General features: G+C 71.3%; 220 protein-coding genes, 1 tRNA gene, 1 rRNA gene and 1 riboswitch (1 of these 223 running past the window's edge). Of the genes, 155 read left to right on the top strand and 67 right to left on the bottom strand.

Features of this window, described 5'->3' with window-relative positions; genetic code table 11:
• On the bottom strand, positions 1–1419 hold the 5' portion of the coding sequence (locus JNB62_RS08855) for an MFS transporter (RefSeq protein WP_308291760.1). The gene continues 114 nt to the left of window position 1, outside the view; only the first 1419 of its 1533 coding nucleotides appear in the window; the start codon lies at positions 1417–1419; its stop codon lies beyond the left edge, outside the window.
• 85 nt (positions 1420–1504) lie between these two features.
• Here JNB62_RS08855 and JNB62_RS08850 point away from each other — a divergent pair, with 85 nt between their 5' ends.
• Positions 1505–2221, top strand: a complete 717-nt coding sequence (locus tag JNB62_RS08850; protein WP_220300499.1) for a uracil-DNA glycosylase — start codon at positions 1505–1507, stop codon at positions 2219–2221.
• Positions 2222–2237: 16 nt separating this feature from the next.
• Positions 2238–2861 carry a GNAT family N-acetyltransferase gene (locus JNB62_RS08845; protein ID WP_220300498.1) on the top strand — a complete coding sequence of 208 codons (624 nt, stop codon included), beginning with the start codon at positions 2238–2240 and terminating at the stop codon, positions 2859–2861.
• Here the strand turns inward: JNB62_RS08845 and JNB62_RS08840 are convergent.
• From JNB62_RS08840 to JNB62_RS08805, 8 genes are all read right to left on the bottom strand, one after another.
• Positions 2821–3216 (bottom strand): protealysin inhibitor emfourin, encoded by a 396-nt coding sequence (locus JNB62_RS08840; protein WP_220300497.1) that lies wholly within the window; start codon positions 3214–3216, stop codon positions 2821–2823. The genes JNB62_RS08845 and JNB62_RS08840 overlap by 41 nt on opposite strands.
• Positions 3194–4267, bottom strand: a complete 1074-nt coding sequence (locus JNB62_RS08835; RefSeq protein ID WP_220300578.1) for a M4 family metallopeptidase — start codon at positions 4265–4267, stop codon at positions 3194–3196. The genes JNB62_RS08840 and JNB62_RS08835 overlap by 23 nt, the downstream gene beginning before the upstream one ends.
• Before the next feature lie 53 nt (positions 4268–4320).
• Positions 4321–5115, bottom strand: a complete 795-nt coding sequence (locus JNB62_RS08830) for an ABC transporter ATP-binding protein (protein ID WP_220300496.1) — start codon at positions 5113–5115, stop codon at positions 4321–4323.
• The gene (locus JNB62_RS08825) at positions 5112–5903 is read right to left on the bottom strand and encodes an ATP-binding cassette domain-containing protein (RefSeq protein WP_220300495.1); all 792 of its coding nucleotides are present in this window, start codon (positions 5901–5903) and stop codon (positions 5112–5114) included. Before JNB62_RS08825 ends, JNB62_RS08830 begins: the two co-directional genes overlap by 4 nt.
• The gene (locus JNB62_RS08820) at positions 5900–6880 is read right to left on the bottom strand and encodes an ABC transporter permease (protein ID WP_223231027.1); all 981 of its coding nucleotides are present in this window, start codon (positions 6878–6880) and stop codon (positions 5900–5902) included. Before JNB62_RS08820 ends, JNB62_RS08825 begins: the two co-directional genes overlap by 4 nt.
• The gene (locus tag JNB62_RS08815; protein WP_220300494.1) at positions 6877–7827 is read right to left on the bottom strand and encodes an ABC transporter permease; all 951 of its coding nucleotides are present in this window, start codon (positions 7825–7827) and stop codon (positions 6877–6879) included. The genes JNB62_RS08820 and JNB62_RS08815 overlap by 4 nt, the downstream gene beginning before the upstream one ends.
• Positions 7824–9335 (bottom strand): ABC transporter substrate-binding protein, encoded by a 1512-nt coding sequence (locus JNB62_RS08810; RefSeq protein ID WP_220300493.1) that lies wholly within the window; start codon positions 9333–9335, stop codon positions 7824–7826. Before JNB62_RS08810 ends, JNB62_RS08815 begins: the two co-directional genes overlap by 4 nt.
• A gap of 166 nt (positions 9336–9501) precedes the next feature.
• Positions 9502–10458, bottom strand: a complete 957-nt coding sequence (locus JNB62_RS08805) for an alpha/beta fold hydrolase (RefSeq protein ID WP_220300492.1) — start codon at positions 10456–10458, stop codon at positions 9502–9504.
• Between the two features lie 66 nt (positions 10459–10524).
• Here JNB62_RS08805 and JNB62_RS08800 point away from each other — a divergent pair, with 66 nt between their 5' ends.
• The 4 genes from JNB62_RS08800 to JNB62_RS08785 all read left to right on the top strand — a co-directional run bounded on the left by JNB62_RS08800 (position 10525) and on the right by JNB62_RS08785 (position 12958).
• Positions 10525–11034, top strand: a complete 510-nt coding sequence (locus JNB62_RS08800) for a carboxymuconolactone decarboxylase family protein (protein WP_220300491.1) — start codon at positions 10525–10527, stop codon at positions 11032–11034.
• Positions 11028–11780 (top strand): tyrosine-protein phosphatase, encoded by a 753-nt coding sequence (locus tag JNB62_RS08795; protein WP_222855901.1) that lies wholly within the window; start codon positions 11028–11030, stop codon positions 11778–11780. Before JNB62_RS08800 ends, JNB62_RS08795 begins: the two co-directional genes overlap by 7 nt.
• 67 nt (positions 11781–11847) lie before the next feature.
• On the top strand, positions 11848–12324 hold the full coding sequence (locus JNB62_RS08790) for an SIP domain-containing protein (protein WP_220300490.1): 477 nt from the start codon (positions 11848–11850) through the stop codon (positions 12322–12324).
• 55 nt (positions 12325–12379) lie between these two features.
• Positions 12380–12958 (top strand): hypothetical protein, encoded by a 579-nt coding sequence (locus JNB62_RS08785; protein ID WP_220300489.1) that lies wholly within the window; start codon positions 12380–12382, stop codon positions 12956–12958.
• Between the two features lies 1 nt (position 12959).
• Here the strand turns inward: JNB62_RS08785 and JNB62_RS08780 are convergent, their stop codons facing one another.
• The 4 genes from JNB62_RS08780 to JNB62_RS08765 all read right to left on the bottom strand — a co-directional run bounded on the left by JNB62_RS08780 (position 12960) and on the right by JNB62_RS08765 (position 17421).
• The gene (locus JNB62_RS08780) at positions 12960–13418 is read right to left on the bottom strand and encodes a Fe-S oxidoreductase (RefSeq protein ID WP_220300488.1); all 459 of its coding nucleotides are present in this window, start codon (positions 13416–13418) and stop codon (positions 12960–12962) included.
• Positions 13415–14251 (bottom strand): arginase family protein, encoded by an 837-nt coding sequence (locus tag JNB62_RS08775; protein WP_220300487.1) that lies wholly within the window; start codon positions 14249–14251, stop codon positions 13415–13417. The genes JNB62_RS08780 and JNB62_RS08775 overlap by 4 nt, the downstream gene beginning before the upstream one ends.
• Positions 14252–14564: 313 nt before the next feature.
• Positions 14565–15305 carry a PspA/IM30 family protein gene (locus JNB62_RS08770; protein WP_220300486.1) on the bottom strand — a complete coding sequence of 247 codons (741 nt, stop codon included), beginning with the start codon at positions 15303–15305 and terminating at the stop codon, positions 14565–14567.
• A gap of 100 nt (positions 15306–15405) precedes the next feature.
• Positions 15406–17421, bottom strand: coding sequence for a TPM domain-containing protein (locus tag JNB62_RS08765; protein WP_220300485.1), 2016 nt, complete (start codon positions 17419–17421; stop codon positions 15406–15408).
• 245 nt (positions 17422–17666) lie between these two features.
• On the opposite strand from JNB62_RS08765, the gene JNB62_RS08760 reads away from it, so the two are divergent.
• The 6 genes from JNB62_RS08760 (at position 17667) to JNB62_RS08735 (ending at position 23439) form a co-directional block, all read left to right on the top strand.
• A complete protein-coding gene (locus tag JNB62_RS08760; RefSeq protein WP_220300484.1) occupies positions 17667–18509 on the top strand; it encodes a DUF3097 domain-containing protein in 843 nt (280 codons plus the stop codon).
• Between the two features lie 224 nt (positions 18510–18733).
• The gene (gene trmB, locus JNB62_RS08755; RefSeq protein WP_222855899.1) at positions 18734–19399 is read left to right on the top strand and encodes a tRNA (guanosine(46)-N7)-methyltransferase TrmB; all 666 of its coding nucleotides are present in this window, start codon (positions 18734–18736) and stop codon (positions 19397–19399) included.
• Between the two features lie 17 nt (positions 19400–19416).
• Positions 19417–20727: an MFS transporter gene (locus JNB62_RS08750; RefSeq protein ID WP_220300575.1), complete on the top strand. Its 1311-nt coding sequence runs from the start codon at positions 19417–19419 to the stop codon at positions 20725–20727.
• 23 nt (positions 20728–20750) lie between these two features.
• A complete protein-coding gene (locus JNB62_RS08745; RefSeq protein WP_220300482.1) occupies positions 20751–21647 on the top strand; it encodes a CPBP family intramembrane glutamic endopeptidase in 897 nt (298 codons plus the stop codon).
• A 42-nt stretch (positions 21648–21689) separates the two neighbouring features.
• A riboswitch (guanidine-III (ykkC-III) riboswitch) is annotated at positions 21690–21754 on the top strand.
• A 10-nt stretch (positions 21755–21764) separates the two neighbouring features.
• Positions 21765–22085, top strand: coding sequence for a DMT family transporter (locus tag JNB62_RS08740; RefSeq protein WP_220300481.1), 321 nt, complete (start codon positions 21765–21767; stop codon positions 22083–22085).
• 79 nt (positions 22086–22164) lie between these two features.
• Positions 22165–23439 carry an ion channel protein gene (locus tag JNB62_RS08735; protein ID WP_220300480.1) on the top strand — a complete coding sequence of 425 codons (1275 nt, stop codon included), beginning with the start codon at positions 22165–22167 and terminating at the stop codon, positions 23437–23439.
• A gap of 4 nt (positions 23440–23443) precedes the next feature.
• Here the strand turns inward: JNB62_RS08735 and JNB62_RS08730 are convergent, their stop codons facing one another.
• On the bottom strand, positions 23444–24292 hold the full coding sequence (locus JNB62_RS08730) for a mechanosensitive ion channel domain-containing protein (RefSeq protein ID WP_220300479.1): 849 nt from the start codon (positions 24290–24292) through the stop codon (positions 23444–23446).
• A gap of 164 nt (positions 24293–24456) precedes the next feature.
• Here JNB62_RS08730 and JNB62_RS08725 point away from each other — a divergent pair, with 164 nt between their 5' ends.
• Positions 24457–26112 (top strand): SulP family inorganic anion transporter, encoded by a 1656-nt coding sequence (locus JNB62_RS08725; protein ID WP_220300478.1) that lies wholly within the window; start codon positions 24457–24459, stop codon positions 26110–26112.
• 22 nt (positions 26113–26134) lie between these two features.
• On the opposite strand, the gene JNB62_RS08720 is transcribed toward JNB62_RS08725, so the two are convergent.
• The 3 genes from JNB62_RS08720 to JNB62_RS08710 form a co-directional block, all read right to left on the bottom strand.
• Positions 26135–26398: a hypothetical protein gene (locus JNB62_RS08720; RefSeq protein WP_220300477.1), complete on the bottom strand. Its 264-nt coding sequence runs from the start codon at positions 26396–26398 to the stop codon at positions 26135–26137.
• A 106-nt stretch (positions 26399–26504) separates the two neighbouring features.
• Positions 26505–26837: a DUF7882 family protein gene (locus JNB62_RS08715; protein WP_220300476.1), complete on the bottom strand. Its 333-nt coding sequence runs from the start codon at positions 26835–26837 to the stop codon at positions 26505–26507.
• A 169-nt stretch (positions 26838–27006) separates the two neighbouring features.
• Positions 27007–27681 carry a DUF6766 family protein gene (locus JNB62_RS08710; protein WP_220300475.1) on the bottom strand — a complete coding sequence of 225 codons (675 nt, stop codon included), beginning with the start codon at positions 27679–27681 and terminating at the stop codon, positions 27007–27009.
• 273 nt (positions 27682–27954) lie between these two features.
• On the opposite strand from JNB62_RS08710, the gene JNB62_RS08705 reads away from it, so the two are divergent.
• Positions 27955–28785, top strand: coding sequence for a hypothetical protein (locus JNB62_RS08705; protein ID WP_220300474.1), 831 nt, complete (start codon positions 27955–27957; stop codon positions 28783–28785).
• Between the two features lie 80 nt (positions 28786–28865).
• Here JNB62_RS08705 and JNB62_RS08700 read toward each other — a convergent pair.
• A tRNA-Arg gene (locus JNB62_RS08700) sits at positions 28866–28941 on the bottom strand.
• Between the two features lie 44 nt (positions 28942–28985).
• Positions 28986–29786 carry an SGNH/GDSL hydrolase family protein gene (locus JNB62_RS08695; RefSeq protein ID WP_222855862.1) on the bottom strand — a complete coding sequence of 267 codons (801 nt, stop codon included), beginning with the start codon at positions 29784–29786 and terminating at the stop codon, positions 28986–28988.
• Between the two features lie 161 nt (positions 29787–29947).
• Here JNB62_RS08695 and JNB62_RS08690 point away from each other — a divergent pair, with 161 nt between their 5' ends.
• The 12 genes from JNB62_RS08690 (at position 29948) to JNB62_RS08635 (ending at position 46477) form a co-directional block, all read left to right on the top strand.
• Positions 29948–30811, top strand: coding sequence for a transglutaminase-like domain-containing protein (locus JNB62_RS08690; protein WP_220300472.1), 864 nt, complete (start codon positions 29948–29950; stop codon positions 30809–30811).
• A 179-nt stretch (positions 30812–30990) separates the two neighbouring features.
• Positions 30991–32658 (top strand): arginine--tRNA ligase, encoded by a 1668-nt coding sequence (locus JNB62_RS08685; RefSeq protein ID WP_220300471.1) that lies wholly within the window; start codon positions 30991–30993, stop codon positions 32656–32658.
• A gap of 4 nt (positions 32659–32662) precedes the next feature.
• Entirely contained in the window at positions 32663–33496 is an 834-nt protein-coding gene (locus JNB62_RS08680) for an LmeA family phospholipid-binding protein (RefSeq protein ID WP_220300470.1), read from the top strand.
• A 182-nt stretch (positions 33497–33678) separates the two neighbouring features.
• The gene (lysA, locus tag JNB62_RS08675) at positions 33679–35130 is read left to right on the top strand and encodes a diaminopimelate decarboxylase (protein WP_220300469.1); all 1452 of its coding nucleotides are present in this window, start codon (positions 33679–33681) and stop codon (positions 35128–35130) included.
• The gene (locus JNB62_RS08670; RefSeq protein WP_220300468.1) at positions 35127–36440 is read left to right on the top strand and encodes a homoserine dehydrogenase; all 1314 of its coding nucleotides are present in this window, start codon (positions 35127–35129) and stop codon (positions 36438–36440) included. Before lysA ends, JNB62_RS08670 begins: the two co-directional genes overlap by 4 nt.
• 31 nt (positions 36441–36471) lie before the next feature.
• Positions 36472–37560 (top strand): threonine synthase, encoded by a 1089-nt coding sequence (thrC, locus tag JNB62_RS08665; RefSeq protein WP_220300467.1) that lies wholly within the window; start codon positions 36472–36474, stop codon positions 37558–37560.
• A complete protein-coding gene (thrB, locus tag JNB62_RS08660; protein WP_220300466.1) occupies positions 37557–38504 on the top strand; it encodes a homoserine kinase in 948 nt (315 codons plus the stop codon). Before thrC ends, thrB begins: the two co-directional genes overlap by 4 nt.
• 191 nt (positions 38505–38695) lie before the next feature.
• Positions 38696–40792, top strand: coding sequence for a transcription termination factor Rho (rho, locus tag JNB62_RS08655; protein ID WP_220300465.1), 2097 nt, complete (start codon positions 38696–38698; stop codon positions 40790–40792).
• A gap of 6 nt (positions 40793–40798) precedes the next feature.
• Complete coding sequence (gene prfA, locus JNB62_RS08650; protein ID WP_220300464.1) at positions 40799–41878, top strand: peptide chain release factor 1; 1080 nt, start codon at positions 40799–40801, stop codon at positions 41876–41878.
• Positions 41879–42120: 242 nt separating this feature from the next.
• Positions 42121–43077: a hypothetical protein gene (locus JNB62_RS08645; protein ID WP_220300463.1), complete on the top strand. Its 957-nt coding sequence runs from the start codon at positions 42121–42123 to the stop codon at positions 43075–43077.
• A 135-nt stretch (positions 43078–43212) separates the two neighbouring features.
• On the top strand, positions 43213–43611 hold the full coding sequence (locus JNB62_RS08640) for a phage holin family protein (RefSeq protein WP_220300462.1): 399 nt from the start codon (positions 43213–43215) through the stop codon (positions 43609–43611).
• A 73-nt stretch (positions 43612–43684) separates the two neighbouring features.
• Positions 43685–46477, top strand: coding sequence for an ATP-binding protein (locus tag JNB62_RS08635; protein WP_220300461.1), 2793 nt, complete (start codon positions 43685–43687; stop codon positions 46475–46477).
• 169 nt (positions 46478–46646) lie between these two features.
• Here JNB62_RS08635 and epsC read toward each other — a convergent pair whose 3' ends face one another.
• The 3 genes from epsC to cysK (JNB62_RS08620) form a co-directional block, all read right to left on the bottom strand.
• Complete coding sequence (gene epsC, locus JNB62_RS08630) at positions 46647–47231, bottom strand: serine O-acetyltransferase EpsC (RefSeq protein ID WP_374450632.1); 585 nt, start codon at positions 47229–47231, stop codon at positions 46647–46649.
• On the bottom strand, positions 47228–48181 hold the full coding sequence (gene cysK, locus JNB62_RS08625) for a cysteine synthase A (RefSeq protein WP_220300460.1): 954 nt from the start codon (positions 48179–48181) through the stop codon (positions 47228–47230). The genes epsC and cysK (JNB62_RS08625) overlap by 4 nt, the downstream gene beginning before the upstream one ends.
• A gap of 96 nt (positions 48182–48277) precedes the next feature.
• Positions 48278–49216, bottom strand: a complete 939-nt coding sequence (cysK, locus tag JNB62_RS08620; RefSeq protein ID WP_220300459.1) for a cysteine synthase A — start codon at positions 49214–49216, stop codon at positions 48278–48280.
• Between the two features lie 103 nt (positions 49217–49319).
• Between cysK (JNB62_RS08620) and prmC the strand changes: the two genes are divergently transcribed.
• The 13 genes from prmC to JNB62_RS08555 all read left to right on the top strand — a co-directional run bounded on the left by prmC (position 49320) and on the right by JNB62_RS08555 (position 60569).
• The gene (gene prmC / locus JNB62_RS08615) at positions 49320–50198 is read left to right on the top strand and encodes a peptide chain release factor N(5)-glutamine methyltransferase (RefSeq protein ID WP_220300458.1); all 879 of its coding nucleotides are present in this window, start codon (positions 49320–49322) and stop codon (positions 50196–50198) included.
• 57 nt (positions 50199–50255) lie between these two features.
• On the top strand, positions 50256–50975 hold the full coding sequence (locus JNB62_RS08610; protein WP_220300457.1) for an L-threonylcarbamoyladenylate synthase: 720 nt from the start codon (positions 50256–50258) through the stop codon (positions 50973–50975).
• Positions 50972–52222, top strand: a complete 1251-nt coding sequence (locus tag JNB62_RS08605) for an MraY family glycosyltransferase (protein ID WP_220300456.1) — start codon at positions 50972–50974, stop codon at positions 52220–52222. Before JNB62_RS08610 ends, JNB62_RS08605 begins: the two co-directional genes overlap by 4 nt.
• Complete coding sequence (locus tag JNB62_RS08600; RefSeq protein ID WP_220300455.1) at positions 52219–52704, top strand: hypothetical protein; 486 nt, start codon at positions 52219–52221, stop codon at positions 52702–52704. Before JNB62_RS08605 ends, JNB62_RS08600 begins: the two co-directional genes overlap by 4 nt.
• Before the next feature lie 242 nt (positions 52705–52946).
• Positions 52947–53708, top strand: coding sequence for a F0F1 ATP synthase subunit A (atpB, locus tag JNB62_RS08595; protein ID WP_308291758.1), 762 nt, complete (start codon positions 52947–52949; stop codon positions 53706–53708).
• Between the two features lie 46 nt (positions 53709–53754).
• Positions 53755–53991, top strand: coding sequence for an ATP synthase F0 subunit C (gene atpE, locus JNB62_RS08590; RefSeq protein ID WP_019181238.1), 237 nt, complete (start codon positions 53755–53757; stop codon positions 53989–53991).
• Positions 53992–54019: 28 nt separating this feature from the next.
• On the top strand, positions 54020–54574 hold the full coding sequence (locus tag JNB62_RS08585) for a F0F1 ATP synthase subunit B (protein WP_220300454.1): 555 nt from the start codon (positions 54020–54022) through the stop codon (positions 54572–54574).
• Complete coding sequence (locus JNB62_RS08580) at positions 54574–55365, top strand: F0F1 ATP synthase subunit delta (RefSeq protein ID WP_220300453.1); 792 nt, start codon at positions 54574–54576, stop codon at positions 55363–55365. The genes JNB62_RS08585 and JNB62_RS08580 overlap by 1 nt, the downstream gene beginning before the upstream one ends.
• 70 nt (positions 55366–55435) lie before the next feature.
• A complete protein-coding gene (gene atpA, locus JNB62_RS08575) occupies positions 55436–57073 on the top strand; it encodes a F0F1 ATP synthase subunit alpha (RefSeq protein ID WP_220300452.1) in 1638 nt (545 codons plus the stop codon).
• Positions 57074–57093: 20 nt separating this feature from the next.
• Positions 57094–57990 (top strand): F0F1 ATP synthase subunit gamma, encoded by an 897-nt coding sequence (locus JNB62_RS08570; RefSeq protein ID WP_220300451.1) that lies wholly within the window; start codon positions 57094–57096, stop codon positions 57988–57990.
• Between the two features lie 28 nt (positions 57991–58018).
• The gene (gene atpD / locus JNB62_RS08565) at positions 58019–59467 is read left to right on the top strand and encodes a F0F1 ATP synthase subunit beta (protein ID WP_220300450.1); all 1449 of its coding nucleotides are present in this window, start codon (positions 58019–58021) and stop codon (positions 59465–59467) included.
• A 1-nt stretch (position 59468) separates the two neighbouring features.
• On the top strand, positions 59469–59729 hold the full coding sequence (locus JNB62_RS08560; RefSeq protein WP_220300449.1) for a F0F1 ATP synthase subunit epsilon: 261 nt from the start codon (positions 59469–59471) through the stop codon (positions 59727–59729).
• A gap of 90 nt (positions 59730–59819) precedes the next feature.
• Positions 59820–60569: a YaaA family protein gene (locus JNB62_RS08555; protein WP_220300448.1), complete on the top strand. Its 750-nt coding sequence runs from the start codon at positions 59820–59822 to the stop codon at positions 60567–60569.
• A 3-nt stretch (positions 60570–60572) separates the two neighbouring features.
• Here the strand turns inward: JNB62_RS08555 and JNB62_RS08550 are convergent, their stop codons facing one another.
• On the bottom strand, positions 60573–61052 hold the full coding sequence (locus JNB62_RS08550) for a DUF4282 domain-containing protein (RefSeq protein ID WP_220300447.1): 480 nt from the start codon (positions 61050–61052) through the stop codon (positions 60573–60575).
• A 179-nt stretch (positions 61053–61231) separates the two neighbouring features.
• On the opposite strand from JNB62_RS08550, the gene JNB62_RS08545 reads away from it, so the two are divergent.
• From JNB62_RS08545 to JNB62_RS08515, 7 genes are all read left to right on the top strand, one after another.
• Positions 61232–62023 (top strand): DUF5684 domain-containing protein, encoded by a 792-nt coding sequence (locus JNB62_RS08545; RefSeq protein ID WP_220300446.1) that lies wholly within the window; start codon positions 61232–61234, stop codon positions 62021–62023.
• Between the two features lie 103 nt (positions 62024–62126).
• Positions 62127–63116 (top strand): aldo/keto reductase, encoded by a 990-nt coding sequence (locus JNB62_RS08540; protein WP_220300445.1) that lies wholly within the window; start codon positions 62127–62129, stop codon positions 63114–63116.
• A gap of 173 nt (positions 63117–63289) precedes the next feature.
• Positions 63290–65023 (top strand): ABC transporter ATP-binding protein, encoded by a 1734-nt coding sequence (locus JNB62_RS08535; protein ID WP_220300444.1) that lies wholly within the window; start codon positions 63290–63292, stop codon positions 65021–65023.
• Entirely contained in the window at positions 65020–67083 is a 2064-nt protein-coding gene (locus tag JNB62_RS08530; protein ID WP_220300443.1) for an ABC transporter ATP-binding protein, read from the top strand. Before JNB62_RS08535 ends, JNB62_RS08530 begins: the two co-directional genes overlap by 4 nt.
• A 63-nt stretch (positions 67084–67146) precedes the next feature.
• Complete coding sequence (locus tag JNB62_RS08525) at positions 67147–68040, top strand: PP2C family protein-serine/threonine phosphatase (protein WP_220300442.1); 894 nt, start codon at positions 67147–67149, stop codon at positions 68038–68040.
• A 225-nt stretch (positions 68041–68265) separates the two neighbouring features.
• A complete protein-coding gene (locus JNB62_RS08520; RefSeq protein ID WP_220300441.1) occupies positions 68266–70998 on the top strand; it encodes an FtsK/SpoIIIE domain-containing protein in 2733 nt (910 codons plus the stop codon).
• A 32-nt stretch (positions 70999–71030) separates the two neighbouring features.
• Entirely contained in the window at positions 71031–72596 is a 1566-nt protein-coding gene (locus JNB62_RS08515) for an APC family permease (RefSeq protein ID WP_220300440.1), read from the top strand.
• Between the two features lie 78 nt (positions 72597–72674).
• Here the strand turns inward: JNB62_RS08515 and ald are convergent, their stop codons facing one another.
• Together ald and JNB62_RS08505 are read right to left on the bottom strand one after the other, a co-directional pair.
• Entirely contained in the window at positions 72675–73790 is a 1116-nt protein-coding gene (gene ald, locus JNB62_RS08510; protein ID WP_220300439.1) for an alanine dehydrogenase, read from the bottom strand.
• A gap of 56 nt (positions 73791–73846) precedes the next feature.
• Entirely contained in the window at positions 73847–74836 is a 990-nt protein-coding gene (locus JNB62_RS08505; protein ID WP_220300438.1) for an asparaginase, read from the bottom strand.
• A gap of 52 nt (positions 74837–74888) precedes the next feature.
• Here JNB62_RS08505 and JNB62_RS08500 point away from each other — a divergent pair, with 52 nt between their 5' ends.
• On the top strand, positions 74889–75365 hold the full coding sequence (locus tag JNB62_RS08500; RefSeq protein ID WP_220300437.1) for an OsmC family protein: 477 nt from the start codon (positions 74889–74891) through the stop codon (positions 75363–75365).
• Positions 75366–75458: 93 nt separating this feature from the next.
• Here the strand turns inward: JNB62_RS08500 and JNB62_RS08495 are convergent, their stop codons facing one another.
• Positions 75459–76295 carry a lysophospholipid acyltransferase family protein gene (locus JNB62_RS08495; RefSeq protein ID WP_220300436.1) on the bottom strand — a complete coding sequence of 279 codons (837 nt, stop codon included), beginning with the start codon at positions 76293–76295 and terminating at the stop codon, positions 75459–75461.
• A gap of 96 nt (positions 76296–76391) precedes the next feature.
• Here JNB62_RS08495 and JNB62_RS08490 point away from each other — a divergent pair, with 96 nt between their 5' ends.
• Together JNB62_RS08490 and dxr are read left to right on the top strand one after the other, a co-directional pair.
• On the top strand, positions 76392–77357 hold the full coding sequence (locus tag JNB62_RS08490; RefSeq protein WP_220300435.1) for an FKBP-type peptidyl-prolyl cis-trans isomerase: 966 nt from the start codon (positions 76392–76394) through the stop codon (positions 77355–77357).
• A 38-nt stretch (positions 77358–77395) separates the two neighbouring features.
• A complete protein-coding gene (gene dxr, locus JNB62_RS08485) occupies positions 77396–78484 on the top strand; it encodes a 1-deoxy-D-xylulose-5-phosphate reductoisomerase (protein WP_220300434.1) in 1089 nt (362 codons plus the stop codon).
• Between the two features lie 332 nt (positions 78485–78816).
• Here the strand turns inward: dxr and JNB62_RS08480 are convergent, their stop codons facing one another.
• The 3 genes from JNB62_RS08480 to JNB62_RS08470 all read right to left on the bottom strand — a co-directional run bounded on the left by JNB62_RS08480 (position 78817) and on the right by JNB62_RS08470 (position 81919).
• Positions 78817–80481, bottom strand: a complete 1665-nt coding sequence (locus tag JNB62_RS08480) for a Mur ligase family protein (RefSeq protein WP_220300433.1) — start codon at positions 80479–80481, stop codon at positions 78817–78819.
• A gap of 60 nt (positions 80482–80541) precedes the next feature.
• A complete protein-coding gene (locus tag JNB62_RS08475) occupies positions 80542–81246 on the bottom strand; it encodes a DUF1775 domain-containing protein (protein ID WP_220300432.1) in 705 nt (234 codons plus the stop codon).
• Between the two features lie 97 nt (positions 81247–81343).
• A complete protein-coding gene (locus JNB62_RS08470) occupies positions 81344–81919 on the bottom strand; it encodes a hypothetical protein (RefSeq protein WP_220300431.1) in 576 nt (191 codons plus the stop codon).
• A 91-nt stretch (positions 81920–82010) separates the two neighbouring features.
• Between JNB62_RS08470 and JNB62_RS08465 the strand changes: the two genes are divergently transcribed.
• The 3 genes from JNB62_RS08465 (at position 82011) to JNB62_RS08455 (ending at position 85049) form a co-directional block, all read left to right on the top strand.
• The gene (locus JNB62_RS08465; RefSeq protein WP_220300430.1) at positions 82011–83306 is read left to right on the top strand and encodes a M50 family metallopeptidase; all 1296 of its coding nucleotides are present in this window, start codon (positions 82011–82013) and stop codon (positions 83304–83306) included.
• Between the two features lie 94 nt (positions 83307–83400).
• Entirely contained in the window at positions 83401–83766 is a 366-nt protein-coding gene (locus JNB62_RS08460; protein WP_220300429.1) for a YciI family protein, read from the top strand.
• A complete protein-coding gene (locus JNB62_RS08455; RefSeq protein ID WP_220300572.1) occupies positions 83766–85049 on the top strand; it encodes an RNA polymerase sigma factor in 1284 nt (427 codons plus the stop codon). The genes JNB62_RS08460 and JNB62_RS08455 overlap by 1 nt, the downstream gene beginning before the upstream one ends.
• A 277-nt stretch (positions 85050–85326) precedes the next feature.
• On the opposite strand, the gene JNB62_RS08450 is transcribed toward JNB62_RS08455, so the two are convergent.
• Both JNB62_RS08450 and JNB62_RS08445 read right to left on the bottom strand, forming a co-directional pair.
• On the bottom strand, positions 85327–87300 hold the full coding sequence (locus tag JNB62_RS08450; protein ID WP_220300428.1) for an anthranilate synthase family protein: 1974 nt from the start codon (positions 87298–87300) through the stop codon (positions 85327–85329).
• A gap of 167 nt (positions 87301–87467) precedes the next feature.
• On the bottom strand, positions 87468–88709 hold the full coding sequence (locus JNB62_RS08445) for a low temperature requirement protein A (RefSeq protein ID WP_220300427.1): 1242 nt from the start codon (positions 88707–88709) through the stop codon (positions 87468–87470).
• Between the two features lie 155 nt (positions 88710–88864).
• Between JNB62_RS08445 and ispG the strand changes: the two genes are divergently transcribed.
• Both ispG and JNB62_RS08435 read left to right on the top strand, forming a co-directional pair.
• A complete protein-coding gene (gene ispG, locus JNB62_RS08440; protein WP_220300571.1) occupies positions 88865–89995 on the top strand; it encodes a flavodoxin-dependent (E)-4-hydroxy-3-methylbut-2-enyl-diphosphate synthase in 1131 nt (376 codons plus the stop codon).
• Positions 89996–89997: 2 nt separating this feature from the next.
• On the top strand, positions 89998–90861 hold the full coding sequence (locus JNB62_RS08435) for an aminoglycoside phosphotransferase family protein (RefSeq protein WP_308291757.1): 864 nt from the start codon (positions 89998–90000) through the stop codon (positions 90859–90861).
• Between the two features lie 181 nt (positions 90862–91042).
• On the opposite strand, the gene JNB62_RS08430 is transcribed toward JNB62_RS08435, so the two are convergent.
• Positions 91043–91639 carry a YdcF family protein gene (locus tag JNB62_RS08430; protein WP_220300426.1) on the bottom strand — a complete coding sequence of 199 codons (597 nt, stop codon included), beginning with the start codon at positions 91637–91639 and terminating at the stop codon, positions 91043–91045.
• A gap of 50 nt (positions 91640–91689) precedes the next feature.
• Here JNB62_RS08430 and JNB62_RS08425 point away from each other — a divergent pair, with 50 nt between their 5' ends.
• On the top strand, positions 91690–92904 hold the full coding sequence (locus JNB62_RS08425) for a benzoate/H(+) symporter BenE family transporter (RefSeq protein ID WP_220300425.1): 1215 nt from the start codon (positions 91690–91692) through the stop codon (positions 92902–92904).
• Positions 92905–92931: 27 nt separating this feature from the next.
• Here the strand turns inward: JNB62_RS08425 and JNB62_RS08420 are convergent, their stop codons facing one another.
• Positions 92932–93219, bottom strand: a complete 288-nt coding sequence (locus JNB62_RS08420) for a hypothetical protein (RefSeq protein ID WP_374450620.1) — start codon at positions 93217–93219, stop codon at positions 92932–92934.
• Positions 93220–93324: 105 nt separating this feature from the next.
• Between JNB62_RS08420 and JNB62_RS08415 the strand changes: the two genes are divergently transcribed.
• Positions 93325–93927 carry a TetR/AcrR family transcriptional regulator gene (locus JNB62_RS08415; RefSeq protein WP_220300423.1) on the top strand — a complete coding sequence of 201 codons (603 nt, stop codon included), beginning with the start codon at positions 93325–93327 and terminating at the stop codon, positions 93925–93927.
• Between the two features lie 6 nt (positions 93928–93933).
• Here the strand turns inward: JNB62_RS08415 and pcp are convergent, their stop codons facing one another.
• Together pcp and JNB62_RS08405 are read right to left on the bottom strand one after the other, a co-directional pair.
• The gene (gene pcp / locus JNB62_RS08410) at positions 93934–94569 is read right to left on the bottom strand and encodes a pyroglutamyl-peptidase I (RefSeq protein WP_220300422.1); all 636 of its coding nucleotides are present in this window, start codon (positions 94567–94569) and stop codon (positions 93934–93936) included.
• A 34-nt stretch (positions 94570–94603) separates the two neighbouring features.
• A complete protein-coding gene (locus JNB62_RS08405; protein WP_220300421.1) occupies positions 94604–96046 on the bottom strand; it encodes an RNB domain-containing ribonuclease in 1443 nt (480 codons plus the stop codon).
• A gap of 37 nt (positions 96047–96083) precedes the next feature.
• On the opposite strand from JNB62_RS08405, the gene JNB62_RS08400 reads away from it, so the two are divergent.
• From JNB62_RS08400 to JNB62_RS08390, 3 genes are all read left to right on the top strand, one after another.
• Entirely contained in the window at positions 96084–97880 is a 1797-nt protein-coding gene (locus JNB62_RS08400) for a proline--tRNA ligase (protein ID WP_220300420.1), read from the top strand.
• An 83-nt stretch (positions 97881–97963) separates the two neighbouring features.
• Positions 97964–99232 (top strand): glycosyltransferase, encoded by a 1269-nt coding sequence (locus tag JNB62_RS08395; protein WP_220300419.1) that lies wholly within the window; start codon positions 97964–97966, stop codon positions 99230–99232.
• A 178-nt stretch (positions 99233–99410) separates the two neighbouring features.
• Positions 99411–100460: an LOG family protein gene (locus JNB62_RS08390; protein ID WP_220300569.1), complete on the top strand. Its 1050-nt coding sequence runs from the start codon at positions 99411–99413 to the stop codon at positions 100458–100460.
• 30 nt (positions 100461–100490) lie between these two features.
• Here the strand turns inward: JNB62_RS08390 and JNB62_RS08385 are convergent, their stop codons facing one another.
• Positions 100491–101318, bottom strand: a complete 828-nt coding sequence (locus JNB62_RS08385) for a DUF1206 domain-containing protein (protein ID WP_220300418.1) — start codon at positions 101316–101318, stop codon at positions 100491–100493.
• Between the two features lie 183 nt (positions 101319–101501).
• Here JNB62_RS08385 and JNB62_RS08380 point away from each other — a divergent pair, with 183 nt between their 5' ends.
• The 6 genes from JNB62_RS08380 (at position 101502) to rbfA (ending at position 110444) form a co-directional block, all read left to right on the top strand.
• Complete coding sequence (locus JNB62_RS08380; RefSeq protein ID WP_220300417.1) at positions 101502–103595, top strand: PhoX family protein; 2094 nt, start codon at positions 101502–101504, stop codon at positions 103593–103595.
• A gap of 142 nt (positions 103596–103737) precedes the next feature.
• Positions 103738–105594, top strand: coding sequence for a lipase family protein (locus tag JNB62_RS08375; RefSeq protein ID WP_220300416.1), 1857 nt, complete (start codon positions 103738–103740; stop codon positions 105592–105594).
• Between the two features lie 128 nt (positions 105595–105722).
• Positions 105723–106712 carry a transcription termination factor NusA gene (gene nusA, locus JNB62_RS08370; RefSeq protein ID WP_220300415.1) on the top strand — a complete coding sequence of 330 codons (990 nt, stop codon included), beginning with the start codon at positions 105723–105725 and terminating at the stop codon, positions 106710–106712.
• Positions 106713–106771: 59 nt separating this feature from the next.
• Positions 106772–107023: a YlxR family protein gene (locus JNB62_RS08365; protein ID WP_220300414.1), complete on the top strand. Its 252-nt coding sequence runs from the start codon at positions 106772–106774 to the stop codon at positions 107021–107023.
• Positions 107024–107115: 92 nt separating this feature from the next.
• Positions 107116–109941: a translation initiation factor IF-2 gene (gene infB, locus JNB62_RS08360; RefSeq protein WP_308291755.1), complete on the top strand. Its 2826-nt coding sequence runs from the start codon at positions 107116–107118 to the stop codon at positions 109939–109941.
• Between the two features lie 65 nt (positions 109942–110006).
• Positions 110007–110444, top strand: coding sequence for a 30S ribosome-binding factor RbfA (gene rbfA, locus JNB62_RS08355; RefSeq protein WP_220300413.1), 438 nt, complete (start codon positions 110007–110009; stop codon positions 110442–110444).
• Positions 110445–110531: 87 nt separating this feature from the next.
• Here rbfA and JNB62_RS08350 read toward each other — a convergent pair whose 3' ends face one another.
• A complete protein-coding gene (locus JNB62_RS08350; RefSeq protein ID WP_220300412.1) occupies positions 110532–111419 on the bottom strand; it encodes an A/G-specific adenine glycosylase in 888 nt (295 codons plus the stop codon).
• A gap of 101 nt (positions 111420–111520) precedes the next feature.
• On the opposite strand from JNB62_RS08350, the gene JNB62_RS08345 reads away from it, so the two are divergent.
• The 9 genes from JNB62_RS08345 to JNB62_RS08305 all read left to right on the top strand — a co-directional run bounded on the left by JNB62_RS08345 (position 111521) and on the right by JNB62_RS08305 (position 119448).
• Complete coding sequence (locus tag JNB62_RS08345; protein ID WP_220300411.1) at positions 111521–112195, top strand: uridine kinase; 675 nt, start codon at positions 111521–111523, stop codon at positions 112193–112195.
• Positions 112195–113100 carry a tRNA pseudouridine(55) synthase TruB gene (gene truB, locus JNB62_RS08340; protein ID WP_220300410.1) on the top strand — a complete coding sequence of 302 codons (906 nt, stop codon included), beginning with the start codon at positions 112195–112197 and terminating at the stop codon, positions 113098–113100. The genes JNB62_RS08345 and truB overlap by 1 nt, the downstream gene beginning before the upstream one ends.
• Complete coding sequence (locus tag JNB62_RS08335; RefSeq protein ID WP_220300409.1) at positions 113097–113465, top strand: hypothetical protein; 369 nt, start codon at positions 113097–113099, stop codon at positions 113463–113465. The genes truB and JNB62_RS08335 overlap by 4 nt, the downstream gene beginning before the upstream one ends.
• An 86-nt stretch (positions 113466–113551) precedes the next feature.
• Positions 113552–113995 carry a hypothetical protein gene (locus tag JNB62_RS08330; protein ID WP_220300408.1) on the top strand — a complete coding sequence of 148 codons (444 nt, stop codon included), beginning with the start codon at positions 113552–113554 and terminating at the stop codon, positions 113993–113995.
• Positions 113992–114969 carry a bifunctional riboflavin kinase/FAD synthetase gene (locus JNB62_RS08325; RefSeq protein ID WP_220300407.1) on the top strand — a complete coding sequence of 326 codons (978 nt, stop codon included), beginning with the start codon at positions 113992–113994 and terminating at the stop codon, positions 114967–114969. The genes JNB62_RS08330 and JNB62_RS08325 overlap by 4 nt, the downstream gene beginning before the upstream one ends.
• 100 nt (positions 114970–115069) lie before the next feature.
• Entirely contained in the window at positions 115070–116014 is a 945-nt protein-coding gene (locus JNB62_RS08320) for a sugar-binding transcriptional regulator (protein ID WP_220300406.1), read from the top strand.
• A gap of 46 nt (positions 116015–116060) precedes the next feature.
• Positions 116061–117068, top strand: a complete 1008-nt coding sequence (deoC, locus tag JNB62_RS08315; protein ID WP_220300405.1) for a deoxyribose-phosphate aldolase — start codon at positions 116061–116063, stop codon at positions 117066–117068.
• A gap of 23 nt (positions 117069–117091) precedes the next feature.
• Positions 117092–118588: an aldehyde dehydrogenase family protein gene (locus JNB62_RS08310; protein WP_220300404.1), complete on the top strand. Its 1497-nt coding sequence runs from the start codon at positions 117092–117094 to the stop codon at positions 118586–118588.
• Positions 118585–119448 (top strand): aldehyde dehydrogenase family protein, encoded by an 864-nt coding sequence (locus JNB62_RS08305; protein WP_220300403.1) that lies wholly within the window; start codon positions 118585–118587, stop codon positions 119446–119448. Before JNB62_RS08310 ends, JNB62_RS08305 begins: the two co-directional genes overlap by 4 nt.
• On the opposite strand, the gene JNB62_RS08300 is transcribed toward JNB62_RS08305, so the two are convergent.
• Together JNB62_RS08300 and JNB62_RS08295 are read right to left on the bottom strand one after the other, a co-directional pair.
• On the bottom strand, positions 119445–119585 hold the full coding sequence (locus JNB62_RS08300; protein WP_220300402.1) for a hypothetical protein: 141 nt from the start codon (positions 119583–119585) through the stop codon (positions 119445–119447). The two genes, JNB62_RS08305 and JNB62_RS08300, sit on opposite strands and share 4 nt — an antisense overlap.
• 212 nt (positions 119586–119797) lie before the next feature.
• The gene (locus JNB62_RS08295; protein WP_220300401.1) at positions 119798–120514 is read right to left on the bottom strand and encodes an NRDE family protein; all 717 of its coding nucleotides are present in this window, start codon (positions 120512–120514) and stop codon (positions 119798–119800) included.
• A 63-nt stretch (positions 120515–120577) separates the two neighbouring features.
• On the opposite strand from JNB62_RS08295, the gene coaBC reads away from it, so the two are divergent.
• From coaBC to JNB62_RS08270, 5 genes are all read left to right on the top strand, one after another.
• On the top strand, positions 120578–121816 hold the full coding sequence (gene coaBC / locus JNB62_RS08290; RefSeq protein ID WP_220300400.1) for a bifunctional phosphopantothenoylcysteine decarboxylase/phosphopantothenate--cysteine ligase CoaBC: 1239 nt from the start codon (positions 120578–120580) through the stop codon (positions 121814–121816).
• A gap of 80 nt (positions 121817–121896) precedes the next feature.
• Positions 121897–122793, top strand: a complete 897-nt coding sequence (locus JNB62_RS08285) for a glycerophosphodiester phosphodiesterase (protein ID WP_220300399.1) — start codon at positions 121897–121899, stop codon at positions 122791–122793.
• A 98-nt stretch (positions 122794–122891) separates the two neighbouring features.
• Complete coding sequence (locus tag JNB62_RS08280) at positions 122892–123530, top strand: hypothetical protein (protein WP_222855859.1); 639 nt, start codon at positions 122892–122894, stop codon at positions 123528–123530.
• 237 nt (positions 123531–123767) lie between these two features.
• Positions 123768–125921, top strand: coding sequence for a DEAD/DEAH box helicase (locus tag JNB62_RS08275; RefSeq protein WP_220300398.1), 2154 nt, complete (start codon positions 123768–123770; stop codon positions 125919–125921).
• A 113-nt stretch (positions 125922–126034) separates the two neighbouring features.
• The gene (locus tag JNB62_RS08270; protein ID WP_220300397.1) at positions 126035–127063 is read left to right on the top strand and encodes an ATP-dependent 6-phosphofructokinase; all 1029 of its coding nucleotides are present in this window, start codon (positions 126035–126037) and stop codon (positions 127061–127063) included.
• Between the two features lie 336 nt (positions 127064–127399).
• On the opposite strand, the gene JNB62_RS08265 is transcribed toward JNB62_RS08270, so the two are convergent.
• Complete coding sequence (locus JNB62_RS08265) at positions 127400–128152, bottom strand: endonuclease domain-containing protein (protein WP_223231025.1); 753 nt, start codon at positions 128150–128152, stop codon at positions 127400–127402.
• A 359-nt stretch (positions 128153–128511) separates the two neighbouring features.
• Positions 128512–130656, bottom strand: coding sequence for a S9 family peptidase (locus JNB62_RS08260; RefSeq protein ID WP_308291754.1), 2145 nt, complete (start codon positions 130654–130656; stop codon positions 128512–128514).
• A gap of 156 nt (positions 130657–130812) precedes the next feature.
• Between JNB62_RS08260 and JNB62_RS08255 the strand changes: the two genes are divergently transcribed.
• From JNB62_RS08255 to JNB62_RS08235, 5 genes are all read left to right on the top strand, one after another.
• The gene (locus JNB62_RS08255; protein WP_220300396.1) at positions 130813–132177 is read left to right on the top strand and encodes an inorganic phosphate transporter; all 1365 of its coding nucleotides are present in this window, start codon (positions 130813–130815) and stop codon (positions 132175–132177) included.
• Positions 132174–132506, top strand: a complete 333-nt coding sequence (locus JNB62_RS08250; RefSeq protein WP_220300395.1) for a peptidase — start codon at positions 132174–132176, stop codon at positions 132504–132506. The genes JNB62_RS08255 and JNB62_RS08250 overlap by 4 nt, the downstream gene beginning before the upstream one ends.
• A gap of 47 nt (positions 132507–132553) precedes the next feature.
• Entirely contained in the window at positions 132554–133462 is a 909-nt protein-coding gene (locus tag JNB62_RS08245) for a phosphodiesterase (RefSeq protein ID WP_220300394.1), read from the top strand.
• A gap of 136 nt (positions 133463–133598) precedes the next feature.
• On the top strand, positions 133599–135077 hold the full coding sequence (locus JNB62_RS08240; protein WP_220300393.1) for an aspartate ammonia-lyase: 1479 nt from the start codon (positions 133599–133601) through the stop codon (positions 135075–135077).
• 105 nt (positions 135078–135182) lie between these two features.
• On the top strand, positions 135183–135827 hold the full coding sequence (locus JNB62_RS08235; protein ID WP_220300392.1) for a DUF4190 domain-containing protein: 645 nt from the start codon (positions 135183–135185) through the stop codon (positions 135825–135827).
• 79 nt (positions 135828–135906) lie between these two features.
• Here JNB62_RS08235 and JNB62_RS08230 read toward each other — a convergent pair whose 3' ends face one another.
• Positions 135907–136770: a fumarylacetoacetate hydrolase family protein gene (locus tag JNB62_RS08230; protein WP_220300391.1), complete on the bottom strand. Its 864-nt coding sequence runs from the start codon at positions 136768–136770 to the stop codon at positions 135907–135909.
• 94 nt (positions 136771–136864) lie between these two features.
• Here JNB62_RS08230 and JNB62_RS08225 point away from each other — a divergent pair, with 94 nt between their 5' ends.
• The 3 genes from JNB62_RS08225 (at position 136865) to JNB62_RS08215 (ending at position 139383) form a co-directional block, all read left to right on the top strand.
• Positions 136865–138088 (top strand): PrsW family intramembrane metalloprotease, encoded by a 1224-nt coding sequence (locus tag JNB62_RS08225; protein ID WP_220300390.1) that lies wholly within the window; start codon positions 136865–136867, stop codon positions 138086–138088.
• Positions 138089–138276: 188 nt separating this feature from the next.
• Positions 138277–138645: an FKBP-type peptidyl-prolyl cis-trans isomerase gene (locus tag JNB62_RS08220; protein ID WP_220300389.1), complete on the top strand. Its 369-nt coding sequence runs from the start codon at positions 138277–138279 to the stop codon at positions 138643–138645.
• 174 nt (positions 138646–138819) lie between these two features.
• Positions 138820–139383 carry a YceI family protein gene (locus JNB62_RS08215; RefSeq protein WP_220300388.1) on the top strand — a complete coding sequence of 188 codons (564 nt, stop codon included), beginning with the start codon at positions 138820–138822 and terminating at the stop codon, positions 139381–139383.
• Between the two features lie 51 nt (positions 139384–139434).
• Here JNB62_RS08215 and JNB62_RS08210 read toward each other — a convergent pair whose 3' ends face one another.
• The 3 genes from JNB62_RS08210 to JNB62_RS08200 form a co-directional block, all read right to left on the bottom strand.
• Positions 139435–140382, bottom strand: a complete 948-nt coding sequence (locus tag JNB62_RS08210) for a DMT family transporter (protein ID WP_374450609.1) — start codon at positions 140380–140382, stop codon at positions 139435–139437.
• Between the two features lie 104 nt (positions 140383–140486).
• On the bottom strand, positions 140487–141800 hold the full coding sequence (locus JNB62_RS08205; protein ID WP_220300387.1) for an MFS transporter: 1314 nt from the start codon (positions 141798–141800) through the stop codon (positions 140487–140489).
• The gene (locus JNB62_RS08200; RefSeq protein WP_220300386.1) at positions 141797–142018 is read right to left on the bottom strand and encodes a DUF167 domain-containing protein; all 222 of its coding nucleotides are present in this window, start codon (positions 142016–142018) and stop codon (positions 141797–141799) included. The genes JNB62_RS08205 and JNB62_RS08200 overlap by 4 nt, the downstream gene beginning before the upstream one ends.
• Before the next feature lie 111 nt (positions 142019–142129).
• Between JNB62_RS08200 and rpsO the strand changes: the two genes are divergently transcribed.
• On the top strand, positions 142130–142399 hold the full coding sequence (rpsO, locus tag JNB62_RS08195) for a 30S ribosomal protein S15 (protein WP_039401864.1): 270 nt from the start codon (positions 142130–142132) through the stop codon (positions 142397–142399).
• A gap of 74 nt (positions 142400–142473) precedes the next feature.
• Here rpsO and surE read toward each other — a convergent pair whose 3' ends face one another.
• Positions 142474–143238, bottom strand: a complete 765-nt coding sequence (gene surE / locus JNB62_RS08190; protein ID WP_220300385.1) for a 5'/3'-nucleotidase SurE — start codon at positions 143236–143238, stop codon at positions 142474–142476.
• Positions 143235–144242 carry a 1-phosphofructokinase family hexose kinase gene (locus tag JNB62_RS08185; RefSeq protein WP_220300384.1) on the bottom strand — a complete coding sequence of 336 codons (1008 nt, stop codon included), beginning with the start codon at positions 144240–144242 and terminating at the stop codon, positions 143235–143237. The genes surE and JNB62_RS08185 overlap by 4 nt, the downstream gene beginning before the upstream one ends.
• An 85-nt stretch (positions 144243–144327) precedes the next feature.
• Here JNB62_RS08185 and JNB62_RS08180 point away from each other — a divergent pair, with 85 nt between their 5' ends.
• Positions 144328–144726, top strand: coding sequence for a hypothetical protein (locus JNB62_RS08180; protein ID WP_220300383.1), 399 nt, complete (start codon positions 144328–144330; stop codon positions 144724–144726).
• 6 nt (positions 144727–144732) lie between these two features.
• On the opposite strand, the gene JNB62_RS08175 is transcribed toward JNB62_RS08180, so the two are convergent.
• Together JNB62_RS08175 and JNB62_RS08170 are read right to left on the bottom strand one after the other, a co-directional pair.
• Positions 144733–145749 carry an isopenicillin N synthase family dioxygenase gene (locus JNB62_RS08175; protein ID WP_220300382.1) on the bottom strand — a complete coding sequence of 339 codons (1017 nt, stop codon included), beginning with the start codon at positions 145747–145749 and terminating at the stop codon, positions 144733–144735.
• Positions 145750–145854: 105 nt separating this feature from the next.
• Positions 145855–146997, bottom strand: a complete 1143-nt coding sequence (locus JNB62_RS08170; RefSeq protein ID WP_220300381.1) for an epoxide hydrolase family protein — start codon at positions 146995–146997, stop codon at positions 145855–145857.
• Positions 146998–147066: 69 nt separating this feature from the next.
• Here JNB62_RS08170 and JNB62_RS08165 point away from each other — a divergent pair, with 69 nt between their 5' ends.
• The 4 genes from JNB62_RS08165 (at position 147067) to efeB (ending at position 151671) form a co-directional block, all read left to right on the top strand.
• Positions 147067–148017 carry a helix-turn-helix transcriptional regulator gene (locus JNB62_RS08165; RefSeq protein ID WP_220300380.1) on the top strand — a complete coding sequence of 317 codons (951 nt, stop codon included), beginning with the start codon at positions 147067–147069 and terminating at the stop codon, positions 148015–148017.
• A gap of 131 nt (positions 148018–148148) precedes the next feature.
• Positions 148149–149117, top strand: a complete 969-nt coding sequence (gene efeU / locus JNB62_RS08160; RefSeq protein ID WP_220300563.1) for an iron uptake transporter permease EfeU — start codon at positions 148149–148151, stop codon at positions 149115–149117.
• Positions 149114–150343, top strand: coding sequence for an iron uptake system protein EfeO (gene efeO / locus JNB62_RS08155; protein ID WP_220300379.1), 1230 nt, complete (start codon positions 149114–149116; stop codon positions 150341–150343). The genes efeU and efeO overlap by 4 nt, the downstream gene beginning before the upstream one ends.
• Positions 150340–151671 (top strand): iron uptake transporter deferrochelatase/peroxidase subunit, encoded by a 1332-nt coding sequence (gene efeB, locus JNB62_RS08150; protein ID WP_220300378.1) that lies wholly within the window; start codon positions 150340–150342, stop codon positions 151669–151671. The genes efeO and efeB overlap by 4 nt, the downstream gene beginning before the upstream one ends.
• A 37-nt stretch (positions 151672–151708) precedes the next feature.
• Here the strand turns inward: efeB and JNB62_RS08145 are convergent, their stop codons facing one another.
• On the bottom strand, positions 151709–152905 hold the full coding sequence (locus tag JNB62_RS08145) for an acyltransferase family protein (protein WP_220300377.1): 1197 nt from the start codon (positions 152903–152905) through the stop codon (positions 151709–151711).
• Positions 152906–153018: 113 nt separating this feature from the next.
• Between JNB62_RS08145 and JNB62_RS08140 the strand changes: the two genes are divergently transcribed.
• The 3 genes from JNB62_RS08140 (at position 153019) to JNB62_RS08130 (ending at position 155896) form a co-directional block, all read left to right on the top strand.
• On the top strand, positions 153019–153900 hold the full coding sequence (locus tag JNB62_RS08140; protein WP_220300376.1) for an alpha/beta fold hydrolase: 882 nt from the start codon (positions 153019–153021) through the stop codon (positions 153898–153900).
• Positions 153901–154038: 138 nt separating this feature from the next.
• On the top strand, positions 154039–155244 hold the full coding sequence (locus JNB62_RS08135; protein ID WP_220300562.1) for an LLM class flavin-dependent oxidoreductase: 1206 nt from the start codon (positions 154039–154041) through the stop codon (positions 155242–155244).
• 1 nt (position 155245) lies between these two features.
• Positions 155246–155896, top strand: coding sequence for an FMN reductase (locus JNB62_RS08130; protein ID WP_220300375.1), 651 nt, complete (start codon positions 155246–155248; stop codon positions 155894–155896).
• Positions 155897–155899: 3 nt separating this feature from the next.
• Here the strand turns inward: JNB62_RS08130 and JNB62_RS08125 are convergent, their stop codons facing one another.
• Both JNB62_RS08125 and JNB62_RS08120 read right to left on the bottom strand, forming a co-directional pair.
• On the bottom strand, positions 155900–156733 hold the full coding sequence (locus JNB62_RS08125; protein ID WP_220300374.1) for a DNA/RNA non-specific endonuclease: 834 nt from the start codon (positions 156731–156733) through the stop codon (positions 155900–155902).
• Positions 156734–156769: 36 nt separating this feature from the next.
• Positions 156770–157375 (bottom strand): DedA family protein, encoded by a 606-nt coding sequence (locus tag JNB62_RS08120; RefSeq protein WP_220300373.1) that lies wholly within the window; start codon positions 157373–157375, stop codon positions 156770–156772.
• Positions 157376–157514: 139 nt separating this feature from the next.
• Between JNB62_RS08120 and JNB62_RS19570 the strand changes: the two genes are divergently transcribed.
• Positions 157515–159503 carry a GDSL-type esterase/lipase family protein gene (locus tag JNB62_RS19570; RefSeq protein WP_220300372.1) on the top strand — a complete coding sequence of 663 codons (1989 nt, stop codon included), beginning with the start codon at positions 157515–157517 and terminating at the stop codon, positions 159501–159503.
• Positions 159504–159512: 9 nt separating this feature from the next.
• Here JNB62_RS19570 and JNB62_RS08110 read toward each other — a convergent pair whose 3' ends face one another.
• From JNB62_RS08110 to JNB62_RS08100, 3 genes are read right to left on the bottom strand one after another with little or no spacing between them, the layout of a single operon-like run.
• A complete protein-coding gene (locus tag JNB62_RS08110; protein ID WP_308291753.1) occupies positions 159513–160169 on the bottom strand; it encodes a hypothetical protein in 657 nt (218 codons plus the stop codon).
• Positions 160166–160351, bottom strand: coding sequence for a hypothetical protein (locus tag JNB62_RS08105; RefSeq protein ID WP_220300371.1), 186 nt, complete (start codon positions 160349–160351; stop codon positions 160166–160168). Before JNB62_RS08105 ends, JNB62_RS08110 begins: the two co-directional genes overlap by 4 nt.
• A 17-nt stretch (positions 160352–160368) precedes the next feature.
• Entirely contained in the window at positions 160369–160551 is a 183-nt protein-coding gene (locus JNB62_RS08100; RefSeq protein ID WP_220300370.1) for a DUF5302 domain-containing protein, read from the bottom strand.
• 309 nt (positions 160552–160860) lie between these two features.
• Between JNB62_RS08100 and JNB62_RS08095 the strand changes: the two genes are divergently transcribed.
• The 3 genes from JNB62_RS08095 to JNB62_RS08085 all read left to right on the top strand — a co-directional run bounded on the left by JNB62_RS08095 (position 160861) and on the right by JNB62_RS08085 (position 165239).
• Complete coding sequence (locus JNB62_RS08095) at positions 160861–163140, top strand: polyribonucleotide nucleotidyltransferase (protein WP_220300369.1); 2280 nt, start codon at positions 160861–160863, stop codon at positions 163138–163140.
• Positions 163141–163423: 283 nt separating this feature from the next.
• Positions 163424–164500: an aldo/keto reductase gene (locus JNB62_RS08090; RefSeq protein ID WP_222855858.1), complete on the top strand. Its 1077-nt coding sequence runs from the start codon at positions 163424–163426 to the stop codon at positions 164498–164500.
• Between the two features lie 136 nt (positions 164501–164636).
• The gene (locus JNB62_RS08085; RefSeq protein ID WP_220300368.1) at positions 164637–165239 is read left to right on the top strand and encodes a histidine phosphatase family protein; all 603 of its coding nucleotides are present in this window, start codon (positions 164637–164639) and stop codon (positions 165237–165239) included.
• Positions 165240–165249: 10 nt separating this feature from the next.
• Here the strand turns inward: JNB62_RS08085 and JNB62_RS08080 are convergent, their stop codons facing one another.
• On the bottom strand, positions 165250–165723 hold the full coding sequence (locus tag JNB62_RS08080) for a GNAT family N-acetyltransferase (RefSeq protein ID WP_220300367.1): 474 nt from the start codon (positions 165721–165723) through the stop codon (positions 165250–165252).
• A 98-nt stretch (positions 165724–165821) separates the two neighbouring features.
• Here JNB62_RS08080 and dapB point away from each other — a divergent pair, with 98 nt between their 5' ends.
• Together dapB and JNB62_RS08070 are read left to right on the top strand one after the other, a co-directional pair.
• Positions 165822–166652 (top strand): 4-hydroxy-tetrahydrodipicolinate reductase, encoded by an 831-nt coding sequence (dapB, locus tag JNB62_RS08075; RefSeq protein WP_220300366.1) that lies wholly within the window; start codon positions 165822–165824, stop codon positions 166650–166652.
• Positions 166649–167098 carry a tetratricopeptide repeat protein gene (locus JNB62_RS08070; RefSeq protein ID WP_220300365.1) on the top strand — a complete coding sequence of 150 codons (450 nt, stop codon included), beginning with the start codon at positions 166649–166651 and terminating at the stop codon, positions 167096–167098. Before dapB ends, JNB62_RS08070 begins: the two co-directional genes overlap by 4 nt.
• An 8-nt stretch (positions 167099–167106) precedes the next feature.
• Here the strand turns inward: JNB62_RS08070 and JNB62_RS08065 are convergent, their stop codons facing one another.
• The 4 genes from JNB62_RS08065 to JNB62_RS08050 form a co-directional block, all read right to left on the bottom strand.
• Positions 167107–168033, bottom strand: a complete 927-nt coding sequence (locus JNB62_RS08065; RefSeq protein ID WP_220300364.1) for a TIGR01777 family oxidoreductase — start codon at positions 168031–168033, stop codon at positions 167107–167109.
• A complete protein-coding gene (locus tag JNB62_RS08060) occupies positions 168026–168451 on the bottom strand; it encodes an OsmC family peroxiredoxin (RefSeq protein WP_220300363.1) in 426 nt (141 codons plus the stop codon). Before JNB62_RS08060 ends, JNB62_RS08065 begins: the two co-directional genes overlap by 8 nt.
• A 221-nt stretch (positions 168452–168672) precedes the next feature.
• The gene (locus JNB62_RS08055; protein WP_220300362.1) at positions 168673–169305 is read right to left on the bottom strand and encodes a DUF4395 domain-containing protein; all 633 of its coding nucleotides are present in this window, start codon (positions 169303–169305) and stop codon (positions 168673–168675) included.
• Entirely contained in the window at positions 169298–169735 is a 438-nt protein-coding gene (locus JNB62_RS08050) for a TlpA family protein disulfide reductase (RefSeq protein WP_220300361.1), read from the bottom strand. The genes JNB62_RS08055 and JNB62_RS08050 overlap by 8 nt, the downstream gene beginning before the upstream one ends.
• 126 nt (positions 169736–169861) lie before the next feature.
• Between JNB62_RS08050 and JNB62_RS08045 the strand changes: the two genes are divergently transcribed.
• The 19 genes from JNB62_RS08045 (at position 169862) to dapF (ending at position 188133) form a co-directional block, all read left to right on the top strand.
• Entirely contained in the window at positions 169862–170671 is an 810-nt protein-coding gene (locus JNB62_RS08045; protein WP_220300360.1) for a thymidylate synthase, read from the top strand.
• Positions 170668–171192: a dihydrofolate reductase gene (locus tag JNB62_RS08040; protein WP_220300359.1), complete on the top strand. Its 525-nt coding sequence runs from the start codon at positions 170668–170670 to the stop codon at positions 171190–171192. Before JNB62_RS08045 ends, JNB62_RS08040 begins: the two co-directional genes overlap by 4 nt.
• A gap of 30 nt (positions 171193–171222) precedes the next feature.
• Positions 171223–171987 carry an SDR family NAD(P)-dependent oxidoreductase gene (locus JNB62_RS08035; protein WP_220300358.1) on the top strand — a complete coding sequence of 255 codons (765 nt, stop codon included), beginning with the start codon at positions 171223–171225 and terminating at the stop codon, positions 171985–171987.
• Between the two features lie 58 nt (positions 171988–172045).
• Positions 172046–173023 (top strand): 4-hydroxy-tetrahydrodipicolinate synthase, encoded by a 978-nt coding sequence (gene dapA, locus JNB62_RS08030; RefSeq protein WP_220300357.1) that lies wholly within the window; start codon positions 172046–172048, stop codon positions 173021–173023.
• A 70-nt stretch (positions 173024–173093) separates the two neighbouring features.
• Positions 173094–174770: a ribonuclease J gene (locus JNB62_RS08025; protein WP_220300356.1), complete on the top strand. Its 1677-nt coding sequence runs from the start codon at positions 173094–173096 to the stop codon at positions 174768–174770.
• Positions 174771–174869: 99 nt separating this feature from the next.
• Positions 174870–175364, top strand: coding sequence for a GNAT family N-acetyltransferase (locus JNB62_RS08020; RefSeq protein WP_220300355.1), 495 nt, complete (start codon positions 174870–174872; stop codon positions 175362–175364).
• A gap of 65 nt (positions 175365–175429) precedes the next feature.
• Complete coding sequence (locus JNB62_RS08015) at positions 175430–178156, top strand: DNA translocase FtsK (protein ID WP_220300354.1); 2727 nt, start codon at positions 175430–175432, stop codon at positions 178154–178156.
• 26 nt (positions 178157–178182) lie between these two features.
• Positions 178183–178755 carry a CDP-diacylglycerol--glycerol-3-phosphate 3-phosphatidyltransferase gene (gene pgsA, locus JNB62_RS08010; protein ID WP_220300353.1) on the top strand — a complete coding sequence of 191 codons (573 nt, stop codon included), beginning with the start codon at positions 178183–178185 and terminating at the stop codon, positions 178753–178755.
• Positions 178752–179252 carry a CinA family protein gene (locus JNB62_RS08005; protein WP_220300585.1) on the top strand — a complete coding sequence of 167 codons (501 nt, stop codon included), beginning with the start codon at positions 178752–178754 and terminating at the stop codon, positions 179250–179252. The genes pgsA and JNB62_RS08005 overlap by 4 nt, the downstream gene beginning before the upstream one ends.
• Before the next feature lie 166 nt (positions 179253–179418).
• Positions 179419–179727: a helix-turn-helix domain-containing protein gene (locus JNB62_RS08000; protein ID WP_018172206.1), complete on the top strand. Its 309-nt coding sequence runs from the start codon at positions 179419–179421 to the stop codon at positions 179725–179727.
• 32 nt (positions 179728–179759) lie between these two features.
• A complete protein-coding gene (locus JNB62_RS07995) occupies positions 179760–179984 on the top strand; it encodes a DUF3046 domain-containing protein (RefSeq protein WP_220300352.1) in 225 nt (74 codons plus the stop codon).
• A gap of 245 nt (positions 179985–180229) precedes the next feature.
• On the top strand, positions 180230–181288 hold the full coding sequence (recA, locus tag JNB62_RS07990; RefSeq protein ID WP_220300351.1) for a recombinase RecA: 1059 nt from the start codon (positions 180230–180232) through the stop codon (positions 181286–181288).
• Positions 181288–181989, top strand: coding sequence for a regulatory protein RecX (locus JNB62_RS07985; RefSeq protein ID WP_220300350.1), 702 nt, complete (start codon positions 181288–181290; stop codon positions 181987–181989). Before recA ends, JNB62_RS07985 begins: the two co-directional genes overlap by 1 nt.
• Positions 181990–182037: 48 nt before the next feature.
• The gene (locus JNB62_RS07980; RefSeq protein ID WP_308291752.1) at positions 182038–183024 is read left to right on the top strand and encodes a phosphotransferase family protein; all 987 of its coding nucleotides are present in this window, start codon (positions 182038–182040) and stop codon (positions 183022–183024) included.
• A 21-nt stretch (positions 183025–183045) separates the two neighbouring features.
• Complete coding sequence (locus JNB62_RS19565) at positions 183046–184206, top strand: alpha/beta hydrolase family protein (protein WP_220300349.1); 1161 nt, start codon at positions 183046–183048, stop codon at positions 184204–184206.
• 56 nt (positions 184207–184262) lie between these two features.
• Positions 184263–185816 (top strand): tRNA (N6-isopentenyl adenosine(37)-C2)-methylthiotransferase MiaB, encoded by a 1554-nt coding sequence (miaB, locus tag JNB62_RS07970; protein WP_220300348.1) that lies wholly within the window; start codon positions 184263–184265, stop codon positions 185814–185816.
• A gap of 28 nt (positions 185817–185844) precedes the next feature.
• Positions 185845–186789 (top strand): tRNA (adenosine(37)-N6)-dimethylallyltransferase MiaA, encoded by a 945-nt coding sequence (miaA, locus tag JNB62_RS07965; protein WP_220300347.1) that lies wholly within the window; start codon positions 185845–185847, stop codon positions 186787–186789.
• Complete coding sequence (locus tag JNB62_RS07960) at positions 186786–187208, top strand: GNAT family acetyltransferase (protein WP_220300346.1); 423 nt, start codon at positions 186786–186788, stop codon at positions 187206–187208. Before miaA ends, JNB62_RS07960 begins: the two co-directional genes overlap by 4 nt.
• Before the next feature lie 52 nt (positions 187209–187260).
• Positions 187261–188133, top strand: coding sequence for a diaminopimelate epimerase (dapF, locus tag JNB62_RS07955; RefSeq protein ID WP_220300345.1), 873 nt, complete (start codon positions 187261–187263; stop codon positions 188131–188133).
• Between the two features lie 53 nt (positions 188134–188186).
• Here dapF and JNB62_RS07950 read toward each other — a convergent pair whose 3' ends face one another.
• Together JNB62_RS07950 and JNB62_RS07945 are read right to left on the bottom strand one after the other, a co-directional pair.
• Positions 188187–189140 carry a Dyp-type peroxidase gene (locus JNB62_RS07950; RefSeq protein WP_220300344.1) on the bottom strand — a complete coding sequence of 318 codons (954 nt, stop codon included), beginning with the start codon at positions 189138–189140 and terminating at the stop codon, positions 188187–188189.
• Between the two features lie 14 nt (positions 189141–189154).
• Positions 189155–189799: a class I SAM-dependent methyltransferase gene (locus tag JNB62_RS07945; protein ID WP_220300343.1), complete on the bottom strand. Its 645-nt coding sequence runs from the start codon at positions 189797–189799 to the stop codon at positions 189155–189157.
• A gap of 118 nt (positions 189800–189917) precedes the next feature.
• On the opposite strand from JNB62_RS07945, the gene hflX reads away from it, so the two are divergent.
• Positions 189918–191438 (top strand): GTPase HflX, encoded by a 1521-nt coding sequence (gene hflX / locus JNB62_RS07940; RefSeq protein ID WP_220300342.1) that lies wholly within the window; start codon positions 189918–189920, stop codon positions 191436–191438.
• Positions 191425–191805 carry a DUF5655 domain-containing protein gene (locus JNB62_RS07935; protein ID WP_220300341.1) on the top strand — a complete coding sequence of 127 codons (381 nt, stop codon included), beginning with the start codon at positions 191425–191427 and terminating at the stop codon, positions 191803–191805. The genes hflX and JNB62_RS07935 overlap by 14 nt, the downstream gene beginning before the upstream one ends.
• A 29-nt stretch (positions 191806–191834) precedes the next feature.
• Here JNB62_RS07935 and JNB62_RS07930 read toward each other — a convergent pair whose 3' ends face one another.
• On the bottom strand, positions 191835–193748 hold the full coding sequence (locus tag JNB62_RS07930) for a S9 family peptidase (RefSeq protein ID WP_220300340.1): 1914 nt from the start codon (positions 193746–193748) through the stop codon (positions 191835–191837).
• A 264-nt stretch (positions 193749–194012) separates the two neighbouring features.
• Here JNB62_RS07930 and JNB62_RS07925 point away from each other — a divergent pair, with 264 nt between their 5' ends.
• Both JNB62_RS07925 and metE read left to right on the top strand, forming a co-directional pair.
• Positions 194013–194975: a methylenetetrahydrofolate reductase gene (locus JNB62_RS07925; RefSeq protein ID WP_220300339.1), complete on the top strand. Its 963-nt coding sequence runs from the start codon at positions 194013–194015 to the stop codon at positions 194973–194975.
• Positions 194976–195059: 84 nt separating this feature from the next.
• Positions 195060–197390, top strand: a complete 2331-nt coding sequence (metE, locus tag JNB62_RS07920; protein ID WP_220300338.1) for a 5-methyltetrahydropteroyltriglutamate--homocysteine S-methyltransferase — start codon at positions 195060–195062, stop codon at positions 197388–197390.
• A 63-nt stretch (positions 197391–197453) separates the two neighbouring features.
• Here metE and JNB62_RS07915 read toward each other — a convergent pair whose 3' ends face one another.
• Positions 197454–199010, bottom strand: a complete 1557-nt coding sequence (locus JNB62_RS07915; protein ID WP_220300337.1) for a hypothetical protein — start codon at positions 199008–199010, stop codon at positions 197454–197456.
• A gap of 105 nt (positions 199011–199115) precedes the next feature.
• On the bottom strand, positions 199116–199796 hold the full coding sequence (gene lexA, locus JNB62_RS07910) for a transcriptional repressor LexA (RefSeq protein WP_220300336.1): 681 nt from the start codon (positions 199794–199796) through the stop codon (positions 199116–199118).
• Positions 199797–200058: 262 nt separating this feature from the next.
• Here lexA and JNB62_RS07905 point away from each other — a divergent pair, with 262 nt between their 5' ends.
• The 7 genes from JNB62_RS07905 to JNB62_RS07875 all read left to right on the top strand — a co-directional run bounded on the left by JNB62_RS07905 (position 200059) and on the right by JNB62_RS07875 (position 205922).
• The gene (locus tag JNB62_RS07905) at positions 200059–200430 is read left to right on the top strand and encodes a LysM peptidoglycan-binding domain-containing protein (RefSeq protein WP_220300335.1); all 372 of its coding nucleotides are present in this window, start codon (positions 200059–200061) and stop codon (positions 200428–200430) included.
• Between the two features lie 43 nt (positions 200431–200473).
• Positions 200474–201568, top strand: a complete 1095-nt coding sequence (locus tag JNB62_RS07900; RefSeq protein ID WP_220300334.1) for a histidinol-phosphate transaminase — start codon at positions 200474–200476, stop codon at positions 201566–201568.
• Positions 201565–202173, top strand: a complete 609-nt coding sequence (gene hisB, locus JNB62_RS07895; protein WP_220300333.1) for an imidazoleglycerol-phosphate dehydratase HisB — start codon at positions 201565–201567, stop codon at positions 202171–202173. Before JNB62_RS07900 ends, hisB begins: the two co-directional genes overlap by 4 nt.
• A complete protein-coding gene (hisH, locus tag JNB62_RS07890) occupies positions 202170–202838 on the top strand; it encodes an imidazole glycerol phosphate synthase subunit HisH (protein ID WP_220300332.1) in 669 nt (222 codons plus the stop codon). The genes hisB and hisH overlap by 4 nt, the downstream gene beginning before the upstream one ends.
• A 76-nt stretch (positions 202839–202914) precedes the next feature.
• A complete protein-coding gene (priA, locus tag JNB62_RS07885) occupies positions 202915–203661 on the top strand; it encodes a bifunctional 1-(5-phosphoribosyl)-5-((5-phosphoribosylamino)methylideneamino)imidazole-4-carboxamide isomerase/phosphoribosylanthranilate isomerase PriA (RefSeq protein WP_220300331.1) in 747 nt (248 codons plus the stop codon).
• Positions 203645–204436: an SseB family protein gene (locus tag JNB62_RS07880; RefSeq protein WP_220300330.1), complete on the top strand. Its 792-nt coding sequence runs from the start codon at positions 203645–203647 to the stop codon at positions 204434–204436. Before priA ends, JNB62_RS07880 begins: the two co-directional genes overlap by 17 nt.
• Positions 204437–204521: 85 nt before the next feature.
• Positions 204522–205922, top strand: a complete 1401-nt coding sequence (locus JNB62_RS07875; protein ID WP_220300329.1) for a pyridoxal phosphate-dependent decarboxylase family protein — start codon at positions 204522–204524, stop codon at positions 205920–205922.
• Here the strand turns inward: JNB62_RS07875 and JNB62_RS07870 are convergent.
• Positions 205915–206331, bottom strand: a complete 417-nt coding sequence (locus JNB62_RS07870) for a DUF1844 domain-containing protein (protein WP_220300328.1) — start codon at positions 206329–206331, stop codon at positions 205915–205917. The two genes, JNB62_RS07875 and JNB62_RS07870, sit on opposite strands and share 8 nt — an antisense overlap.
• A 208-nt stretch (positions 206332–206539) precedes the next feature.
• Between JNB62_RS07870 and infC the strand changes: the two genes are divergently transcribed.
• The 19 genes from infC (at position 206540) to JNB62_RS07775 (ending at position 225761) form a co-directional block, all read left to right on the top strand.
• Complete coding sequence (gene infC / locus JNB62_RS07865; RefSeq protein ID WP_220300327.1) at positions 206540–207193, top strand: translation initiation factor IF-3; 654 nt, start codon at positions 206540–206542, stop codon at positions 207191–207193.
• Between the two features lie 70 nt (positions 207194–207263).
• Positions 207264–207458, top strand: a complete 195-nt coding sequence (gene rpmI / locus JNB62_RS07860) for a 50S ribosomal protein L35 (RefSeq protein ID WP_106813610.1) — start codon at positions 207264–207266, stop codon at positions 207456–207458.
• A 32-nt stretch (positions 207459–207490) separates the two neighbouring features.
• Positions 207491–207874, top strand: a complete 384-nt coding sequence (gene rplT / locus JNB62_RS07855; RefSeq protein WP_018172233.1) for a 50S ribosomal protein L20 — start codon at positions 207491–207493, stop codon at positions 207872–207874.
• 71 nt (positions 207875–207945) lie between these two features.
• Positions 207946–208746, top strand: a complete 801-nt coding sequence (locus JNB62_RS07850) for a TrmH family RNA methyltransferase (protein WP_220300326.1) — start codon at positions 207946–207948, stop codon at positions 208744–208746.
• Between the two features lie 83 nt (positions 208747–208829).
• Positions 208830–209618, top strand: coding sequence for an amino acid ABC transporter ATP-binding protein (locus tag JNB62_RS07845; RefSeq protein WP_374450585.1), 789 nt, complete (start codon positions 208830–208832; stop codon positions 209616–209618).
• 61 nt (positions 209619–209679) lie between these two features.
• The gene (locus tag JNB62_RS07840; RefSeq protein WP_220300325.1) at positions 209680–210597 is read left to right on the top strand and encodes a glutamate ABC transporter substrate-binding protein; all 918 of its coding nucleotides are present in this window, start codon (positions 209680–209682) and stop codon (positions 210595–210597) included.
• Positions 210598–210666: 69 nt separating this feature from the next.
• Positions 210667–211314 carry an amino acid ABC transporter permease gene (locus tag JNB62_RS07835; protein ID WP_220300324.1) on the top strand — a complete coding sequence of 216 codons (648 nt, stop codon included), beginning with the start codon at positions 210667–210669 and terminating at the stop codon, positions 211312–211314.
• The gene (locus tag JNB62_RS07830; protein ID WP_220300323.1) at positions 211311–212219 is read left to right on the top strand and encodes an amino acid ABC transporter permease; all 909 of its coding nucleotides are present in this window, start codon (positions 211311–211313) and stop codon (positions 212217–212219) included. The genes JNB62_RS07835 and JNB62_RS07830 overlap by 4 nt, the downstream gene beginning before the upstream one ends.
• A gap of 63 nt (positions 212220–212282) precedes the next feature.
• Positions 212283–213332, top strand: a complete 1050-nt coding sequence (pheS, locus tag JNB62_RS07825; protein ID WP_220300322.1) for a phenylalanine--tRNA ligase subunit alpha — start codon at positions 212283–212285, stop codon at positions 213330–213332.
• Entirely contained in the window at positions 213332–215866 is a 2535-nt protein-coding gene (pheT, locus tag JNB62_RS07820; protein WP_220300321.1) for a phenylalanine--tRNA ligase subunit beta, read from the top strand. Before pheS ends, pheT begins: the two co-directional genes overlap by 1 nt.
• 76 nt (positions 215867–215942) lie before the next feature.
• Positions 215943–216923 carry an NAD-dependent epimerase/dehydratase family protein gene (locus JNB62_RS07815; RefSeq protein ID WP_220300320.1) on the top strand — a complete coding sequence of 327 codons (981 nt, stop codon included), beginning with the start codon at positions 215943–215945 and terminating at the stop codon, positions 216921–216923.
• 222 nt (positions 216924–217145) lie between these two features.
• Complete coding sequence (argC, locus tag JNB62_RS07810; RefSeq protein WP_220300319.1) at positions 217146–218225, top strand: N-acetyl-gamma-glutamyl-phosphate reductase; 1080 nt, start codon at positions 217146–217148, stop codon at positions 218223–218225.
• Positions 218222–219379 carry a bifunctional glutamate N-acetyltransferase/amino-acid acetyltransferase ArgJ gene (argJ, locus tag JNB62_RS07805; RefSeq protein ID WP_220300318.1) on the top strand — a complete coding sequence of 386 codons (1158 nt, stop codon included), beginning with the start codon at positions 218222–218224 and terminating at the stop codon, positions 219377–219379. Before argC ends, argJ begins: the two co-directional genes overlap by 4 nt.
• Complete coding sequence (gene argB / locus JNB62_RS07800) at positions 219376–220275, top strand: acetylglutamate kinase (protein WP_220300317.1); 900 nt, start codon at positions 219376–219378, stop codon at positions 220273–220275. The genes argJ and argB overlap by 4 nt, the downstream gene beginning before the upstream one ends.
• Positions 220272–221504 carry an acetylornithine transaminase gene (locus tag JNB62_RS07795; RefSeq protein WP_220300316.1) on the top strand — a complete coding sequence of 411 codons (1233 nt, stop codon included), beginning with the start codon at positions 220272–220274 and terminating at the stop codon, positions 221502–221504. Before argB ends, JNB62_RS07795 begins: the two co-directional genes overlap by 4 nt.
• Positions 221501–222424 carry an ornithine carbamoyltransferase gene (argF, locus tag JNB62_RS07790; RefSeq protein WP_220300315.1) on the top strand — a complete coding sequence of 308 codons (924 nt, stop codon included), beginning with the start codon at positions 221501–221503 and terminating at the stop codon, positions 222422–222424. Before JNB62_RS07795 ends, argF begins: the two co-directional genes overlap by 4 nt.
• 15 nt (positions 222425–222439) lie before the next feature.
• Entirely contained in the window at positions 222440–223585 is a 1146-nt protein-coding gene (locus JNB62_RS07785) for a heparan-alpha-glucosaminide N-acetyltransferase domain-containing protein (protein ID WP_220300314.1), read from the top strand.
• A 47-nt stretch (positions 223586–223632) separates the two neighbouring features.
• Positions 223633–225063 carry an argininosuccinate lyase gene (argH, locus tag JNB62_RS07780; protein WP_220300313.1) on the top strand — a complete coding sequence of 477 codons (1431 nt, stop codon included), beginning with the start codon at positions 223633–223635 and terminating at the stop codon, positions 225061–225063.
• Between the two features lie 62 nt (positions 225064–225125).
• Entirely contained in the window at positions 225126–225761 is a 636-nt protein-coding gene (locus JNB62_RS07775) for a SatD family protein (protein WP_220300312.1), read from the top strand.
• Positions 225762–225766: 5 nt separating this feature from the next.
• On the opposite strand, the gene JNB62_RS07770 is transcribed toward JNB62_RS07775, so the two are convergent.
• Positions 225767–226357: a hypothetical protein gene (locus tag JNB62_RS07770; protein WP_220300311.1), complete on the bottom strand. Its 591-nt coding sequence runs from the start codon at positions 226355–226357 to the stop codon at positions 225767–225769.
• A 127-nt stretch (positions 226358–226484) separates the two neighbouring features.
• Between JNB62_RS07770 and tyrS the strand changes: the two genes are divergently transcribed.
• The 4 genes from tyrS to JNB62_RS07750 all read left to right on the top strand — a co-directional run.
• Positions 226485–227771 (top strand): tyrosine--tRNA ligase, encoded by a 1287-nt coding sequence (tyrS, locus tag JNB62_RS07765; RefSeq protein WP_374450666.1) that lies wholly within the window; start codon positions 226485–226487, stop codon positions 227769–227771.
• Positions 227772–227781: 10 nt separating this feature from the next.
• Positions 227782–228615, top strand: coding sequence for a DUF4184 family protein (locus tag JNB62_RS07760; RefSeq protein ID WP_220300309.1), 834 nt, complete (start codon positions 227782–227784; stop codon positions 228613–228615).
• Positions 228616–228702: 87 nt separating this feature from the next.
• Positions 228703–229335 (top strand): UdgX family uracil-DNA binding protein, encoded by a 633-nt coding sequence (locus JNB62_RS07755; RefSeq protein WP_220300308.1) that lies wholly within the window; start codon positions 228703–228705, stop codon positions 229333–229335.
• A 520-nt stretch (positions 229336–229855) separates the two neighbouring features.
• Positions 229856–229964 (top strand): 16S ribosomal RNA (locus tag JNB62_RS07750); the annotation flags it as partial.

Genomic DNA, 229964 nt, shown 5'->3' with positions numbered 1-229964 from the left:
GGCGACGAAGCCGCCCGCGGCGCAGATCGCCCACACCGTCATGTAGCCGCCGAGCGATGCCGCGGTCTGGCTCGCGACGGCGCCGGCGCCGGCGGCCAGCACGACGCCGAACACCGCAGACGCGAACGTGCCGCCGATCGTCTTGGTGGTGTTCGTGAGTGCCGACGCGATGCCGGTCTGGCCGTGCGGGGCCGCCGCCGCGGCGGCCGCCGGGAGCGCGCCGACGAGGGCGCCCGAGCCGATGCCGGCGATCGAGAGGTTGAGCAGGACCTGCCACAGCTCGGTGTGGAATGGCAGGAACAGCGTGTAGCCGATGCCCACCAGCGCAGACGCGACGATGAGGATGAGCCGAGGGTTGGCACGACGAGAGGTCACCGCGAACAGCACAGCGCCGACGATGAGTGACACGAGGTACACGCCGATGACGTTGGAGCGGGCGGTCGCGTCGAGTCCGAGGCCGTAGCCGAGCGACGAGTCGGTGCCGGCGTACGTCGACAGCGGACCCTGCGCGCCCAGCAGGCTGATGCCGACGAGGAACGCCGTGGCCTGGACGGGCCACATCTCGGGGCGCCGCAGCACGCGGATGTCGACGGCCGGGTCGGGCTGGCGCAGCTCGTACCGCACGAACCACACGAAGACGGCGAGCCCGCCGGCCAGCAGCGCAGCGACCCACGCCCACCCGCCGACGCCCAGACCGAGCTCGCCGATCATGCGCATGTACACGAGCGCGCCGGTCACGAGCAGGAGGCCCCACGCGAGGATCACGAATCCCCACGTGTCGAGGCGGCGGCCGGGGAGCGGTTCGGATTCGGGCACACCCAGCCAGATCACGAGGGCGATGACCGTGACGGCGATCGCGGGCACCAGGAGCGTGATCCGCAGGTCGCCGCCCGTGGCGGCGAAGATGCGTCCGGCCGCGAGGGCGCCGATGATGGCGCCGGCCTCCAGGCCCACGACGAGCAGACCGGCGGCGCGGCGCGTGAGCGACGTGCCGCGCTTCTGCCGGCGCCCGCGCTCGAAGATGAGCGCGATCTCCAGCGGCAGCCACACCACGTAGAAGCCCTGCAGCGCCCACGCGACGAGGAAGCTCCAGAAGTCGCCCGCGAACGCGAGCCACCAGCTCGCCGCGGCGGTCAGGATCGCCGCGACCAGCAGGATCCTCTTGTGCCCGTACATGTCGCCGAGCTTCGCCATCACCGGCACCACGAGCGCCGAGAGGAGCAGCTGGGCCGCCTCGAACCAGTTGACGTCGGAATCGTGGATGCCGAGCGCCGTGACGATGTCGCTGAAGAGCGGCACATAGAAGCCCTGCAGGATGCCGCTCGTCAGCTCGACGAGGACGAACCACCCGATGAGGCCGGCGGTGATGCCGAGGGCGGAGCCGCGCAGGCGGTCGGCGGCGGAGGAGGCGCGAGACACGACCGCGAGGATATAACACCGCGCGTCCTAGTCTGGAGGGCGTGTGGATGAAGACCCCCCGCCCCTCCGCCGATCGGCGCGGCGTATGGCGATGACCCTGCCGCAGCTCGCCGATGCGGGCGTCATGGACCCCGGCTGGGCGGAGGCGCTCGCCCCCGTCGCGCCCGACATCGCGGCGCTCGGCGAGCGGCTGCGCGGCGAGGTCGCCGCAGGCCGGCACTACCTCCCCGCGGGGGACCGCGTGCTGCGGGCGTTCCAACGGCCGCTCTCGGAGGTCAAGGTGCTGATCGTCGGCCAGGACCCGTACCCGACGCCCGGGCACCCCATCGGCCTGTCGTTCGCCGTGGACGCGCACGTGCGCCCGCTGCCGCGCAGCCTCGCGAACATCTACCAGGAGCTCGAGTCCGACCTCGGCATCCCGCGTGCGGCGCACGGCGACCTGTCGGCGTGGAGCGATCAGGGCGTCATGCTGCTCAACCGCGTGCTGACGGTCGCGCCGGGGGCGCCGGCATCCCATCGCGGCTGGGGATGGGAGAAGGTCACCGAGCACGCCATCCGCACCCTCGTCGCGCGTGATCGCCCGCTGGTCGCGATCCTGTGGGGGAGGGATGCCGCGAACCTGCGCCCGCTGCTCGGCTCGACGCCGATCATCGAGTCGCCGCATCCGTCGCCCCTGTCGGCAAGCCGGGGGTTCTTCGGCTCGAAGCCGTTCTCGCGCGCGAACGAGCTGCTCGCGCAGCAGGGCGCCGCACCCGTCGCCTGGGCGCTGCCCGCCCTGGCCGAACCCGCACTGCCCGCCTGAACGGTCGGAGGACCGCATGCTCGAAGAGGAATACGAGAAGGACAAGCGGGTGCTCCCGCCCCATCTGCGTCGCCGCCCCGAGGCGGAGCGCCCCTTCTCGTACACGATCAGGCCCGTCGAGGACCGCGATCTTCCCGACATCCGTGAGATCTACAACCACTACGTGACCAACTCGGTCGTGACGTTCGACGAAGACACGTGGTCGCTCGCGCAGTGGCGCGCCAAGCGCGACGGCCTCGCCAAGCAGGGACTGCCGTTCCTCGTCGCCGAGTCGCCCAGCGGGCAGGTGCTCGGGTACGCGCTCGTGCAGCCGATGTCGAGCAAGTCGGCGTACCGGTACTCGGTCGAGAACTCGATCTACCTCGGGCACGCGGCGACCGGCAAGGGGCTCGGTCGCGCGCTGCTGGAGGCGCTCATCGCCGCGAGCGAGGCCGCCGGCATCCGTCAGATGGTCGCCGTGATCAGCGACAAGGGTGCCGAGGGCTCGGTCGCCCTGCACGAGAAGCTCGGCTTCGTCGAGGTCGGGCGCATGGGGCGCGTGGGCTTCAAGTTCGGTCGCTGGCTGGGCGTGATCTACCTGCAGAAGGAGCTCAAGCCCGTCAAGCGGGCCGGGGCGAAGAAGGGGTTCTTCGGCCGCTGACCTCGCGGCCGCCGCCGCTGCGGCGGCTCCAGTCGCGCACCGCGTCGACGAGCTCGCGCCATGCGCCGACCACCTCGTCGTCGACGAGCCGGGCCTCGCGCGGATCGGCGTCGGACCACGTCACCCGGATCGACCAGGTGAACCCGTCGGGCACGGGTGCACGAGGAGCGTCGTGCGCGCCCACCTCGTCCCACGGGCAGCGGTCGATGAGCGCGATCCACTCGGATGCCTCGTCGCCGGCCGGCTGCGCCGACCAGCGTCGCGTGATGCCGGCGAAGCCGCCGGAGCGCGCGACGTCGACCTCGACGGCGGGCTGCGTCGCAGGCGAGGGCTCAGGATCGGGGCTGTGCGTCATCCGGGATCACGCCGACTCCCGCCCACCCGGCGCGGACGGCGTCGACCTCCTCCGACTTCTCACCGTACTCCGCGGTCGCTGCCGTCAGGGTGGCGCGGGCGAACGCGACGAAGTCCGCGGTCTGCGGCAGCGTGCCGGAGGTCAGCGTGCGATACCAGATGAGCCCGGCGCGCTCCCAGGCGTGGCCGCCGAGCGCGGTCGCCACGAGATAGAAGGCGTGGTTCGGGATGCCGGAATTGATGTGCACGCCGCCGTTGTCGTCGCGCGTCTGCACGTACCCGCTCATGTGGGCGGGCTGCGGGTCCTTGCCGAGCACGTCGTCGTCGTACGCCGTGCCCGGAGCCGCCATCGATCGCAGCGCCGTGCCCTGGACGGCATCCGTGAAGATGCCCTCGCCGATGAGCCACGTCGCCTGGTCGGCCGTGTGGCCCGCGAGATGCTGCTCGGCGAGCGCGCCGAACACGTCGGCGATCGACTCGTTGAGCGCGCCGGACTGGCCCTGGTACAGCAGACCGCCGGAGTCCTCCACGACGCCGTGCGCGAGCTCGTGGGCGATGACGCTGAGCGAGCCCGTGAACCCCGAGAAGACGTCGTCGTCGCCGTCGCCGAACACCATCCGCTCGCCGTTCCAGAACGCGTTGTCGTAGTCGCGTCCGTAGTGCACCGTCGCCAGCAGCGCGCTGCCGCTGCCGTCGATGCTGTCGCGCGCGAACGCGTCCCACCAGAAGTCGAAGGTCGCACCGAGACCGTCGAACGCCTCGTCGGCGGCGGCGTCGCCGGTGGGCGGATCGTCCTCGCCGCGCACGCGCACGCCGGGGAGCGCCTCACGGTTCTGGGCGTCCGAGATCTCACGGTCGGGTGCCGGCGTGGCCTCGGCGGTGAGCACACCGGGCTCTTCGATCGACAGCCGCAGCCGCGTGCGTCGTCCCGGGGCGTAGTCCCGCGGAGCCGCCAGCGTGCGCTGCGCCGCGTCGGCCGCGCGCGCCCACGTGCCCTCCTGCACCGCGGCGATGCGGGCGAGCAGGTACGGCGGCACGATCCCGGGGTTCATCATGCTCTGAACCTAGCGCCGGGTTCCGACCTCGGAGCCGTCCGCGCCGACGATCAGTCCGCGTCGATGACGGGGATGGATGCCAGGAGCCGCCGCGTGTACGACACCTGGGGCTGCAGCAGCACCTTCTCTGTGGGTCCCTCTTCGACGATGCGGCCGTCCTTCATCACCACGACCTCGTCGCAGAGGTTCTGCACGACCCCGATGTCGTGCGACACCATGAGCAGCGTGAGCCCGTCGCGCACGCGCAGCTCGCCCAGCAGCTCGAGGATCTGCGCGCGCACCGTGACGTCGAGGGCCGACAGCGGCTCGTCGCCCACCAGCACGCGCGGGCGATGAACGATGGCGCGGGCCAGCGCGATGCGCTGACGCTGCCCGCCCGAGAACTCGTGCGGGTAGCGGTCGGCCATGCCGGCCTCCAACCCGACGTCCGCGAGCACCTCCCGCACGCGGGCCCGCCGGTCGCCGTCGATGCCGAGCGCCCACAGCGGCTCGCCGATGATCCGGCCGACGCTCATGCGGGGGTCGAGCGACGCGTACGGATCCTGGAAGACGATGCCGGTCTGCCGGCGCAGCCAGTGCAGCGACCGCGCCGACGCCGTCGCGTCCACGGGCCGGCCGTCGAACTCGACAGTCCCCGACGAGGCCGCGTCGAGTCCCAGCAGCAGGCGCACGAGCGTGGACTTGCCCGAGCCGGACTCGCCGATCAGGCCGACCGCCGACCCTTCGCGCACGTCGATGTCGGCATCCTCGAGCCCCGTGGTGAAGCTCCGGCGCTCGAACAGCCGCGTCTTGGGGGCGGGGTACCGGCGCGTCAGGCCGCGCCCGCGGATGAGGGGTTCGCTCACGCGTCACCTCCGCCCGGCCGCCACAGCGTCGCCGTCGCGTCGCGCAGCAGTCCTTGCGTGACGGGGGATGCCGGCGCCGTGAGCAGCTGCGACACCGGCGCCTGCTCGACCACGCGTCCGTCCTCGAGCACGACGCCGTGCGTGGCGATCTGCGACAGCACCGCGAGGTCGTGCGTGATGAACACGAGCGACATGCCGTCGTCGCGCACGAGCGCGCGCAGCAGGTCGAGGATCTCGGCCTGGATGGTCACGTCCAGGGCCGTCGTGGGCTCGTCGGCGATGAGCAGACGCGGGCGGCACGCGAGCGCCATCGCGATCGCCACGCGCTGCCGCTGGCCGCCCGACAGCTGATGCGGGTAGCGGCGCACCATGCGCTCGGGGTCGGGGAGCGCGACGCGCCGTGCCTCGGCGATCGCGCGGGTGGCGGCATCCCGTTTCGACAATCCCTCGTGGATGCGCACCGACTCCGCGATCTGGCGCCCCACGGTCCGGATGGGGTTGAGCGCCGTGCGCGGCTCCTGGAAGACGATGCCGATCTCGTCGCCGCGCAGCTCGGCGAGCTGACGGTCGTCGAGGCCCAGGATCTCGCGTCCGTTCCATCGCACGCTGCCCTGCGCCGCGGCGCCGTCGGGGAGGAGCCCGAGGATCGCGAGGGCCGTGAGGGACTTGCCCGATCCCGACTCGCCGATGAGGCCGACCCGCGCGCCGTCGGGCACGTCGAACGACACGCCGTCGACGACGCGGCGTCCGCCGATGTCGATCACGAGGTCCTGCACCGCCAGGCTCACGACACCACCTCCGGCACATGCAGTCGTGCCCGGCGCGTGGCGAAGGGGCTGCGCGACAGCGTCGGATCGGTGGCCTCCCGCAGCGCGTCGCCCAGGAGGTTCAGCCCCAGCACGGTGAACGTGATCGCGAGGCCCGGCCACACCACCGACAGCGGGTGCACCTGGATGTACTGCTGCAGCTGGGCGAGCAGCAGGCCCCACGACGGCTCGGTGACGGGCGCCCCGAACCCGAGGTACGACAGCCCCGCCTCCGCGAGCACCGCGACGGCCATACCCCACGACAGCTGCACGATGAACACCGGGGCGACATTGGGCAGCAGGTGTCGCCACAGGTTCTGGGCGGGCGTGAGACCCGCCGCTCGGCCGGCGAGCACGAAGTCGCTGTGCAGCACGCGGCGCAGCTCGGGACGCGTCACGCGCGCGATGTTGACGCCGAAGCCGATGCCGACCGCCCAGATCACGACCCACAGCGAACCGCCCCACACGGCCGAGATCATCATCGCGATGAGCAGCACCGGGAACGCGATGAGGATGTCGACGAACACCGCGACGGACTCGCGGACCCACCGGGCCGTGAGTGCGCCGAGCGCGGCGAGGGCGACTCCGATGACGGTCGCGACGATGCCGGCGCCGACGGCGACGAAGACCGTCGTGCGCGCGCCGGCCATCAGGAGCGACAGGATGTCGCGTCCGGTCGCGTCGGTGCCGAGCAGGTGCGGCCAGCCCGGCGGGGCCCAGCGGTCGGCGAGGTCGACCTGCTGCGGGTCGAACGGCGTCCAGAATCGCGCGACGATCGCCGTCAGCACGACGACGGCCACCACGATGAGTCCGAACCGACCCGTCGACAGCGCCCACAGCCGTGCCAGCCACGCCCAGCGCGAGCGGCGAGGGCGATCCGTGGATGCCGGGCCGCCGGCATCCACCTCTCCACCGGTCCCTGCACCCGCACCGGCCCCTGAGCTCGTCGAAGGACTCATGCGGCCTCCCGCTGCCGGGGGTCGATCATCCGGTGCGCCAGGTCGACCACGAACCCCACGACGAGGACGAACCCGGTGAGCGCGAGCAGCTCGCCCTGCACCTTCGGGAGGTCGCGCGCGGCGACGTCGGCCACGAGCATGCGGCCGATGCCGGGGAGCGAGAAGAGCTGCTCGATGACCACCGCGCCCACGATGATCCCCGCAACCTGCAGCCCGAGCACGGTGATCACCGACAGCCCCACCACCGGCAGGCCATGGCGGATGAGGGCCGCATCACGGGTGAGGCCCTTGGCAGCCGCGGTGCGCACGAAGTCCTGGCCGACCGCCTGCAGAGTCGCGCTGCGGACGAAGCGCAGCAGCATGGCGCCCTCGACGATCCCGATCGTCAGCGCCGGCAGGATCAGCGCCCGGAACGCGGCTGCCGCGTCGCCCCAGCCGGCGCGCGGGAACCCTTGCGCGGGCAGCCAGCCGAGCCACACCGCGAACACCACGACCAGCATCATGCCGGCCCACACGACGGGCACGGCGGCGAGGGTCTGCGAGCCGACGCTCAGCGCCGTGCCGTCGGCGTGACCGCGGCGCATCGCCGACAGCACGCCGAGCGGCACGCTGATGATCACCGCGACCAGCAGCGCCAGGATGCCCAGCGGCACCGTCACCTGCGCCTTCTGCACGAGCTCGTCGACCACCGGCGTGCCGGTGAGCAGCGACGTGCCGAGATCGCCGCGCAGCACGCCGCCGATCCACTCCAGGTACTGCACCGCCAGCGGACGGTCCAGGCCCAGCTGCGTGCGGATCGCGGCGATCTGCTCGGGACTGCTGTTGACGCCGCCGATCAGCTGCGCGATGTCGCCGGGCAGCACGCGCAGGGTGAGGAAGATGAGCACGCTGGCCACCAGCAGCCCCAGCAGGAGCAGGGCGAACCGGGTCAGCGTGTAGCGGATCACCCGTTGCTCTTGGCGATCTCGGCGAGGTTCAGGCGCTCGTTCACGTTGATCGAGGGCATACCGGTGATGTTAGTGCCGACCGCCAGGACCGAGGCGCCGTTGTAGAGCCAGTCGGCGCCGGCGTCCTCCGAGACGATCTTCGCGGCCTGGGCGAGCAGGTCTGCGGCCTCGGTCTCGTCGGTCGCGGCCAGCGCCTGCGTGTACAGCGACTGGACCTCGGGGTTGTCGTAGGTGAAGTAGTAGTCCGGGTCTGCCCAGTTCTCGAAGTCGCGCGCCTCCGTGTGCAGCACGAAGCTGAGCTCGTAGTCGTGGTTCGTGTACACGTCGGTCAGCCACGTCGAGAAGTCGACGGAGTTGACCTCGAGGGTGATGCCGACCTCGTTGAGGTCCGACACCAGGATCTGAGGGATCGTCGTCGAGTAGAAGTTCGGGATCGTGAGCGTCAGCTCCAGGTCCTCGGCGCCGGCCTCCTTGAGGAGCTTCTTGGCCGCTTCGGGATCGTACGGGGCGACGTCCGACAGATCCTCGAACCCGGGGTCGAGCTCGGGGATGGGGCCGTACAGCGTCTCGCCCGAGGCGAGGGCGTCGACGAACGCCTCGTGGTCGATCGCCTGGCGGATCGCCTGACGCACGCGCTGGTCGGCGAGCGGGCCGGACGTCTGGTTGAATGCGAGCGTCCCCTTGTCGGTGGACTTGCCGAGCACGAGGGCGAAGTCGCCGTTCGCCTCGACCTGGTCCTTCAGGTTCGCGTCGAACCCCGTCAGCACGTCGACCTCGTTGGCGAGCGCCGCGTTGAGGGCGGCCTGGTTGTCGGGGATGTAGTCGAGGACGACCTCCGCGACGCCCGCCTTTTCGCCCCAGTAGGCGTCGTTGCGCGCGAGGGTGATGCTGTCGCCCTGGGTCCAGTTCTTCAGCGTGAACGGGCCGGTGCCGTTCTCTTTCGTCTTGTAGTCGACCGTGTCGCCCTCTTTGAGGATGATGCCGGCACGCCCGGTGAGGTTCCACAGCAGGCTCGAGTCCGGCTGCGAGAGGGTCAGCGTGATGTCCTGCCCCTCGGCGGTGATCGAGGTCACGTTCGCGAGGCGGCCCGAGTCGCGCCACTCCGCGGTGTCGCGACGAGTGGTGAGCGACCACACCACGTCCTGCGGCGTGAGGGGCTGCCCGTCGTGGAAGGTGACGCCGTCGCGCAGCGTGAACGTGTACGTGAGGCCGTCGGGCGAGACCGTCCAGTCGCTCGCGAGCGACGCGACGATGTCCTGCTCGGGGGTGCGGGCGACCAGGCCCTGGTAGATGTTGTCGACGAGGATCTGGTCCAGCGCCGAACCCGCCGTCTGCCGGATGTCGAGGTTGCCCGGCTCCAGCACCAGACGGATCGCCACCGATGCATCGGGGTCGGGCTTGCCCGTGGCGGTGGGGGTCGCGTCACCTCCGCCCGACGTGCAGGCGGTGAGGGCGAGGGCGCCGGCGGCGAGCAGGGCTGCGGCGGCGAAGGCGGTACGGCGGAGCATGAAGGTCCTTTCGGGCGGGGTCCCCAGGCTGTGACGATCCTGTACGGTGCGGGCGTCGGCCACGAGGGGCTCGGCTGACGCGGGTTACAGCCTAGGGATATCGCGACGACTCGCGATAACCCGCTACTCCGAACGCAACAGAAGCGTTAAGGCTTCCCGTGACGCGTCATTCCGCGCCGGCGAGGGCGCGCAGGCGGGTGCCGAGCTCGAGCGGCACGTCCTCCTGCACGTTGTGGCCCGATTCGACCTCGATGAGGGATGCCGCGGGCACCCGCCGCGCGAACTCCGCGGCATCCGCATCCGTGAGATAGCCGCGCGATCCCCGCACGAGCGTCGTGGGGGCGGTGACCGCCGCGAGGTCCTGCCAGCCGGACTCGCCCAGCACCGCCGACACGGCGTCCTGCTGGCGCCGCGCCGCCGCCGCGGCTGCGGGATCGGCCGACATGGCGTTGGCGAGGTGGGCGAAGTGGTGCTTCCACTCCACGCGCCCGTCGGGCCGGACGCGGGAGTTGAAGTACACGCCGCGCGCGGCCTTGCGTCGCGTGCCGCCGCCCAGGCCGAACGACAGCGCGCGGTCGACGAGCTCGTCGCGCGAGGCCCAGTCGACCGGGCCGGCGAAGAACTCGCGGATCTGGCTCGCACCGCCGTCGGGGTCGAGCCCCGGCGTGATGTCGATGACGACGAGCTCGCGCACGAGATCCGGACGGGATGCCGCCACCGCCGCCGCGGTGAGACCGCCGAGCGACTGCCCGACGAGCACCTGCGGGGCGCCGGTCCACGCGTCCATGCCCGCGGCGACGTCGGGGGCGAGCACGCGGGCGACGTACGCGGCGTCCTCGCGCCATGACGAGTCGCCGTGGCCGGGCAGGTCGATCGCGAGCGCGGGCAGGCCGAGGGCGAGGATCGTGGTGTCCCACGTGTGGGCGTTCAGGCCGGCGCCGTGCAGGAACGTGACGACAGGCGCCGCGCCGGCCGCGCCCGCGGGCGTGTACCGCAGGGCGCTCAGCGTCCGCCCGTCGTCCAGCGTCAGTGACAGGCGCTCGCCGCGGGGGACCGCGACGTCCAGCCCGGCCTCCTCTGCCTGCGCGGGGAGGAACGAGAACTCGTCGATGGGGTCGCTCACCCGCTCATTGTGCCCCACGGCGAACCGGCCGGTCGCGGCGGAGGCGCCCGTGGGTAGTCTGGCGTCATGACGGCAGAACACCGCGTGCACCTGTCGCGGGCGGCGCGACCCGCATACCAGGCACTCTCGGCCTTCTCGAAGACCGTCGGCGACCTCGCCGCCGACAACGGCATCGACGACCGGCTCAAAGAGCTCGTCCAGATCCACGCGTCGCAGCTCAACGGCTGCGCCTACTGCGTGCGCGTGCACGTGGAGCGTGCGGTGGCGGCCGGCATCTCGGCGGACGAGATCGCGCAGCTGGCCGTGTGGCGCGACTCGGGCGTGTTCACCGATCGCGAGCGCGCCGGCCTGGAGCTCGCCGAGGCGTACGTCTTCATCCACGACGAGGGCGTTCCCGACGAGGTGTACGACCGCGTCGGCAGCGTGCTCAGCGAGCAGGAGTACGTCGCGCTCAGCTGGATCCTGGTGTCGATCAACGCGTTCAACCGCATCGCGATCGCGGGTCGCTACGGCGTCCCGCCGCGCGACGACCTCGCCGGCGAAGACAAGGACGCCGCGCGAGGCAAGGCCTGGTGACGCCACCGCCCGCCGATCCGGCGGCCGTGCCCGACCCGGTCGTCGCGGGAGCGGTCAACCTGCGGGACGTCGGCGGCCTTCCGGCGGGTACCGCCGTCACGCGTCACGGCGTCCTGTTCCGCTCGGGCAACCTCGCGCGCCTGGACGCCTCCGGCACGCGCGCGCTCGCAGAGCTGCGCCTGCGTCGCATCATCGACCTGCGCGCCGACGACGAGGTCGTGCGCGAGCCCAGCCGCCTGGACGGCGTCGACGTCGTGACGCAGCGCGTGCCCCTGTTCCTCGGGTCGGTGGAGTCGTTCTTCCGCGACGACCTCAGCCTCGACGACATGTACCGGCAGCTGGTGGACGACTCGTCGGCGGGCGTGGTCGAGGTCGTGCGCGGGATCCTCGCGGATCAGCCCGTGCTCGTGCACTGCACGGTCGGCAAGGATCGCACCGGCGTCACCGTCGCCCTGACCCTCGCCGCGGCGGGAGTCGACGCCGACGCCGTGGTCGCCGACTACGCCCGCACCGAGGGGCTGCTGCCGGAGTATCGCAATCGTCGCGTCGTCGAGATGCTGCGGGCGATGCATCCCGAGGCGGTGCACCTCGAGGACCTCGCGACGCGGTCTCCGGCGCCGGTGATGCGGGCGCTGCTGGAGGACGTGACCGGCCGGTACGGGTCGGCCGCCGACTACCTGCGCGCGCACGGGCTCGCCGACGACGAGCTGACCGAGCTGCGGCGCGTCCTGCTGCGGCGGCTCTGAGTCGCGGCATCCCTTCGTTACGGTGTGAGGTAAGGCAACCCTTCGTATGGGGTATTCTGAAGGAGCCATGCCCCACACCACCTCGTCGCAGCCCGTCGTGCACAACGCCTCCGCGTGCCGTTCGTCGCGCCACACGCGCGTGCAGCACCTGATCACGGCCGACGAGTCGTCGCTGGCCGAGCTCGAGGCCGTGCTGGCGACGCTGCCGATCTGCTCGACGGGCCGGGTCTTCATCGAGATCCCGGATGCCTCCTGGCAGGCCGACATCGTCGCGCCCAGCCGCATGGTCGTGACGTGGCTGGACCGCTCGCAGCGCTCGGGTGCTCCGGGAACGGGCCGCGGCTGCGCGTCCGGCGAGGCGCTGTCGCGTGCCGTGACCGCGTGGGCCGACGAGATGCTGTGCGCGGAGGACGACCAGACCCGCATCCACCTGCTGGGCGGCTATCTCGGCACGGCCGACATCGTCGACCACCTGGCCGAGATGGGCATCCGGCCCGAGTCGATCCGCGCTCCCGAGCAGTACGGCCTGACCACCGCCCGCTGAGCCGTCCGGGCCTCGCGCTCGCGCCGCGTCGGCGCGCATCGGTACAGTCGTGCGCATGACGCAGACCGCCGCCGTGCCCGCCGCTCCGTCCGCCGTCGATCCGCGCGACCTGCGCATGCCGGTGTGGGTGGTCGTGTGGCTGTCGATCTCGGCCGTCATCCAGACGTACGACGCCTGCTACGTGCTGCTCGGTCCGCTGTCGCACGCCGGGGGTCCGCTCGCGGGCTTCTGGCCCGGACACGTCTTCTACGGCACGTTCGACCACCGGTACGGCCAGTTCGACGCGTTCGGCAGCGCCCAGAGCTGGGCGAACCTCGTCGAGGTCGTCTTCATCGTGTGGGCGCTGGCACATGCCAAGAAGTGGTCGGGCGTCGTGGTCGGCCTCATCGTGACGGTGGCGACCTTCTGGAAGACCGTCATCTACTTCCTCGTCGAGGCCTCCAGCGGCCTGGAGATGACCCGGCAGTCGCTCGAGCGCGGCGACCTCGTCGGCTTCCTCATGGTCGCCGTCCTGCCGAACCTCTTCTGGATCGTGTTCCCGCTCGCGGTCGTGCTCTCGCTCGGACGCCGCGTGTACCGCGTCGGGCGCGAGGCCGCGGCCTCGGTCGTGCCGGCCGCGGGCGAGACCGCCTGACTCAGGCCGCCCCGCGCGGCACGTAGTTGCCGTCTTCGAGCCCGGCCTCGATCTCGAACCTGTTGCGCAGCGGGTCGCGCCCGGCGAACAGGTACAGCACCGGCATCAGGAAGCCGTAGCGCTGCCACTGGCGCTTGTGCACGGCCTCGTGCCGCAGCAGCGCCGGCGTGAGCGGGCCGTCGCCGGTGAGGAAGCACGCGCCCACGCACGATCCGCCGCGGGGGAACGTCCAGCGCGGCATCCCGCGGAACACCCACAGTCCCTCCCGCTGCTCGACGCGCCCGACGCTCCACAGCGACCCCCAGAGCCAGCCGACCGCGCAGCCGTACCAGTAGCCGACGCGGCTGATCGGCGAGTCGAGCAGGAACGGCGGGATCAGCCGGTCGATGCGGCGACCGCGGATGACCGCGCGTTCGGCGGCGGCGCGCCAGCCGGCAGGGGGCGTCGGGATCGGGCTCACGCGAGCGAGCCGATCACACGCAGGATCGCACCGAGGTCGTCGGTGGCGGCGTCGAGCGAGGCGGGGGAGTAGCCCGCGAGGGATGCCCCGACCAGCGGCACCCGTGCGCGCAGCGCCGATACGGCCGCCGTGAGCTCCGCCACCGTGACGCCGAACGGCTCGGGGTGCGCATTGCCGGCGATCTCGGCCGGATCGAGCGCGTCGATGTCGACGTGGACGTAGACCGCCTCGGCCCCGGTGGCGCTGACGGCGTCAGCGAGCGACTGCGGGTCGCGCAGCGCATCGACGGTCAGCGCGGCGATGCCCCTGTCGGCGACGACGTCGAGCTCGGGCTCGTCGAACGACCGGGCGCCGCCGACGACGATGCGGTCGGCCGAGATCGTGCCCGCGGGCAGTGACAGCCCCGGATCGCCGTCGCCGATGACGGCGCGCAGCACCATGCCCGCGAACGCACCGGACGGCGACGTCGCGGGGGAGTTGAGGTCGGGGTGCGCGTCGATCCACACCACCGCGAGTCCCGGCGCGCGGCGCGCCGCGTGCGCGATGGGGGCGAGGGCGACGCCGCAGTCGCCGCCGATCGTCAGCACCGCCTCGTCGGGCGCGGTGGCGTGGTGCGCGTCGAGGGCGTCGGCGACGAGCCCGTGTACGCGCTGCAGGGCCGAGAGACGGTGGATGCCGCTGCCCAGCGACTCCCCGGCCTCCATCGGCACCTCCAGCACGGTGGTGGCCGAGCGCGGCAGGTCACCGGCGATCGCCTGCGCCCCGTCGATCAGCTGCATCGCCCGCGACGAGGGGCTGCCCTGCCACTGCGGAACCACGAGGTATCGCGTCATCCCCTCATCTTCGCGCACCGCCCGGCCGCCGGCATCCGATCGGGGCACGCCCACGGCGAACGGCGCGTTCGGTTCCCCGAGGCGCCGCCGCGTGGCCCGCGGTCGCCCCGCCACACGATCGGATCCGCAGGAGCGGACGTCGACGCCGACACGCCGGCCGCGGCGTCGCCCGCCTCGGCGTGTCGCTCGCAGCATCCGCACGAGCGGAGCCGATTCTGTGCACGCACGACGGGTCGAACGCTGCTCCGCGAGAACGCCGGGCATGCGAAGGGCGCCGGGCCCGTGCGGACCCGGCGCCCTTCGGCGCGGAGCGTTACTGCCCGATCGCGGCCTGCGACGACGAGCCGCCGGTCTTCAGCGCGGCCAGGCGCGCCTCGACCTCGGTGAGCTCGCCGACGTCCTCGAGGGCGTTGAACTGCGCGTCGAGAGTGGATGCCGCCAGCTCCTGCTTGCCGGCCGCGAGGGCCTCCTGGCGGCGGACCTTGTCTTCGAAGCGGCCGAGCTCGCTGGTCGGGTCGAGCACGTCGATCGACTTGACCGCGTCGTGCACCTTGTTCTGCGCCTCGGCGGTCTTGGCACGCGCGAGCAGCTCGGAGCGCTTGGCCTTCAGCTGCTCCAGCTTCTGCTTCATGCCGTTGAGGCCGTCCTTGAGCTTGTCGACGACCTCGTTCTGCGTGGCGATGGTCGGCGCGATCGCCTTCGCCTCGTTCTCTTCGCTGATCTGGCGCTGCAGCGCGATCTTGGCGAGGTTGTCGAACTTGTCGGCGTCGGTGGTGTTGCCCGCCGCGCGCAGCTCGTCGGCCTTGCGGCTGGCCGCGAGCGCCTTGTTGCCCCACTCGGCGGCCGCCTGCACGTCCTCCTGGTGGTCGCGCTCGAGCAGGCGCAGGTTGCCGATCGTCTCGGCGATGGCCGACTCGGCGTCGGCGATCGAGTTGGTGTAGTCGCGCACCAGCTGGTCGAGCATCTTCTGTGGGTCCTCGGCGGAGTCGAGGAGCGCGTTGATGTTCGCCTTCATGAGGGTCGAGATGCGACCGAAGATGGACTGCTTCGCCATCGGTTTTCCTTTCATCGGACTTCAGGCCTATCGGATTTCGGGTTCAGTGAGGATCGTGGATGCCGCGGCCCGGTGCCGCGGTGCGGTCGAACGTGCGGGGTCAGAAGCGACCACCTCCCCGGCGGGCGCGCGTGCCGCCGCCGCCGAAGCTGCCGGGGCGCATGCCGCCTCCGCCTCCGCCGCCGCCGAACATGCCGCCGAGGCCTCCGGACGAGCGTCCGCCTCCGCCCCCGCCGCTGAGGAGCGAGTTGATGACGATGCCGCCGAGCACCGCACCGAGCATGCCGTTGTTGCCGCCGCCACCGCCTCCGCCGCCGAACATGCCGCCGTCGCCGCCGAACGAGCCCACGTCGTTCTGCGCGAGCTGGATGGCCTGCGCCGCGAGCTGGTCGGCGCGCTGCGCCTGCTGCATCGCCTGCTGCGGGTCGGACGCCTGCAGCGACTGTGCGCGCGCGAGCGATGCTCCCGCCTCGGCGAGCCGCGTGCGGGCGTCGGCGCCGACGGCCCCGCGTCGTGCCGTGATGTAGTCCTCAGCGGTCGAGACCTGGGCCTGCGCCTGCATCATGACCTGGCCGACCATCTGGCGTGCGCGCTCGGCCTGGGCCGCGGCATCCCGGATGCCCTTCATGAGCGCGTCGATCTGCTCGTTGGCGGCTTCGAGCGTCTGCAGCGCGACGAGCGGACGCTTCGCCGTGCCGACGAGCTGGGCGCGGGCGGTCTCGAGCTGCTGCGTGGTGGAGGCGATCACGCCGGCCACGCGTCCGTCGGCGTCGGGGAGGGCCGACGCGGCCGCGATGTCGCCTTGGAGCTCCGTCACCAGCGCGGCGGCATTGCGCTCGCCGGCGGCGAGGTCGTCCGCCAGCTTGCCGATCGCGTTCTCGAGCAGGGTCGCCTGTGCGACCGCCTCTTCCGCGGCGCGGATGCCGACCGCGGCCTCGCCGCCGTCGCCCGCGCCGATCGCGGCCTGCGCGGCGGTGAGCTGCTCGTCGGCGAAGGCCAGGCGCTGCTGGGCCTGCGCGGGGTTGTCGGCGACGGTCGCGAGCGCCTCCGGGGCGTACGACGCCTGCAGCTCGCGCAGCCGGGCGGATGCCTGATCGAGGGATGCCGCGGCCTTCGTCCGCTCGTCCTGCACGCGTCGCAGCGCCTCGGGGGCGTTCTGCTCCAGCTTGCGCAGCTCGTCGAAGGCGGCGGCCTTCTCGTCGAGGAGGGTGTTGGCCGCCTCGCACAGCGCGATGATCCGCTCGTTCCACGCGCGCGTGTCTTCGGGGGAGTCCGGCACTTCGTCGTCGAGCTTCTGCTTGAGGCCGAACGCCTCGTCCAGGCCCTTCTGGGCGCTGGCGATGGCCGCCTCGAACTCGGTGGTGGCGGCATCCCCGAACTGCGCCTTCGCGAAGCCGAGCTCTTGCGCGCTGGTCTTCAACGCGTCGTCGGTCTCGACGAGCAGCGACGACGCGCGCCGCTGCAGCTCCTCGATGCTCACCTGCGGTGCACCCGCGGGTCCGGGAGCGACGGCACCCTTCTTGCGGCGCCGCAGGAAGATCACCAGCAGCACGACCGCGACGCCGACGACGACGATCACGAGCAGCCAGGTCAGCCACGACGAGCCGCCCGAGGCGTCGGAGCCGACCGCGCCGGAGCCGCCGCCCTGCGCGTCGGTGAGGCCGTCGGCGGCCGCATCGACGGCGCCCAGCCAGTCGTCCTGGCGCAGCGCAGGCTGGATGCGCGTCTGCTCGATCGCGTCGAGCTGCTCGTCGCTGATCGGTCCGGACGAGTCGCCCGACAGGTAGTACTGGCGGCCCTCGGTCGCGACGGCGAGGAGGTACTGCGTGACGCCGAGACCGTTGTCTGCGGCGGTCTGGTTCGCCCAGTCGGCGGCGCTCGACGGATCGGTGAACTGATCGACGTAGACGACCCACAGGTCCAGTCCGGTGTCGGTCTTCAGCTGCTCGAGCCGCTCCTGCGCGGCGGTCTCGTCGCTCGACGACAGCACGCCTGCGTCGTCGAGCACGTAGCCGTCGCCCAGCGTGACGGGGGCTGTGGCCGCCGCCGCTCCGCCGATCGCCGTGACCGCGACAACCGCAGCAGACACGAGCGCTGCAGTCCATCGCAGACGCATCGAAACCCCCTTCGGGACCGGGTCCCCTTCCGGCGAGTCTATTCAGCCGCGCCGACGTGACGGTAGCTCGGCACCCCCTCCCCAGGTGTGTGTTCGCCGAGAACGTACGTTCTCGCCGACGACGCACGTCAGATGCGTCGGCGAGATGCGTGCTCGGCGGGGACGCACGTCGTCGACGGGGGAGGGAGCGTCGCTGCGGGGCCGCGGAGGCGGGAGCGGGTAGCGTGTCGGGTTCGGAGGAGACGATGGACGATCGCTACGGCGCCGACGTGCTGGCCACGGGATGGAAGGGTCACGGGGTGCGCGAGCTGCCGCGTGTGGCGGCATCCCGCGATCTCGTCGTGGAGGTCGCCGACGACGGCTTCTGCGGCGCGGTGGTCGATGTGACCGGCGGCATGGTCGAGCTGGAGGACCGCCGCGGCCGGCGCCGCATGTTCCCGCTCGGCGCCGGGTTCCTCATCGACGGCCGCGACGTCGTGCTCGGCCCGCCCGCGGCCGCGCCCGTCGCCAAGGGGCCGCAGCGCACCGCATCGGGCTCCTTCGCGGCACCCGACTCCCGCGCCCGCACCGCGCGGGCGAGCCGCATCTTCGTCGAGGGCCGGCACGACGCCGAGCTCGTCGAGAAGGTGTGGGGCGACGACCTGCGCGCCGAAGGCGTCGTCGTCGAGTACCTGCAGGGCATCGACCTGCTGGACTCCGCGCTGGACGAGGAGCCGCCGTTGGCCGGCCGCCGCTACGGGGTGCTGGTCGACCACCTCGTGCCGGGATCCAAGGAGTCCCGCATCGCCGACGCGATCGCCCGCGGCCGCCACGGCGCGCACGTGCTGATCGTCGGGCATCCCTGGATCGACGTGTGGCAGTGCGTCACGCCGCGCGCCATGGGCATCGAGCGCTGGCCCGACGTGCCGCGCGGCATCGAGTTCAAGGTCGGCGTGTGCCGAGCCCTCGGCTGGCCCGCACGCGATCAGGCCGACCTCGCCCGCGCGTGGCAGCGCATCCTCTCGCGCGTGAACAGCTACCGCGACCTCGAGCCTGCATTCCTCGGCCGCGTCGAGGAGCTCATCGACTTCGTGACGTCGCCGTCCTGAGTGGATGCCGGCACCGCCGCCGACCGTGTCGCCGCCGGCGGGAGCCGGTCGTTGCGCGGAGCGCGCTCTGGCGCGCGCAGACGAAACGTCCTCCGGCAGGGGACCGGCGCAGCGGCGTCCGACGCGCTCGGTAGCCTGGAGGGGTGACCGACGCAGCCACGCCTTCCCCCGAACCCCGCACCTACCGCGACAAGCCAGTGTCGTTCGTGCGCCGCAGCGGGCGCATGTCGGAGGCGCAGGAGCGGGCGTGGACCGAGCTCGCGCCGCGGTACGTGCTCGAGTCTCCGCGCGACCGCGCGTCGACCAGCATCCGTCCGGGGTCGGCGATCGACCCGGCAGCGGTGTGGGGGCGTGAGGCGCCACTGGTCGTCGAGATCGGCTCGGGGCAGGGGCACGCGATCGTCCACGCCGCGACCTCTCGGCCCGACACGGACTTCCTCGCCATCGAGGTGTTCCGCGCGGGGCTCGCACGGACCATGCTCGACGCCGACCGTGCGGGCGCACGCAATCTGCGCCTCGTCGAGGCGAACGCGCCCGAGGTGCTGCAGCACCTGCTGCCGCCGGCATCCGTCGATGAGCTGTGGGTCTTCTTCCCCGACCCGTGGCACAAGAAGAAGCACACGAAGCGACGCCTCGTCACACCCGAGTTCGCCGCGATCGCCGCGAACGCGCTGAAGGACGGCGGCACGCTGCGCCTCGCCACGGACTGGGAGGACTACGCGCTGCAGATGCGCGAGGTCATGTCGGCCGCCCCCGACTTCACGGCGACCTTCGACGGGGAGTGGGCGCCGCGGTTCGAGGGGCGTGTGCTCACGGCCTTCGAGCGCAAGGGCGCGCGCGTCGGGCGCGACATCCGCGACCTGTCGTATCGCCGCGCCTCCCGGACATGACCGGCACGCCAGGACCCATGACCGGCCCGGTGCCGCTGCCGGAGTCCGTCCCCGACACCGCGCGCCGCGACCCGTGGCGCTTCGTCCGCCCGCTGTCGCACCGCGACTTCCGCATGCTGTTCGGCGCCGTCGTGCTGTCGATCTTCGGCGCGGGCATGTGGGCGGTCGTCATGGTCTACACCGTCATCGGTGCTGGCGGCGGGCCGATCGAGCTGTCCCTCGTGGCCGCGGCGAACGCGGTGGGCCGGCTCGCCTGCGCGATCCCCGGCGGCATCGCCGCCGACCGCCTCCCGCGCCGGCTCATCCTGCGCGTCGTCGAGCTGCTCAACCTGCTGGCGATCACGTCGGTCGCCGTCGCCGGCGCGTTCGGCGCCGTGACGATCCCGCACCTCACGATCGTGGCGTTCGTGCTCGGCGCGGGCGCCGGGTTCTTCTACCCCGCCTACAGCGCGATCCTGCCGCGCATCCTGCCGCCGACGCAGCTGCTCGCCGCCAACGGGCTCGAGGGCGCCGTCCGGCCCGCCCTGCAGCAGGCGGCCGGACCGGCGGCCGCCGGCGTCATCGTCGCGGCGGTGCTCGCGCCGGCGCACGCGGCGTGGGGCATCGTCGCCGCGCACGCCCTCGCCCTCGTGCTGCTGCTCTTCGTGCGCCCCGAGCCTCCGGCCGACACCGACGCGCCCTCCGAGGCGCCCGAGGGCGTGCGAGGCGTGCTGCACGACCTGCGCGAGGCCGTGGGCTTCACGGTCCGCACGCCGTGGCTGCTGTGGACGCTGCTGTTCGCGACCGGCTGGGTGCTCGTGTTCCTCGGCCCCGAGGAGGTGCTGCTGCCGTTCGTGACGCGGGAGCGCATCGGGGAGGATCCGCGGCTGTTCGGATTCCTGCTGGCGATCTACGGCGTCGGCGGCGTGCTGGGCTCCATCGTCGTGTCGTCGCTGAAGCTGCCGCGGCGGTACCTCACGGTGATGATGGGCGTGTGGGGGGTGAGCACGCTGCCGTTCGCGGTCGTGGGCATCACGCACGAGTACTGGCTCATGGCCGTGTGCCTGTTCCTCGTCGGCTTCGGATTCAGCTACGGCAACGTGATCTGGGGAACGCTCCTGCAGCGACGCGTGCCGCGGCACATGCTCGGGCGCATCTCGAGCCTCGACTTCTTCGTATCGCTCGCCCTCATGCCGCTGTCGATGGCGCTCGCCGGCCCCCTCGCCGCCGTCGTGCCGATCGAGGCGATCTTCATCGCGGCGGGCGTCATCCCGCTGATCCTGGGCACGATCGCGTACCTCGTCGCGCGCATGCCGAAGGACGAGCTCGCCCACCCCCTCGACCACTGACACGACGCCGCAGGAGCCCGCGCATGCCCGCACACCCCGACGCCGCCCCCGTGCCGATCCCGGTCCGCTGGTCGTGGCGGCTGGCGCCGGCGCTCGTGGTGTGCCTGGCGGCGCCCGCGTTCTTCGTCGTGCGGGTCGCGTGGCTCGGGTGGCTGCTGCTGGCCGCGGGCCTCGCGATCGCGTGGACCCTGGAGCGAAGGGATGCCGCCACCCGGCCGGCCTCCGTCGAGGCGGCCACCCCGGCCGCCGGCATCCGCGCGCCCTCGCTCACGCGCGACCTGTCGCTCATCGCGGCGGGCCTGCTGGTGGTGAGCGCGATCTCGCTGAAGGCCGAGCTCGACGATCTCGCGATGCTGCGGTTCGCGCTCGCCCTCGCGGGAGCGGTGGCGGTGCCGTGCGCGCTGTCGCGGTGGGTCTACCGGGATCGGGCGATCCGGTTCCCGTGGCGGGGCGGCGGACGCTGGACGACGTTCCAGTGGGTGTGGCTGGCGGCGGTGCTGGTGCTCGGCTGGCTGATCCTGCCGTTCTACTTCATCACGTCGGGGGTCTACCTCAACTGGCCCGTCGTCGACACGCCGGAGCTCATCGCGCGGCTGTTCGTGGGCGTCGGCGCCGTGGGCATCTGGGACGAGCTCTTCTTCATCTGCACGTGCTTCGCGCTGCTGCGACGGCACTTCGCGTTCTGGCAGGCGAACGTGCTGCAGGCGGTCGTGTTCGTCTCGTTCCTGTGGGAGCTCGGCTACCAGGCCTGGGGACCCGTGCTCACCATCCCGTTCGCCCTGCTGCAGGGGTTCATCTTCATGAAGACGCGCTCGCTCGCGTACGTCGTGACGGTGCATCTGCTCTTCGACGCCGTGGTGTTCCTCGTCCTCGTGCACGCGCACAACCCCGGCCTGCTGGACGGCTTCTTCCTGGTCTGACGCGCTGCCCAGGCGGTGCCCAGGCCGCTCGGCTAGGCTGGGCCGCAGACCCCGACAGGGTCTCCGGACGACGGATCAGTACCCGGTGCGCGACAAGACTGGCCAGGAGGCACAGTCATGTCGTGGGTCATCCTCATCCTCTCGGGCGTGCTCGAAGCCGTGTGGGCCACCGCGCTCGGAAAGTCCGAGGGCTTCACGAAGCTCTGGCCGAGCGTCGTCTTCGGCGTCGCGCTGGTCGCCAGCATGGGCGGCCTCGCGTGGGCCATGCGCGACATCTCGACCGGCACCGCCTACGCGGTGTGGGTCGGCATCGGCGCGGCGCTCACGGTCGGCTACGCGATGATCACGGGAGCGGAGCCGTTCTCGATCGTCCGGCTGCTGCTGATCCTGGGGCTCGTCGGCTGCGTCGTCGGCCTCAAGCTCGTCGGCCACGAGTAGCCGGTCCGCGCCCGAGGCGCGGCATCCACTTCCCGGCACGGTGACGCGCCATGATGGGATCGCCGTGAGGAGGAACCGGATGCCTGAGACCAGCGCCGCGCCGTCGCCCAGTGTGCAGCGTCTGCTCGTCATGTCGGTGCCGGCGCTGCTCATCGGCGTCGCGTCGGCCGTGATGCTGTGGCTGCTCGACACCGTGTCGGGGTGGCTGCAGGACCTGCTGTGGACGACCGTGCCCGCGTGGTTCGGCGCGACCGAGGCGACGCCGTGGTGGATCTTCACGGTGCTGACGCTCACCGGTGCGCTCGTCGGCCTGGTGGTGTGGCTGGTGCCCGGCCACGCGGGGCCCGATTCGGCGACGACGAGCCTGGTGGATGCGCCGCCGCCGCTCGCCGTGCTGCCGAGCATCCTCCTCGCCGTGGTCCTGGGCTTGGCCGGAGGCGTCAGCCTGGGCCCCGAGAACCCGATCATCGCGGTCAACGCCGGGATCGCGGTCGCCGCGATGGCGAGGTTCTCGAGGGCGGTCCCTCCGACGCTCGTGGTGACGCTGGCCTCGTCGGCGACGATCGGCGCGCTGTTCGGCACGCCCGTGGCCGCGGCGCTCGTGTTCACCGGCGCGGTCGCCGCGGCCAAGGGCGGCGGCGAGCTGTGGGACAAGCTGTTCCTCCCGGTGGCCGCCGCGGGCGCGGGCGCCGTCACGATGCACGTGCTCGGGGGCAGCTCGATCTCGTTCCAGATGACTCCGATCGCGCAGGCCGACGGCCTCATGCTGCTCGAGGGCGTGCTCGTGGCGGCCGTGTCGGCGGCCGTCGGCATCGTCGCGGCCTGGGCGCTGCCTCTCGCGCACCGGTTGTTCCACGGGCTGCGCAACCCCGTGCTCATCAGCCTCGCGGGCGGCGCCGTGCTCGGCCTGCTGGGCGTCCTCGGCGGTCCGATGACTCTCTTCAAGGGGCTCGACCAGACGGCGATGCTGATCACGGACCCCGGCGACTACACGGCAGGGCAGCTCGCGCTCTTCGCGGGTGTGAAGATCGTCGCGCTCGTCGTCGCGGCGGCCGCGGGCTTCCGCGGCGGCAGGATCTTCCCGGCCGTCTTCGTCGGCGTGGCGATCGGTCTGCTCGCGCACTCCCTGCTGCCCGGCATCCCGATCTCGCTCGCGGTCGCGTGCGGCACCCTGGGCATCGTGCTGGTCGCGACGCGCGACGGCTGGATCGCGATGTTCGTGGGGGCGGCTCTGGTCGGCGACCCGATCGTGCTGCCCATGCTGTGCATCATCGTGCTGCCGATCTGGCTCATCGTCATGAAGGCGCCGGAGCTGATCGTCAGGCCGAGCGCGGCGGCGGCACTGGCGACCTGAGCCCTCAGAACGGGGCGGGCGGCGTGAGCGGCGCGGCCCCGGGCGAGCTCGTCACGGCCGCCGAGACGCCGCGATCGGCGAAGTCCGCCGCGAGCGCGCGCACCACGTCGGCGCTCACGGTCACGCCGTGGGCCGGATGGTGCCAGAACTGGACGACGGCGATGACCCGTTCGGGGCTGACGCCGGTGGGCAGCGCGCGGACGGCCTCGTGCGCGTGCACGCCGTCGACAGCCGCGACGGCCCGGGCGAGAGCGTCGAGCACCGTGTCGAGGGACTCGCCTGCACCGCGACTCACCCGGACCTGGACCTCGCTGCGGCGGGCGCGGTGGGTCGAGTGGTTCACGACCGAATCGCCCAGGAGCTTCGCGTTGGGCACGTGCACGGTGCGGCCGTCGGCCGTGACGAGGATGACGGACCGCGTGTTGAGCTCGGTGACCGTGCCGGTGATCGCACCGTCGGGCGCGTCGACCTGGATCTCGTCGCCGACGCGCACCGGATGGCGCGACTGGATCAGCACGCTCGCCGCGAAGTTGTCGGCCGTGCCGCGCAGCACGAGCACGGCGACCACGCCCACGATGATGACGACGGCAAGGAGAGGCTGCACGTTCGCGCCGAGCGCCACCAGACCCAGCCCGACGGCGAGGGCGAGGATGACGTACTGCGTGATGCGGGCGACGGGCGCGGCGTAGACGTGCGCGAACTCAGGCCCCCGCGCGAACACCGCGAGCACGCCGCGACGCGCGAAGTGGGCGAGCACCCACCCGACCACGACGATGATGATCGCGACGAGCACCTGCCACCACTGGATGCCTGCCACCAGTGCCGTGATGTCGGTGTCCGCGATCTGCCGCACGCCCTCACGCTAGGGCCGGTCCGCGCCGGGATGTGGATGCCGCACCGCACGCCGTCGTGACGACGCCGCGCCGCGAAACAGCGGCGACGCGGCGGCGTCACCGATAGGTTCGTCGCAGACTCGGTGGACCAGCAACGATGGATCCCGATACGAAGGAGGCGTCCGTGCAACGACCCCTGGCAGGGCTCACCCGACGCAACATCGGCCGTGAGCTCCTCGCAGGCGTGACATTGATCGCGATCGCCATCCCCCTCAACATCGGCTACGCGCAGATCGCGGGCCTGCCGCCGACGGCGGGGCTGTATGCCCTGATCGTGCCGACGCTGGTCTACGCGCTGGTGGTGTCGTCGCGCCAGCTGGTGCTCTCGCCGGACGCCGCGGCCGCCGCCCTGGTCGCCTCGTCGCTCGGCGGACTGGCCACGGCCGGCAGCGCCGACTACTCCACGCTCGCCCTCGCGCAGGCGATCATCTGCGGCGTCATGTTCCTGCTGATGTCGGTCTTCAAGCTGGGGTTCCTCGCCAACTTCCTCTCCAAGCCGATCCTGGTCGGCTTCGTCGGAGGTCTGGCGCTCGACATCCTCGTGAGTCAGATTGCCAAGATGCTCGGCGTCAAGATCGACTCGGGCGGCGAGTTCGTCGACAAGGTCGGCGATCTGATCGGGGGGATCGGCACCGTCAACCTGTGGTCGCTCGTGATCTCGGTGGCGTCCGTGGCGGTGCTGATCGTCGGCGCGCGGTTCTTCAGAGCGGTGCCGTGGGCCCTGGTCGTGCTCATCATCTCGACCGTGGCCGTCGTCCTCGCCGAACTCGACAAGCAGGGCGTCGACGTGCTCGGCGATGTGCCGGCGGGGCCGCCGACGCTCACGTGGCCCATCATCGACTGGACGATGTGGCTCGCGCTCATCCCGTCGGCCATCGCGCTCACGCTCGTGACGACGGCCGAGGGCCTGCTGGTCTCGCGGTCGTACGGCGAGAAGCACGGGTACCCGTTCCACGCCAACCGCGACCTCTTCGCCTTTGGCCTGAGCAACATCGTGGCAGGCACGCAGGCCAGCTTCGCGATGGGCTCGTCCACGTCGCGGACCGCCGCGATGGATTCGGCCGGCTCCCGCACGCAGCTGCCGTCGATCGTGCTCGCCGTCGGCACGCTCCTGCTCCTGCTGTTCGGCACCGCCCTGCTCGCCGACATCCCTTCGCCGGCGATCGGAGCCGTGGTCGGTGTGGCCGTTCTGCCACTCCTGGGCATCAAGGAGTTCCGGCAGCTGTGGAAGCAGGATCGCTTCGAGTTCGCGGTCGGCGCGGTGTGCTTCCTCGTGACCCTCTTCGTCGGCGCGATCCCCGGCATCGTCGTCGCCTTCGTCCTCGCGCTCATCAACCTGGCGAAGCGCGCCGCCAACCCCGCCATCGATGTGCTGGAGTCCGACGGCGATCCGAAGCAGTCGCTGCTCGACGAGGCGACCTCGGGCGAGAGCACCGCGCCGGGCGTCGTCGTGGTGCGGCTCGCCGCGCCGCTGTTCTTCGCGAACGGCGCGGTCTTCACGGCGGCGGTCAAGAAGGCCGTGACCGAGGCATCCGATCCAGTCCATCACGTGGTGATCGACCTGGAGGCGGTCAGCGATGTCGACGTGACCGGCGCCGAGGCGTTCGCCTCGCTCGAGGACTGGTTGAAGGCCCAGGGGGTCAGCCTGGCCTTCAGCCGCGCGCGTCCGCGCACCAAGGCACGCCTGCAGAAGCTCGGCCTGCTCTCGGACCAGACGTTCTACGCGACCAACCGTGCGGCTGTGGTGGCGCTGGCCGGATCGGCTCCTCCCCAGGGCTGATCGTCCGCGCCGGCGTCGACGGTCACTCCAGCACGGGCGGGCCGCCGTCCGACCACACGGCATCGGCGCCCCGACCGGGGATCTCGTCCGGGATCGGCACGATCGCCAGTGGCACACCGGCGGTGAGCAGAAGATACGCGGTGCGCATCATGCCCTCGCCGTCGTTGACCTCGAGCCAGTGGGTGCCTGTGGCCAGGCCGGACTGCACCTCCTGGCGCAGATCCTCGAAGAGACGACCGCCGACGCTGTAGTGCTCGCCGCCGTAGTAGATGTCGATGCGCTTCATACTGGCTCCTCGCCCGTTCGGTCAGGCATCCCACCACGCGGAGCAGCGTCGCGCGAAGCACCTTGACAAACGCATCAGAACCGTTGTCAACGGCTGATCGGCGCCGTCAGGGTATCTCGTGCTCGGGCACGAGCTCACCGGCCTGGGCGGGCTCGGGAACCAGGTACAGGCCGGTCTGGGAGTTGGCCGTGTAGGCGAGCGCATCGATCCACGCGGGATTGAGCTGCGGCTTGCGGCTTCCGTAGAACTTGTACACGAGCGCACAGCCGGGGTGGACCCAGACTGTCGTGCGGCCGTCGCCGATGCTGGCGTCATCGCGCCACGTGAAGTGGAACGGCTCGCCGCGCCGCAGCTTGTTGCCGATCACCAGCTGCAGGTGAGCCAGCGTGCGATCGTCGAAGTCGACCTTCACCGACCCTTCATAGATCAACTTGCCCATAGCGGGCCTCCGTCAGAGACCTCCGGCGAAAGGAGCGGTGGGGGCCGCTTGGAGAAGATCGCCGATCGGCTCCACGAACCATGGTCCTCCGCCGGGGTGCTTTCGGCTACCCGGTTGACTCTCGCTGAGAAGGCTCTCATCTTCCGGATGCGAAGGGTCGCGGCATCCGTCATTCGCTGGACACCGCCGACTCCTGGTGAGGGGCGCCCACGGGCTTCGACTCGCTCGACCCGCGCTGGCGAAGGAAGATCGACAGCGCGATCATGCAGCCGACCGCCAGGAACTCGGACTGCCAGTTCTGCAGCGTCCGGTTCCAGAAGTCCGGAGTGCCGAGGTACTCGACCCATGACATCGGGGGCAGCCCGTGCTCGGCGTTCTCGGAGTTCGCCACGACCGTGCCGGCCAGCGACTGCGCCAGCCACGACAGCACGAAGACCGTTCCCATCACGATCAGCAGCGAGTTCGAGAAAAGCGTGCGACGGATGCCGCGAACCCGCGCCCACTCCGGCGAATCGGGCCGTGCGTGCTCGCCGACGAGCTGCTCCTCGTCGGTGCCCAGGCCCTCGTCGCCGGGCTTCTTCGACTCGGGGGAGCCGCGCTGGATGAACCAGATCGTCGCGGCGATGAACAGGAAGAACTGGAGGAACTCGGACTGCCAGTTCTCGGCCACGTCGACGACGAACTCGGACGATGTCACGAAGGCGCCGAACCCCTCGGTCGGCAGGCCGTGCTGCTGCAGTCGCTCGTTGTTCTCGAACCAGCCGGCGACCGACTGCCCGGCGAGGGCCAGCACGAAGAGGACGCCGAAAGCGATGCTCAGCCCGTTGTCGCGGATCACACGCATGGCTCACCTCCCCATCAGGGGGATGACGATCATGTAGGCGAGGCCCACCGCGAGCACCCCGATCCATGACCAGAAGACGGCCGCCTGGTCGCGTGTCACTTCATCGTCATCAGCCATGACGCCTCCTTCTCGCGTGCCGATGCCTGTCATCGTGCGCGGGATATGCGCGGGAGGGAATCGGGTTGACACCGCACACCCGGGCTCATATGCGCGAGAGGGGCGGCTGTGGAGAACGGTCGCCGCGGCGTGCCGCGATGTGGGACTATTCCGCCGATGGACACCGACACCGCCGACGAACTCGACCAGCTCCGGGCACGCGCCTACGGACCGGCCGCCGACATCCACACGGACGCGGCGGCGCAGCTGCGGCTGCGCGAACTGGAAGATCTGGCCCGGGGTCGTGATGACGAACCGGATACGCGGGCGAACGGCGACAGCGGCGGTCACCTGGCAGACGCAGCGTCGATGCTCGTCGCCGCACCGCCTGTCGCCGCACCGCCCGTCGCCGCACCGCCCGTCGCCGAGATCGCCGAGCCGGAGCGCGGAAAGGCGTCACCCGCCGCTGCCTCGACCGCGAGTGATGCGGTGCCCGCTTCGCGTGGTCGTCTGTCTCGCACGGTCCGACTGCTGTGGCCGGCATCGATCCTCGCGACCGCCGCTGTCGCCGCCGCCGTGACGTACGGACTTGTCGCGATGACTCCCGTGTCGGTGTCGAGCGGGGCTCCACAGATCGCGACCCTCACGCCTCAGTCGTCGGGGGTGAAGGTGCCCGCCGGCTGGTTCGGCGCAGGGCCGAGCTCCCGCACGTGGGAGTTCTACGGGCTCACGCTGTTCGAGACGTCGGCCGGAATGTTCGGGGGGACCGGCAACGACTGCCTGATGGTCGTCACAACGGCGGACCTCCCCGAGGAGGGCGAGAGCACAGACAACTGGTCCGTGTCGGGCATCTCGAACGGCGCCTGCGGCGCCGGCGCCTTTCCCGCCACCCTCGAGATCGCCGTCGACAGCAGCGCCCCCGAAGAGCTGCGCGCCGCGTTCCCCGACAGCACGCTCCAATTCGTCAAGCGCGGCGACGACATCGGCGTCTTCCAGGACAAGCACTGACGGGAGCGCCGCACCGCGTGTGACGCCATCACGAGAAAGGGGCCGCGAGGACTGAATGTCCCGCGACCCCTACTCCCGACTGGTGCCCCCGACAGGAATCGAACCTGCGACCTTTGGTACCGGAAACCAACGCTCTATCCCCTGAGCTACGGAGGCGTGCCGATCGAGGTTACCATCCCGCGGCGGGCGTCCCCGCCAGGTCAGGGGGCGTCGGCGGCGACGGCGGGCTGCTGCTCCAGCCGCTCGAGGTCGTCGGCGAGGCGCTGTGCGAGATAGGCATGGCCGGGCGTCGTGGGGTGGTTCCGGCCGACGGGACCCGTGTCGATCACGTCGAGGTAGTTCGCGTCGGTGATCCAGTCCTCGGCGATGGGGGAGACGTACCACCAGCCGCGTGCGGCGGCGAGCTGGGCCAGATCGGCGTCGATCGCCCGTGTCGCCTTCTCGACCGGCAGCACCTGCGGCGCCGGCCCGAGGATCACGATCTCGGCGTCGGGGTAGAGGGCCTGCAGCGCGTCCCACGCCGACGTGACGGCATCCCGATATCCGGTCGGATACAGGCGACGGTCGTTGATCGAACCCTCGACGATGACGACGTCGGGATCGAGCCCCGGGTCGAGGGCCGCGATGCGCTCGCCGTACGCGGGGCCGTCCATGCCGGGCTTGAGGTAGCCGCTGCCGCGCACGCCGTCCACGACGGTCTCGACGCCCAGCTCGTCGGCCAGGCGGTACGCGAAGCCCTCGGTCGGCACGGTCGCCGCCGACCCGTACACCCACGAGTCGCCGAACACGAGCACGCGGGCGTCGTCGTCGATCACGAGAGGAGCGAGAGGGACGGATGCCGCCACCCCCGCATCCTCGTCGGCAGCGGTCGCCGGAACGGCGGGTTCGGCCGTGCCCCACGGGCGGATGACGGCCACGGCGCACACGGCGGCGACGGCCAGCGCGGCACCCGCCAGGGGAAGCCACAACCGCCGTCCGCGGAAGCGACCGGGTGCGTGCATGCACAGAGGGTACGTCACGATCGGGCGAACGTTCGCATCGGGTGGTGACCGGCAGAAAACACCTGGTCGACAGACGTCGTCGACGGCGGTGCCGATGGGGTCCCGACGGGCGCCTGTCAACCCCGTCCGAACGCGCCATCGCGGCGTGCGAGGATACTTCGGTGCAACGCGTCGTGACCGCTCAGATGGACCTCGAACTGGGGGCTTCCGTCGACCTCATCCTGCAGCTGGCGACGGCCCAGGGAGTGCCCCTGTCGCAGGAATCGCTGACGTTCACGCAAGGCGATCGCGTGTACACACCGACCGAGATCGTCGATCAGCAGGGGAGCCGCCTGCACCGCCTCACGGGCGAGCCCGGACGCCTCGAGATCCGCTACGAGGCGACGGTCGACGGGCGGGCGGCGACCGGGCGCACGAGCGACCTCGAGGCCATCACGTACCTGCGTCCGAGCCGGTACGCGCAGTCCGACGAGGTTTTCCAGCAGGCACGGCGTCAGTTCAAGGGTCTGTCGGGGCACGACCTCATCGCCGCGGTGTCGGAGTTCGTCGCGACCAGCACCACCTACACGCCTGGGCTCAGCCACGGCACCGACAGCGCGGTGACCACCCTGATGACGGGGCAGGGCGTGTGCCGCGACTACGCGCACGTCGTCATCGCGCTCCTGCGCGCAATGGACATGCCCGCGCGCTACGCCGCGTGCTACGCGCCGGGTCTGCGCCCGATGGACTTCCACGCGGTGGCCGAGGCGTACCTCGACGGCGCCTGGTACGTCATCGACGCCACGCGCCTGGCCAACCGCAGCGGTCTCGTGCGCATCGCGACGGGGAGGGATGCCGCCGACTGCGCGTTCCTCAGCTATTACGGCGGCTACGTAGGGCTCAAGCGCCTGCGCGTGGACGCGTGGGTCGTGCCGGACTCGGTCGGGGACGGCCTGGAGACGCTCCCCGGGCTGACGGAGGACGCTCTGCCGCAGGCATCCGATCCGTCGCTCGACGACTTCGGCGCCCTCGTCCAGATCGCCTGATCGCGCGGTACGCCGACCGGGGCGCAGGTGCCGGTCGTCGAGCGGAGCGACGAAGGCGGTCGTTGAGCGGAGCGACGAAGGCGGTCGTTGAGCGGAGCGACGAAGGAGCGAAGACGAAACGCAGAAGACGAAACGCAGAAGACGGATCGCAGGATGCCGCGAACTAGACTTGGCGGTCTATGAATCCTGAAGCCCTCTCCGCCGCTCTGCTCGCCGTCGTCGCCCCGCTCGCCGAGGCGCGACGACCCGGTGCGGCCGACGGGCTGACCGCCGCCGACCTCGTGCTCGAGCGGCCGAAGAACCGCGACCACGGCGATTGGGCCTCCAACGCCGCGCTCAAGCTGGCCAAGACGGTCGGGGCCAACCCTCGCGAGTTCGCCGCCGAGATCGCGGACGGTCTCGCGCAGGTCGACGGAGTCGCGGGCGTCGAGGTCGCCGGTCCCGGCTTCATCAACATCCGGCTGGATGCCGCCGCCGCGGGTGCGCTGGCGCGGACCATCGTCGACGCCGGAGCCGCGTTCGGCACGAACGACTCGCAGCGCGGCAACACCATCAACCTCGAGTTCGTGAGCGCGAACCCCACCGGACCGATGCACATCGGTCACACCCGCTGGGCGGCGCTCGGCGACTCGATGGCGCGCCTGCTGCTGGCCAGCGGCGCGACGCTCGTGCGGGAGTTCTACGTCAACGACGCCGGCGCGCAGATGGAGCGTTTCGGCCGGTCGGTGCTGGCCGCGGCCAAGGGCGAGCCGACGCCGGAGGACGGCTACCCGGGCTCGTACATCGACGACCTGGCCCAGCGCGTGCTGGCCGCGCAGCCCGATCTGCTGTCGCTGCCGGCCGACGAGCAGCTGCTCGTCGCGCGCGATCGGGCGTACGAGCTCCAGCTCGGCGATCTGCAGGTGTCGCTGGAGAAGTTCAACGTGCACTTCGACGTCTTCTTCAGCGAACGCGTGCTGCACGCCAAGGGGCCGAACGGCGAACCCAGCCTCGTCGACGAGGCCGTCGACCGACTGCGTGAGCAGGGCCACGTGTTCGACGACGAGGGTGCCGTGTGGGTGCGCACCACCGACTTCGGCGACGACAAAGACCGCGTGATCCGGCGCTCCAACGGCGAGTACACCTACTTCGCCGCGGATGCCGCGTACTACCTCAACAAGGGCGACCGCGGTTTCGCCCACAAGATCTACCTGCTGGGCGCCGACCACCACGGCTACGTGCACCGCCTCAAGGCGCTCGCCGGCGCCGCCGGGGACGACCCGGACAAGGACATCGAGGTGCTCATCGGGCAGCTCGTGTCGGTCAACGGCGCGCGACTGTCCAAGCGCGCCGGCAACATCATCGAGCTCGACGACCTGCGCGAGTGGCTCGGCACGGACGCGCTGCGCTACTCGCTGGCGCGGTACCCCGCCGATTCGCCGCTGACGCTCGACCCCGAGATCCTGCGCAGGCGGACGAACGACAACCCGGTGTTCTACGTGCAGTACGCGCACGCCCGCACCCACAACGTGGCGCGCAACGCGGCGGCGTCGGGTGTCGACCGCTCCGAGTTCGCCCCCGAGCTGCTGACGCACGAGACGGAGTCGGCGCTGCTCGGCGCGCTGCAGGAGTTCCCGCGCATCGTGGCCTTCGCCGCCGAGGTGCGTGAGCCGCACCGCGTCGCCCGCTACCTCGAAGAGCTCGCGGGCCTCTACCACCGCTGGTACGACAACTGCCGCGTGATCCCGCTCGGCGATGAGCCCGTCGAGGCTGTGCACCGCACGCGCCTGTGGCTGAACGACGCCACCGGCCAGGTGCTGCGCAACGGCCTCGACCTGCTCGGCGTCTCGGCGCCGGAACGGATGTAGACACATGAGCACGGCCGACTCGCAGCCGACCCTGCCCCTGCCGGACGGCATGGTTCCCGCCGACGGCCCGGGCGAGCCCCGGCGTCACCGCGTGTGGCCGTGGATCGTCGGCTTCGCCATCGTGGCCGTGCTCGCGGTCGGCGCCTGGTTCGCCGCGGAGGCCATCGCGCGGCAGATCGTGACGGGCATCGTCCAGGATCAGGTGCGCACGCAGCTGTCACTGCCGGCGGATCAGCAGATCGACGTCGACGTGGCGGGCGCCGTGCTGCCGCAGCTCATCGGCGGCACCATCGACGACCTCACGGTCTCATCCGACGACGTGCCGCTGGGCGACACCGGGGTCACCGGCGACGTCACCGTGAACGCGCGCGGCATCCCGGTGCGCGGCGAACCCGAGCTGAGCGGCGCGACGGCGACGGTGTCGCTCGACGAGCAGCAGCTGCAGACACTGCTGTCGTCGATCGACGGCTTTCCGGCCGACACCGTCGGTCTCGCCCAGCCGAACGTCACGATGACCCTGAGCCTCACGCTGTTCGGCGTGCAGATCCCCGTCGGCGTCGCGCTCACACCGTCGGCGGTCGACGGCGACATCGTCCTGACCCCGGCGTCGTTCACGCTCGGAGAGTCGCAGGTGACGGCCGACGCGCTGCGCGCGCAGTTCGGCGGACTGGCCGACGCCGTGCTGCGCGACTGGGACGTGTGCATCGCCGACCGGCTGCCCGCCGGTGCGACCCTCACGGGCGTGGCGGTCGACGGCAAGCGACTCGTCGCGGATTTCGACGTCGACGGCCGCATCGCGACCGATCCCGCCCTGCGCCAGAACGGCACGTGCGCCTGAGTCGTGCCGCCGTGCGTCACACGACGCGGGGGCCGCGAGCGACGTGCCCTAGACTTCTAGCACTGCCAGGCGCCGGTCTCACTGCACACTCGTGACGCCCCGGCCGCGGCACACGCAGGTTCTCCCGCGCCGACCGAAGCGTCGGACCTGCACGCGTCGAAGCTCCCACCGATTGGTCCACAGTGTCCGCCGACCCGCACACCCGCTCCGTCGCACCCGCGTGGCTGCAGCGCCCCGCCGAGGCCAACGGGCTGGCGCCTGCCGTCTGGCCCGAGACCGCCGGACGAGGTGCCGACGGGGTGCTCGAACTGGGCGGCATCCCCACGACGGCGCTGCGCGAGCGCTTCGGCACCCCGCTCTACGTGGTCGACGAGGACGAGGTGCGCCGCACCGCCCGCCGCACGCTCGAGGCCTTCCGCGCGGCGGCGGCGCTGCATGGCGCGCAGGCCCGCGTGTACTACGCGGGCAAGGCGTTCCTCACCACCGAGGTGGTGCGCTGGGTCACAGAAGAGGGCCTCGCGGTGGACGTGTGCACGGGCGGCGAGCTGGCGGTCGCTCTCGCGGCGGGCGCCGACCCGTCGCGCCTCGGGTTCCACGGCAACAACAAGTCCGTCGCCGAGCTGGAGCGGGCCGTCGAGGTCGGCATCGGCTCGATCGTCATCGACAGCCTCATCGAGATCGAGCGGCTCGCCGCCATCGTCGCGCGACGCGGCGTGACGCAGGCCGTACTGCTGCGCGTGAACAGCGGCGTGCACGCCGAGACCCACGACTTCCTCGCGACGGCGCACGAGGACCAGAAGTTCGGCTTCACGCTGCAGGATGCCCCGGCCGCCGTCGCCCGCATCCGCGAGCTGGCGGGACTCGAGTTCGTCGGCCTGCACTGCCACATCGGCTCGCAGATCTTCGGCACCGCGGGATTCGAAGAGTCCGCGGCGCGCATCGTCGAGCTGCATGCCGAGCTGCGCGAGGGCGGCGAGCTGCCGGTCCTCAACCTCGGCGGCGGCTTTGGGATCGCGTACACCTCCGTCGACGACCCGACGCCGATCGAGGCGCTGGCGGTCGGCATCGCCGACGCCGTGGCACGGCAGTGCGAGGTGCGCGGCATCCCGGTCCCGAATCTCGCGTTCGAACCCGGGCGTGCCATCGTCGGCCGCGCCGGGGTCACGCTGTACGAAGTCGGCACGATCAAGCCGGTCGCACTCGAGAGCGGCGACACGCGCCTCTACGTGAGCGTCGACGGCGGCATGAGCGACAACGCGCGCCCGGCGCTGTACGGCGCCGACTTCTCGGCGCGCATCGCCTCCCGCACGAGCGACGCCGAGCCGGCGCTCGCGCGCGTCGTGGGCAAGCACTGCGAGTCGGGCGACATCGTGGTGGATGCCGAGTACCTGCCGGGCGACATCGCTCCGGGCGACCTGCTCGCGGTGCCGGCGACGGGCGCCTACTGCTTCTCGCTGTCGAGCAACTACAACTACGTCCCGCGCCCGCCCGTCGTGGCGCTGCGCGGGGGAGAGGCGCGCATCATCGTGCGCGGCGAGACGATCGACGATCTGCTCGCCCGCGATGCGGGCCTCGCCGCCGGGACCGTGCTCGCGGGCGCATCCGGCGATTCACCTTCGGAAGGGACCGTATGACCGACTACCGCCGCCTCCGTGTCGCGCTGCTGGGAGCCGGAGCCGTCGGCTCGCAGGTCGCAGCGCTGCTGCGCCAGCACGCCGACGAGCTCGCGGACCGCGCGGGCGCACGGCTGGAGCTCGCCGGCATCGCGGTGCGCGACGTCGACGCCAAGCGTGACGTCGACCTGCCGCGCGAGCTGTTCACGACCGACGCCGAGTCGCTCATCGTGGGCTCCGACATCGTGATCGAGCTCATGGGCGGCATCGAGCCCGCGCGCGCCTACCTGCTGCACGCGATCAACTCGGGCGCCGACATCGTGACGGCCAACAAGGCCCTGCTGGCGACGCACGGCCCCGAGATCTTCGACGCGGCCGACCAGGTGGGCGCCGAGGTCTACTACGAGGCAGCCGCGGCCGGTGCGATCCCGATCATCCGCCCGCTGCGCGACTCGCTCGCGGGCGACCGCGTGCAGCGCATCATGGGCATCGTCAACGGCACGACGAACTACATCCTCGACCGCATGGACACCGAGGGCGCGGAGTTCTCCGACGTGCTGGCCGACGCGCAGCGCCTGGGCTACGCCGAGGCCGACCCGACCGCCGATGTCGAGGGGTACGACGCCGCGCAGAAGGCGGCGATCCTCGCGAGCCTGGCGTTCCACACCACGGTGCCGCTGGAGGCGGTGCACCGCGAGGGCATCACCTCGATCGACAAGTCGATGATGGATGCCGCACGCCACGCCGGGTACGTCATCAAGCTGCTCGCCGTGTGCGAGCGTCTGGTCGAGGCATCCGGCGAATCCATCTCGGTGCGCGTCTACCCGGCCCTCGTGGACCGCAAGCACCCGCTTGCAAGCGTCCACGGCGCCAACAACGCGGTCTTCGTGCAGGCCGAGGCCGCCGGCAACCTGATGTTCTACGGCGCTGGTGCCGGCGGCGTGCAGACGGCGTCGGCTGTGCTGGGCGATGTCGTCTCGGCCGCACGCCGCCACATCGCCGGCGGCGTGGGCGTGGGCGAGTCGACGCTCGCGAACCTGCCGATCGTGCCGATCGGGCGCGTCACGACGCGCTACCAGATCACGCTCGAGGTCGACGACCAGCCCGGCGTGCTCGCGACGGTCGCGAGCACGCTGAGCGACGGCCGTGTCTCGATCGCGACGGTCGAGCAGACGGTCGTCTCGGCAGGCAACGGCGAGCCGGGCGTGGCCCGCCTCGTCATCGGCACGCACAAGGCGGTCGAACAGGATCTCAGCGACACCGTCGAGCGGCTCGCCGCCAGCGGGGTCGTGGAACGCGTCGTCTCGGTGCTCCGGGTCGAAGGCGATTGAACTCATCAGTGAGGGTGTGAAAGGGAGCGACATGGCTCATGTTTGGCGCGGAGTCCTCCGCGAATACGCAGACCGGCTGGGTGTCACCGACGCCTCGACCGTCGTCACGCTGGGCGAGGGCGGCACACCGCTGCTCCCGGCGCCGGCGCTGTCGCGCCGTACCGGCACCGACGTGTGGGTGAAGTTCGAGGGCATGAACCCGACCGGGTCGTTCAAGGACCGCGGCATGACCGTCGCCGTCTCGCGCGCGATCGACCACGGCGCGAAGGCTGTCATCTGCGCGTCGACGGGCAACACGTCCGCCTCGGCCGCCGCCTACGCGGCGCACGCCGGCATCACCGCCGCCGTGCTCGTGCCCGAGGGCAAGATCGCGATGGGCAAGCTCAGCCAGGCCGTCGCCCACAACGGCCGCCTGATCCAGATCCGCGGCAACTTCGACGACTGCCTCGAGATCGCGCGCGAGCTCGCCGACAACTACCCCGTGCACCTCGTCAACTCGGTCAACCCCGACCGCATCGACGGGCAGAAGACGGCGGCCTACGAGATCGTCGAGCAGCTCGGCGACGCGCCGGACTTCCACTTCATCCCGGTCGGCAACGCCGGCAACTACACGGCCTACACGCGCGGCTACACCGAAGAGGCGCAGGCCGGGGTCTCGACCCGCGTGCCGCGCATGTTCGGCTTCCAGGCCGCAGGCTCCGCGCCGCTCGTGCGCGGCGAGGTCGTGAAGGACCCCGACACCGTCGCAAGCGCCATCCGCATCGGCAACCCGGCGTCGTGGGACCTCGCGATCGACGCCCGTGCGGCGACCGACGGCTACTTCGGCGCCATCGACGACGACCGCATCCTCGCGGCGCAGAAGCTCCTGTCGAGCGAGGTCGGCATCTTCGTCGAGCCGGCGTCGGCGATCTCGGTCGCGGGCCTCCTCGACCGCGTCGAGGCCGGCGTCGTGCCGCAGGGCGCGCGCGTCGTGCTCACCGTCACCGGTCACGGCCTCAAGGACCCGCACTGGGCGCTGCGCAACGCCGACGGCTCGCAGGTCGAGCCGACGGTGGTCGACGCGACCACGTCCGAGGTGGCATCCGTCCTCGAGCTCGTCCCCGCGGCGGCCTCCGCGTGAACGCACCCGTCGTCCCCGCACCGGGGCGCCGCGTCCTGGTGCGGGTTCCCGCGACGAGTGCCAACCTCGGGCCGGGCTTCGACACCCTCGGCCTCGCGCTGAGCGTGTACGACGAGCTCGACGTGACGGCCCTGCCCGAGGGGGAGCTCGAGATCGAGGTCGAGGGCGCCGGTGCGGCCGACGTCCCGCGCGACGCCTCGCACCTCGTGGTGCGCTCGATCGCGTACGCGTACGAATCCGTGGGACGACGGATGCCGGGCCTCAGACTCATCGCGCGCAACGTCATCCCGCACGGGCGCGGCCTGGGGTCTTCGGGCGCAGCGGTGGTGTCGGGTCTGCTGGCCGCGAAGGGCCTGCTCGAGGGCGACGTTGAGTTCGGCTCGGATGCGCTGCTGCGGCTCGCGACCGAGCTGGAGGGCCACCCCGACAACGTGGCGCCGGCGCTGTTCGGCGGCCTGACGATCGCCTGGGTCGACGAGGACGGGCCGCAGCACAAGAAGCTCCTGGTGCACCGCGGAGTCTCTCCGCTCGTCTTCGTGCCCGAGTTCACGATGTCGACCGCGCTCGCCCGCAGCCTGCAGCCCACGCAGGTGCCGCGCGAGGACGCCGTGTTCAACGTGTCGCGGTCTGCGCTGCTGATCGCGGCGCTCACGCAGAGCCCCGAGCTGCTCCAGGCGGCGACCGAGGACAAGCTGCACCAGAACTACCGGGCGAGCGCCATGCCCGAGACCGACAGGCTGGTGCGCGCGCTGCGGGCCGAGGGGTTCGCCGCGGTGGTCTCCGGGGCCGGGCCGAGCGTGCTCGTGCTCGCCGACGGACCGGGGCGTCGCCTCGAAGCTGCCGCGCTCGCGACGGCCGCCGTCGACACCCCGTGGGAGGCGCTCATGCTCGCCGTCGACTTCAAGGGTGGTACAGTGAGGGAGTACGCGGAGGGTTCCACGTAAACCCGTGAATCTGGCCTCCGTCGCAATTCTGCGAAACCACCGCACGGCATTCTGACCTGCCGACGTCCGCTGAGACCCCTCGCGGTCCCTCACCCCGTCGGCGGGGCCTGAGTCCTGCCGAATGGCCGGACAGCTGCACCAGCAGCGCCGCGCGATCGTGCACAACCGTTCGTAATCACAAGGGAGAACTCGTGGAGTCCATCTCCGAGATCCACACCGACGCTTCGGCCGACGAGCGCGCCGAGGCGCCCGAGGGCGCCGAGGGCGTCGACAGCACGGGCGACCTCGTCGCCCAGGCCGAGGCCGCAGACGTCGTCGCCGAGGCGGCCGTCGTCGAGGCGGAAGCCGCCGAGGTCGTCGCCGAAGAGGCGGTGGCCGAGGCCGTCGCCGAGCCCACGCCTGAGGCCGAGGAGGCCGCAGAGGAAGCGGTCGCCGAGGCCGTCGTGGCCGAGGCCGTCGCCGAAGAGGCGGTCGTCGAGGCCGTCGCCGCCGAGGTCGTGGCCGAGGCCGCCGCGGCTCCGGTCGAGGCCGCGCCGCCGGCGAAGGCGCCGCGCAAGCGCGCGCCGCGCCGGGCGAAGAGCGCCGCCGCCGACGCCGCGCCGGCCGAGGAGGCACCCGCCGCTGCGGTCGAGGCCGCGCCCGCCGAGACGCCCGCCACCGAGGGGGCCCCCGCCGCCGAGGCCGCGCCCGCCGAGGAGAGCGCCCCGGCTGCCGAAGACGTCACCGCACCCGCTGAGGCCGAGGCCGAGGCATCCACCGACACCGCAGCCGCGGCGCCCGCCGAGGGCGACGCGACCACCGACGGTGAGACCGCCGAGGCGCCCGCCGAGGGCGAGGGCGAGACCCCGTCGCGCAGCCGGAGCCGCAGCCGTAGCCGCAGCCGCAACCGCGGTCAGAACGCGCAGAACGGCCAGAACGGCCAGGCGCAGAACGCACCTGCCGAGGCACCCGCGGCCGAGCCGGCCAAGGCCGACAAGACCGACGCCGCCGACGAGCAGCAGGGCCAGGGCAACGGCCGCGGCCGTCAGCGCAACAAGCGCCGCGGCGCCCAGCCCGTCGGCGACGAGTTCGAGACCGAGATCGGCGAGGACGACGTCCTCATCCCGATCGCGGGCATCCTCGACGTGCTCGACAACTACGCGTTCGTGCGCACGTCGGGCTACCTGCCCGGTCCGAGCGACGTCTACGTCTCGCTCGGCCAGGTCAAGAAGTACAACCTGCGCAAGGGCGACGCCGTCGTCGGCGCGATCAAGCAGCCGCGCGAGGGCGAGCAGTCCAGCCGCCAGAAGTACAACGCGCTGGTCAAGGTCGACGCGATCAACGGCCTGTCGGTCGACGACGCGGCGACCCGCGTCGAGTTCGGCAAGCTCACGCCGCTCTACCCGCAGGAGCGCCTGCGCCTGGAGACCGCGCCCGAGAAGCTGACACAGCGCATCATCGACCTCGTGGCCCCGATCGGCAAGGGCCAGCGCGGCCTCATCGTCGCGCCCCCGAAGGCGGGCAAGACGATCGTGCTGCAGCAGATCGCCAACGCCATCGCGATCAACAACCCCGAGGTGCACCTCATGGTCGTGCTCGTCGACGAGCGCCCCGAAGAGGTCACCGACATGCAGCGCACGGTGAAGGGCGAGGTCATCGCCTCGACCTTCGATCGTCCCGCCGAGGACCACACGACGGTCGCCGAGCTCGCCATCGAGCGTGCCAAGCGCCTCGTCGAGCTGGGCCGCGACGTCGTCGTGCTGCTCGACTCGATCACGCGCCTCGGCCGTGCGTACAACATCTCGGCGCCGACCTCGGGCCGCGTGCTCACCGGCGGCGTCGACGCGTCGGCGCTGTACCCGCCCAAGCGCTTCTTCGGCGCCGCGCGCAACATCGAGAACGGCGGATCGCTCACGATCCTCGCGACCGCGCTCGTCGAGACCGGCTCCAAGATGGACGACGTGATCTTCGAGGAGTTCAAGGGCACCGGCAACAGCGAGCTGCGCCTGAACCGCCAGCTCGCCGACAAGCGCATCTTCCCGGCCGTCGACGTCAACGCGTCGAGCACGCGTCGCGAAGAGATGCTGCTGTCGCCCGACGAGGTCAAGATCACCTGGAAGCTCCGGCGCGCGCTGGCGGGACTCGACCCGCAGCAGGCCCTCGAGGTCGTGCTCGGCAAGCTGAAGGAGACGCAGTCCAACGTCGAGTTCCTGGTGCAGATGCAGACCATGCAGATGAAGTCGATCCCCGGTGCCGGCAACGGCCACGGCGGTGGCCACAGCCACGCGCACGACAACAGCATCCGCTGACGCTCGATGTTCGAGTCAGTCAAGGGGCTGATCGACGAGCACCGCGCGGTCCAGGAGGAGCTCTCGGACCCCGCGGTGCACGCCGACGCGGCGCGTGCGAAGCGCGTCAACCGGCGGTACGCCGAACTGTCGCGCATCGTGAAGGCCCATGAGGACTGGGTGGCGGCATCCGACGATCTGGATGCCGCCCGCGAACTCGCGCGCGAGGACGACGCCTTCGCCGACGAGATCCCGGCCCTCGAGGCCGGACTCGCGGAGGCGCAGGAGAGGCTGCGGCGCCTGCTGATCCCGCGCGACCCCGACGACGCGCGCGACGTGATCATGGAGATCAAGCAGGGCGAGGGCGGCGCCGAGTCGGCGCTGTTCGCCGCCGACCTGCTGCGCATGTACCTGCAGTACGCGGCGTCCAAGGGCTGGAAGACCGAGCTGCTCGAGCGCAACGAGTCCGACCTCGGCGGGTACAAGGACGTCCAGGTCGCGATCAAGGGGTCGTCCTCCGACCCCGCGCAGGGCGTGTGGGCGCACCTGAAATACGAGGGCGGCGTGCATCGCGTGCAGCGCGTGCCGGCGACCGAGTCGCAGGGGCGCATCCACACGTCGACCACCGGGGTGCTGGTGTTCCCCGAGGTCGACGAGCCCGAAGAGATCCACATCGACCCGAACGACCTGAAGATCGACGTCTTCCGCTCGTCGGGTCCCGGCGGCCAGTCCGTGAACACGACGGACTCGGCGGTGCGCATCACGCACGTTCCGACCGGCATCGTCGTGTCGATGCAGAACGAGAAGTCGCAGCTGCAGAACCGTGAGGCCGGCATGCGCGTGCTGCGCGCGCGTCTGCTCGCGAAGCAGCAGGAGGAGCTGGATGCCGCGGCCTCCGACGCCCGCCGGTCGCAGATCCGCGGCATGGACCGCTCCGAGCGCATCCGCACGTACAACTTCCCCGAGAACCGCATCGCCGACCATCGCACGGGCTACAAGGCGTACAACCTCGACCAGGTGATGGACGGGGCGCTCGACCCGATCATCGAGTCGGCGATCCAGGCCGACGAAGAGGCCCGGCTGGCCGCCCTCGGCTCCGACGACTGACCCCGCGTCCCTCGCGGTCGCACGCGTTGCGCGGGTCCGGCGCCCCCGTGCCCATCCCGTGACTTGGCGTATATGTACGCGACACGCCCGCGTGTCGCGTACATATACGCCAAGTCACCGTCGCCGAGGCGGGACGCCCATGGTGTCAGGGGTCCGCATCGCTCGCCGGGGGCGGGGGATGCCGTACCAGGCCTGTGGATGGATCGTCGGGCGTCTCCCGTGGTTGTGCGAACCTCGGGTGCATGGGCGACTACTTCGATCCTGAGCCCGCCTTCACCACCGGCGGTGCACGGCGTGCAGGGTTCACGCGCCGCGACATCGATGCCGACTTCTTGGATCGGCCCTTCCACGGCCTGCGATCCGCTGGTGCCCATGTCGGCGCTGACGACGCCGCGCGCGCTGAGCAGCAACGCATCGCCATCAGGCGCAAGGCGCTGCAGTTCCACACCTACATGGCGTCTCACGAGTTCTTCTCGCACACGACGGCCGCGGTGCTGTGGGGAATTCCGCTGCCGCTGCTTCCCGACGACGAGATCCATGTGGCGGTGCTCCCACCGCATCGGGGACCTCGGGGCAAGGGCGTGCGCGGGCACCAGCTTGCGACGCGAGGTGTGACGATCACGACCCGGGAGGAGCAGGGTCTCCGCGTGACCTCTGCCGCGGTGACATGGGCCCTGCTGGGTGCCGTGCTGCCGCATCCCTACGATCTCGTCGCTGCGGCGGATTCGGTCGTCCGCGTCGACCGCGTGCCTGGGCCGAAGGGCCGGATCGTCGCACCGGCGCTCGGGACGGTGGCCGAGATGCGCTCGGCACTCCTGCCGAAGCGTCGTGGCGTCGTCGCTCAACGAGAGGCCTTGACCCGCGCCCGAGGCGGAGTCGCTTCGAGACCGGAGACATGGACGCGCTTGACGATCGTGGACGCCGGCTTGCCGGAGCCCGAGACCGACGTCGATGTGTACGACGACTCGGGTGAGTTCATCGGCTGCGTCGACCTCGCTTACCGCCTGCTGAAGATCGCCTTCGAATACGAGGGCGACCACCACCGTACTGAGAAGGACCAGTGGTACCGCGACCTCGAGAAGCACGAGGCGCTCGCCCGGTCCGGCTGGAGAGTGATCAGGGTCACGGCACGAATGGTCTTCGTCGAGCCTCATATCCTCATCGGCCTCGCCCGGCAAGCACTGCACGAGCGAGCCTGACCCACCCCTGTCACCCTTTCAGCGGGAACGTGGCTCCCCGTGACTTGGCGTATATGTACGACACGCCAGGCGTGTCGTGTGCATATACGCCAAGTCAACCCGGGGGTGTGGATGCCCCGGCGCTAGGCTTCGAGCGTGCTCACGCTCCTCATCCGCGCGCTGATCTTCCTCGTGTCGGCCGCGCTCGGGCTCATCGCGGCCGACCTGCTCTTGCCCGGCTTCTACCTGCACTGGAACGACTGGTGGGGCATTCTGCTGGCGGTGGTGATCTTCGCGCTGCTGCAGAGCATCCTCGCTCCGTGGCTGCTGAAGATCACGCGGCGCCACGCGAACGCGCTGATCGGCGGCATCGGGCTCCTCTCGACGTTCGTGGCCCTGCTGATCGCGGTGCTGATCCCGGCCGCCGGCATCGGCATCGACGGTCCTGTCGCCTGGATCATCGGCACACTCATCGTGTGGCTCGTGACGGCGCTCGCCTCGTGGCTGCTCCCCCCGATCTTCATCAAGAACCAGGCGCAGCAGCGTCGGGACTGACGCCGCCGAGTAGGGATTCCGCCCGATCCGCCCGGGCGTCTCGGACGCCGGCCGGGGTGGGATGATGGACGCTATGCGGGTCGGCAGGGTTCCGCTGGTCGGGCGTCATGCCGACCTCGATGCGCTGCGTGAGGAGCTCGCCGCCGTCGGCGGCACCGGACGCACGGTCGTGGTATCGGGCGACGCCGGTATGGGCAAGACCCGCCTGCTGCGAGACTTCGCGGACGGGCTCGACGAATGGACCGTGCTGCACGGCGCCTGCGTCGACTCCGGCTCGGGTCCCGCTCCGCTGACCGCGATCACCGACCTGGTCCGCGGCCTCGTCGACGCCCTCGGCGCCGACGCGGTGCGGGCAGCGGCCGGACCGGGCGCCGACGCTCTCGGCGTGCTCGTGCCCTCGCTCGCGGACGCTCCCGGCGACACCGAGCGCCTGGCCGACGTCGTGGTCGAGTTGTTCTCCGAGCTGGCCCGCTCGCACCGGCTCGTCGTCATCGTCGAGGATCTGCACTGGGCCGACGGCACCACGTGCGAGATCGTGTCGAGGCTCGTCCGCCGCACCGCCGCGCTGCCGCTGTTCGTGCTGCTCAGCTACCGCTCCGACGACGTCGGGCGGCGGCATCCACTTCGCCCCGTTCTGGCCGAACTCGACCGGGCGCGGCTGTTCGTGCACCGCCCGCTCGCACGCCTCAGCCCCGCCGAGGTGGGCGCTCTCGCGAACGCCGTGTCGGGGCAGGCGCTGTCGGCCGGAATGCTGCACGACATCGCGGCGCGGAGCGAGGGCATCCCGTTCTATGTCGAAGAGCTTGCGAGCTTCTCGGGCGAGCGCCTGCCGATGTCGCTGCGCGACGTGCTGCTGCTGCGCTACGAGCGACTGGATGCCGAGGCCCGCCGTTTCGCGCGCGTCCTGGCCACCGGCGGCGTCGAGGTGGGTCACGGCGTCGTGAGCACGGTGTTCGGCGGCGACGAGGCGGCGCTCGAGACGGCGGTGCGCACCGCCGTGGATGCGCAGATCATCGTCGTCCGCGAGGATGCGTACGCGTTCCGGCACGCTCTCATGCAGGAGGCCGTGTACGACGAGCTGCTGCCCACCGAGCGCACCCGGCTGCACACGGCGTACGCGGTCGCGCTGGAATCGGCGCCGGCCACGCCGCGCGTGCTGGCCGACATCGCGCATCACTGGCGCGCCGCGCATGTGCCCGACAAGGCGCTGGCCGCAGCCGTCGTCGCGCAGCGCGCCGCGCACGGCGCGTCGGCGTGGACGACGGCCGCCGAGGCGGGGGAGCGCGCACTGGAGCTGTGGGACGCCGTGCCGGATCCCGAGGGCGTGAGCGGGATGCCGCGGGCCGAGGTGCTGCGGCGAACCGCGGCCGCGCTCGTGTCGGCCAACCGGCTCGAGCGTGCGGCGGAGTTCGCGCGCGAGGCGGTGGACACGTGGCCGACGGGAGACCCCGTGGGCCAGGCGGCGATGCTGGGCGAGTTGGCGACGACCGAATTCCAGTCCGGAGTGTCGGACGGCAGCGACAGCATCGCGCGCGCGCTCGAGCTGCTGGGGGACGACCCGCGCCACGACGTGCAGCGTGCGGGCCTGCTCGTCACCTCGGCGCGCGTGCAGATGATGAGCGGGGATCAGCGGCTCGGACGCGATGTCGCGCTCGTGGCCCGCGCGACCGCGGAGCCCGCGGCGGCCGCGGGCGATCCCGAGGCACGGGAGCTGATCGCCCACGCGATGCTCATCGCCGCGACGTGCGGCACGAGCGGCGGCGACCCCGGCGCGGTGGCCGACTTCGAGGCGGCGCGTCCGTACGCCGAGGGCTTCGTGCGCGCGATGATGCGCTACTTCATCAACTACTCGAACTCGCTGATGCTGGTCGGGCGCTACGACGACGCCGTGGCGGTCGCGCGCGAGGGCATGGCGTATGCGCGCGCCCATCGCTCCGACCGCGGCGTGCTCGCGATGGTCGAGGCGAACACGATCGAGGCGCTCATGTACGCGGGCGACCTTCGCGGGGCCGCCGAACTGGGCGCCGCGCTCCTGCCGATGATCGAGGCGAGCCTGTACTCCGCGTTCCTGCGTGAGCGATCGGTGTGTCTCGCCCTGTGGCGGGGGCGCGTCGACGAGGCCGAGGAGGCGCTGACCGCCGCGCGCGACGAGCTCGACGCCTTCGGTGCGTACGAGTTCCAGACGCGACTGGGCATGGCCTACGACCTGGGGCTGCTCGCGCTGGAGCGCGGCGACGCGCGCGGGGCCCTCGAGCACGCCGAGGCGGCTCTCCGCTCCCAGGGCTCGGCCGCGCTCGCCCTGCCGCTGACGTCGGTCGCCGCGCGAGCGGTCGCGCAGCTGCGCGAGCACGGCGAGGACGCCGACATCGAGCCGTTCCGCGCCGTCGTCGACGCCTGGGCCGACTGGCCCGTGGCACCGCTGTGGGCGAGGGTGTTCGCCGCTGAGCTGGGGGAGGGCTCGTGGGAGCCCGCCGTGGATGCCGTCGGACCGGCGTACGCGCGTGCCTATGCCCGCGTGCGGCACGGCGAGGAGCTGCTGGGCGCCGGCGACCGGGGCGCCGCCCGCGACGCGCTGACGGCGGCGATCGCGTATGCCGAGCAGATCGGCGCCGAAGGGCTGGTGCGGCGCGCGACGGAGGTGCTGACGGATGCCGGTCTGGCGGAGTCCGCCCCGAGATCCGACCTGACCGCCCGCGAGGAGCAGGTGCTCGAGCTGGTGGCCGAGGGCCTCAGCAACGCGCAGATCGCCGAACGGCTCTACATCAGCGCGAAGACCGTGTCGGTGCACGTCTCGGCGATCCTGCGCAAGCTCGGCGCGCCCTCCCGCGCGGCCGCCGCGGCCATCCATCGCCGCGGCGCCGCCTGACGCGACCGTCTCCAGCGAGAGCGGGTCAGCGGCCCGCCGGCGACGACGGGCGGTTCATCATCGGCACCGAGGTGCGCATCGACGGCGGCACGCACTTCTGACGTCGTCACCAGAACGGACGAGGGGGTGGATGCGACGGCATCCACCCCCTCGTCCGTGACGCGCGTGCTCAGATGAAGTACTCGGGCGTCGTCAGCAGGGCACGGGTGTCCTCGCCGATGCGGCGGGCGCGCGGCTTGGCGGGCACCCCCACGAGCACGCTGTCGGCGGGCGCGTCCTTGGTCACGACCGCGTTCGCGCCGATGACCGACCCCTCGCCGATCGTGATCGGCCCGAGCACCTTGGCGCCGGCGCCGATGGCCACGCCGTCCTCGATCGTGGGGTGGCGCTTGCCGCCCTCGCGCTGCCGGCCGCCGAGTGTGACGCCGTGGTAGAGCATGACGTCGTCGCCGACCTCGGCGGTCTCGCCGATGACGACGCCCATGCCGTGGTCGATGAAGAACCGCCTGCCGATCACGGCGCCCGGGTGGATCTCGATGCCCGTGAGCCAGCGCGTGACCTGCGATCCCGCGCGGGCGACGAAGCGGAAGCCGCGCACCCACAGCGCGTGCCACACGCGATGAGCCCAGATGGCGTGCAGACCCGGATACAACAGGGCGATCTCGGCGCCCGAGCGGGCGGCGGGGTCGCGCAGCCGCGCGGCCGCGACGTCCTCGCGGGCGCGGGCGAGGAATCCGATGCGCTCCTCGGTCACTTCGCACCTTCTTCGGTCTCACTCAGGTGGGCGTAGAGGGCCGTCGACAGGTAGCGCTCGCCCGAGTCGGGCACGATGACGACGAAGCGCTTGCCGGCAGATTCCGGCCGCGCGGCGATCTCGAGCGCCGCCGAGACGGCGGCGCCCGCCGACATTCCGGCGAGGATGCCCTCGCGCGTGGCGAGCTCGCGCGCGACGCGGATCGCGTCGTCGAACTCGACGTCGAACACCTCGTCGACGACGGAGCGGTCGAGCACATCGGGCACGAAGTTCGGGCCGATGCCCTGGATGCGGTGCCCTCCGGCTCGCCCTTCAGACAGGACGGGGGAGTCCTTCGGCTCGACGAGCACGACCTTGACGCCGGGGTTGCGCTGCTTGAGCACCTGTCCGACCCCGGTGACCGTGCCGCCGGTGCCCGAGCCGGCGACGAAGACGTCCACGCGGCCCTCGGTGTCGCGCCAGATCTCCTCCGCCGTCGTGCGGCGGTGGATGGCGGCATTGGCCTCGTGCTCGAACTGGCGCGCGAGCACGGCGCCCGGCCGCTCGGCGGCGATGCGCTGCGCCGTCTCGACGGCCTCCGTCATGCCCTTGTACGGGTCGGTGAGCACGAGCTCCGCGCCGTAGGCCTTGAGCAGCGTGCGGCGCTCCTTCGACATCGACGCCGGCATCGTCAGCACGACCTTGTAGCCGCGCGCGGCGCCGATGAGCGCCAGCGCGATGCCGGTGTTGCCGCTCGTCGACTCCACGATCGTGCCGCCGGGCTGCAGTTCACCGGACTGCTCCGCCGCCTCGATCAGCGCGAAGCCCAGGCGGTCTTTCACGGACGAGCCGGGGTTGTAGAACTCCAGCTTGACGAGGATCTCGGCGTCGAGTCCCTCGGTCAGCGCGTTGAGCCGCACCAGCGGCGTCTCACCGAATGCGGTGGTGATGTCGGAATGGATGCCGGGCACGGGCGCTCCCAGATGTCGAGGTGCGGCGGACAGAACGACGACGGCGCGACGGCGACCGAACGAGTCGGTTCGCGGTCGCGCCGTCGTCGTGATGGGTCAATCTTCGCGCAGATCCTCGAAGAGTGCGGTCGAGAGGTAGCGCTCGCCGGTGTCGGGCGTGACCACGACGATCTTCTTGCCGGCGTTCTCGGGGCGCTGGGCGAGCTGGACGGCAGCCCACACGGCGGCGCCGCTGGAGATGCCGGCGAGGATGCCCTCCTTGGCCGCGAGGTCGCGGGAGGTCGAGATGGCGTCGTCGAACTCGACCGTGACGACCTCGTCGAACACCTCCGTGTCGAGGATCGGCGGCACGAAGTTCGGGCCGATGCCCTGGATCTTGGCGGGACCGGGCGTGCCGGTCGACAGCAGCGGCGACGCGGTGGGCTCGACGGCGACCACCTTCACCTCGGGCTTGCGCTCCTTGAGCACCTGGCCGACGCCGGTGATGGTGCCGCCCGTGCCGACGCCGGCGACGAAGATGTCGACCTCGCCGTCGGTGTCGCGCCAGATCTCCTCGGCGGTGGTCTTGCGGTGGATCTCGCGGTTGGCCTCGTTCTCGAACTGCTTGGCGAGGATCGCGCCCGGCGTCTCGGCGGCGATGCGCTCGGCCTCGGCGACGGCGAGCTTCATGCCGCCCGCCGGGTCGGTCAGCACCAGCTGGGCGCCGAAGCGCTTGAGCAGCTGGCGGCGCTCGATCGACATCGAGGACGGCATCGTCAGGATGACCTTGTAGCCGCGGGCGGCGCCCACGAGGGCGAGCGCGATGCCGGTGTTGCCGCTCGTGCCCTCGACGATGGTGCCTCCGGGCTGCAGCGCACCGGACGCCTCGGCGGCGTCGACGATGGCGATGCCGAGACGGTCCTTCACGCTCGAACCGGGGTTGTAGTACTCGAGCTTGGCGTAGACCTCGGCGCCGGCGCCGTCCGTCACGCGGTTGAGGCGGACCAGCGGGGTGTTGCCGAAAGCAGCGGTGATATCGGAGTGGATGCCGGGCATGTCGGGCCTTTCGCAGGGTTCACGGCAGATCGGACCCAGCCTAGGACCAGGGGTCCGATGTGAGTCCTTGTATGACAGGTGCGCGAAATAGAGTGGGGCGGTCATGACTTCACCCACCCCCGCCACGCCTCTGGCCGAGGCGCTCCGTCACGCCGTCGACCGTCTCGCCGCCGCGGGGGTGCCCGATCCGGCGGTCGACGCCGAGCTGCTCGCAGCCTTCGTCCTGGGCACCGGGCGCGGGGGAGTGCAGGCCGCGGCGATCCGCGGCGACGCGCTGCCGGCCGAAGACGCCGCGCGCCTCGACGGGCTCGTCGCGCGCCGCGCGGCGCGCGAACCGCTGCAGCACCTCACGGGCACGGCGCCCTTCCGGCACCTCGAGCTGCGGGTCGGCCCGGGCGTCTTCGTCCCCCGACCCGAGACGGAGGTCGTCGCGCAGCTGGCGATCGATGCGCTGCGGGCGGCGGCATCCCCGGCTCCGATCGCGGTGGATCTCGGCACCGGCTCCGGCGCGATCGCCCTCGCCATGGCCACCGAGGTGCCGCACGCCGAGGTGTACGCCGCCGAGAACTCGGTCGACGCGTTCGTCTGGACGAAGGAGAACTTCGCCCACGTCGGCGCCCGCAACGCGCACCTGGCCTTCATCGACCTGGCGCACGCGTTCCCGGAGCTCGACGGCAGAGTCTCGGTCGTCGCATCGAACCCTCCGTATGTTCCGGATGCCGCGATCCCGCGTGACCCGGAGGTGAGGTTCTTCGACCCGCCGGCGGCGCTGTACGGCGGCGAGGACGGCCTCGACGTCGTGCGCGTCCTCAGCGGCGTGGGACTGCGGCTCGCGCACCCCGGCGGCATCATCGTGATCGAGCACGGCGAGTGGCAGGGCGAGGCCATCCGCGGCATCCTCGAAGCCGACGGCTGGCGGGCCGCGGCGACGCACCCCGACCTCACGATGCGCGACCGGGCGACGACGGCGCTGCGCCCGTGACCGCCCCCGACGACGCGCCGGATCCTCGGAGCGGTCGCGGCTAAACTATCCGGCGATATGTCCCCCATCTTCGACTGCCGTGATGAGGCGCAGCTGCTGAGCGGCATGCGCCAGGCCCGTCAGGCCATCGGCCGCGGCGAGCTCGTCGTCATCCCCACAGACACCGTCTACGGCGTCGCCGCCGACGCCTTCGACCACCAGGCTGTCGCCCGGCTGCTCGCCGCCAAGGGACGCGGACGCCAGTCGCCGCCCCCTGTGCTCGTCGCCGGCGTCGCGACGCTGCGCGCGCTCGTGGCCGAGGTGCCCGAGCCCGTCGAGCGGCTCGTCGAGCAGTTCTGGCCCGGTGGCCTCACGATCGTCCTGCCCGCGCAGCCGTCGCTGTCGTGGGACCTCGGCGAGACACGCGGCACTGTCGCGGTGCGCATGCCCGCACACCGCATCGCACTCGAGCTGCTCGAAGAGACCGGCCCCCTCGCCGTGTCGAGCGCCAATCTCACCGGCATGCCCGCCGGCATCACCGCCGAGGATTCCCGCGACATGCTGAAGGACTCCGTCGCCGTGTACCTCGGCGACGGCCCGTCGAAGGACGGCATCCCCTCGACGATCATCGACGCGACCCGGCTCGTCCGCACGGCTGCGGCCGACGACGAGACGGATGCCGGGCCGCGCGTCACCGTGCTGCGCGAGGGCGCGGTCAGCCGCTCGCAGCTGCGCGGCGTGCTCGGCGACCTGCTCGAGCCCGACCCCGTCGCGCAGCCGGAGCCCGACGGCTCGTGAAGCAGTACGTCTTCACGATCATCCTGACCGCCGCCGTCACGTTCATCCTGTCGTGGGCGGTGTGGCGACTGAGCCTCAAGTACAAGCTGTACCCCGGCATCCGCGAGCGCGACGTCCACAAGACCCCGACACCACGGCTCGGCGGCATCGCCATGTTCCTGGGGGTGGTGGCAGCCTTCGCGGTGTCGGCGCAGCATCCCTTCTTCGCCATCGTGTGGGCGCAGCCGCAGCAGATCTATGCCCTGCTGGGCGCGACGGCGCTGATCGTCGTGATCGGCGTGGCCGACGACCTGTGGGACCTCGACTGGATGATCAAGCTCGGCGCGCAGTTCTTGGCCGCCGGGGTCATCGCGTGGTTCGGGCAGCTCCAGATCTACTCGCTGCCCATCGGCGGACTCGCGATCGGGTCCAGCTGGGTGAGCTTCACGCTCACGGTGTTCTCGATCGTCGTGGTCATGAACGCCGTCAACTTCATCGACGGCCTCGACGGGCTGGTGGCGGGGGTCTGCCTCATCGCCAACGGCGTGTTCTTCGCGTACTCGTACATGGTGGTGCGCGACACCGGTGCCAGCACGTTCTTCAACCTGGCCTCGTTCATCGCCGCCGTGCTGATCGGCGCCTGCATCGGCTTCCTGCCGCTCAACTGGAGTCCCGCGAGACTGTTCATGGGGGATGCCGGCGCCCTCATGCTCGGGCTGCTCATGGCCTGCTCCGCCATCGCTCTGACGGGCAACTTCACGCCCGCCATGGTGGGCGACAACGACGAGTTCGGACGCTCGCAGCTGCTCGGTGCGTTCATCCCCATCCTGCTGCCGGTGGTGATCGTGCTGCTGCCGCTGCTGGACTTCGGCCTGGCGGTCGTCCGGCGCATGAGCAAGGGCAAGTCGCCCTTCTCGCCCGACCGCAAGCACCTGCACCATCGCATGCTCGACATGGGGCACTCCGACCGCGACGCCGTCCTGATCTTCTACGCGTGGACGGCGCTCGTGAGCCTGTCGGTCCTGCTCATGTACATCGGCACCACGCTGGAGTGGCCGGGCGACTACCTCTTCGGCGTGCTGTACGGCGTGGTCGGCATCGCCGCCTGTCTCGTCGTGACGTTCACGCCGTCGCGACGGCGCCCGGTGGCCGCGGCATCCGATCCCGCGTCCGCGCCCGCGGCGGCGTCCGCGCGGAAGCCCGGCCCGCCGTCGCTCGCCGACCGCCTGACCACGCCCGATCCCGCGACCGAGGAGGCCGCCCGATGAGCTCCAGTCCCGTCTCCAGCACCCCGATCCTGCGCACCGTCCTGGTGTGGTCGGGGTCCGTCACTGCGGGGCTCGCCGTGGTCGGCGCGATCGTCGGCTACCTCGTCGCAGGGACGAACGGCCTGTGGAGCGCCCTCGCCGGCGTCGTCATCGCCGCGGTCTTCCTCGGCATCACGGGTGCCAGCATCCTCATCGCCAACCGGTGGTTCGGCGACGCGCTGTACGTGCCGATCTTCTTCGGCATCGTGCTCGGCGGCTGGCTCCTCAAGTTCGTGGTGTTCCTCATCGCGCTGTTCGTGCTGCGCGACCAGCCGTGGATCGTCGGTCCGGTGTTCTTCGTCGCGCTGGTCGCCAGCGTGCTCGCGTCGCTCGTGATCGACGTCGTGGTGCTGATGCGGATGCGCGTGCCGGTCGTCGACGTCGAGCTTCCGACCGACCCGGATGCGGGGGAGCGGACGGACGACTCCCGCGAGGGTGCTTGACGTCCGGCCGAAGCAGGCGTAAAAGGGGCGAACGGATTCAGCGCGCTCTCAAGTTTGATAGGCTGAACTCGCGCCCGCCCGCGCGCCCCTCACCTGCCTGGGAATGGTGGAGAGTGGTGGCGGCGGAGTGACGCTCACCGACCATCGTCGCAACGGTTCTTACCGGTGCCCCGAAGCTGGAGCCAGCGCTGTCTATTCATGCTGCGACCCTGATCGCCCCCCTTGCCACGGATGAACCGCCCGTGTTCCACGGTCCGTCGATCGACGAGTTCTTCCCTCCGGTCATCTTCGACGCGTTCGGCGTGATCCCGGTCACCCGGGTGAACCTGATCCAGTTCATCGCCGTGATCGCCGTCGTGCTGGTGTTCTGGCTCGGCACGCGCCGGATGAAGGTCGTGCCCGGTCGCTTCCAGAGTCTCACCGAGATGGGGCTGGACTTCGTCCGCGTCAACATCGCCGAGGACCTGCTGGGCAAGAAGGACGGCGCCCGCTTCCTGCCGATCCTCACGACGATGTTCTTCATGATCCTGTTCATGAACCTGACGGGCATCGTCCCGTTCCTGAACCTCGCGGGCACCGCGGTCATCGCCGTGCCGCTGCTCCTGGCAGTGATCAGCTATGTGACGTTCATCTATGCGGGCGTCAAGAAGAGCCCCAAGAACTTCTTCAAGAACTCGCTCTTCCCCTCGGGCGTGCCGCCCCTGCTCTACCTCATCGTGACGCCGATCGAGTTCATCTCGACGTTCATCATCCGGCCCATCACGCTGACCCTGCGACTCCTCATGAACATGATGGTCGGGCACCTGATGCTCGTCCTGTTCTTCTCGGCGACGCAGTTCTTCCTCTTCACGATGGGCGGCTGGTGGTCGGCACTCGCCGCCGGCAGCCTGGCCTTCGGCCTCGCCTTCACCGTGTTCGAGATCCTGGTGGCCGTCCTCCAGGCCTACGTCTTCACCATCCTCACCGCGGTCTACATCCAGCTCGCGGTCGCGGAAGAGCACTAACGAGGGTCGGCGCACGCCGTCCCCCAACCGAAAGGAAACAACCCCCGTGGACGCAACTACGGTTCTCGCCGAGCTCAGTGGCAACGTCGCAACGATGGGCTACGGCCTCGCAGCCATCGGCCCCGCCATCGGCGTGGGTATCGTCGTCGGCAAGACGATCGAGGGTGTCGCCCGTCAGCCCGAGCTGGCCGGTCGTCTGCAGGTTCTGATGTGGATCGGTATCGCCTTCACCGAGGCGCTCGCCTTCATCGGCATCGCGACCTACTTCATCTTCACGTCCTGATCGCCCTCACCAGTCCTAAGGAGACAGGATGCTGAACGCTCTTGTCACGTACGCTGCCGAGGAGGCAGAGGCGCACAACCCTCTGATCCCCGCGTGGTACGACATCATCTGGTCGGCCGTCTGCTTCGTCATCATCCTCTTCGTGTTCTGGAAGGTCGCCCTTCCCCGCATGAAGAAGATGCTCGACGAGCGTTCCGCGGCGATCGAGGGCAACATCGCGAAGGCCGACGAGGCCCAGCGCAAGGCCGAGGCCGCGCTCGAGGAGTACACCTCGCAGCTCGCCGAAGCACGCAAGGAGGCCGGTGAGATCCGCGACGCCGCCCGGGAGGACGGCAAGAAGATCGTCGCCGAGGCGAAGGACACCGCTTCGGCGGAGGCCGCCCGCCTGACCGCCACCGCGCACGCCCAGATCGAGGCCGAGCGTCAGAGCGCGCTGGTGTCGCTGCGCAGCGAGGTGGGCACGCTCGCCCTCGACCTCGCCGGCGGCGTCATCGGCGAGACCCTCTCGGACGACGCGAAGGCGCAGGCCGTCGTCGACCGCTTCCTCGCCGAGCTCGAAGAGTCCGAAGGGGCCAAGGCGTAATGGGCAGCGCGACCACTCAGGCCCTCGCGGCGACGACCGCGGCGCTCGGCGCCGCGACCGGCGTCGACCTCGACGTCGCCCGCGAGCTCTTCGCCGCGGCACGCGCCGTGGGCGACTCGTCGCAGCTGAGCGGCGCGCTGGCCGACTCCGCCGCGCCGGCGGAGGCCCGCCGGCAGGTCGTCGCCGCCGTCTTCGGCGCTGCTGTGAAGCCCACGACGGCGTCGCTGCTGACGACCGCCGTCGCGCAGCGCTGGTCGACGCCCGACGACCTCGTCGACGCCATCGAAGAGCTGGCGGTGCGCGCGGCGGCGGTCGCTGACGCGGACGCCGACGTCGAGGCCGAGCTGTTCGCCTTCTCGCGGACTGTGGCAGACAACCCCGAGCTCGAGCTCGCGCTGGGGAGCCGTCTGGGCGACTCCGCGGCGAAGGGCACGCTCGTCGAGTCGCTGCTGAAGGGCCGCGCGAGCGAAGGGGCGACGCTGATCGCGGCATCCCTCATCCAGCAGCCCCGTGAGCGCCGCGTCCGGCAGTTGCTGTCGCGCGCGACCCGCCTGGTGTCCGACCAGCGCGGCCGCGCGGTGGCGACCGTCGTGGCGGCCGCACCGCTGAGCGATGCGCAGCGCGACCGGCTCACCGCCGCGCTGACGAAGCGCTACGGCACGCGGGTGTCGCTCAACACCATCGTCGACCCGACGGTCGTGGGAGGCCTGCGCGTCCAGATCGCCGACGACGTGATCGACGCGAGCGTCTCGTCGCGTCTGGCCGACCTCCGTCAGCGGCTCGCCGGCTGACACAGACTTCCCGCCCCGTCAGGACGGTGCGGAGACTTCGGGGCCGAGGCCCCATGAACGAAGGAAAACAATGGCAGATCTCTCTATCAGCCCCGACGTCATCCGTGACGCGCTGAAGGACTTCGTCGCCGCCTACGAGCCCACGGGGGCAGCGGCCACCGAGGTCGGCACCGTCATCGACGCCGCGGACGGCATCGCTCACGTCGAGGGCCTGCCGGGTGTCATGGCGAACGAGCTCGTGACGTTCGAAGACGGCACGCAGGGCCTCGCGCTGAACCTCGACGAGCACGAGATCGGTGTGGTCGTCCTCGGCGACTTCGCCGGCATCGAGGCCGGTCAGACGGTCACCCGCACCGGCGAGGTGCTCTCGGTCGCCGTCGGCGACGGCTACCTCGGCCGCGTGGTCGACCCGCTCGGCAACCCCATCGACGGCCTCGGCGAGATCGCCACCGTCGGCCGCCGTGCCCTCGAGCTGCAGGCGCCCGGCGTCATGCAGCGCAAGTCGGTGCACGAGCCGCTCCAGACCGGCATCAAGGCCATCGACGCGATGATCCCGGTCGGCCGCGGCCAGCGCCAGCTCATCATCGGCGACCGCCAGACCGGCAAGACGGCCATCGCGATCGACACGATCATCAACCAGAAGGCCAACTGGGAGTCGGGCGACGTCAACAAGCAGGTCCGCTGCATCTACGTCGCCATCGGTCAGAAGGGCTCGACGATCGCCGCCGTGAAGGGCGCGCTCGAAGACGCCGGTGCGCTGGAGTACACCACCATCGTCGCCGCGCCCGCGTCCGACCCGGCCGGCTTCAAGTACCTCGCTCCCTACACCGGCTCGGCCATCGGCCAGCACTGGATGTACGAGGGCAAGCACGTCCTGGTCATCTTCGACGACCTGACCAAGCAGGCCGAGGCGTACCGCGCCGTGTCGCTGCTGCTGCGCCGCCCGCCGGGCCGTGAGGCGTACCCGGGCGACGTCTTCTACCTGCACTCGCGTCTGCTCGAGCGCTGCGCGAAGCTGTCGGACGAGCTGGGCGCCGGCTCGATGACGGGTCTTCCCATCATCGAGACCAAGGCCAACGACGTCTCGGCGTACATCCCCACCAACGTGATCTCGATCACCGACGGCCAGATCTTCCTGCAGTCCGACCTGTTCAACGCCAACCAGCGTCCCGCGGTCGATGTGGGCATCTCGGTCTCGCGAGTGGGCGGTGACGCCCAGGTCAAGTCGATCAAGAAGGTCTCGGGAACGCTCAAGCTCGAGCTCGCCCAGTACCGTTCGCTCGAGGCGTTCGCCATGTTCGCATCTGACCTCGATGCGGCGTCGCGTCGCCAGCTGGCCCGCGGTGCGCGCCTGACCGAGCTGCTCAAGCAGCCGCAGTACTCGCCGTACCCCGTCGAGGAGCAGGTCGTCTCGATCTGGGCCGGTACGAACGGCAAGCTCGACTCGATCGAGGTCGAGGACGTGCTGGCGTTCGAGCGCGAGCTGCTCGACTACCTCCGCCGCAACACGACGATCCTCGACACGCTGCGCGACACGAACGTCCTCGACGACGACACCGTGGCTGAGCTCAGCAAGAAGACCGACGAGTTCATCCTCGAGTTCCAGGCCGGCAAGGGCCAGGCCATCGGCAAGCCCGGCCACGAAGAGGTCGCGGCGGCTGAGGCCGAGGACGTGAACCAGGAGAAGATCGTCAAGGGCCGCCGCTAAGGCGGGCCTGGACTAGGACAATGGGCGCACAACTCCGGGTCTACAAGCAGAAGATCAGCACTGCTCAGACGACCAAGAAGATCACGAAGGCGATGGAACTCATCGCGGCTTCGCGCATCCAGAAGGCGATGGCGCGTGTGCGCGCGTCGTCGCCCTTCGCGCGTGCCGTGACGCGGGCCGTCTCTGCCGTGGCGACGCATTCCAACGTCGACCACCCGCTGACCGTCGAACGCGAGACGATCCGCCGCTCCGCCGTCGTGATCTTCTCGTCGGACCGGGGCCTCGCGGGCGCGTTCAACTCGCAGGTCCTCCGCGAGGGCCTCGAGCTCGCTCAGCTCCTGCGCGAGCAGGGCAAGGAGCCGGTGTTCTACCTCATCGGCCGCAAGGCCGTCGGGTACTTCCAGTTCCGCCGCATGGAGAGCGCGGGGGAGTGGACGGGTGACACCGACACGCCCCACTTCTCCACGGCGGAAGAGATCGCGGCTGCGCTGCTGGACGCCTACGACCGCGGCGGCGACAGCGGCGGCGTGGACGAGATCCACCTCGTGTACAACCGCTTCGTCAGCATGATGACCCAGACCCCTGAGACGGTCCGCATGCTCCCGCTCGAAGTGGTCGAGGCCGAAGAGGTCTCATCCGCGCAGGTGTACCCGCTCTACGAGTTCGAGCCGGATGCCGCGACGGTGCTGGACGCGCTGCTGCCGGTGTACATCCAGAGCCGCGTCTTCAACGCGCTCCTGCAGTCGTCGGCCGCGAAGCACGCCGCGACGCAGAAGGCGATGAAGTCCGCCAGCGACAACGCCGACAAGCTCATCACCGACTACACGCGCCTGCGCAACAACGCGCGCCAGGCCGAGATCACGCAGCAGATCGCCGAGATCGTCGGTGGCGCCGACGCGCTCGCGTCGAGCAAGTGATTCAAGACCACACGAAAGAGAAGAAGCCATGAGCCTCACCGCTGACAAGACCGAGACGACGGTCGTCGGGCGCGTCGCGCGCGTCACCGGCCCCGTCGTCGACATCGAGTTCCCGCACGACTCGATCCCCGACATCTACAACGCGCTCAAGACGACCATCACCATCGAGGGCGAGTCGACGGAGATCACGCTCGAGGTCGCACAGCACCTCGGCGACGACCTCGTGCGCGCGATCTCGCTCAAGCCGACCGACGGCATGGTCCGCGGCCAGGAGGTTCGCGACACCGGCGGTCCCATCACGGTGCCCGTCGGCGACGTCACCAAGGGCAAGGTCTTCAACGTCACCGGTGAGGTGCTGAACGCCGAGCCGGGCGAGACGATCGAGATCACCGAGCGCTGGGGCATCCACCGCCAGGCGCCCTCGTTCGACCAGCTCGAGTCCAAGACCGAGATGTTCGAGACCGGCATCAAGTCGATCGACCTCCTCACGCCGTACGTGCAGGGTGGAAAGATCGGCCTCTTCGGCGGTGCGGGCGTCGGCAAGACGGTCCTCATCCAGGAGATGATCCAGCGCGTCGCGCAGGACCACGGTGGTGTGTCGGTGTTCGCCGGTGTCGGCGAGCGCACCCGTGAGGGCAACGACCTCATCGGCGAGATGGAAGAGGCGGGCGTCTTCGACAAGACCGCCCTCGTCTTCGGCCAGATGGACGAGCCGCCGGGGACGCGCCTGCGTGTCGCCCTGTCGGCCCTGACGATGGCGGAGTACTTCCGCGACGTGCAGAAGCAGGACGTGCTGCTGTTCATCGACAACATCTTCCGCTTCACGCAGGCCGGTTCCGAGGTCTCGACGCTGCTGGGCCGCATGCCCTCCGCGGTGGGCTACCAGCCGAACCTCGCCGACGAGATGGGTGTGCTCCAGGAGCGCATCACCTCGACGCGCGGTCACTCGATCACCTCGCTGCAGGCGATCTACGTCCCCGCCGACGACTACACCGACCCGGCGCCGGCGACCACGTTCGCGCACCTCGACGCCACCACGGAGCTCTCGCGCGAGATCGCGTCGAAGGGTCTGTACCCGGCCATCGACCCGCTGACCTCGACGAGCCGCATCCTCGACCCGCGGTACATCGGTGAGGACCACTACCGTGTGGCCACCGCCGTGAAGCAGATCCTCCAGAAGAACAAGGAGCTTCAGGAGATCATCGCGATCCTCGGTGTCGACGAGCTGTCGGAAGAGGACAAGATCGTCGTCGCCCGCGCGCGCCGCATCCAGCAGTTCCTCTCGCAGAACACCTACATGGCGAAGAAGTTCACGGGTGTCGAGGGTTCGACGGTCCCGATCAAGGAGACCATCGAGTCGTTCGACGCGATCGTCAAGGGCGAGTTCGACCACGTCGCCGAGCAGGCGTTCTTCAACGTCGGCGGCATCTCCGACGTCGAAGAGGCGTGGGCGCGCATCCAGAAGGAGAACGGCTGACATGCCGCTCAACGTCAGCCTCGTCTCCGCGGACGCGGAGGTCTGGTCGGGTGAGGCCTCGCTCGTGGTCGCCAAGACCGTCGAGGGCGAGATCGGCTTCATGAGCGGTCACGAGCCGGTGCTCGCGATCCTCGCCGAGGGCCAGGTGCGCATCACCGAGTCCTCGGGCACCAAGATCATCGCGAACGCGCAGGACGGCTTCCTCTCGATGGAGGGCGACGTGCTCACCATCGTCGCGGGCAACGCCGCACTGATCTCCTGACGCCCGTACGTCGTTGAGACGCCCCGAGCCGCTCGTCGGCTCGGGGCGTTTCGTCTCGCCCGCCCTCGCTCACCGACCGGAAGACCTGCCGTGCTGATCCTGCTGCCGCCGTCCGAGACGAAGCGCCCCGGCGGCGACGGTCGCCCGTTCGACGCCGAGGGTGTCGCGCTGCCGGCGCTCGCGCCGCAGCGCACCGCCGTCGTCGACGCGCTCGTCGCACTCTCCTCGGACGAGGATGCGGCGGCACGCGTCCTCAAGCTCGGCCCCACGCAGCGTGGGGAGATCGCCGCGAACGCCGCGCTGCGGGCCGCGCCGACAATGCCCGCGGTAGATCGCTACACCGGCGTGCTGTTCGACGCGCTGGGTGCGGCATCCCTCTCGTCCGCATCGCGACGGTGGCTGGGCCGTCATGTGCTCATCCACTCGGCGCCGTTCGGGCCGGTGGGCGCTCTCGACGGGATCCCGGCGTACCGCCTCGGCGCGGGCACGTCGTTGCCGGACCTGCCTCCGCTGCGGCGGCTGTGGGCCGAGGCCGTGTCGGCGGCGCTCGTGCAGCACGAGCCGTCGTTCGTGCTCGACCTGCGGTCCGAGGCGTACGTCGCGCTCGGACCCGTGTCTGACGGCATCCCGAACCGCTACGTCCGCGTGGTGAGCGAGGGGCCGGACGGGGCGGTGCGGGCCCTGAACCACTTCAACAAGCACGCCAAGGGCGCTCTGGTGCGCCGACTCGCGGACGAGCGGCCCCGCATCTCTTCTGCCGCCGGATTCGTGCGGTGGGCGGATGCCGCGGGCCTGCGCGTGCGCGAGACCGGCGCCGGCGAGCTGGAGCTGTTCGCCTGACCGTCAGTGCTTCGTGTGCTGGGCGGTGCGCTCGGTGTTCTCGGCGATCGCGATGAGCGCCACGACACCCTCGATGATGAACCTCAGCAGGATGATCGCGAGGAACGTCAGCACCGGCACGACGATGACGGTCGCGATGAGTCCGCTGATGCCGGCTCCCGGGTTGAACCACAGCAGCGAGATCCCGCTCAGGATGCCGCCCACGAAGTACACCACGAAGCCGATGCCGATCGCGATGAGGCCGACGAGGTAGAACACGCTCGCCAGCCGCCGCGTGATGAAGGTGCGGAACGACAGGTCGAACAGGGCGGCGAAGAATCCCTTGCCGACGTCGCCCGCCTCGCCGAGGACCGGAGGGACGCCGGTGTCGTCCGGATCGGCGGGCGCGGGCGCAGGTGCGGCGGGAGCGCTGGCCGCAGCGGCGGCCGCGGACTGCTCGGGCAGCGGCGGAGGCGTCGGGGTGGCGGGAGTCGGATCGCTCATGTGCGGCCTTTCGGTCGGGTGGTGGTGCTCAGGCTATCCACCGGGGCGCGGAGGGGCTATCCCCCCGTTACGTCACGAATGCTGACAGGAAGCTGAGAGCCTCGCTAGCATGTGTCGAGCGGAGCAGCGGCTCCGCGGGCGTGCCCCACACGCCCATCCGACTCTCCGGAGGTCGCACCATGGATTCGTACGACGACAGCGGGTACGGGAGCGTTCTGGCGTTCCTGGTGCTCGCGCCTCTGTTCTTCCTGTTCGCCATCGCCGCGTACCTCATCAGTTCGTGGTTCCTGATGAAGATCTTCGACAAGGCCGGTGTCCAGGGCCGCTGGCGCGCCTGGGTCCCTGTGTACAACACGCTGATCTTCGTGAAGCTCGGCGACCTCAACCCGTGGTGGCTGCTGATCCTGTGGGCGGGCACCGCCGTCCTGGGCTGGGTCCCCGTGCTGGGCTGGCTCATCGGCCTCGCCGCATTCCTGTACTCGCTCGCCGCCGCGTGGCGCGTCGGACTGAAGCTGCAGAAGGAGGCCGTCTGGCTCATCCTGTACTTCTTCCTGGCGATCGTGTGGCTCGGCATCAACGCGTTCGACCGCTCGCGGTGGAACACCGCCATCCCGGCCGCGCCGTGGGCGGGCAACTTCCTCGCCGACAACACGGTCTGGGCGGGCGTCCCGTCGCAGGTGCCGGCGGGCGGGTATCCTGCCAACCCCGCCACGGCGCCCGGCTACCAGCCCCCGGCGGGCTACGCAGCCCCGCCCGCGCCGCCTGCCGGTTACACGCCTCCGGCCGCGCCGCCGGCTCCGCCCGCCGCACCGACGACTCCGCCGCCCGCCGGCGCGCAGCCGCCGGTGACGCCGCCGCCGGCCGCGCCGCAGACGCCGCCCGCGTCCCCCGAGCCGCCGGCGACCGAGCCGCCCGCGACCGAGCCTCCGACGACCGAGCCGCCCGCGGCTCCGGAGGCACCGAAGCAGTGACCTGAGCAACAGCCCCTCGCCTTCGGGCGAGGGGCTGTTCCGTTGCGCGGGACAGCGGTCATCCGCGACGAAGCGGGTCGGCCCACGGGGCTAACGTGGAGACATGACCCCCACTGCCACTGTTCCGTTGCGCCGCGTCGGCGCGTCCGGCCTGCTCGTCTCCGCCGTCGGCCTCGGCTGCAACAACTTCGGCCGGGAAGGCACCCGCACGCAGACGCTGGAGGGCACGCGGGCCGTGCTCGACGCCGCGATCGACGCCGGGGTCACCTTCCTCGACACCGCCGACATGTACGGCGCCGAACCGGGGCTGTCCGAGACGCTGATGGGCGAGGCGCTCCAGGGACGTCGCGACGAGGTCATCCTCGCGACCAAGTTCGGCCACCCCGGCCGCGACATGGGGTACCCGCCCTCGGGCGCGAAGGGCTCCCGGTCGTACATACGGCGTGCGGTCGAGGCATCCCTCACCCGCCTGCGGACGGACTGGATCGACCTGTACCAGCTGCACGTGCCCGACAACGACACGCCGATGGAAGAGACGCTCGACACGCTGGGCGACCTCGTGCGCGAGGGCAAGGTGCGCTACGTCGGGCACTCGAACTTCTCGGGCTGGCAGATCGCCGAGGCGCACTTCACGGCGCTGATGCGCCGCGGCGTGCCCTACATCTCGGCGCAGAACCAGTACAGCCTGCTCTCTCGCGACTCGGAGCGGAACGTGCTGCGCGCCGTCGAGCGGTACGGTCTCGGCTTCTTCCCGTACTTCCCCCTCCACAACGGTCTGCTCACCGGCAAGTTCACGCGCGACGACGCGCCCGCGGACTCGCGCATCATGCGGCAGCGCGCGAACCTCTACTACGAGGCTCCGTGGGATGCGCTGGAGGCCTACCAGGCGTTCTGCGACGAGCGCGGCATCACAATGCTGCAGGCCACGTTCGGATGGCTTCTCTCGCACCCGGCGCTGTCGAGCGTGATCGCCGGGGCGACGACCCCCGAGCAGGTGCGCGCGAACGCCGAGGCGGCCACCGCATGGACGCCCACCGAGGCGGACCTGCAGCTGCTGGACGGGCTCTTCCCGCCGCCCGACGCAGCCGCGTGACGTGCTCCCGGGGGCCGCGTCGCGCGGCCCCCGGGAATCCTCCCCGGACCACTCCGGCGCAGTTCGCCCACGGCGTACGCCCCGGGTTGTCGGCGACGCGCGCGCAGGCGTAGCGTCACTTCTCGTGCGCGGCCCGCGAGAGCGGGCGACGTCGCGCGCCGGAAAGGACCGCCGTGCTCGGGAAGCTCCTGGGGCGATATCTTCGCCCCGCCTGGCTGCTCATCGTGGCCGTGGTGGTGTTCCAGCTGGCCCAGTCGCTCGCCTCGCTGTGGCTGCCGACGCTGAACGCCGACATCATCGACGAAGGGGTCGTCAAGGGCGACATCCCCTACATCTGGCAGACGGGCGGCGTGATGCTGCTGGTCAGCCTCGCCCAGGTCGTGTGCTCGATCATCGCGGTGTACTTCGGATCCCGCCTCGCGATGGGCGTGGGCCGCGATCTGCGCGGCGACCTGTTCCGCCGTGTCGTGGCGTTCTCACAGCGCGAGGTCGGCCAGTTCGGCGCGCCGTCGCTCATCACCCGCAACACCAACGATGTGCAGCAGGTGCAGATGCTCGTGCAGGTGTCGGCGACGCTCATGGTGTCGGCCCCGATCCTCGCGATCGGCGGCGTCATCCTGGCGATCCGACAGGATGCCGGGCTGTCGTGGCTGATGGCGGTGTCGATCCCGGTGCTGCTGATCATCGTGGGACTCATCGTCGTGCGCATGGTGCCCGCGTTCACGCAGATGCAGAAGCGGATCGACCGCGTCAACCAGATCATGCGCGAACAGCTGTCGGGCATCCGCGTCGTGCGCGCCTTCGTGCGCGAGCGCGAGGAGCGCGCGCGGTTCGCGACGGCGAGTGAGGACGTGAAGGACACGGCGCTGCGCGCCGGCAACCTCATGGCGCTGATGTTCCCCGCGGTCATGCTCGTGATGAACCTGTCGAGCGTCGCCGTGATCTGGTTCGGGGCGTTCCAGGTGCAGGACAACGGGGTGCAGATCGGCACGCTGTTCGCCTTCCTCAACTACCTCATGCAGATCCTCATGGGCGTCATGATGGCCACGTTCATGTTCGTGATGATCCCGCGCGCCGCGGTGTGCGCGAACCGCATCGGCGAGGTGCTCGAGACGGCGCCGTCGGTGTCGGCGCCTGCGGTGGCGGCATCCGCTCCCGCTCCTGCCGGGCGCGTCGAGTTCGACCACGTCGACTTCGCGTATCCGGGTGCCGAGGAGGCCGTGCTGCACGACCTCACCTTCACGATCGAGCCGGGCACCACGACGGCGGTCATCGGCTCGACCGGCTCGGGCAAGACGACGCTCGTGAGCCTCGTCCCGCGCCTGTTCGACGTGACGGCGGGCGCGGTGCGCGTCGACGGCGTCGACGTGCGCGACTACGACCCCGACGAGCTGTGGACGCGCGTCGGCCTCGTGCCGCAGCGCGCGTTCCTCTTCTCAGGCACGGTCGCTTCGAACCTCCGGTACGGCGACCATGACGCCACCGACGAACAGCTGTGGGAGGCGCTCGAACTCGCCCAGGGTGCCGACTTCGTCCGCGCCATGCCCGACGGCCTGCAGGCGCAGATCGCGCAGGGCGGCACCAACGTGTCGGGCGGTCAGCGCCAGCGGCTCGCCATCGCCCGGGCGCTCGTCAAGTGCCCGGAGGTCTACATCTTCGACGATTCGTTCTCGGCACTGGATCTGAGGACGGATGCCGCCCTCCGGCGTGCCCTCGACACGCATCTGCCGGACGCGACACGCCTCGTGGTGGCGCAGCGCGTGTCGACCATCCAGCACGCCGACCAGATCGTCGTGCTCGACCACGGCAGGATCGTCGGGATCGGCGTGCACGACGATCTGGTCGACACCTGTGAGACCTACCGCGAGATCGTCGAATCCCAGCTGGCGGCGGAGGCGGCGGCATGAGCGAGCGGCACAGCGCAGCGCCGGCGCGTCCGGCCGGACCCGGAGGCGGCCGCGGTCCCTTCGGCGGCGGCATGGCGGCCCCGGGCGCGAAAGCGCAGAACTTCGGTCCCAGCGCGAAGCGCCTGCTGGGCACCCTGCGTTCGGACATGCCGAGGCTCGTCGGCGTGCTCGTGCTCGGCATCCTTTCGGTCACGCTGTCGGTGATCGGCCCCAAGCTGCTCGGCGAAGGCACCAACATCGTGTTCGCGGGGTTCATCTCGCTCCAGGTCCCGGCCGGCGTCACGAAGCAGCAGGTCGTCGATCAGCTCGTCGCCTCGGGCAACCAGGATCAGGCGAACATGATCTCGGCGATGGACTTCGTGCCCGGCGCGGGCATCGATTTCGACCAGCTGGCGTGGATCCTGTCGGCCGTGCTCGCGGTCTACCTGTTCGCGAGCGTGTTCAGCTGGCTGCAGGCGCGCATCCTCAACGGGATCGTGCAGCGCGCGATGCACCGGCTGCGCATGCAGGTCGAAGAGAAGGTCCACCGTCTGCCGCTCTCGTACTTCGACCGCGTGCAGCGTGGCGAGCTGCTGAGCCGCGTCACCAACGACGTCGACAACATCGGGCAGACGATGCAGCAGACCCTCTCGCAGCTGGTCATCTCGCTGCTGACGGTCATCGGCGTGCTCGTCATGATGTTCGTCATCTCGCCGCTGCTGGCCGTGATCGCGCTCGTGACGATCCCGCTGACGCTCGTCATCACGGTGCTGGTGGCACGGCGGTCGCAGAAGCTCTTCGTGCAGCAGTGGGCGCATACGGGCGTGCTCAACGCGCGCGTCGAAGAGACGTTCTCCGGCCACTCGATCGTGAAGGTGTTCGGCCACCAGCAGGAGGTCGAGTCCGACTTCCTGCGCGAGAACGACCAGCTGTACCGCGCGAGCTTCGGGGCGCAGTTCCTCTCGGGCGTGATCATGCCCGCCATGATGTTCATCGGGAACCTCGTGTACGTGGCGATCGCCGTCGTGGGCGGTCTGCAGGTCGCCGCCGGCCTCATGTCGATCGGCGATGTGCAGGCGTTCATCCAGTACTCGCGGCAGTTCACGCAGCCCCTCAGCCAGCTCGGGTCGATGGCCAACCTCCTGCAGTCCGGCGTGGCGAGCGCCGAGCGCGTGTTCGAGCTGCTCGACGAGGACGAGCAGACCCCGGACGACGCGGACGCGCGCACCGTCGCCGACAACGCCAGCCGCCTCGAGTTCGAGGACGTGTCGTTCCGCTACGTCGAAGACAAGCCGCTCATCGAGGGGCTGACCCTGGCCGCGCGGCCGGGCAGCACCGTCGCGATCGTGGGCCCGACGGGCGCCGGCAAGACGACGCTCGTGAACCTCATCATGCGGTTCTACGACGTGGACTCCGGTCGCATCACGCTGGACGGCGTCGACACGCTGCACATGACCCGCGACGACCTCCGTCGCCGGACCGGCATGGTGCTGCAGGACACGTGGCTGTTCGCCGGCACGATCCGCGAGAACATCCTCTACGGGCGTCCGGACGCCTCCGAGGAGGAGCTCGTCGCGGCCGCGACGGCGGCCTACGTCGACCGGTTCGTGCACGCGCTGCCCGACGGGTACGACACGATGCTCGACGACGAGGCCACGAACCTCAGCGTCGGCGAACGGCAGCTCGTCACGATCGCTCGCGCGTTCCTCGCGGATCCGCGCATCCTGATCCTCGACGAGGCCACGTCGTCGGTCGACACGCGCACCGAGCTGCTCATCCAGCGCGCGATGTCGCGACTGCGCGAGGACCGGACCGCGTTCGTCATCGCGCACCGGCTCTCCACGATCCGTGACGCGGACCTCATCCTGGTGATGGAGAACGGCGCGATCGTCGAGCAGGGCTCGCACGACGAGCTGCTGGCGGCGAAGGGCGCGTACTGGCGCCTGTACAACGCGCAGTTCGAAGGTGCGATCGACGAGGACGAGCCGGTGACGGTGCCCGCGGTTCCGCTCGGCCCGCCGCCGACGACGGCCCAGATCGTCGTCGACGCACTCGCGGAGTCCGAAGAGGCGGTGGAGTGACCCACTAGGATGTGAAGACGCGGGGCCGCCCGGTCTCGACGCCGTCGATCGGGAGGACAGGGCGTGCCCGAGGTATCCACCCAATCGCGCACCGTTCCGGTTCCCGGTGGCGTGCTCGAGCTCTCGTGGGCCGGTGTCACAGACACCGGTCGTCGTCGCGAGGTGAACCAGGACGCGTTCTTCGCGGACTACCCGCTGTTCGTCGTCGCCGACGGCATGGGTGGACACGTCGGGGGAGAGATCGCGAGCGCGAGCACGATCGATCGCCTCACCGCCGTCGCCGACGCAGGCCAGGTGACCCCCAAGACGATCGAGAAGGCGCTCGCGCGTGCGGTGAAAGACATCGCGTCGCATCCCGAGGCCACCGACGACGGCACCGGTACGACGGTGACCGGCGTGTTCCTCGACACGAGCGGCGAAGCGGCGCACTGGGTGACCCTCAACATCGGCGACTCGCGCGTATACCTGGTGCGCGACGGGTCGATCGTGCAGATCACGACGGACCACTCGGTCGTGCAGGAGCTTGTCGCTGCGGGACGCCTGAGCCCCGAAGAGGCGGAGAACCACCCGTACGGCAACGTCATCACGCGCGCCGTGGGGCCGAGCGACGGCGTGAAGCCCGACTACGTGCGCCTCGACGTCGCGGACGGCGACCGATTCGTCATCTGCTCCGACGGGCTCACGAAAGAGCTGACCGACTACGGCATCCGCCACTTCCTCGACGAGAACCCCGACCCCGCCGACGCCGTGACGGCGATGCTGGAGGCGGCGCTCGAGAACGGCGGCCGCGACAACATCACGATCGTCGTGCTCGACGTCGCCGACCCCGCGGCTCGCACCGACGTCGACGAAGACACCGGTCCGGTCGGCGAGGCCGCAGACGACGACGTCGTCGAAGTGGATGCCGCGACCCCAGCCGACGCCGACGACGCCGGTTCCTCCACAGACGCCGGCTGACGCGGGTTCTCCCCAGAAGCGGTCGCACGGCGACACTCGGCGTCGATCCGGGAGTGGACTGAGGGAGTGCGACCGACACTCCTCACCGCCCCCACTCGCGCATCGTCCCCGATAAGCCCCGGGCGATCGGCGGCACCCGACACCGCGTCCTCGGTCGCGTTCGACGACGAGCCGCTGATCCTCCCGGCGGCATGGACTCCGCCTTCGCGGCCGCCGCTGCCACTCGTGGCGGCGATCGTTCCCGTCGTCGGCGCGGTCGCGCTGTGGGTCGTGACGGGATCGGTCTACACGCTGTGGTTCGCGCTGCTCGGACCCCTCATCGCGGCGGCGACGCTGCTCGACGCGAGGCGTGCGTCGCGACGCGACGGCCGCCGCGCGTCCGTCGAGGCCGCCCGCGCGCGGGAGCGCGTCGCTGCGGCGGTCGTCGAGCGCCACGACGCCGAGCGGGCGCAGCTATGGGCGCGCCGGCCCGACGTCGCTCGGCTCGACGACCGGGACGAGGACGTGTGGCGCGGCGGGCCGGTCGCCTCGATCGTGGTCGGCGCGGGGGAGCGCGCCAGCGCGGTGCGGGTCACCGGCGGCGACGGCGATGCGGAGGCAGTGGCACTGCGCCGTCGGGCAGCCCGTCTGGCGGGCGCCCCGGTGGCGGTACCAGCGGAAGGCGGCGTCGCCGTGGTCGGGCCGGACGTGCTGGCGGCGGCCGTGCAGCGGGCGCTCGTGCTGCAGCTGTGCCTCGCGCACGCGCCGGGTGAGGTCCGCGTCGTCGGACCGTGCGAGGGCGAGTCCGCCTGGGCGCAGGAGCTGCCTCATCGCACCGCCCTCACCGGCGCGCGGCTCACGATGGTGGCGCCTGGCGCCCGCGTGCCCGCCGACGCCGACATCGCGATCGCGCGGTGCCGGCCGGGCGACCCGCTGCCGCCGCGCTGCGCAGCCGTCGTCACCGTGACCTCACCCCGTGCTGCTCGGCTCGAGCACGCCGGTGAGACCGTCGAGCTCGAGGTGGAGGCGGTCTCTGTCGTCCAGGCCCGGGCGATCGCCGCCCGGCTCGCCGCCCGTGCCGAGCAGAGCCTCGGCATCGCACGCGACGCCGCCGCACCCATCGCGCTCGCCGCCCTCCGTGACGAGACGAAGGAGGCGGGCGAGGCCGACGGAGCCCTGCCGGCCGTCATCGGCCGCGCCGGGGCCGAGCCGTTCGTCGTCGACCTCGTGCAGGACGGACCGCATGCCGTCGTCGCGGGAGTGACCGGCTCCGGAAAGAGCGAACTGCTCATCACGTGGATCCTGTCGCTGTGCGCCACCCGGTCGGTCGACGACGTGACGTTCCTGCTCGCGGACTTCAAGGGAGGCACGGCCTTCGACGCGCTGTCGGGAGTGCCGCATGTCACGGGCGTCATCACGGATCTCGACGGCTCGGGGGCCCGCCGCGCGATCGAGAGCCTGCGGGCGGAGCTCCGCCGTCGGGAGTCGACGATCGCGGCTTCGGGCGCTCGCGACATCCTCGACCCTCGCGTCCGGCTGCCCCGGCTGATCGTCGTGGTCGACGAGTTCGCGGCGCTGCTCGCGGACCACCCCGAGCTCCACGCGGTCTTCGCCGACCTGGCGGCGCGCGGACGCGCTCTCGGCATCCACCTGGTGCTGGGCACGCAGCGCACGGCCGGTGTCATCCGCGACAACCTGCTCGCGAACTGTCCGCTGCGGGTGAGCCTGCGCGTGACCGATGCGGCCGACAGTCGTGCGCTGCTCGGCGTCGACGATGCCGCACTGCTCCCGGGAGGCGTGGCGGCGCGGGGGTGCGCGCTGGTCCGCCGCGCCGCCGATGCGCAGCCTGTGCCGGTGCGCATCGCACTGTCGGGCCCCGACGACGTCGAGGCCGCCGTGCTGCGCGGCGGCGAAGGCGCGCCGCGGCGCGCCTGGCTGCCCGAGCTCCCGCGCCGAGTGCTGCTGGCCGAACTCGCCGAGCGCGCCGATGCGGCTCCCGGCCGGCTGCTCCTGGGCATCGCCGACGAGCCCGAGCGCCAGCGTCAGCCCGTCGTCTCGATGACGGCCGCCGACCGCGCGCTGCTCGTGGTCGGTGGTCCGGGGGCGGGGGTGTCCAACGTCCTCGATCTCGTCGGCGCCCAGGCGGCGCGTTCGATCAGGCTGCCCGCGGATGCGGAGGGCGTGTGGGACGCCGTGACAGCCCTTGCCGAGCAGCCGCCGGCGGCCGGTGCCGTCGTGGTCCTGGACGACCTCGACGCGATCGCGACGCGGTTCCCCGCTGAATACGGACAGGCGCTGTGGGAGCGCCTCGACACCGCCGTCCGGAGAGCCGCGGAATCGGGCGCCCTCGTGGTCGCGGGCGCGCATCGGCTGCCGGGTGCGGTGGCGCGCCTGGCCGAGCTGTTCCCGCGGCGCCTGCTGCTGCGCTACCCGACGCGCATGGACCACGCCGCAGCCGGCGGCGATCCGTCGACGTTCGACCCCGGCGCCCCGGCGGGGCGCGGCCGTCTCGACGGCCGGACCATTCAGACGGCGCTCGCCCCGGAGCGGCCGCCCACCCCGCGGGTCGTCGCCGAGCCGTGGGACCCGTCGGCGCGAGTCACCGGCCTCGTCGCCCGACGGTCGCCGTCGAGCCGAGACGCGCTCGCCGCGTGGGAGGCCGCGGGGGCGCGCGTGCGCGGGCTCGACGAGTACGCGGCGGATCCCTCGGCGGCGGCCGACGGGCGCGTGGTGCTGACGGGGGAGCCCGAGGACTGGCAGCGGCACTGGCGTCTGCTCGCGGACGTGCGAGGCGACCACGACCTCGTCGTCGACACGTCATGCGCGTCGGAGCTCCGCGTGCTCGTAGGGTTCCGAGGCGTTCCGCCGTACTGCGAGCCGGGGCGCGGGCGCGCCTGGCTGGTGTCGGCCGGAGGCGATCCCGTCCGCATCGTCCTGCCCGCATCCGATTCCGGCCGAACCGTCGGGACCTCGCGTTGACCGGGTCCTCTCCGTGCACCTAACGTCGCTCTGTGGCTACTTCCCCCATCGATCTCGATCGACCGGACGGCAAGGGGCTCGCAGCCGGCACGCTGGGACTATGGGGTTCCACCGTCATCGGCCTCGCCTCCACCGCTCCCGTCTACTCCCTCGTCGCGACCCTCGGCTGGGTGGTGCTCGCGGTCGGCGCGCAGGCGCCCATCGCGTTCATCGTCGCGTTCATCCCGATGCTGTTCATCGCCTTCGCGTACCGCGAACTCAACAACGCGGTGCCCGACTGCGGCACCACGTTCACGTGGGGCACGAAGGCGTTCGGTCCGGTGACCGGCTGGCTGGGCGGCTGGGGTGTCGCCGTGGCCGGCATGGTCGTGCTCGCCAACCTCGCCCAGATCGGCGGCATCTACTTCTGGGCTCTGGTCGACGGGATCATCGGCAGCCCAGACGACGCGCTGCTGTCCGGCAACGTGCCCCTCGTCACCGCGACCGGCGTCGTGTTCATCCTCGCGATGACCTGGATCAGCTGGCGCGGCGTCGAGATCGGCGAGCGCATCCAGAACGTGCTGCTCGGCATCCAGTACCTCGCTCTCGCGATCTTCGTGATCGCCGCCGTGTGGCAGTTCTCCACCGGCACCGCGCCGAACCCGACGCCGATCGACTGGTCGTGGTTCAACCCGGCCGCGTTCACCGACTGGCACGGCTTCACCGAGGCCGTCCTGCTCGCCCTCTTCATCTACTGGGGCTGGGACACGTGCCTCGCGCTCAACGAAGAGACCAAGGATCCCAAGCGCATCCCCGGTCGCGCTGCTCTCCTCACGTGCGTCATCCTCCTCGTCACCTACGTGGGCGTGACCGTCGCGGCCATGATGTACGCCGGACTCGGCGACACCGGGACGGGCCTCGGCAACGAGGCCAACGCCGACGACTTCTTCCTCTCCATCAAGGACGGCCTGCTCGGCCCGTTCGGCTGGGTGCTCGTCGTCGCGGTGCTGATCTCGGCCGTCTCGTCGACGCAGACCACGATCCTTCCCACCGCCCGGGGCACCCTCGCGATGGCGGCCTACCGTGCGCTCCCGCGCAAGTTCATGGAGGTGCACCCGCAGTACAAGACGCCGTCGTTCTCGACGATCGTCATGGGCATCGTCGCGAGCGTCTACTACATCGGCATGACGCTCATCAGCGACAACATCCTGCAGGACTCGATCCTCTCGCTCGGCCTCGCGATCGCCTTCTACTACGGCATCACCGGCTACGCGAGCGTGTGGTACTTCCGCAAGGAACTGTTCACGTCGGCGCGCAACCTGTGGTTCAAGGGCATCTTCCCGCTGCTCGGCGCTCTCATGCTGACGTACGCGTTCATCCAGTCGGCCATCGACATGTGGGACGTCGACTACGGCTACACGGTGCTCTTCGGCATCGGCGGCACGTTCGTCCTCGGCATCGGCTCGCTGCTGCTCGGCGTCGTGCTGATGCTCGTCTGGTGGATGTTCCCCGGCGCGAAGCCGTTCTTCCGCGGCGAGAGCCTCAACCGCGAGACCCCGGTGCTCGTCCCCGAAGACCCGGCCGAGTTCAGCCGGTCCATCGACGGCGGCCTGGTCTGACGCAGGACCCCCTGTACAGCGGATGCCGCCTCCCCGGGCTCGTCACGAGCCCCGGGGAGGCGGCATCCGTCGCTCTGATCACGCCAGTGCGGACTCGAGCGGCGCGGCGTCGAGGCCGTGCGCCGTCGCCACCCCCGCGTTGACGACGCGGCCGCCCTGGGTGTTGAGACCGGCGGCCAGTGTGGCGTCGGCGCGCAGCGCCTCGCGCCAGCCGTTGCGCGTGATCTGCCGGATGTAGGGCATCGTCGCATTCGTGAGCGCCGACGTCGACGTGTTCGGAACGGCGCCCGGCATGTTCGCGACGCAGTAGAACACGGTGTCGTGCACGCGGAACGTCGGGTCGTCGTGCGTCGTGGGATGCGTGTCTTCGAAGCAGCCGCCCTGGTCGACCGCGATGTCGACGAGTACCGAGCCGGGTCGCATGCGCGACACCATGTCGTTCGTGACGAGCTTCGGAGCCTTGGCGCCCGGGATCAGCACCGAGCCGACGACGAGGTCCGATCCGACGACGGCCCGGTCGAGATCGAGCGGATTGGACGCCGCCGTCTTGACGCGCCCCTGGAAGTGGTCGTCGAGGAACCGCAGCCGCTGGATGTTGGTGTCGAAGATCGTCACGTCGGCACCCATGCCGGCGGCGATGTACGCCGAGTTGGCGCCGGCGACGCCGCCGCCGATGACCGTCACGGTCGCCGGGCGGGTGCCGGGCACGCCGGACATGAGCAGGCCGAGCCCGCCCGCCGACCGCATCAGCGTCGACGCGCCCACCATGGGGGCCAATCGGCCGGCGACCTCGCTCATCGGGGCCAGCAGCGGAAGCCCGCCGCCCGGCAGCTGCACCGTCTCGTACGCGATGGCCGTGACGCCGTCGGCGACGAGCCGGTCCGTGAGCGGCCGGTCCGCCGCCAGATGAAGGTAGGTGAAGAGCACCAGGTCGTCACGGAAGTAGCCGTACTCCGACGCGATCGGCTCCTTGACCTTCAGCAGCAGCTCGGCGCGTGCCCACACCTCGGCCGCGTCGTCGAGCAGCACGGCACCGGCGGCCTCGTACTCCGCATCGGGCATGGATGAGCCCTCGCCGGCCCCCCGCTGCACGAAGACCTCGTGGCCGGTGGCGACCAGGTCATGCACACCCGCCGGAGTGAGGGCGACCCGGTACTCGTTGTTCTTGACCTCGGTGGGGACACTGATCCTCATCGCGCGATCCTTTCCGCTCCGCCGTTGGAGCGCTCGGGCTCCTCGTGGGAGCGCCTCTAGAAGGCGGGGCGGATGGCCCCGACATCCTGTCCGCCGCCGGTGACGGCCAGCGGAAGTCTCGACATCGTCGCAGCGACGTCGGAGGAATCGAGTGCGCCGTGGCGTTCCAGCAGGCGCAGGGCGACGGCGGTGGCCGCGCGGCCGCTGCCGTCGAGCATCTTCAGCGCGACGGTCGTGCCGTCGGGGGCCACCATCACCATGACACCCTCGGCGCCGCCCTTGGCGAAGACGCCGAGGCTCTCGATCGCGATGGTGTCGGGGCGGCCGGGGCCCGCGATGGTCCACGGATTCGCGCGGACGGCTTCGACGAGCGCACCGGCGCTGCGGTGCAGTGCGAAGGGCGAGGTGGTCGAGGAGGTGCCGATGCGGTGGATCGCGCGCGCGAGCCCGAAGAGCGTCATCGCGTACACCGGGGCGCCGCAGCCGTCGACGGCGGTGGCCGAGACCTTCTCGCCGATGAGCCGCTCGATCGTCTCGCGGATCAGCACCTGCACGGGATGCTCGGGGGCGAGGTAGCCCGCGGTGTCCCAGCCGTTGACGACGCTCGTGAGCAGCATCGTCGCGTGCTTGCCCGAGCAGTTCATGCGGATGCGCTGCGGCTGACCGAGCTCGCGCACGAGCTCGTCCCGGGTGGCGGTGTCGCCGGGCCAGTCGGCGGGGCATCCCAGCGCCTCTTCGCCCAGCTGCGCCTGCCCGAGGATCTCGCGCACGACGGCGACATGCCGGTCCGTGCCGGAATGGCTCGCCGTGGACAGGCCGAGGCGCTCGCCCTCCAGAGGCGCGCCCGCCGACAGGCAGGCGAGCGCCTGGAGCGGCTTGAGGCTGGAGCGGGGGAGGATCAGCGCCGCCGGGTCGCCCAGCTTCTCGCTGACGGTGCCGTCGGCGGCGAGGACGATCGCGATGCCCGCATGCCGCGACTCGACGAATCCACTGCGTTCGACGACAGCGAGTTCGGCGGCGTCGGCTGCGGCGAAGGTCTGCGGCACCCCGCCAGCCTACCGCCGCCGCGGACCGCTGCTGTCATGCCAGACTGTCCGCATGCTGGGTGAGCACCGATACACCGTCCGGAGCACGTGGACCGGCGACCGGGGGTCCGGCACGTCGGGATACCGCGACTACGACCGTGCCGTCACGATCGAGGTCGAGGGCAAGCCGGCCCTGCTCGCCTCGTCCGACAAGGCCTTCCGCGGCGATCCGTCCCGCTGGAACCCCGAGGACCTCCTGCTCTCGGCTCTCAGCGAGTGCCACCTGCTGTCGTACCTGCACGCGTGCGTGCAGGCGGGCGTCGTCGTCGTCGGCTATGAGGACGAGGCGACCGGGGTCATGGTCGAGGACGGCCGCGGGGGCGGCGCGTTCCGCGAGGTCGTGCTGCGACCCCGGGTGACGGTGGCCGACGCCGCGATGGTGGATGCCGCCCACGCCGCGCACCGGCAGGCCAACGAGTGGTGCTTCATCGCCAATTCGGTGAACTTCCCGGTCCGCCACGAGGCGACGATCGTCGTCGCGCCCGCCTGAGTCCGCGAGGGTCCATCTGGCGGACGAGGGGTTGGCATGGCCCCGCCCTCTCAGCCGGGAGGTGACCCCTCGCGGGTAAGTCTCGCGGGGAGGTCAGCGGCGCTCGTGGGGGAGCACCTGCTTGATGCGCTCGATCGTGTTCTGTGCCGGCACCTCGTTGTAGGCGTTCGCGAGTTCCTGGCCCGACAGCGCGTGGATGGCCGACATGATCTCGTCGGTCGCAAGACGGCGCGCCTTGCCCGACGACGCCGGGCCGTGGTGCGAGAGGTCGAGCGGCGCTCCGAACCGGACGGTCGCACGAGGCTTGCGGTTCGGCATGCGCGCGCCGACGGGCATGACCTTGTCGGTGCCGATGAGCCCGACCGGGACCACCGGCGCGCCAGTCTGGAGCGCCAGGAACGCGACGCCGGTGCGGCCCTTGTAGAGGCGACCGTCGAGCGACCGCGTGCCCTCGGGGTACAGGGCGACGGCCCGGCCCTCGTCGAGGAGTTCGCGCTGCTGATCGAGGGCGTCCAGAGCCGCCTGGCCGGCCCCGCGCTGCACCGGGATCGCGCCGATGGCGGTGAAGAACCACCGCGAGGCGGGCTTGTCGAAGTAGCTCGCCTTCGCGAGGAAGTGCACGGGCCGGGGCGCCGCCACCGGAATGGCGACCGAGTCGATGAACGACAGGTGGTTGCTCGCGAAGATGACCGGACCGGACTTCGGCACGTTCGCCTTGCCCTCGATCCGCGGACGGTAGACGATGCGCGCGAGGGGCGCGACGATCATGCGGCCGAAGACGTAGGTGAGGCCCATCCGGCGGGCCGGGGGCTGCTGCAGCTGCGACGTGTCCGGTTCGGGGGTGACCTCGTCGGCGGTGTGGTCGGCGCCGGGAACCAGGTCGGAAGTCACCCGTAGAGGGTACTCCTGATTGCATTCCGGTAACGGCATGGCGCCAGAAGCGCCTGACATAGGGAACATTCAGCGCGAGCGGAGCAAAGATGCGAAAGGATGGAGGCTCCCCTTTCACCGACTTGAGGTTGTTCCGTGCGCATTCGACCGCTCGCCGCCCTTTCCGTCGCCGCGCTGTCGGCTGTCCTGCTCGCCGGCTGTGCGTCGTCGGACGCTCCTGACACCGACTCGACGCCCACGCCGACCGCGGCGTCCTCGGACTGCGGTCTCGACCCGAAGTCGGGCGCAGACTCCGATGCCGTGACCGTCTCGGGCAGCGCGCCGTCGCTGACGGCGACCGCGCCCACCGACCTCGCCTTCACCGAGCTGCAGCGCACGACCGCCACCGAGGGCGACGGTGAGGATCTCGCCAGCGGCGAGCTCGTGTCGGGCCAGTACGTGTGGATCGATCCGACCACGGGACAGGTCGCCATGGATTCGGCGACGACGTCGCCCGACGACTCCGGCCTGGTGCCGATCATCGTCAACGCCAGCACGATCACCGGCGCCGCCGTGCTCTGCGCGCCGCTCGGCTCGACCGAGGCGCTCACGATCCCGGGATCGATGCTCAGCCAGGGCGCCTCCAACGTCGTCGTCGTCGTGCAGTCGGTGGAGCAGCTCCCGACGACCGCGACAGGCGTCGACCAGGAGCCGGTCGAAGGGATGCCGACCGTCGAGCTCGACGAGGACGGCAAGCCCACCGTCACGGTCGCGGACGACTTCACCGCGCCCGACACGACGCAGCTCGGCGTGCTCAAGAAGGGCGACGGTCCGACCGTGAACCCGGGCGACCAGGTCTTCGTGCAGTACATGGGCGTCCTGCCCGACGGCACCGAGTTCGACTCCAGCTGGAGCCGCGGCGAGCCGTCGGCGTTCCAGACCACCGGCGTCGTGCAGGGCTTCCAGAAGGCCCTCGAGGGTCAGACCGTCGGCTCGCAGGTGATCGCGGTCATCCCGGCGTCGGAGGGCTACGGCGACCAGGCGCAGGGCAAGATCCCCGCGAACTCGCCGCTCATCTTCGTCGTCGACATCCTCGGCACGCAGCGCACGCCGCAGCAGTAGTCGCAGGCCGCATCCGGCCGCGCCGCTAGGCTGGCCGGATGCGGCGCGTCCTCATCCTCGGTTCGACCGGATCCATCGGCACGCAGGCGCTCGACGTCGTGCGGGCCAATCCCCGGCGGTTCGAGGTCGTGGGGCTGGCGGCGGGGTCCGACCGTGCCGGACTGGAGGCGCAGGCCGCCGAGTTCGGCGTCGAGGACACGGCCCTCGGCGCCGTCGAGGCCGAGCAGCTCGTGCGCGACGTCGAGGCGGACGTGGTGCTCAACGGCATCACCGGTTCGGTGGGGCTCGGTCCGACGCTCGCCGCACTGGAGGCCGGCCGCACGCTGGCGCTCGCCAACAAGGAGTCCCTCATCGTCGGCGGCGACCTGGTGACGGCGCTCGCGCGGCCCGGCCAGATCGTGCCGGTCGACTCCGAGCACTCCGCGATCGCGCAGGCACTGCGGTCGGGGGAGCGTCACGAGGTCCGGCGGCTCGTGCTGACGGCATCCGGGGGTCCCTTCCGCGGCCGCAGCCGTGCATCCCTCGAAGCCGTGACACCGGCCGAGGCGCTCGCGCACCCGACGTGGGACATGGGCCGCGTCGTCACGACGAACTCGGCGACGCTCGTCAACAAGGGGCTCGAGGTGATCGAGGCGCACCTGTTGTTCGGCGTGCCGTACGCCGAGATCGACGTCGTGGTGCACCCGCAGTCGATCGTGCACTCGATGGTGGAGTTCGTCGACGGGTCGACCATCGCCCAGGCGTCGCCGCCCGACATGCGGCTGCCCATCTCGCTCGGCCTGGACTGGCCCCACCGCGTGGCCGGCGTCGGCGCGCCGCTGGACTGGACCACGGCGATGTCGTGGACCTTCGAGCCGCTCGACGACGCGGCCTTCCCGGCCGTGCGTCTCGCGAAGCAGGTCGGGCGCGCCGCCGGCACCTACCCGGCCGTGTTCAACGCGGCCAACGAGCAGGCCGTCGACGCATTCCACGAGGGCCGCCTGAGCTTCCTCGGCATCCTCGACACGGTCGCGCGCGTGGTCGACGCGCACGAGGCTCCCGACGCGCTCACCCGCGAGGCGCTCGTCGACGCCGAGGCGTGGGCACGCCGGACCGCCGACAAGGCGATCGCCGCGGCAAGTCGGTGAGCGGCGGTCGCTCCGCCGCCCGAGTTCGCCCTCGGTCGTTGAGCGGAGCGCGCTCTGGCGCGCGCAGACGAAACGCAGGCCGGCACGAGGTCGTTCGTGCGGTCGGGGCGTTTCGTCTTCGCTCGTTCCTCGCTTCGCTCAACGAGCGGGGGTGGGCTCAGGCGTGAGGGTAGGCGAGACGCAGGTGCGGTCGGGGCGTTTCGTCTTCGCTTGTTCCTCGCTTCGCTCAACGAGCGGGGGTGGGCTGAGGCGTCAGGGTAGGCGAGACGCAGGTTAGGGCGGGGGTTTCGTCTTCGCTCGTTCCTCGCCTCGCTCAACGAGCGGGGGCGGACTCAGGCCTCGGGGTACACAGGGCGGAGCGGATCGGATGCCGGCGTCTCGTCCTCCGGGTACGGCACCGGCCAGTGCGGTTCGGGGACGGGCCAGCCGGCGGCGCGCAACGCGCGGCGGGCGAGCTCGCGGGCCGAATACGGCGTGCGGACGCCGCGGATGTCGCGGTAGTCCTGGTGCCCGGGGCCGGCCCAGAGGATCGCGTCGCCGTCGCCGACGAGCGCCACGGCCTCGATGATGGCGCGCTCGGGCGGCGAGTACTCATGGACCTCGGCGTCGGGGCGCGCGCGACGCGCACCCTCCACGAGGGTCGCCCGGATCGAGTCGGGGTCCTCGTGGCGCGGGTGGTGGTCGGTCACGACGAGGATGTCGCTGCCCTCGACGCCGGTGCGTCCCATGTCGTGGCGCTTGGTGGCGTCGCGGTCGCCGTCGGCGCCGAACAGCATGACGACCTTGCCCGGGGTGACGCGGCGCACTGCGGCCAGCGTCTTCTCGAAGGCGTCGGGGGAGTGGCCGAAGTCGACGTAGACGGCAGGGCCGGTCTCGCCCGAGACGAGCTCCGTGCGACCGGGCAGGTACGCCTCGATGCGGCCGCCGTCCAGCGCGTCGACGAGGCGCTCCCAGGCGTAGCCGCCCTCGAGGATCATGACGATCGCGAGTCCGGCGTTGGCGGCCATGTGGCGCCCGATCACGGGCACCAGCGTGGTCAGCGTGCGTCCGTCGCGGGCGGTCAGGCGGAACTCGGTGCCCACCTGGCGCTCGTCGAGGATCTCGACCACCCAGTCGGCGGCGGCTGCGGCATCCCGATCCGACGCCAGCGCCGGCGTGCCCACGGTGACCGTCGGCACCTCGCTGCGGGCGACCACCTCGGCGCCGGCGGCGGAGTCGACGCACACGACGGCGCGGCGCGAGCGGTCGGCGCGGAACAGCGGCAGCTTCGCCTCGAAGTACTCGCGCATGTCGGCGTAGTCGTCGAGGTGGTCGTGGGTGAGGTTCGTGAACCCCGCGACGTCGAACATGATGCCGTCGACACGCCGGCGGCTGAGCGCCTGCGCGCTGACCTCGACGGCGACGGCCTCGACGCCGCGCTCGCGCATGAGCGCGAGGAGGGCGTGCATCTCGTACGCCTCCGGAGTCGTCAGCCGCGACACGATGACCTGGCCGGCGATGTGTCGCTCAGCGGTCGACGACAGTCCCGTGGTCACGCCGAGCTGGCCGAGGATGCCCTCGAGCAGGTGCGACACGCTCGTCTTGCCGTTGGTGCCGGTCGTGCCGAACAGCGTCGGCAGCTGGTCGTCTCGGCCGGTGCTGTACACCCACGCCGAGAGGTCGCCCAGGAGTGCGCGCGGATCGTCGACCAGGAGCACGGGCAGTCCGCTCGCCGCGGCGGCGTCGGCTCCTGCGGCATCGGTCACGACCGCGACGGCGCCCTTCTCGGCCGCGGCGGCCGCGAACTCGGCGCCGTGGCGGTTGACGCCCTGCACGGCGACGAACACGTCACCGGGTCGCAGATCGGCGGTGGCGAGGGTGAGGCCGGTCAGCGTCCTGCCTTCGACGTCGCCGCGCACGGCGCCGGCGAATCGGGCGGCGAGGTCGGCGACGGAGTGGGTCGGCGGCGCGTCGGGGCGGAGTACCGGGGGCAGGTTCGAAGGCGCGTCGGTCGGCATGGCGCATCCATCTTCGCACGGCGCCCGCCCCTGCGCGGGCGAGCGCCGTGCGGCGACCGGTCAGGCGCGGCGGCGGCCTCGCACCAGGACGACGACGAGGGCCGCGATGCCCGCGACCAGGCCTCCTGCGGCGAGCCAGCGCGCGACCGGGTCGGCGGAATCGGTGGATGCCGCCACCGCCGTCTCATCGTCGGCTGCGGCATCCACCCCGTCGTCGTGGTGGCCGCCGTCCGCGTCGGTGTCGGCGACCGCACCCACCGTCACCACGGGGGCGGGCGCGTCGAGATCCTCCGGATCCTGGTCGTCCTCGGCGACCTGCGTCCATGCGGTCTCGCCGACCGCGCAGGTCTGCGTCACGGGGAAGGCGAGCTCGGAGTCGGCGGCCGACTCGGCGAACAGCACATCCATCGCGACCGAGGCCTTCAGGCCGCTCTCGACGGGCGTGTCCGCCGTGAACACGACGCGCGTCGGAACACCGTCGGTGCCGAGCTCGCGCGTGATCGTCCAGCCGCCCTGGACGACGGGCGTGGCGTTCGCCACGCCCTCGGGGATGTCGATCGCCAGCGCGGTGGTGGGGGAGTCGTCGCAGCCATGGGCGAACGAGAACGTGAGCGTCTCGGTGGCGCCCGCGGCGGCCGCTCCGGGGTCCACGTGCACGTGCGCCGAGGCGGCGAGAGGCGCGCCGAGAGCCAGTACGAGGCCCGACCCGAGGGCGACGGCGGCGAGGGCGAGGGGGCGGCGGGAGGAACGAGTGGTGGTGGTCATGGGAATCGTCTTTCGTCTTCGGCGCGCGGCACAGCGGCCGCGCGCACGGCGGAGATCACCGTCCGGGCCGGATGCGCGGGCGGTGCGGATGCGACGCTCAGTGCGTCGCGGTGACGAAAGCCGGCGGACCCCGCCGGGTGACGCCCGACAGCACGATGCGCGCAGGGCGCGCCGTGCGCTCGCGCTGCGCCGCGACGAGCGCGGGGACGGACGGCGGCGGGGCGACGACGCGGACGCGCGCGAGCAGTGAGCGGATGCCGCGGCCCAGGGCTTGCAGCATCCGCTCTCCGCTGTACAGCGCGGCGACGGTGGCGACCGCGGCCAGCACGTGCGCGACGAGCATCGGGGCGTCGGGGAGGGCGACGGGCGTGGTTCCGCCCGCGAGGACCGTTACATGGTGGCCGTGTGCGGCGGACGGGTCGGCGCCCGCGGTGAGCGCGAACGCCGCATGGAAGACGGCCTGACTGGCGAGCACCGTCGCTCCGACGCGCCAGGCCGAGAGCCGGCGGCCCGCGAGGGCGACGCCGAACGGGGCGACGAGGATCGCGACGGCCGCCACGAGCAGGGGCGCGGGAGGTCCGCCGCCGGCGAGCGTGTGGGCGGTGGCGGCGACGAGGGTGGCGACCGCCGCGGCGGCGGTGCCGCGCAGCGCGCGGGCGTGGCGTGACGTCACGGCTCCTCGCTTCTGTCGACCGGTGCCCTGCCACGAGCCTACGCGAGACCGTCACACCCAACTCAAAGGCAGGCGCGGGTACCGTGATCCTGTGGAGATCCTCGCCTTCGTCGTCGGTGTCGTGCTCATGGTCGTGGGCCTTGCGGCGTCGATCGCGCTCCACGAGCTGGGGCACCTCTGGCCGGCGAAGAGGTTCGGCGTCCGCGTGGGTCAGTACATGATCGGCTTCGGACCCACGCTGTGGTCGCGCCGTCGCGGTGAGACGCAGTACGGGTTCAAGGCCATCCCGCTGGGCGGCTACATCTCGATGGCGGGCATGTACCCGCCGTCGCCGGCGGCGACCAGCCGCAGCGGACGCGCCGCGGGCGGATTCTTCGCGACGATGGTGCAGGACGCGCGCGTCGCCAACGACGAGACCCTCCAGGGCGAGGACGACACCCGCGTCTTCTACCGGCTGCCGGTGTACAAGCGCATCATCGTCATGCTCGGCGGGCCGCTCATGAACTTCCTGTTCGCGGTGGTGCTGTTCGCCGTGCTGTTCACGGGCATCGGCCTGCAGACGGCCACCACGACGATCGCGCGGCTGTCGGAGTGCGTGCCGTCGACGACGTCGTCCGAGTGCACCGCGTCCGACCCCACGGCACCCGCCGCCGAAGCGGGCCTCGAGCCCGGCGACACGATCGTGTCGATCGACGGGCAGCCGGTCGCGGACTTCGACGAGGCATCCGCGATCATCCGTTCGTCGCCGGGCGAGCAGCTGGCCTTCGTCATCGAGCGCGACGGCGAGCAGCACACCGTTCAGGTGACGCCTGCGACCGTCGAGAGCACCGTGACGTCCGCGGACGGCTCCACCGCTACCGAGGAGGTCGGCTTCGTGGGGATCGGGCCGACCGTCGAATACGTGAAGCAGCCGATCTGGGCCGGCCCCGAGGCGGCCGTGCAGCAGGTCGGCGCCGTCGCCGGCATCATCTGGCAGCTGCCGGCGAAGGTGTGGAACACCGCCGTCGATCTCGTGACCGGCGCCGAGCGCGACCCGAACGGGCCGCTCAGCATCGTCGGCGCGGGGCGCCTGTCGGGTGAGGTCGCCGCAGCGGACGCGCCCGTGCTCAACCGCGTCGCCGGGTTCCTGCAGCTGCTGGCGTCGCTGAACATCGCGCTCTTCGTCTTCAACCTGATCCCGCTGCTGCCGCTGGACGGCGGGCACATCGCCGTCGCGCTGTGGGAGGGCATCAAGCGCGTGTGGGCGAAGCTCTTCCGGCGTCCGCCTCCGAAGCCGGTCGATGCCACGAAGCTCGTGCCCCTCACCTTCATCGTGGTGATCGCCCTCATCGCCATGGGAGCCGTCCTCGTGCTGGCCGACATCTTCAATCCGGTCACGCTCGGCTGACGCTTTCGCGGGATTCTTCGGCGCGATTGTCGAAAACGCCCTTGCCCGTTCGCTGTGGGGATGTAACGGTTCCCCTGACGAAAGGACACGGGCCATGAAGTACGTCATCATGTTCACCTCGACGCCGGAGCTCGACGCGGCGGTGCCCGAAGAACGCGCCAAGGCGGTCTACGGGCGCATCTGGGAGTGGTTCCAGACGAACTCCGAGCAGATCGCCGACGGCGGCGCGGAGCTGCTGCCGGTCACGACGGCGACCACGGTGAAGCACGGCGCCGACGGTCCCGTCGTGGTCGACGGCCCGTTCTCTGAGGCGAAGGAGGTCGTCGGCGGCTTCAGCGTGATCGACGTCCCCGACCTCGACGCCGCCATCGAGCTGGTCAAGACCTGGCCGTCGCTGGAGCTGCCCGGTGTCGCGATCGAGATCCGCCCCATGGTGACCGACTACAGCCAGTTCGAGTGATGACCGGATCGGATGCCGCGGCCCGCGGCCCGACCGACGGCCGGGGCGAGCCCGCCGCCGCGGGAGACGCCGGGGCCGCGGCATCCGATCGGCTCCTCGCCGCCGTCGTCCGCGAGGACTCCGCTCGCATCATCGCGGCCCTGACGATGTCGTTCGGCAGCTTCGACGTCGCCGAGGAGGCGGTCGCCGAGGCCGTCGAGGAGGCGCTGCGGGAGTGGCGGCGCCGCGGGATTCCGCCGAAGCCGGGCGCGTGGCTCATGCAGGCCGCGCGCCACAACGCGCTCGACCGGGTGCGGCGCGCGCGGGTGCTGCGCGACAAGGTCGCCCTGCTGCCGGAGCGGGCGCCGGCCGGAGCCGTGACGCCCGCCGACGAGCGCCTGCCGCTGCTGTTCGGCTGCTGCCACCCCGCTCTCGCACCCGAGGCTCAGCTCGCGCTGACGCTGCGGGCCGTGTGCGGCCTGACGACGGCGCAGATCGCGCGTGCCACGTTCTCAACCGAGCCGGCGACCGGGCAGCGCATCTCGCGGGCCAAGCGCAAGATCGCCGACAGCGGCATCCCGCTGCGCGTGCCCTCCGGTCCGGACGCGGCTGCGCGCCTCGATCTCGTGCTGACGATCGTCTCGGTCATGTACAGCGAGGCGCACTTCGTCGCGGGTGCCGATGCCGCCGCCGACCGCGACATCGCCGATGACGCGCTGTGGCTCGCCGAGGTGATCGCCGGCGCGCTGCCGCGCTCCGCGGAGGCGCACGGTCTGCTGGCGCTGCTGCGGTTCCACCGGGCCCGAGAGTCGGCGCGGTCGGTCGACGGCGAGCTCGTCCTGCTGGCCGATCAGGATCGCGCCCGCTGGGATGCCGGACTGCTCGCCGGTGCCCGCGACGAGCTGGAGCGCGCGGCGCGCCTGCGCCGGCCAGGGCGCTGGCAGCTGCACGCGGCCATCGCCGCGTGCCATGCGGATGCCCCGGATGCCGCATCGACCGACTGGCTGCAGGTGCTCACCCTCTACGACATGCTGCTCGCCTACGACGGCAGCCCGGTCGTGCGCCTCAACCGGGCGGTGGCCCTCGCGCGCGTCGAGGGGGCTGCTGCGGCACTCGACGAGGTCGATGCGCTGGCCGAGCACCTGTCGCGCTCACACCTGTGGCACGCGGTGCGGGCCTCGCTGCTGCGGGACCTCGGCCGCGACGACGAGGCGCTCGCCGCCGACCTGCGGGCGCTCGAGCTCACCGCCAACGAGGCCGAGCGGCGACTGCTCGCTGCGCGGGCGGGGAGCGCCGGTCGGTGAGCGGGCGCGCTGGATGAGCTCGGCTCCCGGTCGTTGAGCGGAGCGCGCTGGATGAGCTCGGCTCCCGGTCGGTGAGCGGAGCGCGCTCTGGCGCGCGGAGACGAAACGCGGCCGGGCGGAGGTTTCTCGTGCGACCGGGGCGTTTCGTCTCGCTCCTTCGTCGCTCGCTCAACGACCGGAGGCCGCTCGCTCGACGACCCGGGGGCGCTCGCTCAACGACCGGGGGTTCGCTCGCTCGACGAGCGGGGGTCGCTCGCTCGACGACGCGCGGGTCGGATCAGGCGAACGACTGCTCGACCAGGCGCTGCAGCGTCGTCATGCCGTCGCGCGACAGGATCGACTCGAGATGCCCCTGCACGGACGCGAAGCCGCGACCGCGAAGCGCGTAGACATCACCCGCGGCGTCGGCGGCCACATCGGCCCCGCCGACGTGCGCGGTGCCGACGGGCACGCGCGCCGTGAAGGTGTTGTAGAAGCCGATCGACGCCGGCACGCCGAACACGTCCACGGTCTTCTGCAGACCCTGATGCGGGGCGTCCAGCGGTGCGAGGTCGATCCCGAACGAGTCGGCGAGGATCTGGTGGCTGAGGCACACCGCGAGCAGGGGAGCGCCGGCTGCGCGGCGGCGTGCGACGACATCGCGCATGCGGCGGATCCGCGGGTTGGCGGCATCCCGCGGGTCGCCCGGTCCGGGGCCCGACACCAGCAGCTCGGCGGCGTCGATCTGCGCATCCGTGACCTCGTTCCAGGGAACGATCTCGACGGCAAGGCCGAGGTGGCGCAGCTGGTGAGCGAGCATCGTCGTGAAGCGATCCTCGGCGTCGACGACCAGTGCCGACCGGCCGGCGAACGGTGCCGGGCCGGACGTGCCCTGCGGCTTCAGCCAGAACTCGGCGAGGCGCGCGTTGCGCGACGCCAGCAGATCGGCGATCGCCGGATCGTCGGCCAGGCGCCGCGGCGCGGCGGCGGGAGCATCCTCGTCGATCTCGGCCGCTCCGCCGCCGGCGACGGCGTCGAGCACCGCCGCGCCGCCCGCTTCGCGGATGTCGCCGGCCGCCTTCTCGGCGACCGCGTCGCGCGGCACGGCGCCGATGGCGCCGAGCACCCCGGCCGCCTTGCCGTGCGTCTCGCCGACTTCGCCGTACGGGTCGGAGTGACGCACGAGGGTCGCGCCGACGGGCACGCGCAGCCGGCCGTCCTGCAGATACGCGGTGCGGATCAGGATCGGCGCATCGAGGTCGTGGGTGGGCTCGTCCGCGAGCAGGGTCTCGCGCGGCGTGAACAGGGCGGCCACGCCGGAGTAGTAGCCGCGCGGCGTGGTCTCGTGACGCGTGATGACGGTGCACGCGTTCTGCATCGGCGAGCCGGTCACAGTCGGAGCGAACATCGTCTCGCGCAGGATGTCGCGCGGATCGAGCCTGCTGCGGCCGCGCAGCACGTACTCGGTGTGCGTGAGACGCGACATCTCCTTGAGGTGCGGCCCGGTGATGCGTCCGCCGTCCGAGCAGACCGCGCTCATCATCTTGAGCTCTTCGTCGACGACCATGAAGAGCTCCTCGGTCTCTTTCGTCGACCGCAGGAACTCGGTGAGCGTCTCGACGGTCGCCCCTCCGGCCGGGTGGCGGAACGTGCCCGAGATGGGGTTCATCGTCACGACGCCGTCGCGCGCGCTCACGTGCGCCTCAGGGCTGGCGCCGACCGCCACATGCCCGGGCGTCACGACCGCGAACGTCCAGTACGCCCCCCGCTCGTGCTCGAGCAGAGCCCGGAACCACGTGAGTGCTGCGGTGGCGGCATCCGTCGACACTCCCGCGGTGAAATCACGGCGGATGACGAAGTTCGCGCCCTCGCCACGCCCGATCTCATCGGCGATCACACGGCGCACGATGTGGGCGTACTCCTCGTCGCCGATGTCGAAGCCCGGCTGGTCGAGCGCGACCGGCTCGGCGGGCAGCTGGGCCAGTGCGTCGTCGCGGGGGATCGACGCGCGCTCGTTCACGACGAGGCAGCGCAGCGGCGCGCCGTCGTCGTGACACTCGAAGCCGCGCTCGCGGACCTGCCGGAACGGCACGAGCGCGAGCACCTCGCGCGGCGTGCCGTCGGGGCCCTCGAGGGGGATGTCGCCCAGCAGGTCGACGTCGACGACGTCACCGGCGAGCACCTCGACGGTGGCGCCGTCGCGGGCGATGAGGGCGAAGGGAAGGCCGCTCTGGGCGATCTCGCGGAGGGGGCGGTGGGCGAGGCCGGTCATGGCTGTGGGTCTTTCGTCGTGGGGGAGGCTTCCCTTACGAAAAAGAAGACCGCCCCGGGGGCGGTCTGAGTCACGCGAAACCCACCGCCTATGCGGTGAGCCACCAGGTGAGGCGTGCGGACATGCGCCGAACCTACCACACGTGCTGCGCGGCGTCGGTCGCGAGCTCACGTCTGGCGCGCGCGCTCGAGCATCTCGGCGCCGTGACGCCAGCCCACCGTCTCGTAGCCGACGACCACCACGGCGGGGGCGCACGCGACGAGCAGCAGCGCGACGCCGAGCGACGCGCCCAGCGCAACGGCGACGACCGCCGCGGCGAGCATGGCGACCGAACCCAGGTAGAGCCAGATGTGGAACGGGTCGAACTGCATGACCGTCAGCGCGTAGATGCCGAAGAGGAAGGTCTCGTACACGAGCACCGGGATCGCGATGCTCAGCACGGCGAACGTGGTGTCGACATGCGCGTGATGCGCGATCACGTTCGCGGCGACGTGCAGTCCCGCGCCGACGGCGACGAGCGAGCCGAACACGAACAGATGCAGATACCCCCACGGAAAAGCGCGCCAGCGATGCCGCTCGAGGACGGCGCCGAAGGGGATCGCGAAGTAGTTCCACCACATGCCGAACGCGAGCGCCGTGCCGCTGAACGCGATGAGACCCGCCTCGAACGACCAGCCGAGCGTCTCGTCCTGCACCACTGCCGAGATCGCCATGATCGTGCCCAGGATGACCTCGCCGAGGGTGATGATCACGAGCAGCCCATAGCGCTCGGCGATGTGATGCGCGTGCCACGGCGTCGGGCCGAACCGCTTCTCGGCGAAGATCGGGCCGGCCAGCTCGAACAGCGAGATGAGCGTCGTGAACACCAGCGTGATGCCGACGGGCATGTTCAGGAAGATGAGGGCGATCCACCCGAGCTGGGCGATCGAGATGTTGACGATGTAGGCGACGCAGGTCTTGCGCCGTGCCTCGTCGTGGACGGCGGCGCGGACCCACAGGGCGATCGTGGCGACGCGCATCACGACGTACCCGGCGACCATGACGGTGTTGTCGAGGAAGGCGCCCTCCTCGATCGAGTGGAAGACATCGGGCACGCCGAGGGCCACGATCAGCACGCCCACCATCACGATGAGGGTCGCGACGCGGAAGTAGATGTCGTCGGTGTCGTACGCCGACGCGAGCCACGAGTAGTTGATCCACGCCCACGCGACCGCGAACGTCGAGAAGCCGAACCCGATGAGCGCGGTCGACACGTGGCCGAGCTCGAGGTAGTGCGCCATCTGACCGGAGATCTGGCTGAAGGCCACCACGAAGGTGAGGTCGAAGAGCAGCTCCAGCGGAGTCGCGGTGCGGTGCGCCTCCCCGGGGTTCCTGCCCGACATGCGTCCGAGGTGATGGCTCAGGCTCATGGCGGGAAGATACACCGTCCGCGGCGCACGCCCGTGCGGCAGGGATGCCTCCGCCCGGCGTCCGTTCAGGGCTCACCCAGCCCTCTCACCGCCGAGCCGGGCCGGCGCGCCTGCGAGCCGCGTAGTCTGGGAGCGTGCCAGCCGTGAATCTCGGGATGCCCAAGGTCCCCGAAACGCTCGCCCCCCGCCGCAAGAGCCGCCAGATCAAGGTGGGCAAGGTGCTGGTCGGAGGCGACGCCCCCGTGAGCGTGCAGTCGATGACGACGACGCCCACGACGAACATCAACGCGACGCTGCAGCAGATCGCCGAGCTCACCGCCTCGGGCTGCGAGATCGTGCGTGTGGCCGTGCCGTCGCAGGACGACGCCGACGTGCTGCACATCATCGCGGCCAAGAGCCAGATCCCGGTGATCGCCGACATCCACTTCCAGCCGAAGTACGTGTTCCAGGCCATCGACGCCGGCTGTGGCGCGGTGCGCGTCAACCCGGGCAACATCCGCAAGTTCGACGACCAGGTCGGCGCCATCGCGAAGGCGGCGAAGGATGCCGGAGTGTCGCTGCGCATCGGCGTCAACGCCGGCTCGCTCGACAAGCGCCTGCTCGAGAAGTACGGCAAGGCGACGCCCGAGGCTCTCGTCGAGAGCGCCGTGTGGGAGGCATCCCTCTTCGAAGAGCATGACTTCCACGACTTCAAGATCTCGGTCAAGCACAACGACCCGATCGTCATGGTCAAGGCCTATCGCCTGCTCGCCGAGCGGGGCGACTGGCCGCTGCACCTCGGTGTCACCGAGGCGGGGCCGGCCTTCCAGGGCACGATCAAGTCGGCGACGGCGTTCGGCATCCTGCTCGCCGAAGGCATCGGCGACACGATCCGAGTGTCGCTGTCGGCGCCGCCCGCCGAAGAGGTCAAGGTCGGGCATCAGATCCTCCAGTCGCTCAACCTGCGCGAGCGCAAGCTCGAGATCGTCTCGTGCCCGTCGTGCGGGCGCGCGCAGGTCGACGTGTACTCGCTGGCGGACTCGGTGACCGAGGGCCTGAAAGACATGACGGTGCCGCTGCGCGTCGCTGTCATGGGCTGCGTCGTCAACGGTCCCGGAGAGGCCCGCGAGGCCGACCTCGGCGTCGCGTCCGGCAACGGCAAGGGTCAGATCTTCGTCAAGGGCCAGGTCATCAAGACCGTGCCCGAGGCCGAGATCGTCGCGACCCTCATCGAGGAGGCCAACCGCATCGCCGACGAGATGGGCCCTGAGGCTCCGATCGGCACGGCGCAGGTCGTCACCTCATAGCCGTGGGCGCCGTCGGCTTCGCACGCCTGTCGGCCGCGCAGCGCGCTCGTGTCGAGGAGTGGATGCCGGCGGCCGACGTCGTCGCCGACCTGAGCTGGAACCAGGTCGAGACGGTCGTGCTGCGCGTGCGCCGGCGGGATGCCGAGTTCGTCGTGAAGGCCGCCGGGCCCGACGCCCACCACTTCGGCCGGGAGCTCGACGCGCACCTGAGCGGCCTGCTCTCGGTGTGGTGCGACACCGGCCACGCGCCCGTGCTGCGTCACCACGACCGCGAGGCCAGGGTGCTCGTCACGGCCTGGCTGCCGGGCGAGCTGGCCTACCGCACACCGTGGGGCGTCGATCCCGAGGTGCATCGGCGTGCGGGGGTGCTGCTGCGGGAGTTCCACGCGCAGGCGGTGCGACCGTCGGAGGGGACGGATGCCGCGGCCACCGTCCGCGCACGGGCCTGGCTCGACACGCCGCACGCCATCGCGCCCGACGTGGAGGCGCGGCTGCGGAGCATGCTCGCCGCACTGCCGGCGATCGAGGTCGACCTCGTGCCGACGCACGGCGACTGGCAGCCGCGCAACTGGCTCGTCGACGGCGACGAGGTGCGCGTCATCGACTTCGGGCGCTTCGCCTTCCGCCCCGCGGCGACGGACTTCGCGCGGCTCGCCGTGCAGGAGTGGCGCGAGGACCCGGCGTGCGAGGCGGCGTTCTTCGACGGCTACGGCGACGACCCCCGGCATCCCGAGCACTGGCTGTCGATCCGGCTGCGCGAGGCGATCGCCACGGCCTGCTGGGCGCACCAGGTCGGAGACGCCGAGTTCGAGGCGCAGGGCCACCGGATGATCGCCGAACTGCTCGCCGAGGTCGACGCCCGCTGACCTGGGCCCCCTGAGCCGGGCCCCGCTGCGACGTCGCCTGGCGGCATCCTTCACGCTGTCGAAATCGGCACGCGCTGTCGTTCTCTCCCCACCCCATCGTCCGCGCTGTCGACATCGGCACGCGCGCCAGCTTCTTTCGACAGCGGATGCCGGAAACGACAGCGCGAGCGCAGACCCCGCGTCACGCACGCCGGCGTCGGGCCCGGTGCCGCCGCGCGATGATCGCCGCGGCGACGGTGAGGACCGGCGCCTCGCCGACGCGGTGGTCGTCGCCGCGCACCAGTCGCGCGGCGAGGTCGGGGCGCATCGCCCACAGGTACTCCCGGCCCACGACCGCGTGGGGCGCGTGCGAGACGATCTTGATGGTGTCGGCGTCCTCGACGAGGGGGACGGCGAACCGGATGTTCTCGGCGGTCGTGCGGCTCTGCGTGTCGAGGTGGATCGGGCCGGCGTAGCCGCGCTCGCGCGCGTACCGGGCCATCAGCTCGGCCTCGGGCACATCGCCGCCGACCGCGCCGCCGCACAGCACCAGGACGCTCTCGGGCGCCTCCGGGTCCTGCGAGCGCAGGCCCACCCGCACACGGTGGCGGTTGACGAAGTTCGCGCGCGTCCCCGTGTTGCGGTACCCCAGCACGACGACCGCCTCACGGCCTCCGGGCACCGCGGCGTCGCCGAGGGCCTGGCGTGACGTCCGCCAGTGCACGACCTCCGCCCACGAGACGAGGGCGGCGGCCGCGGCGGCCGTCACGCCGGCCAGGATCAGCAGGAGGCGACGCACACCCCGACCCTAGAGGCATCCCGCTCGTCCGACGTGGCAGGATCACGAGGGTGACCGCCCCCGAGTCCGCACCCGCTCCCACCGAACCGACCGGTCGCGCGCCGCTGTCGCGTCCCATCGTCGCCGGCATCGTGACGGCGCTGGTCGGCGTCACGAGTTCGTTCGCGGTGGTGCTCACCGGGCTGGACGCCGTCGGGGCGACACCCGCGCAGGCGGCGAGCGGGCTGCTCGTGCTGTGCCTCACGATGGGCGCGTCGGCGATCCTGCTGGCGTGGCGCTACCGCATGCCGATCACGGTCGCCTGGTCCACGCCCGGAGCCGCCGTCCTCGCCGCCACCGGGTCCGTCGAAGGCGGCTGGCCGGCCGCCGTCGGTGCGTTCCTCGTGACGGCCGGGCTCATCCTGCTCACCGCGCTGTGGCCGCAGCTCGGCCGCCTGATCGCCCGCATCCCGCCGTCCATCGCGCAGGCGATGCTCGCCGGGGTGCTGCTGCCGCTCTGCCTGGCGCCCGTGACCGGGATCGTGGCCGACCCGTGGGGAGTGGTGCCCGTGGTGATCGTGTGGCTCATCGGCGTGCGCTTCGCACCCCGCTGGGCCGTGCCGCTGGCGTTCGTGGCGGCAGCCGTCGTCGTCGGGGTTCACGTCGTCACGACGGGCGCGTCGATCGACCCGGGCGTGCTCATCCCGCGCCTCGAGTTCACGGCGCCCGCACTGACGCTCGGCGCCGTCGTCGGGCTCGCCTTGCCGCTGTTCCTCGTGACGATGGCGTCGCAGAACGTTCCCGGCGTCGCGATCATGCGCAGCTTCGGCTACGAGGTGCCGTGGCGGCCCGCGATGCTCGTGACGGGCGTGGGCACGGCGCTGGGTGCGACGGCCGGCGGGCACGCGATCAACCTCGCCGCCATCAGCGCCGCGCTGGCCGCGGCCCCCGATGCCGATCCCGACGCGAAGCGCCGGTGGGTGGCCGGCGTCTCGACCGGTGCGAGCGGCATCGTCCTGGGCGGGCTGTCGGCGGCACTCGTCGCACTGGTGGTGGTGGCACCGGATGCCGTCATCCCGGCCGTCGCCGGTATCGCGCTGTTCGGGGCGTTCGGCTCGGCCGTGCAGCAGGCGATCGACGACCCCGGTGAGCGGCTCCCCGCCGTCGTCACCTTCCTCGTCGCGGCGTCCGGCGTCGCGATCGCCGGAGTCAGTGCGGCGTTCTGGGCGCTCGTCGCCGGGCTCGTCGTGCGGGAGGTGCTGCACCTCGGCCGCCGGCGTCGGTGAGTCCTGGGTTCGGCGCGCGACCCGGCGTCACCGGCGGCGCCGCGCCAGTGCGCCGTGGACGCGCAGCAGACGCGGAACGACGATGTAGACGGCGAGCGGCACGACGACGGCCGTGAGCACGAGGGCGCGGAGGATCGGATGCCACGAGTCCGAGATGGGGGCGAGCAGCAGCATCCCGACCGAGACGAGCGGGAAGATCGCGATCCACGTGATGAGGGCGCGGACGTGCACCGAGGGCACGGCGGGCGGCGCGACGGGCGCGGGAGTCGGAGCGGTGGTGGGCTCGGGGGTCAGGGGAGCGGTCATGTGCGGCATCCTTCGCATAGTCCAACTGAACGGTTGCAACTGACTGGTTGCAAGTGAATCACCGATGGATCTATTCCGCAACCATCCAGTTGGTTTTCGGCGTAGGATGACGGCATGGCGTGGGACACCGAGCGCACCAAGCGCCTGCTGCTGGATGCCGCGACGGCCGAGTTCAGCGAGCACGGCCTCGCGGGCGCGCGTGTCGACCGCATCGCAGCGGCCGCCGGCGTCAACAAGGAGCGCATCTACCAGTATTTCGGCAAGAAGGACGAGCTGTTCGCCACGGTGCTCGCGGACGTGCTGCGCGAGTCCATGGATGCCGTCACCCCGCTGGGCAGCGGACCCGCGGCCGTCGGCGACTACGCCGGTCGCCTCTTCGACCATCACATGGCGGACGGCGTCATTCCGCGGCTCATCTTCTGGGAGGGGCTCGAGCGGGGCTCTGCGGCAGCCGAGGACCCGGCCCGCGTCGCGTACCACGCCGAGAAGGTCACCCGCCTGCAGACGATGCTGCCGGGGGTCGGTCGCGAGGCCGCGGGCGAGCTCCTGCTCACCATCGTGAGCCTCGTCAACGCCTGGCCGGCGCTGCCGCAGCTGGACCTGCTCATGATCCCCGATGCGCGGGGGGCGCAGGCTCGCCGTGCGGCGCGGCGTGCGGCGATCGTCGCGACCGTGACGGCCGCGGCGGCGGCCGCGATGGGCTCCGGCGCCGACTGAGTCCCGTCAGTGCAGCGTGCCCGCCGTCACGGCGGCGTCCTGCGCGACGTCGAGGCTCGTGCGCACCGCGATCTCGAGCGCCTCGACGATCCTCGCGAGCGGCAGGGCGGCGGCATCCGGCGACGGAGCGTGCTCGGCAGACCACGGGACGTGGACGAATCCGGCGCGAGTGGGGGATGCCACGGCCTCCAGCGCGGTGAAGAACACGTGGTTGCACACGAAGGTGCCCGCCGAGTACGACACCTCGGCAGGGATCCCCGCCGCCGCGAGCCGACGCACGATCTCCTTCACGGGGAGCGTCGCGAACTGCGCCGACGCGGCGCCGGGCGAGCTCGGCACGTCGACCGGCTGGTCGCCGTCGTTGTCGGGGATGCGGGCGTCGATGAGGTTCACCGCGACACGCTCCACACCGATCGTGGCGCGCCCACCCGCGAGGCCGGCGGCGATCACGACATCCGGACGGTGCTCGTCGATCATTGCGCGCAGCCGCGCGGCGGCCCCGGCGAAGGCGACCGGCAGCACGGCGCTGACCAGCACCTCCGGACCGCTCCACCGCGAGGCCACGAGGTGAACGGCCTCGCCGGACGGGTTGGCGGCGTCGCCGCCGAAAGGCTCGAAACCGGTGAGCAGGACGGTCGTCATGCTCCCAGGCTATGCGGCGCCCGCCGGCGGCGTGTCAGCCGGCGGCCTCCAGCGCGATCTCGCCCGTGCCGATGTCGGCGGACCGCAGCCGCAGCCGCACGGTCGAGCCGGGTGCGGCCTCCAGCCCGTCGACCTTGGCGGCGACGGGCGGATCGATCAGCTGCACGCGCGCGGCGCCGTTGCGCCGGCCGAGCACCACGGCGTCGAACGTGCGGCCCTCGCGGCCCGACAGCTGCGCCGCCTCGACGCGGTCGAGCGTGCCCGCCTGCAGCCGGCCCGCCAGGCCGTCGCTGCGGCCCATGATCTTCGGCAGCTCCGGGAGGCTCTCGCGCGCCCACTCGGGCACGGCGCGGTCGTTCGCGATCGCCTCGCAGACGACCAGCGACCAGCGGTCGACCAGCCGGCGGAGCGGGGCGGTGGTGTGCGCGTACGGCGCCCCGATGGCGGACTGCAGCGGGTCGGCGGGCGGCGTGCCGTCGAACGCGACATACCCGGCGCCGCGGAAGAGGCCCGTCGCGACATCCAGGATCGCCAACGCCGACGGATCCTCGCGGTCGAGCCCGCGCAGGTAGTCGCCGTACGCGACGTCGGTGCGCCACGGCAGCCCGAGTGCCACGGTCTGCGCACGGAACGCCGCCACATCGTCGGGTGCCGCGGCCGGCATCGTGCGCAGGATCCCGACACCGCCACGCAGCATGAGCTCGGCGGCGGCCATGCCCGTCAGCAGTGACACCTGCGCGTTCCAGTCCTCGATGGCAAGCGGCGCCTCGCGCTCGAGCCGGTATCCGCCGTCATCTGGCACGACGCGCGCCTCAGGCACGTTGAGGCTCGCGCCGCCCCGTTCGGACTCGCGCTCCTGACGCTGAGCGCCGAACCACGCCAGCGCCTGCAGCGTGGGCGGCGCGGTGCCGGCGTCGACCGCCGCCTGCGCATCCGCGTAGGTCCACTGCCGCCGCGAGCGGATCACGGCGCGCCGCACGGTCTTGCTCACGGGACGTGCGCCCTCGTCGAGCTCGAACCGCCACACGTAGGCGCGGCGGTCGCGGTCCGGCAGGAGCGACGCCGCGTCCTCGCTGATCGCGACGGGGTGCAGCGGGACACGGCCGTCCGCGGCGTACAGGGTCTGCCCGCGCTCGCGCGCCTCCGCGTCGATCGGGCCGCCGGGTTCGACGTACGCCGGCACGTCGGCGATGGCGTAATGGAGGATGCCGCCGGTCGGCGTCCGCTCGAGGTGCATCGCCTGATCCAGGTCGGTCGAGCCGGCCGGATCCATCGTCAGGAATTCGAGGTCGCGCAGATCGTCGAGGCCCGCCTCGGCAGGATCGGTCGGCACCGACCGGGCGGTGCTCGCGGCCGCGGCATCCACTTCTGCAGGGAAGGCGGTCGGCAGATCGAGGTCGACGCGCAGCTGCGCCAGCGACTCGATGAGCGCGTCATGCGCGCGGACGGGCGCGAGTCGTGGGCGGCGGGCGGGCACCCGATCAGTGTAGGCACGGGCCCTAGACTTGACGATCGTGGTCACCCGTCTGTCGAATTTCTTCCTCCGCACCCTCCGTGAAGACCCCGCCGACGCTGCTGTCACGAGCCACAAGCTGCTCGTTCGCGCCGGCTACATCCGCCCGCAGGCCGCGGGCATCTTCGCGTGGCTGCCGCTGGGTCTGCGGGTGAAGGCGCGGATCGAGGCGGTCGTGCGCGAAGAGATGGCGGCCGCAGGCGCGCAGGAGGTCCACTTCCCGGCGCTGATGCCGCGCGAGGCGTACGAGGCCACCGGGCGGTGGGAGGAGTACGGGGACCTGCTGTTCCGGCTGCAGGACCGCAAGGGCGGCGACTATCTGCTCGCCCCCACGCACGAAGAGGCCTTCACCCTGCTCGTCAAGGATCTGTACTCGTCGTACAAGGATCTGCCGCTGACGATCTACCAGATCCAGGACAAGTACCGCGACGAAGCCCGGCCGCGCGCAGGACTGCTGCGCGGCCGTGAGTTCACGATGAAGGACGCGTACTCGTTCGATGCGTCGGACGCGGGACTCGACGCGTCGTACATGGCGCAGCGCGACGCCTACGAGCGCATCTTCCAGCGTCTCGGTCTCGAGTACGTGATCGTGCAGGCGGATGCCGGGGCCATGGGCGGATCCCGCTCCGAGGAGTTCCTGCACCCGACGAGCGTCGGCGAAGACACCTTCGTGCGCTCGGCCGGCGGGTACGCGGCCAACGTCGAGGCTTTCACCACGATCGTCCCCGATGCCCTCCCGATCGAGGGACTCGGCGCCCCCGTCGTCTTCGACTCGCCGAACACCCCGACGATCCAGACCCTCGTCGACCATGCGAACGCGCACCTCGATGCGCCCGCGCCCGGCATCGCGGGACCCGCGACCGACGGCGCCACCGAGTGGACCGCCGCGCACACGCTCAAGAACGTCGTTCTCGCGCTCACGCACCTCGACGGCACGCGCGAACTCGTGATCGTCGGCATCCCCGGCGACCGCGACGTCGACGACAAGCGCGCCGAGGTCGCCTTCGCTCCGGCCGCCGTCGAGGCGGCGACGACCGAGGACTTCGAGAGGAACCCGCTGCTGGTCAAGGGCTACATCGGCCCCTGGTCCGAGACCGGCGCCGTGCTCGGCGAGGAGTCCGCGACCGGCATCCGCTACCTGCTCGACCCGCGTGTCGTCGACGGCACGGCCTGGGTCACGGGCGCGAACATCGACGAGAAGCACGTGCACACGCTCGTCGCCGGGCGGGACTTCGCGGGCGACGGCTTCGTCGAGATCGCGAACGTGCGCGAAGGCGACCCGGCGCCGGACGGGTCCGGTCCTGTGGAGCTCGCCCGCGGCATGGAGATCGGACACGTCTTCCAGCTCGGCCGCAAGTACGCCGAAGCGCTCGGGCTGAAGGTGCTCGACGAGAACGGAAAGCTCGTCACCGTGACGATGGGCTCGTACGGCATCGGCATCACCCGCATCCTCGCGATCATCGCCGAGCTGAACAACGACGACAAGGGCCTCATCTGGCCCGCGTCGGTCGCACCGTTCGACGTGCAGGTCGTCGCGACCGGGCGCGAGCCCGTCGTGTTCGAGGTGTCCGAGCAGCTGTCGTCCGAGCTGGAGGCCGCGGGGCTCGACGTGCTGTACGACGACCGCCCGAAGGTGTCGCCCGGCGTCAAGTTCGGCGACGCCGAGCTCGTCGGCGTGCCGAAGATCGTCATCGTTGGCCGCAGCGCCGCCGACGGGCAGGTCGAGGTGTGGGACCGCCGCAGCGGCGACCGCGAGATCGTGCCGGTCGGTGAGGTCGTGGCCCGCCTGCACGGCTGATCTACCGCCGGTCCCGGAACGCATCTGATCCGGGACGCGTCGCCTCTGGCATCCCGGGATCCCGGCACGGGAGGATGACGCACATGGGACGGTTCCTGCTCACGGCGATGCCGTTCACCGGCCACGTCGCGCCGCTGACCGCGGTCGCCCGCGAGCTCGTGCAGCGCGGGCACGATGTGCGCTTCTACACGGGCTCGAGGTTCCGGTCGCGCGTCGAGTCCGTCGGCGCGCGCCTGGTGCCATGGCAGACCGCCCCGGACTTCGACGAGAACGACCTCGCCGCGACCTTCCCGCGCCTCGTGGGGAAGAAGGGCATGCAGCAGCTGCTCGTCAACGTGGTCGACTGCTTCATCCGCACCGCGCCCGCGCAGGTCGCTTACCTCGCCGCCGAGTGGGAACGCGAGCCGTGGGACGCCCAGGCGGCCGACGAGACGTCGGTCGGCGCGGTGCTGTTCAGCGAGCGCGAAAGGATGCCGCGGGCCACGGTCGCCGTCGTGCCGTTGCAGCTGCCGGGTCCTGAGGGGCCGCCCAGCGGCATGGGGCTCCGCCCCGGCACGAACGCGCTCACCCGTATGCGGGACGCGGCGTTGCGCGGGCTGGTGCCGGTGATCTCACGGCCGCTCGTGAAGGCACTCGACGAGGCGCAGGCCGCGGTCGGCCTCTCCGCCCGCGGGCGCACGATGGACCGCATCGTCTTCTCGCCGACGCTCATCGTCGCGAGCGGTTCGTCGCTGCTCGACTACGGCCGCGACGACCGCCCGTCGCACCTGCACTTCGTCGGGGAGCTGGCCGCGCAGTCCCGGCCGGCCTCACCGGACGCCCTGCCGCCGTGTTGGGGCGAGCTCGACGGACGACGCGTCGTGCTCGTGACGCAGGGCACGCAGAACATCGACCCCGATGACCTGGTGCGGCCGGCGCTGACGGCGCTCGCGGACCGAGATGTCCTCGTCGTCGCGACGACCGGCGTGCCCGGCCGTGACGCGTTCCCGTTTCCGGTGCCGTCGAACGCCCGCGTCGCGGGGTTCGCCCCGTACGGTGCGCTGCTCCCGCGCATCGACCTCGCGATCACGAACGGCGGCTGGGGCGGCACCCTCGCGATGCTCGGTCGCGGGATCCCGCTCATCGTCGCTGGTGGCGACCTCGACAAGCCCGAGGTGGCCGCGCGCGTGGCGTGGAGCGGCGCGGGCGTGAACCTGCGCACCGGCATCCCGAAGGCGCCGGCGGTCGCAGCCGCGGTGGACCGCGTGCTCGGCCGGTCGTCGTTCCGCGAGGCGGCCGCGCGCGTGGGCGCTCAGCTGCGTTCGCTCGGCGGTGCAGCGCGGGCCGCCGAGCTCCTGGAGGGCATGCTCTGAGCTGCGCGCTGCCGTTCTCCGCATCCGCTGGTGCTTGTTCGGGTGGCGGATGCCGATTTCGACAGCGCAAAGGGAGGGGTGGATGCCGCAAGCCGCGGCCGTCGTGAACGCGCGGGTGCGGCATCCACTGTTCACGTTCCGGCCACCGTGCGACAGCGGGACGTGGCACGCTGGCGTCATGGGCCAGAGCGACACCGGAACCATCCCGCACCCCGTCACCGAAGAGCTGCGCGCCACGATGGCGACGGCCGGCATCACGCACGACGCCGACCTCGTCGCACGCATCCTCGCCACCGGCATAGGGCTCGGACTCGACGACACCGACCGGCTCGATCTCAAGATCACGTCCTCGGCCCTCAGCGAGATGCGCCAGGCGTTCCGGCTCTTCGCGCCGTACCGCGGCATCCCCAAGGTCACGATCTTCGGCTCGGCCCGCACCCGCTCCGAAGACCAGCTGTACCGCCAGGCCTCCGAGACCGCGGCCGCGCTCGCCGAACGCGGGTGGATGGTCGTCACCGGCGCGGGCCCCGGGATCATGGAGGCGGCCGCGGCGGGCGCGGGCCCGCTGCAGTCGCTGGGAGTGTCGATCCGCTTGCCGTTCGAAGAGAAGCCGAACGCGATCGTCGGCGGCAACGCGCGCAACGTCGCGATGAAGTACTTCTTCACGCGCAAGCTCATGCTGGTGAAGGAGTCCCGGGGATTCGTGTGCGTCCCGGGCGGTTTCGGGACGCTCGACGAGATGTTCGAGCTGCTCACCCTGCAGCAGACCGGCAAGGCGGACCCGACCCCGATCGTGCTGCTGGACGCGCCGGGCGCGGGCTTCTGGGCTGGGCTGCGGCGTTTCGTCGACGACCACCTGCTGCCGTCCGGCGTCATCTCGCCCGGCGACTTCGACCGCGTGCTCGTCACCGACTCCGTCCAGGCGGCGGTGGACGAGCTCACCGGCTTCTACCGCAACTACGACTCGCTGCGGTGGGTCGGCAAGAGGCTCGTGCTGCGTCTGAAGGCCGAGCCGACCGACGCCGAGGTCGAGACGCTCAACGAGCAGTTCGCCGATCTGGTGGCCGAGGGGCGCATCGAACGTCGCGGAGCCCTCACCGTCGAGCGCGAGGACGACGACGTGGTGGACCTCCCGCGCCTCGTGCTGCGACTCGACCAGTTCCGGGTGGGGGAGCTGCACCGCCTCATCCGCGCCGTGAACGCCCTGGAGTCCGCGCCGCGGGAGTGAGTCGCGGGATGCCGCACCCGCGGCCCCGCGTCAGAGCCGGCGATAGCGCGCCGAGAGCACCAGGAACACGCCGTACGCGATGAGCCCCACGCCGATGCCGCCGCAGACGAATGGGCCGAGCGGCAGGGCGATGAGTCCGTCCAGCGCGGCATCGAGCCCGCCCGCGTCCTCGGGATCGACCTTGACCGCCGCGACCACCAGCAGCACGCCGACGGTCAGCAGCGCGAGTCCCTTCGCGACATAGCCGACGACGGCGATGACGGTCACGATGTCGCCGGCACGCCCCGACGGCATTCTGAGCAGCCGGACGAAACGACGCGTGAGTCCGACGACGGCGAATCCGACGCCGCCCGCGCCGATGGCCACGCCGACGGCGCCGAGGACGATCGGTCCGCCCGGGACGAACAGCACCCCGCGGCTCGCGTCCTGCACGCTGTCGTCGGGGTCGGGCCGCGCACCGACGGCGACGGCGGCGGCGATGACCGCGAGCGCGAAGAACACCGCCGCCTTGGCCCACTCGATGAGCCGCGCCCCCCACTTGCGACGCTGGGACTCGCGACGCACCAGGATGCCGTCGAGGATCTGCCAGACGCCGAGCGCGGCCAGAGCCAGGGCGGCCAGCCACAGGACGACGAACCCGAGCGGGGCGCCGGCGATCGTCAGCATGGCCCCGGACTGATCCGTCTCGCCGTCGCCGCCGAAGGCCACCACGATCGCGAGGACGCCGATGAGCACGTGCACGATCCCGTCGGCGACGAAGCCCGCGCGTGCCAGCGCTTCGAACACAGGATTCGCCTCGGCGCGATGAGCGGCGCCGCGCACCTCCGCCCGGGCCGTGGAGCCCGCCCCAGATGACATGGCGTCCACGGTATTGCGAACCACGCAGTGACCGCGGGGGCTTGCGCCGCACCCCTGCGCTGTGCTGCGTGCACGGCGTGCGGGGACGCCGCTGGAGGAGGAGACGCGGGTGAGACGCCTCTCATCGGGATGTCAGCATCCGTTCATCCGCCGGTCTCCGCGATGTCGTCCGCCGACGCCAGCATGAGCGCCGACCCCAGGAGGAACGCCGCCGTGAGCATCATCGAGAACTTCCGTCGTCCGCTGCCGATCGCCGACCACGCCCGGGGCAAGCGCCTCGCCGTGACGTGCCAGCTGAAGTGCGCCAACGCGTGCACCAACCCGGAGTGCAACACGTCGTCGAACCAGACGTTCCAAGAAGTGGCGTCGGCTGCGCTCTCGCGTCGCGCGCTGCTCGGTCTGGGGGCGGCGGGCGCCGTCGCCCTGGCCGTGGGCGCGGCACGCTCGCAGGCGCCGCTGTCGGCGCCGGGGTCCGCCGGTGTCGGAGGCGCCGGTGCCGCGTTCGGCCGTCCCGCGGGCGGCAGCCTGCCGTTCGACGCGATCGCGCCCGTGAACCGGTACGTCGACGACCTCGTCGTCCCCTCCGGCTACACGTGGCAGCCGATCATCCGGTGGGGCGACCCGCTCTTCTCGAACGCGCCGGTGTTCGACATCGACGCGCAGAGTCCCGCGGCGCAGGCACTGCAGTTCGGGTACAACAGCGACTACCTCGACATCGTCGCCGACCCGAGCGGCAAGACGGGCGTGCTCGTCAACAACCACGAGTACTGCAACCCGGGGATCATGTTCCCGCCGACGACCGATCCGGCCGAACTTCGTCGCCGCGGCGACATCTTCAAGGCTGCGCAGGGCATGTCGGTCGTCGAGGTCACGCGTCGTCGCACCGGGACCCCGTGGTCGTACGTCGTCGACGGCAAGCGCAACCGACGGATCACGGTCGAGACCGTCTTCGAGCTGACCGGCCCCGCCGCCGGCAGCGACCTCGTGAAGACCGCGGCCGACCCCGAGGGACGATGGGTGCGCGGCACCCTCGGCAACTGCGCGGGCGGCACGACCCCGTGGGGCACGATCCTGTCGGGGGAGGAGAACTTCAACGGGTACTTCGCCTGGGCCGCCGACACGCCCGCGCAGAAGCGCTACCAGTCGACGTCCTCGACCTCGACCGAGACGGGGTGGGAGAAGTACGACCCGCGCTTCGACGCGCACAATCCCGACTACGTCAACGAGCCGAACCGCTTCGGCTACATCGTCGAGATCGACCCGCAGGACCCGACCTCGACGCCCCGCAAGCACACGGCGATGGGTCGCTTCAAGCACGAGGGTGCGAACGTCATCGTGGCCGAGGACGGCCGCGTGGTCGCCTACATGGGAGACGACGAGCGCAATGACTACCTCTACAAGTTCGTGTCGAAGAACCGGATCTCGGGCTCGCGCAAGAAGAACCTCGACCTGCTGAGCGAGGGCGACCTGTACGTCGCGAAGTTCCGGGGCAACTCGCCCGTCGGCGAGATCACCGGCACCGGCGCACTCCCGGCCGACGGGCTGTTCGACGGCTCCGGGGACTGGGTGGCGCTCACCCGCAACGGCGAGAGCGCCGTGCCCGGCTTCACGACCGAAGAGGTGCTCGTCCACACGCGCCTGGCGGCCGACGCCGTGGGCGCGACGAAGATGGATCGTCCCGAGGACGTCGAGCCGAACCCGCGCACGGGCAAGGTGTACCTCGCGCTGACCAACAACTCGGCGCGCTCGGCGGCGACGGTCGACGAGACCAACCCCGTCACGGGCAACCGGTACGGCCACGTCGTCGAGCTGACCGAGACCGCCGGGCAGGCGGGCACGACGTTCGGCTGGAGCATCCTGCTGCTGTGCGGCGACCCCGCGGTGTTCGCGAACTCGTACTTCGGCGGCTTCCCGAAGGAGCTCGTGTCGCCGATCTCCTGCCCCGACAACGTCGCGTTCGACTCGGCGGGCAACCTGTGGATCTCGACCGACGGAGCGCCCAGCACGATCGGCTACAACGACGGTCTGTTCCTGGTGCCGCTGGAGGGCGCCGAGCGCGGCCATGTGCAGCAGTTCCTGGCCGTGCCTCGTGAGGCCGAGACGTGCGGCCCGGTGATCCACGACCGCGACGGCCTGGTGTTCGTCGCCGTCCAGCACCCGGGCGAGGGCGGCACGTTCGCGGCGCCGACGTCGCTGTTCCCCGACTACGGCTCGACGGCCCCCGGCGACGTCTCGTCGGCGCCGCGGCCGGCGGTGGTGCAGGTCTACCGCGCCTGATCGCGGCCCGCGCGAGAGACGGGAGGGTGGATGCCGCGGCATCCACCCTCCCGTCGGTCCGGGGCGCGACACCGCATGGCAGGCGACGCACGCGCGACGCGCCGTGACCGATCGCTCGGGATCGCCGCCTAACATGGGGCGGATGATCCGCGAGGGCACGCACCGGCCCACGGCCGGATGGAGCATCGTGCCGCGGCTGGTCCGCGGCGCCCCGCCGGTCGTGCTGGTCGTCGTCGGCGCGCTGTCGCTCCTGGTCGGGCTGCTCATCGTCACGCGCCCGCTCACCTCGCTGCTCGTGCTGACGATCTACGTCGGCATCAGCGCGATCCTGTCGGGGGTGGCGCGCATGCTCGCGGCGCCCGAGACGCCGCTGTGGTCCCGCGTGACGTTCGGGACGCTGTGGATCGCCGTGGGACTGGCGGTGCTCGTCGGCTTCGGGCGCACGCTGGAGCTCCTCCCCGAGCTGATCGCGGTGCTGCTCGTGCTCGGCGGTCTGGCGTCGCTGTACGACGCGCTCACCCGTGGACGCGTGAGCCGACGCGTGCTGTCTGCTGTGTGGGGCGGCGCCCAGATCGCGTTCGGCGTGCTGTCGTACGCGTGGCCGGATGTGACGGTGCTCGTCGTCGCGCTCATCTTCGGGCTGCGCACGATCGTGTTCGGCGCGACCCTGCTCTTCCGCGCAGTGCGCGCGTTCGTCGAGGGGCGCCGGTCGGTGCCCGCCACGGCGCAGCCGGCATCCGCCGACGCTCCCCGGGCCGGGTCGGGCAGAGCCCGCGCGGCGTGGCTCGCTGCAGGGCGCTACGCGCTCTCGGTGCTGCTGATCGTCCTCGCCGCGGGCGGGTGGTGGGCGAACTCGTGGTTCCAGGACGGCGCGCAGGTGGTCGACGCGTTCTACGACCCGCCGGCGGTGGTGCCGTACGAGCACGGCAAGCTCATCCGCTCCGACGAGTTCACGGGGCAGAAGCCCCCGGAGGCCGATGTGTCGCGCATCCTCTACACGACGCGCGACGCGAACGGTCAGCCCGCCGTCGCCAGCGGTCTCGTGATCGTGCCGCACGACCCGCCGCCCGGCCCGCGCCCCGTCGTCATCTGGAACCACGGCACCACGGGTGTCGCGCGGGGCTGTGCACCGAGCCTGCGCGACGCGTCGGCGACGAAGTGGGCGATCCCCGGACTCGACCAGGCCATCGCGAAGGGCTGGGTCGTCGTCGCGTCGGACTACTCGGGCCAGGGCGCGCCCGGCGAGTTTCCGTACCTCATCGGCCGCGGCGAGGCGCGGTCGTCGCTCGACGCGGTGATCGCCGCCCGCGAGCTGGAGGGGCTGAACCTGTCGGCGCACACCGTCGTGTGGGGGCACTCGCAGGGCGGCCATGCCGCGCTGTGGACCACCCAGCTGGCTCCCGACTACGCCCCCGACCTCGACATCCGCGGCACGGCTGTGCTGGCACCCGCCGCCGAGCCGGTCAAGCTCGCGCAGGAGCTCACGACGGGCGACGCCAACGCGATGCTCTCGATCCTCATCTCGTGGGTGCTGGTGCCGTATGCCGACACCTACGCCGAGATCGACCTCGCCGACTACATCGCGCCGGGCTCGGAATCCATCGTGCGTGAGATGACGCAGCGCTGCCCTACCGAACCCGGTGTGATCGTCTCGGTCGCCACGGCGCTGGGCGTGTCGGAGGATCGGCCGCTGTACGTCGGCGACCTCACGGCCGGCGCGCTCGGCAAACGGCTCGAGGACAACACGCCGAAGGGCCCGTTCGGCACCCCGATCCTCATCGCGTGGGGGAGCGAGGACGAGGTCATCCCGCCGCACCTGCAGCGCGAGTTCGTCGCCACGCTGTGTGCGCAGGGCGAGCAGGTGCGCAGCCTCCAGTACCTCGGGTACGACCATCTGCGCACGCTCCTGCCCGGCTCGCACTTCATCCCCGTCCTCATCAGCTGGACCGATGCCCGCTTCCGCCACGCCGACACCCACGTGGACGACTGCGGTCGGTGACGGCGACCGCCGCGGCCGGGAGAGGGGACGTCAGGCGACTCCCAGGGCGACGCGATGCGGCATCCGGTAATGTTGGAGGGTTCCGGCGCGCGCAGGCGCCCCGGTGAGAGCTGAATACGGAGGCTGTTGTGGACATCGATCTCGGACTTCTGCGGACCGTCGAGCGCGAGAAGGAGATCCCCTTCGACGAGCTCGTGCACATCATCGAACAGGCGATCCTGACCGCCTACGCCAAGCACACGTCGCCCACCGGCGAGCTGCCCGAGGGCGCACGTGCCGAGCTCGACCGCAAGACCGGTCACGTCGCGGTGTTCATCCCGCTGCTCGACGAAGAGGGCGCGGTCGTGGGCGAAGAGGAGTCGACGCCCGAGGACTTCGGCCGCATCGCCGCGTTCGCCGCGAAGCAGGTCATCAGCCAGCGTCTGCGCGACATCGCGGACGACGCCGTGCTGGGCGAGTTCCGCGGCAAGGAGGGCGACATCGTCGCCGGCATCGTGCAGCAGGGCCCGAACCCCCGCATGGTGCACGTCGACCTCGGCTCGGTCGAGGCGATCCTCCCGCCCGAGGAGCAGGTGCCCGGCGAGGACTACGCGCACGGCGCGCGCCTCCGCGTGTACGTGACGTCGGTCGCCAAGGGCACCAAGGGCCCGCAGATCACCGTCTCGCGCACCCACCCGGGGCTCGTCCGCAAGCTCTTCGCGCTCGAGGTGCCCGAGATCCCGGCGGGTCTCGTCGAGATCGTCTCGCTCGCGCGCGAGGCCGGCCACCGCACCAAGATCGCCGTCAAGGCCAACGACCCGTCGATCAACGCGAAGGGCGCGTGCATCGGCGAGCTCGGACGCCGCGTCCGCGCCGTGACCGAAGAGCTCGGCGGCGAGAAGATCGACATCGTCGACTACGACCCCGAGCTCGCGAAGTTCGTCGCGAACGCGCTGTCGCCCGCGAAGGTGACCTCGAGCTTCATCCTGGATGCCTCGAACAAGGCCGTCCGTGCGCTGGTGCCCGACTACCAGCTGTCGCTGGCGATCGGCAAGGAGGGGCAGAACGCCCGCCTGGCCGCCAAGCTCACCGGCGCCAAGATCGACATCCAGCCCGACTCCATCCTCGAGGACAGCTGAGCCTCGGCCCCCGGTCGTTGAGCGAGCGAGGAACGAGCGAGACGAAACGTCGGTGTAAGATGGTCCCTGTACGAACGTGCGTCGGATGCCGCACGCGTGCTCCCCGGTCCGCCCTCCTCAGGGTGGTCTCCATCGATTCCGTCCTCGTCGTCGACGAGCGCGCGTCGATGCCCGGACGAGGCGCGTGGGTGCACGAGACGCCCGAGTGCGTGGATGCCGCCATCCGGCGCCGCGCCTTCGTGCGGGCATTGCGTGTGTCAGGCCCGCTTGACACGCAGACCATCGAAGAGCACATCCAGCGAAAAGGCTGAACGGCTATGGAAACAAAGTGAACGGCTCGAAATGAGACCCGTCCGCCGATAACGGTCTGCCCTGTCTGGGCAGACCCCAGACAGGAGAATTTGTGGCTGCCAAACCACGCGTGCACGAGATCGCTTCCGAGCTCGGCGTCGACAGCAAGGTCGCGCTCGAGAAGCTGAAGGAGCTCGGCGAGTACGTCAAGAGCCCCTCGTCCACCATCGAACCCCCCGTGGCGCGAAAGCTTCGCGCTGCGCTCGAAGCCGACGGCTCGGCCAAGCCCGACGCGGCTGCGGCCGCGCCGGCCGCCAAGCCCGGTGCCGCGCGTCCCGCTGCGACGCCCGGCGCCTCGAGTGCTCGGCCCGGCCCGGCCGCCAAGCCCGGCCCCGCCGCCAAGCCCGGCCCGGCGCGTCCGGCTGCGCCCGCCACTCCGGCGGCTCCCGCCGCCCCGGCGGCCACGGCTGCTCCGGCGGCCGAAGCCCCCGCGGCTCCGGCTGCTGCCGCGCCCGCGACCCCGGCTGCTCCCGCGGCCCCGGCTCCGGGTGCCAAGCCCGGCGCTCCCAAGCCCGGTCCCGGCGGCGCCACGCCGCAGGCACCGCGTCCCGGCGGCACGCCGCGACCCGGCAACAACCCTTTCGCGTCCTCGCAGGGCATGGGTCAGCGTCCCGCCGGCCCGCGCCCGGGCAACAACCCGTTCGCGTCGGCTCAGGGCATGGGCCAGCGCCCGACGCCCGGCAACATCCCGCGTCCGCAGGCTCCGCGCCCCGGCTCCCCGCGTCCCGGCGCTCCCCGCCCGGGCGGTGCGGGTCGTCCCGGTGGCGGCGGTCGTCCCGGCGCTCCGTTCCAGCAGCGTCCCGGCGGCCCCGGTCGTCCCGGCGGCGCCGGCGGCTTCCAGCGTCCCGGTGCTCCCGGCGCGGGCGCGCCCGGCGGCTTCGCCGGTCGTCCCGGCGGTGGCGGCGGTCGTGGCCGTGGTCCCGGCGGCGGTACCGCCGGTGCCTTCGGCAAGGGCGGCGGCAAGTCGAAGCAGCGCAAGTCGCGTCGGGCGAAGCGGCAGGAGTTCGAGATGCGGTCGGCGCCGGTCGTCGGCGGCGTCAACGTCCAGAAGGGCAACGGCGAGATCATCCGCATGCGCCGCGGCGCATCGATCGCGGACTTCGCGGACAAGCTCGAGGCGCTGCGCGGCTACACCGTGCAGCCCGGCACGCTCGTGACGATCCTCTTCAACCTCGGCGAGATGGCCACGGCCACCGAGTCGCTGGACGAGGCGACGTTCGAGGTGCTCGGTGCCGAGCTCGGCTACAAGATCCAGATGGTCTCGCCCGAGGATGAAGACAAGGAGCTCCTCGAGGGCTTCGGTCTCGACCTCGAGGCCGAGCTGGAGGCTGAGAACGAGGAAGACCTCGAGATCCGTCCTCCTGTGGTCACCGTCATGGGCCACGTCGACCACGGTAAGACGCGACTGCTCGACGCGATCCGTCAGACCAACGTGGTCGCGGGCGAGGCCGGCGGCATCACGCAGCACATCGGTGCCTACCAGGTCTGGACCGAGCACGAGGGCATCGAGCGTGCCATCACGTTCATCGACACCCCCGGTCACGAGGCGTTCACCGCAATGCGTGCCCGTGGTGCGCAGGTCACCGACATCGCGATCCTCGTGGTCGCGGCCGACGACGGCATCATGCCGCAGACGGTGGAGGCGCTGAACCACGCCCAGGCGGCCGAGGTGCCGATCGTGGTCGCGGTGAACAAGGTCGACAAGCCCGAGGCCAACCCGGCCAAGGTCCGCCAGCAGCTCACCGAGTACGGCCTGGTCGCCGAGGAGTACGGCGGCGACGTCATGTTCGTCGACGTGTCGGCCCGTCAGGGCACCGGCATCCAGGATCTGCTCGACGCGGTGCTGCTCACCGCCGACGCGGGCCTGGACCTCACGGCCAACCCGAACAAGGACGCGCGCGGTGTCGCGATCGAGGCGAAGCTCGACAAGGGCCGCGGCTCGGTGGCCACGGTGCTCATCCAGTCCGGAACGCTGCGCGTCGGCGACGCGATCGTCGCGGGCACGGCCTACGGCCGCGTGCGCGCCATGATCGACGAGAACGGCGACCCGGTCGAAGAGGCCTACCCGTCGCGTCCGGTCCAGGTGCAGGGTCTGAACTCCGTGCCCCGCGCCGGCGACACCTTCATCGTCACCGAGGAGGACCGCACGGCCCGCCAGATCGCTGAGAAGCGTGAAGCGGCCGAGCGCAACGCCCAGCTGGCCAAGGCCCGCAAGCGCATCTCGCTCGAGGACTTCACCCGCGCTCTCGAAGAGGGCAAGGTCGAGTCGCTCAACCTCATCATCAAGGGCGACGTGTCGGGTGCCGTCGAGGCGCTCGAGGAGTCGCTCCTCAAGATCGAGGTCGACGACTCCGTCCAGCTGCGGATCATCCACCGCGGCGTCGGTGCGATCACCGAGTCCGACATCAACCTGGCGACGATCGACAACGCGATCGTCATCGGCTTCAACGTCCGTCCCGACACGAAGGCGCGCGAGCGCGCCGCCCGCGAGGGTGTGGACGTCCGGTTCTACTCGGTCATCTACAACGCGATCGACGATGTCGAGCAGTCGCTCAAGGGCCTGCTCAAGCCGGAGTACGAAGAGGTCCAGTCGGGCGTGGCCGAAATCCGCGAGGTGTTCCGCTCCTCGAAGTTCGGCAACATCGCCGGTGTCATCGTCCGCTCGGGCACGATCACGCGCAACGCCAAGGCGCGCGTCATCCGCGACGGCGTGGTCATCGCCGACGGCCTGGCGATCGAGTCGCTGCGCCGCTTCAAGGACGACGTCACCGAGGTGCGCACCGACTACGAAGCCGGTATCGGCCTCGGCAAGTACAACGACATCCAGGTGGGCGACGAGATCGAGACCACCGAGATGGTCGAGAAGCCGCGCGGCTGAGTCCGCGTACTGATTCCGGATGCCTGGGCTCCAGGCATCCGGAATCATCCCCTTAAGGAGCAATCATGGCCAGCGAACGTCAGGCCCGTCTGGGCGACCGCATCCGCGTGATCCTCGCCGAGCGGCTGGAGAAGGGGCTGCGCGACCCGCGGCTCGGCTTCGTGACGATCACCGACGTCCGCGTGACCGGTGATCTGCAGCACGCGTCGGTGTTCTACACGGTGCTCGGCTCGGCCGAGGAGCGCGAGGCGTCCGCCAAGGCGCTCAAGTCGGCGACCGGGATGCTGCGCTCCGAGGTGGGCAAGCAGCTCAACGTGCGCCTCACGCCGAGCCTCGAGTTCATCGCCGACGCGATCCCCGAGAACGCCGGTCACATCGAGGACCTGCTGCGCGAAGCGCGGGAGCGTGACGAGTCGGTCGCCGGTCTCGCGGCCGGTGCGTCGTACGCCGGCGACGCCGACCCGTACCTGAAGCCGCGCGAGTTCGCCGACGAAGAGGACTGAGGGCAGTCTCGAGGAACGCGCCGGAATCACAGGATTCCGGCGCGTTCTTCTGCACGACGTCGGACTCTGCGGAGTCTGCGGGCCGGTTCACCGGGGGAGTCGCAGCATCCCATCGGCCGCCTCGGCGAGCCCGTCCGCGATGAGCGAGTCGATCGCACGGTCGCGCTGCAGTGCGTCGGGCCAGTCGGGCACGACGTCAGCCAGCGGGACGGCGTGGGTGGCGGCATCCCTGAGCGTCTTCAGCACGGCGCCGCGCGCCTGTCGGTCGCTGCCCTCGTAGCGCGCCTGCTTGCGGCGGTCGTCACCGGTGTCGGGGCGGCCGGCGGCGAGCCAGGCGCAGCGGTCCTGCAGCGGACACGCCTCGCAGCGCGGCGCGCGAGCCGTGCACACGATGGCGCCGAGCTCCATCGCGGCGGCGTTGACGACGGCGGCCGTGGCGACGTCGTCGGGGAGGATCTCCGACATGGCATCGAGGTCACGACGCGACGGCGGTCCCGGCTGCGAACGCCCGTCGATCGCGCGCGCCAGGACCCGTCGCGTGTTCGTGTCGACGACGGGATGCCGGTCCCCGTACGCGAACACCGCCACAGCCCGCGCGGTGTAGTCGCCGATTCCGGTGAGGGCGAGGAGCGCATCGACGTCGCGAGGCACGACGCCGTCGTGGCGATCGCGGATCTCGACCGCGGCGCGGTGCAGCCACAGCGCCCGGCGCGGATAGCCGAGGTTCGCCCACTGTCGCACCGCATCGGCGGGCGCCGCCGCAGCGAGGTCGCTCGGCGTCGGCCACCGGTCGAGCCACGCCTGCAGGTGAGGGATCACGCGGTTCACGGGCGTCTGCTGCAGCATGAACTCGCTGACGAGGACGCCCCATGCCCCGAATCCGGGATGCCGCCAGGGCAGGTCGCGCGCGTTCTCGCGGTACCACGCGACGAGCGGCGTCGCGAGATCGGGTCGCGCAGCGGTCGTCACGGGCACGCGCTCCAGCGTATGCGCTCGCGCAACCTCGGGGTCCCGCCTGCCCGGCAGGGCCGATCGTCGAGAACGGGTGGGTCGCCGCCGCGCCGTAGGCTGGAGGCATGCGCCTGCCCATCACGCCCACGACGACGCTGTGGCGCGAGCTGCGCGACAGGGTGCGGCGCAGGTACCCCGCAGGACGCGTCGTGATCGCGGTCGACGGGCTCGACGGGGCAAGCAAGACGGTGTTCGCCGACGGGCTTGCGGAGGTGTTCGCCGAGGCCGGCGACGCGGTGTTCCGCGCGGGCATCGACGGGTTCCACCGGCCGCGGGCCGAGCGCTACGAACGGGGCCGCCGCAGTCCCGAGGGCTTCTACCGCGACTCCTACGACTACGCCACGTTCCGGCGCGTGCTGCTGGACCCGTTCCGGGACGGCGCGCAGACGGCGGGGACGACCGGGTTCCAGCTGGCCGCGTTCGACGTCGCACGCGACGCGCCCGTCGAGTCCCAGTGGGTGACCGCGCCGCGCGACGCGGTGCTCGTGATCGACGGCATCTTCCTCCACCGTCCCGAGCTGCGGGACCTGTGGGACTGGTCGATCTGGCTCGACGCGCCGTTCGCCACGACGTACGCCCGGATGGCGCTCCGCGACGGTTCCGACCCCGACCCGGACGCTCCGTCCAACTCCCGCTACCGGCAGGGCCAGCAGCTGTACCTCGACGAGGCGCGGCCGCGGGAGGCGGCATCCGTCGTCGTCGACAACGCCGATCTCGCACACCCCCGGATCGTCGGCTGATGGCCGCGCCGGGCATCCTGCTGGTCGACAAGCCGCAGGGCATCACGAGCCACGACGTCGTCGCGCGCGCCCGTCGCGCACTCGGCACCCGCAAGATCGGGCACGCGGGAACCGTCGACCCGATGGCCACGGGCCTGCTCGTGCTGGGCGTCGAGGGCGCGACGCGTCTTCTCACGTTCGTCGTGGGGCTCGACAAGACGTACGAGGCGACGATCCGTCTCGGCGTGTCGACCGACACCGACGACGCCGACGGGCAGATCGTCGGGACGGTGGATGCCTCGTCCCTCGAGTCCTCCCGCATCGCCGAGGCCATCGCGCCGCTCACCGGCCGCATCTCGCAGGTGCCGAGCACGTACTCGGCCATCAAGGTCGACGGCCGGCGCGCGTACGACCTCGCGCGCGCAGGGGAGGACGTCCAGCTCAAGGCTCGCGAGGTCACGGTGTCGCGGTTCGCGGTGCTCGCCGAGCGCCGCGCTTCGACGGTCTCGGCGACCGAGGGGGTCGTCGACGTGGACGTCGTCGTCGACTGTTCCAGCGGCACCTACATCCGCTCGCTCGCACGCGACCTCGGAGCCGCGCTCGGTGTCGGCGGGCACCTGACGGCGCTCCGCCGCACCCGCATCGGCCCCTTCGACGTCGCGACCGCCGTCGCTGTCGACGCGATCGCCGATGCGCCGCTGCTCGCGCCCGCGGAGGCGGCGGCAGCGGTGCTCGGCCGCTTCGACGTGACCGCCGAAGAGGCGCGCGACCTGCGTCACGGCAAGCGTCTGACGGGCGCCGCGTCGCGGCTGCCCGCGAGCCCCACGGCGGCGGTCGACCCCGCCGGTGGCCTGGTCGGCATCGTCGAGCGCCGTGGCGCCGACGTCAAGAGCGCGATGAACATGCCCGAGGAGGCGGCTCGATGATCCTGTGGTTCACCATCGTGCAGGTGGTCGTCGCCGTCGCGGCCGGCCTGTTCTGCATCATCGCGGGACTGGCGGGGCGCCGCCCGAGCGACTGGAGCGTGGGCTCGCTCGCGCTCGTCGAGCTGCTGCTCGTCGCGCAGGTCGTCATCGCCATCGTCTCGCCCTTCGCCGGCAACCCGCCCAGCGGGAGCCTGCTGGAGTTCTGGGTGTACCTCGTCTCGGCGGTCCTGCTGCCGTTCGCCGCGGTCGCCTGGGCGCTGCTCGAGCGCAGCCGCTGGAGCACCGTCATCATGGGCGTCGCCGCGCTGTCGATCGCCGTCATGGTGTGGCGCATGCAGGTGATCTGGACGCTGCAGGCCGCCTGATGCGCGCCAGCTGCGGCACTGCGCACGACAGCGCGTGGCGGCATCCGGATCCGTCATTCGAGCACACGAACTAAACTCAGGTGGTTATGTCGTCGCCCGCCCGCCCCCGTATGACCGGCATCGGCCGTGTGCTCGTGATCGTGTACGCGATCATGGCCCTCGGCGCCACCGGTCGGTCCTTCGTGCAGATCGTCGAGCGCTTCGACGAGGCACCGCTCGCCTATACGCTGTCGGCGGCCTCGGCCGTCGTGTACATCGTCGCGACGCTCGCGCTGGTGTTCGCCGGCCGCCGCGGCTGGTACGTCGTGGCGTGGGTGGCCATCGTCTTCGAGCTCGTGGGTGTGCTGGTCGTCGGCACGCTGAGTCTCGTGGCGCCCGAGCTGTTCGCGCACGACTCGGTGTGGTCGTACTACGGCCGCGGCTACCTCTTCGTGCCGCTCGTGCTGCCGTTCCTGGGGCTGTGGTGGCTCGCCACGCATCGGCCCGGCGCACGCCAGACGGCGCCTGACACCGCGGCGGTGGCATCGTGATCGTCTTCCGCGACCCCAGTGAGGTGCCGGCCGGGTTCGGCCCGTCGGTCGTCGCGATCGGCAAGTTCGACGGCGTGCACTCCGGCCACCGCGCCGTGATCGACCGCGCGAGGGTGGACGCCCTCCGCCTGGCCGACGGCGCGCGCGTCGTCGCGGTGACCTTCGACCGCAACCCGCTGGCGCTGCTGCGGCCAGAGATCTGCCCGCAGAGTCTCGTCGGCGTCGAGCAGAAGCTGCGACTGCTGGCGGACGCGGGCGCGGACGCCACCCTCATGCTGACGTTCGACCGTGCGCTCGCCGACCTCGGCGCGCGCGAGTTCGTCGAGCACGTGCTGGTCGGCGCCCTCGGCGTGCGCATCGTGATGGTGGGCGCGGACTTCCGATTCGGCCGCGGCGGCGCGGGCAACCCCGCCCTGCTGCGCGAACTCGGCCCCGAGTTCGGCTTCGAGGTGCACGTGGTCGACGACGTGCGGGCGATCGACGCCGGACGCCGCGTGTCGTCGACGTGGGTGCGCGAGCTGCTCGACGCGGGCGACGTCGCCGGCGCGGCGCGCCTGCTCGGGCGTCCGCACGCCGTGCGCGGCGAGGTCGTGCACGGCCTCAAGCGCGGTCGCGAGCTCGGCTTCCCGACCGCCAACCTGTCGCCCGACCTCGAGGGCTTCGTGCCTGCCGAGGGCGTGTACGCGGGATGGCTGGTGGACGAGGGGATGCCGGGGGATGCGGCATCCACTCCCCGCAGCAGTGTGCGGTACCCGGCGGCGATCAGCATCGGCACGAACCCCACGTTCGACGACGTCGACGTGCGCCAGGTCGAGGCCTATGTGCTGGACGAGACGGATCTCGACCTGTACGGCCACACCGTCGAGGTCGAGTTCGTGTCGCGCATCCGGGGCATGGTCGCGTTCGAGGACGTCGACACGCTGATCGCGCAGATCGCCGACGACATCGTGCGGGTCCGCAGCGAGCTCACCTGACGTCGTCGATCCCGGTCTGCTCATGTGAGCAAACTCTGTGCAGATGTTGCTCGCGTGCGCGCGAGTGTGTCAGCCTGGAGGTGACGACGAAGGGAGGATCGTGGACGCCGTCGACGAACTCCTCTCGATCCGTGCCGCCGAGCTCTACTACGAAGAGAACCTCACGCAGGAAGAGATCGGCAAGAGCCTGCAGATCACGCGCTGGAAGGTGGGACGCCTGCTGACGCAGGCGAAGGACGCCGGCTTCGTGCGCATCGAGATCCTCCACTCGCGGGCGCGGCGCCCGCAGCTCGAACGCCGCCTGCGCGACGAGCGCGGGCTCGCCGACGCGGTCGTGGTCTCGCGCGCGGGCGTGCGCAGCGAGGACGAGCTGCAGCAGCGGGTGGCGCAGGCCGCCGCCGACCACCTCGCGTCGCTGCGGCCGAGTCCCCGCGTGCTGGGCGTGAGCTGGGGTCGCACGCTGGCCGACATCGCCCACGACCTGCGCGACGGCTGGTCGTCGCACACCGACGTCGTCCAGATCAACGGCGGCGTGAGCATGACGCCGCGGCCGGGCACTGCGGCCGCCACCGCCGTCGGCATCGCCCAGAAGGGCGGCGGCAGCGCCGCACTGCTGCCGAGCCCGGCGATCCTCGAGCACCGCGCCACGAAGGATGCGATCGAGGCCGACCGCGTCGTGGCGCGCGTGCTCGAGCTCGCCCGCTCCGCCGACGCGTACCTCTTCAGCGCCGGTGCCGCCGACCACGGCTCGGTGCACGTCGACAGCGGCTACCTCGCGCCGTCCGACATCGATCGCCTCGTCGCGGCGGGCGCGGTGGGCGACGTCGTCGGGCGCTACATCGACGCCCAGGGGCGCATCGTCGATCCCGACCTCGACGCCCGCACGGTCGGCCTGTCGCTCGACGAGCTGCGTGAGGCCCGCGTCGCGATCGCTGCGGTCGCCGGTGCCGCCAAGCGCGCCGTCGCCGCGGCTGTCGTCGCCTCGGGCCTGTGCACCGTGCTCGTCACCGACGAGTCCACCGCCCTCCAGCTGCTCGACGGCTGAACCCTGTCATCGCGCCCTGCGCACTCCATCGAAAGGCAGTCCCGACATGTCAGGCACCTCCATCGTGACGCTGCCCGAGCGGGCCGTAGAGCTCCTCGGCGGCGAACCCGACGACACGACGCTGCGCCGTTACCTGCACGGCCTGCCCGGCGTCGACGCCGTCGGCCTCGAGCAGCGCGCCGCTGCGCTCGGCACGCGCTCCATCAAGACCTCGTCCAAGGCGTGGGCGCTCGACAAGATCATCCAGCTCATCGACCTGACGACGCTCGAGGGCGCCGATACGCCGGGAAGGGTGCGGTCGCTCGTCGCGAAGGCGCTGAATCCGGATGCCTCCGACCAGACCACCCCTCGCGTCGCGGCCGTCTGCGTCTACGGCGACATGGTGCCGTACGCCGTCGAGGCGCTCGGCTCAGCGCACGGGGATCCGGACGAGGGCGGCGTGAGCGTCGCGGCCGTCGCGACCGCGTTCCCGAGCGGCCGCGCGTCGCTCGACATCAAGCTCGCGGACACGGCCGAGGCGGTCGCCCACGGAGCCGACGAGATCGACATGGTGATCGACCGAGGCGCGTTCCTCGCGGGGCGCTACGGCCTGGTGTTCGACCAGATCGCGCGGGTCAAGCAGGCCTGTCGGCGCGAGGACGGCACCTTCGCGTCGCTCAAGGTGATCCTCGAGACCGGCGAGCTCAACACGTACGACAACATCAAGCGTGCGTCGTGGCTCGCGATCCTCGCCGGCGGCGACTTCATCAAGACGTCGACGGGCAAGGTGTCGCCGGCGGCGACGCTGCCGGTCACGCTGCTGATGCTGGAGGTCGTGCGCGACTGGCATCGCGCGACGGGCGAGAAGATCGGGGTCAAGCCGGCCGGCGGCATCCGCACGTCGAAGGACGCCATCAAGTACCTCGTCACCGTCGCCGAGACGGTGGGTGAGGAGTGGCTGCAGCCGCACCTCTTCCGCTACGGCGCGTCGAGCCTGCTCAACGACGTGCTGCTGCAGCGCCAGAAGCTGAAGTCCGGGCACTACTCCGGCGCCGACTACGTGACGATCGACTGAGACAGAAGGCGACTAGGACCGACATGAGCTTCCTCGAGTACGCACCCGCCCCCGAGTCGCGGGCGATCCTCAACCTCAAGCCCGAGTACGGGCTGTTCATCGACGGCGACTTCCGTCCGGGCTCCGGCGATCCGTTCGTGACGATCTCGCCGGCCGACGAGTCGCACATCGCGACGATCGCGACGGCGACGGAGGCCGACGTCGACACCGCGGTGGCCGCCGCTCGCCGCGCCTACGAGCGCACGTGGTCGAAGATGAGCGGCCGTGACCGCGGCAAGTACCTGTTCCGCATCGCCCGCCTCGTGCAGGAGCGTGCGCGCGAGCTCGCCGTGGCCGAGAGCCTCGACAACGGCAAGCCGATCAAGGAATCCCGTGACGTGGACGTGCCGCTCGTCGCCGCGTGGTTCTTCTACTACGCAGGCTGGGCCGACAAGCTCGACTACGCCGGCCTCGGCGCCGACCCGCGCCCGCTCGGGGTGGCCGGGCAGGTGATCCCGTGGAACTTCCCGCTGCTCATGCTCGCGTGGAAGATCGCGCCCGCACTCGCCGCCGGCAACACCGTCGTGCTGAAGCCCGCCGAGACGACGCCGCTGTCGGCCCTCATCTTCGCCGAGATCCTGCAGCAGGCCGACCTGCCGCCGGGCGTCGTCAACATCGTGACCGGAGCCGGTGCCACCGGTGCGGCCGTGGTGCGGCATCCCGATGTCGACAAGGTGGCGTTCACCGGCTCGACCGCGGTCGGACGCGAGATCGCGAAGGCCGTCGCCGGCACCGACAAGAAGCTGACGCTCGAGCTCGGCGGCAAGGCAGCGAACATCGTGTTCGAGGACGCGCCGATCGACCAGGCCATCGAGGGCATCGTCAACGGCATCTTCTTCAACCAGGGGCACGTGTGCTGCGCGGGCAGCCGCCTGCTCGTGCAGGAGTCGATCCACGACGAGGTCGTCGACCGGCTCAAGGACCGCCTCTCGACGCTGCGCCTCGGCGACCCGCTCGACAAGAACACCGACATCGGCGCCATCAACTCGCGCGAGCAGCTCGACCGCATCCGCGAGCTCAGCCGCATCGGCGAGGAGGAGGGCGCCGAGCGCTGGAGCGCCGACTGCGTCATCCCCGACAACGGCTTCTGGTTCGCTCCGACGATCTTCACCAACGTGCAGGCGAGCCACCGCATCGCCCGCGACGAGATCTTCGGTCCGGTGCTGTCGGTGCTGACCTTCCGCACGCCCGCCGAGGCGATCGAGAAGGCCAACAACACGCCGTACGGTCTGTCGGCGGGCGTCTGGTCCGACAAGGGCTCGCGGATCCTCGCCGTCGCCGACCGCCTGCGCGCGGGCGTGGTGTGGGCGAACACGTTCAACCGGTTCGATCCGGCCTCGCCGTTCGGCGGCTACAAGGAATCGGGCTACGGCCGCGAGGGCGGTCGCCACGGCCTGGCCGCGTACCTCAAGGGCGGGTCGGCCCTCGACACCGGCCGCCGGGTCGAAGCCGGCCGCGCGAAGAAGGAGGTGGGCAAGTGAGCAAGCGCCTCACCGTCCCCAAGACGTACAAGCTCTACATCGGCGGCGCGTTCCCGCGCAGCGAGTCGGGTCGCACCTACGAGGTCGCCTCGCCGAAGGGCGACTTCCTCGCGAATGCGGCACTCGCGTCGCGCAAGGACGCGAGGGATGCCGTCGTCGCCGCCCGCGGCGCCGTCAAGGGCTGGTCGGGGGCCACGGCCTACAACCGAGGTCAGGTGCTCTACCGGGTCGCCGAGATCCTCGAGGGTCGCCGCGCGCAGTTCATCGACGAGATCGTGCAGCAGACCGGAGCATCGGCCGCCGTCGCCGGCGCCGAGGTCGACGAGGCGATCGACCGCTGGGTCTGGTACGCCGGCTGGTGCGACAAGTTCGGCCAGGTCGCCGGCAACGGCAACCCGGTCGCCGGCCCGTACTTCAACATCTCGGTTCCCGAGCCGACCGGCGTGGTCGGCATCGTCGCCCCGCAGGACACCGCCCTCGTCGGGCTCGTCTCGGCCATCGCGCCGGCGCTCGTGACCGGCAACTCGGTGGTCGTGGTGGCCTCGCAGCGCTACCCGCTGTCGGCCATCAGCCTCGCCGAGGTGCTGGCGACCAGCGACGTGCCCGGGGGAGTGGTCAACGTCCTCACCGGGTCGCCCGCCGAGATCGCGCCGTGGCTCGCGTCGCACCCCGACGTGCACGCCCTCGACCTCGTCGGCGCCGGCGACCTCGACTGGATCGATCTGCAGATCGCCGCCGCCGACACGCTCACGCGTGTGCTCCCGCCTGAGAACGGAGTGGATGCCGCGGCCCCGAGCCTCGCCCGCATCACGGCCTTCACCGAGACGAAGACGGTCTGGCACACGAAGAGCCTGGTCTAGTCGTCCGACGCCTCCGGGCGCGGGGGCGGCTCGGGGTTGATCTTGAGCACCATGTCGGGGTGGAGCGTCCACTGCGGCACGCGGTTGAAGATGTAGAGCGTGATGTCGTCGACGCAGAACCGCTCGCCGATGCCCATGCCCGAGTCGCCCGCCGCTGTGCGCGCTGACCGGTCCGGCGCCGGACGCTACGCAGAATCGGATCCGCACGAGCGGACGGGTCGCGCGACACGCCGATGCTGAGGGGCCGGCGACGGCGTGTCCACGCGGCGGTCCGCGCATGCGGATCCGATTCTGTGCGCGGGCGGCCGGGGGCGGCGTGGGCCATCGACGGACGGCGTCCGTCGGTGGCTCAGTCGAGCTGCAGGCCGCCCCACTGGCCGGGCTCGGCGAGTTCGCCGTAATGCACGTCCACGTCGTGCGCCGAGACGGAGGCGACGCACGCGAGGAGCGACAGCGTCGGATAGCCGTACGGACGGTTGTCGCGGATGATCGCGTCGTCGTCCGTCGGGGGGAGCTCGGCCGAGCGGGCGAGCACCTCGACCCACGGCATCCACCACTCCGCGTCGGCGGCGGGCGGCGTCGCCTGGAACTCGCCCAGCCAGCGCGCGATGCGCGGCGTGCCGGGGTCGTCGACATCGTCGTGCGCGATCATGTGCGTGCCGGGCGCGAGCTCGACGGCGCGCAGCGAGGCGCCGTCCCACATGAGCACACGCGCGCGGCCGCCCTCGACCTCGACGAGGTTGAACCCGTGCGTCGCCGGTGTGCCGGACGGTGAGCGGCCGGCGACGGCGTCGAGCACGAGTCCGCCGCGCGAGACCAGCTCGGGCTCGGGGCGGTCCGACACGTCGGCTCTGTTGAGCAGCACCGCCAGGCGGCCTGCCGCGGGATCGGCGGCGAGCCATGCGCCGCCCGCGCGCACGTCGCGCACGCCCACGACATCGTCGTGCGGTTCGGGCCACCAGCGTCCGAGCGGGTTCCACGGGCGCGCCGGATCCTCGTCGCGCACCGCGAGCACGCGCGTCGGCTCATCGGGCGACTCCGGGACGCGGATGACGACGGTGCACATGCGGGGGCTCCTGGTGGTTCGGGTGGTCGTCCGCGGGTCGGGCGGTCGTGCCAAGATCGGAGGGTGTTCGTCGTGGTCGGAGTGACGGGCGGGATCGCCGCCTACAAGACGGTGCAGCTCGTGCGCCTGCTGGTGAAGGCGGGGCACGACGTCCACGTGGTCCCGACGGACGACGCGCTGCGGTTCGTGGGGCTTCCGACCTGGGAGGCGATCAGCCGCCACCCCGTGACGACCTCCGTCCACGATGACGTCGCACGCGTGCGTCACGTCTCGCTCGGCCGATCGGCCGACCTCGTGATCGTGGCGCCCGCGACGGCGAACACGCTGGCGAAGATGACCGCGGGCATCGCGGACGACCTCCTCGGAACGACCCTACTCGCCACCACGGCGCCCGTCGTCGTCGCGCCGGCGATGCACACCGAGATGTGGCGCCACCCCGCCACCGTCCACAACATGGCGGTCCTGCGCGAGCGAGGTGTCGTCGTGGTGGGCCCCGACGAGGGCGAGCTGACGGGCGGCGACAGCGGGCCGGGACGGATGACGGAGCCCGAGGCGATCCTCGACGCGGCGCTGGCCGTCGTCGCCGATGAGGCCCCCGGCGACCTCGCGGGCCTGCGGGTCGTCGTGAGCGCGGGCGGCACGCGCGAGCCGATCGACCCGGTGCGCTTCATCGGCAACCGCTCGAGCGGTCGTCAGGGCGTCGCGGTGGCGCTCGCCGCGGCGGACCGCGGCGCGGACGTCGTGCTCGTCGCGGCGCACGTCGACGAGGGCGTGCTTGCCGAGGCATCCACTCGTCCCACCGTGCGCGTGGTCGGCGCCGGGACGGCAGACGAGCTGGGCGCCGCCGTCGAGACCGAGGCGACCGGTGCCGATGTGGTCGTCATGGCCGCGGCCGTCGCGGACTACCGCGTCGCGGAGGTGTCGCCCCTCAAGCGTTCGAAAGACGCGGCGCCGGAGGGCGGGATCACGCTAGACCTCGTCGAGAACCCCGACATCCTGGCGGGGCTCGTGCGGCGGCGTCGCGACGGTCAGACGATCGTCGGCTTCGCGGCCGAGACCCCGGGCGACGGCGAGACGCTGCTCGACCGCGGGCGCCGGAAGGCCGCCCGCAAGGGCACCGACCTGCTCGCGGTGAACGAGGTCGGCTGGACCCGCGGCTTCGAGTCGGCAGACAACGCCGTGACCGTCATCGACGCGGCGGGGGAGGTCGTCGCAGCGCGACGGGGCAGCAAGCGCGATGTGGCCGATGCGCTGTGGGACGCGGTGCTCGCGGTGCGCCAGAACGGAGCGAATCCAAAGTAACGAAAAGGTAACGGCGCATGTAGAGTGGTCCGCACCACGTCGAAGAGGACGTGGCGAAAGACCCTCGGAGGACATGCCCGATGCCCGATTCCGCGGTGTCCGATCGCGCCCGCGACCGGATCCACGCCCTGTCCGTCGTGTGCGTGCTCGCTGTCGCGAGCATCGTCATCGCGTTCCTCGGCGCGACGCCCGCCCGCGTGAGCTCGCGCGAACTGCTCGGCGTCGCACGCACCCCCGGCGATGCCGCGTTCATCGCCAGCCACCGCGGGGGAGCGGCCAGCGCGCCCGAGAACACCCTGCCGGCCGTCACCGCGGCGCTCGCCAGCGGTTTCGACTACGTCGAGGTCGACGTGGCGCTCACCAAGGACCGCGTGCCGGTCCTGATGCACGACGCGACGGTGGACCGCACGACCGACGGGCATGGCCGGCTCGCCGCGCTCACGCTCGCCGACGTGCAGCGGCTCGATGCCGGCGCGTGGTTCGACGCGGCCTTCGCCGGAACTCCGGTGCCGACGCTGACCGAGTTCCTCGACACCCTCGCCGGCGCGGAGGGGCGCGCGATCGTCGAGCTCAAGGGGCGATGGGATGCCGCGGCCCTCGACGCCGCCATCGCAGAGATCACCGCACGCGACCTCGAGCGGCGCGTCGTGCTCGCCAGCTTCGACGCCCGGACGCTGGCTCTGGCCGCGAGCGAGGCGCCCGTGCTGTCGCGCCTGCTGATCCTCAAGCAGTTGCCGGTCGACGTCGTGAGCGCGGTGGCCGAGGCCGGCGCACGGGGCGTCGTCGTCAGCCGCAAGGCGGTGCTCGCGCGGCCCGGCATCGTGGACGAGCTGCACGCGGCCGGTGCCCGCGTGGTCGTGTACACCCTGAACCGCGACTCGCAGTGGGACGCCGTCACCGCGCTCGGCGTCGACGGCATCGTGACCGACGACCCCGGCACGCTGTCGCAGTGGCAGGACGCGTACGCCGGTCCGTGACGTCGGCCCGCGCGAACCGGACCGACCGCACGGCGTGGCCCCCGGCATCCCCCGTCTTCGTCGTTAGTCTCGAAGCCGGACCGGCGAACGGAGGCGTGATGACGGGACGGATCGGGATGCCGCGGCTCGCGGTGGGAGCGACGGCACTGGTGCTGATCGCCGTCGTGGCGACGGGGTGCCGGCCCGAGCCAGCAGGCGGGCCCACGCCGTCGAGCACACCCTCGATCACGATCAAGCAGCCGACGCCGGACCCGTCGATCAGCCAGACCGACAAGCCCCAGGCCGGCTTCGAGGTGCCGGCCACGTGCGAGGAGATCTACTCGGCGGCGATGCTGGCCGAACTGCAGGCGGCCAACCCGCCGCTCAACGACCCGGGCGTCACGATGCTGTCGACCGAGAACGCCGACCTGCTCGAGATCATCCACAGCGGCGCGCCGACGCTGCGCTGCTCGTGGGGCAAGCCGAGCGAGTTCGGCCTGGCGACCAACGTCACCGCCGTCGACACTGAGCAGGCGGCGAGCCTGGTCCCGGTGCTGGAGGCCGCGGGCTTCGGGTGCGAGGCGATGGGCGACGGCACCGTCTGCCGCATCGAGCAGCGCGGCGTCACGCTCGACGACAACGAGTACACGCGCGGTGAGACGCACTACATCGCCGACGACGCCGTCGTCACCACGGCATGGATCAACTTCGCGCCCGAGGGCTACACCGAAGACGTCGTCGCGACGCTCTGGGGCTGAACCGGCCGTCGCGTACGGCCTGTCCTCACGCGGGACCGGCGTTTTCCCCTAGAATGGACGGCGGGGAAGGCCTGAGGCGACGTCGCAGCTCGCAGAAGCGAGTGCCCGCGACCGCCCCGGCCCATCTCTGATCCCGCGTTCGCGACGGCGTTCGCGCCGCCCGCGGGAGCACGCAGCACCATCGGTGTCATCCGATCATCGCCGGTCGAGTTTCCGGCACTCACGCTCAGGAGGAGCATGCCGACCACGGCACCCGCCCAGACGGCGCAGCGTCGCCGCAAGTCCTCGTCCGCACGCCGTGACGACGAGGCCCCCATCATCCCGATCCTCGCCCGCAAGGTGCGCGAGGTCGAGGCCAAGGCCCAGCGCGGAAAGCTCGGGCCGACCAACCGCGTCAAGTTCCAGGTCATCGCGTTCCTGGTGCGCGAGGAGCGCGCCCGGGTCAAGGGCGACACCTCGCTGACCGACGCCGCGCGCGCCGAGCTGCTCAAGCGCCTCGACGGGGTGGCCACGATCCTGGCCAAGACGGCAGCACGCGACACGTCGCTCATCCAGCTGCTCGAGGTCGACCAGGCCACCTCGCCCGTCGCGCGCCGCATGCGGCGCGACTGGCTGCTCGAGTCCGGCGCCGAACTGCCGCCGGACGAGCTGATCATCACCGACGTCGCGCCCGTCGCCGCGCCGGTCGTGCCCGCGGCGCTCGCTGAGCGCCAGGTCGTGCCGCCGCAGGTCGAGGCGCGCCGCGAGGCGAACCCGTTCCTCGCGCCCGACCTCACGATGCGCGCCGCCAAGCAGACGCCGCGCCGCCGTCTGGACAGCTGGGAGCTCATGGGCCCGCTGTACAAGGCGTTCGAGACCGGTGCCGGCGGCGGCAGCGCCACGATGGATCTGCCGCCCGTGCCGGAGTTCGACCGTCTGTCGCCGCGCGGCCTGGAGGTCATGCCGCACCAGTCGCGCTTCCTCGAAGCCGTGCGCGCCGGGCATCGCACGTTCCTCCTCGCCGACGAGCCGGGCCTCGGCAAGACGGCCGAGTCGGTGCTGGCGGCATCCGTCGCGAACGCGTACCCGCTGCTGGCTGTCGTCCCCAACGTCGTGAAGATGAACTGGGCCCGCGAGGTCGAGCGGTGGACGCCGCAGCGGCGCGCGACCGTCATCCAGGGCGACGGCGAAGACATCGACGCGTTCGCGGACGTGTTCATCGTCAACTACGAGATCCTCGACCGCCACCTGTCGTGGCTGAGCTCGATCGGCCTGAAGGGCATCGTCGTCGACGAGGCGCACTTCATCAAGAACCTCACGTCGCAGCGCTCGCAGAACGTGCTGGCACTCGCCAACCGCGTCCGCGAGCAGGTTCCGAATCCGCTGCTGCTGGCGCTCACCGGAACGCCGCTCATCAACGACGTCGAGGACTTCGACGCGATCTGGCGCTTCCTCGGCTGGACCAACGGCGAGAAGCCCGGTCCGGTGCTGATGGAGAAGCTCGACGAGACCGGCCTGACCCCGGCCGACAAGGCGTTCTACCCCGAGGCGCGCGACGCGGTCATCTCGATGGGCATCGTCCGCCGCCGCAAGAAGGACGTCGCGACCGACCTGCCCGACAAGCTGATCGCCGACCTTCCGGTCGAGCTGGACGACGAGTTCGGCCGCTCGATCCGCCAGGCCGAGCGCGAGCTCGGCGAGCGTCTGGCGGCCAAGTACCGCCGCATCATCGAGGCGCGCGGCGACCGCGGCCTTGCGCCGGGTGAGATCGACGACGACATCGTGCGCCTGGTCGCCCACAACGAGCTCGAGGAGTCCAAGGCCGCCGGCACGGGCTCCGAGAACGTGTTCACGATGGTCCGCAAGATCGGTCAGGCCAAGGCGGTGCTCGCCGCCGACTACGCCGTGCAGCTGCAGCGCTCGGTCGGCAAGGTCGTCTTCTTCGCCAAGCACATCGACGTCATGGACACCGCAGAGGCGCACTTCGCCGCGGCGGGCCTCAAGACGGTCTCGCTGCGCGGCGACCAGGCGACCACCGCCCGCCAGCAGGCGATCGACGCGTTCAACAACGACCCCGAGGTCGGCATCGCGGTCTGCTCGCTGACCGCCGCAGGCGTCGGCGTCAACATGCAGGCGTCGTCGAACGTCGTGCTCGCCGAGCTGTCGTGGACGGCCGCCGAGCAGACGCAGGCGATCGACCGCGTGCACCGCATCGGCCAGGACGAGCCCGTCACCGCGTGGCGCATCATCGCCGCGCACACGATCGACACCAAGATCGCCGAGCTCATCGACTCCAAGCAGGGCCTTGCCGCCCGCGCGCTCGACGGCGAGGCCGTCGACCCGCAGTCGAGCGACTCGGTGCAGCTGTCGGCGCTCATGCACCTGCTGCGTCAGGCGCTCGGCGCCGCCTGACCTTCGTCGAGGGATGCCGCGACCCTGCCGTGTGGCAGGTCGCGGCATCCCGCACTAATGTCGGGGGAGGCAGCGTCGCCGTCCCTCTTCTCCCGACAGCGAGGAACACAGCTATGAAGATCGGCATCCTGACGAGCGGCGGCGATTGCCCCGGACTGAACGCGGTCATCCGCGGCGTCGTCCTCAAGGGCACGACCACGTATGACCTCGAGTTCGTCGGCATCCGCGACGGCTGGCGCGGTGTCGTCGACGGCGACTTCTTCCCGCTGACCCGTCACGAGGTGAAGGGCCTCTCGAAGGTCGGCGGCACGATCCTCGGGACCTCGCGCACGAACCCCTACGAGGGCCCGCGCGGCGGTGCCGAGAACATCGCCAAGACGATGTACGGCCACCGCCTCGACGGCATCATCGCGATCGGCGGCGAGGGCACGCTGGCCGCCGCCAACCGCCTGTCGAACGACGGCATCAACGTGCTGGGCGTCCCGAAGACCATCGACAACGACCTGCGCGCCACCGACTACTCCTTCGGTTTCGACACCGCCGTCAACATCGCCACCGACGCGATGGACCGCCTGCGCACGACCGGCGACTCGCATCAGCGCTGCATGGTCGCCGAGGTCATGGGCCGCCATGTGGGCTGGATCGCCCTGCACGCCGGCATGGCGGCCGGCGCCCACGCGATCTGCATCCCCGAGGTGCCGATGTCGATCGACGAGATCGCCGACCTCGTCACGAAGGCCCACGACCGCGGCCGTGCGCCGCTGGTCGTCGTGTCGGAGGGCTTCACGCTCACCGGCATGGACGAGGCGTACAGCGACAAGGGGCTCGACGCCTTCAACCGTCCCCGCCTCGGCGGCATCGGCGAGGTGCTCGCCCCCGAGATCGAGCGCCTGACGGGTATCGAGACACGCTCCACGGTCCTCGGCCACATCCAGCGCGGCGGCTCGCCCTCGGGCTTCGACCGCGTTCTCGCCACCCGCCTCGGGCTCCACGCGGCTGACGCCGTCGTCGACGGAGCATGGGGTCAGATGGTCGCGATGCGCGGCACCGACATCGTCCGCGTGCCGTTCGCCGACGCCCTCGGCGAGCTCAACACCGTGCCCCTGTACCGCTACGAAGAGGCCGCCGCGCTCTTCGGCTGATCGACCTGCGGAGAGTGGATGCCTCGGCCCGAGGCATCCACTCTCTCGCTGTGTGAGCCTGCCGCGGACCGGAGATCGGAAGGCGGCGGCTCCTCACATTTGCGAGATCAGGAGATCTCGCCGACGCAGGGCGTTTCTGGCCGAATCGTCCTGTCTGCACGAGATCTCCTGATCTGGAGGTTCGGGATGCCGCGTCCTCCAGCGCGACCTCGTCCGTCCCCGCCGACGGCGGGCTCCTCGCCGTGCGAGATCAGGAGATCTCGCCGACGCAGGGCGCTTGTGGCCGAATCGTCCTGTCTGCACGAGATCTCCTGATCTGGCGGGCGGCGGCAGACGTCATCGGCTGACGGCGACGACCGGCCGGTTGTGCGCGCCCTGCGCCATGGCCGTCAGAATCGTCTCGAGCACCAGGTCCCACTGGAACAGCACCTGGTGGTAGTCGAACCGCAGCACCACATAGCCGCGTGTCACCAGGCGAGCGTCGGCTTCGAGGTCGCGACGGCGGTCGGTCGCGTCACTGTGGTGGGCGAAGCCGTCGAGCTGGATGGCCAGCGACCTGCCGATCAGCCCGTCGACTGGATGTCCGTCGATCCACACCTGCTGCTTCACGGTCACCCCTGCGCGGCGCAAGCCGTCGACGAAGGCAGTCTCCAGGCCCGAGTCTGACAGGGCTGAGGCGACTGCGGCGATGGCCGCAGCTTCAGTGCTGCGCCATGCGACGCGCGCGAGGACGTCGGGCGCGACGGCCTTCTTGCGAACGGCCGATTCCCACACGGCGAGCGCCTCGCCGCGGGTGAGGCACTGAGCGACATGGAAGAGCACGTTCAGGACGGGGTCGTCGATGCTGTTCTTCCCCGTTGGGGCCGGGCCGTTGCCCCAGTGCACACGAATCGCGTCCTTGGGAATCCGCGACGCCGTGCCCGCCACAGCGACATGCGTCCTCTCGTCGGCGATCGACGCGGGCACCCAGAATCCGCGAAGCGCCGCCGCGCTGATGCAGGTGACTCGGCCGCTCACCGAGGCGGCGGCGACCCGCCGGGTGTCGCAGCCCGGCGCAATGAGCCAGGATCGGTGGACCCGCGTGAGCATTCCGGCTGCCACTGCGCCGGCGATGTCGTGGCCGCTGAAGCCCGCGGCGCGGATGTCGGAGCTGTGGGATACACCTCCGCGCGCGAGAAGCCACGCGAGCAGTTGAGCACGACGCGCGGAGGAGTTGTTCGATGAAGGCATGCCGTCGATCGTCGCTGGCGAGGTGCTCTCCCGCCGCCCCCGCGCGCGACCTGTGGAGAATCCCCCAGCGCGGCGCGGATGTGGAGGATGGGATGCCGTGGCGCGCGGCATCCCATCCTCACGTGGCGAGATCAGGAGATCTCGCCGGTACAGGGCGTTTCTGGGCGAATCGTCCTGTGTGCGCGAGATCTCCTGATCTGAGACAGCCGGGGAGGGCGTCAGGCGTCGGCGACGCCGAGGACGTCCAGCAGCCAGGCGAGCTCGAACGCGCGCTCGCGCCACGCGTTGTACCGGCCCGAGACGCCGCCGTGTCCGGCGACCATCTCGCACTTGAGCAGGGCGTCGGCGCCGACCTCGCGCAGGCGCGCGACCCACTTGGCGGGCTCGACGTAGAGCACGCGCGTGTCGTTGAGCGACGTGACCGCGAGGATCTTCGGGTACGTCACGCCTTCGCGCACGTTCTCGTACGGCGAGTACGACTTCATGTACGCGTAGACCTCGGGGTCGTGCAGCGGGTCGCCCCATTCGTCCCACTCGATCACGGTGAGCGGCAGCGACGGGTCGAGGATCGTCGTGAGCGCGTCGACGAACGGCACGTCGGCGAGCACGCCGGCGAACAGCTCCGGAGCGAGGTTCGCGACCGCGCCCATCAGGAGCCCGCCGGCCGAACCGCCCTCCGCCACGAGGCGATCAGCCGTCGTGTAGCCGTGGTCGATGAGGTGCAGTGCGCTGTCGACGAAGTCGGTGAACGTGTTGCGCTTGGCCAGGAGCTTGCCGTCCTCGTACCACTGCCGGCCCATCTCGCCGCCGCCGCGCACATGCGCGACGGCGAAGACGACGCCGCGGTCGAGCTCCGACAGGCGCGGCACCGAGAAGCCGGGTTCGATCGAGTGCTCGTACGAGCCGTAGCCGTACAGGTGCAGGGGCCGCGGCGCGACGCCCGCGTCGCCGAACGACCGCTTGTAGACGAGCGAGATCGGGATCTGCGTGCCGTCCTGGGCGGTCGCCCACACGCGCTCCTGCGCGTACTCCGCGGGGTCGTAGCCGCCGAGCACGGGCTGACGCTTGCGCAGGTGCAGCTCGCGCGTGGCGACGTCGAGGTCGTACACCGTGCCGGGGGTGATGAACGAGCCGTAGCCGAGACGCAGCAGCGGGGGCGCCCACTCCGGGTTGCCGCCCGTGCCCACCGAGTACAGGGGCTCGTCGAACTCGATCTCGTCGACGGTGCCGTCGGCGTACGACAGCATGCCCAGGCGGGCAAGGCCGCCGCGACGGTACCCGACGACGCCCCAGTCGCGGAACGTCGAGACCCCCAGCAGCCGCTCGCCCGGACGGTGCGGGATGACGACCTCGCGTGCTCCGGACGGATCGGATGCCGCCACCCGCACCAGCTCGAAGTCCAGCGCTCCGTCGTTGTGGAGGATGAACAGCACGTCCTCGCCGTCGACCACGGCGTGCTCGGAGTCGTACTCGACCCCTTCGACGCGCGGCCACACCACACGCGGCTCACCGCGCAGGTCGTCGGCATCCAGCAGCCATTCCTCGCTCGTGATGGACGACCCGAGGCCGATCACCAGGAAGCGGTCGCTGCGCGTGAAGCCGGCGCCGACCCAGTACTTCTCGTCCGGCTCGTGGAAGAGCTTCACGTCGTCTTCGACGGGCGTCCCGAGCTCGTGCAGCCACACGGTGTCGGGGCGCCACGCCTCATCGACCGTGGTGTAGACGATGAAGCGCCCGTCGGGCGAGAAGGTCGCGCCGGCGAACGTGCCCGGGATCTCGTCGGGGAGCTGCTCGCCGGTGGAGAGGTCACGCACCCGCACGGTGTAGCGCTCGTCGCCGGCGAGGTCGACGCCGTAGAGCATCAGCCGCGCGTCGTTGGAGACCTCGAAGCTGCCCAGCGAGAAGAACTCGCTGCCCTCGGCCTCCACGTTGCTGTCGAGCAGGATCTGCTCGCCGGGCACCTCGGCGTCGGCGCTCAGCGACGGGGGAGTCCAGTCGTCCGGAGAGGCGAGGGGAGCGCGGCACTGGATGCCGTACTGCTTGCCTTCGACCGTGCGGCCGTAGTACCACCAGTCGCCGCGACGCGTGGGCACCGACAGGTCGGTCTCGAGCGTGCGGCCCTTGATCTCGTCGAAGATGCGCTGGCGCAGCCCCTCGAGGTGGGCGGTCCGCTGCTGGGTGTACGCGTTCTCGGCCTCGAGGTGCGCGATGACCTCGGCGTCCTCCTTCGCGCGGAACCATTCGTAGCGGTCTTCGACGTCGTCGCCGTGGTGCGAGCGGACGGTCGCGCGGATGGCCGCGACGGGCGGAAGGATGCCGTCGTCAGGTGTGGAAGGAGCGGGAGCGGAGCCTGGAAGAGTCACCGTTCCACGCTAATCGCTGCGTCGAGTTGATCGGCAGTTCGGCGTTGTAGGATTCTCGTGGCCGGTTGCCGGTTCCTTACGTCCTGGTGAACTCTTCGTTCGTCGCGCCGATCCCGTCGGCATTTCCTTCTCCCACCCCCTCTCGGAAAGCGAACGGTGGAAACCGCAGCCCTGATCGTCGTTCTGGTCATCGCTCTCGCGCTCTTCTTCGACTTCACGAACGGCTTCCACGACACCGCGAATGCGATGGCGACGCCGATCGCGACCGGTGCGCTCAAGCCCAAGGTGGCGGTGCTGCTCGCAGCCTGCCTGAACCTGGTGGGCGCGTTCCTGTCCACCGAGGTCTCGAAGACGATCTCGCACGGCATCATCAACGAGGACGCCATCTCGAGCTCCGAGATGCTGCCCATCATCTTCGCCGGCCTCATCGGCGCCATCACGTGGAACATGCTGACGTGGCTGCTCGGACTTCCGTCCAGCTCGTCGCACGCGCTGTTCGGCGGTCTGATCGGCGCCACGATCGTCGGCACCATGTCGCTCTCGTCGATCAACTTCGGCGAGGTCCTCGGCAAGGTCGTGCTCCCCGCCGTCATCGCACCGTTCACGGCCGGTCTCATCGCGTTCGCGGCCACGCGTCTGGCGTACCTGCTCACGAGGCGGTACGACGGCAAGCCCGACGGGCGCGACGGCTTCCGCTGGGGGCAGATCTTCACGTCCTCGCTCGTCGCGCTGGCGCACGGCACCAACGACGCGCAGAAGACGATGGGCGTCATCACCCTCACGCTCATCGTCGCGGGGTGGCAGAGCCAGTCGCAGGAGGACCCGTACACGTGGGTCGTCTTCGCGTGCGCGTTCGCGATCGCGCTCGGCACCTACGTCGGCGGCTGGCGCATCATCCGGACGCTGGGCAAGGGCCTCACGGACGTCAAGCCCGCACAGGGCTTCTCGGCCGAGACGGCGACGGCGTCGACCATCCTCGCGTCGAGCGCCTTCGGCTTCGCGCTGTCGACCACGCAGGTCGCATCGGGCTCTGTCATCGGATCGGGTCTGGGGCGCCGCGGCTCCAAGGTGCGCTGGCGGACCGTCGGGCGCATCGGCATCGGCTGGCTGCTCACTCTCCCCGCCGCCGGTGCCGTGGGCGCCGTCGCGGCGCTGATCGTCACGTGGCTCGGCGGGTGGGGCGTCCTCATCGACGCCATCCTCGCCGTGGTCGTCATCGTCGGGCTGTTCCTGCGGTCGCGCCGCGACGAGGTCAACGCCGGCAACGCCATGAGCGAGGTCGCCGACTCCGGGCTCGCCGTCAAGGTCAAGCGCAACCCGCCGCCCACGCGCCGCCAGCGTCGCATCGCGCGCGAAGAGGCACGGGTCCGTGCCGAGCAGGAGGCGCGCGTCAAGGCTGAGGCGAAGGCCGCCGCGAAGGCGAAGGCGAAGGCCGATGCCAAGGCCGCGGGGGAGCGTTCGAAGGCGGATGCCGCAGCCAAGGCCGCGGCGCGCTCGAGCAAGGAAGGCGACAAGAAGTGATCGAGATCGACTGGCTCGCCTTCGTGCAGGTGTTCGCGGCGGCGCTCATCGCGTCGCTGCTCGTCGTCGGCTTCTACGCCATCGCGGTCCGACTGCTGGTGCGCGCCGGGCGCGTGCCTGTGGTCGCCCCGGCGGAGTTCACGGACGCCATCACCGTCATCTCCGAGAAGGAGGCGCGAAGGGCCGAGAAGGCCGCGGCGAAGGCGGCGAAGAAGTCGCCCCTCACCGACGGGCAGAAGCGGCTGGCGCTCGTGGGCGCCTATGCGTCGTTCGGGCTGTGCGGCCTCGCGGTCCTGGGCGGCCTGCTGCTGATCGTCTTCGGCCACTGAGCCCGCGCCGCCGACGAGGTGTCGGGCGCACCGCCTAACCTGGGGTCATGGTCACGGCTCCTGTCCAGTTCGGTCAGCATCCGCCCGCACGACGGACGCTGCTGCACATCAGCGACACGCACCTGCTGGCCGGCAATCCACCGCTCGGCGGCCGCTATGACACGGCGGCGAATCTGCATCGGGCGCTCGCGGCGGCCGAGGCCACCGGCATCCGTCCCGATGCCGTCGTCTTCACGGGCGATCTGACCGACCTGGGCGAGCCTGAGGCGTACCGCGCGCTGCGCGCGGAGGTCGAGCCGTTCGCCGAGAGGCTGGGCGCACCGCTGGTGTGGGTGGCCGGCAATCACGACGAACGCCCGGCCCTGCGTCGCGAACTGCTCGATGCCGCGGCGACGGAGGAGCCCGTGACCGGCGTGTGGGACCTCGGCGGCCTGCGCCTCATCGCCCTGGATTCGACCGTGCCCGGCTGGCACCACGGCGACCTCGACGCGGCGCAGCTCGAATGGCTGCGCGAGGTGCTCTCCACGCCGGCGCCGCTGGGCACCGTCCTGGCGATGCACCATCCGCCGCTGCCGTCGCACATCCCCTTCTTCGACATCCTCGAGCTGCGCGACCAGGGACGTCTCGCCGAGGTCATCGCGGGCACCGACGTGCGCGCGATCCTCGCCGGTCACCTGCACTTCTCGACGAGCGGCACGTTCGCGGGCGTTCCGGTCAGCGTCGCGGCGGCCACCTGTTACACGATGAACCTCGCGCGCCCCGCCGACGAGGTGAACGGAATGGATGCCGGCCAGTCGTTCCATCTCGTGCACGTGTACGACGAGACGATCACGCATGCCGTCGTGCCCGTGGTGGAGGCGTCGACGGCCGAGTTCTTCTCGCCGGAATGGGTCGCGCACATGGCGCGGCTCACGCCCGAGCAGCGGCTCGAAGAGTTCTCACGCAAGCGGAGGTGACCGGTGTCCCGCACCGCCGCGACGTACGTTCCGGCGGGCCCGGCTGTACGCCGCGTACAGCCCTGCGGGTGCGGCACGCGGGTATGGTCGAAGCAACCCCGCACACCGCTGTGAACGACCCACGAGGACTGCACACATGGCTCTGGACGCAATGACGCGAACCCGCATCGAGACCGACTCCCTGGGATCCATGGAGATCCCCGCCGACGCGTACTGGGGCATCCACACCGCCCGCGCGCTGGAGAACTTCCCGATCTCGAAGCGCCCCATCTCGGTGTACCCCGACCTGGTGCGGGGCCTCGCGATGGTCAAGCAGGCCTCCGCGCGCGCCAACCGCGAGATCGGCGTGCTCGACCCGGCCAAGGCCGACCTCATCGACCGCGCAGCGCAGCTGGTCATCGACGGCGAGCACCACGACCAGTTCGTGGTCGGCGTCATCCAGGGCGGCGCCGGCACCTCGACCAACATGAACGCGAACGAGGTCATCACCAACATCGCGCTCGAGCTGGCGGGGCGCGAGAAGGGCGATTACGCCTTCCTCTCGCCGATCGACGACACCAACCGCAGCCAGTCGACCAACGACGTGTACCCGACGGCGATCAAGATCGGCCTCGGGCTCGACCTGGCCAGCCTGCTGGAGGAGCTCGACCTGCTGCGCCGGTCGTTCCTTGCGAAAGCCGTCGAGTTCCACGACGTGCTGAAGGTGGGCCGCACCCAGCTGCAGGACGCCGTGCCGATGACCCTCGGCCAGGAGTTCCACGGGTTCGCGACGACGCTCGGCTACGACCACCAGCGCCTGACCGAGAACGCGTACCTGCTGTACGAGGTCAACATGGGTGCGACGGCCATCGGCACCGGCATCACGACGCACCCGAGCTACGCGCCCGCCGTGCTGAAGCACCTGCGCGAGATCTCGGGTCTCGACCTCGCGACGGCGAACGACCTCGTCGAGGCCACGAGCGACACCGGCTCGTTCATGTCGTTCTCGTCGTCGCTCAAGCGCAACGCGATCAAGCTGTCGAAGATCTGCAACGACCTGCGCCTGCTGTCGTCCGGCCCGCAGGCGGGTCTCGGTGAGATCAACCTCCCGGCCCGTCAGGCGGGCTCGAGCATCATGCCCGGCAAGGTCAACCCGGTGATCCCCGAGGTCGTCAACCAGGTCGCCTTCTCCGTCGTCGGCGCCGACGCGACCGTGACCATGGCCGTCGAAGCGGGCCAGCTGCAGCTGAACGCGTTCGAGCCGGTCATCGCCCATTCGATCTTCCAGTCGATCACGTGGCTGCGCCAGGCCATGTACACGCTGCGCGTCAACTGCATCGACGGCATCACCGCCAACCGTGAGCGCCTGGGAGCGATGGTCGGCTCGTCCGTGGGCGTCATCACCGCCCTGACGCCCTTCATCGGGTATGCCGCCGCGGCCGCGCTCGCCAAGACCGCGCTGCTCACCGGCCGCAACGTCGCCGACCTGGTCGTCGAGGCCGGCCTGATGTCGAGCGACGAGGTGGCCAAGCAGCTGTCGCCGGCCCGCCTGTCGGGCTTGGAGACCGTGACCGCCGCGATCCCGGTGGTGCAGGCGGCCGAAGACATCGTCTCGTCCGACACCCTCTCGCGCTGAGGCGTCGATCGGCCGCAATGGGGAGATATCCCCGGCGCGGCCGATTGCCCCCGGTATGCGACTGCCGATACGGTCGTGCAGAGTCACATGCGAGAGGAAACCCACATGACCGACCCCCAGAGCCCCGTCGACCCGGCGCAGCAGCCGTCAGAGGTCCCGGCTGCAGACGCCGCTCCGGCAGCTCCCGAGGCCCCGGCCCACGAGGTGCCGGCCGCTCCCGCCGCCGAGCCGGCGCCCGCCGCCGAGCCGGCACCCGCCGCACCCGAGCCGCCCGTCGCCGCACCCGAGCCCGCCGCGCCGGCGGCGCCCGCATACGAGGCGCCCGCCGCCGCGCCCGCCTACGGTGCCGTCCCGCCCGCGCCTCCGGCCTACGGTGCTGCCGCCGACGCCGGTGCTGCGCCGACGTACGCCGCCGCCCCGCCCGCGCCATACGGCGCCCCGGCTCCCGGCGCGCCCGTCCCGGGCAAGACGCTCGGCATCGTGGCGCTCGTCGTCGTCTTCTTCTTCTCGCTCGTGGGCCTGATCCTCGGCTACGTCGCGCGCTCGCAGAGCAAGAAGGCCGGCGTCCCGAACACGCCCGCCAAGGTCGCGATCATCCTGGGATGGATCTTCCTGGTCCTGGGCATCATCGCGGCGATCGTCGTCACCATCATCCTGGTCAGCCTCGGCAGCTCGCTCGCCGAGATCTGCGCCGGCTACCTGTCGGGCGACTACGTGCTCGACAACGGCACCACGATCACCTGCCCGTGATCCGCTGAACCATGACGAAGCCCCTCTCCTTCGGGAGAGGGGCTTCGTCGTTCCGCGGCACCGGCGGCCGCGGCATCCCTCAGTCGATGATCCGGCAGTGGGTGGTCAGCGCGCCGATGCCGTCGATGCCGACGGTGACGGTGGAGCGGTCGCGCAGGAACACCTGCGGGTCGCGCGAATACCCCGCGCCGCCCGGGCTGCCCGTCGAGATGAGCGTTCCCGGAAGCAGCGTCGCCGACCGCGACAGATGCGAGATGAGCGTCGCGACGGGGCGGACCATCTGCGCCGTCGTGGCGTCCTGCAGCGTCGTGCCGTCGAGCACCGTCCAGATGTGCAGCGCCTGCGGATCGGGCACCTCGTCGCGCGTGACGACGAACGGGCCGGTCGGCGTGAAGCCGTCGAACGACTTGCAGCGCGACCACTGCGCCTCGGAGTACTGGATGTCGCGCGCGGTGATGTCGTTGACCACCGTGTAGCCCCACACGTGCTCGAGCGCGTGCTCGGGGTCGACGTCCTTCGCCGGCGTGCCGATGATCACACCGAGCTCGGCCTCGTAGTCGACCGACTCGCTGAGCGACCGCGGCCACGTCGTGGTGCCGCCGTGTCCTGCGAGCGAGTTCGGCCACAGTACGAACACCGTCGGCGTCGAGTCCGTCTTGAGCCCGAGCTCGCTGGAGTGGGCGGCGTAGTTGAGCCCGATCGCGAGGATGACGGGCGGCGTCAGCAGCGCCGAGGCGTACCGCTGGGCGTCCAGTGGATGCCGCGCGCCGCGGTCGGCGGCATCCCGAACCCGATCGAGCAGAGCGTCGCCCCCGGCGATCAGCTGCTCGAGGGTCGCGGGTGCTCCGTCGAACAGCTCGTCGACGAACACGCCGTCGTCGCCGTCCACCGCGACGAGTCTCGGCAGGGCGCTGCCGGGCGGGACGACGTGGGCGAAGCGCATGCCCCCAACCTACTCGGAGCGCCCCGCGTCGGGGCTTTCCACGGGACGCGTCGCGGAGTGCGCCGTCGTCCGTCCCCGCCCCTAGGCTGTGCGCATGACGCTTGATCCCGGCGCCGCGCCCCAGCGGCCCTCGCTCACGCCCCCGGAGTTCCCCTCGGCGTTCGCGCAGCCGCATTACGCCGCAGGCGCCGCCATCACCCCGCCGGTCACCTCGCCCGCTCCCGTGCCCGTGGCCGCCACGGCGCCGCGGAGGGGGAGCACCGCGACGATCTGGGTCGTCGCCGTCCTCGTCCTCGTGCTCGTGGGACTCATCGGCTACTTCCTCAACGCGCTCGGCCCGGGCGCGTCGCTCATCGGCATGATCCTGGCGATCGTCCCGCTCGTGGGCGTCTGGTTCGCCGTGCGTCTCGTCGATCGGTGGGAGCCGGAGCCGCGCTCGCTGCTCGCGCTCGCCGTCGCGTGGGGCGCGATCGCGGCGGTCGGCATCGCGCTGGCCGTCGACTGGGTGCTGATCCTGCTGTTCGGCGTGCGCAGCGGCGTCGGCGAAGTGCTGCAGACCGTCGTGCAGGCACCTGTCGTGGAGGAGTTCGCGAAGGGGCTCGGCGTCCTCCTCATCTTCGCGATCGCGCGCCGGTCGTTCGACGGTCCCGTCGACGGCGTCGTGTACGGCGCGCTCGTGGGCGCCGGGTTCGCCTTCACCGAGAACATCCAGTACTTCGCGGTCAGCTTCATCGAGGGCGGGGCGGCCGAGACGTCGGCGACGTTCTTCCTGCGCGGCATCCTGTCGCCTTTCGCGCACGTGATGTTCACGAGCGTGACGGGCTTCGCGCTGGGCCTCGCCGCACGGCGTGGTCTGACGACGGGTCAGGCGGTCGGGCCGTGGCTCGTCGGACTCGCCGGCGCCATCGCGCTGCATGCGTTCTGGAACGGCTCGGCGACGTTCGGCAACTTCTTCGTGCTGTACCTGACCCTGCAGGTGCCGCTGTTCATCGGCTTCGTCCTCGGCATCGTGGCGCTGCGTCGCGAGGAGGCGCGGCTGACCCGCAGACGGCTCGGCGACTACGCCGCAGCCGGGTGGTTCACGCCGCAGGAGGTCGACATGCTCGCGACGCCTGCGGGGCGCAGGACCGCGCTCGCGTGGGCGGCGTCGCTGCGCGGCGACCGTCGGGCGATGATGCGCTCGTTCATCGCCGACGCCACGGCGCTCGCCGCCACGCGCCAGCGTGCGCTCTCCGGCCGCGACCCGCAGGCCGCCGCGCAGGAGCACCGGCTGCTCGAGCGCATCGTGTCGACGCGTGCGGCGATGTTCGCGCCGTAGCCGCCGGCATCCGCCCGTACACAAACTCAGCGCTCGGTGCCGCGGCGATGCCTGCGTGACTCCCGAGCGCTGAGCTGATCTGCCACCAGGATGCCGGGTGCCCCGCGCGGGTGTCAAGGGACCCCCGCGGGTTCCCCTGACGGCGAACCGACCCTGCGCCCGGGGTCGCGGGATGGTTGGATGGTGGCATGACTGACGACCGCACCAAGCCCGAGATCGACGCACCCGCGGGCCCCGCGCCCGCCGAGCTCGTCATCCGCGACATCGTCGTGGGCGACGGCGCCGAGGCCAAGCCCGGCGACACCGTGACCGTCCACTACGTGGGCGTGGAGTACGAATCCGGCGAGGAGTTCGACTCGTCGTGGAACCGCGGCGAGAGCATTCAGTTCCCGCTGCGCGGCCTCATCCAGGGCTGGCAGGACGGCATCCCGGGCATGAAGGAGGGCGGCCGTCGCGAGCTCGTCATCCCGCCGCACCTGGCGTACGGCCCCGCCGGCGGCCATTTCCTGGGCGGCAAGACGCTGATCTTCGTCATCGACCTCATCAAGGTCGGCTGACACTCTGCTGTTCTCAGAGGGGCGGATGCTGCGGCATCCGCCCCTCTTCGCGTCTTCGCGCGATGAGAATCTTTTCATTCACGGGAATAGATACTCTGAGACGTGACGTTGTCACCTGCGTGCCCGCAGGACGCGGGTGCGAGAGCTTTCTCACGACCACGAAGGAAGAACCCCATGACCGATGCCACGACGATCGACATCCCCGGCTACCGCACCGGCACCTGGGTGCTGGACCCCGCGCACAGCGAGGTGACGTTCAGCGTGCGCCACATGATGATCTCGAAGGTGCGCGGCACGTTCGGCATGAAGAGCGCGACGCTGGTCGCCCCCGAGAACCCGCTGGAGGCGAAGGTCGAGGCGAGCGTCGACGTGACCTCGGTCGACACGAAGGACGAGGCGCGCGACAACCACCTGCGCTCGGCCGACTTCTTCGACGTCGAGAACCACCCCACGATGGAGTTCCGCTCCACCGGCGCGCGCGTCCAGGACGGCGACTTCCTCGTCGACGGCGACCTCACGATCCGCGGCGTCACCAAGCCCGTCACGTTCGAGTTCGAGTTCGGCGGCTTCGGCGTCGACCCGTGGGGCAACTACAAGGCCGGCGCGACCGCCAAGACCGTCGTGAACCGCGAGGACTTCGGCCTCACCTGGAACGCCGCCCTCGAGACCGGCGGCGTCCTCGTCGGCAAGGACATCACGATCACGCTCGACCTGCAGGGTGCGCACCAGCCCGCCTGATCGCGCGAACCTCAGAAGAGTGGATGCCTCGGCCCGAGGCATCCACTCTTCTCATGTCTGGGCGGTCCGGCGCCGCAGCCGCAGCCGGTCCTGTGCGAGCAGAATGCCCAGGAACACGACGAGAGCGCCGACAGGCTCGTTCCAGCTGACGGTCTCGCCGAGGATCAGGACGCCGAGCACCACGCCGACGACCGGCGTGATGTACGTGACCGTCGACGCGCGCGTCGGACCCCACGCGCGGACGGTGTTCTGGTTCCAGACGTATGCGATGCCGGTGCCGAGGCAGCCCAGCAGCACGAGGCTGACGACGATCGGCACGTCCAGCCGCACCGGGGTGAGCACGAGGAACGGCGTGAGCAGGGTCATCGCGAGCCCGGCCATCGCGATGTAGCCGAACGTGAAGGCGAGGGCCGACATGCCCGTGTTCGAGACGAAGCGGCGCATGTACGCGAAGCTGAATCCGTAGCTGGCCGTCGCGCCGAGGATCGCGAGCTCGGCGACGAGACTGCCGTCCAGCGAGATGCCCTGCCACGGCGCGATGATCACGACGACTCCGAGGATGCCGACGCCGATGCCGACGACCTGCAGGGCCTTCAGCCGTTCGACGCGGAACACCAGCCACGCCATGATCGCGGTCATGATCGGCGTCGTCGCGTTGAAGATGCTCGCGACGCCCGAGCTGACGTGCTGCTGGGCCCACGAGAACAGCAGGAACGGGATGACGCAGAAGGTCAGCCCCAGCACGAGCAGGTGCGCCCACACGCGGAGGCTCCGGGTGAGGTGCTCGCGCCGTGCGAGCACAAGGATGCCGAGCGTCAGGCTTCCCAGCAGGATGCGCGTCCACGCCACCTGAGCGGGCGAGATGCCGGTGAGCGCGACCTTCATGAACAGGAAGCTCGAGCCCCACACGACGCCCGCCAGCACGAACTGGACGGCGATCCAGCGGGTGGAGGCCGTCATCGGCGCGAGAGCCGGAGCGGTGGCGCGGGTCGAGGTCACGGGGGCCACGGTACGCGCGCCGGCGCACGCGCGCCCTGTTCGGCCGCTGCGACGTCCGAAATCCGCCGACGTGCGACCGCCCGGCTACGGTGCCCGGTGCGGCGTCAGGGCACGGGGTTCTCGGCGTCGTAGGCGCGGAAGCGCGGGCTGAGCCTGACGAGGGTCGCGACCAGGCCGATGATGACGAACCCGCCGAGCAGGGGCGGGAACCACAGTGCCGTGAGGGTGGCCAGCGTTCCGGCGTAGAGGGCGCCCAGGCGCGGGCCGCCCGCCACCACGACGATGAAGATGCCCTGCAGCCGACCGCGGATGCTGTCGGGCACGGCCGCCTGCACCATGGTGTTGCGGAAGATGGAGCTGATGTTGTCGGCGGCGCCCGAGACGGCGAGCACGACGCAGGCCGCCGCGATCAGCACGAGGTTGGGCGTGTCGCTGTCCACGCCGTCCGGAGCGAACCAGCCGAGCGCCGCGGCGCCGAGCACGAGCCCGAGCGCGGCGATCGCCGCGCCGTACACGAGGATCGCGCGCTCGATGCCGACGCCCTGGCGCCGCACCGCGCCGACACGGCCCGAGAACAGGCTCGACGCGAACGCGCCCGCCGCGACGGCCGCGGTCAGGACGCCCGTCGTGATCGGCCCCCCGCCCAGGAGGACTGCCCCGATCGCGGGGAACAGCGACAGCGGCTGGCCGAACGTCATCGCGGTGATGTCGAGGATGAACTGCAGCCGGATGTTCGACGCGCGGCGGAGGAACTGCCAGCCGTCCCGCAACGACTCGAGCCCGGGACGCACGATGACGCCCTCGGGGCGGAGCCGGGGGAGCGTCCAGAGCCCGAGGAACAGCGACGTCATCAGCAGCACGTCGAGTGTGTAGGTCCACCCGTAGCCCGTGAAGGCGACGAGCACGCCGGCCAGCGCCGGCCCCGCCATCACCATGATGCCGACCGTGATACCGCCGAGCGCCGAGGCCGCCGCAAGCAGTTCGCGGGGCAGCAGACGCGGCACGATGGCCTGCCGCGTCGCCAGGACGATCGAGTTCGCGGCGGAGTTGACGACACTGAGCGCATACAGCCACCACACCGTCTCGAGCTGCGCCCACGCGAGGACGGCGAGCAGCGCCGTCGAGCCGAAGGTCACGGTCGCCGCGATGAGCGCGACCTTGCGGCGGTCGAACGCGTCGGCGAGCATGCCGCCGTAGATGCCGGCGATGATCATCGGGACGAGCCCTGCGACCGCGATCATCGACACCGCGAACGTCGAGCCGGTCAGGTCGTACATCTGCAGCATGATCGCGACGATCGTCAGCTGCCCACCGAGTCCTGCCAGCGTGGAGCCGATCCACATGCGCGCGAACGCCGGGCTGGCGCGGAACGGCCGCAGGTCGATGAAGTGGCTGCGATGGTCTCCGGCCGCGCTCACTGGTCGACCTCGACCCGCTTGACGCGGGCTGTGTGGCCGCGCAGGATCGTCACGTCGCGCGGCGCGACGCCGAAATGCGCGGCGAGCGCCCGGATCAGCCCGTCGTTGGCGGCGCCGTCGACGGCCCGCTCCCTCACATGGACGACGAGGCCGTCGTCGGTGGTCTCGACCAGCGGTCCGCGCCGGCTCCCGGGCTTGACGCGGACGGTGTACTGCACTGGACGAGCCTACTGGTAGACTCTTCAGGTTGCCGTTGGATCGGCCGCGGAGAAAGAGAGCTCGCACATCGGGTGACGGGCACCGCGCAACAAGCAGAGAGGGGATCACCTATGGCACTGGATGCAGACGTCAAGAAGGCGATCATCGAAGAGTACGCGACGCACCCCGGTGACACCGGATCCCCCGAGGTGCAGGTCGCGATGCTGACGCAGCGCATCAAGGACCTCACCGAGCACCTCAAGGAGCACAAGCACGACCACCACTCGCGTCGTGGGCTGTTCCTGCTCGTCGGTCAGCGCCGTCGTCTCCTGGGCTACCTCCAGGACATCGACATCAACCGTTACCGCTCGCTCATCGAGCGTCTCGGTCTTCGTCGATAAGGCACCGACCAGCGTTCAATCGCGCAAAACATTCTTGAGAAGGCCTCCCCACGGTGTGGGGAGGCCTTCGTCGTTCACGGGCGGGTGGATGCCTCGTCCCCGTCGAATCCGAGGGGCACATGCGAGACGGGGTCGAGGCCCGTGAGCGTGACCCAGCCCTCGGCGAGGTACGCGGCGTCGGTCCCGGGCTCGGGGGTGTTCGGGAGGTCCTCGACGGCGAGGCGGATGTGGCCGGCCTCGCGCTCGGTGAGCGTCGTCTGCACGATGCCGAAGGGCGCGAGCGTCGCCTCCACGACGCCCCGATGCGAGGGGCTGTTCGGCACGTTCAGGTTCACGACCGTGCCGCGCCGGTGCCCGAGCAGGAACGGCAGGAGCTCGATGGCGACGGCGGCTGCGGCATCCCAGTGGAACTCGACCGGGTTCATGCCGACGTCGAGCGACACCGCCGCGCCCCACGCGCCGTTCAGGCCGCCGGTCAACGCCGCTCCGACCGTGCCGGAGTGCAGGATCGCGCGGCCGACGTTGGCACCGTGGTTCACCCCTGACAGCACGAGCTCGGCGGGCTCGCCGAAGGCGCCGTGCGCGGCGATCAGCGCCACCAGGCCGGGGCCGCCTCGCACCGCGAAGGCGGGCACGCCGTCCAGCCCCGGCAGCTCGCGGCGCTCGATCGCGATGCGGCCGCCTTCCTCGGCGGCGACGATCGAGGCGCTGGTTCCGCTGGACTGTCGCATCGGCGCCGCCACCGTGACCTCCAGTCCCGACTGCCGGGCGGCGCGGGCGAGCGCGTGCAGACCCGGGGCCTCGATGCCGTCGTCGTTGGTGATGAGCGCGCGCGTCATCGTTCCTCCTCCGTCTCGGCCAGCGCGGCGAGCCCGTCCGGGCTCACGTGCCCGGTGACGGATTGCTCGACGCCGGCGGCGGAGTCGTCGACGATCTCGCGCACGGCGACCGACTCGCGGAGCAGCTCGATCGCCTCGGGGTCGCCGGTGCCGAGGCCGTGGCGCGTGACGTTGAGGGCCCCTGCCGCAGCCCCGGTGACGATCGCCTCTCTGACCGGCTCACCGCGTGCGATGCCGGCGGCCACCCCCGCCGTCAGCGAATCGCCGGCGCCGCGCGTGTCGGCGACCTCCATCCGCGGCGCAGCCACCTCGACGAACCCCTCGCCGTCGAGCATCAGCAGCGGTTCGCTGGAGCGCGAGACGATCACCACCTCGGCGCCGCGGCGGCGCAGCTCGCGCATCGCGCGCAGCACCTGCTCGGGGCTGTCGTTCGAGGTCAACCCGTCGGCGGCCAGCTCCTCGTGGCTCACTTTGAGCACGTCCACCCCGCCCTGCAGCGCTGCTGCCATGCGCTTGCCGGAGAGATCCGCGACGACTCCCGCCCCGCCCTTGCGCAGGTCGGCGGCCAGGCGCCGGTAGGTGTCGGCCGGAAGCGTCTCGTCGCCGGCGGGACCGCTGAGGATCGCGAGCCCCGAGGCGAGGCCTTCGCGCAGCGTCACGCCGTAGAGCTCGTCCAGGTCGTGGCGCGCCAGCGGCTCTCCCTCGGTCTCGGCGATGACGTGGCGCTCGCCGCCGCGGCGGTCGTGCACGTACGCCGAGCCCTTGCCGGGGCGCTCGACTCCGACGACGGCGAACCCTTCGTCCTCGAGCAGGTGGCGCAGCATGCGTCCGATCTCGCCGGTGAGCGAGCAGCACATGGTGACGGACGCACCCAGCCGCAGGAGCATGCGGGCCTGCCAGACGCCCTGTCCGCCGGCGTGCAGGTGGATGTCGGGCTCGCCGCCGTGCTCCTCGACGGTGACGGTGAGCGTCGGGGACGGTGCGAAGATCGTGACGTCGCTCATGTGTGCGACGTTAGGCGCCGGCGCGAGCCGCGACGACCCCCTTGACGGGGGCGACGCCGGGGCCTCGAGCGGCTAGCATGCCGCCATGCGCTCCAACCGCTCGATGCCGCAGGACGTGCTGATCCCGGTGCTGGCGTACGCCGACGTCGCCGAGGCCGTCGAGCGGCTGCAGGCGGCCTTCGGGTTCGCCCCGCGCTGGCGCGTCGGAGCGCACCGTGCGCAGCTCGCAGTCGGCGCGACCGCAGCCGTCGCGCTGGTCGCGGGTGAGCGGTCCGGCGGACACGATCACGTCATGGTGCGGGTCGACGACGTCGGCGCGCTCCGCGAGCGCGCGGTCGCGGCCGGATTCGAGGCATCCCTCATCGAGGAGTTCCCCTACGGGGAACGCCAGTGCACGTGCGTCGATTTCAGTGGCAGGACCTGGGTGTTCACCGAGTCGGTCGCCGACGTCGATCCGCGCGACTGGGGCGCCGACGTCGGCTGAGCCGCGTCAGCCGGCTGCGCGCGCCGCCACGAGGTCGGCGTGGTGGATGGCGGCCACGTCGGGGTGTGCGCGCAACCGCGACTTCAGCGCGTTCTCGCCGTAGAGCGCGTGGATCGGGTTGGCCGGATCCTGCGTGACGCCGCGCGCCTGCGCTGCGAGCTCCGCGGGGAGATCGATGAGCGGCAGGCGCTTGTCGAGGGCGGGGTTGAAGAAGAACGGCACCGAGATGCGGTCGTCGGGGTACGTCGGCGAGATCACCCGGTGCTTCGTCGCGATGAGGTAGCCCTGCGTCGCGTACTCGAGCAGCTCGCCGATGTTCACGACGAACGCTCCCGGCACCGGGGGAGCGTCCACCCATTCGCCTTCGCGCTCGACCTGCAGGCCGCCCTTGCCGGGCTCGACCCACAGCAGCGTCAGGACTCCGGAGTCCTTGTGGGCGCCGACGCCTTGCTGGGGTGTCGGGTCCTCCTTGCCGGGGTAGCGCACGATCTTGATGAGCGTCGAGGGCTCTCCGAAGTGCTCGTCGAAGTAGTTCTCGGGTGCGCCGAGCGACAGCGCCCAGGCCCGGAGGAGCTTGCGCGCGACGCCCGACAGGTGATCGTGCCACTCCGAGACGACCTCGCGAAGCTCGGGCTGCGCCGCGGGCCACAGGTTCGGGCCGATGAGACGCGAGAAGTCGGGCGCTTCGGGGTCGGTGACGGCCTCGCGCTCGGGGCCGATGTCGATCTGCTCGCGCCAGTCGACCTTGCCCTGCGTGCGCTCGCCGCCGATGCGCGTGTAGCCGCGGAAGTGCGGGCTGTTGACGTTCTCGATCGCGAGCTTGTCGGCCTCGGGGAGGGCGAAGAAGTCCCTCGCTGCCCGGTGCAGCCGCGCCTCGAGCTCGGGCGAGACGCCGGTGCCGGTGAGGTAGAAGAACCCCACGTCGTGCGTCGCGGCGCGCAGATCGGCGCGGAATCGCGAGGCCTCCTCGGGTCCCGCGTCGAGCCGTGAGAGGTCGAGGATCGGCAGGCTGAGCTCGGTCATGAGGCGAGATTAGGCGGATGCCGCAGCCTCCGCTCGATTGTTGCCCAGGGTTAAGCCGAGCCCCACCGGGCCGGGTGCGATGCCCGGCGCCGGCGGGGCTCCCGATCAGGCTTGGGCGAAGAACGCCCGGATGTCGCCGACCACGACCTCGGGCACCTCCAGGGCCGCGAAGTGGCCGCCGCGCTCGAAGCGGCTCCAGTGCACGATGTTGGTGTTGTCGCGCTCGGCGAAGACCCGGATGGTCTGGAAGTCGTCCGCGAAGACGGCGACACCGGTGCGGGCGTCGCTCACCTGCGGTGCGGCATCCACCGATGCGTTCTCGCGGTACGCACGGCTCATGCCGGCCGACGCGTTCGCGAACCACGACACGCTCACCTCGGTGAGGATCGTGTCCAGCGGCACCAGCGACGTGCCGTTGCCGAACGAGTTGAACAGCTCGGCGTAGGCGAGATGACCGACCGGCGAGTCCGACAGCGCGGCCGCGATGGTCTGCGGGCGCGACGCGTTCATCGTGTTGTAGGCGCCGACGGACTGGAACCACTGCATGTGCTCGAGGCCCGCGTAATCCTGGGGCTCGAGCTTCTCGAACTCGGACGGGTCGCCCGACGGGAACGAGAACAGCTGCAGCACGTGGAGCCCGAGGAATCCCTCCGGGTTCTGCAGGCCGAGCTCGCGGGCGACCATGGCGCCGTTGTCGCTGCCGTGGATGCCGTACGACTCGTAGCCCAGCCGGCGCATCAGGGCGTCGTACGCCGCCGCGACGCGGGCCGTCGTCCATCCGGCCTCGGTCACCGGCTGACTGAACCCGAATCCGGGGGCGTCGGGGACGACGACGTCGAACGCGTCCTCGGCGCGACCGCCGTGCGCGACGGGGTCGACGAGCGGGCCGATCATGTCGAGGTAGTCCACGAACGATCCGGGGTAGGTGTGGGCCAGCAGAAGCGGCGTGGCGCCCGCGTGCGGCGACCGGACGTGCACGAAGTGGATGTTCTGCCCGTCGATCTCGGTGGTGAAGTGCGGGAACTCGTTCATGCGCGCCTCCGCCGCGCGCCAGTCGAAGCCGTCGCGCCACCGGGCGACGGCCTCAGCGAGGTAGCTGTTGGGCGTGCCGGTCTGCCAGTCGTCGCCGGGTGCGGCCTGGGGCAGGCGCGTGCGGGCGAGGCGCTCGACGAGGTCGTCGAGGTCGCGCTGCGGGATGTCGACGACGAACGGGTGGATGCCGGCGGCTGCGGTCGTTGCGGTGTTCATGTCTCCGACACTACGGTCGAATCAGGCAAGGTATCTTCCTGTTATCGACCCGTGTGCGAAAGGCGTGGAATGGCCGACACCTCGGCGCGGATGCTCGCGCTCCTCGCACTGCTGCAGAGCCGTCCGTTCTGGCCGGGGCCGGAGCTGGCCGCGCGGCTCGACGTGTCGGTGCGCACGATCCGCAACGACATCGAGCGGCTGCGCGGCTTGGGCTACCCGGTCGAGGCGGCGCGCGGGCGCGCGGGGTCGTACCGGCTGGCCGCCGGCGGGAAGCTCCCGCCCCTGCTGCTCGACGACGAGGAGGCGGTCGCCGTAGCGATCGGGCTGCGCGTGGCCCGGGGCATCGCGGGCGTCGACGAGGCGGGAGCGCGGGCGCTCGCCAAGCTGCTGCAGGTGCTGCCCGAGCGTCTGCGGCCGACCGTCGACGCGGTCGCGGCGACCGTCGACAGCGGTCCCGAGAACGTCGGCACGGACGCACCGGATCCCGAGGTCGACCCGGCCGTGCTGCGCGCGGTCGCTCATGCCGTGCACGCGGGGGAGTGGCTGCGCTTCGACGATCGCGGCACCGCCCGGCGCGTGGAGCCGTACCGGCTGCTGAGCTGGCAGCGCCGGTGGTACCTGGTCGCGCGTGACCCGGAGACCGGGGAGTGGGAGACGTTCCGACTCGACTGGATCGAACCGCGGATGCCGACGCGCCGCCGCTTCGAACCGGTCCCGGTGCCCGGCGGGGACTTCACGTCGTTCGCGCTGCGCTCGATCGCGGCGGGAGGGTGGAAGGTGCACGCGCGCCTGCGCGTCGCCGCGCCCGCGGAGCGCGTGATCGCGCGCATCAACCCGACCGTCGGCGTCGTCGAAGCCGTCGACGCCGAGACGTCGGTGCTCGTCACGGGCGCAGACAGCCTCGAGACGATCGCGGCGTACATCGGCATGCTCGGCATGGACTTCACGGTGGATTCGCCCGCTGACCTGGTGCCCCACCTGCAGCGGCTCGCCGAACGCTACGCGCGCGCCGCCGGCTGAATGGACACGGTGACGCGCGCTCGAGTAGCGTCATAGGTAAGGCTCACCTTACGATGTCTATCGCACGATAGTGTGCAGGCGTGCCGGGTGCGACGGAGCGCCGTGTCATCCGCAACAACCCAGGAACCCCGTTGCTCGCCACCTTCCTCATCGGCCTGCGTGAAGGCCTCGAAGCCGCCCTCGTCGTCGGCATCCTCGTCGCCTACGTGACCCGTCTCGATCGCCGCGACGTGCTGCCCCGCCTGTGGGCCGGCATCGGCCTGGCCGTCGCGCTCGCCGTCGCCATCGGCGCGGTCCTGACGTTCGGCTCGTACACCATGACCTTCCAGGGGCAGGAGATCCTCGGCGGCACGCTGTCGCTCCTGACCGTCGCGATGGTCACGTGGATGATCTTCTGGATGCAGAAGACCGCCCGCACCATGAAGCGGTCGCTGGAGGGCGGGCTGGACCGCGCGCTCGCCGTCGGCAGCCTGTGGGCCCTCGTGGCCATCGGCTTCGTGTCGGTCGCCCGCGAAGGCGTCGAGACGACGCTGTTGCTGTGGTCGATGGTGCAGTCCTTCGGCGACGCGCCGGCGGCGCTCGCGGGGGCTCTGCTGGGCCTCGCCGTCGCCGTGCTGCTCGGCTGGCTGCTCGCCCGCGGCATGCTCACGCTCGACCTGCGCCGCTTCTTCGCGTGGACCGGCGGGTTCCTCATCATCGTGGCCGCCGGCGTGCTGGCATACGCGATCCATGACCTGCAGGAGGCCGGGGTCTTCCCCGGGCCGTTCACCGCCGCCGCGCCCGTGGACCCCGCGACCGGCGCCGTTCTGGTGGGCTGGGCCGCGTTCCCGTTCGGGTGGGCGTTCGACGTCACCGGCGCGATCCCGCCGGGCTCGGTGCTCGCGACGGTGCTGCAGGCGACCGTCGGCTTCATGCCGCGCATGTCGTGGATCCAGGTCGTCGCATGGGTGCTGTACGTCGCGATCGTCGGCACCGTCTGGGCGCGTCGGCAGTTCGCGCCGCGGACGCCCGCGGCGACGGCATCCTCGTCGGCCGCTGCGGGCGCGGCCGCCGCCCCCTCTTCGTCCACTCCCGTCCTGTCCCCGCAAGGAGAAGCATGACCGTCCGCCGCCTCACCCCGGCCATCGCCGTCACCGCGCTCGGCGCCCTGGCCCTGTCGGGCTGCGTCGCCAAGACCGACGCCGCCGCCACCGATGCCCTCACCGTGTCGTCGACCGCCTCGGCGTGCGACGTGTCCGGCGACGCCGCGACCAGCGGCACGCTCACCTTCGACGTGAGCAACGACGGCGACGACGTGACGGAGTTCTACCTGCTGGCCGAGGACGGCCTGCGCATCGTCGGCGAGGTCGAGAACATCGCGCCCGGCACGTCGCGCACGCTCACGCTCGTCGCGCAGCCGGGGGAGTACTACACGGTCTGCAAGCCGGGCATGACCGGTGACGGCGTGGGCCGCGCCGCCTTCACCGTCTCGGGGGATGCTGTCGCGCTCACGGGTGAGGATGCCGAGCAGAAGCAGCACGCCGTCGACCTCTATGCCGCGTTCGTGAAGGACCAGGTCGGGCAGCTCGTGCCCGCCGTCTCGGAGTTCGTGGCCGCGTACGAGTCCGGCGACGACGAGACGGCCCGCACGCAGTTCGCGCAGGTGCGCGCGTACTACGAGCGCATCGAGCCGGTGGCGGAGGCGCTGGGCGACCTCGACCCCCGCATCGACTACCGCGAAGTGGATGCCGTCGCCGAAGGCCTCGACTGGACCGGCTTCCACCGCATCGAGAAGGACCTGTGGGTTCCGGCCGCCGACGCGCTCAACGCCGACGGCGAGACGCCGGCGTGGCAGGACTGGGCGCCCTCGACCGCCGACGAGCGCGCCGCATTCGGCGACCAGCTGATCGCCGACGTGCAGGAGCTGTACGACTACGTGCACGGAGAGGACTTCGCCGCGACCCTCGCCGATCAGGGCATCGGGGGGATCTCGAACGGCGCCATCGCGCTGCTGGACGAGGTCGCCACCGGCAAGATCCAGGGCGAGGAGGACTGGTGGTCGCACACCGACCTGTCGGACTTCGCCGCCAACGTCGAGGGCTCCAAGATGGCGTTCTCGCTCGTGCGCGACTTCGCCGTGGCGCAGGGCGACGACGGCGCCGCGCTCGCGGACGAGATCGACGGCGGCTACGCCGACCTGGAGGCCGCGCTCGCGGAGTACGGCTCGCTCGACGCCGGCTTCGTGTCGTACACCGACCTGACCGACGACGACAAGCGAGAGCTCACCGACCTCATCAACGCACTCGCCGAGCCGCTCGCGCAGCTCACGAACACCGTCCTGGCGTGACCGCGCCGGCAAGGGGTCAGGGGCGCGCGGAGGACACGGCCGCCGCGGACGCGTCGGCGTCGTCCGCGCCCTCCGGCGTCTCGCGCCGCGGCCTCCTCGGCCTCGCGCTCGGCGCCGGGGCGGCCGGTCTCGCGATCGGCGCGGGTGCGGGCGCCGCGACCGCCGCGGCGATCGGGCGCGCGCAGGAGGCGGAGGCCGCGGCATCCGCCTACGAGTTCTTCGGCGCGCACCAGGCGGGCATCACGACGCCGGTGCAGGACCATCTGCACTTCGCGTCGTTCGACATGATGGCCCGGACCGACCGCGACGACCTCGTGAGCCTGCTGCAGGACTGGACGTACGCCGCTGCGCGCATGACCAAGGGGCTGGACGTGAGCGCCACCGGTGCCGTGGGCGGATCGCCCGAGGCGCCCCCGGACGACACCGGCGAGGCGCAGGGTCTCGCCGCGAGCGGCCTGACCATCACCTTCGGCTTCGGGCCCACCCTGTTCGAGAACGAGGAGGGCGACCGGTACGGGATCGCGGCGCAGCGCCCGGCGCAGCTGCAGAAGCTGCCGGCGTTCCTCGGCGACGACCTCGATCCTGCGCACTCCGGCGGAGATCTGTGCATCCAGGCATGCGCCGACGACCCGCAGGTCGCCGTCCACGCGATCCGCAACCTCAGCCGCATCGCGTTCGGGCGGGCGCGCCTGCGGTGGTCGCAGCTGGGCTTCGGCCGCACGTCGCGCACGACGGCCGCACAGTCCACCCCGCGCAACCTGTTCGGGTTCAAGGACGGCACCGCCAACATCCTCGGCACCGACGACGCGGCGCTCGACGAGAGCGTGTGGGTGGCGGCATCCGACGATCCGTCGTGGATGGCGGGCGGCTCGTACCTCGTCGCGCGCAAGATCGCCATGCTCGTCGAGACGTGGGACCGCGTGCGGCTCACCGAGCAGGAGGCGATCATCGGCCGCGACAAGGGACCCGGAGCCCCGCTGTCGGGAGGGGACGAGTTCACCGAGCCGGACTTCGACGCGAAGGCGAAGGACGGCACGCCCGCGATCCCGGTCACGAGCCACGTGCGCCTCGCGCACCCGGACCTGAACGGGGGGATCCGGATCCTGCGCCGCGGCTACAACTTCGTCGACGGCAACAACGAGCTCGGCCGGCTGGATGCGGGGCTCTTCTTCCTGTCGTACCAGCGCTCGCCCGAGCAGTTCGTCACGCTGCAGCGGTCGCTGTCGACCGACGCGATGAACGAGTACATCCGCCACGTCGGATCGGGCATCTGGGCGGTGCCGCCGGGCGCCGCACCGGGGTCGTACGTCGGAGCCTCGCTGTTCTGAGCGGGATGCCGCACGCCGCGGTGCCGGGCGCCCCGCCTCAGCCGTTCTGGCGGGGATCGGGGCGCGGCATCCCGGACCCCCCGCGTGCCGCGCGCGGCTCTTCACGCGGACGCCGCGAACCGGTGGGGTCGCTGCGGCGCCCCTCGCGACGGGCGAGGGTGCGGTCGGCGAAGAGCCACGCCGGGCGAGGCTCGACCAGCGGCCGGAACACCCGTCGCACCGGCTTCGTCGCCAGGGCGAGCGCGATGACCACCGACCCGACGACGACCAGCGGCAGCCACAGCCACGTCGGCTCGGCGTTGCGCAGCAGGCCGTTCTCACGGAACGGATACAGCACGAATGAGTGCAGCAGGTAGACGTACATCGTGTACTGGCCGAAATGCGTCCACCAGTGCGTGCTGCGCGGCACGAGCGCGAAGAACGCGCTCGCCAGGACCACGGCGACCAGCATGAGAGCCAGGCGCACACCGCCGGCCCACCACTGCGTGCCGCCGATCGAGGCGTAGTTCTCGTCGTAGAACAGCCACTCGCGCAGGTTCATGTCGCGCCACTGGTCCACGAAGAACCATGCCGCCCACGCCGCCACGGCGAACAGGCCGAGGCCCGTCGCGAACACCCACCACGGCCGGCGCACGAGCAGCTGCAGGCGCGCCACGACGTCGTGCTCGTGCAGCCACCAGCCCAGCGTGAAGAAGGGCAGGAGGCCGAGCGTGCGCGACAGCGAGAACGTCGAGTCGATGTTGGGCAGGTACCCCGCGCCGATCGAGATGACGACGGTCCACAGCAGAGGCCACCGCAGCAGCGCCAGGTACGGCAGGACGACGCGGAAGATGCCGAGCGCCAGCAGGAACCACAGCGTCCACGACGGCTCGGTGATGTTGGGGTTCGCCTGCCCCTCGACGAGCCACTTCGTGAGCGTCCACAGTCCTTCGAAGACCACGTACGGCACGAGGATGTCGGTGATCACGCGCGCCATCTGCGTCTTGGTGGGAGCGTCGGACTTCGAGAAGTAGCCCGAGATGACGGCGAACGCCGGCATGTGGAAGGCGTACACGACGAGGTACAGGCTGAGCGCGATGTCGGAGTCGTAGGTCAGCCGCTGCACGGCGTGGCCGAGCACGACGAGCACGATGCACGCGAAGCGCGCGTTGTCCCAGAAGGGCGTGCGCCGTCTGGGGCGGGCGATCGGCCCCGTGGGGGCGGCCGCCGGGGTCCGGGCGCTGCTGCCGGTCATCGTCACCTCCGGGCGCAGACCAGACTAGCCCGCGATCGCCGACGGCCGCGTTCGCTTGACACGGGTGGGGAACGAGCTGGAGGCTCTGCCGGAGCGGTAGTCTCGCAGTCGCGATGACGACGATCGACGACGCGCTGCAGCGCGACCAGGCCCTCCCCGACTTCGACTGGCACGTGTTCCCCGCGGGCACCGAGCGAGACGTGTTCGCGGCTCCCAGCGGGGGCCTCGCGCGGGTGCGGCTGGGCGATCCGGACGCGCCGCGGGTCGTGCTCGTGCCCGGTGTGGCCGGGTCGAAAGAGGACTTCGTCCTCATGTTCCCGCTGTTCGCGGCGGCCGGGTACCGCGTGGAGTCCTACGACCTCGCGGGTCATTACGGATCGGTGGATGCCGGTCCCCACAATCTCGTCCCGCCGCGCGACCACTACGACTATCCGCTGTTCGTCGACGACCTCATCGCGATCCTCGAGGACGGCGGCCCGGCCCACGTGCTCGGCTACAGCTTCGCCGGCGTCGTCACCGAGCTCGCGCTCGTGGAGCGCCCCGACCTGTTCCGCAGTCTCACGCTCATGTCGGCGCCGCCGGCGGTCGGGCAGGTGTTCCGCGGCGTGAAGCACATCGGGCCGATCTCGGACATGTCGCCGCACCGGGCCGCGGGGCTCATCCTGTGGGGCATCCGCTACAACCTCAATCGCACGCCTCCCGGCCGCATCGCGTTCGTGCGCGAGCGCCTCGGCGTCACGCGCCGCGCCTGCATCGACGACGTCGTCGGGCTCATGATGGCGACGCCCGACATGACGGACGCGGTCGCGGCCGCCGGCATCCCGAAGCTCATCGCGGTCGGCGAGCAGGACCTGTGGCCGCAGGCGCAGCACGACGAGTACGCCGCCCGCATCGGCGCGCGCGTGGCGACCTATCCGACCGGCCACGCGCCGTGCGAGACGGCGCCGCACCAGCTCGCCCGCGACATGCTGGCGCTGTTCGCCGAGGCCGGCTGACCGGACCGCCGGGCGCCGCGGCATCCCGCGGGAATAAGTTTGGATCGCACACGTTGCACGAGATACATTCATTTGCATAGACCTTCACAAAAGGGGAAGCGGGAAGAGATCGTGAGCGAGAGCACCACGTGGCAGGGCATGCAGTTCGGCATCTTCTCGGTGAGCGACATCACCGAGGACCCCACGACGGGCAGGACCCCGAGTGAGGCCGAGAAGATCCGCAACGCGGTCACCCTGGCCAAGCACGCCGAAGAGGTGGGCCTGGACGTCTTCGCCATCGGCGAGCACCACAACCCGCCGTTCTGGTCGTCGTCGCCCACGACCACGCTGGCGTACATCGCCGGTCAGACCGAGCGACTCATCCTGTCGACCGCGACCACGCTGATCACGACGAACGACCCGGTGAAGATCGCCGAGGACTACGCGATGCTGCAGCACGTGTCGGGCGGCCGCATGGACCTCATGCTCGGCCGCGGCAACACCGGCCCGGTCTACCCGTGGTTCGGCAAGGACATCCGCCAGGGCCTGCCGCTGTCGATCGAGAGCTACAACCTGCTGCACCGCCTGTGGCGCGAGGACGTCGTGGACTGGGAGGGCCAGTTCCGCACGCCGCTGCAGGGCTTCACGGCCACCCCGCGTCCGCTGGACGGCGTCGCGCCGTTCGTGTGGCACGGCTCGATCCGCACCCCCGAGATCGCCGAGCAGGCCGCGTACTACGGCGACGGCTTCTTCGCGAACAACATCTTCTGGCCCAAGGAGCACTACCAGCGCCTCATCGCCCTGTACCGGCAGCGCTACGCGCACTACGGACACGGCACGGCCGAGCAGGCGATCGTCGGCCTCGGCGGCCAGGTCTTCATGGCGGCGAAGTCGCAGGACGCGGTGAACCAGTTCCGGCCGTACTTCGACAACGCCCCCGTGTACGGCCACGGACCGTCGCTGGAGGACTTCAGCGAGATGACGCCGCTGACCGTCGGCTCGCCGCAGCAGGTCATCGACCGCTACGCCGCGATGCGCGAGACGTTCGGCGACTACCAGCGCCAGCTGTTCCTCGTCGACCACGCGGGCCTGCCGCTGAAGACGGTGCTCGAGCAGCTCGACATCCTGGGCGGCGAGGTCGTCCCGGTGCTGCGCAAGGAGCTGCAGAAGGACCGTCCCGTCGACGTTCCCGACGCGCCGACCCACGCCGGCCTCGTGAAGGCGAAGTACGGCGACGGCCCCGCCCGTGAGGCGATCCCCGGTGCGAACCGCGGCGACAACCTCACCGCCGGCTCGCCGTACCAGGACGCCGGTGCCGTCGCCCCCGCAGGTGCCGCGTTCGGCCTCGGCCGGAAGGAGGCCTGACATGGCCGGCACGCCGCGCCGCATCGCCGTCGTCTCGGCCGGTCTGTCGAACCCGTCGTCGACGCGCATGCTCGCAGACCGGCTGGCCGCGGCGACCGCCAAGCAGCTGTCGGACCGTGACATCGAGATCGAGGTCGACGTGTTCGAGCTGCGCGACTACGCGCACGACATCACGAACAACCTGCTGACAGGCTTCGCGCCTCCGGCGCTGGAGTCGGTGATCAACGCCGTCGTCTCGGCCGATGCCCTCATCGTCGTCACGCCGATCTTCTCGACCAGCTACTCCGGGCTGTTCAAGTCGTTCATCGACGTGCTCGACCCGGACGCGCTGACCGGCAAGCCGGTGCTCATCGGCGCGAACGCCGGCACGGCGCGGCACTCGCTCGCGATCGACTACGCGATCCGGCCGCTGTTCACCTACCTGCACGCCGAACCCGTCTCGACGGGAGTGTTCGCCGCGTCCAGCGACTGGGGCGCCAGCGCCGACAACGTGGCGCCGCTCGCCGAGCGCGTCGACCGCGGTGCACGCGAACTCGCCGAGGCGATCGCGCGGCGCGAGCCCGCGAAGGACAGCGACCCGTTCGACCCCGCCAACTACCTCGGCGAGGGCCGCTCATTCGGCCACCTGCTGGGCGGTCTGTCGGGCGAGTAGCGCTCAGCCCAGGAACACATCCGCCGGTGCGCGGAGAAGACGCCAGCCGTCCTCTCCGCGCACCGCCGTACGCGGCAGCACGTCGGCGGCGACCAGCGGGCCGAGGTCCATGCCCGAGAGCGCCGCGATATCGGCCACCGGCGCCTGGAACGTGCGGAACGCGCCGAGCGGCGGCACCGCGAGGGCGCCCTGGACGACGTCGATGAGGTCGGACTGGTCGAGCACGAAGCCGGCCGCCGCGAGCCTCGGCCCGTCGGCATCGGCCGTCGCCCACGCCGCGACCTTGAAGAACCGGCGGGGGATGAGGATGCCGCGATACGCGGGATCCTCGTCGGCCAGCACGGGCGCCGTGAACACGGCGAGGCGCTGATCGGTGGCATCAGCGAACTCGAGCACGTGGTCCTCGAGGCCGAGCCACAGCTCTTTCGACTGGTTGAAGCCGCTCGCCTGCGGCGCCGCGTTCGGGTACACGAAGGTGGCCGCCGTGGCGGCCCGCGCCTCGGACACTGTGCCCCACCCCGGATCGCGCCGACGCACCAGGTGCCCACGGTCGAGGTCGTTGTCGGCGTACACCGCGGGGCCTGCCTGCTCGTCGTCCGCCACGCGAGGGTCGAGTCGCCACTGACCCGTGCGCGGCAGATCGAGCAGCGCGGAGCCGTCGATGTTCACGCCCGTCACCGCGGCGAGGCGCCGCTCGGGGTCGAGCAGCACGGTGAACCGCGGATACGTCAGCTCGCGGGTCGTGCGCCCGTCGGCCGGGCGCGGCAGCGGCACGGCGACCTGCGGTGCCGCGCCGAGGAAGCCGTCGTCGTACCCTGCGGCGCTCGCCTGTGTCATGCCCCTCATCCTGTCTCGTACGCCCGACATGATCGATCAGCCCCGCGGCGGGCGCGCTGGGCGCAGCCGTCGGGCGAGCACGGCGTCGATCACGAGGCCGAGTCCCACCGCGAACACGACCGACACGACGACCGCCACCACCGGGCCGCCCGGGACGATCGCCGCCACGACGGCGCCCACGAGCGCCTGGTACAGCGCCCACGCGAGAGCGGCGAGCCCGGCCACGGCGAGATAGCGGGGGGCGGGCAGCCGCGTCGCGCCCGCCGTGAGGTTGACCGCCAGGCGGGCGAACGGGATGAAGCGCGCCGTGAACAGCACGAGCGCCGCGCGCCGCTCCAGGCGCACGCGCGCCCATGCGAACGCGGCCCGCGTCCGCGGCGCCCGCATCCACCGCCACCGCTCCAGCCCGACGGTCCGCCCGACGAGGTAGCACAGGGCATCGCCGGTGAGCGCGGCCGCGGCCGCCACCAGCACGATCGCCGCGAGCATCGGCTCGCCCTGTGCCACGGCGAGCGCCCCGAGCGCCGTGACGGCGGCTTCGCCCGGGATGACCACCAGGAACGCATCGCCCAGAACCAGGACGAACAGCAGCGGCAGCGCCCAGGCGCTGCGCGCCACTTCGGTCAGCAGGTCCTCGACCACCCCTCCTTGCTACGCGCACGCGGTGAACGGCGACCGAACGGGGCACGTCCGGTGACCTGCCGCGGTGCATCCGGTGAACACTTGCGGGCGCGCGCCGGTTCGCGGCATCCCGCCGCTCCGAGGCCGTCACGCTGGTGACGTGAGAGTCGCACTTCTCGCCGAATCGTTCCTGCCCCACATGAACGGGGTGACGGGGTCGGTGCTCCACGTCCTGCGCCACCTCGCCGCCGACGGCCACGAGACCCTCGTGATCGCGCCGCGCGCCGGCGAGATCACGACCGACCTCCATGGCGCGCGCACCGAGCTGATGCGGTCGGTGCCGCTGCCGTCGTACCCCGACGTGCGCGTGGTCTTCGCGCGCGCGGCACGCCTGACGGCGATCCTGCGCGAGTTCGCGCCCGACGTCGTGCATCTCGCATCGCCGTTCGTCCTCGGATGGCAGGGGGTCGCCGCCGCCGACGCGCTGCGCGTGCCGGCGGTCGCCGTCTACCAGACCGACGTGGTGGCCTACGCCGAGAAGTACGGGATGCCTCACGCCTCGTCCCTCGTCGGCCGCCATCTTGCGCGTCTGCACCGGCGCGCCACGCTCACCCTCGCGCCGTCCACGGCCTCGATGCGGCAGCTGGAGGAGCTGGGCGTCGACAGGCTGCGCCGCTGGGGTCGCGGCGTGGACACCGCGCGCTTCGGGCCGCAGCGGCGCAGCGAGGTGTGGCGCGCCCGCATCGCGCCCGGCGAGCTCATCGTGGGCTACGTCGGGCGGCTCGCACCCGAGAAGCAGGTGCAGGACCTCGCCGCGCTCGCCGGGCTCGAAGGCGTCCGTCTCGTCATCGTCGGCGACGGCCCCGCGCGACCGGCCCTCGAGCGCCTCCTGCCGCACGCGGTGTTCACCGGCCACCTCAGCGGCGACGCGCTCGCCGAGACTCTGGCGAGCTTCGACGTGTTCGTGCACCCGGGCGAGAGCGAGACGTTCGGGCAGACCATCCAGGAGGCGCTCGCCAGCGGCGTGCCGGTCGTCGCCACGGGCGTCGGCGGGCCGGTCGATCTCGTGCGCTCGAGCGTCGACGGCTGGCTCTACCGGCCGGGCGACCTCGCCGACCTGCGGGCGCGGGTCGCCGATCTCGTGGGCGACGGGGGCAAGCGGCGCGCGTTCGCGGCCGCAGCGGGGGAGTCCGTTCGCGATCGCACGTGGGATGCCGTCTGCCGGCGCCTCATGGCCCACTACGACGAGGCGCGACAGCTGCGGCCCATCGACGACGCGCTCCCGCGCGGCGGAGTCACGCGTCCGTCGGTTCCGGAGCCGCCTGCCGGGCGTCGCACGTGGTCGCGCTTCGTGGCGCTGGGGGACTCGATCACCGAGGGGCTGTGCGACACGTCGCGCATGCCGGCGGGGGAGTATCGCGGCTGGGCCGATCGCCTCGCGCAGCTGCTCGCACACGCCCGCCGCGGCGACGAGCCGTTCCGCTACGCGAATCTCGCGGTGCGCAGCCGCACGGTGCGCAGCCTCGTCGACGAGCAGGTGCCGCAGGCCCTGGCCCTGCGTCCCGACCTCGTCTCGGTGCTGATCGGCGCCAACGACCTCGTCGCGCGGCGGGTCGATCCGGTGGCCGTCGCGGCCGACGTCGAGGTCGCCGTGCGACGGCTGAGGGATGCCGGCATCGATGTGCTGCTCGTGACCCCCTTCCTCCCCGGCCGCCGCGCCGCGGCGATCTTCGCGCGCCGGTTCGCGATGTTCGCGTCGGAGCTTCGCCGCATCGCTGCCGACACCGGAGCCGCGCTGCTCGATACCGCGGTGTTCCTCGACGCCGGCGGACGGCCCGCGATCGCCGATCTCGAGCTGTGGGCCGACGACAAGGTGCACCTGCGCTCGCGCGGGCACCGGTTTCTGGCATACCGCGCCGCCGAAGCGCTCGGGGTGCCCGATGCCGAGGCGCTCGGCGACCTCGAGGCCGCGCTCCACGCCGACGACGACCCCGTCGCGAGCGGCACCTGGCTGCGCCGCGACGCGCTCCCGTGGGTGTGGCGGCGCCTGCGCGGCAGGACGGCGGGGGACGGGCGCGTGGCCAAGCACGAGGGCTACGTGCTCATCGGCGGGCGCGGCGACGTGCGTGCCGGACTGCGCGCCGGGTGAGGCATCCCCTCAGCTCGTCCTGGTGATCGAGCGCCGCGCGAGCAGCGCGGCGACGAAGAAGCATGCCGCGCCGATCCCCGTGCCGAGGTTCGCCCACAGCGCGCTGACCAGCTCCCCGGTCGACGGCACCACGAACGCCGCGACCGCCGAGACGCCGAACGCGATGGACCCCAGCAGGTTCAGGCCGGTGCCGTGCCACGTGCGCGCGTCTCGATCCCACAGCTGGCCGCGGTCCTTCGTCGCGAGGACGGCCAGCGCGCTGGAGATCAGGAACGCCGCGGAGCCCCACGCGTCGGGGCGCCAGCCTGCGCCGACGTAGCCCGGATCGGCGAGCGCGGCGACGAGGACCGCAGCGGTCGACACGTTGAACAGGAGCGTCCCGGCGAACTGGATCGCGGCCGCCCACCAGTCCGCGCGGTCGGCGCGGTTGGTGCGCGAGTCCGGCGCGCGGCGCCCGGTCAGCAGGAGCTGGACGAGCGCCGCGGCCGTGAAGAACAGCGAGCCGACGAAGAACGTCGCGTTCGTCCCGACGGGTCCGGCCCACGCGGCGTACGCGGGGATCACGCCGACGAAGAAGAGCGCCGATCCGACCGCGAAGCCCCACGACTCGCGTCGCAGGCGCCGGGTGGTCCGCGCGGTCGAGTCGACCGCTCGCCGCCGGCTCACTCGTGCGGGTCGATCTGGCCCGCCTCGATGGCGGCCTCGCGCTCTTCGGACTCCTGCTCGTCGACCTCGTCCTCGATCGCTTCCAGAGGATCGATGGTCGGTGGCGGGAGCTCCAGCTCGGCGTCGTCGTCGAGCGGCACGTCCCGTTCGTCGTCGGGGATGCTCTCGCGGAAGTCGCTCATGTCACACCTCGGTACCCCTACCCGCTCTTGCGGCGGAACTCGCGCTTGGTCATCGCCCCGTGCGTGCCGTGGATCGCCGAATCGGCGTCCAGGTGCGACTCGCCGTCGCGCTGCTGCGCGTTCTTCTTGTCGAGCGCTTCTCTGAACTTGCGCTTCATCTCATCGGATGCCGCAGACGCCGGCTTCTCGTCGGTGCTCATGCCCCCACCCTAGGCGCGGCGTCCGACGCTCGCCAGGGTGAGGGGGTTCGCGGTGCTCACTGATAGGCTTGTGCGGGTTGCCTTGTGGCATCCGCTCAATTACATATGAGCTTACGGAGCAGGCCGGCAGGAAGCTGGTCCCCATTGGTGGGTTCCCCGACGCGCTAGCTGCGGGTGGTCTTCTACTGGTGACCAGTGCTGGCGAGTCCCGCGGCAGTGCCGCGCGCCGAGATCTGCCTGTTCCTGCTCCTTCGCACAAGCTCGTGCGCGAAACGCGCGTGCGAGCCTAAACAAAGAAGGAGGGACCTCTTGGAAGGTCCGGAAATCACGTTCGCCGAAGCCGTCCTCGACAACGGCCGCTTCGGCACCCGCACCGTCCGGTTCGAGACCGGACGACTCGCGCAGCAGGCGCAGGGCGCCGTCGCCGCGTACCTCGACGACGAGACGATGCTCCTCTCGGCCACGAGCGCGAGCAAGCAGCCCCGCGAGGGCTTCGACTTCTTCCCGCTGACGGTCGACGTCGAAGAGCGCTCGTACGCCGCGGGCAAGATCCCCGGCTCGTTCTTCCGTCGTGAGGGCCGCCCCTCGACCGAGGCGATCCTGGTCTGCCGTCTGATCGACCGTCCCCTGCGCCCGTCGTTCGTCGACGGTCTGCGCAACGAGGTCCAGATCGTCGTCACCGTGCTCTCGATCGCGCCGGGCGAGTTCTACGACGCGCTCGCGATCAACGCCGCGTCGCTGTCGACCCAGATCTCGGGTCTGCCCTTCTCGGGCCCGATCGCCGGTGTGCGCCTCGCGCTCATCCCGGGCCACGGCGAGAACGCCGACCAGTGGGTCGCGTTCCCGACCGTGACGCAGCTCGAGGACGCCGTGTTCGACCTGATCGTCGCGGGCCGCGTGCTGCCCGACGGCGACGTCGCGATCATGATGGTCGAGGCCGAGGCGACCGAGCACTCCTGGAACCTCATCAAGGGCGGCGCCACCAAGCCGAGCGAAGAGATCGTCGCGCAGGGCCTCGAGGCCGCCAAGCCGTTCATCAAGGAGCTCGTCGCGGCGCAGAACGTCGTGGCGAACACCGCCGCGAAGGAGATCCAGCCGTACCCGGTGTTCCCCGCGTACAGCCAGGAGGTCTACGACTTCGTCGCCGGTCGCGCCTACGACGACCTCGTCGGCGTGTACCAGATCGCCGACAAGCAGGAGCGCCAGAACGCCGACGACGCCGTCAAGGACCGCGTGAAGGCCGAGCTGATCGCCGCCGTCGAGGCGAGCGAGCTGCCCGCCATCGCGACGCTGGAGTTCTCGGCCGCCTACAAGTCCGTCACGAAGAAGATCGTGCGCGGCCGCATCCTCTCGGAGGGCGTCCGCATCGACGGTCGCGGCCTGGCCGACATCCGTCCGCTCGACGCTGAGGTGCAGGTCATCCCGCGCGTCCACGGCTCGGCGATCTTCCAGCGCGGTGAGACGCAGATCCTCGGCGTCACGACGCTCAACATGCTCAAGATGGAGCAGCAGATCGACTCGCTGTCGCCGATCACGAGCAAGCGCTACATGCACCACTACAACTTCCCGCCGTACTCGACCGGTGAGACCGGCCGTGTCGGCAGCCCCAAGCGTCGCGAGATCGGGCACGGCTTCCTGGCCGAGCGCGCCCTCGTGCCGGTGCTGCCCAGCCGCGAGGAGTTCCCGTACGCGATCCGGCAGGTGTCCGAGGCCCTCGGCTCCAACGGCTCGACGTCGATGGGCTCGGTGTGCGCCTCGACCCTGTCGCTGCTGAACGCCGGTGTGCCGCTGCGCGCGCCCGTCGCCGGCATCGCGATGGGTCTCGTGTCGGACGAGGTCGACGGCCAGACGCGCTACGCCGCGCTGACCGACATCCTGGGCGCCGAGGACGCGCTCGGCGACATGGACTTCAAGGTCGCGGGCACCAGCGAGTTCGTCACCGCGATCCAGCTCGACACGAAGCTGGACGGCATCCCGTCGTCCGTGCTGTCGGCGGCGCTGACGCAGGCCAAGGACGCGCGTCTGACGATCCTGAACGTCCTGAACGCCGCGATCGACGGTCCGGACGAGATGGCTCCGACGGCCCCGCGCGTCATCAGCGTGCAGATCCCGGTCGACAAGATCGGCGAGCTGATCGGCCCGAAGGGCAAGACGATCAACGCGATCCAGGACGAGACCGGCGCGCAGATCTCGATCGAAGAGGACGGCACCGTCTACATCGGCGCGACCGACGGCCCCTCGGCCGAGGCCGCCCGTGCGCAGGTGAATGCGATCGCCAACCCCACCAACCCGGAGGTCGGCGAGCAGTTCCTGGGCACGGTCGTGAAGATCGCGACGTTCGGCGCGTTCATCTCGCTCCTGCCCGGCAAGGACGGCCTGCTGCACGTCAGCGAGGTCCGCAAGCTCGCCGGCGGCAAGCGCGTCGAGAACGTCGAGGACGTCCTGTCGGTCGGCCAGAAGCTGCTCGTCAAGATCACCAAGATCGACGACCGCGGCAAGCTGTCGCTCGAGCCCGTGCTCGAGGAGGCCGCTGACCAGGAGGGTCGTGCCGCGGCCAGCGAGGGCCCCGAGGCGCCCGCGGAGGGCTGATCGCCTCGTATCATCCGGATGCCCGTCCCCTCCTTGAAGGCAGGGGGCGGGCATCCGTCGTCCGGTCTGCGAGATCGGCGATCTGTCCTCCGAAAGGGGGACAGATCCGCGAAGATCAGGCCTTCGTGACCAAAGCGTTATGTAATGTTTATCGACAGTTCGCCTCAGCGCACGGTGTGCTGTCCGGACTGCCCTACCCTCTTAGTACGCGCCGGGGGGTGCGTACAAGTGATCACGAAGGATTCCAGACCGCCAGGCGAGGACCGTCGTGAGGGGGTGGCACATGGCTTATTTCGGCGTTGACTCCGCGCTCGGCGCGTCGGGTTCCGCGGCCGGTGCCCCGATCGAGCCCCACGGTGCCGTCGAGCCCGACGTCACCGTCGCGCGCGGACCCCACCCGTCCGCGCCCATCCCCGTGCAGGGACCGGGGGTCGGCAGCAGCGTCCGCGTGGCGCTCGGCGACGGGGGACCCGAGGTGTTCCCGCTGATCCTCGGCGGGGCCGAGTTCGGCTGGAACGTCGACCTCGAGTCCAGCCATGCGATCCTCGACGCCTACGCGGAGCTCGGCGGCAACGCCGTGCACACCTCCGACAGCTTCGCGAGCGGCCGCAGCGAGCACATCATCGGCCAGTGGCTGCACTCGCGCGGCCTTCGCGACGACGTCGTCCTCGGCGTGCGGGTCGGCGGTCACGCCGACAACCCGGGGCTCGACCCCGTGAACCTGGTCCGGGCCGTCGAGGCGTCCCTCACCCGCCTGCGCACGGACCGCATCGACGTGCTCTACCTCGACGCGACCTCGGGTGGCGCGTCGTCGCTCGAAGACACCCTCGCCACGGCGGAGTGGATCGTCGAGGCGGGCAAGGCGCGCACGATCGGCGCGATCGGATACACGGCGGCGCAGCTGGTCGAGGCGCGCATCTTCGCGTCCGCCGGCTACCCGCGCATCACGGTGCTCGACGTGCCGTTCAACGTGCTCCGCCGTCATGAGTTCGACGCCGACCTGCGCCTCGTCGCCGGCGCGCAGGGCATGGCCGTGACACCGTCGCATGCGCTGGAGCACGGCTTCCTCGCCGGACGCCAGCGCTCCAAGCTGCGCGGGGCGCTCTCGGTGCGCGGCGCGCAGCTGGCCGCCAACCTCAACCGCCGAGGCGGCCGGACGCTGCGGGCGCTGGACGGCGTCGGCGCAGAGCTCGGCGTGCCGGATGCGGCCGTCGCGGTCGCGTGGCTGCTCGCGCAGAAGCTCGTCACGGCGCCCATCGTCAACGCGTACGCCCCTCAGCACGTCGAAGAGCTCGTGCAGGGCGTCGGGGTGCGGCTGAGCCGCAGCCAGCTGGCCGACATCGCGCGCGCCGCCGAATAGCGCCCGCCGACGCCGGTTCTCCACAGACCCCGGGTGGCGGCATCCCTCCGCGTCCGGGCGTGACGTAATGTGGAGGACGTGCCCGCCCCACCGGGCCGATGATCCCCCGAAGTACCTCGATGGCGAAGTGAGCGGTGTGACGCACTACATCTACCTCGTGCGGCATGGCGAGCACCAGGACGCCGAGCACGGACTGGCCGACGGGCCCCTGTCGCCGCGCGGGCGGCGTCAGGCGGCGCTGCTGGCCGACCGGCTCTCGGGGGTGCCGTTCGACGCGGTGTGGCATTCGCCCCTGGAGCGGGCCAGCCAGACGGCGCGCGCCGTCGCCGAGCGGATGCCGTCGCTGCAGCCCGAACCGTCCTCGCTGCTGTTCGACTGCGTGCCGACCGGCATGACCGAAGAGACGCCGGCCGTGTTCGAGCCGTTCTTCGGGTCGGTGACCGAGGCCGAGATCGAGGCCGGGCGCGCGCAGATGTCGGATGCCACGAGCGAGTTCCTGGTACGCAAGCGCGGCGAAGTGCACGAGCTGCTCATCACGCACAACTTCGTCATCTCGTGGTTCGTGCGCGAAGTGCTGCAGGCCCCGGACTGGCGCTGGATGACCCTCAACCAGGCGCATTGCGGCCTGACGGTGATCGCGCAGAAGCAGGGGCGACCGTGGACGCTGCTCTCGCACAACGACATGTCGCACCTGCCGGTCGAGCTGCGCACAGGGCTGCCCGAGCTCTACCCGGTCTGACCCGCGGGCGTCAGAGGGCCTTGCCGTACCAGCGCGACGCGTTCGGGTTGTCGTTATACGGCTCGATGGCCGTGAAGCCGGTGCGCGCGTACAGGGCGCCCGCCGCCTCGAGCGAGTGGTGGGTGTCGAGCACGAGCTCGGCCGCGCCGAACCCCCGCGCGCGCTCGACGAGATCCTCGACGAGCAGGCGCCCCCAGCCCCGGCCGCGGGTCTCGGGGCGCAGGTACAGGTGCTTGAGCTCGTAGCGCACGCCGAGGGGGCCCGGTGCGATGAGCCGGATGCCGCCGCACCCCATGGGCTCGCCCTCGTCGTCGTCCAGCACGACGAAGACGCCGGCCGGCGGCACGAACGCGGCCGGATCGGGGAAGGTCGTGCGGTACGCGACGCCCTGCTCGGCGAAGCCGACGGTGCGGGAGCGGAAGTACTCGTCGAGCAGCTGATGCGCGTCGGGAGCGTCGACGGGGGAGGGGCGCAGGGTCACCACGCCTCCAGCGTAGGCGCTGCCGACGCCTGCACGTTGCTGCCTGCAGGGCCGGCGGGCGCGAGCCCGGGCTGCCGCAGGCCCCGCCTAGGATGGAGGGCATGACGACTCGCGTGGCCATCGTCGGCGGAACCGGAAAGCTGGGCGGCATCATCCGCGATGTCGTCGAGGCCGAGCCCGGCTTCGAGGTCTCGGCCGTGCTGACCTCGCGCTCCGAGCTGTCGGAGCTCGACGGCGCCGACCTCGTCGTCGACGCCTCGACGCCTGCGGTGTCGATCGATGTCGTCCGTGCGGCGATCGAGCGCGGTGTCAACGTGCTGATCGGCACGTCCGGCTGGTCGGCGGAGCGCATCGCGCTGGTGCGGCCTCTCGTCGAGGCGGCCGGCACCGGCGCCGTGTTCATCCCCAACTTCTCTCTCGGCTCGGTGCTGGGGTCGGCGCTCGCCGCCGCCGCCGCGCCGTTCTTCCCGTCGATCGAGATCGTCGAGGCCCATCGCGAGACCAAGATCGACTCGCCCAGCGGCACCGCCGTGCGCACCGCCGAGCTCATCGCAGCCGCACGCGACGCCGTCGGCCCGGTGGAGTCGCCCCACGTCGACCAGCGCGCCCGCGGTCAGCAGGTCGCGAGCGTCCCGATCCACTCGCTGCGCCGTCCCGGCGTGGTCGCCCGGCAGGAGACGATCCTCTCGGGCGCGGGGGAGTCGCTCACGATCGTGCACGACACGGTGGAGCCGGCGCAGGCCTATGCCGGCGGCATCCGACTCGCCCTCGCCGCGGCACGCGACGCGAAGGGCGTGACGGTCGGCCTCGACAGCCTGATCGACATCGGCATCGGACGCCCCGCGACACCGGCCGACGTGACGCCGGTCGACGAGGGCGGCGTGCCCGGTCAGGTCGCGCGCGCGACCGGGCCGTTCGCCGACGGGCGATGAGCGCACGCATCGGCGTCGCCGTCATGGCGGTGCTGCTGGCGCTGTACATCGTGCTGGTGGGGCAGCGCTCATGGCTGCTGCTCATGAGCGGCGACCCGATCGGCGTCGGCATGGGGGCGGCCCTCGTCGTGCTGCCGCTCATCGCGGCGTGGGCGCTCGGCCGCGAGCTGTGGTTCGGCGTGCGCGCCGAGCAGCTGGGCCGCCGGCTCGAGGCCGAGGGCGCTCTGCCCGACGATGCGGTGTCGGTGCGCCCCAGCGGGCGGGTCCTGCGTGAGGACGCGGATGCCGTCTTCCCCGCCTACCGGGCCGCCGCCGAGGCGCACCCCGAGGACTGGCGCGTGTGGTACCGCCTGGGCGTCGCGTACGACGCCGCGGGCGATCGCCGTCGGGCGCGCGAGGCCGTGCGCACCGCGATCCGGCTCGAGAAGACCGACCGCCCCCGCTGACGGGCGGTTCAGGATGCCGGCGGCACAGCCGCCGCGACCGCGTCCTCGACGGTGGTGTGGGTGAACGCGAAGCCTGAGGCGGTCAACGCGTCCGGCACGACGTGCGCATCCGTGGTGAGCAGGGCCGCCGTGGCATCCGCACCGAGCACCAGATCCATGCCCCACACCGGCGCGCGCAGCAGGTAGGGCCGGTTCATGCGCATGGCGAGAGCGAAGCCAAGGTCGTTCGCGGTGGCGCGCGTCGGGCCCGAAAGGTTCACGGGCCCGGTGAGGCGCTCGTCGATCACGTGCCGGATCGCACGCACCTCGTCGTCGAGCGAGATCCAGGGCCACACCTGCGTGCCGCGGCCGATCGGGCCCGAGAGGCCGAGCCGGGTCAGGACGAGGAGCGGCTTGAGCACGCCCTCGGCGTGCACGACGGGCGACGTGCGCACCAGCGTGACGGCGGCGTCGGGGCCGGCTCCCAGAGCCGCGCCCTCCCATTCGCCGCACAGGTCGGCGAGGAACGTCTCGCCGCGGCCGGAGTCCTCGGCGAGCCGCACGCCCGGCACGGAGCCGTAGTAGCCCACGGCGGACGCCGACACGAAGTGCGGGGCATCCGTCCCCAGCTCGCGGACCGCGCGCGCAAGGGCGCGCGTCGGCGTGATGCGCGACCACAGCAGCGTGCTCTTGTACGACGGCGTCCACGGGAACCGCCCGATGCTCGCCCCGTTGAGACCCACGACGGCGCGGGCGCCGTCGAGTACCGCCGGGTCGAGCGGTCGGCCGAAGGTGAGCCATTCGACCTCGTGCGGGGCCGCGGCGGGGCGCCGGACCAGGGTCGTCACCTCGACGCCGTCGGCGCGGAGGCTCTCGACGAGCGCGCGCCCGATGAGCCCCGACGCGCCGGCGACGACCACACGGCCGCCGCCGGCACGACGTGAGGGATCAGGCAAGCGTGGCCTCGAGCGTGATCTCGATGCCCGCGAGCGCCTGCGAGACGGGGCACCCGGCCTTGGCGCCCTGCGCGATGCGCTCGAAGTCCTCGGCCGACAGTCCGGGGACGACGGCGTTGACGTTGAGGTGGCTGCCGGTGATGCCCGTACCGGGCTTGAACGTCACGGAGGCGGTCGTGTCGACCTGCTCAGGCGGCGTGCCGTTCTCGGCGAGGGCGTTCGACAGTGCCATGTTGAAGCACGATGCGTGAGCGGCGGCGATGAGCTCCTCGGGCGTGGTCACGCTCGTGGATCCCTCGCTGCGCGCCTTCCAGTTCACCGCGAACGTCCCCGCGCCCGACGACGCGAGCGACACCTCGCCGGCGCCGTCGAACAGGCTGCCCTTCCACGTGCTCTTGGCTTCGCTGGTGACGGTCATGGGGGCCTCCTCGCTCAGGGGGCGTCCGCGTTCGGGACGTCTCGCGTCAGCCTAACCGCGAGCGATGCCGCGGCGCGATGGCCCCGGCCGTCGTCGTGGGTGGTCCGGCGCAAACGCGCGCGAATGCAGGCAGTGCGCGGCGAGTCGGGCCTGTTCGCGGTAGGCGGGCGGCCGCGGCGTGCGCGCAGCCTGCATTCGTGCGCGATTCACGGCGGCGGCGATCAGGCTGCGGCCGGGCGTGCGCGGCCGACGAGACCGGCGCGCTGCAGCAGCAGGTACAGCTGGCAGCCCAGGCACAGGCCGAAGACCGCGTTGAGGAACGCCGCGACGAACGCCATGGCAGCCGCGATCGGCAGCGCCCACGGCACGCCGAACAGCTGCAGCACGAGTCCGATGACCGACACGAACAGGCCGACGCCCTGCGCGAAGCGCGGCGGACGCGCGTCCTCCCATTCGGTGGGCGGCGCCAGCCGGGGCGCGACGACCTTGCGGAACAGGACGCCCCACGGTGCGGTGCGCGGCCACGCGGCGCCCCACAGGAACAGGATCGCGGCCAGGAGCAGGAGGAGGAACGCGGGGTCGAGGATGCGCTGCGCGACGGAGGCGTAGGTGATGGCCCACGGGCTGCCGTCGGAAACGGAGACGGCGTCGGCGAGGGGCTGATACGCGAACCAGCCGAACGAGGTCACCGAGTCCGCCGTGATCTGCGCCGTCGACAGCCCGGTCAGCCCGAAGAACACGGTGATCATCAGCAGCACCGAGGTGATGGCCGCGGCGAACCGCGGACCGCGGGGATCGATCGTGCCTCGCGGGGCGCGGGGGCGCGGGGTGGCGGCATCCGATCGATCAGACATTCGCGTCCTCCGCGATCAGGCGATTGAGCTCGAGCTCGAGGACCTCGCGGCCAGGCGTGCCGCCGAAGCGGGTCTGCACGACGCCGTGGCGATCGAGCACGAGAGTGGTGGGGGTCTGCAGCACGTGGAAGTGCTTGGCGATGTCGGGGCGGTGGGTGAGGTCGACGTCGAGGTGGCGCACGCCCTCGTGGTCGTCGGCGATGGACGAGAGCATGCGGTGCACGCCAGGGCAGCGGGCGCACATCTCGGTGCTGAACTGCAGGAGGGTGGCGCGCTCGCCCAGCCCGTCGGCCCCGAGACGGCGGGGGTCGACGACCTCGTGCTGGACGTCGTGGCGCGGGCGCGTGGCGCGCCAGTTCACGAAGACGCCGAGCGCGGCGCTGCCTGCCAGCAGCAGGACGAGCGCGATGACGGCACCGACGAGGGTCACAGCAGAACAGGTTAACCCCATTCGGCCGGATGGGGACTGGAAATGCGAATATGACGCGCTGGGCGTAACACGGCGGACCGGCGGGTGGCCGCCCCCGGCGGCGATGCCGCGGGTATCGTGGCAGCCGTGACGACGCCGATCCCCACCCCCTACGAGGACCTGCTGCGCGACGTGCTCGAGCACGGCACGCACAAGGACGACCGCACCGGAACGGGCACCACGAGCGCGTTCGGACGCCAGATCCGCTTCGACCTGTCGCAGGGCTTCCCGCTCATCACCACCAAGCGCGTGCACTTCAAGTCGATCGCGTACGAGCTCCTGTGGTTCCTGCGCGGCGAGTCGAACGTGGCGTGGCTGCAGCAGAACGGCGTCACGATCTGGGACGAGTGGGCCGACGCGTCGGGCGAGCTGGGTCCCGTCTACGGCGTGCAATGGCGCTCGTGGCCGACGCCGTCGGGCGGGCACATCGACCAGATCGCGCAGGTGATCGAGCAGATCAGGACGAACCCCGACTCGCGCCGCCTCATCGTGTCGGCGTGGAACCCCGCCGACATCCCCGACATGGCTCTCGCGCCGTGCCACGCGCTGTTCCAGTTCTATGTCGCCGACGGCAGGCTGTCGTGCCAGCTGTACCAGCGCAGCGCCGACCTGTTCCTGGGCGTGCCGTTCAACATCGCGTCCTACGCCCTGCTGACGCTCATGATCGCGCAGCAGACCGGGCTCGAGCCGGGCGACTTCGTATGGACGGGCGGTGACTGCCACATCTACGACAACCACGTCGAGCAGGTGCGCGAGCAGCTCACGCGCGAGCCGTACCCGTATCCGACGCTGCGGTTCGCGCGGAAGCCCGAGTCGATCTTCGACTACCGCTACGAGGACTTCGTCGTCGAGGACTACCAGCACCACCCCGCGATCCGCGCCGCGGTCGCGGTATGACCCCGCGCGGACGCAGCAGGGTCGGCCTCATCTGGGCCGAGGCGCGGGACGGCGTCATCGGCGCGCGCGGCGGCATGCCGTGGCACGTGCCCGAAGACCTCGCGCACTTCAAGGCGACGACGCTCGGCGCCCCGGTCGTGATGGGCCGCCGCACGTGGGAGTCGTTCCCTGCCCGCTTCCGCCCGCTGCCCGGGCGGCGCAACATCGTCGTCACGCGCCAGGACGACTGGCAGGATGCCGGCGCCGAGCGCGCCGCGTCACTCGAGGCCGCGCTGGCTCTGGCGGAGGAGGACGAGCCGGAGTGGATCTGGGTGATCGGCGGCGGCGAGCTGTACCGCGAGGCGATGCGCTGCGCCGACCGCCTCGAGGTGACAGAGCTCGACCTCGACGTCGACGGCGACACCAGGGCACCCGACCGCACCGGGTGGACGCCTGCGGAGGGCGGCCAGGGGGAGTGGACGACCTCGGGCTCCGGCATCCGCTACCGGTTCCTCTCTCTCGTCCCCGCTGCCGCGTCCTGAGGCGCGTACGGCGGCAATAGGCTGGCGCGCATGGGCAAGACGGCACTCATCACGGGCGCGAGCTCGGGGCTCGGCGCGGAGTACGCGCGGCAACTGGCGGCCAAGGGCGCCGACCTCGTGCTGGTGGCGCGCGACCGCGCCGCGCTCGACGAGATCGCGGTCCGCCTGCGCAGGACCTACGGCGTCGAGGTCGAGGTGCTCGCCGCCGACCTCGTCAAGCCTCGTCAGCGCGACCGCGTCGTGGCACGCGTCGCCGACGCCGAGCGTCCCATCGAGATCCTCGTGAACAACGCCGGCTTCGGGCTCCCGCTCGCCTTCGAGAGCAACGACATCGAGGACGAGGTGCGGCACCTGAGGCTGCACGTCGAGGTGCCGATGCGCCTGACGCACGCCGCGTTGGGAGCGATGCTCAAGCGCGGTCACGGCCGGATCGTGAACGTCGCGTCGGTGGCGGCGTTCATCCCGCGATCGACGTACGGCGCGTGCAAGGGGTGGCTCGTGAGCTTCAGCCGCTGGGCCAACGGCCGCTACCGGACGCGCGGTGTCACGGTGACGGCGGTGTGCCCCGGGTACACGCACACCAGCTTCCACGAGCGCATGGGCCTCGGCCCGGGAGAAGAGGGCGTGCCGGGCTTCATGTGGCTCCAGGCGAGCGACGTCGTGGCGCAGTCGCTGCGCGACGTCGCCCACGGTGTCCCCGTGTCGATCCCGTCGCTGCGGTACAAGATCCTGGTCGGCCTCGCGCGCTTCGCGCCCGCGTCGCTCGCCGCCCGCATCGGCGAACGCGGCCGCTGACCCGTCCGCGGCGGGTGGGCCGTGCGCAGCGGGTGCGGCATCCCGATAATCTGAAGTCATGACGCATACGGGCAATCCCTTCGGACAGGTGCTCGTCGCGCTCGTCACCCCCATGACGGCCGACGGCGAGGTCGACTGGCCCGCTGTCGAGAAGCACATCGACGATGTCATCACCGCGGGGGCGGACGGCATCGTCGTCACGGGCACCACGGGTGAGACGTCGACCCTCACCGACGCCGAGAAGCTGCGCCTGGTCGAGGTGGGCAAGGATGTCTCGGCCGGACGGGCGAAGATCATCACGGGCGGCGGCTCCAACGAGACCGCCCACGCCATCGAGCTCTACAAGGCCAGCGAGAAGGCCGGCGCCGACGGCATCATGATCGTCACGCCGTACTACAACAAGCCCACGCAGGCCGGCATCCTGACGCACTTCCGCCTGGTCGCCGACGCGACCGACCTGCCGGTGATCCTGTACGACATTCCCGGCCGCACGGGCGTCCCGATCAAGTACGAGACGATCCTGCGCCTCGCCAAGCACCCCAACATCCTCGCGATCAAGGACGCCAAGGGCGACTTCAGCGAGGTCAGCCGCGTGCTGAACCAGACCGACCTGATGTACTTCTCGGGCGACGACGCGAACGTGCTGCCGCACCTCGCGATCGGGGCGACCGGGCTCATCGGCGTGACGGCGAACGTCGCCGCCCAGCCGTACCGCGTGATCGTGGATGCCGTCAACCGCGGCGATCTCGCGGCCGCGACCGCGGAGCACCGGCGTCTTGAGCCGCTCGTGCGCGCCCTCATGACCCACGTGCCCGGCACGGTGTCGACGAAGTACGTCCTGCACGGCCTGGGCCGGATCTCCAGTCCCCGCGTCCGGCTCCCGCTCGTCGGGCCGGAGGAGTGGGAGGCCGCGATGATCGAGGACGAGCTGGCCCTCGTGAGCGACGTGGCCGGCGCCGACTTCTCGAACTTCCGCCCCGACCGCAACGCCGCCGCCGGTGGCGCGCTGCCGAAGGTCTCGGGCACCACGAGATGACACATCGTGCCGTCGCGCCGCGACAGCACGACAGATGAACGGATGCTCCGGCATCCGGAGGAGGCTTCACATGCCCACCACCCTGTACGACCCGCCTGAGCTCGCTGCCGGCACGCTGCGGATCGTCCCGCTCGGCGGCCTCGGTGAGGTCGGCCGCAACATGACCGTGTTCGAGTACGGCGGCAAGCTGCTGGTCGTCGACTGCGGTGTGCTGTTCCCCGAGGAGCACCAGCCGGGCGTCGACCTGATCCTGCCGGACTTCGAGCCGATCAAGCACCGCCTGGACGACATCGTCGGCGTCGTGCTGACGCACGGGCACGAGGACCACATCGGCGCCGTGCCCTACCTCCTCAAGCTCAAGAGCGACATTCCGCTCATCGGGTCGGGACTGACGCTCGCGCTCGTCGAGGCGAAGCTGAAAGAGCACCGCATCAAGCCGTTCACGCTGACGGTCGCCGAGGGCCAGCGCGAGAACCTCGGGCCGTTCGAGCTCGAGTTCGTCGCGGTCAACCACTCGATCCCCGACGCGCTCGCCGTCGCGATCCGCACGCCGGCCGGGCTCGTGCTCGCCACGGGCGACTTCAAGATGGACCAGCTGCCGCTGGATGGCCGCATCACCGACCTGCGCGCGTTCGCGCGACTCGGCGAAGAGGGCGTCGACCTGTTCCTGGTCGACTCGACGAACGCGGACGTGCCCGGCTTCACGCCCACCGAGCGCTCGATCGGACCGGTGCTCGACCAGGTGATCGGCAAGGCGCCGCGCCGCGTCGTCGTGGCGAGCTTCTCCAGTCACGTCCACCGGGTTCAGCAGGTGCTGGATGCCGCAGCCGCCCACGGCCGTCGCGTCGCGTTCCTCGGCCGCAGCATGGTGCGCAACATGACGATCGCCGAGGACCTCGGCTACCTCAAGGTCCCGGACGGCGTCCTCATCGACTACAAGAAGGCGCGCGACCTCCCCGACGACCAGATCGTCTACATGTCGACGGGCTCGCAGGGCGAGCCGATGGCGGTGCTCAGCCGCATGGCGAACCTCGACCACGCGATCGAGCCCGGCCCCGGCGACACGGTCATCCTCGCCTCGAGCCTCATCCCGGGCAACGAGAACGCGGTGTACCGCGTGATCGACGGGCTCACCAAGCTCGGCGCCAACGTCGTGCACAAGGGCAACGCCAAGGTGCACGTGTCGGGCCACGCCGCCGCCGGCGAGCTGCTGTACTGCTACAACATCCTCAAGCCGCGCAACGTCCTGCCCGTGCACGGCGAGTACCGGCACCTGATGGCGAATGCTCGCCTCGCGCAGGACACCGGCATCGCCGAGGAGCGCACGCTGCTCGCCGAGAACGGCACCGTCATCGACCTGCGCGACGGCGTGGCCGAGGCTGTCGGCCAGCTCGACCTCGGCTTCGTGTACGTCGACGGCTCGACCGTCGGCGAGATCACCGACGCCGACCTCAAAGACCGCCGGATCCTGGGCGAAGAGGGCTTCATCTCGGTCATCGTCGTGGTGGACGCCACCACCGGCAAGGTCATCTCGGGGCCCGAGGTGCATGCCCGCGGGTTCGCCGAGGACGACGCCGTGTTCGAGGACGTCAAGCCGAAGATCGCGGCCGCGCTCGCCGAGGCCGCCCAGTCGGGCGTGCGCGACCAGCACGCGCTGTCGCAGGTGGTGCGCCGCACGATCGGCCGCTGGGTGAACCAGTCGCTGCGCCGCCGGCCGATGATCGTGCCGCTGGTGATCGAGGCGTAGCCGGGTCCGCCGAGCGCGGGCATCCACGCTCGGTGGGCGCCGGGATGCGGCATCCGTCATCGTCACCGCGTCGTAACACGCGCGCCGTACCATCTGTCCGTGGCGTCTTCGTTCCGGATCAGGCCCGCCGTGGGGGCCGATGGCTCCTTCCTCGGCGACATGGTGGTCGAGGCGGCCAACTGGCGCCCGGGATCGGCCCGGCCGCGGCACGAGATCATCGGCGGCGACGACCACCGGCGTTACGTCGCGGGCTGGATGCGACCCGGCGACGTCGGTTTCGTGGCCGAGGACCCGGCCGGTGCTCCGGTGGGCGCCGCGTGGTACCGCATGCTTCCCCGCACGGATCCGGGCTTCGGGTACGTGGGCACGGGGGTGCCCGAGCTGATCATCGGCGTGCGGCCCGTGTGGCGGGCGCACGGCGTGGGCCGCGCGCTGCTGCAGCGCCTGTGCGAGCAGGCGCGGGTGGACGGGTTCGCACGTCTGAGCCTCAGCGTCGAACGGGGCAACTTCGCGGCGACGCTGTACCGCAGCGAGGGCTTCGCGGTCGTCCACGCCGGGCACGGGCGCGACACGATGGTCAAGCGCCTGCGGTAGCCGGGAGCGGCCGCAGAGCGGCGTGGTTCCGCGGAAATGTCGGGCCTGCGGCCTACCGTGGAGGAATGCCCAGGAGCACCAGCCCGACCAAGGGATCGCGTGCGTCTTCGAACGCGTCGTCGAGTGCGCGCTCGACGACGTCTGCGAGCGCGCGAAAGCCGGCCGCCAAGCCCGCGCCGGCGCCCAAGCGCTACGTGGGCGAGCCCGACCGCCCGCCCGTCGCCGTCCGCGCGTGGATGGGCCTCGCGCACGCGACCGGCGGACTGTTCCGCGCGTTCGGCCCCGAGGCGCTCGAGAAGGACCAGCGCCGCGACGGCTTCCCGTTCCTGCTGGTGCTGCTGGCGGTCGCCGGCGCCGTCAACGAGTGGTTCTTCATCGGCAACGAGGTCGCCAAGACCATCAGCGCCTACTCGGTGGGCGGCCTGATCGGCCGCGAGGCGTTCGTCCTGCCGGTCCTGCTCCTGCTGCTCGCGGGCTGGATGTTCCGGCATCCGTCGTCCGTGCACGACAACGGGCGCGTGGGCATCGGCTTCGGCCTCCTGATCGTCACGATCGCCGGCTTCTGCCACGTCGCGGGCGGTCGTCCGCAGCCGAGCGACCTGCTGCCCGCGCTCAGCGAGGCCGGCGGCCTGTTCGGCTGGATGCTCGGCGAGCCGCTCGCATTCCTCCTCACCGACGTCGGCGCGTACATCGTGCTGTCGCTGCTGGCGCTCCTGAGCGTGCTGATCATCACGAAGACGCCGCCGAACCGCATCGGCCGCCGCCTGGGCGAGCTGTACGCGTGGATGTTCGGGGCCGAGCCGCGTGAAGAGAAGCCGGCGGCCGCCACGGCCACCGCCGCGGCCACGAGCGAAGACGAGGGCGACTCCTCGCTGCCGTTCTGGCGCCGCAACAAGACCGGCCGCGAGAAGGATCCCGAGGACGGCCTCGGGTCGCAGGATCTGACCGAGCTGCTCGCGCCGGGGTCGTCGCAGGGCGGCTTCGACCAGGCGATCGCGCCGCCGGTCGCCCCGCCTCCGGCGCCCGCGACGGACGCCCTGACGGAGGTCATCGATCCGGCGGTGCTGTCGGCGGCGAAGGCCGCCACCTCGTCGCGCACATCCTTGCGCGACGACGCCGAGGTCATCGAGGACGACGGGCTGCTGCCCGGGCTCGACGGCATCGGCACCACGTCCGCCCCCGGTGCATCGACGGCGCCGTACCGGCTGCCGTCGGTCAACTCGCTGGCTGCGGGGTCGCCGCACGTCGCGCGCTCGCAGGCGAACGACGACACCGTGCGGGCGATCACGAGCGTGCTCGACCAGTTCTCGGTCGATGCCCGCGTGACCGGGTTCTCGCGCGGACCGACGGTGACGCAGTACGAGATCGAGCTCGGTCCCGGCGTCAAGGTCGAGCGCATCACCGCGCTGACGAACAACATCGCGTACGCCGTCGCGTCCAACGAGGTGCGGATCCTCGCGCCGATCCCCGGCAAGAGCGCGATCGGCGTCGAGATCCCCAACACCGACCGTGAGATCGTCACCCTCGGCGACGTGCTGCGGTCGCAGACCGCCACCAACCAGACGCACCCGATGACGATCGGCGTCGGCAAGGACGTGGGCGGCGGATACGTCGTCGCGAACCTCGCGAAGATGCCGCACCTGCTCGTGGCCGGGTCAACCGGCTCGGGCAAGTCGAGCTTCGTGAACTCGATGATCACGAGCCTGCTCATGCGGGCGAAGCCCTCGGACGTGCGCATGGTGCTGATCGACCCGAAGCGCGTCGAGCTCACGTCGTACGCCGGCGTGCCGCACCTCATCACGCCCATCATCACGAACCCCAAGAAGGCCGCCGAGGCGCTGCAGTGGGTCGTGAAAGAGATGGACATGCGGTACGACGACCTCGCGTCCTTCGGCTTCCGCCACATCGACGACTTCAACAAGGCGGTCGTGGCGGGCGAGATCACGCTGCCGCCGGGCAGCGAGCGCGTGCTCAAGCCCTACCCGTACCTGCTCGTCGTGGTCGACGAGCTCGCCGACCTCATGATGGTCGCGCCGCGTGACGTCGAGGACTCGATCGTCCGCATCACCCAGCTCGCGCGCGCATCGGGCATCCACCTCGTGCTCGCCACGCAGCGCCCCTCGGTGGACGTCGTGACGGGACTCATCAAGGCCAACGTGCCGTCGCGTCTGGCGTTCGCGGTGACGAGCGTGACCGACTCCCGCGTCATCCTCGACCAGCCCGGCGCCGATCGCCTCATCGGCCAGGGCGACGGCCTGTTCCTGCCCATGGGCGCCTCGAAGGCGCTCCGCGTGCAGGGGGCGTGGGTCAGCGAGAGCGAGATCGAGACCGTCGTCAAGCACGTCACACAGCAGGCCCGGCCCGAGTACCGCGCCGACGTGCAGGCCGTCGCCGAGAAGAAGGAGATCGACGCCGACATCGGCGACGACCTCGACCTGCTGCTGGCAGCGGCCGAGCAGATCATCTCGACCCAGTTCGGCTCGACGTCGATGCTCCAGCGCAAGCTGCGCGTCGGCTTCGCGAAGGCCGGCCGCCTCATGGACCTCCTGGAGTCCCGTGAGATCGTCGGCCCTTCCGAGGGCTCGAAGGCCCGCGACGTGCTCGTCACGCCCGATCAGCTGCCCGCGGTGCTGGCGCGCCTGCGCGGCGAGGACGTGCCCGCCGAGACGCCGGCGGCCGCGGCATCCGATCAGTACGGTCAGGATGCCGTCGCGTCGCAGTTCGACGGCTACCCGGTGGTCGATGGCGACGAGGGCTCCGAGGACGCGTGGGGCCTCACCGGCCGCGACTGACCCGCGCTGACGGATAGGCTCGGCCCATGGCGATCCCACGGCAGCTGCCGAACACGATCACGATCGTGCGCATCCTGTGCGCGCCGGTCTTCCTGTGGCTGCTGCTGGCGGACGCGGGCGCCGACGGCGCGCTGCGGTGGTGGGCGGCGGCGCTGTTCATCGTCGCGATCGCGACGGACGGGATCGACGGCTATCTCGCCCGCAAGCACGAGATCGTCACGGATCTCGGCAAGCTCCTCGACCCGATCGCCGACAAGGTGCTCACGGGCTTCGCCTTCATCGGGCTGTCGATCCTCGCCGAACTGCCCTGGTGGATCACGATCGTCGTGCTGATCCGCGAGGTCGGCATCACGGTGTACCGCTTCATGGTCGTCAGCGACCATGTGCTCGCCGCCGCCTGGATGGGCAAGCTCAAGACCGTGGCGCAGGCCGTGGCGCTCTCGCTCGCGCTCCTGCCGCTGTGGACGCTCGTCGGCGAATGGATCTTCTGGGTCAACGGCGTGACGATGACGATCGCGGTCGTCCTCACGATCGCGAGCGGCATCGACTACGTCGTGAGCGAGGTGCGGGCGGCGCGCGAGAAGCGGACGTCGTCGTGACGGACGAGGATGCCTCGCCTGCGTCGTCGACCCCCACGGATGCCGCGGCGGCCGTCCTGCGGGCACTCGACGCGCGGGCGTGGTCGATCGCGGCGGCGGAGTCGCTCACCGGCGGACGGGTCACCGCGACGCTCGTCGACATCCCGGGGGCGTCCGCGCACGTGCGCGGGGGCGTCGTCGCGTATGCGACCGACGTGAAGGCGCGAGTACTGGGCGTGCCCGAGGAGCTGCTCGCCGAGCGCGGTGCCGTCGACGCCGACGTCGCCGTCGCGATGGCCGGGGGAGTGCGTCGCGTGCTGGGCGCCGATGTCGGTCTCGCGACGACCGGCGTTGCCGGCCCCGACCCGCAGGACGGCAAGCCGGTGGGGACGGTCCACGTCGCGGTGATAACGCCCGAGACTGTCGTGACCGCGCAGCTGACCCTGTCGGGGACGCGCGACGAGATCCGCACGGCGTCGGTGCAGGGCGTGCTCGAGCTCGCGCTCGACGTGCTGTGAGGCATCCACTGTTCGCGGTTTCGGGCGGGAACAGACCGTGTTGCGTCTCGGTTACATTCGGTGATTCCCACCCATTGCCCAGTTCGCGGGATTAGATTGGCATCATCCGGTGCTGTACTGTTGGCCACCCGGACGACGGTGGAATCAGAAGTGAGGAGGGGCCCTGATGATCCTGGTACGTCAAGAGATCGGCGAAGTGCTTCGTGATTTCCGCCAGCAGAAGGGGCGCACCCTCCGCCAGGTGGCGAGCCGCGCGAGCGTGGCCCTCGGCTATCTGAGCGAGGTCGAGCGCGGCCAGAAGGAGGCCTCGAGCGAGATCCTCGCGTCGGTGGCCGAAGCGCTCGACGTGCCGATCTCGATCATCATGCGCGAGGTCGGCGACCGCATCTCGGTGCTGGAGGGTCTGCAGACCTTCCCCGACGTCGTCCCGGACGACCTGGTGGCCTCGGTCGACGCCGAGCTGTCGCTGCGCTGACCCCCGACGACGTCCAGGGATCGCCTGTCTTCATGCGCCGCAGTGAGTTCCATCGCGCCGTCGCCGACGAGTTCGGCGGGCGCGCGAACGCCGTCGTGACCGATCTGGTGCTGTCCCGTGTGGGCGGACGAACGGCCGCGGATGCCATCGCCGCGGGTGTCGACCCGCGCGAGGTCTGGCTCGCGCTGTGCGAAGAGCTCGATGTGCCGGCCGACCGTCGCTACGGCGTGGGCCGGCTCGAGCCGCGCCGCAGCTGACCCGGATCCGTCGTCGTCGCACGGCGTGTCGTCGAATATCTGTTCGAGATCCGCGTAGTGTCCTCCACAGAAGGTGTCGAGGACGTGTTTTCCACGGGCCGGGACCGGGCGATGGCCGATGTCGGAACCCCTCCCTAACGTGATCCACGTCGAACGACACCACACGCCTTGTCGCAGCATCCGTCCCACCGGGCCGGAGCGCGACAGCCTACAGGCGACGGAACACCAGCACGAAGGAGCACGTCATGCCCTCACCCGCAGACCGCGAGAAGGCCCTCGAATCGGCCCTCGCCCAGATCGACCGGCAGTTCGGGAAGGGCTCGGTGATGCGCCTCGGCAGCGACGAGCGTGCTCCCGTCGAGGTGGTCCCCACCGGCTCGATCGCCCTCGACGTCGCCCTCGGCATCGGCGGGCTCCCGCGCGGACGCATCATCGAGATCTACGGCCCGGAGTCGTCGGGTAAGACGACGCTGACGCTCCACGCGATCGCCAACGCGCAGCGTGCGGGCGGCATCGCGGCGTTCATCGACGCCGAGCACGCGCTCGACCCCGACTATGCGCAGAAGCTCGGCGTCGACATCGACGCGCTCCTCGTGTCGCAGCCCGACACGGGTGAGCAGGCGCTCGAGATCGCCGACATGCTGGTGCGTTCCGGTGCGATCGACCTGATCGTCATCGACTCGGTCGCGGCCCTCGTGCCCAAGGCCGAGATCGAGGGCGAGATGGGCGACTCGCACGTGGGTCTGCAGGCCCGCCTCATGTCGCAGGCTCTGCGCAAGCTCACGGGTGGTCTCAACCAGACCAACACCACGATGATCTTCATCAACCAGCTGCGCGAGAAGATCGGCGTGTTCTTCGGCTCGCCCGAGACCACCGCCGGTGGCAAGGCGCTGAAGTTCTACGCATCGGTCCGCCTCGACATCCGGCGCATCGAGACGCTCAAGGACGGCGCCGAGGCAGTCGGCAACCGCACGCGCGTCAAGGTCGTCAAGAACAAGATGGCGCCGCCGTTCAAGCAGGCCGAGTTCGACATCCTGTACGGCGTCGGCATCTCGCGTGAGGGCAGTCTCATCGACTTCGGCGTCGAGCACGGCATCGTCAAGAAGTCCGGTGCGTGGTACACGTACGACGGCGAGCAGCTCGGCCAGGGCAAAGAGAACGCGCGCAACTTCCTCCTCAAGAACGAGGACGTCGCGGCCGACATCGAGTCGAAGATCAAGGTCAAGCTCGGCATCGGCCAGCCGCGGGGCGCCGCCTCCGAGGAGTCGACGGGCGACGAGCTGGCTGCCCGCCGCCCGGCGTGATGGTGCGGTTCGAGGACGGGGGCGAGGGCGAGACGCTCGCCCCCGTCATCCCGCTCTTCGGCGGGCCCGTACCTGCGGCGCCCGCCGAGGCTCCGTCCGAGCCGGCATGGAACGCGACCTGGGCCGACGATCCGGAGTCCGCGGACGACGAGTACGACCGGTTCGGCAATGACACGTCGCACCTGCGCGTCCCGGATACGGCAGCCGCGGCCGATGCACGGGCGGGCGCCGAGAAGAGTCTCCTGAAGAAGCTGCGGGCGCGCTCGCTGTCGGTTCGTGAGGCGCGGGGTGTGCTGCGCGACCACGAGCTCGACGACGAGGCGATCGACGAGGTCATCGCCTCCTTCGAACGCCTCGGCTACCTCGACGACGCGAAGCTGGCCGAGCAGCTGGTCCATTCGGGCTCGGATCGCAAAGGACAAGGGCGCAAGGCGATCGCGCAGACGCTCGCCAAGCGCGGCGTGGCACGCGAGGTCGCCGACGCGGCGCTCGAGGAGCTTCCGGACGACGACTTCGAGCGGGCCCTCGAGTTCGCGCGCAGCAAGGCCTCGTCCATGCGTGGCCTGGAGCGCGATGTCGCCGTGCGCCGTCTCGCGGGTCAGCTCGCGCGACGCGGCTACGGCGGCCCGGTCGCGATGAACGCGACGCGCCAGGCGCTGGATGAGCTGAGTCGTCCCATCGGGCGTGTGCGGTTCGAGTGACGCGACACGTGGCGCGGGACGTGTGCTCCGCGGCGCTAGGGTGAGCGGGTGCTCACGAAGTTCGCGCTCGACGAGGCGCAGCTGGCGGATCTCGTCGCGCCGGTCGGCCGGCTGATCGCGGCGGAGTCCCTCTCCGGAGGCATGTTCGCCACCGCGTACCGCGTCCGGTTCGACGACGGCACGCAGGCCGTCGCGAAGATCGTCGGCGCCGACACGTCGAGGCTGTTCCGCTACGAGCACGGCCTGCTGGCGACCGAGGCCATGACCTACCGGATGCTCGGCGGCAGCGGCGTGCCGGTGCCGCGTGTGCTCCACACGGACTTCAGTCGACGGGCCGTCGACGCCGATCTCGTGGTCGCCGAGCACCTCCCCGGGCGCCCATGGCTCGACCTGCAGCTCGACGAGGCGCAGAACGCCGCGGTGCGTCGCAGGCTCGGCGCCGTGATGGCGCGGCTTCACCGCGTCGAGGCGCCGGGGTTCGGCTACCCGTCCGAGCACGCCGGGCTCTCGGGCACGACGTGGCGCGAGGCGTTCACCGCGATGACGGAGGCCGTCCTGGCCGACGCGGCGCGCTGGGACGTGGCGCTGCCGTCGGAGCGGGTGCGTGCCGCAGTGGCCGCGCACGGCACGGCTCTGAACGCCGTGACGCGCCCCGTCGTCGTGCACACCGATCTGTGGGCCGGCAACGTCTTCCTCGACGACGACACGCACGAGATCGTGGGCATCATCGACACCGAGCGGACGCTGTGGGGCGATCCGCTGCACGAGCTCGTGGGCGCCGACCAGCTCGGCCACGGGGCCCCCGACGCCGACCTCCTGGCCGGCGACGCCGATGCCGGCGGCATCCTCGCGAGCGAGCTCGCCTCGCCGGCGGGCGAGACCCGGCTGCAGCTGTCGCGTCTCTACTTCTCGCTGATCCTGGCCAGCGAGCCGGTGATCCGCGGGTACGCGGGCGACTGGGTGTCCGGCTACGAGCAGACCGCTCGCGACAACGTCGAGCGAGCGCTCGCGTGGCTGGAGGACGCCCGCGCGTGAGCGGCCCCTAGGATGACGGCTGTGACGGGGCGCACGAGGAACGAGCGACATCGTCGCTGGCCGTGGATCGTGGGAGGGACGCTCGCTGCGCTGGCCATCACCATCGTGGTCGCCATCCCGTGGTTCAGCGCGCAGGCGCTGCTCACTCCGCACCACGACCTCACGACGAAGGCCGGCACGGTCGTCGCGGTCACCGACGAAGAGATCACCCTGTCGCCGACCAAGGCCGGGGAGCGTGTCGGAACCTACGGCCTCACATGGACCGACGCCGACGGCGCGACAGGCGAGGCGATCGTCGGCCCGGTGATCCGCTCCGACGACAAGGGGATCACACGCCCCTTCACGTCGACCGAGGGTCGTCCGCCCGTCGGCGCGGCCGTGCAACTGGTGCCGAACATCTGGACCACCGATCCGCGCAGCGCGCTCGGCATCGACTACGAGGACGTCGAGGTCGACGGCGAACTCGGTCCGATGCCGGCGTGGCATGTACCCGGCGACGGCACCACCTGGGTGCTGTTCGTCCACGGCATCGACGGGCTCCGCCAGAGCGGGCTGCGCCCGCTTCAGACGATCGCCGGAGCCGACCTCCCCACGCTTCTCATCAGCTACCGCAACGACGTCGGCGCCCCGCCGAGCCCGAACGGCCTGTTCTCGCTCGGCGAGCGCGAGTGGCGCGACCTCGAGGCCGCCGCCGACTATGCGCTCGCACAGGGCGCCGAGCGCTTCATCCTGTACGGCGACTCGATGGGCGGCAGCATCGTCACGCGGTTCATGCACGAGTCGCGTCACGCCTCCCTCGTGGTGGGAATGGTCCTGGACTCTCCGGTGCTCGACTGGTCGGGCGTCATCGCAGGGCAGGCCGAACGCCTGCACGTGGGCTGGTTCACGCCGCTCGTGCAGCAGACCGTGCGGTGGCGAGGCGACCTCCAGCTCGCGCCGCTGGACGAGCTGGATCAGACGGCCGCGTTCGCCGGCATCCCGATCCTGCTGTTCCAGGGACTCGCCGACCCGCTGGTTCCCCACGCCGAGAGCGAGGCGTTCGCGGACGCCCTGCCTCTCGCGCAGTACGTGCCGGTGAAGGATGCCGGGCACATCCAGAGCTGGAACGTCGACCCCGAGGCGTACGAACGCCACCTCGCGGCGTTCCTCGCGCGATTCGCCGCAGACCCCGCCGACGGGTGAGACGCCGGACGGCACGCGGGTCCCTGACCGGACCGGGCTCGTAGAATGGCGGGATCATGTCTTCCCCTTCCGCCACACCGACCCTCATCGCGCCGTCGCCGGCGTCGCACGATGCCGACGGGCGCGTCCGCACCTACGAGGTGCGCACGTTCGGCTGCCAGATGAACGTGCACGACTCCGAGCGCCTCTCGGGCTCGCTCGAGAGCGCGGGATACGTCCGCGCCGGCGCCGGCGAAGAGGCCGACGTGGTCGTCATCAACACCTGCGCCGTGCGCGACAACGCCGCGGGCAAGCTGTACGGCACCCTCGGCCACCTGAAGTCGCGCAAAGACAAGCACGACGGCATGCAGATCGCCGTCGGCGGCTGCCTCGCGCAGATGGACAAGGACGTCGTCCAGCAGAAGGCGCCGTGGGTCGACGTCGTGTTCGGCACCCACAACATGGGCTCGCTGCCCAGCCTGCTGGAGCGCGCCCGCCACAACGGCGAGGCCGAGCTGGAGATCCTGGAGTCGCTCGAGGTCTTCCCGTCGACCCTTCCCACCAAGCGCGACAGCGTCTACAGCGGCTGGGTGTCGATCTCGGTCGGCTGCAACAACACGTGCACGTTCTGCATCGTGCCGAGTCTGCGCGGCAAGGAGAAGGACCGTCGCCCCGGCGACATCCTCAACGAGATCCGCCTGCTCGTGGACGACGGGGCGATGGAGGTCACCCTCCTCGGCCAGAACGTCAACTCCTACGGCGTCGAGTTCGGCGACCGGCAGGCCTTCGGCAAGCTGCTGCGCGCCGCCGGCGAGATCGAGGGACTGGAGCGCATCCGGTTCACGAGCCCGCACCCGGCCGCCTTCACCGACGACGTCATCGACGCGATGGCCGAGACGCCCGCCGTCATGCCGCAGCTGCACATGCCGCTGCAGTCCGGCAGCGACCGCATCCTCAAGGCGATGCGCCGCTCGTACCGCAGCGAGCGGTTCCTCGGCATCCTCGACCGCGTGCGGGCCAAGATGCCCGACGCCGCCATCTCGACCGACATCATCGTCGGGTTCCCGGGTGAGACCGACGAGGACTTCGAAGACACCATGCGGGTCGTCGAGCAGGCGCGGTTCGCGAGCGCGTTCACGTTCCAGTACTCGATCCGCGAGGGCACGCCGGCCGCGACCATGGCCGACCAGGTGCCGAAGGAGGTCGTGCAGGCGCGGTACGACCGTCTGATCGCCCTGCAGGAGCGCATCTCGCTCGAAGAGAACCAGAAGCAGGTCGGCCGCGAGGTGCAGGTGCTGGTGTCGACCGGCGAGGGCAAGAAGGACGCCGAGACGCACCGTCTGACCGGCCGCGCCGAAGACAACCGCCTCGTGCACTTCGAGGTGCCCGAGGGCTCCGACACGCCGCGCCCCGGCGATGTCGTGTCGGTCGTCGTGACGCACGCCGCGCCGTTCCACCTCCTCGCCGACTCGCCCGACGGCGCGCCGCTGCGCATCCGCCGGACGCGCTCCGGAGACGCATGGGACCGCGCGCAGGCCGAGTCGTGCGCTGTCCCCGCCCCGGCCCCCGTCGGCGCGGACGGCCGACGCATGGTCGGTCTCGGCATCCCGACTCTCCGCCTGGGTTCGTGACGCGGCCGGCGCGCGCCGCGTCGCACGCATGGCCGCGCGCGGGGGAGCGGGCGTGACCGTGCCCCCGCGCATCTGGGCCGTCGTCGGCGCGACCGGCACCGGCAAGACGGCCCTGTCGCTCGATCTGGCCGAGGCGCTCGCCGCGCGCGGGCGGGCGGCCGAGATCGTCAACGCCGACGCGATGCAGCTGTACCGGGGCATGGACATCGGCACGGCGAAGCTCCCGGCCGACGAGCGGCGCGGCATCCCTCACCACCTGCTCGACGCGCTCGAGGTGACAGACGAGGCGGCGGTGGCCTGGTATCAGGATGCCGCTCGCGAAGCCGTCCGCGGCATCCACCGTCGCGACGCCGACGCGATCCTCGTCGGCGGCTCGGGCCTGTACGTGTCGAGCGTGCTGTTCGACTTCCGCTTTCCGCCGCGCGACGAGGCGGTGCGCGAACGCCTGGAGGCGGAGCTCGGGGACGCGGGACCCGGAGCGCTGTTCGCGCGCCTGCGCGAACTCGACCCGGCCACGGCCGAGAAGGTCGATCCCCGCAACGGCCGCCGCATCGTGCGGGCGCTCGAAGTCCTGCAGCTCGGGGAGCGGACGCACGGCGCCGCCCTGCCCGCGGCACCGGTGCTGTGGCATCCCGACACCCGGATCGTCGCCGTGGGCGTGCCGCGCGACGAGCTGGTCGCCCGCCTCGACGCGCGCGCCGAGGGCATGTGGCGCGACGGGCTCCTCGACGAGGTGCGCGCCCTGCGCGGCCGCGGACTCGAGCGCGGTGTCACGGCGCGGCGCGCGATCGGCTACTCGCAGGCCCTCGCCCAGCTGGCGGGCGACCGCACCGAGCCCGAGGCCATCGCCGAGACGCAGGCGCTGACGCGCCGCTACGCGCGCCGCCAGGTGTCGTGGTTCCGGCGGTACGACGACGCACGCTGGGTGACGTCGGGGACGGATGCCGGAGCCCTGGCAGACTCGTGGGCATGACCCCCGAGATCCGCCCCTTCGAACTCGCCGACACCGAGGCCGTGGTGTCGCTCTGGCAGGCCGCCGGGCTCACCCGCCCGTGGAACAACCCGTACCAGGACATCAACCGCAAGCTGCGCGTGCAGCCGGAGCTCTTCCTCGTCGCCGTCGACGGCGGCGCTGTCGTGGGGTCGGTGATGGCCGGCTACGACGGCCACCGCGGCTGGCTCTACTACCTCGCGAGCGACCCGCACCGCCGGGGCGAGGGGATCGGCCGGCTGCTCGTCCATCGTGCGGAGGAGCTGCTGCTCGACATGGGCTGCCCGAAGGTGCAGCTCATGGTGCGTCCCGACAACGGCATCGCGCGGGGCTTCTACGACGAGCTGGGCTACGAGCCGTTCGACATCTGGGCCACCGGCAAGCGCCTGATCGCCGACTGAGCGAGGAGGAGCGCGGACCCGTGGCCCGCCGCCCCGCCCGTAGACTGGGGCGATGCCGCAGACGATCGCGTTCACCAAGGGCCACGGCACCGGCAACGACTTCGTGATCGTCCCCGATCCGGACGGCGCCCTCGACCTCTCGGACGACCAGGTCGCCGTCCTGTGCGACCGGCGGTTCGGCATCGGCGGCGACGGCATCCTGCGCGTCGTGCGCGCGAGCGCGATCGCCGAAGGTGCCGAGGCGGCGGCAGCCGGCGCCGAGTGGTTCATGGACTACCGCAACGCCGACGGTTCGAAGGCCGAGATGTGCGGCAACGGCGTGCGCGTGTTCGTGCGCTACCTCGTCGACGTCGGGTGGGTGGATCTAGATGCCGGACCTCTCGCGGTCAGCACGCGCGCGGGCGTCAAGACCGTCAGCCGCAGCGAGCGAGGATACGAGGTCGATCTCGGGGCCTGGACCGTCGATGAGTCCGAGGTGCTCGTCCGCACGCGCGGCGGCGGTGCCCCGCGGCCGGGCGTGGGCATCGATGTCGGCAATCCGCACGTCGTCGTCGCGCTGCCCGACGATGCCGAGCTCGACAGACTCGATCTGGCGGTGCAGCCGCTTCTCAGCCCCGAGCCGCCGCACGGCGCCAACATCGAGTTCGTCGTGCCGAGCGACCCGCTGGTGCACGAGGGCGTCGGCTCGATCCGCATGCGCGTCTTCGAGCGGGGCGTGGGCGAGACCTTGAGCTGCGGCACCGGCGTCGCCGCCGCCGCGCTCGCGGTGCGGCACTGGGCCGGTCCTGCGGCGCCCGACCACTGGGTCGTGGAGGTCCCGGGCGGAACGCTGGGAGTGAGGATGCCGGAGGTCGAAGGCACGCGCCACGTGCTGCTCTCGGGCCCCGCGACGCTCGTCTACACGGGCGAGGTCACGCTCGCCTGACCGCGGGCCGCGGGCGGCCGCGGAGCGCGAACCGCGGCGATCGCCGCAACCCCTCAGTCCGCGAGGGACTCCAGCAGCGTCGCTGAAGGGGCGAAGAAGGCGGAGCCGGTGAGCGGGGTCGAGAAGTCGAGCAGCCGGTCGTGCAGCCCCGGCGGGTCGCCGATGAACATGCGCTCCAGCATCCGCTCGATCACCCACAGGCGCCGCGCATAGCCGATGAAGTACGTGCCGAACTCGCCCTGGGCAGGAGCGCCGAAGGGCATGTTGTCGCGGAGGATGTCGTGCTCGTCGCCCGACTCGTCGACGATCGTCGCGAGCGTCTTGTGCGACTTCTGGGCTTCGGGAGCCGCATCGTCGAGCTCGATGCTGTCGGGCTTGGTGCGCCCCATCACCGCCTCCTGCTGCTCGGTGGTGAGGCTGCGCCAGGCGTCGAGGGGGTGCACGTACTTCTGCACGACGACATAACTGCCGCCCGCGAACGCCGGGTCCTCGTGACCGACGAGCGTCGCCTCGGGAAGCGCGGCACCCACCGGGTTGGCCGTGCCGTCGACGAAGCCGAGCAGGTCGCGGGCGTCGAAGTAGCGAAACCCTTCGGTCTCGTCGGCGACCGCCACCGCATCGCCGAGCAGGTCGACCAGCTGGCGCTCCAGCTCGAAGCACAGGTCGCGTCGGTCGGCGCGGATGTGGAAGAGCAGATCGCCGGGCGTGCTGACAGCCGTGTGCACGGCACCCCGGATTGGCGTGAACTCGTGCAGCTCGCGCGGCAGATCGGTTCCGAAGACCTTCGGCCAGAGGGCCGCGCCCACCCCCACGGTGCACGAGAGCGATGCCGCGAGATCACGGAACGCGACGTTCTTGGTGACGTCGGCGAGTGCGCCGAGCACGCTGCGGACGGTCGCGACGGCCTCTTGCGTGTCTTCCACCGTGAGCACCAGGAACACCGCTGAGCGGGTGAGGGGCGCATCGACGCGCTGCGGTTCGATGGGGACGCGGCGGGCTTCCGACACGCACACTCCTCGGGTCAGTCGATGATGGGGATGTCCTCGGTCGGCGGGGTGCCGTGGCGGCGCACCTTCAACACGCGGAACCCGCGCGCCGTCGCGGAGCGGTGGACGCTGTAGCCGCGCGCGAACGTGGCAGCCAGCCAGCGCTGGAGCGAGTCGGCCCCGAGGTTCCGCTGCACGACGAGCCAGGCATCCGACCGCTCGTCCAGCCGGGGGATCCACCGCTCCAGCATCCCGTGCAGCTCGTTCTTGCCGACGCGGATGGGCGGGTTCGACCGGATCGTGCGGAACACGATCCCGTCGGGAACATCGTCGGGCAGCGAGGCGTTGACATTCTCGAGCCCCAGGGCTTCGGCGTTGCGGCGCACGAGGTCAAGGGCGCGCTCGTTGACGTCGACCGCCCACACGGTGGCGTGCGGCGCATCCAGCGCGAGGCTCAGCGCGATGGGACCCCACCCGCAGCCGAGATCGAGAAAATCGCCCCCGGCGGGCGGCGGCGGCGTGTTCGCCAGCAGGACGCCGGTGCCCGAGTCGACATGGTCGGGACTGAAGACGCCACCCGCGGTGGTGACGTCGAGGTCGCGACCCGCGAGCGTCACGCGGATGCGTCGCAGGTTCTCGGGACTGGCGGGGGTTGCACTGAAGTAGTGATCGCCGCCCATGGCTGACGAGCCTAGCGGAGGACCCCGGCGCGTGCCCACTGGGCAGGACTAGAATTCACGGATGCCTCAACCGGCCGATCACGGTCGAAAAGGCGCCACCACCACACGTAAGGAACACATGACCGACACGACGACACCCCGCAGCACCGACGAGACGCCGGTGGACCCGGTGGATCGGGTGCTGTCGCGCGCCGAAGCGCGGTCCGGGGTGCACGTCTTCGGTGCCGCGCAGGCGCTGCAGGACGAGGCCACGATCGGAACCGCCGACACTGACGGCGAGCAGTGGGATCGCGAGGAGCGCGCCGCGCTGCGTCGCGTTCCCGGGCTCTCGACCGAGCTCGAAGACGTCACCGAGGTCGAGTACCGCCAGCTGCGACTGGAGAACGTGGTGCTCGTGGGCGTGCACCCGCAGGGGCAGGCCGAAGAGGCGGAGAACTCGCTGCGCGAGCTCGCCGCGCTCGCCGAGACGGCCGGTGCCGTCGTCCTCGACGCCGTGCTGCAGCGGCGCCCGCATCCCGACCCCGCGACGTACATCGGCCGCGGCAAGGCGGAGGAGCTGCGCGACATCGTCGCGGCGGTCGGCGCCGACACCGTGATCGCCGACACCGAGCTCGCGCCCAGCCAGCGCCGCGCGCTCGAAGACGTGGTGAAGGTGAAGGTCATCGACCGTACGACCGTCATCCTCGACATCTTCAGCCAGCACGCCAAGAGCCGCGAGGGCAAGGCGCAGGTCGAGCTCGCGCAGCTGGAGTACCTGCTGCCGCGCCTGCGCGGCTGGGGCGAGTCGATGAGCCGCCAGGCCGGTGGCCAGGTCGGTGCGGGCGGCGCGGGCATGGGCTCGCGCGGCCCTGGTGAGACCAAGATCGAGCTCGACCGTCGCCGCATCCGCACCAAGATGGCGCAGCTGCGCAAGCAGATCCGCGACTTCGCTCCCGCCCGCGACGCCAAGCGTGCCGAGCGCAAGCGCAACACGATCCCGTCCGTCGCGATCGCCGGCTACACCAACGCCGGCAAGTCGTCGCTGCTGAACCGCCTCACGAGTGCCGGCGTGCTCGTCGAGAACGCGCTGTTCGCGACGCTGGATGCCACCGTCCGGCGTTCCGAGACGGCCGACGGCCGCGTGTACACGCTGACCGACACGGTCGGCTTCGTGCGCAACCTGCCGCACCAGCTCGTGGAGGCGTTCCGTTCGACCCTGGAGGAGGTCGGTGGATCCGACGTCATCCTGCATGTCGTGGACGGCTCGCACCCCGACCCCGCGGCGCAGCTGGCGACGGTGCGCGACGTGATCGGCGACGTGGGCGCGCGTGACATCCCCGAGCTCGTGGTCTTCAACAAGGCCGACCTCGTCGACGACGACACGCGGCTCGTGCTGCGCGGGCTGGAGCCCCGGGCGATCTTCGCGTCGTCGCGCACCGGTGAGGGCATCGACGAGCTCCGTGCGGCGATCGAGGCCGCGCTGCCGCTTCCTGCCGTGGAGCTGCACGTCCTCGTGCCGTACGACCGGGGCGACCTCGTGTCGGCGATCCACGAGCACGGCATGATCCTGTCGCAGCAGCACGAAGAGGGCGGCACCCTCGTGCACGCCCGCGTCGGGGAGCACCTGGCCTCGAAGCTGGCCCCGTATGCCCGAGCCTGACGGCTGGACCGTCCAGGACCACCTGGACGGTCAGCCCGACGGCAGTGTCGCCCTGTTCCGCGCCGTCGAGGCGCTGATCCTCGCGCACGGCGACGTCGAGCACTCGGTGTCGAAGACGACGATCACGTTCAAGGGGCCGCGGCGCGGCTTCGCGGGCGCGCGCCCCGATCGTCACGGCGTCGTCGGCTACCTCGACCTGATGCGGCCGCTCACGGGCGACCCTCGGATCCGCTCCGCTGCGCCCTATGCGCGCCGGCTGTTCGTGAACCACTTCCGGATCCGCGCGGCCGACGAGCTCGACGCGACGTTCGCCGCCTGGGTGGACGAGGCCTACGCGGTCGGCTGCGGAGCCCACCTCGGCGCCTGAGGCCCGCCTCGGCGCCCGTCCAGCACGGGTCAGGCCAGATCGATCGCGGGCACGCCCGGCGTCGGGAATCCGAACACCCGGCCGAGGAACGCCAGCTCGGCCTCCAGCGTCGTCACGAGCGTCTCGGCGCGGCGGAAGCCGTGCGCCTCGCCCTCGAAGGCCAGGTACGCGTGTGCGACGCCGTTGGCGGCGAGGGCGTCACGCACGGCCTCGGACTGCGACGGCGGGACGACGCGGTCGTCGAGCCCCTGCTCCAGCAGCAGGGGAGTGCGCAGCCGGTCCAGGTGCGACAGGGGTGATCGCTCCACGTACAGCTCCTCGGCCTCGGGAAGCGGGCCCACGAGGCCGTCGAGGTACCGTGCCTCGAAGTCGTGGGTGTCCTGCGCGAGCAGACGCAGGTCGGCGACGCCGTAGCGGCTGATGCCGGCCCCGAACGCGTCCGAGCCGGTCACGGCGCACAGCACCGTCCATCCGCCTGCCGATCCGCCCGCGATGGCGAGGCGCTCCGGATCGGCCGCGCCCACATCGGCGAGGCCGCGCGCGGCGGCGACCACATCGTCCACGTCCACGACGCCCCACTGCCCGAGCAGGCGCTCGCGGTAGGCGCGGCCGTAGGCCGTGGACCCGCCGTAGTTCACGTCGAGCACGCCGATGCCGCGGCTCGTGAGGTACGCGATCCTGCCGGATGCTGCACCCCCGACATGGCTCGTCGGACCGCCGTGCACGAACACGACGTAGGGCGGCCGCTCCCCGTCGGGCGCCGTCGCGTGCGGGTTGGTCGGCGGATAGTCGAAGGCGTGCACCGGGCCGTGCGGCCCCGGCGTCGTGACGGCGCGGGGGACCGGCATCCACTCGTCGTCCCAGGGCGAGGAGGCGCCGGCGACCAGACGGCTGCGTTCGGGATGGTCGACGTCGACCAGCCAGAGGCCGGCGCCGCGCCGGCCCGCTCCCGACAGGAGCACGCGCGAGCCGCTGACGTCTTCGACGGACAGCTGCGTCACCGGCTCGACCGGCAGGTCTTCGACCCCGCCGTCCGTCCCGATGACGACGAGCTCATCCGCCCCGTTCGTGCGGACCGCGACGATGCGGCCGTCATCGAGCACGCCGTACCAGCGGGTGCCGAGCACCCACAGCGCGCCGCCGGTGTCGGCGTCCGCCGGCGCGACGGGGGTCGGGCCTGCGGCGGCGACATCGGTGCGCCACAGGTTCCACCGGCCGGTCGGGTCGTCGGCGAACACCAGCGTGTCCTCGCCCATCCATTCCGGCTGCAGCGGCGAGGACTCACCGCCGGCGAGCGTGCGCCACCCGGCGACCCGCCCGCCGTCGATCGCGCCGAGGCGCAGCTCGGCCCTGTCCCACGCCATCCGGGGATGGTCCCACGCGATCCACGCCAGGTGCGCGCCGTCGGACGAGATCGCGGGGTGGGCAACGAAGTCGCTCCCGGCGACGAGAGAGACGGCGCCCGCGCCGTCGAGGGCGATCTCGACGATGTCGCGCGCCGGGACGGGACCGCCAGCGGTGTGGTCCTCGCGCACGGCCAGCAGGCGGCCGTGCTGCAGCGAGAGCCCGCCGTAGCGCACGTCGCCGGCGTCAGAGGTCAGCGCGACCGGTCGCTCGGCACCGGGCTCCAGGCGCCAGACGCGCTGGTCGGCCTTCTCGACGAAATACAGCGTGCCGTCGTCGGCCGCGGTCCACGAGCCGCCCCCGTACTCGTGCACGCGCGAGCGGGCGCTCCACGGTGCCGGCAGCACGTCGACGACGGCATCGTCGGCGATCCGTCGGCGGACGCCCGACCTCCCCGCCTCCGCGGCGATGGACTCGCCCCACCACACGTCGTCGCCCACGAACCGGGCGCCCTCGATCCGGGCGGATGCCGCCGACACCTCCGCTGCGGTGAGGGGGGAGATCCAGCTGCCATACGGGGTCGGGGTGCGTGACGTCACGTCTCCACGCTACGGCGTCCCGCCCCCGCGTGCGGCGAAACAGTACGTCACAGGCGCCGCCGACCCGGTCGCATCGGCTACGGTGGACGCATCGTCGCCCGGTCGTCACCGGGCAGGAGCGACAGCCGAGCCCGGCACCCGCCCGCGATGACACCCCTCCGCCCAGAGCCCCCAACGGCCCCGGGAACGGAGCGCGGTGCCGCGGCCGACCGGGCTCATCCCGTTTCGGCTGAGCCCTGTCCCGCCCCCGCCGGAGAGCACACGATGCCCATCGACCTGAGCACCCCACCCGTGCCGATCTCGTTCGAGGTGTACCCGCCTCGCACCGAGGCGGGATGGCCGGTGCTGCACGAGACCATCCGGCATCTGGCATCCGTCGATCCCCGCTTCATCTCGGTGACGTACGGCGCCGGAGGATCGACCGGCGGCCGCTCCCTCGAGCTTCTCACCCACATCCTGCGCGAGACCACCGTCGAGCCGCTTGCCCACCTGACGTGCGTCGGCAACACGTGGGCGGGCGCGAACGCGCTGATCCGGGAGTTCCTGGATGCCGGCATCACGAGCTTCCTGGCGCTGCGCGGCGATCCGCCGGTCGGCGCGACGGAGGACGACGCGTTCCTCGGAGACCTCGAGAGCGCCGCACAGCTCGTCCAGCTCATCGACCGGGTGCAGGCGGAGCGCGAGCCGTACATCGAAGCGCCGATCCCGGGCGTACCGGGCGCGGCGCGCGTCGACCGGCGCGGCGACGTCGACATCGCCGTGGCCGCCTTCCCGAACGGCCACCCGCGCTCGCGGCACGCGACCGAGCACATCGACGCGCTGCTGGCGAAGCAGGCGGCCGGGGCGACACTGGCGATCACGCAGCTGTTCTTCCACGCCGACGACTACCTCGGCTTCGTGCAGCGCGCACGCGAGGCCGGCGTGACGATCCCGATCCTTCCCGGCATCATGCCGATCACGTCGCCGGCACGGCTGCGGCGCACCCTCGAGCTCACCGAGGTTGCACGGCCCGACGCGCTCGCCGCTGCGCTCGAGGCCGAGGAGTCGTCAGAGGCCCGACGTGCCGTCGGCGTCGCCCACGCCGCGGAGCTTGCCCGGGAGGTGCTCGAGGGCGGGGCGCCCGGCATCCATCTCTACGCGTTCAACAACCACGAGACCGTGCTGGCGGTGCTCCACGACGCCGGCATCGTCGACGTCCGCGCCCGAATGCCCTCCGCGGTCCGCTGACCGCCTCGCCGCATCCCGTCGGGTCCGACGGGTGTCTTCGGCGACCCCTGAAACCGCACGACCGACACCGGAAGAGAGAGCACGATGACCGATTCCCGCACCCCGTTCCCGCACGGCACGATCCTCGGATACCCCCGCATCGGGCGGCGCCGCGAGCTCAAGCGCGCCGTCGAGGCCCACTGGGCCGGCCGGCTCGACGCGGAGGGGCTCGAGCGCACCGCCGCCGAGCTGCGCCGCGCCACCCGCACCCGCCTCGCCGAGCTCGGGCTCGGCCGCGGCGACTCGTCCATCCCCGAGTCGTTCTCGTTCTACGACCAGGTGCACGACGCCGCCGTGGCCGTGGGCGCGCTGCCCGAGCGATTCGCCGGGCTGCGCGGCGCCGACGGCAGCATCGGGCTGGACGCCTACTTCACCGCCGCGCGCGGGGCGGGCGACGACGCGGCCCTGGAGATGACGAAGTGGTTCGACACGAACTACCACTACCTCGTGCCCGAGATCGGCCCCGAGACGCGGTTCTCGCTGTCGAGCGACCGCTTCGCCCGCCAGGTCGCCGAGGCGAGGGCAGACGGCTACACGACCCGCCCGGTGGTGGTCGGGCCGGTGACGCTGCTCGCCCTGGCGAAGCCGGCCGACGGCGCGCCCGCGGGGTTCGCGCCGCTGAGCCGCCTCGACGACCTGCTGCCCGTGTACGCCGAGCTGCTGGCCTCGCTGCGCGCCGCCGGAGCGGAGTGGGTGCAGCTGGACGAGCCGGCGCTCGTGAGCGAGAGCCTGGCGGCGTCCGCGGAGGAGCTGGCGGATGCCGCGGCCCGCGCCTACTCGCTGCTCGGGGCGGCGGTCGACCGTCCGCAGGTGCTCGTCGCCGCCGGGTACGCACAGCTGTCGGACGCGGCCTGGACGGCGCTCGCCGCGGCACCCGTCGAGGCGCTCGCGATCGACCTCACGCGCGGCGACGTGCCGCCGGCGGCGGCGGGGCTGGAGGGCAAGACGCTCGTCGGCGGCGTCATCGACGGCCGCAACGTGTGGCGCGGCGACCTCGCCGGCGCGTGGGACCGTCTCGACGCGCTGCGCGGCCTCGGAGCCGCGCAGGTGAGTGCGGGGACCTCGACGTCGCTGCAGCACGTGCCCCACGACGTCGAGGACGAGTCGGCGCTCGACCCGCGCCTCGCGTCGTGGCTGGCGTTCGCCGACCAGAAGACCGCGCAGGTGGTCACGCTGGCCGAGGGGCTCGTCAGCGGACGCGACAGCATCGCGGAGGTGGTGGATGCCGCATCCGCCGCCCTCGCCGACCGCCGAGGTGCACCGGGCGTCCGCGACGGCGACGTGCGCGCGCGTGTCGCCGCGCTCGGCGCCGCGGACTTCGACCGCGGCGACTACGACGCGCGTGCGGCGGCGCAGGACGCGCAGCTCGCGCTGCCGCTGCTGCCGACGACGACGATCGGCTCGTTCCCGCAGACCGGCGACATCCGCCGCGCCCGCGCCCGTCACGGCCGCGGCGAGCTCACCGGCGCCGAGTACGAGGCGTTCCTGCGCGACGAGATCGCGCGGGTGGTCGCGCTGCAGGAGGACCTCGGACTCGACGTCCTGGTGCACGGCGAGCCCGAGCGCAACGACATGGTGCAGTACTTCGCCGAGCACCTCGACGGCTTCGCGGTCACGCAGCACGGCTGGGTGCAGTCATACGGCTCGCGTGCCACGCGTCCGTCGATCCTGTGGGGCGACGTGTCGCGTCCGGCGCCGATCACCGTCGACTGGTCGGTGTTCGCCCAATCGCTCACCGACAAGCCGATGAAGGGCATGCTCACCGGTCCGGTCACGATCCTCGCGTGGTCGTTCGTGCGCGACGACCAGCCCTTGGGCGACACCGCGAACCAGGTCGCCCTGGCGCTGCGCGACGAGATCGCCGACCTCGAGGCCGCCGGCATCCGGGTCATCCAGGTGGACGAGCCGGCGCTGCGCGAGCTGCTGCCGCTCAAGCAGGCCGACCAGCCCGCCTACCTCGACTGGTCGGTCGGCTCGTTCCGCCTCGCGACGGCCGGTGCGGCGCCGGCGACGCAGGTGCACACGCACCTCTGCTACTCCGAGTTCGACGTCGTGATCGACGCCATCGCGGCCCTGGACGCCGACGTCACCTCGATCGAGGCGGCCCGCAGTCGCGGCGAGGTGATCGGCGACATCGCGGCCTCCGGATTCGCCGCCGGCATCGGGCCGGGCGTCTACGACATCCACTCGCCGCGGGTGCCCGCCGTCGCCGAGATCGGGGCGCTCCTGGACCGGGCCGTCGGCGAGCTCGCTCTGCGGCGCGTGTGGGTCAACCCGGACTGCGGGCTCAAGACGCGCGGCTACGACGAGACCGTGGCGTCGCTGCGCAACCTCGTCGCGGCGACGACGCAGGTGCGCGAGCGGCTGAGCGCCTGACTCGGTCCGCCGGAGGACGAGGGCCGGTGCGGGATCCGCACCGGCCCTCGCCGTGTCGTGGAGCTACTTCTTGCGGGGGGTGCGCGGGGAGCGCGGCGCCGTCGCCTCGCCGCTGCTCTCGGCTCCGGCGGGGTCCAGGTCGGGCACCGGGAGCGTCGCGGCGTCCGCCGCCGTCAGCGGCAGCGTGTCGTCCGACCCCTCGGCGGCCGCGGCATCGGCGCCGGCGATCGTCGTGGCGACGGCATCCCTCTCGACCTCGTCGGTGGCCAGGTGCGCGGCGGCGGCGCGCGCCGCGTCGCCGGGCCGCTTCTGCAGCAGTTCGAGCACCCACGCGACCACGAGCGCCACGATCACCACGAGGAAGACGTCGCCCGCCGAGAGCGGCCGCAGCGTCATCAGCCACACGACGGCGAGCACGACCACGACGACGCGGACCAGGACGCGCTGGCGCCCCAGCCACGTGCCGAACCTGCCGGTGTCGAGACCCCGCGCGGCCAGCGCCGTGCGGGCGCTCGCGTTCAGGCCGCTCACGAGACCGCGCACCCGGCGGGCCGGCTTCCAGCGGCCGGTGACCCAGCCGATCACGGCGACCAGCACGCCGAGCAGCGCGACGACGAGCGCCGTGCGGCGCATGTCGTCGACGAGCGCGGCGTAGATCACGTCGATCGCCGACACCGACAGGTCCATCCGCGCGGCGGCGTTGCCCGCGACGAGCGATCCGACCGAGAACGTCGCCGCGAGGGCGGCGCCCCCGATGAACAGCCCGATCCCGGTGCCGAGGACGGCCACCGGGCGGCGGCGCGCGATCAGGATGCCGGCGACGAAGAGCCCGATCGTGACGAACGGCAGCCACCATCCGGCGACGTCGGCGATCGCGTAGACCGTGCGGATCGTGCTGACCGCCGAGCCGTCGCCGATGATGATCGTCTTGTCGACCGCGGGGATGAGCGAGGCCACCCCCACACCGCTGTCGACGAGCTTCTGCTTGACCTGGTCGACGATCGGCCCCAGCTTCATGCCCAGACCCTCGTCGGTGAGCACGAACACTCCCGCGCCGTCCGATGTGGCGGTCGTCACGAGCGCGCGGTGAGCACCGCGCACCGCGGTGGTCCAGACGTCGGCGAACGCGTCGGACTCCACGACGCGCGTCACGCCCGTCTGCACCAGGTTGCGCAGGCCGTCCGCAGCCGGCTGCTGCAGGAGCTCGAGCGCCGCGACGGCGCGGGGGCCGAGACCGAGGTCGGAGATGCCGTCGATGACGCTGCCGGTGAGCTCGCTGAAGTCGACGTTCGCGTCGACGGCATCCATCGCCTCCGAGACGATCAGGCTCTGCACATGGGGGTCCTCCGCGAGGGGCGCCAGCGTCGCGACGAAGGTCTCTTCGTCGACGAGTTCGCTCCGCGCCCACGCGCCGACGATCGACACCGGGACCAGGATCGTCGCGAGCACGATGCACAGCGCGGAGAAGAACGCGCGCCAGCGCGACCCCTTCCCTCGGGCTTCCGGCGCGGCGGGATCCTCTTGTGTACCCGCTCGGAGGCGGGCGTTCTCGGCCTCGAGGGCTGCGAGTCTCGTCCGAAGCTCTGCGGCGTCGTCTGCGGTGGGCGCGTCGGCGGTCATGTCCCCCTTATAGCGCCTGACAGCGGGTCGCCACCACTGCCACCCCGGTCGGCGTGAGAGCGCCGTAGCGCTCATCGGGCGAACCGCGGCCGTGGGCGGGGACGATCAGACGGCGCGCAGCACCGCCACGACCTTGCCGAGCACGACGGCCTCGTCGCCCAGGATCGGCTCGAACGCCGAGTTGCGGGGCAGCAGCCAGGTGTGTCCGTCGCGCTGGCGGAACGTCTTGACGGTGGCCTCGCCGTCGAGCATGGCCGCCACGATGTCGCCGTTGTCGGCCGTGGCCTGCGAGCGGACGACGACCCAGTCGCCGTCGCAGATCGCCGCGTCGATCATCGACTCGCCCGAGACCTTCAGCATGAACAGGTCGCCCTTGCCGACGAGCTGGCGGGGGAGCGGGAAGATCTCTTCGACCTGCTGCTCGGCGGTGATCGGGACGCCCGCTGCGATGCGGCCGACGAGCGGGACGAGCGCGGCGTCGCCCAGGGACGGCGCCGTGTCGGCCGGGTTCTCGGTGGAGGCGCCGGGGAGGTCGATCAGCACCTCCATGGCCCGCGTCTTGCCGGCGTCGCGCCGCAGATAGCCGCTGAGCTCGAGCTGGTTGAGCTGGTGGGTGACGCTGGACAGCGACTTCAGGCCGACGGCGTCGCCGATCTCGCGCATGCTCGGCGGGTAGCCATGACGCGCGATCGAGCGCTGGATCACCTCGAGGATCGCCAGCTGCTTGTCGCTGAGGCTCTTGCGCCGTCGCGTCTGGGGCTTGTCGCGCCCGGCCGCGTCGCTCATGTCCGGCTCCGTCCTGCGCTGCATCGTCGAGCGCTGTTTCTTCGAATGTCGGAGGCCCGTGGTGGGGTTCTCTTATCGAAACCGTATCCGGATCTGGACGCTGAGGGGAAGAACGCGGCCGCGTGTCGCGTTCGATGGATGTGGTTCCGGTTCGACTGTTGACATCGTTCAGAATCGAAGATAGCTTCGGAAAAGAGGTTCGGATTCCCCGCTCCCGGCCGAGCGGGGAGTGCGAATCTCTCCCCAGCAGGAGGAGAAGAGCATGACCGCGATCAGCTTCCCGACGTCCGTTCCGGCACCCGTCCGCACGACGCGGCTGCGGCTGACCGTGCGCGGTCGTCGCGTGCTGGCGCTGCTCGCCGCACTCCCGGCGCTGATCGCACTCGGCGTCGCGATGGCGCTGGGCGGCGGCGCGGCCCTGGCGACGCTCGACGGTGGCGCTCCGGCCGGCTCGTTCGAATCGGTGGTGGTCTCCGCGGGCGACTCGCTGTGGTCCATCGCGGAGCAGGTCGCCCCGGGCCACGACCCGCGCGACGTCGTCGATCAGATCGCGCGGCTGAATGCCCTGGACGGTGTCTCGGTCCAGGTCGGCCAAGAGCTGGCCATTCCCCTGGAGTACAGCGACGGCCGCTGAGCGCTTCGTCACGCGGGGCGGAGTCGCGTCGCGCCGCTCTACCATGGGAGGGGTGAGTGCACGTCTCGAAGACCTCCCCTTACGCGCCGACCTCCGCGGGCAGACGCCGTACGGCGCGCCGCAGGCAGCCCTTCCGGTCGCCCTGAACGTCAACGAGAACACGCATCCCGTGCCGCAGGATGTGGCGGACGACATCCTCGACTCCATCGCCCGCGCACTGCACGACGTCAACCGGTACCCCGATCGTGAGTTCACAGCGTTGCGCGAGGGCTTCGCCGACTACCTCGGTCACGGTCTGACGCGCGAGCAGCTCTGGGCCGCCAACGGGTCGAACGAAGTGCTGCAGCACATCCTGCAGGCCTTCGCAGGTCCCGGCCGCACGGCGTTCGGCTTCTCGCCGACCTACTCGATGTACCCGCTGCTCACGCGCGGAACCGGTGCCCAGTGGGTGTCGGGCACGCGCGGCGACGACTACACCCTCGACGCGTCGGACGCCGCCGCACAGGTCGCCGATGGGGCCCCCGACGTCGTGTTCCTATGCGCGCCGAACAACCCGACCGGCACGCCGCTCGCCCTCGACGTCGTCGAGGCGGTCTACGACGCGACCGACGGCATCGTGATCGTCGACGAGGCGTATTTCGAGTTCGCCCCCGCCGACGCGCGCTCGGCGCTGACGCTGCTGCCGGGGCGCGAGCGGCTCGTGGTCTCGCGCACGATGAGCAAGGCGTTCGCATTCGCGGGTGCGCGCGTGGGCTATCTCGCCGCCGATCCCGCGCTGATCGACGCCCTGCGCCTCGTGCGGCTTCCGTACCACCTGAGCGCGCTCACGCAGGCTGCTGCCAGCGCCGCACTGCGGCACGCGCCGGTCATGCTCGGCATGGTGGATGAGATCGTGGCACAGCGAGACCGCATCTCGGCGACGGTCGAGGCGCTCGGGTACACGGCGCACGAGTCGTGGACGAACTTCGTGCTGTTCGGCGATGTCGACGATCCGGCGACGACCTGGCGCGCCCTGTACGACCAGGGCGTCCTCATCCGCGACGTCGGCATCCCGCACCACCTCCGCGTCACCGCGGGGACCGCCGACGAGACGACCGCGTTCCTGGACGCCCTCGCCTCGGTAGGATCGGCGGCATGAGCGCCGCACCCCGCACCGCCTCACTCCGGCGCGCGACCAGCGAGTCGACGGTCGAGCTCGAGCTCGATCTCGACGGCACCGGCCGCAGCCGGATCGACTCGACGGTGCCGTTCTTCGACCACATGCTGACGGCGTTCGCGAAGCACTCGCTGACCGACCTCACCGTGCGCGCCTCGGGTGACACCGACATCGACGCGCACCACACGGTCGAAGACATCTCGATCGTGCTGGGGCAGGCGATCCGCGAAGCGCTCGGCGACAAGTCGGGGATCTCGCGCTACGGCGACGCGCTCGTCCCGCTCGACGAGGCTCTGGCGCAGGCCGTCGTCGACATCAGCGGACGCCCGTATCTCGTGCACACCGGCGAGCCGGCCGGGTTCGAGCACCACCTGATCGGCGGGCACTTCACCGGATCCCTCGTCCGCCACACGTTCGAGGCGATCTCGTTCAACGCGGCGCTCACGGTCCACGTGAACGTCCTCGCGGGCCGTGACCCCCACCACATCGCCGAGGCCGAGTACAAGGCCTTCGCGCGCGCGTTCCGTCAGGCCAAGGCCCGTGATCCGCTGGTCGACGGCATCCCGAGCACGAAGGGCGCGCTGTGACCGACGCCGAACGCGAAGGCGGCGCGCCGGTCGTCGCCGTGCTCGACTACGGGTCGGGCAATGTCCACTCCGCCGTCAAGGCGCTGGTCGCCGCGGGAGCGGACGCGCGCCTCACGTCCGACCGCGGGCTGGTGATGGATGCCGACGGCCTGTTCGTCCCCGGGGTCGGTGCATTCCGCGCGGTGGCCGAGGCGCTCCGGGCGAGCCGCGGCGACGAGCTCATCGAACGACGCCTCGCCGGCGGTCGTCCCGTGATCGGCGTCTGCGTCGGCATGCAGATCTTCTTCGAACGCGGCGTGGAACGCGGCGTCGACACCGAGGGGCTGGGCGAGTGGCCCGGCGTCGTGACCGAGCTCGACGCGCCGGTGCTCCCGCACATGGGCTGGAACACGGTGCGGGCGGGGGAGGGGTCGCGCCTCTTCCGCGGCATCGAGGACGAGCGGTTCTACTTCGTCCACTCGTTCGGCGCCCAGAAGTGGCTGCTCGACGTCCAGCCGCCGTTCCCTCAGCCGGTGCTCACGTGGTGCGACTACGGCACGCCGTTCCTCGCCGCGGTCGAGAACGGACCGCTGTCGGCCACGCAGTTCCACCCCGAGAAGTCGGGCGATGCCGGCATCCGGCTCCTGGCGAATTGGATCGACGGCCTCGGCGCGGCTACCCTCTGAACTCGTGCCCGTCCGCGTCGGCGATCGTCGCGCGTGAGCCGTCCGGTACTCACAAGACTTGATCAGCCAGGAAAACATGAACGATTTCGCGTCCACGCCCAAGCTCGTCCTCCTGCCCGCCGTCGACGTCGCCGACGGCAAGGCGGTGCGTCTCACGCAGGGTGAGGCGGGCACCGAGACGAGCTACGGCGACCCCGTCGACGCCGCGCAGGACTTCGCCCGCCAGGGCGCCGAGTGGATCCACCTGGTGGACCTCGACGCCGCCTTCGGTCGCGGCAGCAACGCCGGCGTGCTGCGCCGCGTGATCAAGCAGGTCAAGGGCGTGCAGGTCGAGCTGTCCGGCGGCATCCGCGACGACCGCACGCTGGAGGCGGCGCTCGAGAGCGGCGCGTCGCGCATCAACCTCGGCACGGCGGCGCTCGAGAACCCGGAGTGGGCGGCCGACGTCATCAGCCGGTACGGCGACGCGATCGCCGTGGGACTCGACGTCCGCGGCACCACGCTCGCGGCACGCGGCTGGACGCGCGAGGGCGGCGACCTGTGGACGGTCCTGGACCGACTCGAAGCGGCCGGCTGCAGCCGCTACGTCGTCACCGACGTCACGAAGGACGGCACGCTCAAGGGCCCGAACCTCGACCTGCTGCGCGAGCTGACGACCCGCACGCCCAAGCCCGTCGTGGCGTCGGGCGGCGTGTCGAGCCTCGACGACATCGCCGCGCTGCGCGACCTGGTGCCGCTCGGCGTCGAAGGCGCGATCGTGGGCAAGGCGCTGTACGCCGGCGCGTTCACGCTCGCCGAGGCGCTGGATGTCGCCGGACACTGATCCCGGCGCCGGAGCGCACCCGCACCACGGCGCAGACTCCGCCGGCGTCCCGTGGGAGGGACGCAGCTTCCACAGCAACCCGCACTCGGGTGACGACGGCTCGGCCGACCCGGCCCTGCTGGCCGCGCTCACCGCATTCCGTTCCGGCACGGGTTCGCAGTCCGATGTCGTCGACGCGTACCGCTCCGCCCGCCTGCTGATCCCGCTGATCGCCGACAAGGGCGACCACGGCATCGGCGCGCACGGCCTCGAGGTCGACAAGACGCAGGAGCTCTCGATCGTCACCGTCGCGGCGCCCGACGGCCGGCGCGTCCTGCCGGTGTTCACGTCCGTCGACACGATGAGACGATGGGATGCCGCCGCCCGGCCCGTCCCGGCCGACGGCGTGCGCACCGCACTGGCGGCGACCGCCGACGACACGGACCTCATCGTCGTCGACCCGGGCTCGGCGACGGAGTTCGTGATCCGCAGGCCCGCCGTGTGGGCGATCGGGCAGGGCCAGCCGTGGGAGCCGAGCCACCTGTCGGCCGAGGTCGTGGCGGGCCTTCATGAGAGCATCGGCGGCGAGCTCGCCGTCATCGACCTGGTGGTCGAGCCCGGCGATCCCGAGGCGCGACTGCGCGGTCCGGAGCTGGTCGTGCGTCTTCAGCTCATGCAGGGATTGGAGAAGGACGAGCTGGACGCGGTGCTCGCACGCCTCGCGAAGCGCTGGGCCGCAGACGACCGCATCGCGGTGCTCGTCGACTCGCTCACCGTCAAGCTCGTGCGCGCCTGATCCGGAGGGTCGAGACAGACCCGACCCGCCGGGCATAGAGTCCTTCTGTCTCGCGACGTCGGCCCGTCGCAGAGAGGCTGCACCGATGCATCCCGAATCCGACGCGTTTCCTCGAGCGCTCGACGCGGCCGCTGACGCCGCGCACGCGTGGCTCGCCGCCCTCGACGACCGCCCGATCCCGCCGCGCGTCGGAGTCGACCAGGTGAAAGACACCCTCGGTCGTGAGCTGGGCGACGATGCGACCGACCCCGAGGATGTCGTGCGGGCCCTCGCCGCTGCGGTCGAGCCGGGCCTCATGGGCATGCCCAGCGCACGGTTCTACGGCTGGGTCATCGGCGGCACGCAGCCGGCAGCCCTCGCCGCCGACTGGCTCGTGTCGGCATGGGACCAGAACACCGCGCTGCGCGCGGTGACGCCCGGAGTCATCGCGGCCGAGGAGCTCGCGGGGGAGTGGATCCTGGATCTGCTCGGGCTCCCCGCCGGCGCCGACGTCGGGTTCGTGACGGGTGCCACGGTGGCCAACTTCACGTGCCTGGCCGCGGCGCGCGACGCGGTGCTGCGGGACGTCGGGTGGGATTCCTCCATCCAGGGGCTCGCCGGTGGACCCCGCGTCCGCGTCATCGTCGGCATGCAGCGGCACGACACCGTCGACCACGCCGTGCGGATGCTGGGACTGGGTGCACCCGTCGTCGTGCCGTCCGACGACGAGGGCCGTATCGATGTCGCGGCCCTGGAGGCCGAGCTCGCGCTCGATCACGGCCCGACGATCGTCGCGCTGCAGGCCGGCAACCTGCACTCCGGCGCGTTCGACGACTTCGGCCCCGCCGTGGACGCGGCGCACCTGGCCGGCGCGTGGGTGCACGTCGACGGCGCGTTCGGACTGTGGGCCGCGGCATCCCCCCGCTCCCGGTCGCTGACGGCGCACGTGGAGCGGGCCGACTCCTGGGCGACCGACGCGCACAAGACGCTCAGCGTGCCGTACGACTGCGGTATCGCGATCGTCGCCGACCCGCCGTCGCTGCGGTCGGCGATGGGGATGACCGCGAGCTACCTGAGCCGCACCGCGAGCGCCGACCACGCCGACCCGCACGACCGCGTGCCCGAGCTGTCGCGCCGGGCGCGCGGCGTGCCGACCTATGCGGCACTGCGGGCGATGGGGCGCGATGGCGTCACTGCGCTCGTCGATCGGCTGACGGATGCCGCCACCGCCCTGGCCGCCGGATTGTCGCGGCTGCCCGGGGTCGAGGTGCTGAACGACGTCGTCTTCACCCAGGTCTGCGTCGCGTGCGCGGACGACGCCTCGACCGATGCCTGGGCGGATGCCCTGCGTGCGGACGGCGTCGCGTTCGCCTCGTCGTCGCACTGGCGCGGCCGCTCGGTGCTGCGGTTCTCGGTCAGCAACTGGGGGACCGATGCCGCTCAGGTCGAGCGCACGCTCGCGGCTGCGGCATCCGCCCTCGCTCGCGTGAGTGGGGCGCTCAGTTGACCGGGCCGGTCCACTTCTCGCCAGGGCCCTGACCGATCGGGTCGGGGATGACCGACGCCTCGCGGAACGCGAGCTGCACCGAGCGCAGGCCGTCGCGCAGCGACCGCGCGTGCATGTCGCTGACCTCGGGAGCGCCGGCGGTGATGAGCCCGGCGAGTGCGTTGATGAGCTTGCGGGCCTCGTCGAGGTCGGTCTGCGACGCCGGGTCGTCGGCGAGCCCGACCTTCACGGCCGCGGCGCTCAGCAGGTGGACGGCGGTGGTCGTGATCACCTCGACGGCAGGAACGTCCGCGATGTCGCGAGTGGCGGATGCGGCCGCGCGTTCCTGCTCCTCCCAGCGTGCCTGACGCGCGGAATCGTCCGCCGCTGCGCCCGTCGTCTGGTCGTCCTGGTCTCGAATCGTGTCCACGCCGTTCTCTCTGATAGACTTCTGCGGTCTCCGGTGCGTTCTGCATCGGATCGGAAAGTGGATCACATCCCACCCGCGCTTGCCGTTCCAGGCTACCGGGTCATGCACTCCGCCCCGACCGCTCGCGGAAGGGGTAGTTCAGGGTGCGAGAGCCGGCGCTCGCGTCGTGCCGGGTGGAATGCGTGACTCTTTCCGCGAAACCATCCGCATGAAGGAGTTCCGCATCAGCGATCCCCGCACCAACGACCGCATCCGGGTGCCCGAGGTACGCCTCGTCGGCCCGAACGGAGAGCAGGTCGGCGTCGTCCGCATCGAGGTGGCGCTGCGCCTGGCTCAGGAAGCCGACCTCGATCTCGTCGAGGTGGCCCCCAACTCGAAGCCGCCAGTGGTCAAGATCATGGACTACGGCAAGTTCAAGTACGAGGCCGCGCAGAAGGCCAAGGAAGCGCGTCGCAACCAGGCGAACACCGTCCTCAAGGAGGTCCGGTTCCGCCTGAAGATCGAGGCTCACGATTACATCACCAAGCTCAAGCGCGCCGAGGGCTTCCTCCAGTCCGGCGACAAGGTGAAGGCCATGATCCTGTTCCGCGGTCGCGAGCAGTCGCGTCCCGAACAGGGCGTGCGTCTGCTCCGCAAGTTCGCCGAGGACGTGGCCGAGTTCGGCACCGTGGAGTCCAACCCCACGATCGACGGCCGCAACATGGTGATGGTCATCGCGCCCCACAAGAACAAGTCCGAGGTGAAGACCGAGCAGAACGCTCAGCGCGCCGCGAACAAAGAGGCTGCCAGGTCCGCCCGCAACGGCGGTGCACCGGCGGCCGAGACCCCGGCCGCCGAGGCCGAGGCCGCCCCGGCCGAATAGGCCCCCACAGACTCCCGCACCGCGGGATGCCGACTCCCGCCTGTGCGGGATGGAAACGAAGGAAGAAGAGATGCCGAAGCAGAAGACCCACTCGGGCGCCAAGAAGCGCTTCAAGGTCACCGGCAGCGGGAAGCTCATGAAGCAGCAGGCGAACCTCCGCCACAACTTCGAGGGCAAGCCCACGCGCCGTACCCGCCGCCTTTCGCAGGACCAGGTCCTCGCTCCGGGCGACGCCAAGGTCGCGAAGAAGCTCCTCGGCCGCTGAGCGCGCCGACGCACGAATAGGAATCAATCGAAATGGCTAGAGTCAAGCGGGCCGTCAACGCCCACAAGAAGCGTCGCGTCATCCTCGAGCGCGCCTCGGGTTACCGTGGCCAGCGTTCGCGCCTGTACCGCAAGGCGAAGGAGCAGGTCACCCACTCGCTCGTCTACGCGTACCGCGACCGTCGCAAGCGCAAGGGCGACTTCCGCCGCCTGTGGATCCAGCGCATCAACGCCGCCGCTCGTCAGAACGGCATCACGTACAACCGCTTCATCCAGGGCCTCGGCCTCGCGGGTGTGCAGGTCGACCGCCGCATGCTCGCCGAGCTCGCGGTGAACGAGCCCAAGACGTTCGCGTCGCTCGTCGAGACCGCCAAGAAGGCTCTGCCCGAGAACGTCAACGCGCCCAAGAGCGCCTGACACCGGCATCCGTCCAGAAAGGGGCGCCCTCCGCACGGAGGGCGCCCCTTTCTTGTCCCTAGACTGATGCCGTGCTCGAGAACCCCCGCTCTCCGCGTGTTCGCGCCGTCGCGAAGCTGACCAAGCGCAGCGCCCGTCAAGAGACCGGGCTGTTCCTGCTCGAAGGCCCCCAGGCGGCGCGTGAGGCGCTGGCCTACAAGCCCGAGACGCTCGTCGAGCTCTTCGCGACCCAGACGGCGCTCGACAAGCACGCCGACGTGCGCGATGCCGCGAAGGATGCCGGGCTGGAGGTCGTCTACACGACCGAGGCGGTGCTCGACGCGATGGCCGACACCGTGACGCCGCAGGGCATCGTCGCGGTGGCGCGGCAGGCGCCGACGTCGGTGCGCGAGGTCTTCGCGGCATCGCCGCGGCTCGTCGCGATCTGCGAGGAGGTGCGCGATCCGGGCAACCTCGGCACGATCATCCGTGCCGCCGACGCGGCGGGGGCGGATGCCGTCGTCCTGACCGGCCGGACGGTCGACCCGTACAACCCCAAGGTCGTGCGCGCCACGACCGGATCGCTGTTCCACGTTCCGGTCGCGGTGGGCGTGGAGCTGGCGACCGCCGTCGAGAAGGCTCACGCCGCCGGCGTGCAGGTGATCGCCGCCGACGTCGGCGGGGGCGACTTCCTCGCCTCGCGGGACCTGCTCGCCCGTCCGACCGCATGGCTGTTCGGGAACGAGGCGCGCGGTCTGGAGGACGAGGCGCTGGCGCTCGCCGACCTGTCGCTGCGGCTGCCGATCTACGGCGCAGCCGAATCGCTCAACCTCGCCACTGCCGCGAGCGTGTGCCTGTACGAGACGGCGTTCGCGCAGCGCACGGCGGGCTGAGCCCGGCGCACGCCTGTTACAACACGGTTAAGACCCGTGTGGCGCACTGGCACAGCGTCCGAAACCGGCCCTAGTGTGGCGATATGACGCCCGACGACAGTGCGCCGCCCACCAGCAACATCTCGGTGCGGCGCGGGGACCCGCTGGTTGTGATCACGGATGTGCAGAAGCACTACGGCGACTTCCAGGCCTTGAAGGACATCGACCTCACGGTCAACCGCGGCGAAGTCGTCGTGGTCATCGGTCCCTCCGGGTCGGGCAAGTCGACGCTGTGCCGCACCATCAACCGCCTCGAGACCATCACGAGCGGGACGATCACGATCGACGGCAAGGAGCTGCCCAAAGAAGGTAAGGCTCTCGCAGGACTGCGCGCCGATGTCGGCATGGTGTTCCAGTCCTTCAACCTCTTCTCGCACCTCACGATCCTCGAGAACGTGACGCTCGGACCCATCAAGGTCAAGAAGATGAAGAAGAGCGATGCCGAGGCTCTCGCCACGCAGCTGCTCGACCGCGTCGGCGTCGGACACCAGGCGTCCAAGCTGCCGGCGCAGCTCTCGGGCGGTCAGCAGCAGCGCGTGGCCATCGCCCGCGCGCTGGCGATGCAGCCCAAGGTGATGCTGTTCGACGAGCCGACGAGCGCCCTCGACCCGGAGATGATCAACGAGGTGCTCGACGTGATGGTCGGCCTCGCCCAGGACGGCATGACGATGATCGTCGTGACGCACGAGATGGGGTTCGCGCGCAAGGCCGCCGACCGCGTGGTGTTCATGGCCGACGGGCAGATCGTCGAGCAGGCCACGCCGGAGGAGTTCTTCACGAACCCGCAGAGCGGCAGGGCCAAGGACTTCCTGTCCAAGCTGCTCACCCACTGACGTCCGCGCCCGCACCGGCGCGACGAACGAAGGAACACACGGAACGGACTTGGAGGATCACATGCGCAAGCTACGAATCGGCGGGGCGCTCGCGGGCATCGCGATCGCGGCCCTCGCCCTGACGGCGTGCAACAGCGGCACGCCCGGCGCAGAACCGGGGGCGACGGACGACGGCGGCGACGAAGAGACGTCGAGCACGCCGTGGACGGTCGCGGAGGACGTGACCATCGAGGGCAGCCCGACGTTCGATGCCATCACCGAGCGCGGCAGCGTGAAGGTGGGCGTCAAGGAGGACCAGCCCGGTCTCGGCTACCTGGACCCGGTGACCGGCGAGCGGACCGGTTTCGACATCGACATCGCGCGCTGGATCGCGGCATCCCTCGGCTACGACGAAGAAGACATCGAGTTCACGGCGATCCCGTCGGCCAACCGCGAGCAGGCGATCGTGAACGGCGACATCGACTACTACGTCGGCACGTACTCGATCACCGACAAGCGCAAGGAGCAGATCTCGTTCGCCGGCCCGTACTTCATCACGGGCCAGGGACTGCTCGTCGCCGCCGACAACGACACCATCGACGGACCGGACTCGCTGACGTCCGACATGATCGTCTGCTCGGCGACGGGCTCGACCTCGATCCAGCGGATCAAGGACCTCGGCACCGCGCAGACGAAGGAGTACGACACCTACTCCCAGTGCGTCGAGGACCTGAAGAACGGTCAGGTCGACGCGGTCACGACCGACGAGGCGATCCTCATCGGCTACGCCGCACAGGATCCCGACAACCTGAAGGTCGTCGGCGACGTCTTCAGCGAGGAGCGCTACGGCGTCGGCATCGCGAAGGGCGACACCGCGCTCCAGGAGTTCATCAACACGATGTTCACCGACGGCAACGACATCTGGCAGCAGATCTTCGACAACAACCTCGGGGCCTCCGGCGTGAAGGCCGAGCAGCCCGAGGTCGACCCGGCCGATTGATGCCATGGCGCGGCGGCGCTTCGGCGCCGCCGCGCCACCCTCGGCGGATCAGGAGAGAAAAGGGACTCGATGGGCGTCATCACGGACAACCTCGACCTGTGGGGAGAGGCCATCGGCGGCACGCTGGTGCTGTTCTTCGGCGGTGGGCTGATCGCCCTCGTGCTCGGCTTCATCGTCGGTGCGATGCGGGTGTCGCCGATCCCGATCGCACGGTCGGTCGGAGCCGTGTACGTCAACTGGATCCGCAACACTCCGCTCACGCTCGTGATGTTCTTCTTCGCGTTCTGCCTCCCGATCCTGCTGCAGCAGCGCGTGTCTGCCATCGCGCTGGCGACGGCCGCCCTCGGCATCTACACCGCGACCTATGTCGCCGAGACGATCCGCTCCGGTGTGAACACCGTGCCGGTGGGCCAGGCCGAGGCCGCTCGAGCGCTCGGCCTGTCGTTCGGGCAGGTGATGTCGTTCGTGGTGCTGCCGCAGGCCACCCGGTCGGTCATCCCGCCCATGATGAGCGTCTTCATCGCGCTGCTGAAGAACACGACGGTCGCCGCGGGATTCTCGGTCCTCAACCTCGGCTCGGCGCGTGCGTGGCTCAGCGAGCGAGGCGAGAACCAGCTGGTCGTCCTGCTGTGGGTCATGGTGATCTTCGTGGTTCTGGTGCTGCTGCTCGCGTGGCTGCAACGGATCCTCGAGCGCAAGTGGAGGATCGCACGATGAGCGGCTCCGTCCTGTACGACGTCCCCGGGCCGAAGGCCGTCGTCCGCAACCGCATCCTGGGCATCATCACGGTCATCGTCGTCCTCGCCCTGCTGGGCTGGGTCGTGTGGCGGTTCGCCGAGACCGGCCAGTTCAGCCCCGAGAAGTGGGCGATCTTCTCCTACACCCAGATCTGGGCCCTCATCGGCGAAGGCGTCGTCAACACCCTGTCGGCGTTCGCAGTGGCGGCTGTCGGGGCGTTGATCCTGGGCTTCGTGCTGGCGATCGGACGCCTGTCGGACCACGCGTGGATCCGGCTGCCGGTCGGGTGGATCGTCGAGATCCTGCGCGCGATTCCGGTGCTGATCTTCATGATGCTGCTGTACTACGGACTGCCCGTCATCGACATCAGGATGACGCCGTACTGGGCGGTCGTGATCGCGCTCATCGCCTACAACGGTTCGGTGCTCGCGGAGGTGATCCGCGCCGGCGTCGAATCGCTGCCCCGGGGCCAGAGCGAAGCCGGCTACGCCATCGGCCTCCGCAAGAGCGGCGTCCTGCGTCTCATCCTGCTGCCGCAGGCCATCCGAGCCATGCTGCCGGTGATCATCTCGCAGCTCGTCGTCACGCTGAAGGACACCGCGCTCGGGTTCATCATCACGTACCACGAGCTCCTCTATGTCATCAAGCTGCTCGGATCCAACGCGGTGTACCACTCGCCGCTGATCCCCGCGGCGATCGTCGGCGGATCGATCTACGTGGCGATGTGTCTCGCACTCTCGTACGTCGCCTACCTCGTCGAGAAGCGAACGCGCCGCTCGCCGAAGGTCGTCACGCTCGACGACGGCGGCGGTGAGCCCGCGACGGCCACCGAGACGATCGCGGCGCAGCGCGGCCTCGGAAAATACGACGCCAGCGGGTGGTGACGCAGCCCGCGCGGCGTTGACGGGCGACGGCCGCGCCTCTCGCCGTCGGTAGACTCGTTCTTCGTGTCCGACGCTCCCGAAACTCTCGACATCACGCCCGAGGCGGTGAACGCCGCCGTCGACGCCGCCCTCGCAGCGATCGCCGGTGCGACCGACACTGCGGCGCTCAGGTCCGCGCGGTCCGCGCACACCGCAGAGGGCTCGCCGCTGGCGAAGCTCAACGCGCGGCTGCGCGACGTGCCCAACGACAAGAAGGCCGAGTTCGGCAAGCTCGTCGGCCAGGCCCGGGGACGCGTCAACCAGGCGCTCGCGGCGCGGGAGGACGAGCTCGCCGCCGCCGAGACCGCCGCCCGGCTCGAAGCCGAACGCGTCGACATCACCGCACTGGCGGCACGCGCGCGCGTCGGGGCGCGGCATCCCATCTCTCTCCTGCAGGAGCAGATCGCCGACATCTTCGTCGGCATGGGGTGGGAGATCGCCGAGGGCCCCGAGCTCGAGCACGAGTGGTTCAACTTCGACGCGCTGAACTTCGACGTCGACCACCCGGCGCGTCAGATGCAGGACACGTTCTTCGTCGACCCCGTCGAGCGGCATCTCGTGATGCGCACGCACACGAGCCCCGTCCAGGTGCGCTCGATGCTCGAGCGCGACCTGCCGCTGTACGTGCTGTGCCCGGGTCGCGTGTACCGCACCGACGAGTTCGACGCCACGCACCTGCCCGTCTTCACCCAGTTCGAGGGCATCGTCGTCGACAAGGGCATCACGATGGCGCACCTCAAGGGCACGCTCGATCACGCCGCCAAGGTGCTGTTCGGCGCCGAGGCGAAGACGCGCTTCCGCGCCAACTTCTTCCCCTTCACCGAGCCCTCGGCCGAGCTCGACCTGTGGCACCCCACCTTCAAGGGCGGCGCGCGCTGGATCGAGTGGGGCGGCTGCGGCATGATCAACCCCAACGTGCTGCGCGCGGCGGGGATCGACCCGGAGGAGTACTCGGGCTTCGCATTCGGCATGGGCATCGAGCGGACGCTCATGTTCCGCAGCGACGTCCAGGACATGCGCGACATGGCCGAGGGCGATGTCCGCTTCAGCGAGCAGTTCGGAATGGTGGTCTGATGCGCGTCCCGCTCTCATGGCTTCGTGAGTACGCCGACGTCCCGGCCGACGCCTCGCCCGAGGACGTCCTCGCGGCGCTCGTGCGCGTCGGCTTCGAAGAGGAGGACGTTCACCGGTTCGACCTGCAGGGCCCGATCGTCGTGGGCGAGGTGCTCGAGTTCGTCGAGGAGCCGCAGTCCAACGGCAAGACGATCCGCTGGTGTCAGGTGCGCGTCGCGCCAGACGGCGAGACCGCGGCCGACGGCGGCGACGCCGTGCACGGCATCGTGTGCGGCGCCCGCAACTTCTTCGTCGGCGACAAGGTCGTGGTGACCCTTCCGGGTGCGGTGCTGCCCGGTCCGTTCCCCATCGCTGCCCGCAAGACGTACGGCCACGTGTCGGACGGCATGATCGCCTCCGCGCGCGAGCTCGGCCTCGGCGAAGAGCACAGCGGCATCCTGCGCCTGGTCGAACTCGGCATCGACGCGCCGGTCGGCGCCGACGCGATCGCGCTGCTGGGGCTCGACGACGTCGCCGTCGACATCAACGTGACGCCCGACCGCGGCTATGCGCTGTCGATCCGCGGTGTCGCCCGCGAGTACTCGCACTCGACCGGCGCGGCCTTCCGCGACCCCGCCGAGCGGCCGTGGGAGGAGCTCGCGCCGGGCTCCGGCTTCCCGATCACCGTGGACGACCAGGCGCCCATCCGCGGCCGGGTCGGCGCGTCCGAGTTCGTGGCGCGCGTGGTGCGCGATGTCGACCCCACCAAGCCCACTCCGGCCTGGATGATCGCGCGTCTGTCGCTCGCGGGCATCCGGAGCCTCGGCATCCTCATCGACATCACGAACTACGTGATGATCGAGCTCGGCCAGCCCATCCACGGCTATGACCTCGACAAGCTGCAGGGCGGCATCACGGTGCGCCGCGCGGCAGCGGGCGAGAAGCTCGAGACCCTCGACGGCAAGGTGCGCACTCTCGACCCCGAGGATCTGCTCATCACCGACGAGTCCGGCCCCATCGGCTTGGCCGGCGTCATGGGCGGTGGTACGACCGAGATGAGCGAGACCACGCGCAACGTGCTCATCGAGGCCGCGACGTTCGACACCGTCTCGATCGCGCGCACGGCCCGGCGGCACAAGCTGCCCAGTGAGGCGTCGCGCCGCTTCGAGCGCGGCGTCGACCCCCTGGTGCCCTTCGTCGCGGCCCGCCGCGTCGCCGACCTCATGGTCGAATACGCCGGCGGCACCAGCGACGAGGAGCTCGGCGGCGCGCTGTACGCGGAGGTGTTCATCCCGGGCATCGCCCTGCCTCCCACGTTCGTGCAGCGACTCATCGGCGTCGACTACACGCCGGGCGAGATCGAGGGTGCCCTGCGTCTCATCGGCTGCGACGTCGTCGGGGCGGAGGACGAAGAGGGCTGGCAGGTCATCCCGCCGTCCTGGCGCCCCGACCTCACCGACAAGTGGACGCTGGCCGAGGAGGTCGCCCGCATCGAGGGGTACGACCGCATCCCGTCGCACCTGCCGCTGCCGCCCTCGGGGCGCGGCCTCACGCCGCTGCAGCTCGGCCGCCGTCGTGTGGCGAACGCGCTCGCCGCCGCCGGCTACGTCGAGACCCCCTCGTTCGGATTCACCACCGAGGAGCAGAACGACCTGCACGGCTCGGCCTCGGGCGCGCACCTGCCGAGCATCAAGCTCGCGAACGCGCTCGACGGCCAGGCACCGTTCCTGCGTCGCACGCTGATCCCGGGGCTGCTGCAGGTCGCGCACCGCAACGTGTCGCGCGGTCTGACCGACCTGTCGCTGTTCGAGACCGGACTCGTGTTCCTGCCGAAGCCCGGCGCGCAGTACGGCACGTCGTTCGTGCCGCCGCTGGCCGTGCGCCCGGACGCCGCGACGCTGGCCGAGCTGGATGCCTCGATCCCGCCGCAGCGCCGGCACGTGGCCGTGCTGCTGACCGGCCATCTCGTCGCGAAGCAGCCCGGGACGTCGCCGGTGACCGCCGAGCTCGCCGACGCGCTGGACGCCGTGCGCACGATCGCCGCGGCCGCGGGCGTCACGATCGACGTGGCACAGGGCGAGCGCGCCGCGCTGCACCCGGGACGCACCGGCGTGCTGAGCGTCGGAGGCACCGAGGTGGGCTACGTGGGTGAGCTGCTGCCGGCGGTGGCCGAGGCATCCGATCTTCCCGGTCGCGTCATCGTGGCCGAGCTGGATCTCGACCTCGTGCTGTCGCTCGCGGGGGAGAAGGTCGTGGCGGCATCGCTGTCGGGCTTCCCGGCGGCCACGCAGGACGTCTCGCTCGTGCTGGCGGCCTACGTTCCTGCCGCCGACGTGCGCGCCGCTCTCGTCGAGGGTGCGGGCGATCTGCTCGAGTCGGTGCGCCTGGTCGACGACTACCGCGGCCAGGGCGTTCCCGACGGGTCCAAGAGCCTGACGTTCGCGCTGCGCTTCCGCGCCGCCGACCGCACGCTGACCGCCGCCGAGGCGACCGAGGCGAAGCTCGCCGGCGTCGCCGTCGCCGCCGAGCGCTTCGGCGCGACGATCCGCGACTAGTCCACGACGACAGGCAGGCGTTCCGCCGACGGCGGAACGCCTGCCGTGCGCATCGCGCACCTGCTTTGCTGATGTCATGACCGATGTGCTGATCCTGGGCGGGACGGGCTGGCTGAGCGGGCGCGTCGCACACGCGTGGAGGGATGCCGGAGTCGCCGTCACGTGCCTCGCCCGGGGCGGCCGGCCCGCACCCGACGGCGCGACGCTCGCGGTCGCGGACCGCGACGCCCCCGACGCGTACGCCGAGGTCGCGGACCGCGATTGGGACGAGATCGTCGATGTGTCGTCCAACCCGGGGCATGTCGCCGCGGCGGTCGCCGCTCTCGCGACGCGCGCCGCGCACTGGACCTACGTCTCGAGCGTGTCGGTGTACGCGCGTGCCGACGTGCCCGGCCAGGACGAGACGGCCGAGCTGCTGACGCCCACCGTGGCCGGCGAGGAGTCGGAGTACGGCCGCGACAAGGTCGCCGCCGAGGGGGCGGTCCGGGCCGGGCTCGGCGACCGCGCCGCCATCGTGCGCCCGGGACTGATCGTCGGACCGGGCGACCCGACGGATCGCTTCGGCTACTGGGTGTCGCGGTTCGCGCTCGCGGGGAAGGGACCGGTGCTCGTCCCCGAGACGGACGGCCACCACGCGCAGGTCATCGACGTCGACGACGTCGCCGCGTTCGTGGCGCGGATCGGCGCCGACCGGTGGTCGGGCACCGTCAACGCAGTGGGCGACGTCGGAACCCTCGCCGAGCTGCTGGAGGGCGCGCGGGAGGTCGGCGGCCACTCCGGGACCGTCGTGACGGCATCCGACGGCTTCCTCATCGATCACGAGGTGGCGTACTGGTCGGGTCCGCGCTCGCTGCCGTTGTGGCTTCCGGCCGACATGCCCGGGTTCATGCGGCATCGCAACGACGGGTTCGGCAGAGCGGGGGGAGTGCTGCGTCCCCTTCGCGAGACGCTGGAGCGCACGCTCGCCGACGAGCGCTCGCGAGGGCTGGACCGCGCGCGCCGCGCCGGACTGACGCGCGAGGACGAGCTCGCGCTGCTCGGCGAACTGGGCGCCTGAACCGCGTCGATTTGCGGATGCCGCAACGCGGCCGCTATCGTCGGCCCATGCCTTCGGCGACCCAGGGACTCCCGACGCTCTTCCCGAGCGTCGTTCCCGCGCGCCGACGCCCTCTGGGCCAGCGCCGACTCTAGGCGACCCCGCATACGCCGTCCGTCCTGGACGTCTGCGAGCGGGCGTCGCCGTCTCCGGCCCCTGCACCCAGACTCTAAGGTGGAATCCATGACATATTCGGTCGCCGTCAGCGGCGCATCCGGCTATGCGGGCGGCGAGATCCTGCGGATCCTCGCCGCGCATCCCGACGTCGAGATCCGCACCGTGACCGCGCATTCGAACGCGGGACAGCCGCTCATCCAGCACCAGCCCCATCTGCGCTCGCTCGCACACCTGACCCTGCAGGACACGACGCCGGAGATCCTCGCGGGTCACGACATCGTCTTCCTGGCGCTGCCGCACGGGCAGTCCGGGCAGTACACGGACGCGCTCGGCGACACGCCGCTCGTCATCGACGCGGGGGCGGACCACCGGCTCGAATCCGTGGCCGACTGGGACGCGTTCTATGGCGGCGACTTCCATGAGCCCTGGGTGTACGGCGTTCCGGAACTGCCTGTCGCCGGAGCGAAGCAGCGCGAGCGGCTCGTCGGCGCGACGCGCATCGCCGCGCCCGGCTGCAACGCGTCGACGGTGAGTCTCAGCCTCGCCCCCGGCGTCGCTGCCGGCGTCATCGACCCGTCCGACATCGTCACGGTCCTCGCCGTCGGCCCCTCCGGCGCCGGCAAGAGCCTCAAGGCCAATCTCCTCGCGAGCGAGATCCTCGGCACCGCGAACCCGTATGCCGTGGGGGGGACGCACCGGCACATCCCCGAGATCCGGCAGGCGCTCGCCGCAGCTCGCGCGGGCGCCCGCACCGGTGACGTCGAGACGGCCCCGGACGAGGGCATCCGGATCTCCTTCACACCGGTGCTCGTGCCGATGGCGCGCGGGATCCTCGCGACCTCGACCGCGCCGATCGCTCCGGGCGTCAGCGACGCCGAGATCCGTGGCGCGTGGGAGGCCGCGTACGGCGACGAGACCTTCGTGCAGCTGCTCCCGGAGGGGCAGTTCCCGCGCACGGCCGACGTCCTGGGCGCCAACACGGCGCTGCTCGGCCTCGCCATCGATCGCGCCGCGAACCGTGTGGCCGTCGTCACCGCGGTCGACAACCTCGTCAAGGGCACGGCCGGCGCGGCCGTGCAGTCCATGAACATCGCGCTGGGCCTGCCCGAGGGCACCGCGCTCACAGTGAACGGAGTCGCGCCGTGAGCGTCACCGCAGCCCAGGGGTTCCAAGCGGCCGGCGTCGCCGTCGGCCTCAAGTCGACCGGCAAGCCGGATGTCGCCGTGGTCGTCAACCGCGGCCCGCTCAAGGTCGGCGCCGCGGTGTTCACGAGCAACCGGGCCAAGGCGAACCCGATCCTGTGGTCGCAGCAGGTGATCCAGGACGGCGTCGTCGAGGCGATCGTGCTGAACTCCGGCGGCGCCAACTGCTTCACCGGCTCGTTCGGGTTCCAGACGACGCATCAGACGGCCGAGAAGGCCGCCGAGCTGCTCGGCGTCAGCGCCGGCGACGTGCTCGTCTGCTCCACCGGTCTCATCGGCACCGGCGACGAGGTCTTCCGCGCCAAGGTGCTCGCCGGCACCGAGCAGGGGATCGCCCAACTGTCCGCAGACGGCGGCGAGGCGGCATCCCTCGCGATCATGACCACGGACTCGCGCCCGAAGCGGTCGGTGTTCTCGGGCGACGGCTGGACGATCGGCGGCATGGCGAAGGGAGCCGGGATGCTGGCGCCCGGGCTCGCCACGATGCTCGTGGTCATCACGACCGACGCCGTGCTCACGGCCGAGCAGGCCGATGCGGCGCTGCGGCACGCGACGGGACGCACATTCGACCGGCTCGACTCTGACGGCTGCATGTCGACCAACGACCAGGTGACGCTCATGGTGAGCGGCGCCAGCGGGGTGACGCCCGATCCCGACGTGTTCGCGGCCGCGCTCGCCGAGGTGAGCCAGGACCTCGCGAAGCAGCTGCAGGGCGACGCCGAGGGCGCGAGCCACGACATCACGATCCTGGTGCAGAACGCCGCGAGCGAAGAGGATGCGGTCGAGGTGGGCCGCTCGGTGGCGCGCAACAACCTGTTCAAGGCGGCGATCTTCGGCAACGACCCGAACTGGGGCCGCGTGCTCGCCGCGATCGGCACGACGCAGGCGGCGTTCGACCCGTACGACGTCGATGTGTGGATGAACGGCGTGCGCGTGTGCTCGCAGGGCGGCCCGGACGCGCCGCGCGAGGACGTCGACCTCACGCCTCGTGCGACCGACCTCGTGATCGACCTGAAGGTCGGCGCGGCGTCGGCGACGATCCTCACCAACGACCTCACCCACGACTACGTCCACGAGAACAGCGCGTACTCCTCATGAGCGACCTTCAAGAGACCGATCCCGGCGAGGCCAGCGCCCGGGCAGTGACCCTCATCGAGTCGCTGCCGTGGCTCAAGCGCTTCCGCGACCAGATCGTGGTGGTGAAGTACGGCGGCAACGCCATGGTGTCGGACGAGCTGCAGGACGCCTTCGCGGCCGACATCGCGTACCTCCGGTACGTGGGCGTGAAGCCTGTCGTGGTGCACGGCGGCGGTCCGCAGATCTCGTCGATGCTCGACCGCCTGGCCATCCCGAGCGAGTTCAAGGGCGGATACCGCGTCACCAGCACCGAGGCGATCTCTGTGGTGCGCATGGTGCTGACCGGCCAGATCAATCCGCAGCTCGTGTCGAAGATCAACGCCCACGGCCCGGTCGCGACCGGCCTGAGCGGCGAGGACGCCGGACTGTTCGGCGGTCGTCGTCGCGGCGTCGTCATCGAGGGCGTCGAGCACGACCTGGGCCGCGTCGGCGATGTCGTCGAGGTCGATCCGCAGCCCGTCCTCGACCAGATCGACGCGGGGCGCATCCCCGTCGTGTCGAGCATCGCCCCCGACCTCGACCACCCGGGGCATTCGCTCAACGTGAACGCGGATGCCGCGGCATCCGCCCTCGCCGTCGCCCTCGGCGCCGCGAAGCTCGTCGTGCTCACGGACGTCGCCGGGCTGTACGCCGACTGGCCCAACCGCGACTCGCTCGTGTCGCACTTGAACTCGACCGAGCTGCGGGCGATGCTGCCGACGCTCGAGTCGGGCATGATCCCGAAGATGACGGCGTGCCTGGAGGCCGTCGAAGGCGGCGTCGAGACCGCCGCGATCATCGACGGGCGGGTGCCGCACTCGGTGCTCGTGGAGATCTTCACCAGCAAGGGAATCGGAACAGAGGTGGTGCTCGGATGACGTGGCAGGACGACGAGGCGCGCGACCTCGTGAAGAGCTTCGGCGCTCGCATGCAGTTGTTCGTCCGCGGCGAGGGCGCGTACCTGTGGGACGCCGACGGCAAGCGCTACCTGGACTTCCTCGCCGGCATCGCCGTCGATTCGCTCGGCCACGCGCACCCCGTGTTCGTGGATGCGGTGGCGGCCCAGGCGGCGACCCTCGTGCAGGTGTCGAACTACTTCGCCACGCCGCCGCAGCTCGCGCTGGCGGCGACGCTCAAGCGCCTCGCCGGGACGGGCGAGGCCGGACGCGTGTACTTCGGCAACTCGGGCGCCGAGGCGAACGAGGCGGCGTTCAAGCTCGCCCGCCTGCACGGCGCCAAGAGCCGGGAGAGGGGCGCCGACCGCCCGCGGATCCTCGCGCTCAAGGACGCGTTCCACGGCCGCACGATGGGCACGCTCGCCCTGACCGGCAAGCCGTACATGCAGGAGCCGTTCCTCCCGATGACCCCCGGCGTCGAGTTCATCGACTCGACCGTCGAGGCCCTCGAGGCGGCGATCGACGACCGCGTGGCCGCCCTGTTCGTCGAGCCCGTCAAGGGCGAGGCCGGCGTGCTGCCGCTGCCCGACGGCTACCTCACGGCGGCGCGCGAGATCACCGAGCGCCACGGCGCGCTGCTCATCATCGACGAGATCCAGACCGGCGCGGGACGCACGGGGGAGTGGTTCGCCTTCCAGCACGAAGGCATCACCCCCGACGCGATCACCGTCGCGAAGGGGATCGGCAGCGGCTTCCCGATCGGGGCGATGATCACCTTCGGCGCGGCCAGCGACCTGTTCTACCCCGGCACGCACGGATCGACGTTCGGCGGTAACGCGCTCGGCACGGCCGTCGCGAACGCGGTCCTCGGCGAGATCGAGCGCGCGGGCCTCGTGCAGAACGCCGCCGATCGCGGCGCCCAGCTGCGCGCCGCGATCGAGGGCATCGGCTCGCCGCTGATCGTGGGATGCCGCGGCATGGGGCTTCTGGTGGGCGTGGGGCTGCGGCATCCCGTCGCCAAGGCGCTCGTCGCCGCCGCCCAGGAGCACGGCCTCATCATCAACGCGACGAACGACGACACGATCCGCCTCGTGCCCGCGCTCACCATCGGCGATGTCGAGATCGACGAGTTCGTCACCCTGTTCACGGCGGCCCTGCGCACCGTCGAGGACGCCCTGGTGCTGCCGACCACGACGGAGGTTCCCGCATGACCCGCCACCTGCTCCGCGACGACGACCTCACGCAGGCCGAACAGGCCGAGATCCTCGACCTCGCCGTCGAGCTCAAGAAGGACCGCTGGGCCAACAAGGCGCTCGCGGGCCCTCAGACGGTCGCCGTGATCTTCGACAAGTCGTCGACGCGCACGAGGGTGTCGTTCGCGGTCGGCATCGCCGACCTCGGCGGGTCGCCGCTCATCATCTCGACCGCCAACAGCCAGCTCGGCGGCAAAGAGACGCCGTCCGACACGGCGCGCGTGCTCGAGCGTCAGGTGGCGGCGATCGTGTGGCGTACCTACGCGCAGTCGGGGCTGGAGCAGATGGCCGCGGGCACGCGGGTGCCCGTCATCAACGCGCTGAGCGACGACTTCCACCCCTGCCAGCTGCTGGCCGACCTGCTCACCATCAAGGAGCACAAGGGCGAGCTCGCAGGTCTCACGCTCGCCTTCTTCGGCGACGGCAAGTCCAACATGGCCCACTCGTATGTGCTGGCCGGCGTCACGGCGGGGATGCACGTACGCGTCGCGTCGCCCGAGTCGTACGCGCCGCGCGACGACGTCATCGCCGACGCGGACCGTCGTGCCGCCGAGACCGGCGGCTCGGTCACGCTCTACACCGATCCCCTCGAGGCGGCGGCAGGCGCCGACGTCATCGTCACCGACACCTGGGTGTCGATGGGCAAGGAGGAGGAGAAGCTCGAGCGGCTCCGCGACCTCGGCGGCTACAAGGTCACCGGCGAGACCATGGGTCTCGCGAAGGACGACGCCATCTTCATCCACTGCCTGCCCGCGGACCGCGGCTACGAGGTGGACGCCGAGGTCATCGACGGGCCGCAGTCCGTCGTGTGGGACGAGGCCGAGAACCGGCTGCACGCGCAGAAGGCGCTGCTCGTCTGGCTGCTGCGACAGGGCTGAGAGCGGGATCACCCGATGCGCGGACCGGGCGGGGCACCTGAGCCCTGGCTCGCGTCGCGCTGGACGCGGCTCAACGGCCCGCGGCGCGTGGGCGGTGTCGATCTCGCCCGCGGGCTCGCCGTGCTCGGCATGTTCGCCGCACACCTGGTGTGGATCACCGAGCCGTTCTCGTGGACCGATCCGAGCACGTGGACCGCGGTCGTCCAGGGGCGGTCGTCGATCCTGTTCGCCACGCTCGCCGGCGTCTCGATCGGACTCATGACGGGTGGGGTGACGCCCTTCTCCGGCGCCGCCATGCGCTCTGCGCGGTGGCGTCTCGTCGTGCGGGCGGGTCTGCTGTGGCTGCTGGGAGTGCTGCTCGTGCTCACCGGCGTGCCCGTGTACGTGATCCTGCCCGCGTACGCGATCCTCTTCCTGTGCGCAGTGTCGTTGACGGCGCTCCCCGCGCGGGTGCTCCTGCCGATGGCGGCCGCGCTGGCGGTGGTCATGCCGTTCGTCCAGGTGGTGCTCGACGCGCTGCCGCTGTGGCAGACGCCTGAGGGCGCCGACCTGTCGCTCGTGCTCGGCTGGCACTATCCGTTCACGACGTGGATCGCCTTCGTCGTCGCCGGTCTCGGCGTCGCCCGGGCAGGCGTCTCGCGGCTGAGGGTGCAGATGTGGCTGGTGGCGGCAGGCGCGGCGCTCGCGATCGCGGGATACGGAATGGATGCCGCCACGGGCGCCGACCCGCAGGCCGAGGCGGCGTCGTTCGGGGCAGCCCTGTGGACCGCCCGACCTCACTCGAGCGGCCTGCTGGAGGTGATCGGGTCGGGCGGGTTCGCGCTCGCGGTCATCGGGGCGTGCCTGCTGCTGTGTCGCACCGCCGTCCGCTGGGTCGTGCTGCCGCTGCGCGCGGTCGGCGCCATGCCGCTCACGGCGTACACGCTGCAGCTGGCGGTGTGGGCGGTGCTGGCCGCGGTGCTCCTCGGCGATCCCGGCGACCTCGCCGGGTTCCGCGGGCTCGCACCGTTCTGGCCGTTCGCGCTGGGCACCGTCGTCTTCGCCACGGCGTGGGCGCTGCTCGTCGGCCGCGGCCCGCTGGAGTGGGTCGTCGACCGCATTTCGCGGCTCGTGGCGCGGCTCGTCGTGCGTCCGACCGCCGCGGCCGCCGGCATCCACTGATCCCGTCGCCGTGGGGGAGAGGGCGGCGGCCTCGGTAGGCTGTCGGGGTGAGTGATGCGAAGGGCGACGGCACGAACGAAGGCGCACTGTGGGGAGCCCGTTTCGCCACGGGACCGTCCCCGGAGCTGGCGGAGCTGAGCCGCTCCACGCATTTCGACTGGGACCTCGCGCTGTACGACATCGCCGGATCGCACGCGCACGCCAAGGCGCTCGCCGCCGCAGGCTACCTCACCGGCGACGAGGAGCGTGCGATGCACGACGGCCTCGACGTGCTCGCGCAGGGCGTGACGGACGGGACGCTGCGGCCGGCGGCCTCCGATGAGGACGTGCACGGCGCCCTCGAGCAGGCGCTGATCGGCGTCGTCGGCGCCGAGCTCGGCGGCAAGCTGCGCGCCGGTCGCAGCCGCAACGACCAGATCGCGACGCTCGTGCGCATGTATCTGCTCGACCACTCGCGCACGATCGCGCGCGAGATCCTGCGTCTCGTCGACGCGCTGGTGTCGCAGGCGGAGGCCAACGCCGACGCGATCATGCCCGGGCGCACGCACCTGCAGCACGCGCAGCCCGTGCTGCTGGCACACCATCTGCAGGCCCACGCGTGGCCGCTGGTGCGCGACCTCGAGCGACTGCGCGACTGGTCGGCGCGCGCCTCCGTGTCGCCGTACGGCGGGGGTGCCCTCGCCGGCTCGACGCTCGGGCTCGACCCGCAGCTCGTGGCGCGCGAGCTGGGCCTGGCTCGTCCTGCCGAGAACTCGCTCGACGGCACGGCCTCCCGCGACGTCGTCGCGGAGTTCGCGTTCATCACGGCCATGATCGGCATCGACGTGTCGCGGTTCGCCGAAGAGATCATCGTGTGGAACACGCGCGAGTTCGGCTTCGTGACCCTCGACGACGGCTACTCGACCGGTTCGAGCATCATGCCGCAGAAGAAGAATCCCGACATCGCCGAGCTGGCGCGCGGCAAGTCGGGCCGGCTCATCGGCAACCTCACCGGCCTGCTGGCGACGCTCAAGGCCCTGCCGCTCGCGTACAACCGCGATCTGCAAGAAGACAAGGAGCCCGTCTTCGACTCGGTGCGCACGCTCGAGACGCTGCTGCCGGCGTTCGCGGGCATGGTCGCCACCATGCGGTTCCACACCGAGCGCATGGCCGAACTCGCCCCCCAGGGATTCTCGCTCGCGACGGACGTGGCCGAGTGGCTCGTCAAGCACGGCGTGCCGTTCCGGGATGCCCACGAGATCTCGGGCCACCTCGTGCGCGTGTGCGAAGAGAACGGCATCGAGCTCCACGAGGTCACCGACGAGCAGCTGGCGTCGTTGTCGTCGCACCTGACGCCCGACGTGCGCGAAGTGCTGAGTGTCGAGGGCTCGGTCGCCAGCCGCACCGGAGCCGGCGGCACCGCCCCGGTGCGGGTCGCGGAACAGCGCGTGGAACTGATCCAGCGGGTGCAGTCGGCCGCGCACGCCCTGGAACTCTGACAGACGCCACTGCAATAAGCTCCTGACTGATATTCCGCGAATATCAGTGATACCCTGATCGTATGCCCGTGGCTATGACGGTCGACATCGTCGGATCGAGGCGCCTTCCCGATCGCGATGCCGCACAGCGCGCGCTCGACGACGCCGTCGCGCGCGTCGAGCGCGATCTCCCTGTCGCCGAGCGTCCTCTGCGCCCGACGGTCGGCGACGAGCTACAGGGAGTGTTCACGAGCCTCGACGGAGCGCTCGCGACGACGCTGCTGGTGCAGCTCGCGCTGCCCGACATCGTGCAGTGCCGCTTCGGACTCGGCGTCGGCGCGACGGGCCTGGTGGCCTCGGCGTCCGGCGACATCCCCGACGGACCCGCGTGGTGGGCCGCGCGCGCCGCGATCGATCACGTCCACGCGCTCGAGCAGCGGACGGTGCCGAGCGCGCGCACGTGGGTGGTCGCCCACGATGAGGAGCCGGATGCCGCACACGAGGCCGCGCGCCGGGCAGACCTGTACCTGCTCGCGCGGGACCAGCTCGTCGGCGGCATGTCGGAGCGGGCCCGGCGCCTGACGTACGGACGGTGCTTCGGCGTGACGCAGCGTGAGCTGGCGGCGCAGGAGGGGATCACCCAGTCGGCCGTGTCACAGCTGCTCGCGGCATCCGGCGCCGCGGCCGTCGTCGAGGGGTTTGGCCTGCTGGAGCCCTGAGCGCCTCAGAAGATCGCGAGGCGCACGAGCCCGCCGACGACACCCGCCCACAGCAGGCTCGCGAGCGTGCCGATGATGAAGCGCTCGCGCGCCTCGGCCGCGGCGAGCTCCGAGAAGCGGCCGATGCCCTTGACGGCCACGACCACCGCGACCGCCTCGGGATACCCCGCGATGATCGAGATGACGACGGCCACCCGCTCCAGATAGCCGATCACGGTGCCGCCGCGCATGAGGGTGCGCACCTCGGTCTCACCCGTATCGGTGGCCGCGACAGCGAGCTGGATGCCGCCGTCCTCGGTCTCATGGACGCGCCCCCCGGTCGCCGCGTCGAGCACGCGCCGCGTCACCGGGTTGCCGCCGAGGACCGCGACGGCGATGCCGAGGAGGGCCAGGATGAGCCCCAGCAGCACAGGGATCTGGACCGGTGCGATCGCCACGACGACAAGGCCGAGCGTCACCAGCGCTCCCGCGATCACCAGCGGCACCGTGGTCGGACGCCGCAGGCTCACGACGATCAGCACGAGCGCCCCGCACAGCACGAGGAACAGGAAGATCGACAGGATCGCGACGAGGATCGCCTCAGGGAACAGCGCCATGCGCGAAAGTCTGGCACGCACCCCGGACGACGACCCGCCGACCGGCCGACCGGCCGTGAGGCGGCATCCCGTCGCTGATAATCTGGCCGTCGTGTCTGAAACCAACGTGAGCGCACCGGACCAGTCCGTGCGCGCACTGGCGCCCGCCAACGACCCGACGTTCGAGAACGTGTGGGATGAGATCGTGTGGCGTGGGCTCGTGCATGTGTCCACCGACCAGGAGGCGCTGCGCGCCCTTCTCGCCGGGGACCCGATCACGTATTACTGCGGTTTCGACCCGACGGCGCCCAGTCTGCATCTCGGCAACCTGGTGCAGCTGCTGCTCATGCGCCGCCTGCAGCTGGCAGGTCACCGGCCGCTCGGTCTCGTCGGCGGCTCGACGGGCCTGATCGGCGACCCGCGCCCTTCTGCGGAGCGCACGCTCAACACGAAGGAGACGGTGGCCGAGTGGGTCGGCTACCTGCGTTCGCAGGTCGAGCGCTTCCTCAGCTTCGAGGGTGAGAACGCGGCGCGCATCGTCAACAACCTCGATTGGACCGCTCCGATGAGCGCCATCGACTTCCTGCGCGAGATCGGCAAGCACTACCGCGTGGGCACGATGCTCAAGAAGGACGCCGTCGCCGCGCGCCTGAACTCGGAGGCCGGCATCAGCTACACCGAGTTCAGCTACCAGATCCTGCAGGGCATGGACTACCTGGAGCTGCACCGCCAGTACGGCTGCGTGCTGCAGACCGGCGGCAGCGATCAGTGGGGCAACCTCACCAGCGGCACGGACCTGATCCACCGCGTCGAGGGGGTGTCGGCGCACGCGATCGGCACGCCGCTCATCACGAACAGCGACGGCACGAAGTTCGGCAAGAGCGAGGGCAACGCGATCTGGCTGGATGCCGCGATGTGCAGCCCGTACCGGATGTACCAGTTCTGGCTCAACACCGACGACGCCGACGTGATCCAGCGGCTCAAGATCTTCACGTTCCTCACGCGCGCCGAGATCGAGGAGTACGAGCGCCTCGTCGCCGACGAGCCGTTCCGCCGTGCCGCGCAGAAGCGCCTCGCGCTGGAGGTCACCACCTTCGTGCACGGTGCGGATGCCGCGACCGCCGTGATCGCGGCGTCCGAGGCGCTGTTCGGGCAGGGCGACCTGGCCGGGCTCGACGCGTCGACCCTGCGTCAGGCGCTCGAGGAGCTGCCGAACGCATCGGTGGCGTCCGGGACTCCAGTGGTGCAGGCGCTGGTCGACACGGGACTCGTGGCGAGCCTGTCCGAGGCGCGTCGCGCGATCGCGCAGGGCGGGGTGTCGCTGGACGGCGCCAAGGTCGACGACGACTCCGCGACGGTGGAGGGATCTCTGCCGGGAGGCGTCTCGGTGCTGCGGCGCGGCAAGAAGACGCTCGCGGGCGTGTTCGTCGGCTGAATCCGGCCGGATGCCGTTCACCCCGAGCCACGCGGTCGTCGCGCTCCCGTTCGTCCGGACGCCGCTCGTGCCCGCGGCGATCGCGATCGGTGCGATGACACCCGACCTTCCGCTGTTCGTGAGGGGGCTGCCCCTGACGTACGGCGTCACGCACGCGTTCGCCTGGCTTCCGGTGACGATGGCGGTGGCGCTCGCGCTGCTGCTGGTCTGGCGGTGCGTCCTGCGGCCGGCGGCCCGCGAGCTGTCGCCCCGATGGCTCGCGGAGCGGTTGCCGGGGGAGTGGGATGCCGGCGCGCGGCCCTCGTTCGTCGAGACGTTCGCCCGCCCGCAGCGGGCGCGCCCGAGTATGGGCGGCACGCTGCTGCTCGTCGTGTCGCTCGCGATCGGAGTCGTGAGCCACATCGTCTGGGACCTCTTCACGCACGAGGGGCGCTGGGGCTCGGCGGTGATCCCGTTGCTCGATGCGTCGTGGGGACCGCTTCCGGGCTACAAATGGCTGCAGCACGGTTCGAGCGTGATCGGACTGGCGATCCTCGGCGCGTACGCGGTGGTGTGGCTGGCGCGGCGCGGGGTGGCGGCAACCACTCTCCGTCTCGTGCCGTCCTGGCTCCGGTGGTGCTGGTGGCTCTCGCTTCCGGTGGTGCTGGTCGTCGCCTGGGGCTGGGGGTACGTCGCGTTCGGCCCCTTCGACGCCGACTTCACTCCCGCGCACCTCGGTTACCGCGTGCTTCCTCCGGCTTGTGCGGTGTGGGGCGCGGCGACGCTCGCACTGTGCATCGGGGTGCAGATGCTGCGCGCGCGCCGATCCCGGGCCGATATGACACCGGCGTCCCGCGAGCACTGAGATCGCGCCGGCGGCGGGACGATACTCGTCGTTCCGTCGTGTCGCCAGGCCGGTGCCCGCACGTCGGCGTCGTCGTAGGGTCGCCGCATGGACGAGGAACGGCCGGGCGCGGACGCCTGGGTGCCTCATACGGCCGATGTGGCGCAACTGCAGGGTGCCGTGCAGGGATGCCGCGGCTGCGAGTTGTGGCGTGCCGCGACGCAGGCGGTGTTCGGTGAGGGGAGCGCGCCGGCATCGCTCATGCTGGTCGGCGAGCAGCCCGGCGACCGCGAGGACCGGGAGGGCGAGCCGTTCGTCGGCCCGGCCGGACGCGTCCTCGCAGAGGCGCTGGAGGAGGCGGGCATCGCTCGCGACGAGGTGTACCTGACCAACGCGGTCAAGCATTTCCGATTCGAGGAACGCGGTAAACGACGCATCCACCGCCGACCCGACGTGGGGAACATCACGGCCTGCCGCCCATGGCTGGAGGCCGAGTTCGCCGCGGTGCAGCCCGAGGTCATCGTCTGTCTCGGGGCGACGGCGGCACGGGCGGTGCTCGGCCGCCCGGTCAAGATCGGCGAGGAGCGGGGACACCCGATCGACGGGGCGCAGGCACCCGTGGTCGTCACGATCCATCCGTCGGCGATCCTGCGCGTGCGCGATGCGGCGGAGAGAAGCGAAGCGCGCGCCGGGCTGGTCGCGGACCTGCGCCGCGCGCGGAGCGTCGTGAGGGACAATTGACGCGCGCGGTCTCATCGCCGGCGCCGCGACACGCCCGGGATGCACGGTCGATTCGACCCGCGGGCGGAACGCACGTAATGTATTCCGAGTTCGCCCCACAGGGAAGCGGAGAGGCTGAAGGCCTCGACCCCCTCAAGCGGCGGACGATCCCCTCCGCCTCACTCGTTTGAGTGTGGAGACCCTCGGGTCTAGGATGGGTTTCTGCCTCGGAGACCGCGGTCGCCGACGAGCCAGTCGATCTGAAGATCGCGGCGTGTCGGTTTGACAGACGGATCAGGCAGGATAGGATAGTGAAGTTGCCCTGGGGCGAGGTCGTGAGGCTGAACCTGGGTGCGTCCGATCTTTGAGAACTCAACAGCGTGCACTTGTCAAATGCCAATTTTATCTCTGTCGACCACGTTTGTGGTTGGTGGGGGTCTTTTTGGATCAATTCATGGATGTCAGTTTGATATTCGTTTTTGGTCATGGTTGAACTCGCTGCGTTTCGGTCGTTTTTCCCGATTGTGCGTGGCTATCATTTTTTATGGAGAGTTTGATCCTGGCTCAGGATGAACGCTGGCGGCGTGCTTAACACATGCAAGTCGAACGATGAAGCCGAGCTTGCTTGGTGGATTAGTGGCGAACGGGTG

The organism is Microbacterium jejuense, from assembly GCF_019511665.1.
Taxonomy (GTDB): domain Bacteria; phylum Actinomycetota; class Actinomycetes; order Actinomycetales; family Microbacteriaceae; genus Microbacterium; species Microbacterium jejuense_A.
Note: the sequence above shows the minus strand (reverse complement) of the source record. Positions and strands in the feature narration are given on the sequence as shown.

Coding starts and splice junctions, on each gene's coding strand:
- argC (WP_220300319.1), top strand. CDS start 217,146: ATGACATATTCGGTCGCCGTCAGCGGCGCATCCGGCTATGCGGGCGGC.
- prfA (WP_220300464.1), top strand. CDS start 40,799: ATGTTCGAGTCAGTCAAGGGGCTGATCGACGAGCACCGCGCGGTCCAG.
- JNB62_RS08445 (WP_220300427.1), bottom strand. CDS start 88,709: ATGAGCCTGAGCCATCACCTCGGACGCATGTCGGGCAGGAACCCCGGG.
- JNB62_RS08090 (WP_222855858.1), top strand. CDS start 163,424: ATGGCTTATTTCGGCGTTGACTCCGCGCTCGGCGCGTCGGGTTCCGCG.
- recA (WP_220300351.1), top strand. CDS start 180,230: ATGCCCTCACCCGCAGACCGCGAGAAGGCCCTCGAATCGGCCCTCGCC.
- dapF (WP_220300345.1), top strand. CDS start 187,261: ATGCCGCAGACGATCGCGTTCACCAAGGGCCACGGCACCGGCAACGAC.
- JNB62_RS07755 (WP_220300308.1), top strand. CDS start 228,703: ATGGACGAGGAACGGCCGGGCGCGGACGCCTGGGTGCCTCATACGGCC.
- rpmI (WP_106813610.1), top strand. CDS start 207,264: ATGCCGAAGCAGAAGACCCACTCGGGCGCCAAGAAGCGCTTCAAGGTC.
- atpA (WP_220300452.1), top strand. CDS start 55,436: ATGGCAGATCTCTCTATCAGCCCCGACGTCATCCGTGACGCGCTGAAG.
- prmC (WP_220300458.1), top strand. CDS start 49,320: ATGACTTCACCCACCCCCGCCACGCCTCTGGCCGAGGCGCTCCGTCAC.
- pgsA (WP_220300353.1), top strand. CDS start 178,183: ATGGCGATCCCACGGCAGCTGCCGAACACGATCACGATCGTGCGCATC.
- JNB62_RS08455 (WP_220300572.1), top strand. CDS start 83,766: ATGACCGGATCGGATGCCGCGGCCCGCGGCCCGACCGACGGCCGGGGC.
- JNB62_RS08705 (WP_220300474.1), top strand. CDS start 27,955: ATGGACACCGACACCGCCGACGAACTCGACCAGCTCCGGGCACGCGCC.
- JNB62_RS08570 (WP_220300451.1), top strand. CDS start 57,094: ATGGGCGCACAACTCCGGGTCTACAAGCAGAAGATCAGCACTGCTCAG.
- JNB62_RS08760 (WP_220300484.1), top strand. CDS start 17,667: ATGGACGATCGCTACGGCGCCGACGTGCTGGCCACGGGATGGAAGGGT.
- JNB62_RS08035 (WP_220300358.1), top strand. CDS start 171,223: ATGGGCAAGACGGCACTCATCACGGGCGCGAGCTCGGGGCTCGGCGCG.
- JNB62_RS08235 (WP_220300392.1), top strand. CDS start 135,183: ATGACCGACCCCCAGAGCCCCGTCGACCCGGCGCAGCAGCCGTCAGAG.
- JNB62_RS07945 (WP_220300343.1), bottom strand. CDS start 189,799: ATGGGCGGCGATCACTACTTCAGTGCAACCCCCGCCAGTCCCGAGAAC.
- JNB62_RS08070 (WP_220300365.1), top strand. CDS start 166,649: ATGAGCGCACGCATCGGCGTCGCCGTCATGGCGGTGCTGCTGGCGCTG.
- JNB62_RS08170 (WP_220300381.1), bottom strand. CDS start 146,997: ATGAACACCGCAACGACCGCAGCCGCCGGCATCCACCCGTTCGTCGTC.
- JNB62_RS08580 (WP_220300453.1), top strand. CDS start 54,574: ATGGGCAGCGCGACCACTCAGGCCCTCGCGGCGACGACCGCGGCGCTC.
- dapA (WP_220300357.1), top strand. CDS start 172,046: ATGACGCATACGGGCAATCCCTTCGGACAGGTGCTCGTCGCGCTCGTC.
- JNB62_RS08840 (WP_220300497.1), bottom strand. CDS start 3,216: ATGACGCACAGCCCCGATCCTGAGCCCTCGCCTGCGACGCAGCCCGCC.
- rpsO (WP_039401864.1), top strand. CDS start 142,130: ATGGCACTGGATGCAGACGTCAAGAAGGCGATCATCGAAGAGTACGCG.
- JNB62_RS08025 (WP_220300356.1), top strand. CDS start 173,094: ATGCCCACCACCCTGTACGACCCGCCTGAGCTCGCTGCCGGCACGCTG.
- JNB62_RS08685 (WP_220300471.1), top strand. CDS start 30,991: ATGAATCCTGAAGCCCTCTCCGCCGCTCTGCTCGCCGTCGTCGCCCCG.
- thrC (WP_220300467.1), top strand. CDS start 36,472: ATGGCTCATGTTTGGCGCGGAGTCCTCCGCGAATACGCAGACCGGCTG.
- ispG (WP_220300571.1), top strand. CDS start 88,865: ATGCCCAAGGTCCCCGAAACGCTCGCCCCCCGCCGCAAGAGCCGCCAG.
- JNB62_RS08740 (WP_220300481.1), top strand. CDS start 21,765: ATGTCGTGGGTCATCCTCATCCTCTCGGGCGTGCTCGAAGCCGTGTGG.
- JNB62_RS07840 (WP_220300325.1), top strand. CDS start 209,680: ATGCGCAAGCTACGAATCGGCGGGGCGCTCGCGGGCATCGCGATCGCG.
- JNB62_RS08310 (WP_220300404.1), top strand. CDS start 117,092: ATGAGCTTCCTCGAGTACGCACCCGCCCCCGAGTCGCGGGCGATCCTC.
- JNB62_RS08495 (WP_220300436.1), bottom strand. CDS start 76,295: ATGCCGTTACCGGAATGCAATCAGGAGTACCCTCTACGGGTGACTTCC.
- argF (WP_220300315.1), top strand. CDS start 221,501: ATGACCCGCCACCTGCTCCGCGACGACGACCTCACGCAGGCCGAACAG.
- JNB62_RS08040 (WP_220300359.1), top strand. CDS start 170,668: ATGACCCCGCGCGGACGCAGCAGGGTCGGCCTCATCTGGGCCGAGGCG.
- JNB62_RS08415 (WP_220300423.1), top strand. CDS start 93,325: ATGGCGTGGGACACCGAGCGCACCAAGCGCCTGCTGCTGGATGCCGCG.
- JNB62_RS08060 (WP_220300363.1), bottom strand. CDS start 168,451: ATGACCGTCACCAGCGAAGCCAAGAGCACGTGGAAGGGCAGCCTGTTC.
- rplT (WP_018172233.1), top strand. CDS start 207,491: ATGGCTAGAGTCAAGCGGGCCGTCAACGCCCACAAGAAGCGTCGCGTC.
- JNB62_RS08280 (WP_222855859.1), top strand. CDS start 122,892: ATGACGGGACGGATCGGGATGCCGCGGCTCGCGGTGGGAGCGACGGCA.
- JNB62_RS08770 (WP_220300486.1), bottom strand. CDS start 15,305: ATGGCGAAGCAGTCCATCTTCGGTCGCATCTCGACCCTCATGAAGGCG.
- JNB62_RS08245 (WP_220300394.1), top strand. CDS start 132,554: ATGGTCACGGCTCCTGTCCAGTTCGGTCAGCATCCGCCCGCACGACGG.
- argB (WP_220300317.1), top strand. CDS start 219,376: ATGAGCGACCTTCAAGAGACCGATCCCGGCGAGGCCAGCGCCCGGGCA.
- JNB62_RS08380 (WP_220300417.1), top strand. CDS start 101,502: ATGAGCGCCGACCCCAGGAGGAACGCCGCCGTGAGCATCATCGAGAAC.
- JNB62_RS07835 (WP_220300324.1), top strand. CDS start 210,667: ATGGGCGTCATCACGGACAACCTCGACCTGTGGGGAGAGGCCATCGGC.
- cysK (WP_220300459.1), bottom strand. CDS start 49,216: ATGCCCGGCATCCACTCCGATATCACCGCTGCTTTCGGCAACACCCCG.
- JNB62_RS08395 (WP_220300419.1), top strand. CDS start 97,964: ATGGGACGGTTCCTGCTCACGGCGATGCCGTTCACCGGCCACGTCGCG.
- infC (WP_220300327.1), top strand. CDS start 206,540: ATGAAGGAGTTCCGCATCAGCGATCCCCGCACCAACGACCGCATCCGG.
- JNB62_RS07775 (WP_220300312.1), top strand. CDS start 225,126: ATGCCCGTGGCTATGACGGTCGACATCGTCGGATCGAGGCGCCTTCCC.
- JNB62_RS08745 (WP_220300482.1), top strand. CDS start 20,751: ATGCCCGCACACCCCGACGCCGCCCCCGTGCCGATCCCGGTCCGCTGG.
- JNB62_RS08270 (WP_220300397.1), top strand. CDS start 126,035: ATGAAGATCGGCATCCTGACGAGCGGCGGCGATTGCCCCGGACTGAAC.
- JNB62_RS08550 (WP_220300447.1), bottom strand. CDS start 61,052: ATGAGCGATCCGACTCCCGCCACCCCGACGCCTCCGCCGCTGCCCGAG.
- miaA (WP_220300347.1), top strand. CDS start 185,845: ATGGCCGCGCGCGGGGGAGCGGGCGTGACCGTGCCCCCGCGCATCTGG.
- JNB62_RS08785 (WP_220300489.1), top strand. CDS start 12,380: ATGACGCAGACCGCCGCCGTGCCCGCCGCTCCGTCCGCCGTCGATCCG.
- JNB62_RS08225 (WP_220300390.1), top strand. CDS start 136,865: ATGACGCTTGATCCCGGCGCCGCGCCCCAGCGGCCCTCGCTCACGCCC.
- JNB62_RS08680 (WP_220300470.1), top strand. CDS start 32,663: ATGAGCACGGCCGACTCGCAGCCGACCCTGCCCCTGCCGGACGGCATG.
- miaB (WP_220300348.1), top strand. CDS start 184,263: ATGTCTTCCCCTTCCGCCACACCGACCCTCATCGCGCCGTCGCCGGCG.
- JNB62_RS08285 (WP_220300399.1), top strand. CDS start 121,897: ATGCCCGATTCCGCGGTGTCCGATCGCGCCCGCGACCGGATCCACGCC.
- JNB62_RS08240 (WP_220300393.1), top strand. CDS start 133,599: ATGGCTCTGGACGCAATGACGCGAACCCGCATCGAGACCGACTCCCTG.
- surE (WP_220300385.1), bottom strand. CDS start 143,238: ATGACGCGCGCGCTCATCACCAACGACGACGGCATCGAGGCCCCGGGT.
- JNB62_RS07985 (WP_220300350.1), top strand. CDS start 181,288: ATGGTGCGGTTCGAGGACGGGGGCGAGGGCGAGACGCTCGCCCCCGTC.
- lexA (WP_220300336.1), bottom strand. CDS start 199,796: ATGAGCGACGCGGCCGGGCGCGACAAGCCCCAGACGCGACGGCGCAAG.
- JNB62_RS08810 (WP_220300493.1), bottom strand. CDS start 9,335: ATGCTCCGCCGTACCGCCTTCGCCGCCGCAGCCCTGCTCGCCGCCGGC.
- rbfA (WP_220300413.1), top strand. CDS start 110,007: ATGGCCAGCGAACGTCAGGCCCGTCTGGGCGACCGCATCCGCGTGATC.
- JNB62_RS08145 (WP_220300377.1), bottom strand. CDS start 152,905: ATGACCGGCAGCAGCGCCCGGACCCCGGCGGCCGCCCCCACGGGGCCG.
- JNB62_RS08130 (WP_220300375.1), top strand. CDS start 155,246: ATGGCCGGCACGCCGCGCCGCATCGCCGTCGTCTCGGCCGGTCTGTCG.
- JNB62_RS08180 (WP_220300383.1), top strand. CDS start 144,328: ATGCGCTCCAACCGCTCGATGCCGCAGGACGTGCTGATCCCGGTGCTG.
- JNB62_RS08450 (WP_220300428.1), bottom strand. CDS start 87,300: ATGACCGGCCTCGCCCACCGCCCCCTCCGCGAGATCGCCCAGAGCGGC.
- JNB62_RS08735 (WP_220300480.1), top strand. CDS start 22,165: ATGCCTGAGACCAGCGCCGCGCCGTCGCCCAGTGTGCAGCGTCTGCTC.
- JNB62_RS08295 (WP_220300401.1), bottom strand. CDS start 120,514: ATGTGCACCGTCGTCATCCGCGTCCCGGAGTCGCCCGATGAGCCGACG.
- JNB62_RS08300 (WP_220300402.1), bottom strand. CDS start 119,585: ATGGGCATCGGCGAGCGGTTCTGCGTCGACGACATCACGCTCTACATC.
- JNB62_RS08750 (WP_220300575.1), top strand. CDS start 19,417: ATGACCGGCCCGGTGCCGCTGCCGGAGTCCGTCCCCGACACCGCGCGC.
- JNB62_RS08230 (WP_220300391.1), bottom strand. CDS start 136,770: ATGCGCTTCGCCCACGTCGTCCCGCCCGGCAGCGCCCTGCCGAGACTC.
- JNB62_RS07845 (WP_374450585.1), top strand. CDS start 208,830: ATGACGCCCGACGACAGTGCGCCGCCCACCAGCAACATCTCGGTGCGG.
- JNB62_RS07770 (WP_220300311.1), bottom strand. CDS start 226,357: ATGGCGCTGTTCCCTGAGGCGATCCTCGTCGCGATCCTGTCGATCTTC.
- JNB62_RS08820 (WP_223231027.1), bottom strand. CDS start 6,880: ATGAGTCCTTCGACGAGCTCAGGGGCCGGTGCGGGTGCAGGGACCGGT.
- JNB62_RS08600 (WP_220300455.1), top strand. CDS start 52,219: ATGAGCTCCAGTCCCGTCTCCAGCACCCCGATCCTGCGCACCGTCCTG.
- hisB (WP_220300333.1), top strand. CDS start 201,565: ATGAGCGCCGCACCCCGCACCGCCTCACTCCGGCGCGCGACCAGCGAG.
- JNB62_RS08000 (WP_018172206.1), top strand. CDS start 179,419: ATGATCCTGGTACGTCAAGAGATCGGCGAAGTGCTTCGTGATTTCCGC.
- JNB62_RS08365 (WP_220300414.1), top strand. CDS start 106,772: ATGGTCCCTGTACGAACGTGCGTCGGATGCCGCACGCGTGCTCCCCGG.
- JNB62_RS07760 (WP_220300309.1), top strand. CDS start 227,782: ATGCCGTTCACCCCGAGCCACGCGGTCGTCGCGCTCCCGTTCGTCCGG.
- efeO (WP_220300379.1), top strand. CDS start 149,114: ATGACCGTCCGCCGCCTCACCCCGGCCATCGCCGTCACCGCGCTCGGC.
- JNB62_RS08420 (WP_374450620.1), bottom strand. CDS start 93,219: ATGCCGCACATGACCGCTCCCCTGACCCCCGAGCCCACCACCGCTCCG.
- JNB62_RS08715 (WP_220300476.1), bottom strand. CDS start 26,837: ATGGGCAAGTTGATCTATGAAGGGTCGGTGAAGGTCGACTTCGACGAT.
- JNB62_RS08790 (WP_220300490.1), top strand. CDS start 11,848: ATGCCCCACACCACCTCGTCGCAGCCCGTCGTGCACAACGCCTCCGCG.
- dapB (WP_220300366.1), top strand. CDS start 165,822: ATGACGACTCGCGTGGCCATCGTCGGCGGAACCGGAAAGCTGGGCGGC.
- atpD (WP_220300450.1), top strand. CDS start 58,019: ATGAGCCTCACCGCTGACAAGACCGAGACGACGGTCGTCGGGCGCGTC.
- JNB62_RS07900 (WP_220300334.1), top strand. CDS start 200,474: ATGGGAGGGGTGAGTGCACGTCTCGAAGACCTCCCCTTACGCGCCGAC.
- JNB62_RS07925 (WP_220300339.1), top strand. CDS start 194,013: ATGCCCATCGACCTGAGCACCCCACCCGTGCCGATCTCGTTCGAGGTG.
- JNB62_RS08500 (WP_220300437.1), top strand. CDS start 74,889: ATGCTGGGTGAGCACCGATACACCGTCCGGAGCACGTGGACCGGCGAC.
- JNB62_RS08330 (WP_220300408.1), top strand. CDS start 113,552: ATGTCGTCGCCCGCCCGCCCCCGTATGACCGGCATCGGCCGTGTGCTC.
- ald (WP_220300439.1), bottom strand. CDS start 73,790: ATGAGGATCAGTGTCCCCACCGAGGTCAAGAACAACGAGTACCGGGTC.
- JNB62_RS08720 (WP_220300477.1), bottom strand. CDS start 26,398: ATGAAGCGCATCGACATCTACTACGGCGGCGAGCACTACAGCGTCGGC.
- JNB62_RS08015 (WP_220300354.1), top strand. CDS start 175,430: ATGCCCAGGAGCACCAGCCCGACCAAGGGATCGCGTGCGTCTTCGAAC.
- JNB62_RS07880 (WP_220300330.1), top strand. CDS start 203,645: ATGTCGCCGGACACTGATCCCGGCGCCGGAGCGCACCCGCACCACGGC.
- JNB62_RS07935 (WP_220300341.1), top strand. CDS start 191,425: ATGCCCGAGCCTGACGGCTGGACCGTCCAGGACCACCTGGACGGTCAG.
- JNB62_RS08140 (WP_220300376.1), top strand. CDS start 153,019: ATGACGACGATCGACGACGCGCTGCAGCGCGACCAGGCCCTCCCCGAC.
- JNB62_RS08695 (WP_222855862.1), bottom strand. CDS start 29,786: ATGCACGCACCCGGTCGCTTCCGCGGACGGCGGTTGTGGCTTCCCCTG.
- JNB62_RS07785 (WP_220300314.1), top strand. CDS start 222,440: ATGCGCGGACCGGGCGGGGCACCTGAGCCCTGGCTCGCGTCGCGCTGG.
- JNB62_RS07960 (WP_220300346.1), top strand. CDS start 186,786: ATGACCCCCGAGATCCGCCCCTTCGAACTCGCCGACACCGAGGCCGTG.
- JNB62_RS07915 (WP_220300337.1), bottom strand. CDS start 199,010: ATGACCGCCGACGCGCCCACCGCAGACGACGCCGCAGAGCTTCGGACG.
- JNB62_RS08390 (WP_220300569.1), top strand. CDS start 99,411: ATGGGCCAGAGCGACACCGGAACCATCCCGCACCCCGTCACCGAAGAG.
- hflX (WP_220300342.1), top strand. CDS start 189,918: ATGACCGACACGACGACACCCCGCAGCACCGACGAGACGCCGGTGGAC.
- JNB62_RS08100 (WP_220300370.1), bottom strand. CDS start 160,551: ATGAGCACCGACGAGAAGCCGGCGTCTGCGGCATCCGATGAGATGAAG.
- JNB62_RS07795 (WP_220300316.1), top strand. CDS start 220,272: ATGACGTGGCAGGACGACGAGGCGCGCGACCTCGTGAAGAGCTTCGGC.
- JNB62_RS08175 (WP_220300382.1), bottom strand. CDS start 145,749: ATGACCGAGCTCAGCCTGCCGATCCTCGACCTCTCACGGCTCGACGCG.
- JNB62_RS08220 (WP_220300389.1), top strand. CDS start 138,277: ATGACTGACGACCGCACCAAGCCCGAGATCGACGCACCCGCGGGCCCC.
- JNB62_RS08165 (WP_220300380.1), top strand. CDS start 147,067: ATGGCCGACACCTCGGCGCGGATGCTCGCGCTCCTCGCACTGCTGCAG.
- JNB62_RS08345 (WP_220300411.1), top strand. CDS start 111,521: ATGCGCCTGCCCATCACGCCCACGACGACGCTGTGGCGCGAGCTGCGC.
- pheT (WP_220300321.1), top strand. CDS start 213,332: ATGCGCGTCCCGCTCTCATGGCTTCGTGAGTACGCCGACGTCCCGGCC.
- JNB62_RS08560 (WP_220300449.1), top strand. CDS start 59,469: ATGCCGCTCAACGTCAGCCTCGTCTCCGCGGACGCGGAGGTCTGGTCG.
- JNB62_RS08530 (WP_220300443.1), top strand. CDS start 65,020: ATGAGCGAGCGGCACAGCGCAGCGCCGGCGCGTCCGGCCGGACCCGGA.
- truB (WP_220300410.1), top strand. CDS start 112,195: ATGGCCGCGCCGGGCATCCTGCTGGTCGACAAGCCGCAGGGCATCACG.
- metE (WP_220300338.1), top strand. CDS start 195,060: ATGACCGATTCCCGCACCCCGTTCCCGCACGGCACGATCCTCGGATAC.
- JNB62_RS08265 (WP_223231025.1), bottom strand. CDS start 128,152: ATGCTCACGCGGGTCCACCGATCCTGGCTCATTGCGCCGGGCTGCGAC.
- JNB62_RS08480 (WP_220300433.1), bottom strand. CDS start 80,481: ATGCCGACCGACGCGCCTTCGAACCTGCCCCCGGTACTCCGCCCCGAC.
- deoC (WP_220300405.1), top strand. CDS start 116,061: ATGTCAGGCACCTCCATCGTGACGCTGCCCGAGCGGGCCGTAGAGCTC.
- JNB62_RS07875 (WP_220300329.1), top strand. CDS start 204,522: ATGCATCCCGAATCCGACGCGTTTCCTCGAGCGCTCGACGCGGCCGCT.
- trmB (WP_222855899.1), top strand. CDS start 18,734: ATGTCGGAGGCGCAGGAGCGGGCGTGGACCGAGCTCGCGCCGCGGTAC.
- JNB62_RS08775 (WP_220300487.1), bottom strand. CDS start 14,251: ATGACGCGATACCTCGTGGTTCCGCAGTGGCAGGGCAGCCCCTCGTCG.
- JNB62_RS08540 (WP_220300445.1), top strand. CDS start 62,127: ATGACCCCCACTGCCACTGTTCCGTTGCGCCGCGTCGGCGCGTCCGGC.
- JNB62_RS07905 (WP_220300335.1), top strand. CDS start 200,059: ATGACCGCGATCAGCTTCCCGACGTCCGTTCCGGCACCCGTCCGCACG.
- JNB62_RS08835 (WP_220300578.1), bottom strand. CDS start 4,267: ATGAACCCCGGGATCGTGCCGCCGTACCTGCTCGCCCGCATCGCCGCG.
- JNB62_RS08275 (WP_220300398.1), top strand. CDS start 123,768: ATGCCGACCACGGCACCCGCCCAGACGGCGCAGCGTCGCCGCAAGTCC.
- JNB62_RS08475 (WP_220300432.1), bottom strand. CDS start 81,246: ATGACCACCACCACTCGTTCCTCCCGCCGCCCCCTCGCCCTCGCCGCC.
- JNB62_RS08545 (WP_220300446.1), top strand. CDS start 61,232: ATGGATTCGTACGACGACAGCGGGTACGGGAGCGTTCTGGCGTTCCTG.
- JNB62_RS08670 (WP_220300468.1), top strand. CDS start 35,127: ATGACCGACTACCGCCGCCTCCGTGTCGCGCTGCTGGGAGCCGGAGCC.
- JNB62_RS08460 (WP_220300429.1), top strand. CDS start 83,401: ATGAAGTACGTCATCATGTTCACCTCGACGCCGGAGCTCGACGCGGCG.
- pcp (WP_220300422.1), bottom strand. CDS start 94,569: ATGACGACCGTCCTGCTCACCGGTTTCGAGCCTTTCGGCGGCGACGCC.
- JNB62_RS08375 (WP_220300416.1), top strand. CDS start 103,738: ATGATCCGCGAGGGCACGCACCGGCCCACGGCCGGATGGAGCATCGTG.
- dxr (WP_220300434.1), top strand. CDS start 77,396: ATGCGGCGCGTCCTCATCCTCGGTTCGACCGGATCCATCGGCACGCAG.
- JNB62_RS08635 (WP_220300461.1), top strand. CDS start 43,685: ATGCGGGTCGGCAGGGTTCCGCTGGTCGGGCGTCATGCCGACCTCGAT.
- JNB62_RS08585 (WP_220300454.1), top strand. CDS start 54,020: ATGCTGAACGCTCTTGTCACGTACGCTGCCGAGGAGGCAGAGGCGCAC.
- JNB62_RS07830 (WP_220300323.1), top strand. CDS start 211,311: ATGAGCGGCTCCGTCCTGTACGACGTCCCCGGGCCGAAGGCCGTCGTC.
- JNB62_RS08610 (WP_220300457.1), top strand. CDS start 50,256: ATGTCCCCCATCTTCGACTGCCGTGATGAGGCGCAGCTGCTGAGCGGC.
- JNB62_RS08185 (WP_220300384.1), bottom strand. CDS start 144,242: ATGAGCGACGTCACGATCTTCGCACCGTCCCCGACGCTCACCGTCACC.
- JNB62_RS08845 (WP_220300498.1), top strand. CDS start 2,238: ATGCTCGAAGAGGAATACGAGAAGGACAAGCGGGTGCTCCCGCCCCAT.
- JNB62_RS08135 (WP_220300562.1), top strand. CDS start 154,039: ATGCAGTTCGGCATCTTCTCGGTGAGCGACATCACCGAGGACCCCACG.
- JNB62_RS08055 (WP_220300362.1), bottom strand. CDS start 169,305: ATGTCTGATCGATCGGATGCCGCCACCCCGCGCCCCCGCGCCCCGCGA.
- JNB62_RS08385 (WP_220300418.1), bottom strand. CDS start 101,318: ATGTCATCTGGGGCGGGCTCCACGGCCCGGGCGGAGGTGCGCGGCGCC.
- JNB62_RS08125 (WP_220300374.1), bottom strand. CDS start 156,733: ATGACACAGGCGAGCGCCGCAGGGTACGACGACGGCTTCCTCGGCGCG.
- JNB62_RS08335 (WP_220300409.1), top strand. CDS start 113,097: ATGATCCTGTGGTTCACCATCGTGCAGGTGGTCGTCGCCGTCGCGGCC.
- JNB62_RS08765 (WP_220300485.1), bottom strand. CDS start 17,421: ATGCGTCTGCGATGGACTGCAGCGCTCGTGTCTGCTGCGGTTGTCGCG.
- JNB62_RS08800 (WP_220300491.1), top strand. CDS start 10,525: ATGACGGCAGAACACCGCGTGCACCTGTCGCGGGCGGCGCGACCCGCA.
- JNB62_RS08215 (WP_220300388.1), top strand. CDS start 138,820: ATGACCGATGCCACGACGATCGACATCCCCGGCTACCGCACCGGCACC.
- JNB62_RS08105 (WP_220300371.1), bottom strand. CDS start 160,351: ATGAGCGACTTCCGCGAGAGCATCCCCGACGACGAACGGGACGTGCCG.
- JNB62_RS08710 (WP_220300475.1), bottom strand. CDS start 27,681: ATGCGTGTGATCCGCGACAACGGGCTGAGCATCGCTTTCGGCGTCCTC.
- priA (WP_220300331.1), top strand. CDS start 202,915: ATGAACGATTTCGCGTCCACGCCCAAGCTCGTCCTCCTGCCCGCCGTC.
- JNB62_RS08645 (WP_220300463.1), top strand. CDS start 42,121: ATGGGCGACTACTTCGATCCTGAGCCCGCCTTCACCACCGGCGGTGCA.
- JNB62_RS08850 (WP_220300499.1), top strand. CDS start 1,505: ATGGCGATGACCCTGCCGCAGCTCGCCGATGCGGGCGTCATGGACCCC.
- JNB62_RS07815 (WP_220300320.1), top strand. CDS start 215,943: ATGACCGATGTGCTGATCCTGGGCGGGACGGGCTGGCTGAGCGGGCGC.
- JNB62_RS07995 (WP_220300352.1), top strand. CDS start 179,760: ATGCGCCGCAGTGAGTTCCATCGCGCCGTCGCCGACGAGTTCGGCGGG.